Origin of the sequence: Terrabacter tumescens (assembly GCF_014646815.1) — a bacterium.
GTDB classification, from domain to species: Bacteria; Actinomycetota; Actinomycetes; order Actinomycetales; family Dermatophilaceae; genus Terrabacter; species Terrabacter tumescens.
Genome location: NZ_BMNZ01000002.1, coordinates 339,772 through 561,441, shown reverse-complemented (window position 1 = coordinate 561,441; position 221,670 = coordinate 339,772). Strand labels below are relative to the sequence as shown.

Sequence of the window (221,670 nt, the reverse complement as noted above, 5' to 3'; positions counted from 1 at the left end):
GTGCTGCGGGTCGTTGGCCGCGTAGAGCTTGGACGCCCAGAACACGACGTAGGCGCCGATGGAGTCGTCGTAGTACGCCTCGGGCGCCCAGGTGTTGCCGGCCTCCTTCGGCGAGACGACGACGTGGCGCTGCTGGCCCCAGTTGACGAGGTCGGTGGACTCCCAGACCTCGATGGCGCGGCTGCCGGTGCGCTGGCTGCGGTCCCAGTCCCCGTTGCCGTAGATCTTGAGGTCGGTGGCGATGAGGTAGAACTTGTCGCCCTCCGGGCTGCGCATGATGAACGGGTCGCGCACACCCTGCTCGCCCTCGCTCGAGGTGAGGACGGGCCGTCCGCCGTTGAGCTCGTCCCAGTGCAGCGGGTCGTTGCCGCGGCTGCCGGCCATGTAGATCTGCTCGCCGTCGGCGCTGCCCTCGCCGGTGAAGTAGGCGAAGGCGTAGCCCTCGAGCGCCTCCTTCTTCGGCAGTGGGAGGACGGTCAGCGTGACGTTCCGCTTCGCCGTGGCGTCGCCGAGGGTGGCCGTGACGACGAGGCGCGCCCGTGCAGCGGTGCTTCCGTATGCCGGCCGCTTCACCTCACCGGTCGCCGTGACGACCTCGGGGTCCTTGCTCGACCACGCCAGGGTGACCCCTCGCGCGCCGGTGGTCGGCAGCGTGAGGTTGCCCCGGACCGCGTCCGCGTCGGGGATCGACACCGCGGCCAGCGCGGCGTCGACCTTGGCCCGGTCCGTCGTGTCCTGAAGGACCGTCACGGTGAAGGTCTTGGTGGCGGAGGCGGCGGCATACGAGATCGTCGCGGTGAGGGTCACCGTCGCGTTGCCCGCGCCCGGCGCCGGCCGGGTGACGGCGCCGTCGGTGGCGACGACGGACTCGTCGCTCGAGGCCCACGTGATGGTGGAGCCGCCGGCGCCCCTGGGCGAGAGCGCGAGGTCGTCGGTGACGGCGGACGTGTCGCCGAGGTCGAGGGCCGCGGCGTCGGAGGCGACCCGCAGGGCGGCGGTCTGCGCGCCGAGCTGCTTCGCCTCGTCGGGCGCCAGCGCGCGGTCGTAGACGCGGAAGTCGCGGACGTCGCCCTTGAGGTACCTGTCGCCGGTGTAGACGGAGCGGCCGAGGTAGTTGGCCGTCGTCGTGCCGCCGCCGATCGAGCCGGGCGTGATGGTGATGCCGGTCTTGCGGCCCACCTCGACGCCGTCCTCGTAGAGGATGCCGGTGCCGCCCGTGAGGGTGTAGGTCAGGGTGCGCCACTGGCCACGGTCGACGTTGCGGCCGGAGCTCACGGTCTGCTCGGTCGACCAGTTCCCGCTGGCGATCGAGGTGCGGTAGCCGTTCCCGGTCGTGAAGAGGTAGCCGTTGCCGGCGCCGTTCGTCGTGTTGCCGAGGCCCCAGACGAAGTAGGGCGTGGCCTGGGCGGCGTCGATGCGCACCTGCGTCGACACCGTGATGTCGGTCAGGCCCTTCAAGACGTCGTTCGGCAGACGCAGGTGGCCGTTCGTGCCGCCGAGGCGGAGGCCGTCGGCCCCGGTCCAGGTGGTGTCGCCGCTGATCGTGGCGTCACGACCGTGGCCCGACGCATCGGTCACGGTCGTGCCCGCGGTCTGGTCGAGGGCGTAGCGCAGGACGAGCCCGTCGTCGAGCGATGCCGCTGCGGACGGCGTCGCCGTGAGGGCGAGCGAGGTGAGGGCCGTGGTGAGCGCCACGGCGAGGCTGGTGAGGGCCGCGAGCGGACGCCGGGCGCGCAGGCGCGGCGTCGACGATTCGGACATGCCGGTGACTTCCTTGTCGGGCGCACAGCAGGGCAGCCGTGAGCGGGTGCAGAGCGTCCGGGTGTCACCACGAGCCCGTCAACCGTCCCCGGTCAGGCGTCGATGCCCGCGATGTTAGCGTTAACATAGGGAGGGGACGAAACGGTGTCAACCCCTCGTCCGAGCAGCGTCCTCAGCGAGGCGGCGGTGGCTCGGCGTGGACGTGCCGGCTCAGGCGTGAGTGCGACCGCGGCGCGGGCACCCGCGACCACACAGCGGCCTGCAGCGCGAGGGTCAGCCAGCCCGCGAGTGCCATCCCGACGAGGTTGACGACGAGCTGCAGCCCGCTGCCGCGCACCTCGTCCCACGCGCCGAAGGCGAGCCCCAGCGCGACGTTGCCGGCAGCGGGGATCGTCGTGACGGAGATGAAGACGCCGCTCAGGCCGCCGAGCTTGGCCGAGGTCAGGGACAGCACCCCGGCCGCGGCCGCGAGCACCGCGACGATGAAAGACCACTTGTCGGGCGCGTAGATGAAGTCGGTCGCCGGCCGCCGCCCGCTGATGTCGTCGAGCGTCACCCAGCCGAGGCCCCGGCCGACGAGACCCGCCAGGCACGTGACGAGGATGGCGACGACGAACCCGACGACGAGCGCACGGGCCGCGACGGCCAGCAGGAGCGTGCGCCGCCGCACGAGCGCGACGCCGAGCGCCGCGATGGCCCCGAACTCCGGCCCGAGCACCATGGCGCCGATGACGAGGATCTGCGAGTCGAGCACGATGGCGACGCCGGCGATGAGGGTCGCGAGGGACATGAACGACAGGTAGGTCCAGTTGAGCTCGCTGTCGTCGTAGGACCGCTGCGCCACCTGCGCCCAGACGACGGCGTCGGCGCTGCTGCCCGGCGTCTCCTCGTCCGCCTCGAAGCCGGCCCGTGAGATCCACGTCGTGACCGGCTCGATCTGGAGCGTGCCGCCCTCGTGCACGCCGAGCTCGCGGAGCCGGTCGACGAGGACGTTGGCTCCCTCGCGGGCGACGTCGGCGTGGATGACGTCACCGAGGGGTCGCACCGCCGCACCGCGCAGGACGGACAGCGTGCTCACCGCGGTCGAGTCGGCGAGCACCTTCGTGACCTGTTCGGTCAGCTCGCCGGGGATCGTGACCGTCAGTCTCAGCATGGCCGACAGTCTGCCGCCCCGGTCTGGGCCCCGCGCCCCTTCACAGCCCGTGTCCCTTGACGCCGGGATCGGCGACCGACAGTGTGACCCACCGTGACAGTTCGGGCCGAGTCCTCCTCCCTGCTGCGGTCGCGGCTCGCCGCCGGCACCGCTTTCTTCGTCCAGGGCCTGCTCTTCATCTCCCTGACGACGCGCCTGCCGCAGGTGCAGGAGAAGTGGTCGCTCGACGAGCTCGCCGTCAGCGGCCTGCTCCTCATGGTCGTGCTGCTCGCGGGCGTCGGCTCCGTCGTCGCCGAGGTCGTGGCGGCCCGCTCGTCGAGCGCCGTGGTCGTACGCGTCGGGCTCGTCGTCGCGGCCGTGGGCTTCGCGGTGCTGCTCGTCGCGCCCGCCTTCGGCGTCTTCGTCGCCGGTCTGGCGGCGTACGGGCTCGCGCTCGGGCTCGTCGACGCGTCGTCGAACATGCAGGCGGTGACGGTCGAGCACCTCTACCGGCGACCGATCCTGCCGTCCTTCCACGCGTTCTGGACCGCCGGCGGCATCCTCGGCACGCTCGTCACGCTGGCGACGTCGAGCGTCGAGCTCGGGCCTGCCCTGCTGCCGCTCCTCGTCCTGCCCCTCGCCGCGCTGGCCGCGCCCTTCGTCCGCCGCGACCGCCTGGCCGAGTCGGACGCCACGGTCGACGTGCCGTGGCGCAAGATCGCGCTGCTCGGCATCGCGATGGTGCTCTTCTACATGGTCGACACGGCCGCGACGACGTGGGGACCGGTCTACCTCGGCGGCACGCTCGACGCCCCGAGCGGCCTCACCGCGCTCGCCACGCTCCCCTACCTCGTCGCGACGCTGCTGGCCCGTGCCGTCGGCGACCGCCTCGTCGACCGGCACGGCGCCGTGTGGCTGCTCCGGATCAGCGGGGTCGTCGCCGCCCTGTCGCTCGCCGTCATCGTCTTCGCCCCGTCGTGGGTCGTGGCCGTCGTCGGCTTCACCGTCCTCGGTGGCGCGGTCGCGACGATCGCGCCACTCAGCTTCTCGGCCGCGGGCGCCATCGCCGGGGGCGAGGACGCCGACACGGCAGGCGAGCGCATCGACAAGATCGACCAGGTCGTCGCCCGCTTCAACCAGTTCAACTACGTCGGCGCGCTGCTCGGCGCCGTGCTGACCGGTGCGGTCGGCTCGGACAACCTGCGCCTCGGCTTCGCCGTGCCGATGATCCTGATCCTCGGGATCATCCCGCTGGCGGCCCAGTTCGCGATCATCCGCCGCCGAGGCGTCGCGGCGGGCTCGCACTGAGGACTCCCCGCAGCGCGGTGAGCGCTGGGGCGATGCGCTCGAGGGGTATGCCGCCGACGCCGAAGACGAGCCCGTGGCGGGCCGGCTGCTCGAGGTGCCGGACCGACAGCGGCTCGATGAACACCCCTGCGGCGAGAGCCTGCTCGGCGACGGTGACGTCGTCCAGGTCCGGGTCGCGGAGCAGCGCGCACACGTGCAGCCCGGCGGCGGACGGGATGACGTCGAGCCGGTCGCCGAGGCCGCCGTCGCCGGTGAGACCCTGCAGCAGCGCCTCGCGCCGGGCGCGGTAGACCTTCGTCGCGCGCCGGACGTGCGCGGCGTGGTGGCCCTCGGCGAGGAAGGCGGCCAGGGCCCCCTGCGTCACGGCGTCGCCGTCCCACACCGTGACCCGCTTGGCCTCGCGCAGGGCGGCCGTCAGCGTGGCGGGCGCGATGGCGTAACCGACCCGCAGCGCCGGCAGCAGCGACTTCGAGAACGACCCGATGTAGACGACGCGGCCGTCCCGGTCGAGGCTCTGCAACGGCTCGAGCGGTCGGTCGGCGAAGCGGAACTCGCTGTCGTAGTCGTCCTCGACGATGACGGCTCCCCGCCGGACCGCCCACTCCAGCAGGGCGATCCGCCGGGCTCGAGACATCGCCACACCGGTGGGGTGCTGGTGCGACGGCGTGACGTGGACCAGGCGCGCGTCGTCGGGCAGCGCGTCGACGACGATCCCCTCGCCGTCGACGGGCACCCCGCGGACGACGGCGCGGTGGGTGGTCAGGAGCCGGACCGCGGCCGTGTAGCCCGGGTCCTCGACGGCGACGACGTCACCCGGCTCGACGAGCACCCGCGCGACGAGGTCGAGTGCCTGCTGCGCGCCTGCGGCCGCCACCACGTCGGCCCCCGAGGCGACGACGGACCGCGACAGGCCGGCATACCTCGCGATCTCGGCCTCGAGGCGACTCCCGGCCGCACCCGCACCTGGCCCGTCGTAGGTGCCCGCCGACAGGCGGCCCCGGCGCAGGGTGGCGCTGACGAGGCGGCGCCACGTCGCGAGCGGGAAGAGCGAGGCGTCCGGGGCCCCCACCGAGAAGTCGAAGGCGACGCCGGACGGGCCGGGTGCCGGCGCGACCGGGACCGCCCACAGCGACGTGGGCGTGACGGCGCCGGCGCGGGCCCGGCGCGGCGTCTGGGCGGGCGGGACGCAGCCGCCCGCGACGAAGGTGCCGGAGCCGCGACGGCTCTCGAGCAGCTCCTCGGCGAGCAGCCGGTCGTAGGCGGCGGTCACCGTGCCGCGCGAGACGCCGAGGCTCGCCGCGAGGTCCCGCGAGGCGGGCACGCGGTCGCCACCGGCGAGGCGGCCGTCGAGGACGGCGGCCCGCACCTGCGCGTAGATCTGGGCGGTGAGGTCGCCGCTGCCGGAGAGGGTGACGTGGAGGTCCACTCCCACAGTCTGGAGTGGCCCAAATGACCTGACAAGATGTGGCACTTCCGACCGGTCCACTCGGACGGGAGTCTGGGGCCATGGCGACGCCCGCAGCCCTGACGACGACCCCGCCCACCGCGACCCACGGCTCGCTCAGCGTCGCCCAGGGCGCGGCGCTGTCGGTCGGGGCGGTGCTCGGCACCGGGGTCATCACCCTGCCCGCGCTCGCGGCGGCCGTCGCCGGGCCGGCCTCGCTCGTCGCGTGGGCCGCGCTCGTGCTCCTCTCGGTGCCGCTCGCGAGCACGTTCGCCGCGCTCGGGGCGCGCCACCCCGACGGCGGCGGGGTCTCCACCTACGTCCGACGCGCCTTCGGCGACCGGGCCGCGGGGGCGGTCGGCTGGTGCTTCTACTTCGCGATCCCGGTCGGCGCGCCGCCGGCGTCGATGATGGCGGGCGGCTACGTCGCGGACGTCGTCGGCGGGGGGCGCACCACGAGCGTCGTGGTCGCGGCGGCACTCGTGCTCGGGACCGGAGCGATGAACCTCGCCGGACTCCGCTTCTCCGGGCGCGTGCAGCTCGTCCTCGCCAGCGTGCTGGCCGCGCTCATGACCGCCACCATGGCCGTCGCCCTCCCGCACGGCAGCAGCGCCTCGCTGACGCCCTTCGCCCCGCACGGGTGGACCGCCGTCGGCACCGCCGCAGCCGTGCTCGTGTGGGGCTTCGCCGGCTGGGAGGCGGTGGCCTCGCTCGCCGGTGACTACCGGGACCCGCGCCGCGACGTGCCGCGCGCGACCGGCATCGCGGTCGTGGTCGTCGGCGTGCTCTACCTCGGGCTGGCCACGACGAGCGTGCTCGTGCTCGGCCCCGCGGCCGGCAGCAGCCAGGCGCCGCTGTCCGACCTCATGGCCATCGCGCTCGGCCCGCAGGCCCGGGTCGTGACGGCCGTCGTGGCGGTGCTGCTCACCATCGGCGCGATGAACGCCTACTACGCGGGGGCCTCACGGCTCGGTGCGGCCCTGGCGCGCGACGGCGCCCTGCCCGGGTGGCTGGCCCGGGGCGGCGAGGCGGGCCAGGTGCCGCGCCGCAGCATCGTGCTTGTCACCGTCTCCTCGCTGCTCTCGCTCGGGGCCGCGGTCGTGCTCGACCTCGGGCTCACCCCGCTCATGCTGCTCGCGACCGGCTGCTTCACGCTCGTCTACGTGCTCGGCACGGCCTCGGCCCTGCGGCTGCTGCCCCGGGGCACCCTCGGCTGGTGGACGGCGGTGGTGGCCTTCGGGTCGGTCGCCGCGCTCCTCGTCGTCAACGGCGTGCACGCACTGTGGGCGGTCGGCGTGGCGCTGCTCTCCCTCGCCTACCAGTCGCGCGCGCGGAGGTCGGCGCGGAGTTAGGTCGGCGGTCCCAGCGCGCAGCCCTAGACTTCGCCGCCGTGACGACACAGCGCGCGGAGCGCACACCCCTCAAGCGGTGGTTCCTCGACGCCGAGGAGGCCGACCCGGGCGGCTACTACGAGCGCGAGAGCGAGGCCAAGGCGCAGCAGCACGTGCAGCCCTGGTGGCGCGTCATGTGCCTCACGGGCGTCGACTACTTCTCCACGCTCGGCTACCAGCCCGGCATCGCCGCCCTCGCCGCCGGGGCGCTGTCACCGGTGGCCACCCTCGTCCTCGTGCTCATCACCCTCTTCGGCGCGCTGCCGATGTACCGCCGGGTCGCGGCCGAGAGCCCGCACGGCGACGGCAGCCTGTCGATGCTCGAGCGGCTGCTGTCCTACTGGCCGAGCAAGATCCTCGTCCTGTGCCTCATCGGCTTCGTGGCCACCGGCTTCGTCATCACCATCACCCTCTCGGCCGCCGATGCCAGCGCCCACCTCATCGAGAACCCGTACCTCAAGTCGTCCCTGACGGGCCGCCAGGTCGGCGTCACGCTGACCCTGCTCGTGCTGCTCGCAGGCATCTTCCTCAAGGGCTTCAAGGAGGCCATCGGCATCGCCGTCGTCCTCGTCGTCGCCTACCTCGGGCTCAGCTCGGTCGTGCTCGTGCGGGGCATCCTCGAGATCGGCGACCACCCGACGGCGTTCAGCGACTGGATCACGGCCATGACCTCGGCGCACTCGGCGCCGTTCGGGATCATCGGGGCGTCCCTGCTCGTCTTTCCCGCGCTGGCGCTCGGCCTGTCCGGCTTCGAGACCGGCGTCGTCGTGATGCCCCTCGTCAAGGGCGACCCGACCGACACCGACGAGCAGCCCGAGGGCCGCATCCGCAACGCCCGCAAGCTGCTCACGACCGCCGCGCTCATCATGAGCGTGCTGCTCATCGGCTCCTCGCTCGTCACGACCCTGCTCATCCCGGCCGCGGCGTTCCAGCCGGGCGGCGAGGCCAACGGCCGCGCCCTGGCCTACCTCGCGCACGACCTGCTCGGCGAGGGCTTCGGCACGGTCTACGACATCTCGACGATCGGCATCCTCTGGTTCGCCGGCGCCTCGGCCATGGCCGGCCTGCTCAACATCGTGCCGCGCTACCTCCCCCGCTACGGGATGGCGCCGGACTGGGCGCGCTCGACGCGACCGCTCGTGCTCGTGCTGTCGTTCATCGCCGCCGTCGTCACCCTGGCCTTCCGCGCCAACGTCGACGAGCAGGCAGGGGCGTATGCCACGGGCGTGCTCGCGCTCATGACCTCAGCCGCGATCGCCGTCTTCCTCACCGAGCTGCGGCGGGGTCACCGGGCAGCGGCTGCCTTCTTCGCAGTCGTCAGCGCGATCTTCGTCTACACGATCACCATCACCATCGAGCAGCGTCCCGAGGGCCTCGTCATCGCGCTGGTCTTCATCGCCCTGATCGTCGTGATCAGCGTCTGGTCGCGCATCGTCCGCTCGACCGAGCTGCGCGTGCAGCGGGTCGTCTACGACGACAGCGCGCAGGCGATCCTCGACGACGCGGCGCTCGGCCCGCAGCCGCTGCGCTTCATCGCCAACAAGATCAACGCCGGCGACCGCGACGAGTACCGCGCGAAGTCCCTCGACGTCCGCATGCACAACCACCTCAACGCCCGCCAGGGCGCGATCTTCCTCGAGGTCGAGATCAGCGACGCGAGCGACTTCGCGACGACCGTGCACGTCGGCTCGGCCGTCGTCGGCGGCCACTACATCCTGCGCGCGACCGGCCCGTCGGTGCCGAACGTCCTCGCCGCCGTGCTGCTCGACGTGCGCGACCGGGTGAGCAAGCCGCCGCACATCTACTTCGAGTGGAGCGAGAAGGCGCCGGGGCAGAACGTGCTGCGCTTCCTGCTCGCCGGCGAGGGCGACATCCCGCCGCTGACGCACGAGATCATCCGGCGGGCCGAGCCGGACGCCGACCGGCGACCGCAGGTGCACGTCGGCGGCTGAGGGCACCCGCCCGGCCACACGGCATACCTACGCTCGGTCGGCCCAGCGCTCCGGGGTGGTGCGGTAGACGCGGGACTCCTCCTCGTACCACTTCTCCATGACGCCGAGGTCGTCGAAACCGAGGCGACGGCACACGGCCTGGGAGCGCTCGTTGGTCGTGTGGGTGATGGCGTAGACCTCGGGGAGCCCGGCGTCGAAGCCGTGCTGGATGACGGCGGTCGCGGCCTCGGTGGCGTAGCCGTGGCCCCACGAGTCGGGGTGAAGGTGCCAGCCGACCTCGACCTCGCCGTCGTCGGCGTTCGGGAGCGTCAGCAGGATGACCGAGCCGGCGACCACGCCGCTCTCGCGGACCTCCACGGCCCAGAAGCCGAGCGGCGGGGTCGCGCTGCGCTCGGTGTAGCGGTCGATGCGGGCGTGCGCCTCGTCGAGGTCCTTCATGAGGACCGGCTCGCCGTCGCCGAGCCACTTCACGACCTCGAGGCGGCTCTGGATGTCGAGCAGGCGGTCGGCCTCGTCGTGGCTCCAGGGGCGGATGGTGAGGCGAGCGGTCTCGAGGTGCATGGCGCCACGCTCGCACCTCGCCGCGCGTCACGTCCACGCGATTGCGGGTGAACACCGGTCGCCGCGAGTGCTCGCGGCACGGCAGGATGGCCGCATGTCCGACAGGGATCAAGCAGGGGACGACGCGCGGCACGACGCAGGGGCGCGAGCGGGGGCGAGCACCCAGCCCGCCGAGACCAGCGAGGCCGCGGCGGCCTATGCCGCCGTGCGACCGGAGGTCGAGGCCGCGACGGCGCTCTTCGTCGACATGGTGACCGGTCTGCTCGACGACGCCGGCATCAACTACCTCAGCGTCAGCGGGCGCACGAAGTCCGTCGCGTCGTTCGCGTCCAAGGCGGAGCGACGCGACAGCCGCGGGCTGCTCTACCCCGACCCGCTGACCGACATCACCGACCAGATCGGCGTCCGCGTCATCACCTACGTCCACGACGACGTCGCGGCCGTCGCCGAGCTGCTGTCCGAGGAGCTCGCCGTCCTCGACGACCGCGACATGGGCCTCGAGACGGCGCGCGCGGGGCGCTTCGGCTACGCGAGCCGCCACCAGCTCGTCTCGGTCGACGCGAGCCGCACCGTGCCGCCGGCCTACGAGTCGCTGCGCCGGCGCAGCGCCTCCGTGCAGATCCGCACGGTGCTGCAGCACGCATGGGCCGAGTTCGAGCACGACATCCGCTACAAGGGCACCGTCCCCGAGGAGCACGCGCACGAGCTCGACCGCCGCTTCACCCTCGCCGCCGGGCTCATCGAGCTCGCCGACCGGGAGTTCTCGGCGATCCGCGACCGGCTCCAGATGGCCCTGCCTGCTGCGGCCCCCGGCCCGGACGAGCAGGACCAGCGGATCAGCTCACCGGACCTCGCCAAGTTCCTCGCCTCGAAGTACGCCGGCGCCGGCTGGGCCCGCACCGACCACTACACGTGGGTCTCGGGGCTGCTGCTCGAGCTCGGCATCACCTCGGTCGAGGCCCTCGCGGACGTCATCGAGCCGGTCGACAGCGCCGACCTCATCGAGCGGATGGGCTACAAGTACCCACCCGGAGCGGTCCGCCGCCTCGACGACGCCCTGCTCGCGACCTTCGGCACGCGCTACCTCGACCTCGAGGGCAACGCCCACCGGCGTGCCTCGCTCGAGGCCCGCCTCGACCGCCTCGCCTCGAGCTGACCGGAGAAACCTCCGCGATCGTGTCGATCCGGGACGGCCGAGTTCGTCAGGATGATGTGGCGAGGGTCGCCACCTGCGCAGCTCCCACGGCTGCGCGCACCCGAACGAGAAGGAGCCGGCCATGGCCGACACGTACGTCTACCTGATCCACGAGGGCGACTGGGACTCCGACGCCTACCTCGGAGGCCGCACCGACGCGAGCCCGGAGGGGCGCGACCCCGCCGCACCCGGGGCCGCCGCCGACATCAACGCCGACATGGACGCCTTGTTCCCCGAGCACAAGGCCTTCCAGCAGGCCGTCGCGGACCTCGGCGCCCGCGTCGTCGGGGGCGCCGCCCTGCAGAGCTCGCGGCACGGCGGCACGGTGACGCCGGGCGCCAAGGGCCGGCTCGTCGAGGACGCCGTCTACACCGACGGGCCGTTCACCGACACCTCCGAGGTGATCACCGGCTTCTACCTCGTCGAGACCGACGACGAGGACACGGCCCGCCGGGTCGCCGCGCTCGTGCCGACAGGCGGCCACATCGAGTGGCGCAAGGTCTTCCCGACAGGAATGTGAGTGCCGCTCGGGACGGGTGAGTTCGAGGAGGCGTGGCCGCGCATCGTGCGCGCCCTCGCCTCCTTCACCGGGAGCCTCGACGACGCGGAGGAGTATGCCGCCGAGGCCGTCGCGCGGGCCGCCGCCCACGAGCGCTCCGGCGGGCGTCCCATCGAGTCGTATGCCGCGTGGTGCACCTCGGTGGCCAAGCGGGCCTGGCTCGACGACGCCCGCCGGCGCTCGGTGGAGCGCCGGCTCGCCCCGGACATCGTCGGTGCGCTCACCCGCCCCGAGGCGGAGCACGCCGCCATGGACACCGACCTGCCCCCGCACGGGCCCGACGGACTCGACGGGCTCGACGACCGCCTCGCCCTGCTCTTCGTCGCGTGCGACGAGGCCATCTCGCCCGCGTCCCGCATGGTCCTGGCCCTGCGCGTCGTGTGCGGCCTGACGATCCCCGAGATCGCCGGCCACCTCGGCGTCCAGGAGACGGCCGCCGCGGCTCGGCTCACCCGCGCGAAGCGTGCGCTGGCCGAGGCGCGCGGATCCTTCCACGTGCCCGAGCCCGTCGAGCGCGAGCGCCGCCTGCCCGTCGTGATCGCCTGTGTGGCAGGCATGTTCACGGTCGCGCACCGCACCGTGCTCGACCCCGCCGATGCCCTGGCCGACACCGGACGCCAGGCACTCTCCATCGCCGATGCCCTCGTGGCGGTCCACCCCGACGACACCGAGGTGCGGGGCCTGCGCGCCGTCATCCGCCTCGGCCTGGCCCGGCGGCCCGGACGCGTCGACGACACCGGCACCGGCCTCGCCCTCGACGAGGTGGACCGCTCCCGGTGGGACCGCGACCTCATCCGGGCCGGGCTCGACGACGCGACCCTCGCGGCCCGGGGCGACGGCCGCTTCGCCATCGAGGCCGCGATCGCCGGGCTGCACTCCAGCGCAACCTCGTTCGAGCGCACCGACTGGCCCCGCATCGTCGCGCTCTACGGGGCGCTCGAGGACCGCTGGCCGTCGCCGTCGGTCCGGGTCGCGCGGCTCGTCGCCACGGCCCAGTCCCTCCTCGTCGCAGACCCGGTTCGAGGTGATCCCGGCGCCCGGGCCCCTGCCGACATCACCTCGATCGGGGAGGCTCTGGACGTCGTGGAGCGCCAGCTCGCCTTGCTCGAGAGGGACGCTCCGGCATACGCCAGCCGTGACGCGAGCCTCGCGCTCGCCGACCTCGAGTGGCGCACGGGACGGCGGGGGCAGGCGGCCGCGCGCTACCGCGACCTGGCCGAGGTGATGGCCGCCGAACCGCTGCGGCGCTTCTGCCTGCGACGGGCGGGCGTCACTCCCCCGTGACCCCGTCGACGGCCTCACGCAGGAAGTCCGCGTGGCCGTTGTGCCGGGCGTACTCCTCGATCATGTGCAGCAGGATCCAGCGCAGCGAGAACTGCTGGTCCTCCTTGCGGCTCAGCTTCACCGAGCGGAAGTCGAGCCCACCCTCGGCGAGCGCCGCGTCGATGTCGCGCCGGGCCTGCTCGACCGAGGTGTCCATGAGCCGGCGCAGCTCCTCGGGGCTGTCGTCGCGCGCCGAGGTCATCTCCCAGTCGCGGTCCGCGTCCCAGTCGGCGCCGGCCCACGGCTCGGGCATCGGTCGGCCGTGCAGCACCTCGCCGAACCAGCTCGCCTCGTTGAGGGCCACGTGCTTGAGCAGGGCCCCCAGGGTGAGCGTCGAGGGCGGCAGCGGCTGGGCGAGCTGCTCGGCGGTGAGGCCCTCGGTCTTCATCCGCAGGGTGTCGCGGTGGTAGTCGAGGAAGGCGACGAGGGTCGTGGCCTCGTCGGCCGTCAGGGGCGGGTCGGTGCGTCCGGTCTGCGGGGAGGTCGTCATGGCGACCGACGCTAGTGTCCGAGCCTCGAAAACCGCCTGCCGATTTCGGGCCGACGCGAGCACACTGGTCCGGTGCCGTCATCGAGTCAATGGGTCGCGTTCCTCGTCGCGTCGATCCTCTTCATCCAGGTCCCGGGCCCCAGCCTGCTCTTCACCATCGGCCGCGCGCTGACCGTCGGGCGCCGCGAGGCGCTGCTGTCGGTCGTCGGCAACGCCATCGGCGTCACGGCCCAGGCGCTGCTCGTCGCCGTCGGCCTCGGCGCCGTCGTCGCCGCGAGCGTCACCGCCTACACCGTCATCAAGGTCGCGGGAGCCGCCTACGTCATCTGGCTCGGCATCCAGGCGATCCGCCACCGGCGCGAGGGGCGCGAGGCCCTGGAGAAGCAGGAGGCGCAGGTGTCGGCCAAGCGCGGCCATGCGCTGCGCATCGGCACCGTCGTGGGCCTGACCAACCCCAAGACGATCATCTTCTTCGTCGCCTTCCTCCCGCAGTTCACCGACCCCGCCGCCGGGCACGTCGGCGTGCAGATGGCGGTGCTCGGCGCGGTCTTCGGCGCCATGGCGGTCTGCAGCGACAGCATGTGGGCGCTGCTCGCCGCGCGGGCACGGGAGTGGTTCGCGCGCAAGCCCGCCCGTCTCGACAAGCTCGGCGCGACGGGCGGCGTCATGATGGTCGGTCTCGGCGCCGCGATGCTCGCGAGCGAGTAGTCCCCACTTCTCAGGGAGATCTGTTTGACTGCGAAGGTGGCAACCCCTCAGGTCATGTCTCCTGCGGATCGACCCGACGCCCACCAGCGGGTCCGCGACCACGAGCGCGCGCTCGAGCAGGTGAGGACGGCGTATGCCGCCCTGCCGCCCGACCAGCCCGTCCGCCTGGCCAAGCGCACCTCCAACCTGTTCCGCGACCGGACCGCCCACGACTCCCCCGGACTCGACCTCTCGGCGTTCCGCGGCGTCGTCGAGGTGCGACCCGGCGTCGACGGCCGCCCGGCGACGGCGCTCGTCGGAGGGCTGACCACCTACGAGCAGCTCGTCGACGAGCTGCTGCCGCACGGCTACGTCCCGCTCGTCGTGCCGCAGCTGCGGACCATCACGATCGGCGGCGCCGTGACCGGGCTCGGCATCGAGGCGTCGTCGTTCCGCAACGGGCTGCCGCACGAGTCGGTGCTCCGGATGCGCATCCTCACCGGTGACGGGTCCGTCGTGACGGCGACCCCCGACGGTGAGCACGCCGACCTCTTCCGGACCTTCCCCAACTCCTACGGCTCGCTCGGCTACGCGCTCGACCTCGTCATCGAGCTCGAGCCGGCCCGGCCCTACGTCGCGCTGCGCCACGTGCGCTTCGACTCGGTCACGGCGCTCGCCGACGCCGTCGGCGCGATCATGGGCTCCCTCTCCTGGGACGGCGACCGCGTCGACTTCGTCGACGGCGTCGTCTTCGGTCCGACCGAGGCCTACCTCAGCCTCGGCCGCTGGAGCGACCACCTCGAGGGGCAGGCGCGACCGAGTGACTACACCGGCGAGCACGTCTTCTACCGCTCGATCCAGCAGCGCCGCACCGACGTGCTGACGGCCCACGACTACCTCTGGCGCTGGGACACCGACTGGTTCTGGTGCAGCAGGGCGTTCGGCGCGCAGAACCCGACGGTGCGCCGCCTGTGGCCCAGCCACCTGCTCCGCAGCGACGTCTACTGGAAGATCGTGGCCTTCGAGAACCGGCACCGGGTCATGAGCCGGATCGACCGGCTCCGAGGCCTGCCCGAGCGCGAGCGCGTCGTCCAGGACGTCGAGATCCCCCTCGTCCGCACGGCCGAGTTCGTCGACTGGTTCCTGCGCGAGGTCCCCATCGAGCCGGTCTGGCTGTGCCCGATCCAGCTGCGCCCGGCCCCGGGCGCGCCCCCGGACGAGACGCCGTGGCCGCTCTACCCGATGCGGCGCGACGAGCGCTACGTCAACGTCGGCTTCTGGTCGACCGTCGCCATCGAGCCCGGGGCGCGCGACGGCGACGTCAACCGCCGCATCGAGGCCGAGGTGACCCGGCTCGGCGGCCACAAGTCGCTCTACTCCGACGCGTACTACGACGAGGCCACCTTTGCCGCGCTCTACGGCGGCACGGCATACGGCCCCGTCAAACGCAGGTACGACCCGAGGGGACGGTTCCCGACGCTCTACGAGAAGGCGGTGCAGGCTCGATGACATTGACCGTAGGACAGGCATTCGACCGCGTGTTCGGCTCCGACGCCCCCGTGCGGGTCGTCGCGTGGGACGGCTCCGAGGGCGGGAGCCCCGGCGGGCTCGTGCTGCGCCTGACCAACCCCGACGCGCTCAACCACATCCTCACCGCGCCCGGAGACCTCGGGCTCGCCCGCGCCTACCTGCTCGGCGACCTCGTCATCGACGGGATCGACGAGGCCGACCCCTACGAGGTGCTCCGCGTCATCGGGGACGGCCTGACGCCGCACCGGCCGACGGGTCACGACGCGGTGGAGCTGGCCCGCTTCCTGGCCCACCACCCGCCGCACCCGCCGACCCTGCCGCCCGAGGAGACACCGGGGCAGCTGCGGCGGATGGCCCAGGGCCTGCGCCACGGCAAGGCCCGTGACGCCGCCGCGATCAGCCACCACTACGACGTGTCCAACGCCTTCTACGAGCTCGTACTCGGTCCGTCGATGACCTACACGTGCGCCTGCTTCCCGACCGACGAGGCCTCGCTCGAGCAGGCGCAGGCCTACAAGTACGACCTCGTCGCGAAGAAGCTCGGGCTCCGGCCCGGCATGCGCCTGCTCGACGTCGGCTGCGGGTGGGGCGGCATGGTGCGCCACGCCGTCAAGCACTACGGCGTCACGGCCCTCGGCGTCACGCTCTCGCGCGAGCAGGCCTCGTGGGCCCAGGCCGCGATCGAGGCCGACGGGATCGGCGACCGCGCCGAGGTGCGGCACGGCGACTACCGCGACGTCACCGAGCGAGGCTTCGACGCGATCAGCTCGATCGGGCTGACGGAACACATCGGCGTCGGCAACTACCCGGCCTACTTCCGCTTCCTGCGCGAGCGGCTGCGCGACGAGGGCCGCCTGCTCAACCACTGCATCACCCGGCCCGACAACAAGCACGCCGGCCTGCCGCCGCGCGGCTTCATCAACCGCTACGTCTTCCCCGACGGCGAGCTGACCGGCAGCGGCGACATCGTGCGCGTCATGGAGGACGAGGGCTTCGAGGTGCGCCACCACGAGAACCTCCGCGAGCACTACGCCCGCACGTGCGCGGCGTGGAACGCCAACCTCGCGAAGCACTGGGACGACTGCGTCGAGCTCGCCGGCCTCGGCACCGCCCGGGTGTGGGGGCTCTACCTCGCCGGGTCGCGACTGGGCTTCGAGCGGGGCGAGATCCAGCTGCACCAGGTCCTCGCGTCACGGACGAGCACGGAGGGGGTGTCGGGCTTCGCGCTGCGACCGCGGTTCGAGCCCGCCGACGGCTGAGGTGGCCTGCTGGGGTGGTGGGTCAGCCCTGCCCGCCGAGGTCGACGTCGTAGGCCTCGTAGACGAGGTCGCCGCCCTTCTGCCGGTGTCGCACGAGCCGGCCCACGAGCACGGTGAGCTCCTCGCGGAAGACCGGGAGGTCGGCCATCGTGCCGCCGTGCTCGAGGACGGCGAGGTAGCCGTGGATCGCCTCGCGGAGGTCGCGGTGCTCCCCGAGCAGGCGGTCGACGCGGCCCGAGAGTCGGGGCGCCGTGTGCCGGGCGCGGTCGTAGATGCCGCCCGGGCTCTCGGTCAGGGCGACGTGGTCGTCGAAGTCGTGGGCCAGCTCGGCGAGGGCGGCCCGCACCCGCTCGCGCCACATCCCGCCGCGCGCGATGGGCGCCTCGAGCGCGAGGTCCACGGCTGCGACGGACTCGCGCAGCTCCGAGCGGTGCCGACGCACCCGGTCGAGGTGGAGGGCGAGGTCGGCCCCGCTGTCGACCTGGATGACCTCTGGCTCGACGTTCATGGCGGACCTCCGTGCCCTCCATGGTCGCCCCCGTGTGGGCGGTTCGTCCAGACCTCGGGGCACCCGGTCTCGCTCGAAGGACGAGCGCGGGACGCCGGCTCAGGCCAGCGAGAGGAAGAGCTTCTCCATCTGGGCGACGTCCATGGTCTCGCCCTCGGGGTTGGTGATGCACTCGCGCAGGCCCGTGGCGATGACGGCGAAGCCGGCCCGGTCGAGCGCCTTGGAGACGGCGGCGAGCTGCGTGACGATGTCCTTGCAGTCGCGCCCCTCCTCGATCATCTTGACGATGCCGCCGATCTGGCCGCGGGCGCGGTTGAGGCGACGGATGACAGACTGCATCTCGTCGAGGTCGAGCTCCACGGCATCCTCCTGGGGTCGTGACCGGAAGGCTCCATGATACCCCGCGGTGTATGCCGTCACGAGCGTCGGGCGCGCCGGGCTCAGCCCGAGCGGGGTGCGTACATGATGAGCGCGACGCCGACGAGGCACACGGCGGCGCCGGCGACGTCCCAGCGGTCGGGCCGGAAGCCGTCGGCCACCATCCCCCACACGAGCGATCCCGCGACGAAGACGCCGCCGTAGGCCGCGAGGATGCGGCCGAAGTTCGCGTCGGGCTGCAGGGTCGCGACGAAGCCGTAGAGCCCGAGGGCGACGACCCCGGCGCCGGCCCAGAGCCAGCCCCGGTGCTCGCGCACCCCCTGCCAGATGAGCCACGCCCCGCCGATCTCGGCGATTGCGGCGAGCACGAAGAGCAGGATCGAGCGGGTGACGGTCACGGGGTCATCGTCGCACCGCCGCCGGCCCGCACCTCAGAGGTCGCCCGCCGCGCGCCGCTCGTCGTCGCTGCGCAGGATGCAGAACTCGTTGCCCTCGGGGTCGCCCATGACGACCCACCCACGACCGTCCTCGGTGCGGCAGTCCTGCACCACGGTGGCGCCGAGAGCCACGACGCGGGCGACCTCCTCGTCGCGCGGGCGGTCGGTGGGTCTCAGGTCGAGGTGGACCCGGTTGCGCACCTGCTTCGCGTCCTCGACCTCGATGAAGAGCAACCGGTGGGACTCGTCGGGCGAGAAGATCATGCACTCCTCGTGCCCGGGCTCGTTGGGGTCGGCCGGGTCCTCGTGGTAGCCGAGCAGGTCGGCCCACCAGACGGACTGGGCGTGGGCGTCGAGGGCGTTGACGGTCGTGTGCGAGAGCGCGAGTGCCATGCCGACATCTTCCTGACCCGTGACGGCGCGGGCCACTGCTTTGACCCGCTGCGGCCGGCCGGTTCGGCGTGCGATGGTGTCATCGGGACCGACGCCCGCCGTCGGCGTCCGGAGGTGCACGCGAGCGATCGGAGACCACTCATGACCGGAGATCCGTTGACGGACAAGGCGGCTGCGCTCCTCGCACTGCACGCGGGGCCCGGCTTCGTGCTGCCGAACGCCTGGGACGCGGGGTCGGCCCGGATCCTCGAACAGGTCGGCTTCCCGGCGATCGCCACGACGAGCGCCGGCATCGCCTGGTCGTTCGGGATCCCGGACGGCGAGGGCCTCGACCGCGACACCATCCTCGAGCAGGTCGGCCGCATCGTGGCGGCAGTCGGGGTGCCCGTGACCGCCGATCTGGAGGCCGGCTACGGCCACACCGCCGACGAGGTCGGTCGCACCGTGGGGCTGGCGGCGGAGGTCGGTGCGGTCGGGTGCAACCTCGAGGACGTGGGGCCCGAGGGGCTGTTCCCGGTCGACGTCGCCGTCGAGCGCCTGGCCGCCGCCCGCGCCGCGGCGCCGAGGGGCGGCTTCGTGCTCAACGCCCGCACCGACACGTACTTCGCGGCCGCCGGCGGCGGCGACCCGTTCGCCGAGACGGTCGACCGGGCGGTGCGCTACCTCGAGGCGGGCGCCGACTGCGTCTTCGTGCCCGGGGTCGTCGGGGAGGACACCATCCGGCGCCTGGCCGAGGCCGTCCCGGGTCCGCTCAACATCGTGGCGGGGCTGTCCAACCTCGTCGACGCCCGGACGCTCTTCTCGCTCGGTGTCACGCGGGTCAGCCTGGGCGGCAGCATCGCCCGCGCGGCACTGGCCCTCGTCGAGCGTGCCGGCCACGAGCTGCTCGAGTCCGGCACGCTCGGCTTCCTCGACGGCGCACTGCCCTACGCCGAGGTGCAGCGACGCTTCGCCACCGACCCGGGTGTCAACCGCGGTTGACGAACGCCACCACCCGGCATACCGTGTCAACAGGAGTTGACATCATCGAGAGGTGCCGCAGGTGACCAAGGAGGTCGACGACATGCTCACGCTGGCTCGGGCCACGGGTGACGACGACCCGCGCGCCGCCCTCGCCGCGGCGCGCGAGCTGCGGCGCACGGCGGACCGCACCGAGGCCGCCGTCGTGCGGCGGGCCCGCCTCCAGGGACTCGCCTGGGCCGAGATCGCCGAGCAGCTCGGGGTCAGCCGGCAGGCCGTGCACAAGAAGTACGGCCGGCGCTAGCCCTCCCGGCGCAGCACCACGACGGTGTCGAGCGCGACGCGCAGGCCCTCGTCGGTGTCGACAGGACGCTCGCGGATGCCGGACTGCTCGACGGTGACGGGCAGCCCGTCGGCGCGCTCGAGCACCTCCTCGGGGTCATAGAGGACCGATCGATCGCTCGGGCCGCCCCACCCGTCCGCGAGGTTGTGCCCCGCGTGGCCGACGACGACGACGCGGCCGCCGGGCCGCACCGCCTCGACCGCGGACCGGAGCGCCTGCCGCCACTCGTCCGCCGGGAGCTGGAGGTAGCAGAGCAGCGCGAGGTCGTAGGCCGCCTGGCCGCCGGGAGCCTCCTGCGTCGCGTCGGCGACGAGCGCGGTCAGGTGGCCCGAGTCGTCACCGAGCCGGTCGGCCGCCAGCGACTGCATGCGCTCGACCGCCACGGGCGAGTAGTCGGCCGCCACGACCGTCCACCCCTGCTCGACCATCCAGATCGCGTTGCGTCCCTCGCCCGCGGCGAGGTCGATGGCGTGACCCGGCGTCAGCGGTCCGATGGTCTCGGCGACGAAGCGGTTCGGCTCGACCGACCACACGAGGTCGCGCGCGGCATACCTCTCGTCCCAGTCGCTCGCGTCCACGATGGCTCTCCTCGTCCTCGGCTGCTCGTCCGCGGTTTCGCGACGGCTCGGGTCCCATTGTCCTGAATTCGACTGTGCCATGGTCCGTCTCGTGCGTCACGATCCAGCCACCGTTGACCTGGCCGGGCGTAGCGTGGATGGCGGAAAGGTACGCATCATGAACGTCCTCATCGTCCACGAGTCCCTGTTCGGCAACACCCACGAGATCGCCTCGGCCATCGCCGAGGGGCTGCGCGAGGGTAGAGCGCCTGATGCCGGTGATGTCCGCCTCGTCCACGTCGCCGACGCGCCCACGGTCATCGGTGACGACGTCGACCTGCTGCTCGTCGGGGGCCCCACGCACGCCTTCAGCATGACCCGCCCGCAGACGCGTCAGGATGCCGCGACGAAGGGCGCCGCCGCGCCGCGCGACGGCATCCGCGAGTGGATCGACGTCGTGACCCCACGCACCGACCTGCCGGTCGTGACCTTCGACACGAGGATCCACGTCAAGATGCTCCCGGGCTCGGCCGCGAGCGCCGCCGCCAAGGCCCTGCGACACCGCGGCTTCGACCGCGCCGAGCGCGGCGAGACCTTCTGGGTGCAGGGCACGTCCGGCCCGCTCGAGGCCGGCGAGCTCGACCGCGCCAGGGAGTGGGGCACGACGCTCGCCACCCGCGTCTCGCACGGCGTCGGCTGACTCAGTCGGTGGGCTGAGGGGGCCGACCGGGCCGAGAGGCGTCGAGCGAGTCCAGCCAGGGCTCGAGGTGGCCGAGCACGTCCTCGGGCGCCTCGAGCTGCGGCGTGTGACCCATCCCGTCGAGGTAGGCCGTGGCCCACCCGGGGTTGAGCCGCGCGGCCCGTCGGGCGGCCGAGATCGGCACGAGACGGTCCCGGGTGCCGTGGATGAGCAGTACGGGCACCTTGAGCTCACGCATGATCCGGTCGTACTCGCGGCGCCCGCGCAGCACACGCAGCAACGAGCGGGCCGCACCGAGGAACTCGCCCTCGGGGTCGGGCAGCGACCGCCGCCAGGCGGCGAGCTCGACCCCGGCCTCGACGACGGCGTCGTCGGCGCGCGACGGGTCGGCGAAGCACAGCGCGACCGTGCCGAGCACGCGCTGGCGGTCGCTGAAACGGGTGTTGTAGCGGGTCAGCACCATCTCGCCGACGCGCGGGACGGCATACATCGCGAAGGTCGCGGCGACCTGCGGGTCCGGGCGAGCGCCCGGGTTGGGGAGCGCGGGGTCGACGAGCCCCAGCCCGACGACCTGCTCGGGGCGACGGTCGGCGAGCAGCAGGCTCACCATGCCGCCCATCGAGTTGCCGACGAGGACGACCGGCCGACCGAGGACCGCGTGGGCGAAGCGGCTCAGCAGCGCGGCGTTGTGGTTGACGCTCGTGTCGCGCCCGAGCGCCGGCGTGAGCCCGAAGCCGGGCAGGTCGAGCGCGACCACCCGACGCCGCTCGGCGAGCGCCGGCGCGATGCCCACCCAGTTGAGGTGCGACCCGCCGAGGCCGTGGACGAGCACGACGGGCGGCGGCTCGGGGCCGTCGGCGGGAGCCTCGGGGCCACCGAAGTCGACCCAGTGGAGCGGCCCCTCGAGGTCGATGGTGCGGCTGGCACCGCCCCAGGGTGATGCGAGGTCGAGGGGCGCCGTGGACGGCAGCGTCGTCATGAACGCAGGTTACCGCCGGTCACCTGGGAGCTCCTCACGCGACCACCCGAGCCGGAGGCCCTGCACCGGACCGGCGCCTCGGGCTTCCCCGTTTGGCTCTCGGGCGAGCGGGAAAGGTGCTACAAAACGCGCAGACCATCCATATGGGTCATAGCGCTCATTGCCTGACTCTGGCCACCCTGGCCCCAATCCTCGGAGGATCCATGACCCACAGCGATGCCCGCGAGAGGCACGACGGGCACGAGGAGCACGCGCCCAGCCGTCGCACCTTGGTGCGCGGCGCCGCCTGGGCCATGCCCGCCGTGATCGTCGCTGCTCCGGCCCCGGCCGTCGCCGCGTCCACCGAGGCCCTGACGTTCACCGGCTCCGCCTGCAAGCTGCCCGGCGGCTCGTCGGACAACTACAAGGGCTACGTCTTCGAGATGGCGGTGAGCAGCCCCGGGGGTTCGGAGGACACCGTCACGGTGATCACCGGGGTGACGGTGAACGGCACCCCCGAGCCCCACTTCGCCGTGTCGGTCAAGAGCGGCGCGTGCTCGTGCTCGTCGTGCGGCAGCGCCCCCTCGAACCACCAGTGGTGCACGGCCGCCAGCGCGGGCACCCAGCGCGTCCTGCTCTACACCGACGGCGCGGCCAGCGGCACGAGCGCCAACGGCGAGGTCTGCGTGACCTACGTCCGCTACCGCTGCGACTGCTCGCCCGTGGGCGGCGGCGCCCGGCCGGTCACGATCTGCAGCGGCAGCCGCTCGACGCCGCCCATCACGGGTGGCGGCGGCGCGTGCCGCATCTCCGACGTGTTCCCGTTGCCTGCCGCCTAGGTAGCGTGCACCATGCGCGTGCACGAGGTCGACGAGCGGGACAGCTCGTGGGAGGACAACGAGCCCGTCTACCGGGTCTACCTCTTCAGGGGCGGCGAGCTCCCCGAGAGCTCGTGGACGACGTGGACCTACGACGTCCACGACGCGGACCTCCTCGAGGTGGCCCAGTGGGCGCAGCACGAGGTCGGGGACTCGGGTCTCTACGCCGTCGCCCTCGTCCGGGACGAGCACTCCCCCGCCGACGGCCGGTCGCACCGGGGCCTGGTGTGGCTCATCGGCAACGACGCCAACGGCGAGCCGCTCAGCCCGCGCGAGGGCGCCGCCCAGGAGCGCATGCAGTCGTTGCGCGGCAGGGAGATCCGCTTCGGTTGAGGGCCGAAGGTCAGGTCGCTCGGCCCGGGTCCTGCTGTCCCTCATCGGCGGCCGCGGCGCGGGCGCGCAGGTGGCGGGCCTGGGCCGCGTTGTCGCTGAGCTGCGCTGCACGCTCCCACGCGGTCGTCGACTCCGCCCGCCGTCCCAGCCGCTCGAGCAGCTCCGCCCGCACCACGTGGAAGGGGGCGTATGCCGTGAGGTCGAGGCCGTCGAGCAGGCCCAGTGCCACGTCGGGCCCGTCGAGCTCGGCCACGGCGACGGCCCGGTTCAGCCGCACGACGTCGGTCGGCGCGAGGCCCAGCAGCTGGTCGTAGAGCGCGACGACCTGCGACCAGTCCGTGTGAGCCGCGTCGGTGGCGTCGGTGTGCACGGCGTTGATCGCGGCCTGCAGCTGGTAGGGCCCGGGGGCGTTGCGGCGCAAGCACGCCCGCACGAGGGCATGCCCCTCGGCGAGGAGGGTGGGGTCCCAGAGCGACCGGTCCTGGTCGGCCAGGAGGACGAGGTCGCCGACCGCGTCGGTGCGGGCAGGGCGCCGGGCCTGGGTGAGCAGCATGAGGGCGAGCAGCCCCACGGCCTCCGGCTCGTCGGGCATGAGCTCCACGAGCTGACGGGCGAGCCGGATCGCCTCGGCCGCGAGGTCGGGGCGGTCGAGGTCGTCGCCGACGGAGGCCGTGTGGCCCTCGGTGAACACGAGATAGAGCACCGACAGCACCGACGCCAGACGGGCCGGGAGGTCCTCGTCGCGCGGCACCCGGTAGGGGATGCCGGCCGTGCGGATCTTGCTCTTGGCACGCACGATCCGCTGCGCCATCGTGGGCTCCGGCACGAGATAGGCGTGGGCGATCTCCGCGGTGGTGAGGCCGCCGAGCAGCCGCAGCGTCAGCGCCACCTGCGCCTCCCGGGAGAGGGCGGGGTGGCAGCAGGTGAAGACGAGCCGCAGACGTTCGTCCTTCACGGGTCCCTCCTCGTCCCGCCCGTCGGCGGGGTCGACGGGGTCAGCTGCGTGGAGCGCCACCGACTCCGCCTGGCGGGCCTCCCGGGTGGACTCCCGCCGCAGGCGGTCGATGGCCCGGCGACGAGCGGTCGTGATGATCCAGCCGGCGGGGCTGGGCGGCATACCGTCCCGGGGCCAGCGCTCGACGGCCACGGTGAAGGCGTCCTGCACGGCATCCTCGGCGAGGTCGATGTCGCCGAGCGCCCGGATGAGCACGGACACCGCGCGCCCGTGCTCGGCCCGGAAGACGCGCGCGATGTCCGCGCTCGTGACGGTCATCGGTCAGCGGTCGGTCGGGACCTGGCCCGGGTCGTCCTGGTCGACGAAGGGCCGCACCTCGACGGGCAGGCCGGTGGCCCCGGCGATCCGCTCGGCCCAGCCGAGCACGACGTCGTAGTCGTCGGACCGCACGACGGTGAGCCCGCCCAGGTGCTCCTTGGCCTCGATGAACGGCCCGTCGGTGAGCACGGCGTCGGCGACATTGTCGCTCCTGCGGATCGTCGTCGCGCTGGCCTGGTCAGCCAGGCCGCCCGCGAACACCCAGCTGCCGGCCGCGCGGATCTCGGCGTTGACGACCTCAAGGTCGGCCATGATGCGGCCGAGGTCGACCTCTGCGGGTGGCGGGCCGTCGGGCGAGAACAGGCTGATGAGGTAGGTCTTCATGGTGGTCTCCTCCTGCCAGCGGTCACCGGCTGGTCGGGGCACACCCTGCGTGCGCCCTTCACCGTCTACACGAACGCCGACCCGCCGGATCGACAGCCCGGTCGACGCCTCTTCGTCTAGCTGCGGGGACGCTGCTCGACGAGCCCGACGAGGTTGCCCTCGGAGTCGACGGCGAAGGCCATCCACTCGTCGGTGCCGGCCGGCCCCAGGGTGTCGTCGTCGTGCCCGAAGATGACGTGCGGCTCGCTGCGCACCTCGACGCCGGCGGCGCGCAGCCGCTCGACGGTGGCGTCGAGGTCGTCGACCCCGAGGTAGTGCAGGGCACTCGGCGCGCCCTGCTCGAGCAGCAGCCGGACGCCGCCGAGGTCGAAGAAGACGAGGCCCGGCGGGTCGTAGGTCGCGAGTGGCTCGGCGCCGAGCAGGTCACGGTAGAAGGCGGTGGCCCGGCCGAGGTCGTCGGCGTGCTGGGCGATCTGGACGAGTCCCATGCCCCGACGGTAGCGCCGGAACGGCTCGTCGGAGGGGCGCCCGGTCAGTGGCGCCGGAGCGCTCCGGAGCCACCGAGCGGAGCTGGGGTCAGCACGGCCACTGTCCGACCCACCACAATGGGGTCCATGACCGATCACCGGCCCGTCGAGACCTGGCTCACCGACATGGACGGCGTCCTCGTGCACGAGGAGGACGCGATCCCCGGAGCCGCCGAGTTCATCACCGCGCTCGAACAGTCCGGCAGGGCCTTCCTCGTCCTGACGAACAACTCGATCTTCACGCCCCGCGACCTGCGGGCGCGCCTGCTGATGAGTGGGATCGACGTGCCGGAGCGGGCCATCTGGACCTCGGCCCTCGCCACGGCACAGTTCCTCGCCGAGCAGCGCCCCGGCGGCTCGGCCTACGTCGTCGGCGAGGCCGGCCTGACGACGGCGATGCACGACGTCGGCTACGTCATGACCGACCGCGACCCCGACTACGTCGTGCTCGGTGAGACGCGCACCTACTCCTTCGAGGCCATCACCCGGGCGATCCGCTTGATCGAGAAGGGCGCCCGCTTCATCGCGACCAACCCCGACCCGAGCGGGCCGAGCCCTGCCGGCACGCTGCCGGCCACCGGTTCGGTCGCGGCACTCATCTCGACCGCGACCGGGCGCCAGCCGTACTACATCGGCAAGCCCAACCCGCTCATGATGCGCAGCGCGCTCAACCGCCTCGACGCGCACTCCGAGACGACGATCATGGTCGGCGACCGCATGGACACCGACATCATCAGCGGCCTCGAGGCCGGCCTGCGCACCGTCCTCGTCCTCACCGGGTCGACGAGCCGCCAGCAGGTCGAGCACTTCCCCTACCGTCCGAGCCGCATCGTCGACTCCGTCGCCGACCTCGTCCCGCTCGTCGCGCACGACGAAGAGCGCTGAGAGTCACTGCGTCACAAGGCGGTTCGCACACCCAGCATGACGTATGCCGCCACCCCCGTCCGCGACGGGAGTGACGGCATACGACGTGGTGGTGTGCGTCAGGGCAGGTAGTACGTCGGGTTCGGCAGCTTGACCGCACGGTCGGCGTGGCCGCCGATGAGATCGCTGTACTGGTCGCCGAGGTTGGCGACGACGTCGTAGCCGAGGTCCTTCTCGACGTGCGCGCGGGTCGCCGACTTGTACTCGATCGTCGTGCACGTCGGGTAGGCCTTGCACTGGCCCTGCATCCAGACCGGCGGCTGCTCGCTCGAGCGCCACTTCGTGAAGTAGAGGTCGCTCGTGAACTGCGGGTAGCCCTGCTCGTGGAGGTTGGCGAGCGTCGCGTCCTTCTGGCCGTTGTTGCGGCCGGTGAGGCCGATGACGGTGCAGCCCGAGTCCGCGACCGCCTTGACGAGAGATGGCATCCCGGGGGTCGCCGGGAAGAGCTTGTTCTGCACCCAGTAGTCCTGGCGGGTCGGGTTGAAGACGAACTTCATGTCCGCGACCTCCATGTCGTAGGTCCACAGGGTCGTGTCGTCGGCGTCGAAGACCACCGCCGGCTTCGTGCCCCGGGCGACGCCCTGCCGGCACTCGCTCGTGAGGCGCTGGGTGTTGCGCCGCTCGAGCGCGGCGAGCTCGGTGATGTAGGGCGAGCTCGACTTGTCGGCGATGCCGGTGCCGGGGTCGCCGTAGTAGGTGGCGATCGTCTTCTTGACCGAGTCGATGTTGGGGATGCCCTCACCGCTCTGCGTCAGGCCGCTCGAGCCGTCGGGCTTCATCGTGAAGTGGGTCCGCGGCGTCAGCGACGGCTCCTTCATCCCGGGCAGGTCGGGCGAGGGAAGGTAGTAGGTCGGGTTGGGCAGCTTGACGTTGCGGTCGGCGTGGCCGCCCTGGAGGTCGGACCACTGGTCGCCGATGTTGAGGACGATGTCGTAGCCGAGGTCCTGCTCGATGTGCTTGCGCGTGCCGGCCTTGTACTCCACCGTCGTGCACTTCACCGTGGCGCACGTGATGTAGGCGGGAGGCGTCGACCCGGCCCACTTGGTGAAGTAGTGGTCGGGCGTGAAGGCGTTGTAGCCGACGTCCTTGAGGTTGCCGATCGTCGCGTCCTTCTGGGAGGCGCCGCGACCGGTCAGGCCGAAGATCGTGAAGCCCATCGCGTCGGCCTCGTTGACGAGGGCGACCATGCTCGGGGTGGCCGGGAAGAGCTTGTTCTGCACCCAGTAGTCCTGGCGGACCGGGTCGAAGACGAACTTCATGTCCGCGACCTCCATGTCGTAGGTCCAGAGCGTGGTGTCGTCGGCATCGAGCACGATGGCCGGCTTCTTGCCCTGCCGCTCGGCCGCGGCATACGTGCGGGCGAGCGACGTGCGCAGCCCGGTGGTGATCGAGCGCATCTCCGAGATGTAGGGCGAGCTCGTGCGGTCGGCGTGGCCCGTGCCGGGGTCGCCGTAGTAGCTGTAGATCGTCTTCTTGACCGAGTCGATGTTGGGGATGCCGCCGCCGTCGGGGCGTGCGCCGCTCGAGCCGTCGGCCGCCATGACGAACTGCGTGCGCGGGGCCAGGGTCTGGTCGTGCCGGCCACCGGCGTCGCCGTCGGCGAGCGCGGGGGCAGCGCCGGCCACGACCAGCGAGCCGATGATCGAGCCGGCGGCCGTGACGGCGAGTCCGGCGCTTCGGAGGGTGGGACGCCTCATGGGTTTCACCTCGGGGTTGCGTCAGGAGTGCGGGGTGGGCGGCACGACGCTAGTCCCGCCCACCCCCCTACGGGTGCCGCAGCACCCGGCACTTCTGCGTTCCCCGGCAACTGGCATGAACCTCACAGACTTCACTCAGGAAGCCTCCGGGAAGTGAGCACTCGACAAGAGTCCGTCGAGTGCTCACTTCCCGACGCCGCTGCCGCGCGCTTGACCCAATGGTCAGCCCGGGTGGTCAGGCGAGGTGGTGGGTCTCGGCGAGGGCGTAGACCGGGGTGTCGATGCCCTCCAGGCGCGCCTTGAGCTGCAGGGCGAGGTAGCGCGAGTAGTGCCGCGACTGGTGCAGGTTGCCGCCGTGGAACCACAGGTTGTCCTGGCGGGTGGGCTTCCACATGTTGCGCAGTTCGCCCTCCCACGGCCCGGGGTCCTTCGTCGTGTCGGAGCCCAGGCCCCAGCACCTGCCGACCGCGTCGGCGACGTCCTGGCTGATGAGCCGGGCCGCCCAGCCGTTCATCGAGCCGTAGCCGGTGGCGTAGACGACGGCGTCGGCCTCGAGCTCCGTGCCGTCCGCGAGCACGACGGCGTGCTCGGTCAGGTGGTCGACCTGCCCGCGCACGAGCCGGATCGCACCCTTGGCGACGAGCTCGGACGCGCCGATGTCGATGTAGTAGCCCGAGCCGCGCCGGAGGTACTTGAGGAAGAGGCCCGAGTCGTCGTCGCCGAAGTCGAGGTCGAAGCCGGCCGCCTCGAGCGCGGCGTAGAAGTCCTTGTCCTGCTCGCGGATCGCGTCGAAGGCGGGCCGCTGGAAGTCGGCGAGGATCTTGTAGGGGATCGAGGCGAAGACGAGATCCGCTGTGTCGTGGTCGATCCCGTTGGCGACGGCCTCCTCGGAGTAGAGCGGGCCGAGGACCGTGTCCATGAGCGAGTCGGACCGGACGATGTGGGTGCTCGACCGCTGGAGCATGATCGGCTCGGCACCGTTCTGCCACAGGTCGGCACAGATGTCGTGGGCCGAGTTGTTCGACCCGATGACGACGACCTTCTTGCCGGCGTAGCGCGCACCGCCCGGGTGCTTGCTGCTGTGGTGCTGGTCGCCCTGGAAGACGTCCTGCCCGGGCAGCGTCGGCACGTTGGCGATGCCGCTCATGCCGGTGGCGAGGACGAGCTGCGCGGGGTGGAGCACGATCTCACGGCCCTCGCGGGTCACGTGGACCGTCCATGCTCCGGTGGCCTCGTCGAAGTTCGCCGACGTCGCCTCGCTGTTGCTCCAGTAGTCGAGCTCCATGATCGTGGTGTAGCTCTCGAGCCAGTCACCCATCTTGTCCTTGGGCGTGAAGACCGGCCAGTGGTCGGGGAAGGGCAGGTAGGGCATATGGTCGTACCAGACCGGGTCGTGCAGGCAGAGCGAGTGGTAGCGGCTGCGCCACTGGTCGCCGGGTCGCGGGTACTTGTCGATGACGAGCGTCGGCACGCCGAGGCGCTTCAACCGGGCCGCGAGGCCGATGCCGCCCTGGCCGCCGCCGACGACGAGGACGTAGGGCTCGGCGTCGACGCCGTAGGACTCGACCTGCTGCTGCCGCTTGTCGAGCCAGTTCTCGGTCGAGACGTTGACGCCGTGCTCGGCGCCGCGCGGGCGGCGCGCTCCGGAGGGCTCCGGGTGGTCCTTGAGCGCCTGCGCGCTCGTCAGCAGCGTCCACGCCCTGCCGTCGCGGACGCGCACGAGCCCCTTGCCGGTGAACGTGGCGTTGCCGAAGGTGAACCACGCCTCGTGGACGCCGTCGGCCTCGGACTCGCTCGTCGGCTCGATGTCGGTCGGCCAGGCGCCCGGCTCGACGCCGGCCAGCATGTCGCCGATCTGCTCCCGACCCTCGGCCGTGTGCAGGTTCCACGTCATGCTCGTCAGGTCGCGCCAGTAGCACTCGTCACCGAAGAGGCCGGTCACCCGCTCCGCCTCGCCGGAGGCCAGCGCCTCCGAGAACCGTCCGAGCCACTCGCTCGCCGTCAGCTGCTCACCCATCGCCAACTCCTTTGTCCACGTGGTGGGGTCGTGGAGCCGACGGTAGGAGCGCGCGGGGTCGCCGGACAGGGTTGCAGAACGTTGCACGTCGACCGGTGGCGTATGCCGGATGCTCAGCCCGCGTCGGGTCGCACCGTCGCGCGCGCGGTGAGCCGGTAGGGCCGGCTCTCGATGAGGCCACCGAGCCGCTTGCGCAGACGCGACATCTCGGCGCGGATCGTGACCGGGGTGGTGGCGCCGTCGAGCAGGCCCATCAGGGCAGCGGTGTCGAGGCCGCCGGGGTGCTCCGCGAGCAGGGCGACGATCTCGGCGTGCCGCTCGCTGAGGGCGATCTCGACGCTCGAGCCGGCCGTCGTGACGAGCACGCGCGGGCTCGGGCGCCGCACCACCTCGACCGTCGCCGGGGCTCTGACCGCCTCGTGCAGCACCCATCCGCCGGCGATCTCCTCGGCGCGGACCTGACCGATCTCGGGCACCCACACGGTGCCGGCCCGCAGGCTGCCCGGCACCCAGACGCGCTCGCCGACGCCGTAGCCCTCGGCCCGGGCCACCCACCCGTGACGGTCGACGACGACGAAACGCCCCGACCCGGCATACGACTCGCTGGTGCGGGCGACCCGGCGGAGGTCACGCTCGTGCTGTCCGGCGAGGGTGTCGACGGCCTCGCGCACGGCCATGGTCACGAGCATCAGGGTGTGCGGGTGCGCGGTGCGGAAGGCGCCGCTCAGGGTGACCACACCGAGCGGCGTGCGCGCCCGGCGGTCGAGGATCGGCGCGCTCGTGCACACCCACGCGTGCTGGTCCTCGCGCGCGTGCTCCGGACCGAAGATCTGGACCGGGCGGCGCTCCTCCATCGCGGTGCCGAGCGAGTTGGTGCCGACGTCGCCCTCGCGCCAGCGGGCGCCCTCGACGAAGCCGAGGCCGTCGCTGCGCCGCCGGATCGGCGACGGGCCGAACATCCAGAGCGGGTAGCCCTCGTCGTCGCTGATGACGAGCTCGTTGCCGGCCTCGTGCGCGAGCGGCAGGAGGCGCTCCTTGAGGACCGGCACGACCGAGCCGAGCAGCCGCGAGCGCTCCCGGCGGGCCATCAGCGCGTCGTCGGAGATCGGGGTGGAGGTCTTGTCGCCCTCGGGGGTCTGCCGCAGCCACGACCGGGCGACGACGCCGCGGGCGCCGGGCGGCACCTCGTGCGTGTGCGCCCACGTGCGGTGCAGGCGCAGCAGGTCCCGTGCCTTGGCCGCGGGGTCCTCGAAGGCCGTCAGGGCGGCCTCGAGACCGGGGACTGTGGACATGCGCACCTTTGCGACGGGTGGCCCCGGCGCGAGGTACGCGTGGGGTCACGGCTTCCCGTGATGGTGACACGCAGCGGGCGGCTTGGGTAGGGGTGTCGAGCCCCGTCCGGTCCGGTGCCGTCCAGCCCCGTCAGTCCCGGCCGAGCACCCGGCGCCACCACGGGCGCCGGCTCCCGAGCTCGGCCGCCGTGGCGGCGGCGCGCTCCTCGCGGGCGCGTCGCTGCTGCTCCTCCAGCTCGGCCCGCAGCGGTCGCCAGCCCTCGACGATCTCGTCGACGTCGAGGGTCTTGGCGATGAGCGGCGGCAGGTTGCCGACGGCGGGCCGGAGCCGGTCGGCGAGGACGCGCTTGTTGTAGTCCTCGACGATCTCGCGCACCTGGGCCTCGGTGCGGACGTCGGCGAGGGACTCGGGGTAGCCCGCGGCCTCTTTGCGCAGCGCCAGCGCGCCGGGCAGCGCGCCGCCGAGGTCGAGGTTCTCGCGCGCCGCGAAGCGCTTGACCCACCAGTCCGGGTCACCCGAGTCGCTGAGGTCGAGCGGCTTGCCGGCACCCGGCAGGTTGTCGAACTCGCCACGCTCCTGCGCCTCGCGGATCTGCTTCTCCACGGCGCTCTCCCAGTACGGCTGACCCGTCATGTCCTTCACGGTAACCGATGTGGGACAAGACATTCCGGACCATCCCGGGCAACCCCGGCGGCCTCGGTGTCCCTCCTGCCGCGAAAGTGCGGGATGCCCGCACGGGAGGCGGGCGACATGTTCTAGGTTGTCCGCAGCAGCCCCGAGAAGGGCTCGGGGACATCCATGGGGATCGGGGGATCCATGAATGGGTTTCGGGGGCCCACACTGCGCTGTGCCCGGCAACGGGTGCGGCGCCTTCGGGCTGCACGGGATCGCGGCGCCGTCACGGCCCTCGTCGCGATCCTCTTCTCGACGGGCGTCATCATCGCGATGCTGGCGCTCGTCGTCGACGTCGGCTCGATGATGTGGGAGCGGCGTCAGCTGCAGAACGGCGCCGACGCGGCGACGCTCGCGCTGGCCCAGGACTGCGCGAGCAAGCGCGCCACGTGCGACCCGGCCACGCCGGGGCTCAAGCAGCTCGCCGACGCCAACGCCGCGGACGGGTTCGGCGGCATCCAACGCGTCTGCGCGGTCGGCACGTTCGTCGGTGCGGACAAGTTCACCGGCTGCACGGCCACGACCGGGGCACTCACCGACTGCCTGCCCACGCCGGCCGGGGCGACCGGACCGTACGTCGAGGTCCGGACCCGGACGTCGACGAACTCTGCCGACACCGGGACGATCCTCAAGCCCTTCTTCGCCCAGGCCATGGGCTGGGACGGCGCGACGATCGCGGCCTGCTCGCGCGTCGGCTGGTCCGGCGGTCATCCGGCGACCGTCCTGCCGGTCGTCCAGGCGCAGTGTGCCTGGGACGACGCGACGACGAAGGGGACGGACTTCCCGGCTGCACCGCCGTATGCGTTGACCGGGTCGGGCGTGCCGCGCCTCAACCCCGTGCCCCGGGTGCCGGTGGCCTCGAAGTACGTCACGAAGATCCTCTTGCACAAGAGCGGATCCCTCGACGGCACCGCCAAGTGCGGCGCCAAGGGTCCCGGCCTCTTCACGCCCGGCAACTTCGGCTGGCTCGACCCGATCGACAAGAACTCCGGGTGCTCGGCCGACCTCGCCACCGACAAGGGCACCATCACCGCCGACGGCAAGCCCGGCGCGGCCGCGTCGAAGGGCTGCAAGGACCTGCTGCCCAGCCTCATCGGCACCGTCGTCTACATCCCGATCTTCACGAGCGTCGACGGGAAGGGCTCCAACACGACCTACGCGGTCGACGGGGTGTCCGCCTTCTACCTGGCCGGCTACTCGTTCCCGAGCACCGACGAGGACGGCTTCGAGCCGACCGACCCCTCGGGGACCTCGACGCAGAGCTGCGCCAAGAAGGAGGACTGCCTGTGGGGCTGGTTCGTCTCGCCGGTGATCCCGGTCGACGCGATCCCCAACACGGGCACCGACCGCGGGCCGCAGCGCCTGTCGACGATCGGCTGAGGCGGCCGCTCAGTCCGTCGGAGCGTCCGTCGGGGCGTCCGTCGGCGCGTCCGTCGGGGTGGTGGTCTGGGCGTCGGCGCGCACGAGGACCGCGAGGGTCTCGCCGTCGCCGACCTCGAGCCGGTCGTCCGACACGACGAACGCCTGCGGCGTCTCGAGGAGGGCGAGCAGGCGCTGCTCCTGCTCCATCGCGGCGGGTGGGCCGGCCATGCGGGTCGTCGCGGCGTCCGCCACGGTGAGCAGGCCGCCGGTCACCTCGTAGCGGCCCATGAGGCGGTTGACGCCGGTGCTGCCGGAGACCCGACCGTCGTCACCGAAGGACAGCTGCGGCTTCGGCGGGGCGGTGGCCGCGCCACCGAGCTCCTCGACCACCCACGACGTGCCTGCGACCTCGTTGTCAGCCATTCCGACACGGTAGCCGGGGGCGGCCGCCGGCAAGGTCGAGTACGCATACGCACGCGCGGTGCAGCCTGCCGCAGGCATCGTCGGTGCATGGACGCAGCGCAGCCGCCGAGGTCGTGGTGGGCCATCGCCTTCGTCACGGTGACGGTGGTCGGGCTCGTCGCGCTCGCCTGGGCGGTGCTCATGATGCACGCGCTCACCTACGGGATGACCGAGGTGCTCGGGATGGCGCAGGTGGACCCTCCCGACACCGACCGCTACGGCTTTGCGCTGGCGGTCGGTGTGGCGGTCGACGCCGCCGTCACCGCCGCGCTGCTGTGGCAGCTCGGCCGCACGGTCGCGCGGCAGTGGCCGGCGTGGGTGACCGCGCTCCTCGCAGCCGTCGTCGGTGGCGCGACGGGTGCGAGCGCCCTGCTGCTCGTGCTCGGCATCAACCCGCTCGACGTCCTCTAGGGTGACCGGCATGGCCGGGGTCCTGCGCGCCATGACTCCCGCCGACGTGCCGGCGGTGCTCGCCGTCCAGGAGCCGGGTGCGGTGCTCGGGCTGGCCGAGGTCTTCCCGCAGGACGAGCACCCGTTCCCGCGGGAGGCGATCGCCGAGCGTGGGCTGCGCGAGATCGAGCTGGACGGCACCGAGTGCTTCGTGGTGCTGCACCACGAAGCCGTCGCGGGCTTCGCCGCGACCCGCGACGACGAGTTCCTCCACTTCGGGGTCGCCCCCGAGCACTGGGGCGACGGCCTCGCCCGGGCGGCGCACGACGCGGTGCTCGACTCGATGCGGGCGAGCGGGGTCGAGCGCGCCCGGTTGCGCGTCTTCACCGGCAACGTCCGCGGGCGGTGCTTCTACGAGAAGCTGGGCTGGACCCCGACCGGCGAGCGCAGCCGGAGCTCGTTCCCGCCGCGTCCCGAGCTGCTGACCTACGAGCTCTCGCTGTCCTCTGCAGGGGGCTGACCCGGGGCGCCGTCGTCAGGCCGGCCGGGCTGGTCGGGCTGGTCGGGCCGGCCGGGCTGGTCCGGCGGGTCGGACCGGTCGCGACGGTGCTGGACGATCGCGATGACGAGGCATGCGACGAGCCCGAGCACGAGCAGCGGCAGGGCCGCGAAGTACCCGAGGAAGAGCACCGCGTCCGAGGGCGCGGGCGTGCAGCCGAAGCCGAGTCCCGTGCACTGACCGGAGGCGTTGTGGTCCGGGAGCACGACGTGCAGCACGAGCACGAGGACCAGCGGGAGACCCCAGAGCAGCCCGAGGGCGACGAGGTAGGGGCTGACGCGGCGTCGGTGCACCCTGCCAGCCTCGCTCCCCTCCGCCCCCGACGCATCCGCGCGTCTACTCAGGCCGGGCCTGGCGGGGTCAGGCCGGGCCGGGGCGTCACAGCTCCTTGCGCAGGTGCACGTCGTCGGCGTCGGCGGTCGGCACGCCCTGCCAGCGGAAGATCTCGCGGTAGCCCTGCTTCTCGTAGAAGCCGGGCGCCTGGAAGGTGAACGAGGTGACGAAGACGTGCGTGCAGCCCCGTGCGCGCGCCTCGGTCTCGAAGTCCGCGAGCAGCCGCTCGCCGAGCCCGGTCCCCCGGGCGTCCTCCCGGACCCACGTCATGCCGATGCCGGCCGCGACGCCCCACGTCCAGCCGCTGACCCCGGCCACCAGCTCGTCCGCCTCGTCGACGACCCGGACTGTCAGCTCGCGCGCCGCGGGCGTGCCCACGGTCGCGGCGGAGTTGACGGCGTCGAGCTCGTCGGACAGTCGCTGGTCGAGGGCGGTGTCGGCCTCGCCGACCACGGAACGGAATCCAGTCGCATCGGTCACCGGTCGATCCTGTCAGGCGGTGACCGGAGGCCGTCGGGTGCCGCGGTCCGTCGCCACGGGAGCGGGCGTGTGCCGGGGCGCGCGGTCATGGACGACCGCGCGCCCCTCGTGGTGCTGCGTCCCGCTCGCTCAGCCGCGGGTGTTCGAGCTCGCGAGCCACGCGCCGGTGGGTGGCACCCACCCCTCGATGGTCGAGGGCAGCGAGACCCGCGTGTTGCAGTCGATGACCGAGTAGTGCAGGTGCGGGGCGCTGGCGGCACCCGTCATGCCGGTGTAGCCGACGATCCGGCCCTGCGGCACCCAGTCGCCGGGCTCGTAGAAGGACTGGTTGAGGTGGGCGTACTGCGTGCACTGGCCGTTGGGGTGGCGGATGATGACCTCGATGCCGTTCTGCCAGTAGGGCGACCAGTTCGAGATGACGATCGTGCCGCCCTGCGTGGCCGAGACCTCGTAGTTGGCCGGCAGCGCGAGATCCCACGCGTAGCGGTTGTAGGCGTCGGTGTGCGAGTAGCCGCCACCGTTGCCCTGGCTGACCTGGTAGCTCTCCCCGGCGGGGTAGGGCGCCTCGAAGTAGCCGGCCGCCGTGGCGGAGGTGGCTCCGGTGAAGGCTGTCGTTGCCGCGAGCGTCACGGCGCTGACGAGCACGCCGATCCGGCGGGTCAGCCCCTTCCGCCTGCGTCCGGCGCCGGCGACGGTGGTGTTTCCGATCATGTGAGTCGTCCTCTCGATGGGTCTCTCGGTGGGTGGTGTGGCACGTGCGGTGGTGCGTCCGGGGAGTGCGTCCGCGGAGTGCGTCGAGCTGCGTGCCCAGTCCAGCCAGCCGCCCCGGCCGCGGCAATCCTTCAAGCCGGCGGCTTGATCGACCTGCGTGCACCGTGCACCGTGCACCGTGCACCGTGCGCGTGCCGGCGCCCCTGCCCCTCACTCGAGTGGCGACCCCCGTGGGCGCGTGCAACTGTGAGAGCACCCCCTGACCTGACTGTCGCCATCAGCGAGGAGTGGTCGTGCTGCGCTACGAGATGACGCCCACCGACGTGGGCACCTGCCGGTTCGGCATCTCGCCCCTCAACGAGATGTGCCTCTCGCTGCGCAGTCTCCGCGCCCCGGACGCCTACGTCCCGCGGGTCGCGTGGACCTTCCTGGCGATGCCCGAGTCCCGGGACCACCGCGAGACGCTGCTGGCTCTCGTCAACGACGAGTTCTCGACTCCCGACGTCATCAACCCGCGACCGGAGTCGCCGTCACCCAGGCTCTCGGCGGAGATGCAGCGCGTCGCGTCCGTGCCGGCGACGGTGCTGCGCCAGGAGCTCGACGGGCTCTGGGCGGACGGCGCGCCCCAGGCGGTGCAGGGGTCGCCCGCGGTCGTGATGGCTCGTGTCCTCGGCGCCCTCGAGGCCTACTGGACCTGGGCCTTCGCGGCCTTCTGGACCAGGCACCGCAGCATCCTCGAGGCCGATGTCCGTCATCGGGCGTCGCGGTCCGCGGGCTACGGGCTCCTGCACGCGCTCTCCGAGCTGCACCCGAGCATCACCGTCGACGACATCACGCTGAGTGCCCGCAGCCGGGTCGGACCGTCGTACTCGGCCCCGGTGCGCGGCCGCCGGCTCGTCTTCGTGCCGTCGCTGTTCACCCTGGCCGCCTCGCACCCGAGCAGCGACGCCGTGCCGCCCATGGTCATCTACCCGGCGCGGGGCCAGCGCCAGGAGCTGCCGCCGGCCTCGTCGACGACCGCGGTCGCTCTGCTCGGACCGGCCAGGACCGAGGTCATGCGCGCGCTCGCCGAGCCACGCACCACGACCGAGCTGGCGGCGATGCTGGGCAAGACCGCCTCGGCCGTCAACCAGCAGCTGCACGAGCTGCGTCGCGCCGGGCTCGTGCGCAGTGCCCGGTCGGGCAAGTCGGTGCTCTACGCCGTCACCGCCTCCGGCGAGGCCCTCATGGCCTTCGGGCCGGACGAGACGTCGGGAGCCCCGAGCGCCTGACGAGCGTTCCCGGTCGGCCTACAGCCGGCCGATGACGTCGTCGAGCATCGCCTCGGTGAGCTTGCCCGTGAAGGTGTTCTGCTGGCTCACGTGGTAGCTGCCGACGAGGCGCACCGGGTGGCCGGCCGCCGTCCTCAGCACAGCCTCGGCGCCGTGGCCGAACTTCGGCTTGGGCCGGGGCACGAGCCACCCGCGCCGACGCGCCGCCCCGAGCGCCGCGTCCCAGGCGATCGAGCCGAGCGCGAGCATCGAGCGCAGCCGCGGCTCCGACAGCTCGAGGTCGCGGTCGAGCCAGGGCGCGCACGTCGCCTTCTCCTCCGTCGTGGGCTTGTTGGCCGGCGGCGCGCACCGGACGGTCGCGACGATGCGCAGTCCCGTCAGCACGAGGCCGTCGCCCGACGCGACCGACGTCGGCTGGCTCGCGTAGCCCGCGCGGTGGAGCGCTGCATAGAGCCAGTCGCCCGAGCGGTCGCCGGTGAACATGCGCCCGGTCCGGTTGGTGCCGTTGGCCGCCGGCGCCAGCCCGACGATGAGCACCTCCGCGTCCGGGTCGCCGAACGACGGGCCGGGCCGCCCCCAGTAGGGCTGGTCGGCGAACGCCGCGCGGCGTCCCTCCGTCGCCACCGACTCGCGCCAGCCGACGAGCCGTGGGCACGCGCGGCACACGCTGATGCGGGCATCGAGCTCGCGTATGCCGTCCGCCCCCTTCGCGAGCCGGCGCACCTGCGCCGGGGTTGCGGCCACCGGCGTCTCGGCCGTCGCGGGGTCGCCGGGCCAACCGGTGCCGGGAGGTACCGGGGACAGGAAGAGGCCGCCCGTCACGGGGTGCTGGGCCGGGTTGGGCATGGCGGCAGGGCACATGGCCCCACGCTAGGCCGGGACCGCAGCAGACGGCATACGTGCTCGGGGGTGTCGTGAGACCGTGCTGGGAGGGCGACGCTGAACCGGAGGGGCCGCACAGGCGTCTTCGGACTGGGAGCACCAGTGAGGAGGTGGCGGCAGGATGCCGCTCGACGACGATGCGGTCGCGGAGATCTACCGCGAGCACGGGCCGATGCTGCGCCGCGTCGTGTGGCGCGCCACCAGTGACGCCAACCGCGTCGAGGACATCGTCCAGGAGGTCATCCTGCGGGTCTGGAAGCAGGCCCCCGAGGCGGAGAACCTCCGTGCCTACCTCATCACGACCGCGCGCCACCTCATCGTGGACCAGTACCGCGCCGCCGGACGCCGACCCCAGCAGGCGCAGCTCGTCGAGGTCGCCGAGCAGGACTCGGCCCTCGACCGGGCGCTCGACCAGGTGCTCGTCGAGGAGGCCCTCGGCCGGCTGCAGGCCAACCACCGTGAGATCGTGCGCTGCCTCTACTACGAGCGGCTGACCGTCGCCGAGACCTCCGTGCGGGTCGGGGTGCCCGAGGGCACCGTGAAGTCCCGCGCCTACTACGCCGTGCGCAACCTGCGCGTCATCCTCGACGAGATGGGAGTGACCCGATGAACCCCGGATCGGACGACCTGCACGTGCTGCTCGGCGCGTACGTGCTCGGTGGCCTGTCCGACGAGGACCACCGTGCCTACAGCGAGCACCTGCGCACGTGTGCCCAGTGCCAGACCGAGCTCGGCCAGGTCTCGGGGCTCCCCCGGCTGCTCGACCTCGCCGGTCCCGCCGGCGGCCCGCACCTGGCCGACGGTCCCGCTGCCGTGCCGCTGCCGCTCATGACCGAGCCCGACGACGCGCGGGTCACGAGCCTGCTCGGCGAGGTCGCCCGCCGTCGCCGCCGCCGGCGCACCTGGCTCTCGGGCCTCGCGGCCGCGGCGGCCGCCGTCTTCTTCGCCGGCGGCGCATGGCTCGGGCCGAAGCTGACCGAGGGGACCACGCCGACGCCACCGACGACGCACGTCGCGGCGGCCGCGGTGCCGGGCAGCGCGGTCCGCGTCGACATCGCGCTCGTGACGCGCGGCTGGGGCACCCAGCTCGACATCGACTGCGAGGACATGCCCAAGACCGGCGCCCTGGCGCTCTGGGTCATCGACGGCAAGGGCCATGCCACGACGGCCGCGTCGTGGCGCGCGACGGCGACGGGCTACTCCAAGGTGACCGGCGCGACGGCGTTGCGCCCCAACGAGATCCAGTCGCTCGAGGTGCGCACCGAGACCGGGAAGGTGCTCGCCTCCGCCAAGACGTGAGCAGGCCTGACGTCAGCGGCTCTCAGAGCCCGGTTGTCAGCTGGGTCCTCGGCGGCGTGACGCTGACCTTGCGTCCGTCGAAGGTGACCTCGCTGAGCCACATCGTGCGGCCGGGCACCTCCGAGCCGATCGAGTCGGGGGCCCAGGCGTGGTAGACCATGAGCACCCGACCGTCCTTGGTCTCCAGGAGCGCGCAGTGACCCGGCCCGGCGGCGACGTCGGTGCTCGTCAGGATCGGCTCGGGGTCCTTGGTGAACGGCCCGGTCGGCGACGACGCCGTCGCGTGGCCCACGGCGTACTTGTCGCTGCCGTAGTCGTTCGCGGAGTAGAAGAGGTGGAAGACGCCGTCGCGCTCCCAGACGAAGGGCGCCTCGACGAGCTGCCCCTCCCACGGGAGGTCCTGTCGGATCAGGCGTTTCGGCTCTCCTTCGAGGCGGAGCCCGTCGTCGGAGAGCCGCTGGACCGAGATCCAGGTGTCCGCGCCGACGGCGTTGCCGTCGTTCTTCCAGTAGAGGTATGCCGTGCCGTCCTTCGCGACGAAGGGTGACGCGTCGATCGAGCCGCCCTGGTCCTGCTCGCAGACGAGGGGCTTGCTGCTCGTGTCGCGGTAGGGGCCCTTGGGGTCGTCGGCGACGGCGAGCCCGATGCACTGGATGGCCGGATCGGGCGCCATCGTCGTGTAGTACATGACCCACCGGTCGCCGAAGCGGTGCGCCTCGGGGGCCCAGACCTTGCCGGGCGTGCTCCACGAGGCGACCTTCGGCAGGGCGTCGCTGCCCTGGCTCCACGTTGCGAGGTCGTCGCTGACGAGGGTCTGGACGTTCATGCCGTTGCCGTTGGTCGCGATCGCGACCCAGCCGTCCCCGTCGGGCAGGATCTGCGGGTCGGGGAAGTTGCTCGGCCACACCGGGTTGGTCGCGGCCGCGCTGGGCGCGGCGGTGCCGGAGCCGGCCTGCGAGGCGGAGGGGTTCACGGGATCTCCAGGGGTGGTGGCCCCGCTCCCGCAGCCGGCGAGGAGCGCGGCTGCGAGAGCGAGGGTGAGGGCGGGACGGGTGCGGCTCATCCTGCCGCCGGGTCGGCCGGCCAGGTGGACGCGTAGAACCGGAGGTGGTCGATCTCGGCCGTGGCCGCCGGGCTGGCGCCGCCGTGGGCGACGAGCCCGATGCGCGGGTCGGTGCCGGCGCGGAAGGTCCACGTCGCACCCCACGTCCAGTGCACGCCGTCCCGGCTCGTGCCGGCGCGGTAGAGGTGCTCGCCGGCGGCGTTGCGGTGGTGGGCGAGACGCAGCCAGAGCGTCGGTGCGGCCGTGCCGATGATGGCTCCGCCGTAGCTCGTCGGCCCGCTGGGGTCGGCCGGGTCGGCGGCGGTCTCGCGACCGAACTCGGTCTGGCGCGTGTTCCAGATGGCGACCTTGGAGAGGCGGGCGAAGTCGTCGTCGTTCTCGTAGGCGAGGAGGCCCACCTGCTGGTAGTTGCGGACCGTATCGACGCCGAGGTCGAGGGTCGTCCTGGCCTCGGCGATCCAGTCGCCGTCACCCGGGGTGTCGTGGAGCAGGACGCTCGCGGTGTTGCCGCCGCCGACGAGGTCGGTGCCCTCGACGGGCCAGCGCAGGCTACCGCCCGAGACGGTGACGGCCGGGTTGCGTCGCACCCAGGTGAAGCCGGACAGGGTCGGGTCGTCGAACTCCTCGGACTCGAGCAGGGCGCCGGCCTGCGGGACCGGCACGAGCGCAGCCGCGTCGGCCGCCGCCGGGTTGACGACGACGTTGTCGACGACGGCGCGACTGCTGCTGAGCCGCACCGGGGCAGCGGCGGGACGGGCGTCGCCGCTCACCGCCACGCGCGCCACGACGTCGGCCAGGTCGCTCTCGGTCACCTCGGCGGTCAGCCCGTCGGCCGTGGCCTCGACGGTCAGCGTGCGCCACGCCCCGGCCGGCAGCGGCGGGAGCGCCGTCGTGGACGACCGGACCGTGCCGTCACGGTCGACCTGGGCGGTCAGGCGCGAGCCCTTGGGGTCGAGCGTGACCTTGACCGAGGGGTCGCGGCCGAGCAGCACGCGCAGCGGCTCGGTGCCGCGGTGGTCGAGGCGGACGTGGAGCGGGCCGGACGGGGCCGAGGCGGTCGTCGAGGCGGTGCCGTGCACGAGCGCGGTGTCACCGGTGACGGGGTCCGCCGGCCCGGCGGCCAGCCCCTTGAAGCCGCTCGCCGAGGGGTCGGTGGGCGTGATCCCGAGCCCCGACGCGAGGGTCGGCGCCGGCTGCGGGGTGTCGGACGGGCCGGCCCCGGCCCGCGTGCGTGGCCAGCCGTCGATCCAGTCGAGGCGGTCGAGCAGCATGGGCCGCCGGTTGATCCCGAAGGTGGTCGTCAGCCACGGGTTGGTGCGGTCGATGGCGTGGTAGGCGATGAAGTCGCGGCCCTCGGCGTCCGTGACGACGGCGTGGTGGCCCGCGCCGACGAAGCGGTTGCCGTTCTGCGTCAGCACCGTCGTGCCGCCGACCCGGGAGGTCAGCAGCGGCGTGCCCTCGGCGTCGACGAACGGGCCGAGCGGCGACCGTGACCGGCCGGCGAAGACGGAGTAGCCCGTCGTCGGACCGGCACAGCAGTTCGCCGCCGAGCCCATGAGGTAGTAGAAGTCGCCGTGGCGCACGACGTAGGAGCCCTCGTAGCGGTTGTCCACGGCGACCTGGGTCGCCGTGCCGACGGGGCTCAGGCCGTCCGCCGACATCTTCGTCGCCCAGAGGCCGCCGAAGTAGCTGCCGTAGTAGAGGTAGCGCTGCCCGTCGACGTCGGTGAAGCCGGCCGGGTCGAAGGTCCAGAGGAACCCGCCACCCGACGCCGGCCGGGGTGGGACGGCGGGCGCGGGGGCGGGAGTCCAGGGACCCGACGGCGAGGGCGCCGTCGCAGCGCCGATCGCGGAGTCGTCGCCGGGGTTGAGCGTCGTGTCCGTCACGGTGAAGTAGAGGACGTATCGCCCTGCGACGTAACGGATGTCGGGCGCCCACAGCCCCGCGGTCGGCGTGGCCCACGCCGGCCGGTTGCCCGAGTCGAAGACCGTGCCGAGGTACTCCCAGCTCGACCAGTCGCGGGTGCGCGCCATGTGCATCGCGCCGGGCGGGTCACCGGCCTTGAGCGGGTCGGACGTCGCGTAGGCGTACCACCAGCCGTCGCGCCCGCGGATCACCGACGGGTCGGCGAAGGTGTCCGAGAACGAGTCGGAGACGGCGTTGTCGTATGCCGTGTGGCCCGGCCCCGAGACAACGGCACCTGCCGCTGGGACCGGGCCGGACGGCATACGCGATCCGAAGGCGGGGGCTGCTGCCGTCAGGCCGACGGCGGCGAGGACTGATGCGAGACAGGCGGTTCCGCGCGTGAGCGCGCGGGACCTCGGGGAGGCGGATGGACGCATGGCGGACTCCTCAGCCCTTGACGCCGCTGCTGGCGACGCCCTCGATGACGTAGCGCTGCACGAAGACGTAGAGCGCGAGGACGGGGATCGCCGCGAGCATGGCGCCGGCCATGACCACGGGGTAGTCGATCGTGTAGGCGCCCTGGAGCCGGCTGAGGCCGGCGGGCAGCGTGAGTCGCTCCGGGGAGAAGAGGACGTAGATCGGCCAGATGAAGTCGTTCCAGTTGGCGAGGTAGCTGAGCACGCCGAGCGTGACGAGGGCCGGCTTCGCGTTGGGCAGGACGATCGACCGCCACGTGCGGAACGGGCTGGCACCGTCGAGCCTGGCGCTCTCCTCGAGCTCCTTCGGCAGTCCGAGGAAGAACTGCCGCATGAAGAACACCCCGAACGCACCCGCCGCTCCCGGCACCACGAGCGCCCAGATCTGGTCGAGCCAGCCGAGCTTGTCGAGGAGCAGGAAGTTGGGCATGAGGAAGATGAAGCCCGGCACGAAGAGCGTCAGGATGATCGCGGTGAAGATCGCGTTCTTGAAGCGGAACTCCATGCGCGCCAAGGCATAGCCGGCCAAGGAGCACACGACGAGGACGAGCGCCGCGTGCATCGTCGCCGCCAACATGGAGTTGAGGAACCAGCGCAGCACGGGGCTCGCGGCGTCCTGGAAGAAGAGGACGTCGAAGGCGCGCAGGCTGGGCTGGGACGGGAAGTAGGTCGGCGGCACCGTGCGCGACTCGCTCGCCGACTTGAACGCCGTCAGCAGCACGAGCAGCAGCGGCCCGATGAAGATGAGGCTGAGCGCCCCCATGCCGATCCAGAAGAGCGGTCCGTTGCGACGTTTCACGACTTCTTCTCCCTCAGGGCCCAGAAGTTGACGAGCGAGACGAGGGCGAGGAAGACGGCGAGCACGTAGCTCATGGCCGACGCCTGGCCCATGCGGTACTGCGACAGGCCGAGGTCGGTGATCTCCATGATCGCCGTGCGCGTCGAGTCGCCGGGGCCGCCCTTGGTGATGAGGTAGCTCTGGCCGAACATGTTGGCGCTGGCGAGGACGGTCGTGACGACGACGAAGATCAGCACGGGTCGCAGGCCGGGGATCGTGATGTAGCGCAGCTTCTGCCACGAGGTCGCTCCGTCGATCTCGGCGGCCTCGTAGTGCTCGGCCGGGATGTCGGCCAGGCCCGCGAGGTAGATGACGGCGTTGAAGCCGATGGTCCACCACACGGTGACGGCGGCCAGCGAGATCCACGCCCACGGCTGCTCCGTGGTCCACGCGGTGTCCGACGGCAGCCCGAGGGCGCCGAGCAGGCCGTTGACCATGCCGAACGACGGGTCGAGCAGGTAGCGCCACATGAGCCCGACGACCGCGACGCCGAGCACGAACGGCGCGAAGAAGACGGCGCGGAAGAAGGTGCGGCCCGGGAACTTGCGGTTGAGGAGGATCGCGAGCAGCAGGGGCAGCACGACGAGGAACGGCACGCTGATGACGACAAAGATCGCTGTCGCCTTCATGCCGTTCCAGAACGGCTGGAACTGCGGCGAGCCGCTGTCGAGCAGGTCGGCGTAGTTCTGCATGCCGACGAACGGCTTGTTGGGCAGCAGGAAGTCCCAGTCGTGCAGGGAGATCCAGATGCCGAGGACGCCCGGGACGGCGACGAAGGTGATGAAGAGGAGCAGGAACGGCGACAGGAAGAGGTAGGGCGTCCACCTCGAACCGTGGATGCCGGATGTCGCTCCCCGGGAGCGGCGCCCACCCGGCGTGGGCGTCGCTCCCGAGGGCGGTCTCGTGGGCTGTGCCGTGGTCACAGCCATGGGGTCAGCCGCCGTACTTCTTGGCGTTGGCCTCGAGGATCTTCGTCGCGCGACCGGCCGCGTCGGACAGGACCGTCTTGGGGTCCTGACCGCCGAGAACGGCTGCGTTGAGAGCCTTCTCGAACTCGGGCATGGCGTCGCCGATGCCGGCGACGGCGGGCGGGAAGTGCAGGTCGTCGATCTGCGTCGCCAGGGTGGCCTGGTCCGTGAGGGCCTTGAACTCGGCCGAGTCGCGCACCGAGTTGCGGGCCGGCACCTGGCCGCCCTTGGCCCACTCGATGCTCTTCGTGCTGATCCAGTTGAGGAAGACGCGGGCTGCCGTCTGCTTGTTCTGGTCGGGCGTCCGCGAGGTCGGCAGGATGAACTGGTGCGACCCGGCCCAGGCGGCCTTGGTGCCGCCGATGTTGGGGATCGGCGCGACGCCCCACTTGAGGTCGGCCTTCTCCTTGAGGGTGTTGATCGTCCAGATGCCGTTCCAGTTGAAGGCGGTCTTGCCGTTCTGGAGGGCGATGAGGTCGGCGTCCTGGGCGATCTTGGCCGCCGAGTAGCCCTTCGTGACGAGGTCCTGGAACCAGGTGAGCGCCTTGACGCCGGCGTCGTCGGCCCAGAGCACCTGCTTGGCGTCGTCGGAGAAGAGCGAGCCGCCGAACTGCCAGATGAGCGACTGCACCGACATGCTGCCCGTGAACGGGAACGGCGTGGCCCAGTGGCCCTGGATGCCCTTGCTCTTCATCTTCTCGAGCGCCGCCATGTACTCGTCGGCCGTCATCGGCGGCTTCTCGGGGTCGAGGCCGCCCTTCTCCATGACGTCCTTGTTGTAGAAGAAGCCGAGCGGGTGCACGTCGAGCGGGATGGAGTAGCGCTTGCCGTTGTAGATGCCGGCCTTCCACGGCACCGGCGCGAAGTCGGCCTCGCTGAGCTTGAGCGCCGTCGCCACGTCGTCGAGGGGCTGGATGACGTTGCGGGCGGCGTTCGTCGCGACCGAGTCGACGTGCATGATGCCGATGTCGGGCCCCTTGCCGGCCGTGACGGCAGCGGGCAGCTTGGCGTAGTAGTCGGCCCACTGCATCGTGTTCATGCTGACGGCGATGTTCTGGTGCTCAGAGTTGAACTGGTCGACGAGCCGCTTCATGAAGGGACCGTCGCCGCCGGTGAAGCCGTTCCAGAACTGCAGGGCGACCTTGGGACCGGTGTAGCCGGTGGCGCCGCCGCCGGCCGACACCGCGGGGGCCTGGCCGGGGACCGCGCTCGAGCCGGAGCCGCACGCGGCCAGGCCGGCGACCCCGGCGATGCCGAGGGCCCCCGAGAGGATGGTGCGCCGGGTGAGCGGCGAGGCCGGTGAGGTGGAGTTCGTCATTGAACGGTCCCTTCGGTGAGTCGGATGCAGTGCCAGGAGGTGGCCGGCAGGGTTGCCGTGAGGGTCGTGCCGTGGGTGCCGTCGACCGCCGCGTCCCCCGCACGCGGGACGACTCGGTCGGGCTGTGCCTCGGTGTTGGTCGCCGAGGTGTCGTCGTCGTGCACCTGGAGGTGCTCGACGAGGGTGTATGCCGTGGGGTCGCCCCCCACGGCCGCCGCGACGTCGAGCGTCAGCTCGGCCGTCTCTGTGCGGCTCCGGTTGACCACGAAGACGGCGAGGTCGCCGGTCTCGGGGTCGTGCGTCGCGGTGACGACGAGCTGGTCGACGGGCCCGAAGGCCTTGGTCTCCACCGTGTCGCAGGCGACAGCAGGGCGCAGCACGGTGCCCCGGGCGTGCTGCGCGGTGAGGGCGAACGGGTGGAAGATCGTCTGCTTCCACGACGCGCCGCCGGGCTTCGTGGCGATGGGGGCGATGACGTTGACGAGCTGCGCCTGGCACGCCATCGAGACGCGGTCGGTGTGCTGGAGCAGGGTGATGAGCAGGCTGCCGACGACGACGGCGTCGGTCACGTCGTAGACGTCCTCGATGAGCTCGGGGGCCTCGCGGATGGCGAGGGAGCTCTCGCCGTGGAAGCGGCCCTGGAACCACACGTTCCACTCGTCGAAGCTGACCATGATCCGCTTGTCGGAGCCCTTGACGGCGGCGACGTGGTCGGCGGTCGCGACGACGGACTCGATGAAGCGGTGCATGTCCTCGCCGCTCGCGAGGAAGGAGTCGACGTCGCCGTCGACGGGCTCGTAGTAGGCGTGCGCGGAGATGTGGTCGACGAGGTCGAAGCACCGCTCGAGCACGACGCGCTCCCACGTGCCGAAGGTCGGCATGCCGCGGTTGGAGGAGCCGCATGCGACGAGCTCGAGCGTGTCGTCGACGCGGCGCATGGCGCGCGCGGTCTCCTCGGCGACGCGGGCGTACTCCTCGGCGGTCTTGTGGCCCATCTGCCAGGGGCCGTCCATCTCGTTGCCGAGGCACCAGACGCGGACGTCGTGGGGCTCGACATGGCCGTTCTTGGCGCGGCGGTCGGGCCACGAGGTCCCGGTCTCGGCGTTGCAGTAGAGGAGCAGGTCGATGGCCTCCTGGACGCCGCGGGTGCCGAGGTTGACCGCCATCATCGGCTCGACGCCGACGCCGCGGGCCCAGTCCATGAAGTCGTCGGTGCCGACCTGGTTGGTCTCGACGGAGCGCCAGGCGAGGTCGAGCTGGGTGGGCCGGTCGGCCTTGGGCCCGACGCCGTCCTCCCACTTGTAGTTGGAGACGAAGTTGCCGCCGGGGTAGCGCACGACCGTGACGCCGAGCTCGCGGACGAACCGCGCGACGTCCTCGCGGAAGCCGAGCTCGTCCGCCTCGGGGTGACCCGGCTCGTAGATGCCGGTGTAGACGCACCGGCCCATGTGCTCGACGAAGGACCCGAAGATCCTCGGGCGCACCGGACCCACCGCGAAGGCGGGGTCCAGTCGTACCGTCGCTGCTCCCATGCGGTCCTCCTTGACCGTCGGCGTGCGGGCGCACCGTCTTGTTGCAACGGTTACCCAATCTGCGTTGCCCTGAAAATTACAACGGTTACCGAAGACTGTCCAGAGGTCGCCCGAGGTCATCACGTCGGGCGTCGGCGGGCGCTAGCCTGTCCACGAGGGAGGGCACGCAGGAGGCCCGGACGGACGGAGGCACGGTTGGCGGCGCGGCTCAGGGACGTGGCGGAACGTGCGGGAGTGTCGGTCAAGACGGCCTCGAACGTGCTCAACCACCACCCACACGTGAAGGCCAGCACGCGCGAGCGCGTCGAGGCCGCGATGGCCGAGCTGCACTACCGGCCCAACCTCTCGGCGCGCAGCCTCAAGCACGGCCGCGCCGGCTTCCTCGCCCTGGCCGTGCCCGCCATGGACTCCCCCTACTTCGCCGAGCTCGCGGCCCGCATCACCGAGGAGGCCGCGGCGCTCGGCTTCATCGTCCTGCTCGACGTGACCGGCGGCGACGCCGACGCCGAGCGCGTCGTCCTCGAGGGCATGCGCTCGCACGTCATCGACGGCGTCATCTTCTCGCCGCTCGCCCTCTCGGCCGACGAGATCGGGCGCCGCGCCGACAGCCTGCCGATGGTTCTGCTCGGCGAGCGCCCCGTGCCCACGGGCTTCGACCACATCGCCGTCGACTCGGTCGCGGCCGCGCGCGCCGCCACCGAACACCTTGTCGCGCAAGGCCGGCGACGCATCGCGGCCGTCGGTCGTGAGACGACCAAGGGCACCGCGTCGGCCCGTCTGCGCGGCTACCGGCAGGCCCTCAAGGCAGCGGGCCTGCCCTACGACACCGACCTCGTGATCGGGGTCCCGCACTTCGAACGCGCCGACGGCCACGCCGCGATGCAGCAGCTGCTCGCCCTGCCGGAGCCGCCCGACGCCGTCTTCTGCTTCAACGACCTCATGGCGATCGGCGCCCTGCGCGCCTGCGTCGAGGCCGGGGTGCAGGTGCCCGAGGAGGTCGCCATCGTCGGCTTCGACGACATCGCCGAGACGCGCTACTCCAACCCGACGGTCACGACGATCTCCCCCGACCTGACGGGCCTGGCCCGTGCGGCGCTCGAGCTGCTCTCGCGCCGGATCGACGGCGACGACGGGCCGGCCGAGGAGGTCGAGGTGGCCTGGACCCTCGAGGCCCGCGAGACCACCCTCGGCGTGCCGCCGGGCCGCTCGCGACGACGCGCCCCGCGCTCAGGCGCCACCACCACGCCCACCCGCTGAACGCATACGACCTGCCCAAACTCCGGACTCGCGGAGGGCGACGTCACGACGGAGCACGGCGAGGTGCGCGAGCCGGTCACGCGCCTCCGCGGAGTCGTAGGGCGCGACGCCGGCCACGAAGTCGATCGCGTGCTGTCGCATCGTCTCCGTCGCCGTGCGGTAGGCGATCCAGTTCTCGTGCCACTGGAACAGCTGCTGGAGCCCCTCGAGCACGACGATGAGGGCGCCGAGCGAGGCGGTGACCCAGGCGGTCGCGGACAGCCCGGCCGACACGGTCACGGCTGCCGCGGCCGCGAGGCTGACGATCCGGGCCACCTGGTACGACAGGCGATTCGTCGTCGCCCCGCTGCTGTAGGAGGCGAACTGGTCGCGGTACGCCGCCCACACCGCCGAGCCCGACAGCTCGGGGTCGGCGGGGTCCGGCAGCTCGTCGGACATCCAGCCCGGATTGGTGCCCATGCCACAGTGTCGCGCCCTCCCGCCTCCCGGGGAGCGTTTCGGGAGCGGGGTCAGAGCGAGCCGGCGGAGCGGGCGTCCACGTCACCTCGCGCGGCCAGCGTCTCGGCGGCACCCGTCGAACCCGCAGCGGGCGAGGCCGCTGTCGCCGCCGACCCCACGGGCAGCGTGACCCGGTAGGTGCGCGTCACGGGCGTCCCCGTGCACGCCTTCGGCAACGCGGCACCCGAGCCCTTCGCGGTCAAGACGTAGCTGGCAGTCACGTCGGCGGTGACGGACGACGCGGACGACCACGCCGGCACGTAGAAGCGCACCGCCGTGAAGTCACGCCCCGAAGCCGCGAGACGGTCCTGCCGGTAGAACGAGGAGGACCCGCTGATGTTGGGGTAGCCCACCGCCGCGCCGGCCGAGGACACCGTGACGGCCACCGAGCAGACCGGGACGTCGGTCGTCCACGGGATGCGCACCCACGACTGCCTGCCCGCCACGACGCCGGACAGCTCCCGGGTCAGCGGGCGCAGGCCGGTCGAGACGGAGTCGCCGACAAGCACGCCGGACGGCAGCGCCGGGACCGACGATGCCGACGAGGCCGACGAGGGCGGGGCGGCCACGGAAGCGGCCACACGCACCGGCTGCGCGGCGTCGGGTCCGGAGGTGACGACATACGCACCGAGCCCCACGGTGACGGTCCCGGCGAGGACGACGGCAGCGACGCCGAGCTGGACGGTGCCGGACGGGGCGCGGGTGGGCATGGGCGGTCCTCGGGTGCGGCGACTGCGTGACGGCACCGGCAGGGTGCTCCCCCAGTGTGTCCAGCCCGTCGAAAGGTCAGCCGAGGGAAGGGCGCGGGAGGCCCGCAGGAATCGCGCAAGGTCTGCGCAAGCGCCGGTCCTGGAGGTCGGCGCGCTTCGGCGGCCAGACGACGGTGAAGCGCTCGAAGACGATCTCGTCGTCCTCGGACCAGGTCGCGACGCGGTCCGGCTCGGAGCCCAGTGGTCGGGCGTCCGCGGTCACGTGGGCTGCTCGTCTCGCACGGCCGCCGACGGTGGCAACGCCTTGCAGAGGTATGCCGTGAGCTCGGCCGGGTGCGACAGCGCAGCGAGGTGCCCGCCGGGGACGACGTCGAGGCCGAGCCCGAGACGCTCGCGGGCGACGCGGCGCTGCAGCGCCACGGGGAAGAAGCGGTCGTCCGCGCCCGCGACGGCGCGGGTGGGCACCTCGGGCCAGGCACTGATGTCGCAGGGCGTCTCGAAGGCGCGGTCGACCTCGGGGCGCTGGTGCGCCTCCCCTGTCGCGGCGACAGCAGGGTCGACGTCGTGGAGGAAGTACGTGTCGAGGTCGACCTCCTCGGTGTAGCCACCTGCCCGGGCCGCCGCCAGCCGCACCTCCTCCGAGCCCACGGCGCCCCACCAGTGGCCGGCCGTCTCCCCCGGCAGCGGGACCATGGCGTTGAGCAGCACGATCGCGGAGACCGGGCGCCGGGCCGCCACCATGGGCGCCGTGAAGCCGCCCATCGACTGCGCGACGACCACCACGTCGTGACGGCCGGCGACCGCGTCGACGACGAGACCGGCATACTCCGGCAGGCCGGCGTCCGGGTCGTCGCCCGGCAGGTCGACCGCGACGGCCTCGTGGCCTTCCTGCTCCAGGAGGGGGAGGACACGGTGCCAGTACCAGGCAGCGCCACCGGCGCCGGGGACGAGAGCGAATGTGGTCACTGTCCACATCATAGCCCTCGACGCCGCCGCGGTCCCGTGCGAAGGTGACCGCATGGCTGACGACACCACCATCTCGGACCGCATCACCTCGCTCATCGACGAGGAGCACCGGCTGCGCTCCTCGCTCCAGGCCGGCGAGATCAGCGTCGACGAGGAGCACGCGCGACTGCGCACCGTCGAGGTCGAGCTCGACCAGTGCTGGGACCTGCTGCGCCAGCGGCGGGCCAAGCGCGAGTTCGGCCAGAACCCGGACGACGCCGAGGTCCGCTCCGAGCGCACCGTCGAGGGCTACACGGGCTGACGCGACGCCCGCCACTCGAGCAGCGCCAGCGCCGCGGCGACGACACCACTCGTGACGTAGTAGCGCCGTTCGGAGCGTGCGGCCGCCGCCCACGGCACCATGCTCGCCGCGTGCAGGGCGTCGACGCCGCCGCCGAGGCGGTGCGCCTCGGGGCCACCGGTGGCGAGCACCGCGACCGCCTGCGCCAGGTGCCGGGCGCCGAGGATCCGCGCCACCGTGACGGTCCCCCGGCCGGGGACCCGTCCCAGCTCCAGCGCGGCGATCCGCGCCGGCGCCACGAGACCGACGAGGCCGTATGCCGCCCTCCCGACCTCGAGGGCGATGGGCGCCGTCAGCGTCAGGTGCCGCCGAGTCACCGCGAGCGCCGGGCGCCGACGCCGGCGGCGAGGGCGGCGACAGCCAGGCCGCCCACCGCTCCGAGCAGCCCGTGGTGCTGGGAGGCCCAGAGCTGGGGGGCCCGGTCGGTGGACCGCTCGGCGAAGGGGCCGCGCGTGCCGTAGTCGCGGTGCTCGTCGGCGGGGCTGTCGAGGTTGTCGGGACGGTCCGGGTCGCTCGGCTCGTCGGTCTGCTGCGAGGAGAAGCCGGTGCGGGCCAGGTAGCGGTCGAGCAACCCCGGGGCGATGGCATTGGCCGCGAGCGTGCCCACCGTGCTGCCGCCCACCCAGTACTCCCGACGCTTCGGATGGTCGGCCGCATGCACGATCGCGCTCGCGGCCACGTGCGGCTCGTAGATCGGCGGCACGGGCTGCGGTTTCTTCGGCAGGCGTGAACGCACCCACTGGAACTGCGGCGTGTTGACGGCCGGCATCTGCACCATCGTCACGTGCACGGGGCTCTTCTCATGGAGCAGCTCGCACCGCAGCGCCTCGTGGAAGCCCTGGATGGCGTGCTTGGCGCCGCAGTAGGCGGTCTGCAGCGGGATGCCGCGATAGGCGAGCGCCGAGCCGACCTGTACGATCGTGCCGTGGCCGCGCTCCTTCATCCGGGGCAGGATCGCCATCGTCGCGTAGACGTAGCCGAGGTAGGAGACCTCGGTGACACGGCGGTACTCCTCGGGCTCGATCTGCTCGAACGGTGCGAAGACCGAGGTGAAGGCCACGTTGACCCACACGTCGACCGGACCGAGCTCGCGCTCGACGGTGTCGACGGCGGCGGTCACGGCGTCGGCGTCGGCCACGTCCACCTCGACGACCAGCGGCTGGCCCCCGGCCGCGCGCACCTCGTCGGCGGCCGCCTCCAGTCCCGCAGCGCCGCGGGCGAGCAGCGCCACCCTGGCACCGCGCTGCCCGAAGGCGACGGCGGTCGCGCGACCGATGCCGCCGCTGGCGCCCGTGACGGCCACGACCTGGTTCTGGTGCGTCCGTGCGTCGTTCATGGAGTTTCCTCTCCTCGATGGGGATCGGGACGGACTGGTGGCTTCCGTACCCGTCTGGGACGGTCAGGTGTGCAGGTGGGTGCCGGGGCCGTCGGCGAGCCGGGCGCTCGCCTCGAGCAGCCCGGCGTGGACGAAGGCCTGCGGGAGGTTGCCGCGCAGCTGGCGCTGGCGGACGTCGAACTCCTCGGTGAACAGGCCCGGGGTGGTGCAGGCCGCGCGGCCGCGCTCGAACCAGCGCAGCGCCTCGGCCCGGTGGCCCTGCTGGTGCGTGGCGAGCGCCATGTGGAAGCCGCAGAGCAGGAAGACCCCCTCGGCCTCGGCGAGGGGTCGCTCGTCGTGCCGGAACCGGTAGAGGTAGCCCTCGTCGGCCAGCTCGTCGCGGACCGCCGTGAGGGTCGCGATGCTGCGCGGGTCCTCCGGCGGCACCGCACCCCGAACGGCTGCGAGCAGCAGCGAGGCGTCGACCCGCTCGTCCTGCGGGCTCTGCTGCCAGCGACCGCTCGGGTGCAGGCAGTCGGACGTCGCGTCGGCCACGATGGTGTCGGCGAAGCCGGCCCACTCGGCGGCCTGCGCGGTCGGCGCCACCGCAGCGACCGCCCGCAGGCCGGCGGCGCAGATGAGACGCGAGTGCGCCCACCGGCGGTCGTCGAGCTCCCAGATGCCGGCGTCCGGCTTCTTCCATCGCTTCCGCATGACGTCGATGCACGTCTCCACGGCTCGCCACCCGTCGAGGTCGAGCATGTCGTGGCGCTCGGCGGCGGCGAAGAGCAGGAGCGACTCACCGAGCGTGTCGAGCTGGAACTGCTCGTTGACCCAGTTGCCGACGACGTCCTTGCCGCCGGGGTAGCCCGGCAGGTCGAGCTGCCGCTCGTCCGGGACGAGCCCGCCGTCGACGGTGTAGGCCGGGCGCAGGTCGTTCCCGTGCTCGAGCAGGGCGCCCGACACGAAGCTGACCGCGGACCCGAGGAGCGGGTGGGGGCCGCAGGCGGCGACAGCCTGGCCGGCGTAGCACTGGTCGCGGATCCACGCGTAGCGGTAGTCGTAGTTGCGGCTGCGTCCACCGTGCTCGGGCAGCGACATCGTGGCGGCCGCCACCATGCCACCAGCGGCGCTCGTCAGGCCACGGAGCACGGCATACGACTGGCGGGCGTCGGTGGGCGCGATGGTCTGCTCGAAGCTCGGCACCGCGTCGGCCCACGAGCTCAGCGTCGCCGACCACGTCGCGTTGGGGTCCGGTGGCTGCTCGGGCAGGCGGTCGCGGGCGACCTCGAGGACGAGGTCGTGGGTCTCGCCCTCGCGCAGCTCGATGACCAGCTCGAGGCGGTTCTCGGAGGTCACCCAGTGGGCGTCGCCGGCGCCGGTCCACCGGGCGACGTGCTGCCCGGCGCGCGCGGTCCAGACGCCGCCCGAGCGGTGCACGTCGACCATCGGGTCGGCGCCGAAGCCTGCGGCCAGCGAGAGGATCGCGGCGAAGTGCGCGTCGCCCTGGACCGCCTCGATCCGGTGCAGCAGCACGAGGTGGTCCTTGTCGCCGGGGAAGGCGAGCGCCTGGCGGCACTCCATGGCCCGGTCGTCGGCGGTCCACCGACCGCGCCAGACGAGGCTGCCCGGCTCGTAGTAGCCGCCCCAGACGTAGCGCTCGTCGAGCGGGGTGACGGCATACGTCCCGTGGCCGCCGATGAGCGAGCCGAAGACGGGGTCGTCGTGCCACTGCGGCGCGCACAGCCAGGCGATCTCACCGCGCGGCCCGACGAGGGCGGCGCGCTCCCCGTCGGCCAGGACGGCATACTCCCGCAGGACGTGCAGCGGCAGCCCTGCCGGCAGCTTCACGCGACCCGCCACTGGTCCGCACCCCCGCTCACTGTCATGCCGTGCCCCGACGCGTCGTGCCGCGGGTGCAGGGCGCCGTCGCTCACCTCGGGGACGCCGTCGAGCAGCTGGGGCTCGAGCCGGGCGTGGTCGACGAACCACTCGACGTGCCGCAGGTTGGGCACCCCGGCCGCGACGACCGCGTGCAGCGAGGGGGCGCAGTGGGCCGACACCTGCAGGTGGGCCGCCTCGGCCTGGGTCGCGCCGCGCAGCCAGCCGGTGTAGCCGCCGCAGCGGGTGGCGTCGAGCTGGAGGCAGTCGACGACGGGGAGCAGCGCCGTGACGTCGTCGGGGGTCGCGGCGTACTCCCCCGCGGCCACGTCGCACGCGAGCGCCTCGCGGACGGAGGCCAAACCGGCAGTGTCGTCGCTGGAGACCGGCTCCTCGAACCACACGACGCCGACGTCATCGAGCCGGTCTCCGACGCGGATCGCCTCGCCGACGGTGTAGCCGCCGTTGGCATCGACCATGAGCCGAGTGCCCTCTGGGGCCAGGCGGCGCAGCTGCCGCGTGCGCTGCAGGTCGCGGTCGGGGTCGGCGCCCCAGCTCTCGCCGATCTTGATCTTCATCGCCGTGCAGCCGGCCTCGGCCCAGCCCTCGATCTGGGCGGCGAGCTGCGCGTCGTCCAGAGTCGTGAATCCGCCTGAGCCGTAGACGGGTACGTCGTCGCGACAGCTGCCGAGCAGCTCGCTGAGCGACACGTCGAGCAGTCGCGCCTTGAGATCCCACCACGCGACGTCCACGGCGCTGATCGCCTGCATGGCCAGGCCGGTGCCGCTGAGGTTGCGGACGGCCCGGCGCATCGCTGACCACCCGTCCGTGACGTCGAGGGCGCTGCGGCCGAGGACGTGCGGCGCCAGCTCGTCCTCGACGACCGCGGCGGCGGCGCGGCTCGAGTAGCTCCAGCCGACGCCGCTCTGTCCGCCCGCCTCGAGCGTGACGGTGACGGCGGTCGTCGCGTGCCACTCGAACGTGCCGTCGGCCTCCGGCTCGGGGGTCGGGAAGCGATAGACGGCCGTCTCGACCCCCGTGATGGCGCTGTCGTCGCGAGCGTATGCCGTGTCGTTCCGTTGCGCGCTCATGCCCGCACCGCCTGCTGCTCGGTCAACCCGCGGCGCGCTTGCGCCGCAAGGCGGTCGGCGGCCCGGGCGGCGAGTGCCATGATCGTCAGGGCGGGGTTGGCCGACCCCTGCGTGGGCAGCACGCTGCCGTCGACGACGTAGAGGTTGGGGATCCCGAAGACGCGGTGGTCGGCGTCGACGACGCCGTCCTCGGCGCGGGCTGCCATCCGGGCGCCGCCGACGAGGTGGGCGTAGCGGTCGATCGTCATGACCTCGCTGGCGCCGGCCGCCTTGAGGATCGCCTCCATCGACTCGGTCGCAGCCTGGGTGAGCATGCGGTCGTTGTCGCACTGGGAGTAGGAGAAGTGCGCGATCGGCAGCCCGTGCCGGTCCTTCTCGTCCGCGAGGGTGACGCGGTTGGCCGGCTGCGGCAGGAACTCGCAGAGCGCGCCGATGGTCGCCCAGTGCACGAAGTCGCGGAGGTACTCCCGCAGCGGGGCGCCCCAGTGGCCTTGTGCCACAACGTGTTCGGCCCACGTGATGGGTAGCGGGCTGACGTTCTGGATCGACCAGCCGCGACGGTAGGGCTTTGTCGGGTCGGTCTCGTAGAACTGCTCGGAGGAGACCTCCGGCGGCGGGGCCTTGTAGGCGCGGATCTCGTCCTCGAACCGGCCCGAGGTCTGCGGCGCGCCCTGGACCATGAGGTAGCGCCCGAGCTGGTCGGTGTCGTTGCCCAGCCCAGCGGCATACCGCTCGGTGGGCGACAGCAGGAGCAGGCGCGGGGTCTCGATGGAGTAGCCGGCGACCGCGACGGCCCGGGCCCGCTGGAAGTGCTCGCGCCCGCGGCGCAGGTAGGTGACCCCGGTCGCGCGACCGGACTCGTCATCGACGACGACCCGCGTGACCATGCTGTCGGGGCGGATCTCGGCGCCATGGGCGAGGGCGTCCGGCACGTGCGTGATGAGCGGGCTCGCCTTGGCGTTCACCTTGCAGCCCTGCAGGCAGAAGCCGCGGTAGATGCAGTGCGAGCGGTGCCCGAAGCGTCCGTTGGCGATGGCCACCGGGCCGACGCGGGTCTCGATGCCGGCGGCGAGCGCTCCCCGCTGGAAGATCTCACCGTTGCCGCCCACCGGGTGCGGCGAGTGCGGGTAGGAGTGCGGGTCGCCCCAGGGCCAGTCCTGCCCGGCGACCGGAAGCTCCTGCTCGATCGCCTCGTAGAAGGGACGCAGGTCGGTGTACGCGATCGGCCAGTCGGCGCCGACGCCGTCGTCGCTGAGCACCGAGAAGTCGCTCGGGTGGAAGCGCGGGGTGTAGCCGGCGTAGTGGACCATCGACCCGCCGACGCCGCGGCCGGAGTTGTTCGAGCCCATCGGCACCGGGTCGCTGCCGCCGATCTGTCGCGGGTCGGTCCAGTAGAGGGTGTGCGAGCCCCGCTCGTCCGAGACCCAGTCGGCATCGGGGTCCCAGAAGGGGCCGGCGTCGAGGCACACCACGCGCCAGCCGGCCCGGGCGAGGCGCTGGGTCAGGACGCTGCCGCCCGCGCCGGCACCCACGACGACGAGGTCCACCTCGTCGGCGTCGTCGAACCGGCGCATGTCGTCGCGGAGGCGGTGGTTCGTGCGGCTGCCGTCCGTCGGCAGCAGCCAGGCGGAGTCGTTGCGGGCGCGCAGCTCGCGCTCGCTCCGGGGACTCTGGAGCCGGCTCAACGCGTACCTCCTTCTCGGTGGTGGGCCCGGAGGTGGGCTCGGTGGTGGCGCTCGACCAGGGCGGCGTGCTCACGTCGCGCCGACTCGACGCGCTCAGCGAAGGGGGTGGGGCGCCGGTCGACGGAGTCGGCCACCTCCCAGTGGTCCCGGGCGCCCACGCCGACGTTGAGGTAGCCGCGGGGGTAGGCGGGGCCTGGGAAGCCGATCTCGTTCCAGGCCCACGGGTGGGAGTAGAAGGCCGTGCACGCATACCGCGTCCACAGGCTCCACACTCGCTCGGCGGACACGCCGTGCCACTTCTGCCCCTCCGAGGAGCGGGTCTGCACGTCCTGCGCGAGCGCGGCCTGCCGGCCGGCGTCGAGCTCGGCGAAGCGGGCGCCGTCGAAGCGCTCCGCCGCGTCGTCGTCGAGCCATGCGAGGGTGCGCCGCCACGCCTCCCCGTCCTCGGGCAGGTCGTCGTAGTGCCAGCCGTCGGTCTCCCCCACGGCCAGGCGCTCGTCGAGCAGCTCGAGCACCGGAACGCGGGGCTCCTCGTCCTGGTCGAGGAGCAGGTCGAGCAGGGGCGCCGCGACGGAGACCTCGTGCGGCGTGAAGAACGCGAGGTCGGCGGGGTGCGCGAGGCGGCGGAGGACGACCCCGGCCGTCACGTCGTCCCAGGCGTCGACCGAGTCGAGCACGTCGAAGCCGGGGAACCGGCCGCGGCCCTGCGGCGTGACGCCATGGCGGTGCGGGGGCCGGAACGGCATCAGCGGCGCCTCCCCCAGCGGAGGGTGCGGGACGCGCGTGCCGTGGCGCGGCGCGGGGTCTCGTCCTCGCGCCGCAGCACGGCGGCGAGCAGGCCCATGCCACCGACGACGGTGGCGAGCAGCGGGGCGAAGAGCGGTGGGCCGGCCTCGAGGTTGTAGCGCGTGACGCCACCGGGGCGCTGGGCGACGCCGCGCCAGTGCAGCCACGTGCCCTGCAGCCCGTTGGCCACGATGAGCGCGGAGGCGACGGGCAGCACCGTGTGGGCGGCGCGCTTGGAGAAGACGCCGGCCATGCCCGCCGGCACGGCTGCCGGGAGGATCACGACCGGCCACCACATCAGCTTGTTGCCGAAGCTGGCACCGTCGTGGGCCAGGTAGATCTCGGCGGTCGTGATGCCCGCGCCGGCAGCCGTGAGGCCCGCGAGGGTCTGCTCGAATCGCCCGGTCCGCACGTCGGAGACGGCGCGCTCGAGCCAGGTGTCGCTCCGGGACGCGTGCCGTGCCACGTCATTCACCCCCCTTGAGCCCGGGCACGACCTGCTGGGCCTTCATCTTGACGCCCTGCTTGATGAACCCCCAACGGTCCTCGTCGCCATGGAGCACTGCGGCGGCGGTGGCCTTGGCCTGCTCCATCGTGGCGTGCGGCGGGATCGGCGGCACGTCGGGGTCGCAGCGCACGTCGAGCACCGTGGGGCGGTCGGCCGCCAGGGCGGCGTCCCAGGCCGGCCCGAGCTGGTCGGGGTGGTCGATGTTGACCCCGACGAGCCCGAGGCTGCGGGCGAAGCCGGCGTAGTCCACGTCGGGGAGCGTCTGGGACTCGGCGAACTTCGGCGAGCCCTCCATGGCGCGCATCTCCCACGTCACCTGGTTGAGGTCGTTGTTGTGCAGGACCGCGACGACGAGCCGAGGGTCGGCCCACTGCTCCCAGTAGTGGGCGACGGTGATGAGCTCGGCCATGCCGTTCATCTGCATCGCGCCGTCGCCGACGAGGGCGATCGCCGGGCGGTCCGGGTGGGCCCACTTCGCTCCAATGGCGTAGGGGACGCCCGGCCCCATCGTGGCGAGCGTCCCGGAGAGGGAGCCGAGGATGTCGCCGTGGAAGCGCAGGTTGCGGGCGTACCAGTTCGCAGCGCTGCCGGAGTCGGCGGCGACCATGGCGTTCCCGGGCAGGCGGCTCGAGAGCTCGGAGAAGATCCGCATCGGGTTGACCGGGTCGGCGTCGTTCATCGCCCAGGTGTCGACGGTCTGCCACCAGTCGTCGACGTTGCCCTCGATCTCCTCGCGCCAGGAGCGGTCCTCCTTGCGGTGCAGGAGCGGGATGAGGGCCCGGAGCGTGGCCTTGGCGTCGCCGACGAGGTTGAGCTCGTACGGGTAGCGCATGCCGATCCAGGCCTCGGAGCGGTCGATCTGCACAGCCCGGGCCTGGTCGAGCGGCGGCATGAACTGGGTGTAGGGGAAGTTGGACCCGACGGTGAGCAGCGTGTCGCAGCCCATCATGAGGTCGTACGAGGCGGTGGTGCCGAGCAGGCCGATGGAGCCGGTGACCCAGGGCAGGGTGTCGGGCAGCACGTCCTTGCCGAGCAGCGCCTTGGCCGCGCCGGCTCCCAGGAGGTCGGCCACCTCGGTCAGCTCCGCCTCGCAGCCGCGGGCCCCTTGCCCGACGAGCATGGCCACCTTCTGGCCCGCGTTGAGCAGGTCCGCGGTGCGGCGCACGGCCTCGTCGTCGGGGCAGGCGGTGGCCCGAGCGGTGCCGACGCTCGAGGGCACCATCTTGAAGGCGTGGCCGGGCGGGGTGTACTCGAGCTCGAGCACGTCGGACGGGAAGATGATGCAGGTCGGCGCGCTGCGGGCCTGCGCGATCCGGATGGCGCGGTCGATGAGGTTGGGCAGCTGCTCGGGGACGGTGCACATCTGCACGTAGTCGGAGCAGACGTCCTTGAAGAGCGTCATCAGGTCGACCTCCTGCTGGTACGACCCACCCATCGCGCTGCGGGCCGTCTGGCCGACGATGGCCACGACCGGCACGTGGTCGAGCTTGGCGTCGTAGAGCCCGTTGAGCAGGTGGATCGCGCCCGGGCCGCTCGTCGCGGCGCAGACCCCGACCTCACCGGAGAACTTCGCGTAGCCCACGGCCTCGAAGGCGGCCATCTCCTCGTGGCGGGCCTGGACGAACTGCGGGTCGTCGTCGGCCCGCCCCCAGGCGGCGAGCAGTCCGTTGATCCCGTCACCGGGGAAGCCGAACACCTGACGCACACCCCAGTCGCGCAGCCGGGAGAGAACCACGTCGGCAACCTGCTGGGCCATCTCGATCTCCTTCGTCGTCGTCGACGAGCCGTGGACCGGATTCGGGCGACGACCGCGTGGGCCGCCTCGCACTCGGTGGAGCCGATCCGCGGCTCACGTCCTGCGAGTCCCCCGCCAGCGGCGCCCGACGAAGATCTCAATTCCTTCCTACGCGCAACTGTTGCAGATTGCAAGTGTTGCGCGAGAGACTGGTGCGGTGCCATCCCGTCCCCGCATCGAGCCTGCCGACAGTCGCCTACCCGGAGAGGACGAGGTCGACGCAGTTCTCGCTGCCTGTCGTGTCCTCGTGGCGGTGACCGCCCGGTCCATGGCGGCCGCGTCCGAGGTGACCGACCTGCTCCACCTCCGCATCCTGGTGGTCCTCTCGAGCGGCCCGCCCCTCTCCCTGGGCGCCCTCGCCGACGCGGTTGGCATCCACCTCACCCGCGCGAGCCGGGTGTGCGACCGCCTCGTGACCCGCGGCCTCGTCGACCGCGCCGACGACCCCGGCAACCGCCGCCAGCTCGTGCTGCGGCTCACCCCCGCCGGGCACGAGGTCGTCGAGGAGGTCATGCGGGATCGGGCCGAGCAGGTCCGCCCGATCCTGGCCCGGATGACGCCGGAGGACCGTCGCACCCTCGTGAGCGCGTTGGGCCGGTTCGCGCAGGCTGCCGACGGTCTGGACGCCCACGACCTGTGGGCCCTCGGCTGGCGCAGCTAGCAGCGTCAGCTCACTCCGGTTCGAGGTGAGAGCGCCGGCTGCATGCCGCCCGCCATCACCTCGACCCCCCGCTGACTCCCACGCCGGTCGAGGTGAAAACGCCGACGTATGCCGTCCGGCATCACCTCGACCCGCGCGGCCAGGCCGTGGATCAGTCGATGGCGAGGTGCAGGCCGTGGCCGAAGGCGAAGAGCGGGTCGTCGTAGCCCGGCACGTCCTCGCCGTGCCCGCGGACCTGGTCCATCGAGCGCGGCAGGTCGAAGGGCAGCCGGCCGACCGGTGCGTGCACGCCCCGCAGCGCGTCGACGAGGGCGGCGTCGCTCGTGCCGTAGCTCGCCACGACGGTCGTCGCGACGGGCAGCAGCGGGGTGAGCACCGCCGGCCGGTCGAGCACGACGTCGAGGACGAGCGGGCACTGCGCGGCGATCCGGGCGAGGCGGGCCACGAGTCCCGGTGGGAAGTCGAGCGAGCCCTGGTGGAACCACGACTCGAGGAAGAGGTCCGAGCGCGGGTCGAACGGAGCGGTCAGGCGCACGACGGCGACGTCGGCGTCCTCGGGGCGCTCGACGACCGTCCCGAGGCGGGCGGCCGCCTCGGGTGACACGTTCTCGACGTAGACGGACAGCCCGTCGCGGAGCGGGAGGGTCGCCTCGGCGCACGTGACCGTGGCAGCCGGGGAGCGCACGCCGGCCGGGGCGCCGTTCTGCAGCACGGTCACCGAACGGGCCTGCGCGGCATACCCCTCCTCCCGGAAGTCGTCGCGACCGACGATCGCCGCGGCGGCGTCCTCGTCGACGTAGGGGTCCTCGAAGAGGCCGAGGCGGAACTTCACGGCGAGGATGCGCCGGGCGGACGCGACGATGCGCGCCTCGGTGACACGGCCCTGGGCGACGAGGTCGAGGAGGATCTCGACGCACTCCTCGCCGCCGAACTGGTCGGCGCCGGCCTCGAGTATGAGCTCCATCCGGCCGTGCGGGTCGAGGTGCTCGACGCCCCACGCGCGCGCGGGGAGCACCTGGTCGCCGACGTGGTTGTCGTTGACGAGCTCCCAGTCGGTGACGACGACGCCGTCGTAGCCGAGCTTGTCGCGGAGCAGCCCGGTGACGACCTGCTTGTTGTAGCCGAAGCCGATCGGCTCGATCTCGACGCCGTCGACGACGAGGTCGACCGGCATGCCGTAGTAGGGCATGATCCCCGCGGTGCCGGCCTCGATGATCGGCGGGAACGGCTTGAGGTGGTCGGCGAACCGCCCACCGGGATAGACCTGCTCGCGCCCGTAGGGGAAGTGCGCGTCCTCGCCGTCCATCTGCGGGCCACCTCCGGGGAAGTGCTTGCTCGTGCAGGCCACACTGTCCGACCCGAGCGAATCCCCTTGGAAGCCCTTGAGATACGCGACTCCGAGTTCGGTCACGAGGTCGGGGTCCTGGCCGAACGTGCCGGCCTGGCGCGCCCACCGCGGCTCGGTCGCGAGGTCGAGCGTCGGGTGCAGGGCCGCGCGGATGCCGACGGCGACGTACTCCTGGCGGGCGATGTCGGCGAAGCGCCGAACGGCGTCCGCGTCACGCAGCGCCGCGAGCCCGAGCGGCTCGGGCCACTGCGAAAAGGCTCCGGCGGAGAAGGAGACGCCGACGTTCTCGATGAACGCGTGCCGCGGGTCGGTCGAGACGGTCACGGGTATGCCGTGTGGCGTGCGCTCCGCGAGCGCCTGCAGGGCGTTGCTCCACCGGGCCGCCATGCGCGGGTCGTCGAGGGCATGGACGTTGAAATGGTTGAGGTGCTTCTCGAGCACGACCGTGCTCGTCGGGGACTTGCTGATGTTGCCGGGGTGCTCGAGCACCGTGCCGTCCGAGCCCGCCTCGATGACGGTCTGGAACATCAGGCCGACCTTCTCCGCGAGCGAGAGCCGGGCGAGGAGGTCCTCCACCCGCTCCTCCACCGGCAGCCGGGGGTCCTCGTAGGGATCCATGCGGCCGTTGCCGTTGAGGTCGCGGTAGGCGACGCCGTCCTCGGAGGTGGAGAGCTCGGGGCGCACGGTGTGGTGCCTTTCGTCGTGAGGGGGCCGTGGCCGCCCGACCGGTCCGGACGGGCGGCCACGGGGTGTGGGGCTCGAGGGTGTGGGGCTCGAGGGGTGGGGCCTCGGGGTCAGGCGACCGGGTCGGCGCCGAACTCCTCGGCACCGATGACCGGACGCAGGGCGCGCTCGACGGCCTTGGTGCTGAAGGCCCGACGGAGCACGTCGTTGCCGAGCACGTTGCCCGCGGCGCCCATGACCATGGCCTGGTCGAGCGAGAGGTAGCGGCGGGCGACGGTCCCCGACCGCACGGCCACGGCATCGAAGAAGCCGCCACGGTCGTAGGAGTCGAAGTCGGCCTTGAGGTTGGCGAGGTTGGTGAACGCCTCGTCCGGCTCGTGCATCATCGCGAGGAACGCGGCGTGCGGGGTGACGACGCCGTCGCCGTAGGTCGGGTTCGGGTTGGTCGCCGCTCGGCAGTCGCCGAAACCGGGGTCGTAGTTCGTGCTCTCCTGGTCGGACATGTAGCCCGTCGGGTTGAGCCCGAGCGCGTCGACGCCGTACTCGCGGTAGCCGCCGGCCGGGTTGCTCGACGGGCTGAAGCCCCAGTAGCCGTAGCCGGCGTCGAGCAGGCCGTGCTCGCGCTGGGCCCGGACGTGGAGCGGGTGGTTCCGCCCCCACGACCGGGGCGCCCAGGCGGCCTCGTCGACGAAGACGTCGGGCATGAGCTCCTCGAACATCGAGCCGCCCCAGCCGGGCACGATGTGCATGCCGCGGTAGGTGTAGGCGCCCTCGTAGACGTCGAGGCCGTAGTACGTGCGGTTCTCGCCGACCGGCTGCATCTCGTGCCAGGACCAGTCGCACGTCGCCGGGAAGGTGCGCCACATCGCGAAGTACTGCTTGGCCGGGATCTGGCCGGTGATGATGCCGAGGTAGCTCGTGATGCGGGTCTCGGACACGGTCGTGTCGTAGTGGTGCGTCGTGAGCCAGACGGGGTCGCCGCCGATGTGGGTGCCCTGGTAGGTGCCGCCGGGGCGGCCGTCCTCGTAGGGGTAGAAGCCGCCGTGGATGAGGCCGCCGGCGCGGACCTGGTGGGCGGGGTCGCTGTTGTCGTTGTAGAAGGCGTCCCAGCGCATGCGCTCGAAGATCCGCTTCGCCCACGGCGCGGCCGCCCGGTCGGAGCTCTGCACGACGAGCAGCGCCGCACCGAGCCAGCCGTTGTCGACGCTCGAGCAGAACGGGACGACCTTGTCGCCGGAGTCGGGCCACGTGTGCAGCGCCGTGGCCGTGGCCTCGTCGTACCAGTTGTAGTACATGCCGCTCGGCGTGTGGTGCTCCATGCGCTCGACCGTCTTGAGCGTGCGGATGAGGCGGGCCGAGGCCTCACCGCGGGTGATGATGCCGAGCTCGCGGGCGGCGATCGTGGACCAGAGGTAGCCGCCGATGTTCGTCGGCGAGGTGTAGCCGGAGCGGTCGCCGGCGGCGAGCGACTCGGGGATGTTGTCGGCGGGCAGGCCGGTCCTCGGGTCGGTCATCGCGACGAGGCTGCGCCACGTGTCGGCCGCCCAGGTGCGCACCGTGGCGGCCTCGAGGGGGCGGACGGCGGACGCACCCGTGCGCAGGAAGGCGGGCGCCCGGGCCGCGCCGGTGGTCGAGGCGGAGGCCGAGGGCGCGAGGGCGAAGGCGGCGATCGAGGCCGCCCCGCCGACGAGCATCGAGCGGCGGCTGGGGGTGTAGAGCTTCTTCTCGGACATGGTGCAGTGCTCCTGTTTCCGGGTGGGGAGGCCTACTTCAGGCCGGTGGTGGCGATGCCCTCGATGAACCGCTTCTGGAAGATGAGGAAGACGACGAGGATCGGGATGATGACGACGGTCGCGCCGGCGAGCAGCAGCCCGTAGTTCGTGCTGTTCTGGCCGGTCGAGTAGAGGGCGAGAGCCACCGGCAGGGTGTACCTGTCCTCGGACTGCGCGACGACGAGGGGCCAGAGGAAGTTGTTCCAGCTGCCGAGGAACGTGAGGATTCCGAGCGTCGCGAGGGCGGGACCGCACAGCGGCAGGATGATCCGGAAGAAGATGCGCAGCTCGCCCGCACCGTCGACGCGGCCCGCGTCGAGCAGGTCCTTGGGCAGCCCGAGGATGAACTGGCGCATGAGGAAGACGCCGAACGGGCTGACGAGGAACGGCAGGAACAGGCCCGGGATCGTGTCGATGAGGCCGGCGTTGGCGACGAGGACGAAGAGCGGCACGAACGTCACGACGCCGGGGATCATGAGCGTGCCCATGACGGCGGTGAAGATGACCTTCTTGCCGCGGAAGTCGAGCATCGCGAGCGCATAGCCGAGCATCGAGCAGAAGATCAGGTTGCCCGCCGTCACGACGACGGCCACGACGATCGAGTTGGTGAAGTACTGCCCGAAGTTCAGCTTGCTGAACAGCTGCGTGTAGTTGTCGAGCGAGGCGCTCTCGGGCAGCCACGTCGGCGGGACCTGGCGCAGCTCGCCCTCGCCCTTGAAGCTGCCGAGCACCATCCAGACGAACGGGGCGATGACGGCGACGAGCGCGACGGTCAGCACGAGGTAGAGCCACCAGCGGCCGCCCTGGCTCGAGCCGACCATGCCGGACCCGGTGCGTCCGGTCGGGCTCGCCTTCGGCGCCGGCGCAGGGCCGGTGGGCCGCGGTGCGGTGTCGACGGACATGGTCAGGTCCTCTCTCGGAGCAGGCGGAACTGGAGGGCCGTGACGATCGCGATGACGACGAAGATGAGGTAGCTCATCGCCGACGCGAGGCCGTAGTTGCCGAAGCCGAACTGCTGGTAGGTGTACATCGACAGCGAGATCGTGCTGTTGAGGGGACCACCCTTGGTCATGACGAACGGCTCCTCGAAGAACTGCAGGTAGCCGATGGCGGTCGTGACCATGACGAAGAGCAGGGTCGGGCGCAGCAACGGCATCGTGACGAAGCGGAACCGCTTCCACGCGCCGGCGCCGTCGATGGCCGCGGCCTCGTGCAGCTCGGCGGGCACGGCCTGCAGGCCGGCGAGGAAGATGATCATCGCCGTGCCGAAGTTGCGCCAGGACGCCATGAGGATGAGCGACGGCATCGACCAGCTCGGGTCACCGAGCCAGTTGGGGCCGGTGATGCCGACCCAGCCGAGCGCGGTGTTGATGAGGCCACCCGGGTCCTGCAGGAGGAAGCGCCACACGACGGCCACCGCGACGATCGAGGTGATGACCGGCATGTAGAAGCCGAGCCGGAAGATCGCGCGGAAGCGGGTGATCCCCTTGTCGAGCGCGACCGCCGCGGCGAGCGCGACGACGAGCGTCAGCGGCATACCGACGAGCACGAAGTATGCGGTGTTGCCGGCTGCCTTGCGGAAGGTCGGGTCCGACAGCGCCTTGGTGAAGTTGTCCAGCCCGATCACGTTGACGCTGAAGGGGTGTCGTAGGTCGCGCGCCTTGGTGTCGGTGATGCTCATGAAGAGCGACTGGATCACCGGCCACGCCGTGAAGGCGAGGAAGAGCAGGCAGAAGGGGATCGCGAGGATCCAGGCCGCCCGCCCCTCCCGCCGGCGGGCCGTGCCGGCCTGCCCGCGGGACCCTCCGTCGCCCGCCCCCCGGGACGACCCGTCGTCGGGCCGTCCCGGGGCGGTGACCGGAGGTGGCGTCACGGGTCCGGTGGGGGACCCGGTCGTGCCGGTCTGGGCGGTCATCGGACTACAGACCCGTCCCGATGGAGTCGGCCTGCTGCTGGGCCGTCTTGAGCCCGGTGGCCGGGTCCTCACCGGTCTTGGTGATCTTCTCCATCTCGGTGTCGAGACCCTTGACGGCCTGCTCCCACGTCGGGAACGACGGCGGCGCCTTGGCCGTCTCGAGCTGCTTGCCGAAGACGGCGAGCTTCTTGTCCGAGGCGAGGGCCGGGTCCTGCCACGCGCTCTTGACCGAGGGAAGGTCGGTCGAGATGGTGTACCACTTGGCCTGGACCTTGGGGTCGGCGAGCCAGCTGACGAACTTCCACGCGGTGTCGCGGTTCTTCGTGTTCTTGAAGACGACGAAGTTCGATCCACCGACGAACGAGGACGACCCGGCCGTGCCGGCGGGGATCGGCGCGACGTTGTACTTGTCCTTGAAGCCGGCGCCGCCGACCTTCTCGACCGCGGACATCATCCACGGGCCGGAGATGAACATCGGGACCTTGCCGCTCGCGAAGTCGGGCTCGGTCGTCGGGGTCGCCGGAGCGCTCTTGTTGGAGATGCCGTCGGTGAAGAACGACTGGTAGTACTGCGTGGCCTTGAGCAGCTGCGGGCTGTCGAAGTTGTACGCCTTGCCGCCGTCCTTGGTCAGGTCGGCGCCGTCGCTCCACGCGAACGGCATGACCGTCTGCCACGAACCCTCGCCGCCGGCCTGCAGGCCGATGCCGTACTGCGCGCCGGCCTTGGTCTGCATGGCCTTGGCCATGTCGTGCAGGCCCTGCCAGTCGGTGGGCGCGGCGTCGTAGCCGGCCTTCTTGGCCAGGTCGGTGCGGTAGAAGAGGACGCGGGTCTCGACGTACCAGGGGATGCCGTAGGAGGTGCCGTTCACCTCGGTCGTCTTCTGCGCGCCCTCGAAGAAGGCGGACTTGTCGATCTGGGCCGGCGTCGGGTCGAGCGCGTCGCTGCTCGCGAACTCGCCCATCCACGTCGTGCCGACCATCGCGACGTCCGGCGTCTTGCCGGCGGTGATGGCGGTCGTGAACTTGTCGTGCGCGGCGTCCCACGGGATGGCCGTGACCTGGACCTTGACGCCGGGGTTGGCGGTCTCGAAGTCCTTGGTGAGCTTGGAGAGGTTGTCACCCTCGGCACCCATGGCCCAGACGGTGATGGTGCCGGTCGCCTTGCCGGTGCTGACGGCCGCGCCGGTCTGGCCCGCGGTGGAGCCTCCGTTCTCGGCGGTGCGACCGCACGCGGTCACGGTGAGGGCCGCGGCAGTCATGCACGCGACCGTGATGGCTGTGGTGCGTCTCATCGGTGTCTCGCTTTCTCGGGTGTTCTCCGACGGCTGTGTCGGGGGGTGTGGGGGGGTGTGGGGGGGGTGTGGGTGGGATGGTGGGCGCCGGGAGTGGGCGTGGGCTGGGTGGGCGCGGGTCAGCGGTGGCCGCAGCCGCAGGAGCCGCGGATGACGACCTGGGTCGGCAGGATCTGCGGCTCGAGCACGGGCTGGCCGCCCGAGACGCGCTGGTGGAGGCGCTCGGCGGCGATGACGCCGAGCTCGTGGACGGGCTGGCGCACCGTCGTCAGGCCGGGGCGGACGTAGCGGGAGGTCATGACGTCGTCCCAGCCGACGACGGCGATGTCGCCGGGGACGTCACGGCCGGCGTCCTGCAGGTGGGTCATGATCGCGAGGGCGAGCTCGTCGTTGGCGCAGACGAGGGCGTCGGCGTCGATCTCTCCGGCGAGGATGCGCTCGGCGACGGCCTCGCCCTCCCCCTCGCGGAACGGGACGCGGACCGGCGGGGCGGGCTCGAGCCCGCGGGCGCGGTGCGCGGCGACGAAGCCGGCGTGGCGCTCGGTGATGTCGGGGGCGCCCTCGGGGTCACCGACGAAGACCAGTCGGGTGCGGCCGTGCGCGAGCACGTGCTCGGTGAGCTGCTCTGCGCTGTGGGCGTTCTCGGCGCGGACGCTCTCGATGCCCTCCTGCGGCGCGCCGGCGATGATGACGACGGGCTTCTGGCCGTGGAGGGCGCGGGCGACGGCAGGCGGCATGGCGGCCGAGCCGAGCACCGCGATGGCGTCGACGTGCGTGGCGAGCTGGCGGACGGCGCGGGCGAGGTCGGCCTTGCCGTCGGTGAGCATGAGCGTGACGCTCTGGCCGAGCTCGGCGGCGCGCGACTCGAAGCCCATGAGCAGCTCGGAGTAGTAGGGGCCGGTGAGCTCGGGGAGCACGAGCCCGTGGGCCTCGTGGTGGCGCACGGCCAGGCTGCGGGCCGCGCCGAGGGGCACGTAGTTGAGCTCCTCGACGGCGTCGAGCACCTTCTGGGTCGTCTTCGCCGAGACCGTTCCGGCGCCCTGGAGCACCCGCGACACGGTGGCGATCGAGACGCCTGCGCGCTCGGCGACGGAGTAGATCGTGGCGCCGACGGACGCGGCCTGGACGGGGGCGGGTGAGGATCCACCGCCGTGCTTGCGTGCTGTCGCCACGGGTCCCGCCTCTCGCGTCTCGTCGTTGAGTGATGTGTCGCGCCGGCTCCTGGAGTGGGGCTCCGAGAAACGTGTAAGCGCTTACATCTGCCCTCCCATAGTGCACAGGTCGGACGCGACGCGCAAGGCCTGTCTGCCGTCGACAGACAGCGGTGAGGGGCCGGGCGGGGTGTCGTCGACGCCCCGCCCGGCCCCTCCCCATGCGCCCCACTCGATACCCAATGGCGTATGCCGTCAGGCACGTCCCACAGGTCAGCCCCGTTGCACTCGCTGCCGCCTAACCCTTTGCTGCACAGTCGAACTCGCCGATCTGGGCGCGACAACGTCGGTCGCGGCGGAGCAGGGGACGCGGGCACCTCGGCGGGCAGACGGCATACGCCATCGGTGGGCTCGGGACGGCCCCGGAGGTCATCCCTGCATCAGGCCGATCATGTTGCCGTCGGCGTCGGCGAGGACCGCGACGGTGCGGCCACCACCGACGTCGGTGGCCTTCTGCTTGACCGTGGCGCCGACCTCGACGAGGGACGTCACGGTCGCCCCGAGGTCGTCGACCGACCAGTACGGCGTGCCGCCCGTCAGGCCCTTGCGGTGGCCGTTGGGGTCGAGGGCGATCTCCTGGCCGTCGACGTTGTAGCCGACGTAGTAGGGCTGGTCGGTGTGCGGCTGAGCACCGAGCAGGATCCCGAAGACCTTCTTGGCGGCGTCGAGGTCGGCGACGGGGTAGATGAGGGTGTTTGCGGCGGACATCGGTCTCTCCTTGCATCGTGGTGGTGATCGCGGTGTCACATCGGGTGGCACCGGCTCGTCAGTGCTATGACGGACCACGACCCGAGGATGTGACGACGATGGACGACAGCCCCCGCGAGCAGTGGCTGGCCCGCGACTTCGAGCAGCAGCGACCGCGGCTGCGCGCCGTCGCCTACCGGGTGCTGGGCTCGACGGCCGACGCGGACGACGCCGTACAGGAGGCGTGGCTGCGCCTGAGCCGCAGCGACACGAGTGAGGTGGACAACCTCGCCGGGTGGCTCACGACCGTCGTCGGGCGGATCAGCCTCGACATGCTGCGGTCCCGCGGCTCCCGGCGCGAGGACAGCTGGGACGCCGGCCTGGCCGACCTCGTCGGGACGGGCGAGGCCCGCGTCGAGGCCGGCCCCACGGCCCACCACGCGCCCGACCCGGCGAGCGAGGCCGAGCTCGCCGACAGCATCGGACTGGCCCTGCTCGTCGTCCTCGACACCCTGGCCCCCGCCGAGCGGCTCGCCTTCGTGCTCCACGACCTCTTCGGCATGCCGTTCGAGCAGATCGCCGACATCGTCGACCGCTCCCCCGCCGCCACCCGCCAGCTCGCGAGCCGCGCGCGGCGACGCGTCCGGTCCGCCGACGCCGCCGAGACGAGCCCGGCCCGCACGCGTCAGCGCGAGGTGGTCAGCGCCTTCCTCGCCGCGGCGCGCGGTGGGGACTTCGCGGCGCTGCTCGAGATGCTCGACCCCGACGTCGTGCTCACGGCCGACGAGGCCGCCACGGCGATGGGCGCCCCGGCGCAGCTGCGCGGCCCGGACGCCGTGGCCCAGCGCTTCAACGGCGGCGCGAAGTCGGCGCGGCTCGCGGCCTTCGACGGCGGGGTCGGCGCCGTGTGGACGCTGCACGGCGAGCCGCAGGTGGCGTTCTGCTTCACCGTCGAGGGCGACGTCGTCACCGGCATCGAGATGGTCGCCGACCGGGCCAGGCTGCGCACCATGGAGATCTACTACCTGCCGGCCTGACCGACGTGACCGGCTCGACCTCGCCGACCCGTGCGCGGGCCGTTGCGGGGGGTCGTATCGTCGGGGTGTGGCAGAGGGTATGCGTGCGGCGGTCGTGCTCGGATCGGGCGGGGCCCGTGGCTACGCCCACATCGGGGCGCTCGAGGTGCTCGACGAGCGGGGGTTCGAGGTCGTGTCGATCGCCGGCACGTCGATGGGCGCCCTCGTCGGCGGGGTCGCCGCGGCGGGCAAGCTCGAGCCCTACACGGAGTGGGCGCGGAGCCTGACCCAGCGCGAGGTGTGGCGCCTGCTCGACCTCAGCATCACCTCGCCGAACGGCGCGATCCGGGCCGAGCGGATCATCGCCAAGGTCGGCGAGATCCTCGACGGCGCGACGATCGAGGGCCTGCCGATCCCCTACACGGCCGTCGCGACGGACATCAACGCGCGGCGCGAGGTGTGGTTCCAGCGTGGACCGGTCGAGCACGCGATCCGGGCGTCGATCGCGATCCCCGGCGTCATCACTCCGGCGGTCATCAACGGGCGGGTGCTCGTCGACGGCGGCCTCATCAACCCCATCCCCATCGAGCCGACCGCGGCCACCTCGGCGGACCTGACGATCGCCGTCTCCCTGTCGGGCATGCGCGCCCCGGGCGGCCCGACGACGCCGGTCAAGGAGTCGTCCGAGCCGGTCCCGCGCCAGGAGTGGACGACCCGGCTGCGCCGCAGCGCCGCCGACGTGCTCGAGTCCGAACGCTTCCGGTCCATCACGAGCCGGTTCGGCGGGCACTCCCGCGACCTCGAACCCGAGCCTGCGCAGGCCCCGGCCCTGCCACCCGAGGCCCTCGACGAGCTCCCGCAGGCGCCGGCCGACGCGCTCGTCGTCCGGTCCGCCGACGTCGGGCTGCTCGACCTGCTCAACATGTCGTTCGACACGATGTCGGCGCTCATCTCGCGCTACCGGATGGCGAGCAACCCGCCGGACGTCCTCGTCACCGTGCCGTCCAACGCCGTGCGCACGCTCGACTTCCACCGCGCCGCGGAGATGATCGAGCTCGGGCGGCAGCTGACGACCGAGGCCCTCGACCACGCCGGCTACTGACGCTCAGGTGTTCTGCGCATCCGCCGCGGTGCAGACCAGCGCCCGACCGAGGATGACGCTCTGGTCCCGGGTGCCGTGCGTCTTTCGAAGCTCTTCCGCGAGATCCCTCACCTGCTGCTCGTAGACCCAGGCGTTGCGGAACTTGTCCCGGACGTAGCTCACGGCCTTGTCGGGGTCGTTGCCCACCTCTTGGAGCGACCAGAGCTCGCATCCGGCCGACACGACCTCCCACCGGTCCTCGGCCGGCACGTCGCGCACCGCCGCGGCCAGAGCAGCAGCCTTGGCCTCGACCGCTTCTCGGCTGACGGTCACCACCCTCGGCAGGGTCGAGGATGCCGCCCACCTCGTCCGGGCCAGCACCGTCAGGTCCTCGGCGTGCTGTGCCAGGACCCGACCGACGTCGTCGACCGCCCCGCACGCAGTGGGCGTCAGCGCCACCAGGCACACGGTGACCAGAGCCGCCCCTCGCCGTGAGACCTCCACGTCCCCACCTCCGTCCGTTCCCGCACCAGCAGCAGACCCGCACGATCTCGCCCCAGTGTGCTCCGGGCACGCCCCCGAGACCCGCGGAACGGCAGATCCGCGCTGGCCGGCTGTCGGTGCCGGGGCCGAGACTGGACGCGTGGTCCTCCTGCACGCCGACGCCGACGCCTTCCTCGCCTCCGTCGAGCAGCGCGACGACCCGACGTTGCGCGGTCGGCCGATCGTCGTCGCCCACGAGGTCGTCGCCTGCCCGTCCTACGAGGCCCGTGCCCTCGGCATCCACGCCGGTATGCCGGTGCGCCAGGTCCAGCGCCGGTGGCCGCACGTGCTGGTGACCGGCTACCGCACCGAGGCCTACGAGGAGGCCTCGGCACGGCTGTTCGAGATCTTCCGCCGCTTCACCCCGCTCGTCGAGCCCGGCTCGGTCGAGGAGGCCTTCCTCGACGTCACGGGACGCGACCGCGGCGACCCGCGCGGGCTGGCGGTCGCCCTGCGCGCGGCCGCCCGCGCCGAGGTGGGGCTGCCCGTGTCGGTCGGGGTCGGGCGCACCAAGCTCATGGCCAAGCTCGCGAGCCGCCGCGCCAAGCCCGACGGTCTCGTCGTCGTCGACGCCGAGCTCGAGGCGCGCGTGCGACCCCGGCTGCGCCTCGACGAGCTCTGGGGCGTCGGGGCGGCCACCTACGAGAAGCTCCACGCCGCAGGCCTTTTCGTCGTCTCGGACCTCGACGGTCTCGACGAGGACGACCTCAAGCGCATCGTCACCACAGCGATGGCCCGGCGCCTCGTCTCCATCGCGCGCGGCACCGACGACGCCACGATCCGCCTGCCGCAGCCACGACGGTCGGTGAGCACGAGCCGGTCCTTCGCCGCCACCCGGACCCGCTCCAAGGTGGTCGCCGTCCTCGACGAGTGCGTCGACCGTGCCGTCACCCGCGTGCACGGTCTCGACGACCCGCCTCGGCTGCCGAGCCGGCTCGAGGTGCTCGTCCGCTACGACGACGGCGCCCAGGTGCTCGAGCGCGGACCGCTCGAGGACCCGACCCTCGACCCCGCCACCCTGCGGGCCGCGGCCGGGCACCTGCTGGAGCGGACGGCATACGAGAGCGACGGGCGCGGCGTGACCCTGGTCGGGGTGACGCTGTCGCTCCCCGCTCCCGCTTGACCTCAAGGGGGCTCGAGGTCGCAGCATGAGGGCGTGACTCCCACGACGGACGCCCTGACCACCACCGAGGCCGGCGCCTACCTCGCCCGGATCGGCGTGACGGCCCCGGAGGCACCGACCCTCGCGGCGCTGGCGTCGCTGCACCGCGCGCACCTGCTGAGCGTGCCGTTCGAGAACCTCGACGTGACGATCGGTCGACCGATCCGTCTCGACCGGATCTCGTTGCTGGACAAGGTCGTCGGTGCGCGGCGCGGCGGCTACTGCTACGAGCTCAACGGTCTCTTCGCCCTGCTGCTGCGCAGCCTCGGGTATGCCGTCGACCTCGTCTCGGCGCGCGTGGCCACCGTGGACGGCGGGCTCACCGACGAGTTCGACCACGTCGCGCTCGTCGTGTCAGGCGGCAGCCTGGACGAGTCCGTGCTCGCCGACGTCGGCTTCGGCGCCGGGTTCATCGAGCCGCTGCCGCTGCGCGAGGACCTCGGGCGGCGCGAGCGCGACCACGAGGTGGGGCTCGAGCAGCGTGCGGGTGCGTGGGCCTACCGCGAGCGCGAGGCGGGCGAGGGCTGGCGCGACCGGTTCGTCTTCACGGCCACCCCGCACCCGCTCGCGGACTTCGAGGAGCGCAACGTCTGGCAGCAGACGTCGCCGGGGAGCCACTTCACACGCTCGCGACTGGCCTCGATGCTGACGCCGACGGGGCGCATCACCCTGAGCGGCGACCGGCTCATCACGACGACCCACGGCCGCCGCGAGGAGACCGTGCTCGCCGGCGAGGACGCGGTCACGGCCGCGCTGGCCGAGCACTTCGGCCTCGTCCTGCGCTGAGACCTCAGCCCCACGCGTCCTTCGTCGGGCGACACAGGCAGAAGGGGTGACCGGCCGGGTCGGCATAGACGCGGAAACCGCGCTCGGGGCCGGGCTCCGGCGGGTCGACCGGGTCGAGCGCCGTGCCGCCGAGGGCGAGCACCCGCTCGTGCGCCGCCGCGATGTCGGTGACGACGAAGTCGAGGTGCGCCTGCTGCTGGCCCCGGGGCCAGTCGGGCGACGTCTGGTCGGGCGCGACCTGCGTGGCGATGCGCGGGCCGTCCCACAGCACGTTGAACCAGTCGCCGTCGGGGTCTGCGTCGACCGTGCCGCCGAGCAGGTCGGCGTAGAACTGCGCGACGCCGGCCGCGTCGGCGCAGTCGAGCGCGACACAGTCCCAGCCGATCTTCGGTGCAGAGGTCTCAGTAGTCATGCTCCGACCCAACCACCAGCCGCAGACACCACGTCAAGCGGCAGATTGTGCGGGAGATCGCGCCGGAGGTGTCGCTGTGGCGCAGCAGGCGCGCGATCCGGCGCAGGATCACGAGCGGGGCGTCGCGCCGGAGATCGCGCCGGAGATCGCGCGGGAGATCGCGCCAGAGGTGTCGCTGTGGCGCAGCGGACGCGTGATCCGGCGCAGGATCACGAGCGCGATGGCCGGGCGCGGACCGGGTTCAGCGGGGCGGCTCGGGCCACACGAGGGTCGTCGAGGTGACGGGGCGGACCGTCGAGGTGGGTCCCGACCCGGCGAGGGTGACCGAGTGCGTGCCGGCGGGCAGGTCGGCGAAGGTCGCGACGCCGTGCCCGTGGCGCAGCGTCGGCTCCGCCGTGGCCAGCACCTTCCCCTTGGCGTTGCGCACCGTCACGGCCACGGCCTTGTGCGGCGGGTCGGCGCCTGGGTCGTCCGACTCGAGGTCGAAGGCCACCTTGAGCGGCTGCCCGGCCGTGACGAGGTCGGGCACGACGGCGCGCACGCTCGTGTCGGCGATCTCGCGGCGGCGCACCGGCTGGGCCGTGAGGATCTCCTGCACCTGGTCGAGGACGAACTGGTTGCACTGGAGGTTGGTGTGCTGCTCGGGCACGCGCACCGCGAGGTTGGTGTCCAGCGCCTCCCCCAGCCCGACGGCCCCGGTGAGCGAGACCGTGCCGTCGCCGTAGTCGTTGTCGCTCCCGAAGGTCTGCGACGTCACCGCGTGACCGTCCTGGAAGGTGACCGTGGTCTGGCTCGGCTGGCGGATCCCCACGACCATGTGGGTCATCGTGCGGCTCGCCGGTCGCGCCACCTCGGCGGCCTGCAGGTCGGTGTGGAAGGTCATCGCGTCGGTGACCATCGCGGTGCTCACGTTGGGCACCGACACCTCGGTCGTCTTGGACCAGCCCCCGGCCCCGTCGGAGATGCACGCGTACTCCGGGAGGAGCTGGAAGAGCGAGGGCATGCTCCGGGAGAACGCGGTCAGGTCGATCGACAGCGGGCCGATCCCCTTCTTGACGCCGTTGACGAGCTGCTCCAGCGCATCGGTCGCGCCGCGCCAGGGCGTGCCGAGGGTGATCAGCTTGCGCGTCACCTCGGCGCCACCGCACTTCTCGATGTACCAGCGGGCGACGAGGCCACCCATGGAGTGGCAGATGAAGACGACCTTGGCGTCGGCATACGCCCCGCCCTGCGCCCGCAGCCGCTCGAGCGCGGGCTCGACGACGGTCCCCAGCCGCTCGCCGTTGTAGCGGTTGGACAGGCGCCAGTCGTAGGCGAACGGGATGAGCGTGGCCGGCTTGCCGCCGGTCCCGCGCTGGTAGCCCTGTTGCTCCAGCGCGTCGACGAGCACGTCGTAGCCGCGGATCGGCGTCCAGATGCCCGGCAGCACGTGGACGTCCGGCATCAGCCCGACCGGCTCGACGCCGTCGTCGGGGTGCCCGTCACCGATGCCCTCGGGCAACGCCTTCTTGAGGATCGACCGGCCGCCGATCAGCAGCTTCCAGACCGCTCCAGCGCTCGGGGCCCAGATGAGGTTCTCGCTCGCGGGTGATCCGTCGTCGCCGCGGACCCCGAGGGTGCTGCCGGTGATGCCCGGAAGCACCACGACCAGGTCGTTGCTCGTCATCGCGAACCACCCATCCTGCGTTGGTGACGTGTCGGTGAACTCTCCCGACCAACGGTGGCACCACCGGGGCGCGGTGATACGCGAAACGACGAAGCCGGGCGCAACCCGGCCCTACGCGTACATCGGGTATGGATGCGGCACAGTGGATCCGGAAGCCTCCGGACGACAGAAAGGCCCCCTTCGTGGACATCACCGACGTCATCCTCCGCCAGCACGACGAGCAGCGACGGATGTTCGCCATGCTCGAGGAGTGGCCGCGCGACGACCACGAGGGCCTCGCCGCGATCTGGAAGCGCCTCGAGATCCTCCTCGAGACCCACGCCGAGGCCGAGGAGCTCTACTTCTACCCGGAGCTGCTGCGCATCGGCACGGGTGGCGCCGACGCCGAGTCCGTCGACGAGGAGGTCGAGGACGCCGTCAAGGACCACAACGACATCCGCACGTCGGTGCGCAAGGTCGGGCGCTGCCGCACCGGGTCGGACGCGTGGTGGACCGCCGTCGTCGACGCCAACGTGCACAACAGCGACCACATGGGTGAGGAGGAGCGCCAGGACCTCGCCGACTTCCGGCAGCGCGCCAGCCTCGAGCTGCGCCACGAGATCGCGGTCCAGTTCCTGCGCTACGAGGCGGTGCGCTGGGCCGAGGGGATCACGCCGAAGGACAAGGACCCCGAGCGCTACGTGGCGGCGAAGAAGACGAGCAAGCCCTCGGCCACCGCCAAGAAGGCGGCCCGCGACGCGAAGCAGGCCGCGAAGACGGCTCCCGCGCGGGCGGCGAAGTCCAAGAAGGCCTCCGCCGGCGCCTCCGAGGAGTAGCCCGCCGAAGTGCCCACTCGACCGTCGAGCGGGCCCGGGGACACGTCGAGTGCCCAGTTCCCGACGCGAGTTCGTGGGCACTCGACTTCGGGGACACGTCGAGTGCCCAGTTCCCGACGCGAGTTCGTGAGCACTCGACTGGACGGTCACCTCGAGTGCCCAGTTCCCTACGCGAGTCGTGAGCACTCGATGGCGAGGTCAGGCGCGGCGGCGGTGGTCGAGGCGCAGGGCGACGAGGACGAGCACCCCGGTGACGAGGCCCCAGAACGCCGCTCCGATCCCGGCGATCGTGACGCCTGATGCCGCGACGACGAGCGTCACGGCGCCCGCCTCCCGCGACGACGCGTCCCCGAGTGCGGAGGCCGCGGCGCCCGCGAAGGTGCCGAGCAGCGCGAGCCCGGCGATCGTCTCGATCAGCCCCGTCGGCGCGGATCGCGCTGCGGCCGTGACGATTCCCGCGAGCGGTCCGAAGGCGAGGTAGGTGAAGCCGCAGGCGACGCCTGCGACCCACCGGCGGCTGCGGTCCGGGTGCGCCTCGGGTCCGGCCGCGAGGGCCGCCGAGATGGCGGCGAGGTTGATGGCGTGCGCGCCGCCGAGGGCGCCGACCGCGGTCGCGCCACCGGTGTAGAGCAGCGGCCCGCGCATGCCCGGGCGGTAGCCGAACGAGGCGAGCACCGCGGTGCCGGGGATGTTCTGGCTCGTCATCGTGACGATGAAGAGCGGGACCGCCACGGCGAGAAGGGTGGTCGCGTCCCAGGTCGGCGCGACGACGACGAGCGACGGGGCGGCCGTGGCGAGGTCGAGCCGGCCGAAGACGCCCTGAACCGCCATGACGACGAGCGCCGCGACGAGGGCGCCGATGACGGCCCAGCGCCGCGCGACCGCGACGAGGACGAGCCACGTCAGCATGACCGGTGCGATCGCCGCCGGTGAGGCGACGACCGCCCGGAAGGGCGCGACGCACAGCGTCAGCAGCACGCCCGCGAGCATCGCGCTCGCGAGCGGGGTCGGGATGCGCTCAACGAGCCGCTCGAGCGGGCGCACCAGCCCGCACAGCGCGAGCAGCACCCCACACACGACGAAAGCGCCCACGGCAGAGGCGAACCCACCGGCCGGAACCGTCGCCGCAGCGAGCAGCGCGGCGCCCGGCGTCGACCACGCCATCGTGATCGGCATGCGCAGCCGCCACGAGAAGAGCACGCAGCCCAGGCCCATCGTCACGCACAGCACGAGCAGGCCCGACGCAGCCTGCTCCGGACTCGCGCCGACCGCCCGCAGCCCGGTCAGGACGACGGCGAACGAGCTCGTGAAGCCGACGAGCCCGCACACGACGCCCGCCAGCACGGCGTGCCCGGTCGAGCCCCTCGAGCCCGTGGAACCGGAACGTGAGGTCACCGGGACCTCAGGGCAGGTGGGCGCTCGAGGCGAGCGCACGGCATACGTGGTCGTATGCCGTGGGGCTGCCGGCGGCGACCAGGCCCGGGGGCGCGGTGTCGCGCGGTGAGTACGTGACGCCCTCGGTCGTGCCGAGCAGGCCACCGGCCTCGGCGAGCAGGAGCGAGCCGGGCACGTGGTCCCACGGCGCGGCGGACGCGTAGAGGATGTAGTCGGCCTCGCCCTCGACGAGCTTGGGGTAGTCGATTCCGCACGACACCCACGTCAGCGTCATCGGCTGGAGGCCGGCGAGGGCCTGCCCGATCCAGGCCCGACGCGACGTGCGGCCACGCAGCGTCTCGTCCGAACGTTCGGGCACCGTCAGGCGCGCCGACCCGGCGGCGTCGTGACGCCACGTGCCGCTGCCGCGCTCGGCGACGTAGCCGACCTCGTGCTGCGGCTGCCAGATCCAGGCCCGCACGGCCTCGCCGTCCACCGTCTCGCTCACCATGACGGCGTGGTCCTTGGAGCCGTGGACGAAGTTCTTCGTGCCGTCGACGGGGTCGACGGTGAACGCGTGGTCGGCGGCGGCATAGCGCTCCATGAGCGCCGGGTCCCCCGCGAAGGTCTCCTCGCCGAGCACGACGGCGTGGGGGTAGGCGGCGACGAGGGCGGCGGTGATGAGCACCTCGGCCTCGCGGTCGGCGTCGGTGACGAGGTCGCCCGGCCGCTTCTCGTGGATCTCGCCGTCGGCGAGCGCCCGGAAGCGGGGGTTGATGACCTGCTCGGCCACGTCCTTCAGGAGGCTCAGCACCTCGTCCGTCTGCACGGGCTCCAACCTAGCGACTCGGGCTCACCGCTCCGGGTGCAGGTGCTCGGGGACGGCGAGCCACCAGCCGAGGACGCCGCGCGCGATCTCCGGCATGGCCCGCGGGTCCGGCCCGGGCTCCGGCAGCGCATCGGCGAGGGCCGTCAGCAGGTCGCGCCGTCGCCGCATGCCGAGGACGTAGACGAGCCCGCGCAGCAGCTCGGCGTGCGGGTCGCCGGCACCGGTCGCGATGACCTCGGCGACGCGCCGGGCGAAGGACGCCTCGCGCTCGTCACGCCGACGGCCCGGCGGCTCGACGACGTTGCCGACGACGTAGCCGGCCTCCATGGCGACCGTGGGCGGGGTGGCCGGGGACAGCGCGACCCGCTCGAAGAGGTCGAGGTCCTCGAGCTGCCCCATCCAGGTCAGGACGGTCGCGCTCTCGTGGGCGGCGACGTGGTCGCCCCGGGCCATCGCGTCGGCGAAGGCGGAGGCGTGCACGGTGCCGATGATCGAGGCCTGCGGCGACAGCATGAGGATGCAGAGGGCGTTGGAGCGGTCCTCCTCGTTCGTCTCACCGAGCGCCGTCTGGAGGAGGCCACCGAGCACGGGCTCACCAGCGGCGGCCCGTCCCTCGCCCGCCTCGAGCACCGCCCGGATGCGCTGGTGGGCCTCGCGGATCGCCTGCGAGGTGATGGCCCGTCCGTCGCGGATGATCGAGGCCGCGACGCGCCGGTCCTCCGCGGTGAGGACGGCCGCGACCCGGTGGCTGCCGGCCGGGCCGAGGGTGCGCACGAGGTTCGCGGCGCCGCGGTGCACGAGGTAGGGCTGGTCCGGGTCGCGCAGGTGCTGCACGGCGAGACGGATGGCCTCGAGCCTCGTCTCGGGCTCGAGGCGGGCACCGCGCACGAGAGTCGTCAGGACGATGAGGCAGGCCCGGAGCGAGCTCGCGTTGGTCGGGGCGCGCAGCTGGTCGAAGAGGACCGAGAGCGCCTCCGGGTCCCGGGTGAACTGCAGCAGGCTGAGGGTGTCGTTGTAGAACTGCGCGTCCGGACGGGCCACGACCTCGGCAGCCAGGCGGGCGACGACGGCGCCGCTGCGGGGGTGCCCCGCGAGGCGGGCGAGGGCCTCGGCGCGCTGGGCGTAGTCGAGCTGGAGGCCGAGGCCGAGCTCCTGGAGCAGCCGCCGGAAGAGCCGCTCCCAGTCGGACGTGCGGACGAGGACGTGCGGCATCCGGCCGAGGCTGTCGGAGAGGCGGTCCCAGTCGAGGCCGGACATCCGCTCGTCGCCGAGGGCCCGCTCGAGCAGCGCCAGGGTCGCGTCGACGTCCGGGTCGGTCCGCGGCGGCAGCGCGGCCGCGGGCCGGACCGGGTGCCGCGACCGGGCGAAGAAGTCGACGGCCGCGAGCAGCTGGCCCTCGGGCAGCTCGAGCACCGACTCGTAGCGACGCACGAGCGCGCGGGTCACCTCGACGCCGCCGTTCTCCCAGCGGCCGACCTGCGCGCGGTGCACCGGTGCGGCCCGCCCCGCACCCTGCGCGAAGCCCGCCGCGCTGCGCAGGGCCGGGTCGGCGGCGTGCAGCCGGGCGTTGCGCAGCACCCACTGCACCTCGTCGCTCAGCACGACGCGCTCCCCCGGTTGCAGAGAGCGAGCGCGCGGGATGTCCGGCGACGTGTTGCGCGCGGAACGAAGGTGCGCAACCCGGGGCAGACACGGCATACGACCTTCATAGGGTGGCTCCGAGCCCGATGCTCAGGGACGGGAGCCGGCGCCAGGGGGAGGCTCCCGTCCCGCTCTGGCAGCCCTGTGCTCCAGGCCCGCTCGCACGCCTGTGCGACCCCTGTCAGCGACCTCACCGCAGCCCCCTTCACGCGGCCGGCGGCGTCTGCCGCGCGGTCCGCACCCTCCCCCGAGTTGCGTCCGTCGAGCCGGTGCGCAACAGATGTTCGTCGCGTCGACCCATTGGGTACGGTAGGGCTCGGAACGCAGCCTGTGGAGGGGAAGCGGGCCAAAAGGACCGGGAGCCACATGTTGGCTCCCGGTCCTTCTCCTTTGCGCAGGCCCCTTCTGGCCGCGCCGGAGCGGACAAACCGCGGTGACGAGGGCGTATGCCGGCTGGCAGGCTGACGCCGTGACCGCCACCTCCCAGCCGCCCGCCGTGACACCCGATGTCGCACCCGCCGTGAAGCCCGACGTGAAGCCCGACGTGCCCGTGCTTACCGACGGGGTCGTGACCCTCCGGGCGCACTCGGTCGAGGACGCCGACGCGATCGTCGAGCAGAGCACCGACCCGGACAGCCTGCGCTGGACGACGGTCCCGCGGCCCTACGGCCGCGACGACGCGCTGGGCTGGGTCGAGCACAACCTCGCCGCCTGGGGCGAGCCAGGCGCCACGCGCTCGTGGGCCATCGAGTGGACGGACGACACGGGCGCCTCCCGCTACGGCGGCACCATCGACCTGCGCCCCGGCGCAGCGCCGTCGGTCGGCGAGCTCGGCTTCGGGCTGCACCCGGACGCCCGCGGCCGCGGCCTGATGTCGCGCGCCGTCCGGCTCGTCGTCGGTTACGCCTTCGCCAACACCGTCTGGGGCGCGCCCGTCGGCCGCGTCCACTGGCGCGCCGTCGTCGGCAACTGGGGCTCGCGCCGGGCGGTGTGGGCGGCCGGCTTCACCTTCCACGGCACGGTCCCGGGCAGCCACCCCGACCCGGAGGGCGGTCCCCAGGCCCTCGACACGTGGACCGGCAGCATCACGCCGGGCGACCCGCTGACGGCGCGGACGCCGTGGCTCGCGCCGACCGAGATCATCGGCGAGCAGGTGCGCCTGCGGCCGTGGCGACCCGACGACGTCGACGCCATCGAGCCGCGCGACGACCCGGACAACTGGATGCCGGCGCGCTCCATCCTGCGCCGCGAGACCTTCCCGGCCTGGCTGCTGACGCGGCAGGAGCGGATGTCGGAGGGGACGGCCCTCGACTGGTGCGTGGCCGACCTCGGGACCGACCGCGCCCTCGGCAGCGTGACCCTCTTCAGCCGGGGTGGCCCCATCGGCGACGCGGCGGAGCTGGGCTACCAGTTCTTCCCGAGCGCTCGTGGCCGCGGGGCCGCCAAGGAGGCGGCCCGCCTCGCCGTCGCCCACGCGCTGGCGCCGGTGGCCGAGGGCGGCCTCGGGGTGCGGCGCCTCGTCGCGGAGACCGCGGCCGACAACGAGGCGAGCAACGCCGTGCTGCGCTCGGTCGGCTTCACCTCGTTCGGGCGCGAGCACGCCGTCGACCGCCTGCCCGGTGGTGGCTGGGGCGACGGCCTGCATTGGGAGCTCCTGCCGCCGGGCGCGACCGACTGACGCGGCCGACGCGACCGGCCGGGGCGCCCCTGTCGGCACCCGTCCGGGTATGCCACCGTTGAACCAGGCGCCGCCCGTCACCGACCGGGCGGCGCGCCGACGGAAGGACACGCGATGAGACTCGGTCACGAGCAGGAGCTCGACGCACCGCAGGGCGTGGTCTGGGCCAACTTCATGGACCTGCACCGGATCGGCCGCTCCTTCCCCGGGGCCAAGGTGACCGAGGTCCACGGTGACGACTTCGTCGGCGAGATCAAGGCCAAGCTCGGGCCGCTGTCGATGTACTTCGACGGCACCGGCTCGATGGTCGAGCGCGACCAGGACCGGGGCCGGGCGCGCCTCACGGCCACGGGCCAGGAGCGTCACGGCCTCGGCCGGGCCACCATCGACATCACCCTGACGCTGCACCCGGTCGCGAAGGACGAGCGCACCCGCGCCCACCTCGTGACCGACCTCGTCTTCCTCGGCTTCCCGATGGACTTCGGCACGGGCCTCGTCCAGCGCGCCTCCGACCCGCTCATCGAGCGCTTCCTCACGCTGATGGCCGTGCCGGGGCCGGTCCCGGACGCGGCGGCGGACGACGACGGCTCGCTCGACCTCATCCGGTCCGCCACCGACCTGTTCGGCTCCTTCCGGCGCGACCGCCGCGAGCGCAAACGACGATGAGGGTCGCAGTCGTCGGTGCGAGCGGCTACGTCGGGTCGCGGCTCGTGCCGGAGCTGCTCCGACGCGGCCACGAGGTCGTGGCCACCCACCATCGGAGCCCGTCGACGGCATACCCCTGGTCCGGCGACGTCGAGTGGCGACGCGTCGACGTGCAGGACGAGGAGCGCGTCCTCGAGGCGCTGCAGGGCGTCGACGCGATCTGCTACCTCGTGCACGGGCTCGACGACGCGGACTTCATGCGGCTCGACCGCCAGGCGGCCGACAACGTCGCGTATGCCGCGGGCATCGTGGGCGCGTCGCGGCTCGTCTACTTCTCGGGCATCGTGCCCGACCTTCCCGACGACGAGCTGTCGGACCACCTGCTCTCCCGGCTCGAGGTCGAGGAGATCCTCGCGACGGCGGACTGCTCGGTGCTGACGCTGCGCGCGTCGATGGTCGTCGGCGCCGGGTCGACGAGCTTCGAGGTGATGCGCCAGATGTCCACGCGCCTCGGCGTCGTGCAGACGGTCCCGGCGTGGATGGGCAGCTCGGTCATCCAGCCGGTCGCCGTCGCCGACGCCGTGTGGTTCCTCGCCGAGGCGCTCGAGCGGCCCGACGTGACGGGACACCTCGACGTCGTGGGACCGGACCGGCTCAGCTACGTCTCGCTGCTGAGGACGTATGCCGCCCGCGCCCGCCTGCTGCGCGTGCAGCTGCCCGTGTGGCTGGCGCCCGTCGAGACGGTCGCGCGCGTGGCCGGCGCACTCGTCGACGTGCCGAGCGGCACGGTGCAGTCGCTGATCCCGAGCCTGGGCCATGACATGGTCGGCGACCGCGACGCGGCCGACGTGCTCGGGGAGCCCCCGGGCGGGCGGCTCGCGGTGGGCGAGGCCGTGTCGCGCTCGCTCGCCACGACCCGGGCCGGCGACGGGGCCCCGGACGGCGCGGCGCTCGACGGCGACCCGCAGGCGCCGTCGGTCGGCGACCCGACGTGGGCCCGTCACCGGTCGGTCCTCGACTGGGTGTGGTCGACCGCCCGCGGCCGGTAGCCGCAGGCGGTCCTTCCCCGGGCCCGGTCACGTCACACCGCCGCGACCGGGCGGGGGCGCCCAGGGTCAGCGCGCGATGTAGCCACCGTCGATGTAGAGCTCGAGACCGGTGACGAAGGCCGCGTCGTCGCTCACGAGGTAGGCGACGCCCGCCGCGATCTCCTCGGGGCGGCCCAGGCGCCCCATCGGGGTGAGGTCGATCATCGTCTGCTCGAACGGCGTGCCACGGGCCCCGTCGAGGATGGGGGTGTCGATGAACCCGGGGTGGACCGAGTTGACCCGCACGCCGTCGGTCGCCCAGTGCAGGGCGACGTTCTTCGTCAGGGTCCGGACCGCGCCCTTGGCCGCGTGGTAGGCGGGCGAGGTGCCGAAGCCGCCGCTCGTGCCGAAGATCGAGCTGATGTTGACGACCGCGCCGTGGCCCGAGGCCTTGAGGTGCACCGCAGCGGTCTTCATGCCGAGGAAGACACCGGTCTGGTCGATCGCGACGGTGCGCTCCCAGTCGGCGAGGCTCGTGTCCTCGATCGGGGCGAGGTCACCCATGCCGGCGTTGTTGACGAGGATGTCGAGCGAGCCGAACTCCTCGACCGCCTTGGCGACCGCCGCCTCCCAGTCCGCCTCGCTCGTCACGTCGTGCCGGAGGAAGTCGACGCGGGCGTCCGCGGCCCGCAGCTCCTCGGTCGTCGTCGCCCCCAGCGACTCGTTGACGTCGGTCAGCAGTACCGCCGCCCCCTCCTCGGCGAGCCGGCGTGCCGTGGCCTTGCCGATGCCACTCGCCGCGCCCGTCACGAGCGCCACCCGTCCTTCGAGCCGCTTCATGGTGATCACTCCAGTTCAGTTGTGGGCCAGCGCTTTTGCATCCACCTCCAGTCTGGTCCGATCGCACCTCCACCGCAGTCCTTCAGGTCACAGTGAGCCCGACGTGACGCACCAGACACGGCCGCGACACGACCCGCACGCACCCCGGGACATCCTGGACATCTCGGCTCACGGCGGCCGTGCAAGGCCTCTGCTCAGGGTCGTTCGGGGTCGATATCGGGGTCGACCCCGGTTGCGGCAAGAAGGCACCGGGTATGACTGTGGAAGCAGTGAGCCCGACATGGGTCGGGCCAGTGCGAGACGAGGAGACACCGTGTCATTCGGTGAGCAGCTGAAGCACAAGGCGGACGAGGTCCACTTCCAGGAGAAGGCCAAGGACTTCGGTGACGCCGTCGTCGAGATGGCCAAGACCGTCATGTCCGCCGCTGCCGGCTACGCCCAGGAGAACCGGGGCAAGGTCGACGGCGCTCTCGACAAGGCCGAGGCCAAGATCGAGGAGAAGACCGGCGGCAAGCACGCCGACACCGTGACCAAGGTTCGTTCCTCGGTCGACAAGGGCATCGACAAGCTCGTCGAGCAGAACAGCAGCAGCAAGGCGGCTCCTCCCACCTCCGCCGCCTCTGCCGTGCCCGACGACAAGCACAGTGCCTTCGACGAGGAATCCCCCGCCGGCAACCCCACCTGAGCCGGCACCCTCGAGGACCGTATGCCGCCGACCCCCCTCGGCGGCATACGGCTGCCCGGGCCCGGGTCGCCCGCTGCCCCGCACTCGCAATGTCACGACCTGTCCGTCTCGTGAATCAGCTTTCCTGTCAAGCGAATTGATGGACTGAGCAATCATGCCGGATTTGCCCACGTAGGTCGGCGTTTGGTCTAGGTAGGACGACTCAAACTCGGTAGCCAGGGGTATTTCCGGGGGTCATCCTGCTTCTGAGGTCTCGACAGTTCGACCTCAAGGAGCAACCACCATGTCCCAGCTCGTCATCGACCACCCCGGCCAGCAGACCGACCGTCAGTCCTCGACCGGCGGCACCACGGGTCTGCGCCACACCGCGACCCGGTCGCTCACCGGCGCCGTCGACCGCCTCCAGGCGTTCCTCGTCGCCTACAGCCTCCAGGTCCTGCGGGTCTGCCTCGGCCTCGTCTTCCTCGGCTTCGGCGTCATCAAGTTCGTCCCGGGCCTCAGCCCGGCCGAGGCCATCGCCTCCGCGACCATCGACCGGCTCACCTTCGGGCTCGTCTCGGGTCACACGGCGGTGCTGCTCACGGCCGTCACCGAGACCGTCATCGGCCTGACGCTCGTCACCGGCAAGTTCCTGCGCGTCGGCATCGTCGTCCTCGGCGGCGCCCTCATCGGGATCATGTCGCCGCTCGCGCTCTTCACGGCCGAGCTCTTCCCGCACGGCCCGACCCTGATGGGCCAGTACGTCCTCAAGGACATCGTCCTCGCCGCGTCGGCCCTGGTCGTCGCCGCCTACGCCCTCGGCGCCCGGCTGCACACCGGCTCCGACGACTGAGCAAACACCTCCCGGCGAGCGCCGCTGGGTGCACCCTGAGAGTGACGGGGCACCCAGCGGCGCTGTCCGTCCGGTCACCTCACCACCCAGACCGAGCAAGAGAAGGAGTCAGCCGATGACCACGCTGACCGTCCGGCCGATCGCGCCGGGCCCGCACCTCGTCGACGTCCCGACCGACTACCGGCCGCACGTCCGGGGCCGCCGCGGCGAGCCGCACCGCTTCCCAGCCGCAACCTACCTGTGCCGCAGCGTCGCCCGCGAGGAGCGGGCCCTCGCCCAGGACGCGCTCGACGCTGTCGACCGGACCGCCACGCGCCGCATCGGGGGGCTCGGCGCCGTCGTCGCACTGCTCTTCGCCGCCGCCCTCTTCCTCCTCGCCACGGGCCGCGCCGACACCCGGTCGGGGGTCGTCACGCTCGCCACCCTCGGCGCCCTGGCCGTCGTCGCGATCGTCTCCCTCGTCGCGGTGCTGCGCAGCCACGAGCGCGAGCACGACGTCCTCGCCGAGCGGGTGCGGATGTACGACGCGCGCCTGCTCGAGCTGCGTCCGCGACGCTGACCACGCAGGGCCGTTGCACCGGCACCCACCCCGGGCACACGGCATACGCCATCGGTCGACGACGGCCGGGACACGCCGCGCTCACGCGGTCGCGGTCCCGGCCGTCTCGACATACTGGCGACATGACCCAACACGTGACGATCACGACCGACGCCGGCGAGATGCCCGCCCACCTCTGGCTCCCTCCGACCGGTCACGGGCCGGGGATCGTCGTGCTGCAGGAGATCTTCGGGGTCAGCGACTACGTCCAGCGCCGCGCCGCCCAGCTCGCCGAGCAGGGCTACGTCGTCGTCGCGCCCGAGATCTTCTGGCGCCTCGGGGTCACCTCGCCGGTCGAGGGCGACGACGCGCTCCAGCAGGGCATGGGCCTGGTCCAGCGCCTCGACTGGGACGCCGCCGTCGGCGACGCCGCCGCGACCGTGCAGTGGCTCCGCGATCGCGACGAGGTGACGGCGGGCGTCGGCGTCCTGGGCTTCTGCTTCGGCGGTGGCCTCGGCTACGCCGTCGCGGCCCACCTCGAGTCAGGCGACGCTGACGACACCGCGCCACTCGACGCGCTCGTCAGCTACTACGGCTCGGCGCTGCCCGGCCTCCACGAGGACCTCACCGTGACCGCCCCGAGCCTGCACCACTTCGGGCTCGCCGACTCCTTCATCGACACCGAGACGGTGCGCCGGATCGAGGCGTCGCTGACCCGGCAGCCGGCGACCGTCGTGGAGACGTATGCCGGCGCCGACCACGCGTTCGACAACGACGACATGCCGTGGCACGACCCGGCCTCCTCGACCCTCGCCTGGTCGACGACCGCCCAGTTCCTGCGCGAGCGGCTGCCCGTCGCCTGAGCTTTCGAAGGTTCTTCACCCGTCCCTGTCGAGCCGGCCCCGGACCGATCGACGTGGGGGTGGAACGGCACCACGCCGGGCCCGACACCCTCTCGAACCAGGAGCACTCCCATGACGCAGTTCCTTCTCTCCGTCCACCACCGCGAGGGCGACGCGATGCCGTCGGTCGACGAGATGCAGCAGATGTACACCTCCGTCGACGCCTTCAACACCAAGCTCCAGCAGACCGGCGCGTGGGTCCTCGCCGGCGGCCTCACCGACGTCAGCCAGGCCAAGGTCGTGGACGCGTCGGCCGGCGCGGTCACGGACGGGCCGTTCAGCGAGGCCCGCGAGTGGCTCGGCGGCTTCTGGATCATCGAGGCGGCCGACCTCGACGCCGCGCTCGCCCTGGCCCACGAGGGCTCGGCCGCCTGCCACGGGCCGGTCGAGGTGCGAGCGCTGCAGGAGGAGTGAGCCGGAGGCCCGCCGATTTCGGCGGGTTCGTGGCGGTCCGGGTGTGTCCGGGTGTGTCCGGGCCACACGACACGCCCGGTCACCGGGAGGGCGCGAGGCGCAACGGGTATGGCTCCGTGGGCTGTTCTTGCAGTGCCGACCGTTTGATCATGAGGAGAGCCCGTGGAGCTGCACCCGGTCGAGGCGGTGGCGCCCGGGCTCGCCGCGCGGATCGCGGGTGCCGAGCCGGGTCGTGCCCGCACGTTCGCCTTCCGCGCCGCGCGTCTCGCGTGCGCCGTGACGAACGTCCAGGATGCCAACGCCCTCGAGGTGGCCCGCGGTGGCCTGCAGCGCTATCCCGAGATCGACGAGCTCGTGCAGCTGTGGGACCTCGAGCGGGAGCTCGACGCCGCCTGCGAGCGCGAGCTCGAAGCCGCCTCCTCGGACCTGTACGCACCGTCGCTCGAGAACCTGCAGCAGCCCTCGGAGTGCGTCGAGGCCAGGGCCGTCGCCGCTGTCATCGCGGCGCTGTCACCGGACGCGCGCGATGCGGCGCGTGGCGCGACGTACGAGGCCTTGGCGGCCGGCTGCGACGGCAGGACTCTCGAGGAGCTCGCCGACCAGATCTTCTGACCACCGCGGCAGGTCAGCCGGCTGCAGCCCTCTGCGGCTCCGCCGTGGTCGGTTCGCGCTGGTCGGAGTGGCGCGTGAGGCGCGTCAGCCGGCGTGACCAGCGGTAGGCGGGCTCACGCAGCGCCACGACCCAGGCGGGCGCGGTGGTGCCGTCGAGCTCGTCGACGATCGGGTCGAACCGCATCGCGGCGTCGAACCGCTCCTGGCGCAGCTGCAGCAGGCCCACGACGTCCCAGCCGCCGTGGTCCACGGCCACGGCCAGCTCGAACTCCTGCGGCTCGGGTTCGTCGTCGACCGGTCGCACGAGCAGCGCGAGGGTGTGCGCCCCGGCCCTCGTCGGCAGCAAGGTGGTCAGGGACCGTCCTGCAGACCGGCGCACCGGGCGCAGCAGGTGACGGGTGACCCGACCCGTGCCGGTGGTCGCGAAGAGCAGGTCGGCGGGCCGACCCTGGTTGCCGGCGCCGGGCAGGCGGAGGGCCAGTCCACCGATGTCCCACCAGCCGGTCGGCGTGCCCACGGCGCGGGACACGCGGACCGTGCACGCGTGGACGCCCCGGTCATGCAGGAGCGGTACCCCGAGGCCGGGGTGCGGGGCGTCGATGCGCAGGTCTGCGGACCAGGTGCGCCCGACGGCATGGAGCGGTTTGCGTCCGGTCAGCCAGGCGACGAGCCCGAGCCCCGACGCGAGCGCGACGCCGGCAACCCGGGCCGGCGGGAGGGGCAGATGCGGGGCGGCCGGACGGGCAGCGGCCGGACGCGCGGTGGAAGAGCTGGTCACCCCTCCCACCTACCCATCGGACGGCGGAACCAGCACTCGTCGAGGGCGGCCCGCCGGGATGCTTTCCTCGGTCGACCGGCGTGGGGCGGGGCGCTCACTCGACTGGGGCGGGGCGCTCAGTCGACCGGGGCGGGGCGCCCACTCGACTCGGTGGTCATGGCGGCCGGGAGGTCGGCGGGGTCGGCGGCCGGCCAGCGTGCCGGGTCGGCGCCGAGCGCGGTCAGCTCGGCCACCTGCTCGCGGCACCACGTCGACACCTGTCGCCGTCCCGCGAGCACGTCGGCGGCGAACGGCTCCCACGGCAACCACCGGGCGTCCTCGACCTCGGTCGGGTCGGGGCCGGGCGCCGGCGCGGACCCCGTGACCCGGCCCGTGAGCACGGGGCACAGCTCCCACTCGACGACGCCGTCCATCTCGGCCCGGTAGGAGAAGCGGGGCAGGACGAGCCGCAGGTCGTGCACGTCCAGGCCGAGCTCGTCACGGGCCCGACGGCGTACCGCGTCCTCGACCGCCTCGCCGGGCGCCGGGTGCCCGCACGCCGAGTTGGTCCACACTCCCGGGAAGGTGGCCTTGCCGAGGGCACGCTGGGTCACGAGCAGGGATCCCTCGTCGTCGAAGAGGTAGACGGAGAAGGCGAGGTGGAGCGGGGTGTCGGGGCCGTGCACCGTCGCCTTGGGCGCCGTGCCCACGGCCTCTCCGTCTGCCGAGACGAGGACGACGAGCTCCTCGTCCTGCCCGGTGCCAGCGCCGGTGTCGGCGCCCAGAGCCACCTCCGCACCCGCCTCCGCACCGCCGGTCATCGCCCGGGCCTCGCGAGCTCGTTGACGGCGCTGCGGAAGACCGGCGGGAGTGTGGCCGCGGCCGGGACGAGCAGCCGACGGGACCACGCCGGGCGTGTGACCTGGACGAGCCCGTGCGTCAGCAGCGAGTAGCGCCGGGTGGCGGCGCGCCACGACCGCTCGTAGGACTGCGGGTCGTCGGCTGCGACGGCCGTGACCGCCGCCCGGGCGTGGGCGAGCCCGAGGGAGATGCCCTCCCCCGTCAGCGCATCGACGTAGCCGCTCGCGTCGCCGGCGAGCAGGACCCGCCCCGCGACGCGGTGCGTCGTCCGCTGCCGCAGCGGCCCCGCGCCGCGCACCGACGTGACGACGGGTGCCCCGTCGAGCCGCTCCCTCAGCTGCGGGAACTCGGCGAGGCTCTCCGACAACGGGATCCGCTGCTTGCTCAGCACGGCGACGCCGACGAGGTCGTCGGCCACGGGTGTCACGTAGGCCTCCCCGTGGGCGGCCCAGTGCACCTCGACGTGGTCGCTCCACGGGCGTATGCCGTAGTGCTGGCGCAGTCCGTAGCGGCGCAGCGGGCGCGTGGTGGCGGCGTGGTCGCGGTCGAGCCCCAGCGACGTGCGCGTCGGCGAGTGGAGCCCGTCGGCGGCGACCACCCAGGGAGCTGTCAGTGTCGGTCCGGCGCCGGCCGGTCCGCCGGTGCGCACCGTGACGCCGTCGTCGTCCTGCGTGACCTCGGACGCACCGAACGGCACCACCTCGACGCCGGCGTCGCCCACGGCTCGGGCCAGGGCGTCGTGGAGGGTCGTCCGCCGGACACCCCGCCCCGGCCCGCCGGTGAAGTCCGCCTCGGCCTGGCGTCCCCGGGCGAGGTAGCGGATGCCGCGCAGGTCGTGGCCGGGCGGGTCGATTCCGAGGTCGGTGAGCGCCAGGAGGCCACCGGGCATGAGCCCCTCGCCGCACGCCTTGTCGATCGTCCCGGCCCGCGGCTCGAGGACGACGGGAGACAGGCCCGAGCGCACGGCATACAACGCCGTGGCGAGCCCCACGGGACCTCCGCCGATGACGATGACGTCGGTGCTCACGAGGCTGCCTGGATGGGCGTGCCTGCGGGAGAAGCGATCTCGCGAAGAGCGGCGTTCTCGACCCGGATGCGCACGGTGAGCAGCACGGCGTTGGCGACGGTGAAGACGAGCGCCGTCACCCACGCGTCGTGCACGAGCGGCAGGGCGAGGCCCTCGACGACGACGGCGACGTAGTTCGGGTGCGGGATGACGCCGTAGGGGCCGCGGCGCACGAGGGAGATGCCGGGCACGACGATGACGCGGGTGTTCCACTGGTTGCCGAGGGTCGTGATGCACCACCAGCGCAGCGCCTGGCTGGCGACGACGAGCGCGAGCATGAGCCAGCCGACTGCGGGCACGAAGGGTCGGTCGGCCAGCCACACCTCCGCGACGGCGCCGACGAGCAGCCCCGTGTGGAGCACGACCATGACGGGGTAGTGCGACTGCCCTCGCTCCACCCCGCCGCGCGAGAAAGCCCACGCCGCATGACGTTTGGACACGACGAGCTCGGCGACGCGCTCGAGACCGACGAGCAGGACGAGTCCGGTGAAGAGCCACTGGGAGAGCATGGGCGCCTCAGTCGGCCGCGCGGAGCAGGACGAGCTCGAGGCAGAAGCCGGGGCCCATCGCCATGAGCACGCCCCACGAGCCGGGCTCGGGCGTGTGGTCGGCGAGGGTGTCGGCGAGCACGTGGAGCACCGACGCGGAGCTGAGGTTGCCGATGCGGTCGAGCGAGCGCCACGTGACACCGAGCGCCTCGCGGTCGACCTCGAGGGCCTCCTCCATGGCTTCGAGCACCTTGGGACCCCCGGGGTGGGCGACCCACCAGCCGATGTCGGCCCGGGTCAGGCCCTGGTCGGCGAGAAAGCCGTCGACGTCGCCGCGCACGTTGGCGCGCACGAGGTCGGGCACCTCGGCGCCGAGGACGATCCGCAGGCCGGTGGCGCCGACGTCCCAGCCCATGGCGCGCTCGGTCTCCGGGTAGAGGCGGCTGCGGGTGGCGACGACGCGGGGCTGGCCTGGCGCGAGGGCTGCGGCGCGGTCGGCGCCGACCATGACGACGGCCGCGGCGCCGTCGCCGAAGAGCCCGCTGGCCACGAGGTTGGCGACCGACCGGTCGTCGCGCTGGACGGTGAGGCTGCACAGCTCGACCGAGAGCAGCACGGCGACGTCGTCGGGGTGGCCGAGCAGGTAGTCGTGGACCCGCGCGACGCCGGCAGCACCCGCGACGCAGCCCAGCCCGACGAGCGGGATGCGCTTCACGTCGTCGCGCAGCCCGATCTCGGCCGCGACCCGCGCCTCGATCGAGGGGACGGCGAGCCCGGTGATCGTCGTCGACATGATGAGATCGACGTCCCGCGGAGTGAGACCCGCGGCCGCGAGCGCCTTGGTGACGGCGTGCGAGCCGAGCTCGGTGGCGACGCGGATGAACTCGTCGTTGGCAGCGCCGAAGTCCTCGAGCTGCCAGTAGCGCTCGAGCGGGAGGGCGAGGTGTCGCTGGCTGACGCCGGCGTTGGCGTGGAAGCGCTCGAGCAGCGCGCGGTCGGACCCGACCGAGCCGAGCACGTCGGCGAAGGCCGCCGTGACGTCGGCCTGGGCGTAGGTGTGCTCTGGGAGGACTCCCCGGACGGCCGCAAGGTGGCTCACCCTGCCCACCCTAGGCCGATCGTGGCGGGGTGACGTCATGACGCTGGACACCCTTCGCCACCTGTCACGGCCGTCGCTCGGCTCAGCGGCGGACGACGAGGGCCACGACGTTGACGAGCGCGATGCCGACCGCCGCCACGAACGGGAGCCGTCCCCGCTCCAGCACCGCCACGGCGGCCAGCACCGTGCAGGCCCCGAGGAGCAGCACCCCCGCCGCGTCGATGCCGGGCCCGGTCGCGGCCACAACGGTCCCGGCGAGCAGCACGGCGGGCGCGAGCCACCGCACGGTCCGGCCACCCAGCCGCTGCGGCAGGCCGTGGACGCCGGTGGCCTCGTCGTCGGCGAGGTCGGGCAGGGCGTTGAGCAGGTGGGCGCCGACCCCGAGGAGCGCCCCGGTCACCATGACCCAGGGTGCTGGCCACACCGGCTCCGGCAGCGCGAGCGTGACGACCGCGGGCAGCGCGGCGAAGGCGACGGCATACGGCAGCGGGGAGAGCACGGACCGCTTGAACCACACGTTGTAGGCCCAGCCCGACGCGACGCCGAGCAGGAGGTGGACGAGGCCGGAGGCCAGGCCGCACGCCAGCGACAGGACGGTGGTGGCGACGAGGGCAGCCGCCGTGGCGGCCCGCACCGTCCGCTCGGGCACGGCGCCCCGCGCGATCGGCTTGTCGGCGCGCCCGACGGCCCGGTCCCGGGAGGCGTCGAGCAGGTCGTTGCTCCAGCCGATGGACAGCTGGCCCGTGAGCACCGCTGCGGTCACGAGCAGCCCGCGTGCAGCTGTGTGCCCGGTCGACGCCGCGAGCAGCCCCGTGAGGACGGTGACGGCGACGGTGGGGCCGGGATGGCACGCGAGCGCCAGACCCTGCAGCGTCGCTCTCCCTCGCCCGACCGGCACGCGCCGAGCCTACGGCGCGGATCCCCCGTTTCCCGACAGGCCCCTACGGCCCGGCGCTAGCCTGAGGAGTCGGCGTGACGACCGTGCGCCGGATCCGCGGAACCGAAGCAGTCGGGGCTGCCGATGCGTGACTACCCCTACGCGTTCCACGTCGCCCTCGACGGGAACGGGCTGAACGGCCTCGAGGGTAGGGCCGGCGTGTGCCTGTTCCGCTACGACCCCGTGACCGGCGACCACTCCTACAAGGTCAGCTACTTCCACGGTGCGTCCGGCGGCCACGCCCCGAGCGTCGACCCGAGCCGGCGGATCGGCTTCCTGGGCAACACCGGTCAGCATCTGCTCTTCTACGACCTCGCCACCCTCGAGGAGGTCGACCGGGTCTCGACGCTGCGCTTCGAGGTGCCCGACACGACCATCAAGGGCAGCACCCACCTCGTGTGGCTCGACGACACGACGTTCGTCACCGCGATCGGCGAGCACCTGTGGAGCTTCGACGTCAACCGCCTCACCAAGGCCGAGGTCCTGGCCCCGCACGGGCTCAAGGTGCCGCACGCGATGAAGCGCACCGCGTCGGGCCGCTACGTCGTCTACGGGGGCATGGACCACCCATCGCGCAGCGAGGCCCGCGAGGTCGGCATCCTCGACACCGTCTCGGGCGAGGTGCGCACGGTGACGCTGCCGACGACGTGCTGGCACGTCGTGTGCCACCCGGTGCTCGACGTCTTCTATGCCGTGTCCTTCCGGGTGCACCCCGCCGACCGGACGGACTACGCGCACTGGGGCATGGCGTGGCTGAGGCAGTATGCGTTCGAGATCGACGCCGAGCACGGCCAGGTCCTGCGCCACTGGGTCGCCGACCGCGACGTGCCCGCGCACATCAACTCGGACGTGACGATCTCGGACAGCGAGCTCATCTTCTGCACCGGGGGCAGCCACACGGTCGTCCTCGTCGACCTCGAGACGATGACCCACCACCGTCTCGTCGACGAGCACCCGGGAGCCCTCGAGTCGTGGGCCTACCCGCGACAGTCGCTCAACACGCTTGCCGAGTCCTTCATGCGGGCCAACGTCGTCGGCAACGCCAACCTCTTCGCCGAGTCGTTCCGGGTGAGCCGCGGCTCGCTCATCGACGGCATCTACGCGTGCCAGCTCTCGGCCGACCAGACGCTGCTCTTCACGGCCAACCGGGGGCAGAACCACATCAGCGTCTACGACTACCCGTCGCTGGAGCTGCGCGACCGCATCGTCATGCCGGAGCTCGGGGAGATCGACCCCGGCCTGTCGGACTGGGCCGACCCCCGGCTCGGCTTCCACCACTCCTACCTCGTCAGCCCCGAGGCACCTCTCGCAACACCGCCCGGCCCACCGCCCGACCCACCGCGCACCGCCCAGTCAGGAGAGCACTGATGGCCACCTACTCGATCGACACCGCGCTGAGCGGCAGCGTCAACAGCGACGTCACGGCCGACGTCACGAGCCAGCTCGCCGGTCTCGACGACATGAAGCTGACCCTCGCTGGCGACAACACGGTGCACACCGACTCGAAGGTCGCGCTCGCGCCGGTGACGACGACCGTCGACTCGACCTCGAAGCTCGACTCGACCGCCAAGCTGGACTCGACCTCGGCCGTCGACACTACCTCGAAGATCGACTCGGCGTCGGTCGTCGACCTGAGACCCGTCGCCCTCGACTCGTGCGTGCGTCTCGAGCTCGCCCCACCGCCGCCGACGGAGGTGTCGACGCCCTACGAGCAGCAGTGGAGCTGGTCGGTGCTCGGCCTCGAGGTCTTCGCCGTCACGGTACGCGGCCGCACGTCGACTCACGTGCGCCCCGTCCCCAGCGGCCCCGTCGTCATCGACCTGTAGAGGACGCCGCCATGCCGACCCCACGACGCAAGCCGGCCACCACGAAGGCCGCCTCGTCACCCGCCCGCCCGTCCCGCCCCTCCCGCCGGCGACCACCCGCGGCGGAGCCGGACGACGCGATCGTGCTCGCAGGGCCTCCGGGGCGGCTCACGACCACCGTGACCGTCGAGAACGTCTCGGCGGACCGGCTCGTCGTCCGACGCCCGACCCTGCACCTCGGCGGTGAGGTGGTCACGGGCGCGGCGAGCGCCATCATCCCGCGGGGCCACACGGTCGAGGTCCCGGTCGTCGTGCCCCTCCCCGCCCGCACCCCACCGGGTCGGCATGAGGCCGAGATGGAGCTCGGCGGGGTGCGCCGACCCGTCGTCGTCGACGTGGCACCCCACCTCGCGCTCGACCTGAGCCCCCGCCGCGTCCTCGCCGTCGAGGGCAGCCAGGACGTGACCCTCGTCGTCACCAACACGGGCAACGTGCGTATGCCGCTTGCTGCACTCACGAAGGCCCGCACCGACGACGGTGGCCCGGATCCCGGCCCCGACGTCGTCCTCGCGCTCGACGCCCCCGGGGTCGTCGAGCCCGGCCAGACCGTCACCCTCGCCGCCCGGCTCGAGGTCCCGCCCGGCCTCGACCCCGCCCGGCGACACACCGCGTCCGTCCCCGTCGGCGTCGCCGACCTGGACGTCGTCATCCTTCCGCGAGACCGATCGGAGTCGAAGTCATGAGCACCTCCACGCCAGACCTGTTCACCTCGTTGCGGACCGGCTGGGTCGACGCCGTCCAGCAGTGGACCGACGCCTCGCAGTCGCTCTGGGACGAGATGACCGCGCCCTTCATGGGCGGCAGCAGCGCGGGCCCCAGTTCCCCGTGGCCGGCGTGGGGGCAGCAGCGCTCCCGCCCCGCCCACGACCACGGAGCCCATCACCACGACCATCACCACGACCACGAACACCACCACGAACACCATGACCACGGCCGCCACACCGGACCTGACGACTGTGGCTGCGGGGCCGACCGGCACGGCTGTGACGGTGGCTGTGGTGGCGGATGCGGGTGCGGGTGCGGGTGCGGCGACCAGGGACACGACCATCACGACCACCACGACCACGCTCACGAGCATGAAGGTCACGACCATCACGATCACGAGCGCCACGGCCACCACGGCTCGGCGTGCGGCTGCCGGGACGCCTGCGACTGCTGCGTGCCCGACGCGGACGTCGTCGTCCGCACGCGCGTCGGCGAGCGGCGGATCATCCCGCTGGCCCTGCACAACGCCTGGCGCCGCGAGCGCCCGGTCACGCTGGCGGTGGGCCCCTGGCACGTGGGCACCGACACCGACCTCGCCGTCGTCGCGGTGCTCGAGGAGGAGCAAGTCACCCTCGCGCCGTGCGAGGACCGCATCGTGCGGCTCGTCATCGGCGTCACGACCACCGCCGGCCAGGGCGGTGACGGCGGAGACGGGCAAGGTGGCGAAGGTGGCCAAGGTGGCGGCAAGGGATCCGATGCCGCCGGTCCGGACGAGAAGGAGGGCTCCGACGTCGCGCTCGACACCCATGTGGGGATGGGTCAGGGCCGTCTGCCGGGCGACCTCGACGCGTGCGCGTGCGCCTACGCCGACGTGCGCTTCGAGGGGTGCTCGCGGCCGCTGCGCGTGGCTGTCGTCGTGAGTCCGTCGCGGTGCGACCCGGTGCAGGCCGGCTGCGACTGCGGCTGCTGCTGAGGAGGCATGTGATGTCGTCGAACGCGAGGGGCCAGGACGAGATGCTCGCCCGCATCACCGAGCTGGCGCGCGACGCCTGGTCGGCGCAGGCGGACTTCGCGCGGCAGTCGATCGAGCTGGGTCGGGCCACGCTGACCTCCGAGGTGGACCCGACCACGGCGGGGCGGGCCTGGGTCGAGGCGGTCAGCCGCGAGGGCGCCCGCTACTGGAAGGACGTCGGTGAGCTCGGGCTCGACGTGGCCGGCAGCCTCGTCGCCATCGGCAGCCGCAGCATGGCCCGGGTCATCGCAGACACCCGTTCTGCGACGCGGTCCGGGGCCCGGGCAGGGACGCAAGCCGGGACTCGCGCCGAAACTCGGACCGGGACGCGAGCCGGGACGGGGCGCGGGCCTGCACCTGGGCCGCCATCGCACGCTGCACACCGGGACGGTGACCGTCACGGTGCCGGCGATGCCGGCGACCTCGGTGATCCTGGCGATGCCGACGAGCAGTCGGACGTCGTCATCACCAGGCCTGCAGCGGAATCGGGCGCAGCCGAAGCGCACGCGGACACCGGCGCCGTCGCGGGCAGAGCAGCCGTGACCCTGCACGGGCGTCCGGGAGACACGGCGACGGGCCGGGTCACGCTGTCGAACGCCCACCCGCGCGCCCGCAAGGTGCTGCTCTCGGCCGGACGGCTGCAACCCGACTCGGGGCGTCATGTCGAGCTCGAGCTGCGGCTGGACCCCGACGGCGTCACCATCCCGGCCGGCTCCGAGCACGACGTCCTGCTCGAGGTGGACCTCAAGTCCGACGTGGTGCGTCCCGGTGAGCGCTACGAGGGGGTCATCCTCGTGACGGGCGGCGTCGAGGCGGAGCTGGACGTGGCGGTCGTCGTCGAGGAGTGAGCGGCCGGCCGGAGCTCGGGTCACCACCCTCGGCCCCGGTCTCGGAACCCGGTGCCGAACCCGTCCCGCCACCCACGGGACCGGGGAGGGCCCGGGGCTCGAGCGGACGGGCGGCCCGCACCGCCGGGGCGAGGCGCAGCGACTCGCGCACGAACCGCGGCAGGTCCGGCCCGATGGCCAGCCACGCGAGAGAGGCGGCCACGGCCTCGCGGGCCGGGCGGGCGGCATACCCGATCCCGAGGGCACGGTCGGAGGCGTACCAGTAGTAGCGCCCGACGGTCGAGGCCTCCTCGCGGGTCGACAAGGGCGATGACGACGTCAGTCGCGCCCACGCCTCCGCCGCGCCGGCGGCCAGCCACGCTGCCCCTGCCGGGAGCTCGAGCACCGGCTGACCGACGCCGGCCAGGTCGGCGACGAGGCCGTGCAGCGTGCGCCACGAGACGTCCTCGCCGCCGAGGAGGTAGCGCTCCCCCGGCTCGCCGCGCTCGAGGAGGGTGACGTGACCCGCACCCACGTCGCGGGCGTCGACGACGTTGCAGCCTCCGGGGTACGTGCTGCGGGTGGGGTCGAGGAGGTATCGCAGCACGATGGCGTTGCTCGGGCCCAGTCGGTCGTAGGGTCCTCCGAGCACGACGGTCGGCAGCGCGAGCACGACCTCGAGCCCGGTGCTCTCGGCGACGTCGAGGGCCGCCTGCTCCTGGCGCACCTTGCTCGCGTAGTACGCCGGTGCGGGCTCGGTGCCGAGGTGGTGGCGCTCGTCGCGCGGCAGCGGCTGCAGGCTCGAGCCGCGGGTCACCGCCGAGCTCGTGACGACGGCGCGGGTGACGCCGGCTGCGGCAACCGCCTCGAGCACGGCGCGGGTCCCGGCGACGTTGACGTCGGCGAGCTCCGCGGTGGCCGCGGCGTCGTAGGAGTAGACGGCCGCGCAGTGCACCAGTGCGTCGACCCCCTCGAAGGCGCGCGCGAGGGAGACCCGGTCGGTCAGGCTCGCGCGCGCCTGACCGACCTCACCCAGCGCGAGCAGCCGCTGGGGCAGCCGGCGTCCGGGGCGGGTCACGGCGACCACCTCGTGGCCGCCGGTCAGGGCTGCCGCGACGACGTGGTGGCCGACCAGCCCCGTCGATCCGGTGACCGCGACCCTCATGAGGTCGCCCCCTCGTCGATCGAGCCAGCGTCGGCACGCGCAGCTGCCGGGCCGGTGTCACGGCTGCGCGGGCCGGGGACGTGCCGGAACCCGTGCACGTCGAGGGCCGGGTCGGGCGCGCCATCCCGTGCGGCCGGCGTCCCGTGCTCACGTTGCTGGTCCCCCACCCCGAGGCGAGAGGTGAGGGCGTCGACGAGCATCCGCACCGACTCGGTGAGCAGCGGCTCCGACGGGTCCGGCGGAGGACGGCCGATGCGGTGCTCGCGGCCCTCGAAACAGGCCTCGAGGTTGTCGAAGGTGGCGGTGAAGAAGCGCCGGTAGGCCTCCTCCAGGAGGGGGCCGTGCAGCTCCGGCACCGACGGCAGGTCGGCCGCGTCGAGCACCGGGGGCAGCGTGAACAGCTGACGGCCGCGGATCGTCACGAGCGTGGCACCGTCACCGGTCCGCTCGAAGGTGAGGGTGCCGTCGTCGTGGGTGGCGGAGCCGTTGGGGCTCGAGACGGTGCGCCAGAGCAGCCGGTGGCGGTCCGGCCCGCGCTCGACGAGCTCGATCTTGCAGACGTCGATCGGCTCGCCGCCCCACGCGGCCAGGTAGTTCGGCTGGGGCAGGTAGAGGTTGCGCTCGGCCTGCCGCTGCCGTGAGCCGCCCGGGTTCTCACTGGGACTGGGCTCGCCGACGAGCACCCTCCGGCCGCCGATGTAGTCGGCCATGACGCTGATGCCCTCGGCGACGTCGACGCGCTCGACCCACGCGTCGAAGTCGGCCGCGACGACCCGACGGACCTCGAAGACGGTCGCGCCGTCGACGAGACACCACCGCAGGGCGTCCGGGTCGTTGGTCCTCGGCAGCCGGTCGACGACCGCGTCGATGGCGGCGAGCTGGGCGGGGAGCGCGTCGTAGTCGGCGTCCGGGTGGTCGCCGGGGTCGAAGCCCAGGGAGACCACCCGTCGGTCGACCTTGGACTTGTCCATCGTCGCGGCCCAGGCCTCCCCGCCGGCCGAGAGCGTCGACGCCAGCCCGAGCAAGGCCACGAGTCCCGCCTGTCCGACGGGGTCGGCGGCGGCCCGGACGGCCTCGGTCACGAGCGGTCGCAGGGCGGCGAGCACGGGGTCTGCGGTGACCGATCCGGCGTCGGGGCCGCCGGTCGCGGCGCTGAGGACCCGCGCCAGGCGGACGTCGCGGGCACACCGACGGGCGGCTCTCACCGCGAGGGGATGGGCGTGGGCGACTGGGGCGAAGGGCTGCAGATCGCCCTCGACGCGGCCGACAGGCTCCCCGAGGAGCATCACGGCTCGCTCGACCAGCGACGAGCTCGACCGGTCCACGCCGAGCAGACCGGCGAGCGTGACGTCCGCGAGCACGGGGTCTCTCGCGACGACGACGGTGTCCGTCTCGGTGACCTGCGGGAGCCGCCCACCGTCGGCGCCACCGCTCGTGTCGAGGGCGTCGAGCACCACGAGGTGCGGGCCGAGGTGCCGCGCCACCTCGGCGGCGAGGTCCGCGGGCTCACACCCCGCCACCTCCGGGACGGCCCGGAGCAGCGTGTCGAGGCACCCGGCATACGTCTCGACGAGGTCGGTGACGGCACGCCCCACGACGACGCGGGTGTCCGCCGTGAGCCACGCCCGCGGCACCGGCAGCCCGGCGAGGACGCTCGTCGCGGGGCCCGGGGAGGGCACGAGGTCGTCGGCGAGGTCGAGGACGGCATACGGCCTCCCCCGTTCCGTGCGGTCGGTGAGCCCCGCCGCGTGCGCGAGCGCCCCGACGGAGCGGTGCCCGCGGTCGCGGTCCCGACTTGCGAGCTGGCCCGCGACGGACACCTCGCACCCGGCCTCGACGAGCGCGTCGACGACGACGTGCACCACCGATGCGGACGCCGGCGTCGGAGGTGAGAGCCGAGCGAGGACGACCGCCCGCCCTGACAGAGTCGTGGACGGCAGCAGGCGGCGCACCGCGGCGGCCAGGAGCGCGGGGTCGCGTCCCCGGACGACGATCGCGTCCGCGGGGTTGAGCGAGGGGTCAGGCGATTCGGCGACGCCGGAGGGCCGCATTCCCCCATGAAACCAGCGCAACCACCCGCCCGGTCGGGATCGCGCAGAAAGGCCTACGAGCCCTCGTCGGTGCGGTCAGGCGGTCGGGGTGATCCGCACGACGACGCGGTTGCTGTTGCCGCGGCGCACGACCCACTCGATGGCCATGAAGATGCGGAACTCGACGCCGTACTTGCGCGAGAGCCGGCGGTTCACGGCGTCAGACGCGGCGGAGTCGGTGATGATCTCGGCGCGGCCCTCGACGACCGGGGCGCCCTCCTCGACGTTGCCGCGGCGGTCGCACGGCTGGATCGTGACGCGCGGGTCGTTGCGCAGACGCTTGAGCTTGCCGGCGCCCTCGGGCGTGCTCACGATCGCGGCCCCGGCGTCGGGGAGCACCCACACGGGGGTCGGGACCGGCTCGCCGGAGCGGCGGTAGGTCGTCAGCAGCACGAAGCGTTCGCCGCCGAGGTTGTGGAGCGTGGGCGCCTGGGTCACGGCGGAGACATACCCGTTGACCGTTCATCGACCTCGCTTCGGCGCCGCCGTCGGACCCCGTGGCTACGATCGGCGGGTGAGCGCCAAGCCCGCCGTCGTCGCAGCGCCCAGTTCGTCGAGCCCTGACGGGGTGCGGGAGGTGCGCGTCTCGAGCCCCGACCGGGTGCTGTGGCCCGCGGCCGGGATGGCCGACGGCCGGCCGGTCACGAAGCTCGACCTCGCCGAGTACCTCGTCGCCGTCGCCGACCCCATGCTGCGGGCGCTCGGCGACCGACCGGTGACGCTCCAGCGCTTCCCCGAGGGCATCGAGGGCGAGGAGTTCTTCTCCAAGAACCCGCCCAAGGGCGTGCCCGAGCACACGCGCACCGTCATGTGCACCTATCCGTCAGGGCGGCGGCACCCGCAGCTCGTCATCGACGAGATCGCCGATGCCGTGTGGGCGGCGCAGATGAACACCATCACCTTCCACCCGTGGCCGGTGCGCACCGCCGACGTCGACAAGCCCGACGAGCTGCGCATCGACCTCGACCCACAACCCGGCCGCGGCTTCACGGACGCGGTCGAGGCGGCATACGCCCTCCGTGAGGTGATGGCCGAGATCGGGCTCACCGCGTGGGCCAAGACGTCCGGGAACCGCGGCGTCCACGTCTATGCGCGCGTCGCGCCGACGCACGAGTTCCTCGACGTGCGCCACGGCGTCATCGGCATCGCCCGCGAGCTCGAGCGCCGACTCCCCGACCTCGTCACGACCTCGTGGTGGAAGGAGGAGCGCGGCGAGAAGGTCTTCGTCGACTTCAACCAGGCCTGCCGCGACCGCACCATCGCGTCGGCCTACTCTCCCCGCCCGCTCGCGTGGGCGCCGGTCTCGACCCCGGTCACGTGGGACGAGCTCGGCTCGGTCGACCCCACGGAGCTGACCGTACGCACCGTGCCGACTCTCGTCGCCGACCGCGGTGACGCGTGGGCCGGTATCGACGACGAGGTCGGCGACGTCGCAGCCGCAATCGGGTTGTGGGACAAAGACGTCCACGAGCGAGGCCTCGGCGAGCTCAACTTCCCGCCCGACTACCCGAAGATGCCGGGAGAGCCGCCGCGCGTACAGCCGAGCAAGCGGCGCACCGACAAGGCCGACGGCGAGTACATGGCGCCCAAGGCCGAGCGCGACGCCGACCTGCGCACGACGTGGGGCATGCCGGTCGTGCCGCCCGTGTCACCGATGCTCGCCAAGCCGGTCAAGGACTTCTCGGCCGTCAAGGTCGACGTGCTCTACGAGCCGAAGTGGGACGGGTTCCGCTCGATCATCTTCCGGTCCGGCGACCTCGTGGAGATCGGGTCGCGCAACGAGAAGCCGATGACGCGCTACTTCCCCGACGTCGTCCAGGCCGTCCTCGCGAACTTCCCGGAGAAGTGCGTCATCGACGGCGAGATCGTCCTCGTGTCACCGTCGTCCGGCGACCGGCTCGACTTCGACCTGCTCCAGCAGCGCATCCACCCGGCGGCCTCGCGCGTCAAGAAGCTCGCCGCCGAGACGCCCGCCTCGTTCGTCGCCTTCGACCTGCTCGCCCTGGGCGAGGAGTCCTACCTGGACAAGCCGTTCGCCGAGCGACGGGCCGCCCTCGAGAAGGCGCTGGCCGGCGCCGAGGCCCCGATCCACCTGACTGCGGCCACCGCCGACCGCGACGTCGCCAAGGGCTGGTTCACCCAGTTCGAGGGCGCCGGGCTCGACGGCGTCATCGCCAAGCCGGTCGAGCTCGCCTACGAGCCCGACAAGCGTCTGATGTTCAAGATCAAGCACGAGCGCACCGCCGACTGCGTCGTGGCCGGCTACCGCGTGCACAAGAGCGGGCCCGACGCGATCGGCTCGCTCCTGCTCGGGCTCTACGGCGACGACGGGCAGCTCGCCTCGGTCGGCGTCATCGGCGCCTTCCCGATGGCCCGCCGCAAGGAGCTCTTCGAGGAGCTCCAGCCGCTCGTCGCCGAGTGGGACGAGCACCCTTGGAACTGGGGCCAGCCCACCGACGACGGCAGCCTGCGCACGCCGCGCTCGTCGGAGTACTCCCGATGGAACAACGGCAAGGACCTGTCCTTCGTGCCGCTGCGACCCGAGCGGGTCGTCGAGGTGCGTTACGACCACATGGAGGGCGCCCGGTTCCGGCACACGGCCCAGTTCGTCCGGTGGCGCGAGGACCGCACGCCCGAGTCGTGCACCTACGAGCAGCTCGACGAGCCGGTCAGCTACGACCTCGCCGACGTGCTGTCGGCGCAGTCGCGTCAGCCCGGCTGACGCTCAGTGGCGGGCCTGGCGGGGCCGGCGGTCGTGATGGCGGTCGGCGGCCTCGCGCAGCTGCGCGACGACCTTGGCCTCCGCGTCCTTGAGCGCGTCCTTGGTGTCGGTCAGGCTCGACACGCCGATGACGGTCGGCAGACCGCTGATGCAGACCTCGACGGAGGTGTGCATGCCCGGTTGCCCGCGGTCCTTGACCCGCAGCCCGATGTGGACCATCGAGGGGTCGAAGCGCTCGAGCTGGTTGAACAGCTGCGTCAGCGCGTGCTCGATGAAGGGGAGGTCGTCCTCGTGGTACCCGTCCTCGAGTCGGACCCGGTCCATGTAGAGGCTGGCTGTGCTCATGTCGAGCTCCTTTGCCGCGTGGGCGCCGTTCTCTCGACGTCCGTTTCGAGTCTATCGAGCAGCCCTGCCGAGCAACGTCCTTGGCACCTATGAGAGTGCTCACGCCGTGCGCGGCTTCGCCGGACGACGTATGCCGTCCGGCCCGTCAGAGCAGGTCGGTGAGTTCCGAGCGGGCTGCCTCACGGACGGCATGCAGGGCGTCGACGGCGGTGCGCGAGCCTCGGGCGGCCTCGGCGATCGCCTGGCACTCGGCCACGGAGTGCAGCGAGAGGGCGAGCCGCACGACCGGCACCTTGCTCGGCGCCATCGAGAGCGACGAGACGCCGAGCCCGACGAGGACGAGCGCGAGCAGCGGGTCGCCCGCCGACTCGCCGCAGACCCCGATCGGCCGGTCGGCCCGGGCGGCGCCCTCGCAGGCGAGGCCGACGACGTCGAGCACGCCGGGCTGCCACGGGTCGAGCAGGTCGGACAGCGCGCCCTGCATGCGGTCGGCGGCCATCGTGTACTGCGCGAGGTCGTTGGTGCCGAGCGAGCCGAAGTCGACCTCGCCGAGCACGTCGTGCGCCCGGAGGGCCGCACCGGGCACCTCGATCATGACGCCCGCCTTGGGCAGGCCGTTCTCGCGGACGCGCCGCGCGAACCAGGCCGCCTCCTCGGCGGTCGCGACCATCGGCGCCATGACGCGCACGTCGGCGCCGGTCTCGCGGGCCGCGATGGCGAGCGCCTCGAGCTGGGCGTCGAGCAGGTCGGGCCGCTCGGCCGACAGGCGCAGGCCGCGGCGCCCGAGGGCCGGGTTCTCCTCCGGCCCGAGGTCGGCGAACTTCAGCGGCTTGTCGGCGCCGGCGTCGAGGGTGCGCACGACGACGCGGCGGCCCTCGAAGGGCGCGAAGACGCCGCGGTAGATCTCGGTCTGCTCCTCGACCGTCGGCGCCTTCGTCGCCGACAGGTAGACGAACTCGGTGCGGAAGAGCCCGACCCCCTCGAGGTCCTGGGCCCCGGCCGCGACCGCGTCCTCGACGCCGCCGATGTTGGCGAGCAGGGCGATCTCGGCGCCGTCGGACGTGCGCCCGGGGCCTGAGAGGTGGGCGAGCGCGTCGGCCCGACGAGCGGCGCGCTCGCGCTGGGCGGCGACGAGCTCCGGGTCGGGGGCGATCGTCACCTCGCCGGTGTCGCCGTCGAGCGCGACCGGGGTGCCGGCCGGGATCTCGGTCGCGCCGGCGAGCTGCACGACCGCCGGGATGCCCATCTGGGCGGCAAGGATCGCGGTGTGGCTGGTGCGGCCGCCGGCCTCGGTGACGATCCCGACGACGAGGCGCCGGTCGAGCGTGGCCGTCTCGGCGGGCGCGAGGTCCTCGGCGACGATGACGCTCGGCTCGGAGAAGGAGGGCACGCCGGGGGCCGGGACCCCGAGCACCGCTGCGACAGCGCGGGATCCGACGTCACGCAGGTCGGCCACCCGCTCGGCGAAGTAGCCGCCGAGCGCCTCGAACTGCGCGGCATACGTCTCCACCGCGTTGTCGATGGAGTGGGCCCGCCCGTGCCCGGCGGCGAGCTCCTTGGCGGCCGCCTTGACGAGGCCCTTGTCGCGCGCGATGAGGGCCGTCGCCTTGAGGATCTGCTGGGCCGTGTCGTCGACCCGCGTGGCCCGCTCCTCGAGCGAGACGGCGACCGACTCGAAGGCCGCGCGCACGTCGGCGAGCGCCGCCTCCTGGTCTTCGACCGCGCCCTCGCCGGCCGGCGGCCGGACCGGTGGTGCGACCTGCACCACCGGTCCGTATGCCGTGCCCGGGCTCACGCCGATGCCGTGCCGCGTCTCCGCCTGGGTCTCCGGCTGGGTCTCCGGCTGGGTCTGCGGGTGGGTCTGCGGCTGGGTCTGCGGCTGGGTCTCCGAGTCGGCCATGCTCGTTACTCCGCGTCGAGGTCGCGCGAGAGGAGCGCGACGAGCGAGTCGAGCGTCTCGTCGGCGCCGTCGCCGTCCGCGGTCAGGACGACCTCCTCGCCGTGCCTGGCCCCGAGGGCCATGACACCGAGGATGCTCGTCGCGTCGACCGGGTCCTCCCCCGGCTTGGCGATCTCGACGTCGAGGCCCGAGGCGCTGGCCGCCTCGACGAAGAGGGCTGCCGGGCGGGCGTGCAGGCCCACCGAGGAGGCGATGGTGACGGTGCGGGTTGCCATGGACGTGCTCCTTTGTGTGGAAACGGGTGGTCGTTCTGACGGTGAGGATCAGACGGCGATCGCGATCACGCCCTGCTTCAGACCGTAGCGGTCGCGTCGATCTCCGCAAGGTTGCGCTCACGGGACTTCAGGAAGACGACGAGTGTCGTCGTGATGGCGACGCCGATGGCGAGTGCCACGATGAAGAGCAGGAAGTTGCCGATGAGCGGCAGCACCCAGATGCCTCCGTGCGGGGCGCGCAGCGTCGTGCCGAAGGCCATCGCGAAGGCACCGGTGGCGGCCGAGCCGACGACCGAGCTGGCGATGACGCGCACCGGGTCGGCCGCCGCGAACGGGATCGCGCCCTCCGAGATGAACGACAGGCCGAGCAGCCAGGCCGCCTTGCCGTTCTCGCGCTCGGGCTCGGAGAAGAGGTGCGGGCGGACGGTCGTGGCGAGGGCCATGGCGAGCGGGGCGACCATGCCGGCGGCCATGACGGCGGCCATGATCTTCAGCTGCGGCGCGTCGGTGGCTGCACCAGCGGCGGCGAGACCGGTCGTGGCGAACGCGTAGGCGACCTTGTTGATCGGGCCACCGAGGTCGAAGCCCATCATGGCGCCGAGGATGACGCCGAGGATGACGGCGCTCGCACCGTTCATGCCGGTGAGCCAGCTGTTGAGGCCGTCGGTGAGGCCCTTGATCGGGCGGCCCAGGACGGTGATGAACAGGCCGACCGTGATGAGCGAGCTGAGCAGCGGGATGACGACCACGGGCATGACGCCCCGGACACCCTTGGCGACGTTCCAGCCGGAGACCCACCGGGCGACGAAGCCACCGAGCAGACCGGTGACGAGACCGCCGAGGAAGCCGGCACCCATCGTCGCGGCGACCGAGCCGCCGACGATGCCGGGGACGAGGCCTGGGCGGTCGGCGATGGCGAAGGCGATGAAGCCGGAGAGGATCGGCACGAGGAAGCCGAACGACGCGCCGCCGATGACGAACAGCAGGGCGGCCCACGAGGTGAGGCTCCCGGCGCTGAAGTTCTGGGCGATGTTGTACTGGTCGGCCGACGTGAGGTTGTACTTCACGATCTCGATGGCGCCCGTCTTGCCGAGCGCGACCTGGGCCAGCATGAAGGACAGGGCGATGAGGATGCCGCCGGCCGCGACGAACGGGATCATGTAGGACACGCCGGTCATGAGCCACTGGCGGATCTTGGTGCCGGTGCTCGCGCCGTCCTCGACCTTCGAGACGAGGCCACCGGCCGGGCCCGCGGCAGCGGCAGCGGCGGCGGCCGCCTCGCGCTTGCTCGGGTCGGCGTCCCACTCGGCGACGAGCTGCTCCGCCTGGGAGACGAGCGCGGGGCCGTCGGAGATGCCCTTCTTGACGCCGACGTCGACGAGGGGCTTGCCGGCGAAGCGGCGGGCGTCCTTGACGGGCAGGTCGTGGGCGAAGATGACGGCGTCGGCGGCGGCGATCTGGGCCGCGCTGAGCGGCTTGGAGCCGGCCGAGCCCTGAGTCTCGACGAGCATCGTGTGGCCGGCGGCCTTGGCGGCGTTCTCGAGGCCTTCGGCCGCCATGTAGGTGTGGGCGATGCCGGTCGGGCACGAGGTGACGCCGACGAGGTTGAGCACGCGCTTCGCGGCCGGGGCCGCGGCGCCGGTCCTGTCGGCGGCAGCAGCACCGGCACCGGCAGCAGCGCCAGCAGCAGCACCGGCGGGCTGGTCGAGCTCGACCTCGGCGCTGACGATCCGGACGACCTCGGCCTCGGTCGTGGCCGCGGCGAGCGCCGCCTTGAAGTCCTTCTTCATGAGTGCGCGGGCGAGCTTGGGGAGCATCTGCATGTGCGCGTCGCCGCCGCCCTCGGGGGCCGCGATGAGGAAGACGAGGGTGGCCGGGCCGTCCTTGGCGCCCCAGTCGATGCCATCGGTGCGCCCGAAGACGAGCGACGGCTCGGTGATCGCGGTGCTGCGGGCGTGCGGGATGCCGATGCCGCCGGGCAGGCCGGTCGCCATCGTCTCCTCGCGCTTGCGCACGTCGGCGAGGAACTGGTCGAGATCGGTGCAGCGGCCCGTGGCGACGAGTCGCTCGCCGAGCCTCCGGGTCGCCTCGTGGCGATCGGCACCGGTGAGGTCGAGGACGACCTGGTCTTCGGTGATCAGGGACATGACATTTCCTTTCGGAGGATCGAGACGATCGAGGTGTTCGGCGTCTGGGGCCGCGTCACGAGAGGACGCGGTCGAAGTCGGGCTCGCGGGTCAGCACTGCGCGTATGCCGTCGAGGTCGTCGGGTGAGGGCACTCGGCTCCCCGGGAGGGTGACCGCCGCCGCGCCCCACGTCACCCCGGTGAGGAGCGCGTCCGCCGGGTCGAGGCCGGTGGACAGGCCGTGGAGCAGGCCGGCGAGCATGCAGTCGCCGGCGCCCACGGTGGACAGGGGGGCCGTGATCGTGGCGCGGGCGTGCGAGCACCCGTCGCCCGTCACGAGCAGGGCGCCGTCACCGCCGAGGCTGACAGCCACGACGTCGATGCCGGCGGCGACGAGTTCCTCGGCGGCGTCACGCACGTGCCCGAGCGTCGGCAGGTCGTGGCCGACGAGCTCGGCGAGCTCCTCGTGGTTGGGCTTGATGAGGTGCGGGCGGGCGGCGACTGCGGCCGCGAACGGTGCGCCGGAGGAGTCGATGGCGATGCGTCCGCCGCGCTCGCGAACCCTCGTGACGAGGACGGCATACAGGTCGGTCGGCGCGCCGGGCGGGAGGCTGCCGCAGCCGACGACCCACTGGGCGCCCTCGGCACGCTCGAGCGTGGTGGCGACGAGCGCCTCGACCTCGTCCGGCGACAGGTCGGGGCCGGGCTCGTTGAGCTTGGTCGTCGTGCCATCGGGCTCGAGGACGCTGATGTTCATCCGCACGGAGCCGCGGACCGGGACGGAGGCGTAGGAGACACCGGCCGCGTCGAGGAGCTCCTCGAGCAGGTGGCCCTCGGGTCCCCCGCTCGGCAGGACGGCGGTGGTCGCCGCACCTTGGGCCGCGAGGGCCCGGGAGACGTTGACCCCCTTGCCGCCCGGGTCGATCCGGCTGCTGCTGGCCCGGTGAACCTCGCCCCGGCGCAGCGCGTCGATGAGGACGGCTCGGTCGATGCTCGGGTTGGGCGTGAGCGTCACGATCATGCGGTCACCACTTCCGGTCCGGCCGCACGGATCTCGGCGGCGACGTCGTCGTCGAGGTCGGTGTCGGTGATGACGACGTCGACGTCGGCGAGCTGGGCGAATCGGTGGAGGTGGTCGTCACCGGCCTTGCTCGAGTCGGTGAGGACCACGCACTTGCGGGCGGCGCCGACCATGGCGCGCTTGACGAGGGACTCGGACTGGTCGGGCGTCGTCAGGCCGCGGGCGACGGAGAGGCCGTTGGTGCCGATGATCGCCACGTCGACGACGACGTCGGCGAGGGCGCCCGTGGCCCAGTCGCCGACGGCGGCGCCGGTCGTCCCGCGGACGCGTCCGCCGAGGAGGTAGAGCTTGATGCCCGGGTGCGTCGACAGGACGGTCGCGGCCGCGAGGCTGTTGGTCAGGACCGTGAGGTCGAGGTCGGGCGGGAGCATCTCGGCGACGGCCAGGGTGGTCGAGCCGGCGTCGAGGATGATGCTGCCGCCGCTCGGGAGCTCGTCGAGGGCGCGGGCGGCGATGCGGCGCTTGACGTCGGCGAGCCGGCCGGAGCGGGTGGCGAGGGTGGGCTCGACCTCGAGGCGCTCGACGGGGATCGCGCCGCCGTGGACCCGGCGCAGGGAGCCGCGGCGCTCGAGGGCGGTGAGGTCGCGGCGGACGGTCTCGGCGGCGACCCCGAGGGAGTCGGCGAGCGCGGTGACCTCGACGCGGCCGGCACGACGTGCCTCCGCGATGATCCGCTGCTGCCGCTCCGCTGCGTACATCGGACTCCCTCGTCCTCGTGTCTTGACCGTCGTCACCCGGTCCCCCATCGGGCCGGTGGATCTAGGAAACCACTGGATCGGTCCCATGTAAATAGATTCGGTCACCCGTTTTTGTGGGATCGGGCAGCACTGGACTCAAACGGACACCGAGATTGGCGCCCGGACGCCCGCGCGGCGGCGACCCCGCGGCATACAGTTCGGCCATGCAGAGCGCCACCTTCAGCCTCACCACGCCCGACGGCACCGAGGTCTTCGTCAACCGTTGGCTCCCCGACGGGGCGCCCAAGGCCGTCGTGCAGATCGCGCACGGGCTCGCCGAGCACTCCAGCCGCTACGCCCGTTTCGCCCAGCGCCTCACCGACCACGGCTACGCCGTCTACGCCTCCGACCATCGCGGCCACGGCAAGACGTCGAGCGCCCGCGGCTTCTTCGCGGATCGCAACGGCTGGCAGACCGTCATCGACGACCTGCACGCCGTGACCGAACGGGCACGTGAGGAGCAGCCCGGCCTGCCCGTCTTCCTCCTCGGCCACAGCATGGGCTCGTTCATCTCGAGGGGGTATGCCGCGTCGTACGGTTCCGAGCTCGCCGGCCTCGTGCTCTCGGGCACCGCGGGTGGGGCCGGCGCGATCGGCAAGGTGGGCATCTTCCTCGCCTCGACCCAGGCCCGGCTCCGCGGCCACGCCCACACGAGCGGCCTGATGAACACGCTGAGCTTCGGGCAGTACAACAAGGCCTTCAAGCCGACCCGCACCGACTTCGACTGGCTCTCGCGCGACCCGGCCGAGGTCGACAAGTACATCAACGACCCCGACTGCGGGTTCGTCTTCAGCGCAGGCGGGTTCGCCGACCTGCTCCGCGGGCTCGAGACCGTCAACACCGATGCGTCCGCCGCCCGCGTGCCCAAGGACCTGCCGGTCCACCTCGCCTCGGGCGACAAGGACCCGGTCGGGGCCAACGGCAAGGGTGTGCGCCGGGTCGCCGACCAGCTGCGCCGGCTCGGGGTGCGCGACGTGACGATGACGCTGTGGCCCGACGCGCGGCACGAGATCCTCAACGAGACCAACCGCGACGAGGTCGAGGTCGAGATCGTCGACTGGCTCGACGCCCACCTCACCCCCGCGGACGCCGTCGGGAACTGAGCACTCGACGAGTCAGTCCCGTCGAGAACTGAGCACTCGACGGGTCCATTCACGTCGGGAGCTGGGCACTCGACGTTCACCTCGTCGAGTGCCCATCCCGTCGGACCGTCAGCCGCCGCGTGGCTCGTCGGAGCGGGGCCCGACGGGTCCGGTCGCGGGCGAGAGTCGGCGGGTGCCGGCCAGCGTCTGGAGGCTGCGGGTGTAGCCCGGCAGCACCGTCGGGACGACGCGTGGGTCAGGCTGCGCACTCGTCGGCACGGGCGTGTGGTGGTAGTCCGCCTGCACACGCTCGGGCGTCACGTCGATGACGACGAAGCCGTGGCTGACGCCGTCGATGTAGCGCAGCCACGGGTTGAGCTGCTGAGCGGCGCCGATGGCCTGGCGGGTGGCGCCGACGACGACCTCGGGCGGCTGCCCCTTGAGCTGCGCCGTAGTGCCGAGCACCTCGTAGAAGCCGTCGCTCGTCACCGACGGGCAGACGAACTCGACACCGGCCGAGGCGTAGGACGACTGCCCGGGCGACGAGGAGACCGGCAGGTCGCAGGAGAAGGAGGCGTGGATGTCGCCGGTCAGCACCACGGCGTCGCCGGCCGCTGCGGGCTGCGCCGCGAGGTGCGTGAGCAGGCTCGTGCGATCAGCGGTGTAGCCGTCCCACTGGTCGGCGTTGACGAAGGTGTAGCCGGGCGCCCCGAGCGCCGCGCCCGGGTAGAGCACGGGCGCGACCATGACCTGGTTGCCGAGCAGGTGCCACTGCCGCCCCTGCTGGGCGAGGCCGTCCTTGAGCCAGGCCAGCTGCTCGGGCTCGGGCAGGTGGCGGGCCGGCGAGGCGATCGCGCCGTCGATGAGCGGGCTGACCCCGATCGGGACGAAGCCGTCGAAGGGCACGCCGGGCGCCGTGACCTGGGCGCTGCGGTTCTGCCGCGTCTCGAGGATCGACAGGTCGCCGAGGTCACCGAAGGTGAACCGCTTGAAGAAGCGCGTGCCCTGGTGCGGCACCGTCTGGTCGGGCATGCGGAACGGCATCCACTCGAGGTAGGCCTGCATGGCCTGCGCGCGGCGCTCGAGGTAGGGACCCTCGTCGGCCTGGTGGTTCTGCGCGCCTCCGGCCCAGGCGTTGTTGGCGACCTCGTGGTCGTCGAAGATCGTGATCCACGGCAGCGCCTGGTGCGCGGCCCGGCAGTCCGGGTCGGCCTTGTGCAGGGCGTGCCGCAGGCGGTAGCCGAGCAGGTCGATGGTCTCGGTCGGCGGCTGGTTGTCGCGGACACCGGCGAGGGCGGCGGGGCCGTAGCGGTCGGCGCCGTTGCCGTACTCGTAGATGTAGTCGCCGACGTGGAGCACGAAGTCGAGGTCGTCGCAGGCGGCAATGGCGCGATAGGCCGTGAAGTAGCCGCCGGTGTAGTTGCTGCAGCTGACGAGGGCCAGCCGGAGCGCGTGCGTCTCGCCCGCGATGTCGCCGGCAGTCTGCGTGCGCCCGACGTCGCTGAACTCGCCGAGCGACGAGAAGCGGTAGTAGTAGCGCGTGTAGGGGTCGAGCCCGGTGACGTCGACCTTGACCGTGTGGTCGCTGTCGGGCGAGGTCATCACGGTGCCGTGCGCGGCGACGCGCGTGAACCGGCTGTCGCGAGCGACCTGCCACCGCACCGGGATCGGGCGGCCGAGGCCGCTGCCCGGGGTGGCGAGAGGCTCGCCGGGGCGGGCCGGCGGCGTCGCGCGGGTCCAGATGATGACGGAGTCGGCGGTCGGGTCGCCACTGGCGATCCCGTAGCCGAAGATGCCCTTGCCGGCCGGCGCCGCAGCGGCGGCCGGGTCGAAGACGCGAGGGACGGCGAGTGCGGCGGTGGCCGCGGCGACACCTTTGAGGAGGGTGCGCCGGTCGAGGGACGGCGTTGTCATGGTCGCGAGGCTATGCCCGCGCGGTGACGCTCAGGTGGCGTATGCGTGGACGGACGTCCGGCGACTGGGTGACCTCCCGTGGTCGGCGCCGTCTCCCACGACACCTGCCCCGCGACACCTCCCGCGACGAGGGTCCCTGACGTAGCGTCGGGACATGAGCACCCGGCTGCGTGGCCCGTCATGACCCACCCCGTCCGCGTCATCGTCGGCGTCCTGCTCGTCCTCGTCGGGGTGCTGTGGCTGCTGCAGGGTCTCGGCTACGTCGGCGGGAGCGTGATGTCGGGCGTCACCCTGTGGGCGATCATCGGCCCGGTCGTGGCCGTCGCCGGTGTGGCGCTCGCGCTCTCCGGAACCCGACGTCGTCCCTGAGGCCGACGCCGGGTCCGGCGAGCCGAGCGCCCGCGGTCAGCCGTCCACCTGCCGCGGCGGCTCGATCCGGTCGGCCGGCACCACCGGTGCCAGCTGCGACGGCGGGGCGAGCGGGGCGAGCGGGACCTCCGAGCCTCCCTCGTCGAGCTGGAACGGCGGGTAGACGTCGGTCATCAGGGCGGCATACGCGACGACGCGGTAGACCCAGCGGTTGAGGCCGATGACGAGGTCGAACAGCGCCCGCGGGTAGCGCCCGGTGAACAGGAGCGAGAACCCTGCGATCGCCACGAGCAGCCCGAGGACGCCCCAGCCCCAGGTCTCGACCCGGGCGCCGCTGTTGGTCGTGCGGCCCCACACCCATCCGCCGCCGCCGAGGAGCAGGCCGAGGATGATGTAGTGCGGGATGGCCAGCAGCCACCACTTCACGAGCACGAGGCCGCGCGAGAGCCGCTCGGGGTAGGCGATGTCGAGCCGGGCCGGGTAGTCGGGCTCAGGGCCCAGGCTGAACGGCGGGTACCGGTCGGTGCCGAGTCCGCCGTTGCCGCAGTAGTACGACACGCGCCAGGACCACTGCAGGACGCCGACGTTGAAGGCGAACAGGCCCCGCGGGTAGCTGCCCGTGAAGAGGATCGCGAAGAAGGCGACGACGCTGACCACCGAGAAGGCGATCCACAGGAATCCGAGCACGATGAAGTGCGGGATCGCGAGGAACCACTTGACGAGCCACAGCCAGCGCGACAGCGGCTCGTCGAGCCGGGCGTCCAGCGCCACCGGGCTCATCGCGCGCGGGTGCGAGGACCACGCGACCGGCTGACCGGTCGGGGGCGGTGCCTGCATCGGGGCGCCGGTCGGCGTCGCCATCGACATCGTCACCGGCTGGCCCGGACCTCCGGCAGCAGCGGACGCCGGGGTGGGTACCCCCGGCGGCCGGGTGTAGCTGGACGGTCGGCTGCCGGACGCGCCGGCGATGATGAGCGCCACCGCCACGCCGGAGACGACGAGCCCGAGGCCGAGCATGATGAAGGCCATCGGCAGCAGGAAGCCGGCACGCACGCCGATCGACGACGCGACGGCGACGCCGCTGCTGCCGTCGGCGTTCATGATCACCGCGGCCCACTGTCCACCGGTGACCCGCCAGGTCAGCTGCTGCTGCCCGGGGCCGGTCGCCGAGGCGGCCCAGAAGGTCTGGCTCGTCGGTGCCGGAGCGGTGGCGGCGCCCGGGGTGGCCCGCAGCACGGCGCTGCGCTGCCCGCCGGAGCGTGGGTCGGTGATGCCGACGACCTGGTCGTGGGCGACCCCGGTCAGGTAGGTCGACAGGCTGCCCGCGGGCGCGATGCCGAGGAAGACCGTCTTGCCCGGCTCGACCGGCCGGGCGGTCAGGCGCACGTCGAACTCGAGCCGGTCGAGCACCCACGAGGGCACGTCGGAGCTCGTGGCGACGACGGCGTCCGCCGTCGTCAGCGCGGGCGACGAGCTCGACAGGTCGGGCATCGAGAAGGTCAGGTAGCCCGCGCTGTCGCGGGCGACGGCATACGTGATGCCGAGGCCCGCCCCGCCGAGGAGCAGGCCCAACCCCGGGAGGATGAGCAGGCAGCCGATGATGAGCGCGGCGAGATGACCGCCGCCGGGATGCGACGTCCCCGTCCCCGGTGGAGCGGTGGTCGCCGGCACCGGCGAGGGGTTGCTGGTGAAGCTGACGTCGCTGAAGGGGTCGTTCGTGGATGTCATGTGATCACGTCCTGGGGAAGCGGCCGCGGACGAGCCGGCCGAGCGAGTCGAGGATCCCGACGCCGCCGCCGACGAAGCCGAGCACGAGCAGCACGCGTGCGACGACCTCCCATGCGGTGCCGATGACGTCGAGCGGGAAGACCTGCCAGATCTCGATCAGGGCAGCGAGGCCGAAGCCGATGGAGACGAGGTCGCCGAGGGCCCGCGGTCGAGGCAGGTCGAGGACGACGTTGACGGCGTCGGCGACGACTCGAGCGATGATCGAGGCGTTGACGATGCCGATGACGAGAGCGGTGCGGCCCGTCAGGAACGGCACCGCCTCCCACCCCGGCCAGCCGTTGATGAGCCAGAGCAGGACGAGGTTGACGAGGATGGACCCGACGTAGCCGCCGCGCCGGCTCGGGGGCGCGGGTCGGTCGTCGGGCTCGAGGGGTTGCCCGGAACGGTGGTCACGCGAGTCGGAGAGACGGTGCTCGCTCAGCGGCTCGGTCAGGCGCTCGGGGGGCTCCTCGGTCGGGAGGTGGGTCGGGTACTGACCCGGAATGGACATCATGATGCACTTCCAACTGACGTGGCGCCGGAGTGGGCGCCGAGGATCGGGAGGGGCAGCGCGGACCGCACCGCGGCAGCCAGGCCGCCGGGCACGACCTCGCGCAGCTCGTAGCGGGCCCGCACGAGGGGCGCGGGCACGGAGAGGACACGAGTCAGGTCGATGGGGGTGCCGCTGACGACGGCCTCGCACTCCCCCGCCTCGACGGCGGCGCGCATCGTCGCCTCGAGGTCGCGCACCTGCTCGGCGCCGTAGCCCATGGCGGGCAGGACACCTCGCGCGTTCGGGTACTTCGCGTAGGTCGCGGCGATCGACCCCACGGCATACGGGGTCGGGTCGACGATCTGCGCGGCACCGGCCGCGCGGGCGCCGACGACGCCGGCACCGTAGGTCATCGAGCCGTGGGTCAGGGTCGGCCCGTCCTCGACGACGATGACGCGGCGTCCCTCGACGGCGCTCGGATCGTCAACGGTGACAGGGCTGTCCGCGCGGAGCACCGTCGCGCGCGGGTTGAGCACGCGCACCGACGCCTCGACGGCCTCGACGTCGGCCGTGCGCGCCGAGTCGCACTTGGCGATGACGACGACGTCGGCCATCCGGACGTTTGCCTCGCCGGGGTGGTATGCCGTCTCGTCGCCCGGGCGCAGCGGGTCCGCGAGCACGACGTGCAGGTCGGGGACGTAGAAGGGCAGGTCGTTGTTGCCGCCGTCCCAGAGGATGACGTCGGCCTCCTGCTCGGCCTCGCGCAGGATCCGCTCGTAGTCGACGCCGGCGTAGACGACGACGCCCGCGTCGAGGTGCGGCTCGTACTCCTCGCGCTCCTCGATGGTGCAGTCGTGCCGGTCGAGGTCGGCATACGTCGCGAATCGCTGGCACGCCTGCGCGGCGAGGTCGCCGTAGGGCATGGGGTGCCGGATCGCGACGACGCGCAGGCCGAGGTCGAGGAGCATCCGGGCGAGGTAGCGGGTCGTCTGGCTCTTGCCGACGCCCGTGCGCACCGCGGTCACGGCGACGACAGGGCGGCTGCTGCGCACCATCGTGTGTCGCGCAGAGTGCAGCCGGAAGTCGGCGCCGGCGGCGACGCAGCGCTCGGCCAGGTGCATGACGTGCTCGTGCCGCACGTCGGAGTAGGCGAAGACGACGACGTCGACGCCCTCGCGCTCGACGACGTCGGTCAGCTCCGACTCGGCCACGATCGGGATGCCCTGCGGATACAGCGATCCCGCGAGCTCGGGCGGGTAGCGACGGCCCTCGATGTCGGGGATCTGGGTCGCGGTGAAGGCGACGACCTCGTAGGTCGGGTCGTCGCGGAACACGACGTTGAAGTCGTGGAAGTCGCGTCCGGCCGCGCCGAGGATGACGACGCGGGTGCGATGGACGGGGGCGGTGCTCGTGCTCGTCGTGCTGGTCGTGGACGTGCTCATGGCCATCTCCGCGGCTGGGACGCCGACGTGACCGACACACCCTCTTGCGGGTAGTCCTGGCTGCGGGACCCGCCTCTTCAACTGTCCCACCGGGGCGTCCGGGCGGCGCCCGTCCGAGAGCGGGATCACCCCACGTTTCCCGTCACTTTCCAGCGACGACGACGAGGCACGGTGCCACGATCGAGGGGTGAGCGACACGGCCGCACGACCCGGGGCCCGCGAGCACCGCGGCCCGATCCCCGGCACCCCCACGCACGAGCACGTCTCCCTCGCCGAGGACTGGGTGGCGAGCAACTACAGCCCGCTGCCCGTCGTCATCTCGCACGCCGAGGGGGCCTGGGTCACGGACGTCGAGGGGCGGCGCTACCTCGACGCGCTGGCCGGCTACTCCGCCCTCAACTTCGGGCACCTGCACCCAGGTCTCGTCGGGGTGGCGAGGGCGCAGCTCGAGCGGCTGACCCTGACGAGCCGCGCCTTCCACAGCGACCGGCTCGGGCCGTTCTGCCGGGACCTCGCGGCGCTCGCCGGCAAGGAGCTCGTGCTGCCGATGAACACCGGCGCCGAGGCCGTCGAGACGGCGATCAAGACGGTGCGGCGCTGGGGCTACGAGGTCAAGGGCGTGCCGGACGGCCGGGCGCGCATCGTCGTCATGGCCGGCAACTTCCACGGCCGTACGACGACGATCATCAGCTTCTCGGACGACCCCGTCGCGCACGACCACTACGGCCCCTACACGCCCGGTTTCGACACCGTGCCCTTCGGTGACATCGAGGCGCTCGAGGCGGCCATCACCGACGACACCGTCGCCGTGCTGCTCGAGCCGATCCAGGGCGAGGGCGGCGTCATCCTGCCCCCCGACGGCTGGCTGCGCGACGTGCGCGAGCTGACCCGGAGGCGGGGCGTGCTCATGGTCGCCGACGAGATCCAGTCGGGCCTCGGCCGCACCGGCACGACCTTCGCGTGCGACCTCGACGGCGTCGTGCCCGACGTCTACGTGCTCGGCAAGGCGCTCGGAGGCGGCATCGTCCCGGTGTCGGCGATCGTCGCCGACCGCGACGTGCTCGGCGTCATCACGCCGGGCAGCCACGGGTCGACCTTCGGGGGCAACCCGCTCGCCGCCGCCGTCGGCCAGGCGGTCGTCGGGCTGCTCGCCACCGGCGAGTTCCAGCAGCGCGCGCGGCAGCTGGGGGCGCTGCTCGACAGCGGGCTGCGCGAGCTCGTCGGGCACGGTGTCGACGCGGTCCGCTGCCGTGGCCTGTGGGCCGGCGTCGACCTCGACCCGCGGCTCATGACCGGGCGCGAGGCCTCGCACCGGCTGCTCGAGCGCGGCGTCCTCGTCAAGGACACGCACGGCTCGACGGTGCGCCTTGCTCCGCCGCTCGTCGTCGGCGAGGTCGAGATCCAGATCCTGCTCGACGCCTTCGCCGCGATCCTGCACTGATCGTGGATGCAGCGCTCGTGCACGTGCACCGAGATCTCCACACCCCGGAGGAGGGGTCATGGCACAGAAGAAGAAGAAGTGGTCGGACCTGACGAGCGGCCAGCGGACCGCGGTCATCGTGGTCGGCTGCGTGCAACTGTCGCTCGCCGCGGCGGCGTGGACCGACCTGGCCCGTCGTCCGGCTGAGGAGGTGGCCGGGAGCAAAGCCAAGTGGGCGGCGATCATCGCGATCAACTGGGTCGGGCCGATCGCCTACTTCACCCGGGGACGACGGATCGCACCGGAGCAGCCCCTGTCCTGAGAGCGTCCTGACATTGTCCTGACATCGCCCCAGATAGCTTGACAAGCGCCTCTTGTCATCGTGTCAGTCTTGACGGATCCCCCGACGCCACAGAGTGTTTCGCGCCACGATGAGATCCCGTGGCAGCTCCAGCCACCACAGCCCTGAGGGGTCACACATGGTCGACGGAAGCGAAACACCCACCACCACCCGGCGCGGGGCCCTGAAGACCGGGGCGCTCGGCCTCGGCGGGCTCACCGGCGCCATGGCGCTCGGCAGCGGACACGCCTCGGCCGCCGAGCCGCCGTCCATGGCCACGGTTGCGGCCCTGGCCGGGATCACGGCCGGCCGCTACTTCCTCCAGCTCGACTCGATCCCGGGCGACAGCACCGATGCGCGACATGCGGGGTGGATCGAGACGCTGAGCTACTCCTGGGGCGCCTCGAACTCCTCGACGGTGTCCGGCTCCGGATGGTCCTCCAGCAAGCCCAGCCTCAGCAACCTGTCCTTCGTGTCGAGCTTCGGGTCCGCCAGCCCACTGCTGTTCCTCCGTGCCATGAACGGCAAGCACCTGAGCACTGCGTTGCTCGAAGGCATGACGGCCGGGACCGACCCGAGGAAGTTCGTCGAGATCGAGCTGAAGGACGTCGCCGTAGCGTCCTACCAGTCGGCAGCCTCCGATGGCGGTGGGCTGCCCACGGACTCCTTCTCCCTCGCCTTCGCGAGCATCAGGTACACGATCTTCCTGCAGTCCGACACCGGCGGTCCCGGTCAGACCATCAGCGCCACCTGGAACGTACGCACGGCCTCCGGCACCAGCACGGTGACCTGAACCGAGCTGAACCACGTCGCTCGGCCGCCCACCGGGCCGAGCGCGCAGGCCTACGTCCGGTCTGCCCGCTCGGCCCGGTCACGGATGCCGCGCAGCATCTTCTGGCTCATGAGCGAGCTTGCGGCAGAGACTGGTTCGACGAGCAGCGGCGACCAGCGGTGGGTGTAGGAGAAACGCTCGCGCGTGATGAGCCGGGTCGCGCGGTGCGGGTGTCGGCGCAGCACGAACGACCACGTGAAGTCGTAGGGGGCGGCGTCCGGCACGCCGGCGCCTGCTACGGCCATGGCTGGGGCCGCGTGCAGCACAAGGGAGTGGCCGGGATCGACGGCTGCGACCGTGAGCGCGACCCTCGGGTGGAGGCGCACGAGGTCGCCGGGCTCGAGGTGCTGCCAGGCGTCGACGACGGTGTCGGCGCTGTGCAGGTGGCAGCCGGCGCGGTTCTCGAGCCCGTCGTAGCTGTAGAAGCCGCCTCGGTCGGACCCCATCTGCACGACCCAGCGCCAGACCTCCTCCGGCGGCGCCTCGATCGTGATGGCGCGCGTGGCGACGAGGCCGGGATCGCGCAGGATCTCGTCACCGGGGAGCAGCTCGCGGGTCTCCTCGGTGGTGGCGCCCCAGTGCAGCGCGGACCACCGCAGCGTCACGACGGACAGCGCGGCGCCGCCCACGACCAGCGGTGCGAGGACTCGCCTCATGCTCACCACGGTAGTCCGGATCCCGTTGCCGCACGGGGCGATCCGCCAGAGACAAGATCCGCCGGAAGCGGACGGGGCGCCCCTGAAGAAGATGGAGCCCGGCTCGCGCTCGCGAGTCCGGGCCACCAGTGACGGTTCACGTACCACAACGGGCCAACCGCCGAAGTCTTGGTCTTCCTGGGAACGAGTGTCCCGCTCCAGGACGACCACGCCAGAGTGACACGCCGGTCCCGGCGCAGTTCCTGGAAATGACGCAAGATGACACAAACGGACCATCGGTGACTAGTCAGAGTCGGATCACGGCACGACCGGCAGCAGCCACGTGGTCCCGTCGGTCGTGTCGATGAGGGCGGCCCGGTCGCACCGGAGGGTGAGCGGCAGCCGGTCCGAGACGGCCTCGACGACGGCCGGCATCCGCGACCCGGCGACACCGGTCGTGGCCGACACGTGCGGCAGCCAGTGCCCGGGCTCGTAGTGGCGGTGGATCGTGGCACCGGTCGCACGCAACGCCTCGACGGCCGTGGCCTGACGGACGGCGAGCCCGGCCGACGTCGAGCCGGCGAGCGCCGCCCGGCCACGCGGGAAGACCACGGTCCCCTGCACGGCGACCTCGACGGGACCGGCGTCGCGCAACCCGTCCACGGCGGCACGCACCGCGCCGGGGTCGCAGGCCAGCAGGACGGCATACGACAGGTGGGGCACGTGGCGGCCGTGGGTGTGCGTGAGCAGCGTCGGGACGCCCTCGTCCTCGAGCGCCCGCCACAGCGTGCGGACGAGCCGGTCGGACCGGGGGTCGAGCAGCAGACACAGCGCGAGCGCCATGGCCCATTGTGGTCACGCCGGCGACGCCTACGCTTGGCCCGGTGAGCCCCATGCCGAGCGACCTCGACGTCGTCAACGCCAACCGCTACGTGTCGCTGACGACCTTCCGCCGGTCGGGCGAGCCGGTGTCGACGCCGGTGTGGGTCGCGCTCGACGGCGGCGAGCTCGTCGTCGTCACCGTCGACCCGAGCGGCAAGCTCAAGCGGCTCGCGCACACCTCGCGGGTCGAGCTGCGTCCGTGCGACCTCCGCGGCCGGGTGCCCGAGGGGGCGCCGACGTATGCCGGCACGGCCGTCGTCGACCGCACGCCCGAGGGCGTCGCCGCCGTCAAGCGAGCCCTGGGCCGCAAGTACGTCATGGCGCGGCTCGGTGACGCGCTCGCCGTCGTCACCGACCGCATCCGCCCCCGTACGCCGCGGGCGGGCATCAGGATCACCCTCGGCTGAGCGTCGGCCCGGGCGCGACCGAGCACCCGCGCGACGGCGCAGTTCGGACACGTGTTCGTAAGTTCGGACAAAGCTTGGACAGACCGTTTCGCCCATCCCCTGACCTGCGGTTATGTTGGCAGTCATGAGTCCCACCGCAGGCACCCGGCTGGTCCAGCGCCAGCTCGGCAAGATGCTGCGCAGCAAGGTCGCGGGCGACGACGCGCCGGCCCGTGCGCAGCGGATCTGGGGTGCCCAGGGAGAGCGGTGGTTCACGCCGGACGACCCGGTGTGGCGAGTCCATGCCGACGCCTCGATGTTCCCCGCCGGCGTCACCTCGCTCCTGCTCCAGATGCTCCACCCCATGGCAATGGCGGGGGTTGCGGGCCACAGCGGCTACAAGAGCGACCCGTGGGGCCGGCTCCAGCGCACCAGCCACTACCTCGCCACGACGACCTTCGGCACGATCGAGCACGCCGAGGAGGCCATCGCCATGGTCCGCTCGATCCACGAGCGGGTCCGCGGCAAGGACCACCTCGGCCGGCCGTACCGCGCTGGCGACCCGCACCTGCTCAGGTGGGTGCACGTCGCCGAGATCGACTCGTTCCTGCGCGGCTACCAGACCTTCGGCGACACGCCCCTGACCGACGACGAGGCCGACGTCTACGTCGCGCAGGCCGGCATCCCCGCCGCACGGCTCGGGGTCATCGACCCGCCGACGTCGGTGGCCGAGCTGCGAGCGGTCCTGCAGTCCTACCGCCCCGAGCTCGAGACGAGCCCCGCTGCCCGCGAGGCCGCGCGCTTCCTCCTGCTCGACCCGCCGCTGCCCTACTACGCCCGCCCCGGCTACGGCACCCTCGCTTCCGGCGGTGTCTCGCTGCTACCCGGGTGGGCGCGCGAGATGCTCGGCATCCCGCTGCCCGGGGTCGTCTCGAGTCTCGTGGCGCGTCCGCTCGGCCACCTCGGCACGGCCGCGGTGCGCTGGGGCATGGCCGGCCTCGCCGAGCGCCGACCGTCCGACGTCCCGCCGGACGACACCCACAGACCCCCCGACGAGCCGGATGAACTCGTCGGGGTCCAGGCCGCCAGCTGAGCGGCCATCTTTGACCGGGCCGGGAGGCGCTCAAGAAGCGGGTGCCCCCGGCCCGGCGCCTCCGTCCCCTCCCGCGCGATGATCGCGTATGCCGTGTGGCGCGCCCCCTGGGCCGGCGCCGGAGCCGCCCTCGTCAGTCTCGGGCATCGAGCAGGCCGCGGCGGGCCGCCTCGACCCCGGCCTGGAATCGGCTCGTCGCCCCCGTCTGCGCCATGAAGTCGCTCATCAGCCGCCGGACCGTCCGGGTGGACAGGCCGAGGCGCCGCGCCGCGGACTCGTCGGTGGCGCCCGAGGCGAGCATCTGCAGCAGCTGCCGGCTCGTGGCGCTCGTCAGCGGCGCCTCGCGCCGGCGCGCCTCGCCGAAGGGCTCGGCCAGCAGCCACACCATCTCGACGTGGTCCACGAGGGCCGCGACGAGCGCCGGTGACCGCACCTCGATCGCGCCCTGCGACGGGTCGCCGACGACGCGCGGCAGCAGCGCGACCTCGCGGACGACGACGAGGAGCATCGGCACTCGGGCATGGTCCGCGCCTGCCCACCCATGTCGGTGAGCCACCGGGCGTAGTCGAGCGTGGCCGGGTCGTGGCGGAAGCTGTCCTGGTAGACGGCGCGGATCGCGACGCCGCGCTCGAGGGCGAGCTGGTTGAGCGGCTTGCTCGCGGCCATCGCGTCGGGCTTGTGCGCGCGGCCCGGGTTGAGCGAGACGCACTCGGTGCGGGCCTCGAGCGCCAGCTCCTGGAGCCGGTCGCGCACGCCCTCGACGGTGCGGTGGTGCACGAGCGCCTCGCGGTGCAGGTGGGCGTCGTGATCGGCCGCCATCGTCTCCATGAGCGCGCGCACGGCCGCGACGCGTCGGGCCTGGGCAGCCAGCGCCACCTCGGCCTCGGCGACGAGCCTCGCCATGCCGACGCGCGGCGGCGACGGGACGAGGACCAGCGGGTCGGAGCCGGCTGGCTGGAGCAGGGCAGTGTCGGCGAGCGTGTCGAGCGCCTTACGCACCCGAGGACGACTGAGCGACAAGGCAATTGCCAGATCTGCAACGGTCTGCGTGTGGTCGTCGAGCATGGCGCGGTAGACCGCGGCCGCATCGTCGTCGAGGTCCATGCCCCACCCCTGTCTGGGCCGTGACCGCGACGGTTGCGGACCCCCGTTCGGCCGCCCCGCCCGGTCGTGTCCGCAAGCGGACAGGCCCGTTGCGGCCAGAGCATATCCCTTCCCGGCGTTCCCGCTCAGGAGCAACGTTCACCTCAGCAGAAGACCCCCCGAGGATGGGAACGCAGACCATGAAGAAGTCGCCCGCTCCGACCACCACCACCTCCCTCTCCGCCACTGTCTCCACCGCCTTCACCGGCCTGGCCGTCGCCGCCGGCCTCTGCCTCGCCGCGGCCCTCGGCGCCACTGCTCCCATCGCGGGCCCGGCCCACGTCTCGTCCACCCACGCGGCCCTCACCGCCTCCGCCGACCAGGGCTCGGGGGTCGTCGTCGCCGGCGGCTTCGAGTGGGGCTCGAACCGGAGCCGATGAGATGTACCTCCTGCCCCTGACGCTCCGACCGGGGCCGCTCGCCTCGCCGGAGACGTCCGCGGCGGAGGCCGGCGAGCTGCTGACCGCAGCCATCACAAGGATGCCGTTCGTCGAGCACGCGAGGGCCCAGGCCCGCGCCGACCGCATCGACATCGGTGTCTTCGTCACGGCCAAGGACCCGGCCCACGCCCTCGCCCGGCTGGTCGCGCTGCACTCAGCGGTGGACGCCCTGGGTGGCGACCCTCCGTGGTGGGTCCCCGACCCGGCCGGCCGACCCTGAGACGCGCTCGATCCACCTGATCCGCACCACCCGAGTTTCCTGCACCACCTCACTCGGCCATCTCGGCCACCCCCTCACAGAAGGAGATCCACCATGTCGTTCTCGAAGCTGCTCACCAAGGGCGCCGCTGTCGCCGTCACCGTCGCCGCCATCGGCGCCGGAGCCGCAGCCCCCGCGAGCGCCGCCACCGCCAAGTGCGAGTCCAGCGGCACGACGACCTACTGCTACCAGGTCACGAGCACCGCCGGCTCCGGCTTCAAGACCCTGTTCACTGACATGGTCATCAACACGACGAGCAGCACCGCGAGCCTGACCTGCAGGGTCGACAGCTCGAGCACCTACACGTCGAGCGCCACGGCCTCCGTCAGCGCCTCCGTCAAGGCCTTCCTCGTCGCCTCGGTCGACGCCTCGGTCTCGGCGACCGTGACCAACTCCGTGACGACGTCCATCGGCTCGTCGACGACCGTCGCGGTGCCGCCCAACACGACCCGCTACTGCGACCGCGGCAGCTACCTCTACAAGGGCACGGTGCTGCGGACCGGTGCGAGCGGCATGAACCAGCTCCCCAACTACACCTTCTACGTCACCGCCCCGGCGGTCCTCGCCTGGCGTCTGCGCTGAGGTCAGCCCGATGCGCCCCGTGATCTCCTCCGTCCTCGTGGCCACGTGCGCCGCCCTCCTGACCGGCTGCGCCGGGGGCTCGTCACCGACCTCGGCGACCGCGCCCTCCACACCTGCCACCCAGGCGGGCATCCAGGCGGGCATCTCGGCGGGCATCTCGGTCACGCCGCCCGCGGCACCGGCCGGTGAGTCGGTCATCGCCAGCCTCACGGGACAGGGGAGCTCGCGGAGCGCCCGCGACATCACGACCGACGGCAGCTACACCGCCTACCTCGTGTGCCGCGGCGGTGAGGAGGTCGTCGTCGTCTCCACCGCCTCGAAGTCCGACACTCCGGTGCCGTGCACGGGCTACGCCTCCCGGCTGCGCTACCTCACCGACGGGCACGCGGACTCCCTCACCGTCCAGGCCGCCTCGGGACAGGCCTGGGCCCTCACCGTCGTCGACGCGACCCTGGACAGCTAGAGGCTCCGCCACGAGGCGGCACACGGACCTCCCTCCGTGTGCCGCCTCATGGTCGGTCCTTGATACGCGCTGCCGGCGTCCTGTCGGCGGCGCCGGTCGTCACCTCACGGGCGAGCGTGTCGCCGGTGGCGTCGGGCTGCCGCCGCCCGGGGCAGCCTCCTTGACGTCGCCCACCGTGACGGTGAGGAGCGCGTCGAACGACTGGGCCGGTGCGCCGCTGTCGGTGACCCGCACGCACACGCTGTAGGACGACCTCGTCTCGAAGTCCAGCGGCGCCCTTGTGACGAGCGCATCGCCGCTGACCGTGAAGGCGGCGGAGCCGTCGGCGTAGGTGCCGCCGCAGCCGTCCGACACCACAGCGAAGGTATGCGTCTGGCCGGCGTCCGGGTCGAGCGCCCCGAGCGTGCCCACGGTCGTCCCCGACGGCTGGTTCTCGGGGACCGACGACGCGGAGAGGGTGATGCCGGTGGGGGGCTCGTTGACGTCGAGCACCGAGACCGTGAGGGCCTTGTCGAGGACGCTGCCCGCCGAGTCGGTCGAGCGGACGCGGATCGCGTAGGAGGACTTCGTCTCCTGGTCGAAGACGGCGGCGGTGCGCAGCTCGTCGCCGACGAGGGTGAACGACCCGTTGTCGGTGTCGCCGGCGCCGGTCACGAGGGCGTAGGTGAAGGTGTCGCCCGGGTCGGGGTCGGTGCTCGAGAAGGTGCCGACGAGGGAGCCGACGGGCAGGTTCTCGGCGACGCTCGGGGTGCGGAGCGCGAGGTCGGTGGGGGCTCCGTTGGCGGCGGCCGCCGTGGTGAAGCCGACGTTGACGTCGGCCGTCATCGCGTCAGGCGGGTCGCCGAGGTCCTTGTCGTGCACCGCGCTCGCGACGACCCGGAGGCGGCAGGTGGCGGTCCCGGGCACGTCGCCCGTGGGGGTCAGGGTCACGACCGTGTCGCCGCCACCCGGCGTGACGGGGACCGCGGCGCCGTCGCAGGTGAGCGCGAACGAGTCGGGGGTGACGCTGACGGGCTCGGAGAAGGTGACGGTGAGCGGCCGTCCCGGCTGCACGCCGGTCGCCTGGTCGCTCGGGTCTGTGGAGAGGACAGCCGGCGGACCGTCGACGGTGAAGGAGAACGTGTGGTCGAGGTAGGGGTGGTCGGGGGGGTCGACGGCGTCGTCGTCGTCGACCTTCGTCCGGTCGATCGTGCCCGTGCAGGCGTCACCGGCGACCAAGGCCGAGGTCGGCGAGAAGGTGAAGGTGGTGTCGTCTGTCGTCCGTGGTGGCGCCGTCGCCACCGGGGCACCTCCGCACACGAGGCCGAGGGCTCCCGCGTCGAGGGTGACGGGCTCGGAGAAGGTCACGGTGACGTCGGCGGACGTCGCGGCGTCGGTCGCACCGTCGCGCGGCGTCGTCGCGATGACGGAAGGGGCGGCGTCGAAGGTCGTGAAGGTGATGCTGACGGGGGCGGTGATCGCGGCGCGCGTGTCGACATCGGTGATCGCGGTGGCGGGCGCCGACAAGGTGCACGTCGCGGTCTGCGGGAGGTCGACGTCCGGGTCGAGTTGGACCACGGCACTGCGCGAGCCGGTGACGGCATACGGCACCTTCGTGCCACCACAGCTCAGCGTGAAGGCGCCGGCGGCCACGTCGACGGACTCGCTGAAGGCGAGCACGAGGTCGCTTCCCGTGACGAAGCCGGCGCTGTCGGCGTCCGGCATGGACGAGACGAGGGAGGGGGCTGCGTCGGTCCTGAAGGTGAACGTGCGGTCCGCGGCGGGGTTGTCCGGCGGGTCGAGGGTGTCGACGTCACTGATGCCCGCGGCGAAGACGGTCACCGTGCAGGCGGCCCCGCCGGGCAGGACGCCGCTGGGGTCGAGGGTCACGGTGGTCCCGCCAAGTCCTCTGGGCGTGAAGGGGATCGGCGTGTTGTCGCAGGCGAGGTCGAAGGCGGAGCTCGTGGCGGTCACGGGCTCGCTGAAGGTGACGGTGGGGCTCACACCCGTGCCGACCCGGGTGGCGCCGTTGGTCGGGGAGGTCGCGTCGACGACCGGTGCAGCGTCGTCGGGGGTCACCTCGAGCTGGGCCTCGCCGTCGAGGCAGCTGCCGGGGATCGTGGTGGTGCGGAGCGTGCCTGCCGGCAGCGCGGCACAGAAGTAGACGGTGCCGCTCCGCGGCGGCAGGGCCAGCGTGACCGCGGGCGCCGCACAGTCGGCGGGCCTCGCGGCCAGCCGCATCCAACCGGACGGCTGGACGCAGACGGTCGCCCGCGCCGGCTTGACCGTCACCGTGGCCTCGTCGCTCCGGCACTCGCTCGGGGAGGTGACAGCGCGCAGCAGGCCGCTGCTCTTGGCGGCGCACGCCGAGGTCAGCTCCCCGCTCGTCGGGACGGAGGGAGCGGAGGGAGCGGAGGGCGCGGAGGCACTGGATGGGACGGAGGGGCCGGCAGCGGCCGAGCCTGCAGGCCCGAGGACCGCGGCGACGAGGAGCAGCGTGCACGCCGCGGCGACACGGTGGAGCGGGCGCCCGAGGGTCAGCGGGTGCAACGGGCGCAGCCAGGCGACACCACTCGACCTGGCGCTGGCGCGCGACATCGCGACCTCCGATCAGGGCCCGCCGCCACGGCAGTCGACCGTGCGCGCATGGTCCCGGTTGCCACCTTACTTCGACAGCGCCGCGATCCCGCGTGTGACGAAGAACGAGAGGATGCCGGGCGCCGCCCGTCGCTCTCATGTCCCATCGGCCCCGCTCTCGACCCCGGGACGCGTCGGGTCAGTAGGCTGACCACGTGCCCAGACTCGTGCTCACCGTCATCGGCGACGACCGCGCCGGCCTCGTCAGTGCCCTCGCGGACGTCGTCACCGCGCACGACGGCAACTGGGAGGACAGCCAGCTCGCCGAGCTGGCCGGCAAGTTCGCCGGCATCGTCGTCGTCGGCGTGGCGGCCGAGCGCGTCGAGGAGCTGACGGGCGCGCTGCGCGAGCTCGACGGGCTGCTCGAGGTGACCTCGCACCCCGGCGTCGAGGGCGCCGGTGGGGTGGCGGACGACGCCGACGCCCAGCGCCTCCGGGTCGACCTGCTCGGCAACGACTCCCCCGGCATCGTGCGCGAGGTGTCGTCGGTGCTGAGCCGTCACGAGCTGTCGATCGAGACGATGACGACGGAGACGCGCGAGGCCCCGATGGCCGGCGGCCTGCTCTTCGAGGCGCACGTCGTCGTGCGGGTGCCGGGCGGCTCCGACACGGCCGCGCTGCGCGCCGACCTCGAGCGCCTCGCGACCGAGCTGCTCGTCGACATCGCTGTCGCCTGACGGCGGCGCCCCGGCGGCGACGGCGGCCCGAGAACGACAATGGGGCCCGCCTCGCGATGCGAGCTCGGACCCCGAGACGGTTCACGTACCACAACGGGCCAACCGTCAAAGTCTTCGTCGTCGGTGTGACGACTCCTATCAGTGGAGCCCACGCGACGAGGTGATACGTCCCGATTCGGCATTGCTTGCGCAAACCTTGCAGAGTCCTTGCGGTCCCGGACGGTGGAGCGCACCGAGGCGCGAGGCGCGGCGGGAAACGTCAAACAGCGGCGGCGGCCGGCCGCCCGGGGGAGAATGTATGGACAGGGGCGCACACGAACCCACGGGTGTCGTGACCACAGAACCGCCCTCCACTCGGGCACACATCGTCGTCGCGGCGCCGGCCGCACCCTCCCTGGCTGGACGCAGCCGTGCGCCGGGGCCGCGGCGGCTTCGTGTCCGCGGCTCGCACCTCTGCGACGTCCCGGCCGACACTCGCCTTGCGCGAAATCTTGCGGGGGCCGCGAGCCACGCGCACGCTGTGGTCATGCAGGGAACCGGCGACGTCACGACCCCGATGACCCACACCAAGGCCGTCCCGATCGCGGACTACGGCTTCCTCGCCGACGGGGAGGTGACGGCCCTCGTCGCGCCGGGCGGCGATGTCGACTGGATGTGCCTGCCGCGGATGGACTCCCCCAGCGTCTTCGGCGCGCTGCTCGGTCGGCACGCGGGGCGCTTCCGGCTGGGCCCGTCGGACGTCAGCGTGCCGACGGCGCGGCGCTACCTGCCGGGCACCATGGTGCTCGAGACGAGCTGGGGCACGCCGACGGGGTGGATCATCGTGCGTGACGTGCTGCTCATCGGGCCGTGGCACCACGACGACGGGGTGTCCCGCAAGCACCGCCGCACACCGGCGGACTACGACGCGGAGCACACGCTGCTGCGGACGATCCGGTGCGTGTCGGGCGAGGTGCAGACGGTCATGGAGTGCGAGCCGGTGCTCGACTACGGCCGCCGGGCGGCGACCTGGACGTATGCCGACCACGGCTACCACCAGGGGACGGCGACCGCCGAGGGTTTCGACGTGTCGCTGACGCTGACGACGGACCTGAGGCTCGGCTTCGAGGGCGGTCAGGCCTCTGCCAGAACGCTGCTCAAGGAGGGCGATGAGCGGTTCATCGCGTTGTCGTGGGGTGCGGTGCCGCCGCCGACGACGAGCGCCGAGGCGCACGACCGGCTCGAGTGGACGGCCCACCACTGGCAGCACTGGCTCGCGCGCGGACGCTTCCCGGACCACCCGTGGCGCAGCTACCTCCAGCGAAGTGCCTTGACGCTCAAGGGTTTGACGTATGCGCCGACCGGTGCGATCGCGGCGGCGGCGACGACGTCGCTGCCGGAGAGCATCGGCGGCCAGCGCAACTACGACTACCGCTACACGTGGATCCGCGACGCGACGTTCGCGCTGTGGGGCATGTACTCCCTCGGGTTCGACTGGGAGGCAGTCGACTTCTTCTCGTTCATCGCCGACGTGGCCGAGCGGGACGACGACCTGCAGATCATGTACGGCATCGGCGGGGAGCGGGACCTCCCGGAGTCGACGCTCGACCACCTGCAGGGGTATGCCGCGTCGCGCCCCGTGCGCATCGGCAACGCCGCGCACAGCCAGGTCCAGCACGATGTGTGGGGCGCGCTGCTCGACTCCGTCTACCTCCACTCGAAGGTGGCCGACCACCTCGACGGACGGATCTGGCCGATCCTCGGCAAGCAGGTCGAGGCGGCCCTCAAGCACTGGCGGGAGCCCGACGCCGGCATCTGGGAGGTCCGCGGCGAGCTGCAGCACTTCACCTCCTCGAAGATCATGTGCTGGGTCGCCGTCGACCGCGGCGCCCGACTGGCCTCGATGATCGGGCAGGACTCGCAGGCCGCGGAGTGGCAGCTGGCCGCCGAGGACATCAAGGCCGACATCCTCGAGCACGGCGTCGACGAGCGTGGCGTGCTGACGCAGTACTACGGCACGGACGCGCTGGACGCCTCGCTGCTGCTGGCTCCCCTCCTGCGCTTCCTGCCGCCGGACCACCCGGTCATCCGGGCGACGGTGCTCGCGATCGCCGACGAGCTGACCGTCGACGGGCTCGTGCTGCGCTACCGCGTCGAGGAGACCGACGACGGCTTCACCGGCGAGGAGGGCACCTTCACGATCTGCTCGTTCTGGCTCGTGTCGGCCCTGTCGGAGATCGGCGAGACGAAGCGAGCGCACGAGCTGTGCGCCAAGCTGCTGTCGTTCGCGGGGCCGCTCGAGCTCTACGCCGAGGAGATCGACACCCACAACGGCCGACACCTCGGCAACTTCCCGCAGGCCTTCACCCACCTGGCCCTCATCAACGCCGTCCTGCACGTCATCGCGACCGAGGAGCCCCCCGACCAGGACATGTGACCGTCCGGGACGCGCCTCCGGGGAGACCGACCGCCACCGGCTCGGGGCGCTGGCGGCTACGTGACGGTGTTGACGTCGCGAGGCCGGAGGACTGCCGTACGGCAGTTGACCCGCCTTGACCGCTTCTTTACTGAATCTGACAAATGCCTCACGCGGTGCGTTATGCGTCGATAACCTCTGCAACAGTCGCGATTCTCGCGTGGTCTCGGTCGGGAAGGTCGCACGTCACCACGCCGCGTCGGCTTGGTGGCTTTTGCAGGTGTCATCGGCCGACGATCGCGCCCGCCACACAACCATCACCGAGCCGGGGCTCGGTGCAAGCGATTGGGAATGCATGCACAAGTTCTTGGCGCGAGGTCTCGTCGCGCTCGCTGTCGGCTCTCTGGGGCTGGTGTCCACTGCCTCGAGCGAGGCCCAGGCCGTGACGTGGACGCGGACCACTGCGACGAGTCAGAACGCGTACTCGTGGAACGGCTACAAGGCCAAGGTGGGACCGTCGGCAGCGCCAGCGGTGAGTGGCTACGCGGTGTACGACAAGCGCATCAGTGTGAAGAACTCGTCCGGGACGACGCTCGCGAGCAACGTCACCTCGCGGTGGACGTCACCGGGCACGTACACCGTGTACTCGACCTTCAAGTACCGCAAGGCATGGCCGTACACCGCCACGAAGACAGTGACCTACGGCGTCAACTACAGCAACCTCAACTCCTGCACACTCACGGACGTTTCGGGTGTCACGTATGGCAGTGGGCCCGTCACGGCGAGCTGCAGCGTCACGTTGTCGGACTACAACGGCAACAGCGCCACCAAGACGCTGCCGGTGACTGGCGACTACTACGGCCTCGACGACCCGTACGTCGGTCAGCAGACCACCGACATCTACAACTATGAAGTCAGCCTCCCGAGCACGTTCTCGAAGACGGTGTCATACACGGCGTACAAGTACACCTACGCGACCCGCTACCGGCTGAGGACGGCCAAGGTCGTCAAGGTGATCAACTACGCGTCGGTGACGTGGAACGAGTACAAGACGATCAGCGCCCCCTGGGCCGGTGGAGACTCGCTCACGCGAGTCCGCTCCATCTTCGGGTCCAACGGAACTCGCACCTACTTCTCTGACTCCAATGGGACCGTCTACACGTCGTACCGCTGGGCGAACACGAGCGGCGGCTATGTCTATGTGATCTTCCAGAACTACCGGGCGTACTCGAAGGACTGGTACTCCTGATCTGACCGCCTCGGGCCCCGCCTCCACCTGGAGACGGGGCCCGATGTGCTGTGACGCACCTTTTCGAGCTCCGCGACCGCCGAGGAGATCGACACCCACCCCGTGAAGTACGTGGTCGGCTGCTCGTCAGCTGTACGCCAAGACAGGGACGAAGGGCTGGCGCGGGGAGCGGTCCGCGACCACCTCGTCGCCGCGCCGCACCAGCCGGGCGAGCGGCAGCGCATGCTCCGGCACCCCGGCCGCCGCGTCGCTCGCGAGCGCCACGACGGGACGCTCGACGAAGCGGGCAGGCACCGGGCCGTCAGGCCCCGGCACCTCGCCGTCGGGCTGCTCTCCCCACGCCACGACCACATCGACCGCCGCCCCGTCGTTCCCGAGGACCTCGGAATCGGCACGGAGACAGCGCGGCTCGAGGAGGAGGACCTCCCGACCAAGCGCGTCGATGGCGACACCCGCCGACACCTCGACGCGGTCGCCGTCGACGGTGACGTCGAGACCCGTGACGACGCCGAAGCCGTGCAGCAGGCGGTTGTGCAGCCAGTGCCGCTCGCGGATGGCCTGCTGCTCCTGCTCGAAGTCCTCGGCCGTGAGCAGACGGCCGTAGAAGTAGTTGACCCTGCTCGGTTCAGTGATGGGCTCCATCAGCGCTCCTCGACGGTCGGCGTCCCGAGACCCCATCGTCACGCGCCAACTCCTTGGCGTCAGCGGATCGGCATCGATCCGGGAACCGTTTGGCCCCGGCAGGTCGACAGTGGAGGTATGGCACCACCCGTCGTCCCCGACGACCGGAACCTCCTCGAGGCTCTGGCCGACGGCGACCTCGGAGCCCTGAGGCCGCTCTACGACCGGCACGCCCCTTGGCTGTCCGTGCGGCTGATGCGCCGGTGCAACGACCGGGAGGTCGTCGCGGACGTCCTGCAGGACACCTTCGTCGCCGTGTGGCAGAGCGCCCGGCGCTACCAGGGCACGGGCGAGGTCGGCGCCTGGATGTGGGGCATCGCGGTCCGGCGGCTCGTCAGTCGCCTCCGCACCCGCCGCAGTGTCGTGCTCATGTCCGACCCGACGGCTCGGGGCGGAACCTCCGTGGCCGTCGAGGACGAGCTCCTCCAGGGAGTGGAGTACGGCGACCTGGGGCGGGCCATGGCGGCCCTGTCGCCGGAGATGCGCGCGGTCATCCAGGCCACTGTGCTCGACGGTCTCACCACCCGGGAGACCGCCCAGCTGCTCGACATCCCGCAGGGCACCGTCAAGACGCGGGCCCACCGCGCCAGGGCGCACCTGAGAGCCAGCCTCATGGAAGGACACCGATCATGAGCCCTCGTCACGTGCGACCCGTGGACCTCGAGGCGTGGGTGCTGGGGGAGGCCGACGGGTTGGTGTCGCTGTCCGTCGAGCAGCACGTCGTCGCCTGCCCGCGCTGCCAGGCCGCTGTGGCCGACCTGGTCGGTCGCGTGCCCGCACCGACTGCGTATGCCGTCTCGCCGGGCGACGGCGCCGCTGACGTTTCGCAGGGCGCCGCGTTGCCGGACCTCGACACGATCTGGGACTCGGTGCGCGACGAGATCGAGCTGCCTCGTGCCTCGCTCCTCGAGCGGGTCCTCGTCAGGCTCGGGCTGCCACCGGGAGAGGCGATGGTCGTGGCTGCGGCGCCGGCCCTGCGTGGGTCGTGGCTGTGCGCGGTCGCGCTCGCCGTCGCGTTCGCCGTCGGGGGCGCGATGGCGGCTCGAACGGGCAACGCCACGGTGTTCCTCACCGTCGCGCCGATCGTGCCGGTGCTCGGTGTGGCGACGGCCTTCGGTCCCGAGGTGGGCGCGGCCCTGGAGCAGGAGAGCGCCGCGCCCTACCCGCTCGTGCGTCTCGTCCTGCTCCGGACGGGCGCCGTGCTGCTCACCGCCCTGCCAGTCGTGCTCGTCGGGCAGCTGCTCTTCCCGGAGGCGGCCGCCTGGGTGTGGCTGCTCCCAGCCCTCGGCTTCACCGCCGCGGTGCTCGCGCTGTCGACGTGGTTCGGCCCGTGGTGGCCGACCACGACCATCACCGCCCTGTGGGTCGTCGGTACCGCCGCGGCCAATCGGCTCGACACCATCTGGGCCGTCTTCGACCCGCGCTGTGTCGTGCTCTACCTCGTCATGCTCCTCGTCGGGCCGCCCGTCCTCGTGCTGCGGGCGCGGCGGCTCGGCACCATCGGAAGGATCGCGTCATGACCGCACCCAGCTCCACCACGGTCTCCCTGCGCGGCGTGACGAAGCGCTACCGCTCCGTCTCCGCCCTCGACGGGATCGACCTCGATCTCGCCCCCGGCATCACCGGCCTGCTCGGGCCCAACGGCGCCGGGAAGACGACGATGCTGCGCGTCATCGCGACGGTGCTGCGGCCGGAGGAGGGGCAGGTCCGCCTCCTGGGGCGCGACCCGGGCGAGCCGAACGCACGCACCGAGATCAGGCGACGACTGGGCTACCAACCCCAGGAGCTCGGCTTCCCCCGTGGCTTCTCCTCGATGGCGTTCGTCAACTACATGGCCGTGCTCAAGGAGTGGGCCGATCGCCGGGTCCGCACGGTAGAGGTGAGGCGGGTGCTCGACCTCGTCGGGCTCGGCGACGTCGCGACCCAGCGCATCAGCCGTCTCTCCGGCGGTCAGCGCCGACGGGTCGCCCTGGCCCAGGCCCTGCTCGGGAAGCCGGAGCTGCTCGTGCTCGACGAACCGACGACCGGCCTCGATCCCGAGCAGCGGGCCTCGCTGCGCGGCGTCCTCGCCGACATCGCGGCGACCTCGACCATGGTGATCTCGACGCACCAGACCGAGGACGTCGCGGCACTGTGCAACCGCGTCATCGTGCTCGATGCGGGGCACGTCCACTTCGACGGGACCGTGCCGGAGCTCGTCTCGTTCGCGACGGGCAGGGTGTGGATGGCGGCGGGGCCCGACGCGGGCGCGCAGGCGTCGTGGCGCACGGCCTCCGGCGGCTACCGTAACGTCGGTGAGCGCGTCCCCCCGGGCGCGGCTCTCGTCGAGCCCAGCCTCGAGGACGCCTACCTGCTGCTTCGCGGCGCCGCGGGCCTGGCGCCTGCCGGGTCCACCGTCAGTGCGCGCTCGGCGGAGGTGGCGTGATGACCAGCACCCCGCAGGACGCCTTGGTCCTGACGACTACGTTCGCGCCGCGTGGCGGCTACCGCAGCTCTTTCGCTGCACTCGCCCGGCTGGAGTCCAAGCGCCTGGTCCGGCACCCGGCCCTCCTGGTCGGCACCGCTGTCGGGATCGCCTCGACCGCCTCCGCCCTCACCGAGGCCCCGGACGAGGTGGCCGCTAATGCCCTGGGCATGCCCGTCGTGGCGCTCACGGTCGGGCTGACTGCGATGTTGTCCGCCTTCCACCTGACGCGGTCGTTCCACCGGGCGGACGAGCTGCTCGAGGCCTCACCGACCCCGAGGTCGGCGCGGACGGCAGCGCTCTGTCTGACCGCGGCCATGCCCGCGCTGATCGCGGCACTGTGGCTGGTGTTCTACTACGGTTTCGCGCCGGCGACGCTGCACGTGCCCGAGTGGATGTACGGCACGATGTCGCACGCGGATCTTGCCGCGGTGCTCGTCGGCAACTCGGTCGTCGCCGCCGTCGGAGGCGCCCTGCTGGGCGTGTGCGCGGGCCGGTGGTGGCGCTTCCGCGGCGCCTCCGCCGTGCTGGTCCTGGGCGTGGGGCTGTGGACCATGGTCATGTTGGGAACCTTCAGCAGCGGTGACGAGGCGCCGGCCGAATGGACGCGGTGGGTGCGCCTGTTCGCGCCGGTGGGCTACTTCAGCTCACCCTCGGCGCACAGCACCTTCGTCATGACCCTGACGGGGTCGCCCTGGTGGTATCTCGCCTGGCTGATGACGCTGTGCGCCCTCGCCGTCGTCGGCGCACTCGTCTGGCGCGCCGAGGGAGACACCCGTCGCCGGGTCGTGCGCGCCGGCGTGCTCGCCCTCGTCCTCTCGGCGGTGACCTACGCCCTGGCGGCGAGTGGCGGTCTGAACCACCAGATCCGCACCTTCCCGGACGGTCACAGCATCGTGATGATGGTCAAGTGAACCCGACCCGGGTCCTCGGGCCCGCCACGGGAGTCCCGTGGCGGCCCGTCGCCCTGCTGACGACCGGCGGTGTCACCCTGCTCGTCGCTGCTGCGGTCTGGTCCGGGACCTCCGTGTCGGGCGCGTCTGTGACAGTGGGCGTCCCGCTGCTGGCCGGCGCCACGGCATACGTGCTCGACGAGGCGGCGAGCGAGGCGGTGGGAGCCGTTCCGACGTCCCTGCGGGCGCGCACCCAGGCGCGCCTGGTCGTCGCGGCCGCGGTCCTGGTGGTCGGCTCGCTGGCACTGGCCGTGGTGGCGCTGCGCAGTGGGAGTGGGGCGAGGGCCGGCGCCGTCGTGCAGCTGGCAGGTCTCTGCTCGGTTGCGGTCGCGGTAGCTGCCGCGATGCGTCGTCGTGTGGCCGAGCCCGGTGAGGTGGTCGCCGGAGGTGTCCTCGCCGCTGTGCTCGTCATCGCGCTGGCACACCCGCTGGACCGGTGGGTCGACGTCTTCCCGTCCGAGGCCGGTCAACGCTGGGCGGGCTCGCTGGCGCTCTGGGCGCTCGTGGCCACCGCCAGCATCGCCGGCCTGTGGGCGGCGACCCGCGACCCACTGGACTGACCTCTCCCCGGAGCCGTGGCCGCTCGCTCGGAAGCCGCTCCCGAAGACGGAGCAGCTTCGCCTCCCCTGCCGTGGGCCGAGGTGTGCGCCACGATGGTGGCGTGCCTGACGACTTCCTCATCGCCCGCAACCCGGACGAGGCGAGCACCCTGCCCTACCTCGTGCGAATCCCGCTGGGCGAGCATGGGATCGTGCTCAAGAGCAAGGACACCTGGCCGCGCACGAGCAAGGTCTACTGCCATCGGGCTGATGGCTGGCCCGATGACGCGGACGTCGTCGTGCGGGTCCCCACGCGGGTGTGCGTGCGCCGTGGCGCGGCCATCGAGCTCGTCCTCGACCGCGGCAGGGAGAGCCGGTCGCAGTTCGTGCTGACGCACGTCAAGGGGCGCGAGGCGATCTTCTGGCAGAGCGCCCGAACGGCGAAGCAGGCCAGGCCCGCGGTGCGGATCCCGACGGCTCGAGCGGCAGGCGCGGCCGGCGCGGCCGGCGCACCCGGCGAGGCCGACGCAGCAGGCCCCCTCGAGATCGTCGTCGACGCACATGAGCGCTACGCCTGGCGCTTCAGCCAGCAACAGGTGAGCACGCGCAAGCAGCGCCTCGACGCGGGCGACTACGCCGTCGAGGCCGACGGGCAGGTCGTCGCCGCGGTCGAGCGCAAGAGCCTCGAGGACCTCACCTCCTCCCTGCTCAACGGGAAGCTGAGGTATGCGCTCGCCGAGCTCAGCGGCCTACCCCGGGCGGCCGTCGTGGTGGAGGAGCGCTACTCGCGCGTCTTCGCCCTGACGCACGTGCGGCCGGCGGTCGTCGCCGACGCGATCGCGGAGTGCCAGGCGCGCTACCCCGCGGTGCCGATCGTCTTCGCCGAGACGCGGGCGCTGGCGCAGGAGTGGACCTACCGCTTCCTCGCGGCGGCGTTGCGGGAGACGGCCGCCGAGGCCCACGCCGAGTCGCGGATGGCCGGCCTCGCGCCGGCGGGTCCGGTGTCCGAGCCCGCGCCGAGCACGGCGGTCGTGCGCGCCTGGGCGCTGGCCGAGGGGCTGGCGGTCAGTGACCGCGGACGGCTGCGCCCGGAGATCTGGGACGCGTACCGCGCCGCGCACTGACCGCAGTCCGGCCGGCTTCGCGGCTCGGGTCCTCCCGCCGCCGGGTGAGTCGCCGCTTGGTGTGGGAGCCTGCCTCATGCGGTCCTACTGCGCGCTCTACGTCGACGTCGGCTACCTGCTCGCGGCTGCGGCGACGCGGGTGACGGGCACGTCGCTGCGCAAGGGGATCGTCGTCAGCTATCCCGACCTCGTCGCGCGGCTCATCAAGGACGCCGAGGCCGCGAGCGGGCTGCCGCTGCTGCGGCTGCACTGGTACGACTCGGGCAACCGTCCCGGCGGCAACCCCGACTCGACGCAGGAGGCCATCGGCATGCTGCCGCGGGTCAAGCTGCGGCTCGGGCGCACGTCGCCGCAGGGTGAGCAGAAGGGCGTCGACCTGCGCATCGGCCTCGACCTCGCGGCGCACGGGCGCAACCGGTCGGTCGACGTCATCTACCTCCTGTCCGGCGACGACGACCTGAGCGAGGCGGTCGAGGAGGCGCAGAGCCACGGCATGCAGGTGGTGCTCATGGCGGTGCCGGACCGGTCGGGCAAGCCGCATGCCGTGTCGCGCCACCTGATCCGTGAGGCCGACGACCTCATCGTGCTCGACGGCGCCGTCGTCGACGACACGGTGCACGTGCGCCAGCTCCAGCCCGAGACCGAGGCGCCTTTGTCGGCCGCGGCGGCTGCCGCGGCGGTGGACGTGCCGCTGCCGGGTCCGCGCGTCGCGGGTCGCGCGGCTCCGTCGGAGGTCGTGGGCGCAGAGGCCGCGGCGGCTGTGTCGAAGCCGGCGGCCGCGGCGCCCCGCCCCACGCCGGCGGTGCTTGCGGGCAACAAGGTGCCACCCGTTGCCGCGTCGGCCAGTGCTGCGCCCGGCCGGGTCGTGTGGTCGAGCGCGAGCGACGGGATCAGCGGGGGCGAGCGCGCGGCCACCCCCGTGGTCGGGCAGCGCGAGCTCGACCTCATCGATGACGTATGCCGTGGCGTGCTCGCGACGTGGTCCATCACCGCGAGCGCCACCGACCGCACCCGCCTGGTCAGCCAGAAGCCTTTCATCCCGGGCGACCTCGACCGCGCCCTGCTGCTCGACCTCTCGGCGCGACTCGACCGCTACGACGTGGAGGACCACCTGCGCTTCCTGCTGCGCGACCACTTCTGGGAGCAGGTCAGGCACCTCGACCGCTGACCGGCTGGAGACCGCGACGGGGGCGGGTGGAGACTGGTGGGTGTCCGCGTGAACCCGAGGAATGGATCGATCTGCCGTGAGTGACCACGAGACCTACGTGACGCCGAAGGTGGCGCAGCCCTACTGGGCCAAGCACGCCTACGAGGTGCTGGTCGAGACGGCGGGTCGCTACAACGCGGTCATCACCTACTCCGAGCTGGCGGAGGAGGTGCAGCGCCGCTCGTCGCTCCACACGAAGTCCGCGATGCGCAACTGGATCGGCGGCCTGCTCGCGGACCTCGTCAAGGTCAACCACGTGCGCAGCGAGCCGCCGCTGACCTCGCTCGTCGTGCACAAGGACGACGGCCAGGTCGGCACCGGCTACGACGAGGTGCTGCGCGTCTACGGGGAGTCCCCCATCCAGGACCCGATCGAGCGCGAGACCCACGCCGCAGTCTCGCGACTCGAGTGCTACCGGCACTGGGGCGCCGACGTGCCCGCCGACGCGAAGCCGACGCTGAGCACGCGGGCGCGCGAGGTGCGCGAGCGCCGCCCCCGCGTCGCTGCCGTCGAGCCCCGACGAGGCGCCGTCTGCCCGACCTGCTTCATGGAGATGCCGGTCTCAGGCGTCTGCGCCAACTGCGACTGACGAGCTTCCGACGCGAGCCGAGCACGCCGCAGGGTCCGCCGCGATAGCCAGCGAAGTTACTCGGGGTCTCCCTCGATGAACGTCAGGGTCATTCCCATGGCTTGGAACATCCTGGCGAGAATCGCTCGGGTGTTCTTGTCGGCCTGCTCGGTCAGTCCCGATTCCTTGGCTGCCGCGGACAGCTTGTCCTCGGCCTTGACGTAGAGGGCCTGCTGACTGTCGGTGGACATCGCGTCGCCCAAACGGTTGATGACGCCACGCTCTTTGGAGAAGAGATAGGTGCGCTTCTGGTCCAGGTTCGGCTTCGCGAGCTTCGCCTTGGGCAGTCGGATCGTCGCCGACTTGCCGTCCTCTGAGACGGTCAGGTCGCCGTGGGCGAGGCCCGAGAAGTCCACGTAAGCATCGACTGTGCCCGCCGCGACGAAGAGCGACCGCTCGCCGGCGACGAAGTCAGGCAGGAAGTCCACGTCTTTCGCATCGTCGATCACGACTTCGAAGTTGCCAACAGCCGCGTGGTACTCGCTGAGTTCCTCGATGGACTTGAGCAGGACGGGCTGGCTTCGATCGACCGTCCGCGTCTGGAACGGAAGCTTGATGTCGAGCAGTCCGGCCACGCCGACAGCGGCGAGCCCTGTGAGCAAGAGGCCGACCAGCGAAGGCACGATGATCCGCGTGAACGTTCTGGGCATGCGCCGGTTCCCCTGTCGATGGCAGCCGTCACGGCCGGTGGTTCAGCGATGACAAGCAAGAGTTGATGCCGCTTGAGCCCCGAATTGATATCAGGCTTCAAGGCAGTCGGGTCGCAGGCGCGCGAAGCTGCGCGCTCAGGTCCCGGCGGACTACTCATGACATGTGCACACTGGTCCATAGAGCGGCGTCGAGTACGCGCAACGGCTGGGTGTCGAGGACGACGGAGTCATCAGCTTGTGCCTCGACCGCCGACCGGACCGACGAGAGCGCCTTGCTGACCTCAGCGTCGTTCATCAGAGCCTGAAAGACGAGCCAGTCGATGCGGAAGTTGCGCGCCCGCTGGACGTCGAGCAAACGGCACACGACGTTGTCGCGCACCGGGAAGAGATCGGGTCGCTTGCGAGCGCAGAGCTTGCTGGCGACCACCCAAGGGTTCGAACTCTTCGCGCTGGCCTTCGCCAGGCTCCGCTTCACGTGAAGGTAGAGGACCTCCATGGCGGCGAAGCCATCCGCGTCGACCGCCTCGAGCGGTCCCAGGGGCAGTGCACGCAACGCCGATGAGACCGCAGCCTTCGTGTCGCCGTTTCCAGTCAGGAGCCGTGCGGCCTTTGCGGGTACATCGACGCTCAGTAGCGTCGTGGCGAAAAGGTCGTCAGCACCGATCGAGTCCGGCGCGTTGTGGCCGATGGTCGCGATGGTCGCCCCGGCATAGTCCGTCTTCGTGTCGTAGAAGCGAGCCAGCTTCCGCGCCGCATCTTGCGACTGAAGCGCGCCGAGGGCGCGCTTCCTCGCGGTCGCCAGCATCTCGGGCGCAGGCTGCGCCCAGTCGTTCTCAGCCATCACCGGCCTCCCCTGTTGTCGGATCTGGACATTGGGCCCCGGCACCGACTGCGCCGAACCACTGCGTCATGAGAAGTCTTGGTGCTCCACCGTCCAGCGCGTGAGTCGTGGCACGACCCAGAAGCTGTAGATCCCCACCGTGACGATCGTCAGCGCCCACCACTTGATCCAGTTGCCGAAGAGGCCGCCGCCCGAGCCCGTGAAGCGCAGGCGTCGCCCGTTGATGATGGTGTGCTGGGTGCGCCAGCGGTACTGCATGCAGATGGCCCACGGCAGCGCCAGGCCAAGGGTGACCATCGTGAGCAGGGTCGCGCCAATTCCGACAAGGAGGTACGAACCGGCCCCTCCATCGAACTGGAAACCGCCTTCCGGTCGACTCGAAACGTTCACCACCACCGGCTGACCGACTGCCCGGGACACCGAGGCGTCGGCGCGGGCCAAGCCGGTGGGTAGGGGGACTGGAGCTCGTCTGACATGACTCGTCTCTTCTATTAAGGCGCGGACAGCGCAAGTACTGCCCGTGAGAGTGCGGGTGGAAGAAGCCGAGAGCGGTCGACGTCGCGGCGCCCTCATGATGGCAAATGCATTGATATCGGTCAGTCGAATCACCGATTTGGTCGCTGGGGATGATCGACACGGGCCAGAACGCGAGCTGTGTCAGCAGGCGGTCGGTGGACCGCTCGGGCTCTTGGCGCTGTTGATCAGCCAGGCGCCTGCCACGCGGATCATGCCGTAGTCGATGACCCAGACGCTGCACGTCTGGCCGTCGTGCCCGTTCTCGGCAGACTGCTCGGTCCGCAGGATCGTCCTGACGACCTTGGCAGCGGCGGATCCCGTGACTCGCTGGATCGAGATTCCCTTCCAGTACGACGTGCCGAGCCCTGCGGACCACGAGTCCACGCTCTGGAGCTTGCGCTGCATACGGCGCGTGAACACCTGCCAGGCCGCGTCGTAGTTGCCGGTGTTGATCGCCTCTCCGTGCACCAGCAGGGAACGAGCGATGTCCGATGCCACCGCGTCGTCGGAAGCGACGTTGACCTCGATGGTGCGCTCCGCCCCGGCTGCGTCGTAGGGGTCGCCGCAGTCCGCCAGCGGCTGTTCCGGCAACGAACGCCACCGGTCGAGGTTGGTCGCGAGATCGGTGCCCGGGATGAGATACCCCTGACCCTGCGCAGGCTCGGGAGAGCGGTCTCCGGTCACCCAGAGCCGGTGACCCGAGACGAGACCGATGACCTTTCCGCTCGAGTCCAGCACGGGTCCGCCGGAGTTGCCGCCGTTGATGGCCGAGTCGGTGACCATGGCGTCGATCTCCGGGCCGCCGTCGTAGCTGACCGGCTCGTGGAGTCCGCTGACCGAGCCCTCGGTGAAACGAAGCTCGTAGGTCTGCAGAGGGAACCCCAGCACGCCGACGGACTCGCCGAGGTCGGGAAGTGCGCGGGCGAGCGGCAGTGCCTTGTCGGTGATCGCGTCGTCCGTCCGCAGCAGGGCCGAGTCGGTCGTCGGGTCGAGACCCACGATGCGCGCTCGCGTGACTCCGTCGGCGAACTGCAGGGTGATGGCCGATGCGCCCGCGGCAACGTGATTGGCCGTCATGACGAGGTGGTCGCCGACGACGAAGCCGGAGCCCATCCATCTCGCGTCGCACGTGACGACGTCGATGCGGACGACGGCCGGCTTGGCCTGCTTGGCCACCTCTGCCCAGCTGGCTGGGCTCGCCGTCGAGGTCGGCGTCGGGCTGGGCGACTCGGCCGTCGACGTGGGCGGGGCGGATGCCGTCACGGTGACGGTCGCGGGCTGGGCCTGGCTCGAGGCACCCCCATCTCGCGGCGTCCCCGCCGGGGCCTCAGGCAGTTTCGCTGAGCAGGCCGCCGTTGAGCCACAGAGGGCAACGACTCCTGCCACCACCAGATGGCGTGCTCGCATGGTGCCTCCGTCCCAAGACCACGTCAGGTCATGATGCAGCCGACGACACCTGGAGGATGCGGGTGTTGCGCACCGGGCCGGACCATGCAACACCGCGACTCGATCGCGCGGGTCGCGGTCTCAGACGAAAGACCCCGGGCCCGACGTCAGCCGTCCGTGTACTTCTTGACGGTGGCGGTGATCATGGAATCCGCCGGCACCTTGCTTCCGGCCTTCAGATCCTGGGCCAGCACGACCCAGTTCGAGTCGAGGACAGGCAGCCGGTTGGCGCCCGTTGCGTCCTCGGCCGGCGCGACGACCAGTCCCGCCGCCCTCCAGAGGTCCTGCGCGTCCTGGTAGTTCAGGCCGACCCCGTCCGGCACGGTGATCTTGCTTGCCGGCTTCGCGACAGCCTTGGCGCCAGCGTCTGCTGCGGCCACGGGAGCAGCCACGGTCACCGTGGCCCGAACTGTCTGCGTCACGGTCGCCGGTGCCGGCGCGGGAGCCGTCTGCGTGACCACCACGGTCGGCGACGCCGCAGCCGGGGCGGTGGCGTCTGCGTTGCCGCCTCCTGCTGCTCCGATGCCCAGAGCCAGGAGGGCCGTCACGGGGTAGCCGATCAGGTGCTTCCTGCTGCGCTTCTGCGGCTGGGGCTGCTGTGCCCGAGCGGCCCACGCGTGGGGCTGACCGAGTGCCGGCGGCGGCAGCTGGATGGTCGGCTCGGTCGGGGCGGGTGTGGGTTGGCCTTGGTCGTTCACGTGGAATCGCTTTCTCATTGTCGCAAAAGGCTCATCTTGGACGTCAAGGGGGACCGCTGGACCTGTTTTGGCGAAACTGCCGTGCCATGGCGGGCGCCGCGCCCCCTCACCACGCGGCGCCCACCACACGGCATACGCCAGCTCAGCGCAGCTGGACGGTGACGCCGTCGGAGAAGGGCGAGTCGTGCAGCTCGATGCTGGCCGGCTCGGTGCCCTTGGGCATGTCGAAGACGAGGGTGCCCTTGACCGTGTTGCCGGGGTTGATCCCCTCGAGGAAGACCTTGTTGTCCTTGACGTAGATCGCGGCCGCCGTGTCGCTGGAGAACTCGCGCCCCTTCGCGTCGCGCACCTTCTGCGAGGAGTCCGAGAGCGTCTGCGCGGAGTCGCCGATGTTGCTGACCGTGACGCTGACAAGGACGAACTGGCCCTGCGCCTTCTCGTTGAGGTACTGGTCACCGACCGACTTCACGCCCTTCTGCACCTTGGTGACGGTGAACTCGAACTGGCCGTCGCGGACCTTCTGGCCGACCTTCGCACTGGCGGGTGCGTCCTCGGCGGGCGCGTCGCCGCCCTGTCCCCCGGCGGCTCCGGACGAGGTGGTCGTGGGCGAGCCCGCGCCTCCCCCGTTGACGACACTGACGACGATGCCGAGGAGGACGAGGGCGAGCAGCCCCGTGATGATCTTGTGCCGGGCGAACCAGCTCTTGCGCGGCGGTGCCGGGACGGGCGGCGCGGGCACCATCGGCGGCTGCCAGGTGGTCGGGTCGTGCGGCTGGTTGGTGCTCATGGCGGGTCTCCCTGGATCGGTGTGCTGTATGCCGGGGAGACCGTCTCGCGTGCACGCCGGCTGCCGCCTCGGCCGAGTGGACCGAGCGGGCTGCCCGAAAGGATGAGATCGTGACGGGCGAACTGCCCGGTCGGTGGAGGCCGTGGTCGGCGCCGTGCCCTACCTTTCGGGGGATGCCGTCCAGCCTGCCCCCGTGGGTGCGTGACCTCTCGCGCCGCGACCTCTGGCTGCGCCGGCTGCGCACGGTCGGACTCGGCTCACTTCTTCTCGTGGACGCGGTCTATGCGTCGGGCGGCTTCGACGGTCGTCGCCGGGCTGCCTGGGGGCTGCCGGTGGCGATGTCCGACACTGCGAGCGGTGTCGGCACGTTCATCGCGCTGCTGGGGATGGCGCTCATGGTCGCCGTGGCCTGGCGGCAGCGGTGGCCGGTGGTGCTGACGCTCATCGGGTGTGCCGCCGCCCTCGTCCAGATCGGCCCGACGGCGGCCCTCATCGGTCTCATATCGGTCGTGATCTGCCGCCCCCTCGTGGACGCCTACAAGCTGGCCAAATCGACGGTTGATGCAATTCGCGGAATGAGACCTGTGCCAGTGCTCGCTCATCCCGACGACTGGGCCCTGAGAAAGCCCAGTGCGACGTCCACACAATCCGCGGCCTCCTCGGCAGAAACGTGCTCCCAGACGCGCACCACCGTCCAACCGAGCTGCTCGAGACGACTGGTCGTCTGCACGTCGCGTTCTTGGTTCATCCGCAGTTTGGAGGCCCACCACTCGCTGTTGCTCGCGGGCAGGGACGAGTGCTCCGGGCACATGTGCCAGAAGCAGCCGTCCACGAACACCGCCACCTTTGCTCGGGTGAAAAGCACGTCCACTCGACGTCTCGGCAGTCCCGGTACGAGGCAGTCGACCCTGAAACGCCGGCCACGGGCATGGAGCACCTTGCGCAGGGCGAGCTCCGGCGCCGTGTCGCGTCGACGCTGACGACTCATGCGGGCACTGACCTGCGGCGTTGTCGACAGTCCGATGAGACCCACGACCCAATAGTGGCACCCGTCCGCAGGTGACTGCGCGCGACCGCGCACCGGGCATCCGATCTGCACCCCGATCATGAACTCGGAGTCGGCCGTGCCCGAACCACGGACCCCATGCCGGCGCTCGGTGTCACGTCCCACGGCCTGTCCGGGGATGCCGCTACAGTCCCTTTCATGCTCCCGACGACCTCGCCCCGCCACGGCTCGTCGCCATCGTCGGAAGCCTCCGACGCCCGGCCGTACCGAGAATTGACCGTGCTGGACCTGTTCGCAGGAGCCGGCGGCCTGACGGCGGGACTCCACGAAGGCAGCAGCCGCTTCCGCACCGTACGCGCCGTGGAAATGGATGTGGAGGCCGCCGCCAGCTACGCCGAGAATTTCACCGACGTGGTGTACGCCGGAGGCATCGAGCAGTGGCTGCACGAGGAGGACGTTCCGGACGTCGACATCGTGGTCGGCGGCCCGCCGTGCCAAGGTTTTTCTCCCCTTGGCAAACAGGACGCGAACGACGAGCGCAACACTCTCTGGCGCCACTACGTGGAGACGATCAGGCGGGCGAAGCCGCAGATGTTCCTCATGGAAAACGTCCCGGCCTTCCTCAAGTCGCCACAGTTCGACATCTTCGCGGCGTCCTTCGATGAGTCGGGCCCGCTCAGCGACTACCGCTTCCTCCCGCAGGTGCTGAACTCGGCCGAATTCGGCGCGGCCCAAGTGCGCAAGCGCGTCGTGGTCATGGGTGCGCACAAGGATCTCGACGCTCCCGATTTCCCTCAGTCCAGCGTTGCAGAAGGCTATCGGACCGTTCGCGATGCGTTCGAGGGAATCACGCCGTTCACCGGTCAGCGAGAGCTGCCTCCACGGCAGCTGGAATTCCGAAGCCGCTTACTGAAGGGGTCTTTCAAGAGTTCCGAGCTGCACATCGGCCGACACTACGCCGACACCTCACTTGAGCGATTCCGATCCATTCCGTACGGCGGTGGCCGCTTCGACCTCCCAGAAGGCCTCAAGACGCCGTGCTGGAAGAAACACACCACCGGCTCCGGTGACGTCATGGGGCGCCTGGTGTGGGAGAAGCCGTCGGTGACGATTCGCACCGAGTTCTTCAAGCCTGAGAAGGGCCGCTACCTGCACCCGACACAGCACCGAGCTATCACCCATTTCGAAGCGGCACGACTGCAAGGTTTCCCCGATGATTTCCGATTCGTGGGGTCCAAGACCTCCATCGCCCGACAGATCGGTAACGCCGTGCCGATTCCCCTCGGGGCCGCACTAGGCGCCCATCTCGCCCAAAAGCTGAACTAATCGCAGCTCTCCCGGCAAGGCACGCCGCAGCCGCGGCTACAGTCGCTTTCGGACGACTCCTGAGCCAGGGCCAGCAATCTGGGTGAGGAGGCTTTGAAAACGGTCGACAGGAGCGCACGTGGACGAGCCCAAGGCGGACTTTGTCCACCCTCGCGTCGAGATCGTCGTCGAGACGCCGCGGCATCTTGTCATGCGAGACACCCTGCGCTACTCCAAACGCGCTAATCAGAGCGACCCGAGGGTAGACGGCTTCGTCAACTGCCACTGGATGCTCAGCCCGGCCCCGCTCGGCCTCCCACGTGTCATGTTGGAGGCCGGCATCAACGCCACTGCGGAAGTGGAGGGCCCGGATGCGGTCCGCCGCCCTGTCATCGCGATCAGGTCCAGCCCCTGGAAAGCGGGCCAGGAGGGCACTCCGTGGCATGACGAGTTCGATCTGGTGCACGGCCACATCAGGTATTTCGGGGACCACAAGCCCGGGGCACCGGGGCTCCCGGGTGCGACCAAAGGTAACCGCATCCTGTTGGAAGCCGCCCGTTTGCACTCAGGGACCACGGTCGACGAGCGACTGCTGGCGCCGCCGCTGCTCGTCTTCAGGGGGATCACCGTCCATCGCGACGGCCAGGCCGTCCACAAGGGTCACGTCGAGTTCTGTGGCGCCGCCATCATCGAGAAGACCGAGTACGTCGTACAGCGCGACCCCCTGACGGGGCTGAGCTTTCCCAATGTGCGCTTCGATCTCGCCGTTGTCACGGACGCTGAAACCGACGGCATCGACCTGCGCTGGATCGACGACCGGAGGAATCCTCGGTTGTCCGCTCTCGAGTCTCTCCGGTTCGCACCTCCGTCCTGGGCCCGATGGACGCGCGAGGGTCATCGCGCCGTTCCGGCCGTACGCCGTGAGGCACTGGCGACCACGGTCCGAGAGACACAGGATCAGCAGCCACACCCGTGCTCACCCGAGGCCGACATTCTTGGCCGCATATCGTCGTTCTACGACTCCCGCGAGGAAGCGTTCGCGTCCCTGGCCTCCCAGGTTGCTTCTGAAGCGCTTCGCCAGTCGGGAGCGCGGTACACGGAAGGCTGGCTCTGTCAATTCCCGGGAGACAGTGGCGTCAGCTTCACCGGTCGCCTGGACATCGGCCCCGAGGGCGCCAGCACGCCTCTTATTGTCTTGGGACGCGCCGGAGGCGTTCACCCGGGCTCGTCCATTTCACCCGATCAACTCGCGCGCGTGGCGGCGCGACTGCGACCGGGCTGGATCGGCGTCTTTGTGACGGCCGGGACCTTCTCCCGGCAAGCGCACGCAGAGATGATCGACGGCCAGTACCCGATGGTGCTCATCTCAGGGAGAACGCTCGCCTCGACGGTGCGCCGGATCGCGGAAGCCGATCACGGCGGCGTCCTCGATGAACTGCTGCAGTCAACCGCACGGGAGGACCGCACCTCGTGACGGAACGGCGGCCCGAGAACGTGGCCTTCGCCTGACGCCGCCGCTCGCCTGGCCCATCTCTCGTAAGTGGCGTGGCGGGCGAACGGTTCAGCAAGACGTGCCGCCTCTGATCTCGGTGAGGACCCCTTCGAGCAGCCCCGGCACGTCTCGCCCGCCGAGAACCAGCTGACGGTCCAGTAGCCGGTTGGCCGTCTCGCACGACGTCTCACTCACGAGAGAACAGCCGTGGCACGCCGACAGGTTCAGGCTCGAGGCGCCTTGCCGGTCACTCTCGATGCAGACCGGATCGTTGGAGCAGACGTCGGCGTCGTCGAGCGCGGCCAGCACTAGCGGGACGAGCCGCTCCGGATCTCCCAGCCGGACCAGCCCTCCCAAGGTGCCTTGCGCGTCTCCTGCGGCGGTGTACACCAGGATCCCCGCTGTGGGATCGGAACGGTCGGTGCGCGCATAGATTCGCTCCTGAAGCGATGCCGACGAGTAGCCCGAGGCGTACGCCAGACGCCGAATCAGCAGGTGAGCAATGGTGTGCAACGCCACGTAGCGCGCCTCCGGTACATCGAGTCGATCTCCCCACGGCGTCTCCGTCCGACGTTGTACCAGGATCCCGGCACGCCTGCGGACTTCGACGTGTTGCTCCCAACTCTCGAGGAACTGTTCGTCGAACTGGAGGAAGATCCCCTCCCCGAACATTTCGATCGCCGGAAACGTCGGCTTGCGTCTGCCTTCGATCGAGAGGTCGGCGGGGATCAGGTCCGCGTCGGCGGAGTACCGGCGAAAACCCTTCAGCGCTCGCACTTCCCGAACCCTTCTCACCTGTCCCACCGCGGTCAGCCGTGCCGCCAAGGTCGCCGGCACATGAGGCTGCTCGGCCGTCGACCACGCATCCACGACGAAGTCGCCCTCGCTCAGGTCTCGACCGGGCTCCTTGAGCTTGCTCTGGAAAGCCGCCCACTCACCGTCCTTGAGATCGGCCAGCACGTCGTCGTGCGACTGCTCGTCCACGGAAGCCGCCAGACTCAGGACGTAGTCGACGGACGCTCCGAGCTCGTCCGCAATCCACCCGGCGATCATCTCGGCCTTCGGACCCCCGTTGTCGGCGACCACTCGACTGAAGTCGCTGTGTGCCCGCACCGCGTCAGCGAGCGCCACAGCCATCGGCTTTTCCTCAGGTATGTCGAGCGCAGAGATCCTCTCCGCGATGTAGTTCCCGGTTGCGCCGCGCTGCACGCCGACGAGGTGGTGCTCGCAGATGTTGCCCGGGAGCGGCTCTTGCCAGGGTTGAACTCCCCGACACTTGATGCCGTCGCGGGTCAGCGCTTCCTTCATGACCAGTTCGGACAACGGACGGGATCGCCTGCACCCACCGCACTCCACACGAAGCGACCGCAGGCCTTCCCCGGCTTTCGATGCGCGGACGAAGCGAAGTTCCTTGTACGCCCGGCAGAAACGCACTGCTTCGGTGACGCCGGCGTCGTGTCCACGGTGTGCCCACATGAACCACGGGACGTCCTGGAGGTGGCTACCTTTCTCGCAGACTGCCACGTACCGCATGGGGATGAGCATTCCCCCGCACTCACACTTGTTGGTCCACTTCCCCCTGTCCTTGCCGGAGCGCTGGGACAGCGCGGAACAACGCTCGCAGAACCGCCAGGTGGGAAAGCGCCAATAGAGGAGGCCCGCGGTGTCCTTGCCGGCGCGACCTGAGTGAGTCGGCGCTTCGCGTAACACGCACGGACCGAGCCGCTCGACCAGCCTCTCGCAGTGAACCTCCGGCGCAAACCTTTTGTCCCACCAGGAGGTGTCGGGGGCGATCAGCGACTCGCCACGGATGTCCACCACGGCACCCACGCCGAAGGGTGTGACGGTCTCCGAGAGTCGCAAGTCATGTCTGATCCGCTGCACGGGACCCCTCCTCGAATGGTTCGCGGACATCCACGGCCACGTTCGGCTCGACCGAACGCATGGAGTCGGCAACGAGCCAACCAACGCCCGGTTGCCCGAACCTCTTCAACAACGCGTCGTCCTCAGTTCGTGTTCTGTCGTAAAGCAGGCCCTGCCCTGAGGTTCGGGCGTCCTGGGCCCGGCGGTCCCACTGGCTCAGCAGGGCGTTGACCCGTTCCCGAGTGTCCGACGCCTCGGCCGGGTCGGCCTTTGCCACCAGGTCGAGGAACCCCTCCACCAGGCCCTGGATGGATGCGAACTGCGCCGGCGAGTCGAGATCCAGATCCTTGGCACGGTCGTTCGCGGCCAAACCGGGCCCCAGATGACGCACCAGCGCGACCAGAGCGCCCGCGAGAGACCGGTCTCGTGACGCGAGCGACCATGGAGTCACGCTGGTCGGCTCCACACTTCGGTACAGCGCCTCATGGTAGGAGCGGAACGTCTCGAAGTGGGAGCGATCGCGCGCTCGATTGGAGCGGAACAGGGTGACAACGACACCTCGAACTGCGCCTCGTCCGACCCGGCTCGTCGCCTGGATGTATTCCGATGTCGTCTTGGGCTGTCCCACCATCAGCATCAGCGCCAGCCGCGGGATGTCGATCCCGACCGAGAGCATGTTCGACGAAAGGACGACGTCGACGGCTTGATCCGACTCGTCCGCGCTTCGGCGAAGTTCGCGCAGGTCGTTCGGTAATTCCTCCGGCCCGCGCCTGCTCGTGAGCTCGAGCACACGTCCCGCGCGTACGGTACGGAGCTCCAAACCCGAACGTTCGGCTCGAGGCTCGAGGCGCCCGTTGACGTCGTCGACGACGAGCGTGCCCGTCCTCCCGAGTTCGCGCAGGCTGTTGTGGTACATGACTGCTGTCCAGTACGCATCGAGACCTGCGCTTGGGCCCAGACGGCCCGCGAGGACCTGCGGTATCTCGATCAGGGGCGCTGACGCGGACACCGTTGCTGACATCTGGGACAGGGCTTGAGGCATCAGCCCCAGATAGAGGCGTCCTTCACCACTGGGGACAGGACGGGAGAAGAACGTCTCGTCGTCGTCCAGACCCGAGGGCGGATAGAGGGCGACCGGCCTGCCGTACAGCCCCTTGACCTGCTCGTCCGACGCCCGGATGGTCGCGGTGGAGGCGACGATCTTGGGTGCCGAGCCTCCCGCGGACAGCAGCATCTGTACGACGGCGTCGAAAGCCGCGACCGTCGTCCCGAGAGGCCCCGAGAGCAGATGGAGCTCGTCCTGAATGATCATCGACGGCTGCCTGAACGGCGTGTTGAGACCGAGCAGGCGACCCGCATCCGGCCGGAATTGCAGACGCGCGAACTTGTCGACGGTCGCGAGGAGGATTGTGGGCGGGCTTTCGTACAACATCTCGTCCACGACGCGGACAGGAATCTCATCGAAGAACTCGCACGACGGATTCACGCAGTGAATGACGATGTCGTGTCCGACCATACGGATGCCGTACTCGTCCGTGCTCGACGAGCGGATGCCTGGCAGGAGCGACGTAGCGCACCACGGGCAGCTCTCGACTTGGAACTGGTTCGCCTCGTCAGGACGAGCCGCCCTGTGCAGTCGTTCCAGGGCCACCTTGGCATCGCGTCGTGTGCCCGGGGTCACCTCGTTGCCGACCCACAGGCCGATCGAGAAAGGTGCCATGCCTTCGGCCCGTGAGTCCGCGATCCGGTCTGCACGCCGTAGCAACTCCATTGCGCAGACGAGGGAGGCGGCACGCTGGAACTGCTGGGACGTGAGAAGGCGGAGCGTGTACCGCGTGAGCACCGCGGTTCCCCCACCGGCCGGCCCGTCGTGCAGTCGTCTCCGGAAGATCTCGATCGCTGCGAGGCCCAGATACGCCTCGGTCTTGCCGCCTCCCGTCGGGAACCAGATGAGGTCGACAAGCCCTCGATCATCATGCGTTTCGTCAACGGTCGATGAGAGCGCGACCAGAAGGAAACCGAGCTGGAAGGGACGCCAGCGCGGCTCGGGGTCCGAGCCGTCACGGTTGATCGATGCCTGGCGCATCTGCAAGCGCATCGCGGACATCGCGAGCGAGAACGCGAGCCGGAGCTCGCTGTTCCGCTCGTCGGCGAGTAGTTCCACCGAGCGCGTCATACGTGACAGGGCGACGTCGGAGCGCTCGACAATCCGCGCCGCCACGGCAGCGTCCGACCCGAATTCGGCGATCCGCTCCTTCTGCTCACCGACCCACGTGCCGAACGCCTTAACGAACGCGTTGAGCGATGTGAGCACCGGGTGGGTATTCGAGTCGAGTGAAGCAAGATGTTCCAGGCGCAGCGCATCAGCTTCCATCGTCGAGTGGGGGAACCCTTTGGTCTCCACGTCCGGAACGACGAAGTAGGGGACCGACTCAAGGCGCACCTGTGTGCAGGCACCACCGACAACCGTCCAGTCGGCAGCCATCCCGTGGCCGACGGCATACACCTTCTTGTTCCTGAACCGCAGGCGTAGTTCTGCGGATTCGTCGTCGACAGCGAACTGACGACGGGTGTCGTACTCACGGATGGTCCCAGCCGAGTCAGGAGACACTGCGAGGGACACCTGATAGAGCATGTTCGTCGCGTCAAGGCGGTCGTCGCCGCTGGAAGCACGCAGCACGCGCAGGTGAACGGTCACAAGATAGGCGTCACCCAGGGTGCGCCAGCGGGAACCGATCTCGATCGGCACCTCGCCCACGGTGTGTTCCTGGATCCGCTGATCCTGACTCAGTCGAAGCGCACTGATGGCGAACGGTACGCGACGCCAGCTCGGCGGGCCGTCACCCTCGACAGCGGTGTACGTCGCGCCGGCGACGTCAGAGAAGACTGCCTCGGCGTCGGTGATGAAGGAGATCGCAACGGACGACGGTCGCCAGTCCTCGGCGATGGGAACGACTGCTCCGTTCTCCTCGACGTCACCGTCGAACCCCGTCATCCCGTCGACGTCCGCCTCACCACCCTCGGGATCGGCTCGGCCGTCGTCGAGACCGGGCGCAGCGTCCCGCGGGAACAGCATCCCCACTGCGTACTGCCTGTTCGGCGGGTTGTGAATCACCTCCGTCTCGCCGCTCTCCGGTCCGATGTAGGCGGATTGCAGGTGCTGGAGAACCAGCTTCTGGGCGGGTGTGAGCGTCATCCTTCAGCCGTTCGTCGTCGGACGACGCGCTGCAGCCGGCGCCTGTCGTCCCGGGAGAGCACGATGTGCAGGGACACGCGTGCGCGCGTCACCGCTACGTAGAAGGCCGCCAGCCCTGAAGAGTCGAGCTCGTCGGGTAGGCCACAGACGACGACGTGCTCGGCTTCAAGCCCCTTCGCGAAGCGAGGGCTGATGACGACGACGTCGTTGACCGTGGTTCTCGGGGCAACGGATCGAGGATCGATCACCCAGACGTCAGCTCCCCGCGCCCCCTCCGCGACAAGATCCGCCGCGACCTTCAGACCGTCATTCAGGTCGACGGCGCTCTCGGTCGTGTGCCATTGCACGCGCTCGCCACTGACGACCCCGGGATCACCGACGTCGGCGCCCAGATACTCCTGGACGACGTGCACGATCGCCCGCGTGTTCCTCACGTTCAGGGACAGGTCGACGGTGATCGCCTCCTGCGCGACGAGTTCCGCCACGTCACTGTCGAACCGGCCGTCGACGTGCGCCTGGTTGTTCGGGTCCAGGAACATCCGCCAGCGGCCGGCCGCTCTGCCCCGCGCGATGACGGTGTCGAGTCTGTCCATGGCGTCGGCCGACATCATGTCCTGAGCCTCGTCGACGAGGACGACGTCATACGCCTGTGACGCGTCCAAGTCGTCGAAAGGGACCACGTCCACGGCGTGGTTGTCGAGGTGTGGAGTGAAGTACTGTGACAGAGAGGGTGAGCGGAAGGTGACCAGGACCGACCGTCCGCGCTCCGCCTCCTGCTTGGCCGCCTCGACGAGTACCAACGACTTTCCGGTCCCGGCCCCACCGACGACGAGCACCCGCTCGTTGCGAGCGAGCGCGGCCAGCACACGTGCCTGACCGGCCGTTGCCCGGTTCTGTTCCTCAATCACCGCGCCCCGTTGTGCGTCGATGACCGGCATCCGGGTGAACTCCCCGAAGAGGCGGGTACGCAGGTCGCGGAGGCCCGCGATCTTCTCCGAAGCCGGTGCTGGGCGCGCATCGGAGACCACTGCGTCCAGGCACGCTGGGAGTGCGCCAGCCGTCATCGCATCACGCGCCAGCCAATGTGACGGCTTCCAGTCGACGGCGCCGGGTGGCGCGTCGATGTCAGGGGTAACGACCACCGCCTCGTGCCAGTACCAGCCGACCCCCTGCTGTCTGAGAATGTCTCTCAGCGCGAACGCTGCAGATCGTGCCTGCTCCATCGGCGAGGACTGCAGCTTGTGCCAGTCCGACCGGCGGTCGATGGTGTACCAAATTCCGTCGTGCTTGCGCACGCCGCCACCCTTGACCTCGACGACGATCACCTTGCCGCGCCAGAGAATGACGAAATCGGCCTCGGCCTGTTGCTTGTACCCGTGCGAGCGGAGTCCGACCGAGTAGAAGGCGACGGCATCGGGATCGCCTTCCACGTCTCGGAGCAGCCTCGCTACCCGTCGCTCGGCCCCGCTGCGCGCTGTCGCCTCGATGTCCGCCAGGGACGGGACAAGCATCATTCGCCCTGCTCCGTCCATAGCTCCTCGTACTCACGGTAGCCCAGCGAGCCGTTCAGAGCGCCCCAGTTGTCGGCCATGTCAACGATGAGGCACTCATCCTTTCCTCCGTTCTCGCTGCCACGTAGTCCGCGGCCTGCCATCTGAATGTAGGCGCCGGGGCTGAATGTCGGACGAGCGATGTAAAGAGCCCTGACACCCGGGGCATCGAATCCTTGAACGAGGAGGTCGCAATTGGCGAGAACCTGAACCTTGCCTTCCTGGAATTCGTGTATCACCTTGCGACGCTGCTGCCGGCCCGTTTGTCCGCTCACCGATTCCGCTGCGACCTTCCGGTACCGCAGTGACGCGGCGAGCACCTGCGCTGAAAGCACACTCGGTGTGAAGACCAGGATGGGCCAGTCGGGGTGCTTCTCGAGGGTCTGCAGAATGTGGCCGATGAGGACACGCATGCGCTGCTCGTTCCGTCCGATGCGCTCGTACACGTTGCGGTCGATCAGCTTGTTCGACTGCAGCGCTGTGCGCTCCCGCCCCGTGAGGTCGATCTCGACTCCCGAGGGCAGCACCTCGTGCTTCACCCTCGCGAGCACCCCGAGCTCGACCAGTTGCTTGTAGGGATCTTCGCCCGGCAGTGCCAGCCGGTTCTTGCCGAATCGCCTCGCCAACTCCTCCGTTCCGCTGTGCTCCCCCGCCCGACCCTTGAAGGGAGTCGCCGACAGGCCCACGAGCGGGCGTTCCCAACTACGGCCGTCGACACCCAGCCAGCGCAAGATGGACGTGTATTGGGCTGAGCCGCCCGCTCGGTGCGCCTCATCGATGAACACGGCTTGAGGAGTGCTGAGCCAGCCGTACTCGGGTCGATCCTTTATCGAACGGATCTTCGCGTCGGTCGCGACGACGACTGCAAGTTCGGTGTCGGGCTCGTGCACGGTGTTGGTGTCCCACAGACGACCGATGGTCAGCGGACGTTCGTCGCCGAGATACCGCCAAACTGTCTGGAAGGTCTGCACGGCCTGCTCGCACAGCTCAGCCGACTGCGCGATCCAGAGGACAACGCCGGAGAGGACCTCGTCCATGAACAGCCTCAGAACGGTCTCGGTCGCGACTCGCGTCTTGCCCGCGCCCGTCGGGAGCTCAACCATGCCCTTCTGCGCAGGACCGTTGGCCGACGGCTGCGTGAGAACCGTCCGCAGGTCTTCGCTGATTCTCTTCTGGTAGCTGTGCAGCTTGTTGAGCCGAACCGCCCCCGCGACGACGAATTCCTCCGGGCGAGGCTGATTGCGCTGGCCGGCATACTCGGTGCCGAAGCCCATTTTTCGAACCCAGGAGATGGCCGCGGGAAGGCCCGCCCACCGCTCCGGCACGTCTGTGAACCCGGCCTCACGAAAGAGGCTCTCGAGCATGCGCAATGAGTCGGAGCCGTAGACAACCAAGAACAACTCAGCCACCGAGGTGTGGTGGTCAACCAACCCCTGGCCTTCGAGCGCGCTCCAAAGGCCGGTAGGCAGCGCCTCCTTGAGATCGTCCGGACCGATGTAGAGGTCCAAACGGTCCGCATCGCTTTCGATGGACTGTGCTTGCTGACGAAGCAACTCGAGCTTGTGATCAAGGCCCGCCCTGAGCACCGACGACAGACGTGCGTTGTCCAACCCGAGGCCGAACGCTTCGTTGACGAACTCCAATGCACGGCGCTCATCGGCGTCACTTCCGACGATTAGGTCCTGGCCGTCTAGATGCCAATCGAGCGGCTGGTCCTCGACACCATCCTCCGTCACAACGCGCTTCGCTATGAGCAGCGCCCGCGTGATCTTCGCCGAACCGAGCGCAGCACCGTAGAACGTCCGAAGGCCCGTGTAGACATCGAGAATCCGCTGGGACTCTTGTTGCCCCTCAACAACCATGGCGAACGAGAAGCTGTCGGCGAAGCGACGGCAGCCGACGATCTCGACCAGTTCCTCCACCTGGGACGGTTCCACTCTGAGATACGGGCGCTGACGATTGCGGAGTAACTCCTCCTCGTCCTCCGTCGACGCCAGGAACACGGCCGACGGAGGATGCGCCTCAACCGCTCGTTTGACTCTTGCAGGAATAGTCGCCGGCTTTTCGCCGTCGAACCCGACTCTGGTCGCCGTGAGAACGAACTCCGCCAACACGGCGTTTTCCACCGACGGGAAAATGTCCGCCTCGAGCATCTCGCGAAGCACGCATCGTGGCACGGCGTCGAGCTCGTCCGGCAGGTCAAGTGCGTGTTGGACCTGAAGCGGCCCCTTGTACAAGGGAAGCAGCGACCCGAACTTGAGCAGCGACGACGCAACTACCGCGTCAGGCGCTCGATACCCGCGCGAGGTCGGCAGCAGTCCTGCGTTCGCCACGGCCCACCGGGTGGGCGACTGAACGTCGAATTGCCGTCCGGTGTCGAGATCGTCTACGGCCCAGTCGCTGTCGGGCAGAGACAGCAGCGCCGTCGTCCATGACGCACGCAACTCCTTCGATGCATCTGCGTCGCGCAACATCATCAGGGCAGAGAACGGCCCAGGACCTGCTCCTGGGTTGAACTCGAAACGTTCCGTCGGACGTTCCCCGGACCCCCGTCGGCCATTCAGGTCTCCTAAGACGGCGTGCACGTAGTCTGTGTAGTGCCACTCGTCCTCGACCGAGAAGTCCTTCACCGGACTTCGGACGACCCCCAGCCGGTGTGCGACATCCGGCAGGCAACGGCTGCGGTCGAGAAGCCGCCCAAAGAATTCGGGTAGCGATACATCCAGATCGACGACTTGCTGGGGCCACGCCCAGGCACCGTCACGCGTGGGTACTTTGATCGACGCCGTCGACTTCGTCATGGTCTTGACTGCAACGGGAATGCTGACAGAGAGCACTGCGTCCCAAAGCGTCTCGAGGTCCTCATCGGTCGGATCCACCGGCAACATGGCCAAGCGTGCGTTGAGGATTGCCTCAGGATCAAGGTCCCGGAAGCCACGGTCGCGAAGTAAGGCTTCGACCCGGTCCTCTGCCAGAAAGTCGGGGTTCACGAAGACGGCGCCGTCGACGACCAGGCCCTCTTCCTGGTGGAGAAAGACCACACTGCGATCGTCGAGTGACCTCATGCCGTCCGAAGTCGGGATCACCTTGGCCGAGGAGATGTCCTCAAGAGAGGCATTGTTCACCACGGTCCTGAAGGCATTGGCAGCCGACTGCGGATCGTCTCCGTCCGCCCACTCGCGCAGCCAGGTCAACAAGCCGCGTTTGGGCATCCGCTCGAGCGCTGCCCGGACGTCGCGAGCGCTGGGGTCGAGCTCGATCTCCTGCGCTGCGACGAAGAGGTCTCTAAGACGCGTGGCCCGCTGCGGGGTCTTGTAGCAGTGCCAATGTGGCACGTCATTAGTCGTATTCGGCGATCTGATCCATGCTTGGTGCACCGTAGCGTCCAAGCGGATCGACGTATCGAGTGGACGCAGCTCAGAGCCGTTCCGCAGATCGCCCGCTGCGTCAGGGATGTACTGGCCTGTGCCAGCAGATCGCAGGATGTGGGCGCGCAGGATATCGCTCGCGAAGCCACGACTTTCCTGGTCCCTCTCTCGGGCCGGCAGGTAATCCAGATGGGCCGCCGGCTCGTCGTCCGAACGCACTCGCGTGAGCAGCGAAACAAAGAGGTCCGCAAGCGTACGGATGATTTCCTGGTTATAGCGATTGTCCAGCAGGTTGGTCCGGTCGTCGTTCACGCTCCAGGGTGCGTTGAGCAGTGCTCCCACCGAGCTCTTGTCCTGAAGCGGGAAGTACGACCAGAACTCTCCAGAGGTTATTCGGCTCCGTTGCACAGGAACCGCCACCGTGACCTTGATCTTGTCGCGCGAGACTGCTTCCCCGACCTCGTGGCGCGCTTCCGGCGACGGTGCGTGCATCCGGCTGGCCACGAGCCACTCGTCGTCCTGACCATCTGGTCGCGCAATCGCGAAGCGGCCGTCGCCCAGGTCTCGCGAGACGTGGCTCGTCTCGTAAGGTTCTGACCCCAGAATCCGCATCCTCACCTCGCGAACAGCACCCACGAACAAGAGGAACTCAGACTTGAACGACGTGATCTCGTGTCTCAGTCGCTCCAGGTTGGTCGCATCGGGAAGTTTGACGATCGTCGTCGCCCAATGAGCAAGGCCAGCGAGAACCCGATCCTTCTCGAACTCTTCCGCCGCCCCCAGGGCTGTCGCGGTTCGAAGGATGGGGTACCTGGGAACGCTTTTCACGCTCCTAAGCTCTTCATTCGCCTGGTCCGCGTTGAATCGGAAGGACACTGAGCGACTGAAAACGTGGGGGGACTCGGACACCGCCAGGACCGACTTGAAGCCTAGACCGAATCGGCCGATCTCGTCGCCCCGCTTGCCGCTGAGGTACGCCATGGTCACCGCTTGCAGGCCGCTGGCAGAGAAGGGCCTGCCAGCGTTCGCACAGTAGAGAACGCGTCGATCAGGGTCGAGCACTATCTCGACCCTGCCTGGGCGCTCACCCCCGTCGTCAGCCACACCGGCCAGGGCATCGGCAGCGTTCTGGATGAGCTCCAATAGCGTCCGATTGGCGTAGCCGCCCGTGCGAATCGACTCCTCGTGGTTCGCATGTTCGGTGATCAATGCGGGCTGGGCCCGATAGGACTCAATTGTTCGCCTGAACTGGTCTTCCAACTCCCGGGTGAGCGAGGAGTCGGGCTCCCAGTGGCCAGGGTTGGATGTCACTTCGCATTCTCCTTAAGTTCAGGACCAGCCCAAGACTGCACCATGGTGTGGCACGAATCTCAACAGCGTTGAAGCTCCGGAGAAACCTGCGTCGCTAGGCGGCTCTAGCCGGGCACCTGGATGCTATAGGTGACAACCCCGTCATGGGTCTCAACACGGCGCATTCTTCGCCGCGATACGAGTGTCACTTACGTATGAATCCCCTTGGGGCCGCAGCGGCCAACACCAGGTGCACTCTTCGGCGGCTGCCGCGGTAGACAATTCTTCCGCGTCAGAAGGTCGAACTGATCAGAGGGTGATGACCTCGGCTCCGCCTCAGTTCGGTCGCCCGTCGCCAAAGCTCAGGCGCGGCACGGAGACCGACGAACTCAAAGCGGTGCCGCCCGAGTCGCAACAGACAACTGCTCGGCTCCTATGGCCGTTGCACGAAACATCTGCTGTCGGGCCAGAGTCGTGGCACCGTCAGTGAAGAACGTGCCAGGTCACCAAAGTCGTGTTCCCACCATGCTGTCCCGTGACACCAGGTCCTTCGACGCCGCGTGACCGACCGCCCCGCGGTAGTGAGGAGCCTGCGTGTCCTCGAGAACGCGCGATGCGTAGAGGAAGAGCAGGTGGTACTGGCGCCGTCGTCGGCGGTCCAGGAGCCCCAGACCCACGGCCCAGGCACACGGCGCCTCAGCCCGGACACACAGGCCGGTCCGCCCCGCACCTCTGAAGTTCCGTCGGCCAGCGCCTTTGCCAGTGCGATATCGCGACCTTGACCTATCCGGCCACGACGCACGCATACAGCGACGGGCACTCGAGCTCGCGCAGTTCGTCGGACGGGCCACCCGACACCTGGTAGAGGCCCGTCTCGTGGGCGAGGTGACCCCGGTTACCGACACGGCCTCGACCGCAGTGGTGTCGCTTGCGAAGACTAGCCGTGAGTCTAGCGACGTGGTTGGCGCGTACTGTGTCCGTCAAGGAGCAGGCGCGAGGACTAGGCGGTCGCCGTCCCAGGTGACGGCGTACGGGTCGGTGATCTCGCCGATGAAGGCGCCGTCACGGTCGTGCACGAACGCGAGCAGCTTCGTGTCGCCCGTGTCGCGCTCGGTGACGAACTTGCCCACGTAGAGCGACGGGTCGTCGATCACCTGGGCGCCGGCGATGTCGTAGGGCCCGAGCGGCGACTTCGCGTCCGCGATCCACACCCCACCTGTCACCCCCTTGGCCCGAGCAGCCTCCGGCATGTCCCCGACGAGGCAGTTGAAGAGCAGCACCTGACGCCCCTCGACGACGAACGGCTGGAGCACCTCGAGCTGCCCGAAGCCCTGGCCCGGTGACGACAGCGGCTCGCGCAGCTCCCACGTCTCCAGGTCGGCAGACCACGCGTGCCCGACGACGCCACGGTCGACGACGTCGCCGTGGTTGGCGCGCGCCGTGATGAGCATGTGCCAGCCGTCCCCGTCCGGGTCCTCCAGCACCCACGGGTCGCGGAACGCCTCGTCGTGCCAGTTCCCGTCGGCGAACGTCTCGTACCACCGCGGGTCGGCTGACAGCACCGGCCCCGGCGCCTTGTCCCACACGTAGAGGTCAGAGGACACGGCATACCCGATGGACTGCACGTTCGCGCCCGCGTCGTTGAGCGAGGCCCCCGTGTAGAACATGAACCACCGCCCGTCCGGGTGCCGCACGACCGACCCGGTCCACGTCGCGCAGTCGTCGAAGGCCGGCGCGTCCGAGCGCACGAGCGCGTCGACGACCCGTTCCCACTTGACCAGGTCACGCGAGACCGCGTGCCCGACCGAGGCCCGGTAGTGACGGGCATGGGGGTCGCGCAGCGCGCGCGACGCGTAGAGGAAGAACAGGTGGTACTGCTCGCCGTCGTCGACGGTCCAGAAGTCCCACACCCACGCCTCGGGGAGCTTGAACACGGGTCAGCCTTTCACGCCGGAGGAGGCGATGGAGTTGATGAACGATCGCTGGAAGGCGACGAACAGGATGAGCACGGGCGCGGTGATCATCGACGCGTACGCCATGATCTGCCCCCACGAGGTGTTGAGCTGCTTGAAGTAGTCGATGCCGACCATGACCGGCCGCAGCTCCTCGGTCTGCACCGCCATGAGCGGCCAGAGGTACTGGTTCCACATCGGCAGGAAGGTCAGGATCGCGACCGTCGCGACCGCCGGCCCCGAGAGCGGCATGACGATGTTGCGGTAGATCCGCCACCAGCCCGCGCCGTCGACCTTCGCCGCCTCGTCGAGCTCCTTCGGGATGGAGTCGAAGTACTGGTAGAAGAGGAAGATCGAGAAGGCGTTCGCGATGAACGGCACGATCTGCACCTGGTAGGTGTCGAGCCAGCCCTCGGTGAAGCCGTCCGGCCCGAGGAACGGCAGCTTGTTGGACCACCACAGCAGCGGCAGTGCGAGCGTCTCGAACGGCACGATGAGCGTCGCGAGGATGATGCCGAGCACCGCCCCTGCACCCCGGAACCCGATGCGCGACAGGGCAAACGCCGCCATCGAGTTGACGACGATCCCCAGCACCACGGTGACCACGGTGATGATGACCGAGTTGGTCATGAACTGCGCGAAGGGAACTCGCCCGAAGACGCCCGTGTAGTTGTCGGTCGAGATGTCACCGACGGGCAGGAACGCCTTCCAGCTGCCGAGGTCGCCGAAGATCTGCAGGTCGGGCTTGAAGCTGCTGACGAACATGAACAGCAGCGGCAGCCCGAAGACGAGGCACAGCACGATGCGGGCGAGCACGCCGAGAGGCTTGCGTATGCCGTGTCGCCCGGACTCGCCGCGGCGCGGTGCCGCCGTGGTCGGGTCGGCGACGTGGGCGAGGTGGTCGGAGCCGACGCCGGGTCCGACGGGTGCGGTCGCGGTGCTCATCGGGCGTCCTTGTCTCGGGTGACGTAGCGGTTGACGAGGGTGACGGCGAGCACGAGCACGAAGAAGACGAGGCTGATCGCCGAGGCGTAGCCGGTCTGCTGCTGCTGGAAGCCCGTGCGCACCGCCATGAGCACGACCGTCGACGTCGAGTCGAGCGGACCGCCCTGGGTCATGATGTTGACCTGGGTGAAGAGGGCGAACGCCGAGATCGTGATGGTGATGAGGATGAACGTCCGCGTCGCCCGCAGCCCCGGCCACGTGACGTAGCGGAACTTCTCCCAGTTGCCGGCGCCGTCGAGCTCGGCCGCCTCGTAGAGCTCGCCCGGGATCGTCTGCAGCCCCGAGAGCCAGATGACCATGTGGAAGCCCATCGCCTGCCACGCCGACATGAGGATAATCGCGAGCAGCGCCGTGTGCGGGTCGCCGAGCCAGTCCGGCCCGTCGATGCCGAACTTCAGCAGCACCTGGTTGATGAGCCCGTTCTTCTGGTACATGAACAGCCACAGCATCGACACGACGACCATCGAGGTGACGACCGGCAGGAAGTAGACGGTGCGGAAGAAGTTCGTCCCGCGCATCTTGACGTTGACGAGCAGGGCCAGGCCGAGCGCGCACGCCGACTGCACCGGCACGATGACCGCCGCGAAGATGATCGTGTTGCGCAGCGACGCCCAGAACGTGTCGTCCGCGAAGAGGCGCACGAAGTTGTCGACGCCGATGAACTCCGCCGGCCGCGGGCTGATGAGGCGCGCGTTGGTGAACGCGAGCCCGAACGTCAGCCCGATCGGGATGAGCAGGAACGTGATGAGCAGGATCCCCGCCGGCAGGAGCATGAGCAGCGCCGTCGTGGTCGACGAGCGGGAGCCCTTGACGGGCTCCCGCTTGCGCCCGGTGACCGCCGAGGCGTTCTCGGCCGCAGTGATGGTCGTCATGTCAGTCACTCACTGGAAGTAGCCGTTGGACTTCTGGTTGGCGTCGATGTCCTTGACGGCCTGGTCGAGCGCCGTCTTGGGGTCCGCGCCGTTGAGGATGTCCTGCGCCGTCTTCGTGAACTCCGTCGCGATGAAGGGGTAGCCGGGCGTCACGGGGCGCAGCACCGCGAACTTCTTCGCGTAGTCGAGGAAGACCTGGTTCTCCCCGCCCTTCTCGTAGCCCTTGACCTGGGCCGCGGCGGCGTCGGTGGCCGGGATGTTGTTCGTGTCGCGGGCGACGCTCGCGACGTACTTGTCCTGCGCGGCGAACTTCATGTAGTCGAGGGCACCGGCCTGGTCGGAGCAGTTCTGCGAGATGCCCCACTGCCACGAGCCGCCACCGATCTTCGGGCCGTTGCCCAGGTCCGGCGGCGGGAGGAAGAGCGTGTCCTTGCCGAAGGCCTTGCGGGTGTCGACGGCCGTCCACGTGCCGTTGTAGAGGATCGCGGACTTGCCGTTGATGAAGTCCTTGGCCGGGTCGGCGCCGGACTTGAGCGGGACGAGCCCGTCGGTGACGAGGCTGCGGAACCATGTCGCCCACTCGACGGCCTTGGGCCCGTTGAGCGAGCCCTCCGCGGTCTTGTAGCCGTCGCGGTTGATGAGGTCGCCGCCGAAGCTCTGGAGCATCGGGGAGTACGCGTAGGGCCACCACTCGCCGGTGAAGCTCGTCGCGATGTCGAGCGGGTTCGCGAAGTCGCCGGAGGCCTTGATCTTCTTCAGGGCCGCGGTGAACTCGTCCTTGGTCCACGGCTGGTCGACGGTCGGGACGCGGATGCCGTACTTGTCGAGGATCGTCTTGCGCGTGACCATGACGAGCGCGACGTCGTAGTAGCCGTAGGAGTACGTCTTGTTGTCCCACTTGCCGAGGACCGTCGGCAGGTACTTCGAGAGGGCGGCGTCGAGCCCGTCGAGCGGCGCGAGGTAGCCGGCCCAGGCCCAGTTCGGCACGTTGGGGCCGTCGATGTCGAGGATGCAGGGGAGCTTCTTGGACGCCGCTGCCGCGACGACGGACTGGTTGTAGGAGTCCTGCGGGAAGGCCTGGATCTTGACCTTGTACTTGGTCTGGCTCTTGTTGTAGTCGTTCACGATGTTCGTGATCGCCGCGAGCTCGGCCTTGTTGCCGGCGTTGTGCGTCCACATCGTCAGCTCGCCACCGGCGCCGCCGGAGCTGGAGCTGCCGCCCTTGGTGCAGGCGGCCATCGAGAGGGGCAGCGCCGCGGCGAGCAGGCCGACGGCGACGCGCTTGGTGGTGGTGAGCTTCATCGGGTCCTCCGTGGTGGGAAGGTCAGCGCCAGTGCTAAAACCTTTCAGCACGAGACGGTAGGGCCTCGGCAGCCGGTCGCGCAAGGGGTTGCTAAATCCTTTTCACCAGCGGTGATGCGGAATCAGCCTGGCTACCGTGGGGTAGGCTGACGCCGGGTGCCGCGGGCAGGGGCCACACGGCATACGCACTGTCGCGACGACGCGACGCGAAGGGACCGATCACAGTGAACAAGCGACCGACGCTCGCCGACGTCGCCGCGCGAGCGGGCATGTCCAAGACCGCGGTGAGCCTCGTGCTCAACAACCGCCCCGGCTCCCGGCTGTCCGACGACGCCGTCGCCCGCATCCACGAGGCCGCGCGCGAGCTGGACTACCGGCCCAACGCGCAGGCCCGGTCGCTTCGACTCGGCACCACCGGGACCGTCGGCTTCATCTCCGACGACGTCACAGTCACCCGCTTCGCCTCACCCATGATCCGCGGGCTGCTCGACGCCGCCGACGAGCAGGACCGGGGCGTCCTCATCGCCGAGACCTTCAAGCACCCCAAGCAGCTGCGCAAGGCGATGGAGGCCATGGTCGACCGCCAGGTCGACGGCCTCATCTTCGGCGCCCTCTCGGCTCGGCTCGTCGACCTCCCGCCACTGCCCGCCGGCATGCGCGCGGTCACCGTCAACTGCGTCAACCCCGAAGTGCCCGTCGCGGTCCTCCCCGACGAGGAGCAGGCCGGGTATGCCGTCACCCGCCAGCTCCTCGACGCGGGCCATGCCGCGGGGCTAGCCGTCATCGGCAATGCCCCTGTCGCCCGGTCGGATCCGCGGGTCTCGGTCACGATCAACCGCCGGTTCAAGGGGATCCAACGTGCCCTCGACGAATCCGGCGTGACCCCAGTCGCTGTCGAGGACATCGAGTTCTGGGAGCCGTGGAACGGCTACGACGCCACGAAACGGGTCCTCGAGTCCGACGCTCCCGTCACGGCGCTCCTCTGCCTCAACGACCGTGTCTCGTTCGGCGCCCAGCAGGCGATGACGGAGCGGGGCCTGCGGGTGCCCGACGACGTGTCCATCGCCTCGTTCGACGACGACGAGATCGCCTCCTACATGCGGCCCGCGCTGACGACCGCGCGGCTGCCCTACGAGCAGATGGGGCGGCAGGCCCTCGAGCTGCTGCTGCGGCCCGAGGAGTCCCCGGGCGAGCACCTGGTGGAGATGCCGCTCCAGGTGCGCGGCTCCATCCGCCCGCTCGCCTGATCACACCTGCCCCGTCGGGCACCTGCGGTTCGTCCTTCGTGGCTGCCCTCACCCACGTCCGACGGGTGAGGGCCGGGCGTCAGTCGCCTGCCCGGGCGGCGGGCGCCCAGCGACGCATGAGGTCGGCCGCCACCTCGTCGGGGTGAGGCAGTTGGTCCAGTTGCGACCGAAGTCGTTGTGCCGCAGCCCGTTCCGGCGCGGCAGGATCGAGGAGAGCGGTGACCGCGTCACGGACGCTGCCGGCAGCTGCGCCGGGCAGGACGACGCGCGCCGCGCCCTGCTCGACGAGGCGGTTGCCGTTCCAGAACTGGTCGGCGCCCTGCGGCACGACAACCTGAGGCAGACCGTGCTGGACGGCGCCGAGCACCGTGCCGGAACCACCGTGGTGGACGACGAGGTCGACGTGAGCCAGCACTGACACCTGGTCGATGAACGACTCGACGTGCACCGAGGGGTGCTCGTGACCGACCTCGTCAGCCGACACCGGCCGGCCGGTGACGACGAGCACCTCGCAGCCGGCGGCCACCACCTCGTCCGCGATCGCGAGCAGCTTCTCGCTGTTGCCGAAGATCGTCCCGAGCGTCAGCAGGACGCGCGGCGCATCATCCGGGCGCCGCTCTCTCGTCAGCCAGTCCGGCACCGGCGGACCGGGCTCCGACCACGCGTGCGGCGCGAGCTCGAGCGTCGGGAAGGGCGGGTGCGAGCCGAACGCCGCGTCGTCCGAGCCCTCCCCAGCCACGCGCAGGAACTCCGGGTGCGCTTCGAGATAGACGTCCGCCGCCTCGCCGACCGAGCTGACCGGTGAGCCGTCCGTGCCGCGCAGCTCGGCGCCCCACCGCTCCAGCGCCGCGGCATACACGCCGTCCCAGCGCGGCCCCCACCCGACGACGCTGAAGACCGCCGTCGGCGCCCCGATCCGCCGCGCGGCGACGACGCCGGCCACGTCGGTCTGCTCGACGACGACGAGGTCCGGGCGCCACCGCTCGGCCACCGCGCACGTCGGCTCGACGAGGTGCGGCGCCGCGACGTCGACGAAGAGCACCCGGGCGAAGTCGTCGGTCGGCGGCCGACCCGGAGGCACCTTCGCGAAGGCCTCGGCATGCGCGTCCGCGAACCGCCAGCCGGGATCAGCACCGAGCACGGTCGACACCGGCAGCCGCCCCTCGAACTGCGAACCCGTCGCGAAGAGCACGTCCGCGCCCTGACCCTGGAACGCCATCGCGAGCGGCACGAGCGGATAGGTGTGTCCATGAGCGGGCAGCGCCGCGAAGAGCACCCTCATCCATCCACGATCCCACCGTCCCTGCGGCCCCGAGGCGAAACGCCAGCACCCCTCAAGGGACGGGAGTTCAGTGCGACGCGACGACCTTGACCGAACGGCTGGTGGCCATCGACCACCGGCCACCGCGGAACAAGCAACGGCGTCACCGGCAGCGCCTATGCTCGCCCGCATCAGAAAGGGGCCGCCATGGTGTCGCACGACGAGCTCAGCCTGCTGCGTGAGCGGCACCCGGCCTGGCGCCTGCTGCGCGCCGACAACGCCGCGCTCGTCATCGGCTTCCTCGGTCGTGTCTTCGTCGACGACAACGTCCGCGTCATCTCCCGGGCCGATCTGGTCAGCCAGCTCGACGACGAGCTCTACGCCCTGCGCGAGCAGCTCGGCGAGGGCGCCTACCCCAAGAGCGCCGCGGCCTACGTCACTGACTGGGCCGGCGCCGACGCCGGCTGGCTGCGGCTGCACTACGTCGAGGGCAGCGACGAGCCGCACGTCGATGCGACCCCCGCGCTCGAGAAGGCCGTCGCTTGGGTCGCGAGCCTGCAGGACCGTGCGTTCGTCGGCACCGAGTCGCGCCTGCACACCCTCGTCGGGCTGCTCCGGCAGATCGCCCGCGGCAGCGACACCGACCCCGAGCACCGGCTCGAGCACCTGCGCGCCGAGCGCGACCGGCTCGACGCCGAGATCGCGCGAGCCGAGTCCGGCCAGATCGACGTGCTCGACCCGACGGCGCAGCGCGACCGCTACCAGCAGTTCGCCGCCACCGCGCGCGAGCTGCTCTCGGATTTCCGCGAGGTCGAGGTCAAGTTCCGCGCCCTCGACCGCCAGATGCGCGAGACCATCGCCGGCTGGGACGGGTCCAAGGGAGCCCTGCTCGACCAGCTGCTCGGTGACCGCAACGCCATCGCCGACTCCGACCAGGGGCGCAGCTTCCAGGCCTTCTACGACTTCCTCCTGTCCGCCGAGCGGCAGGAGGAGCTCGGACAGCTGCTCGACGAGGTCCACCACCTCGAGTCGATCGTCGCCGACGACCGCGTCCGCCGCATCGACCGCGACTGGCTGCTCGCGGCCGACCGCACCCAGTCCACGGTGCGCACGCTGTCCGACCAGCTGCGCCGCTTCCTCGACGACTCCGTCTGGCTCGAGAACCGCCGCGTCGTCGAGCTGCTCCGCGGTATCGAGGGCACGTCGGTGGCGCTGCGCGACGCCCGCCCCGAGCTGACGATGCAGCTCGACGCGATCCGTCCCGAGATCGCCCTCCCCTTCGAGCGGCCGCTCTATGCGCCCCCGGCCGAGGCCCGGATCGACAGCACTGTCGAGGCCGCCGAGGAGCGGGCCGAGACGACAGCCCTCTTCACGGTTGACCACGTGGACCAGCAGCGCCTGATCAGCCAGGTCCGGGCCATGCTGCGCGACCGGTCGCAGGTCAGCCTCGGCGAGCTCGTCGAGGAGCATCCTCCCGAGCACGGACTGGCCGAGCTGATGGCGTGGCTCGCGATCGGTGCCGACGGCATCGACATCGTGTTCGACGACGACTCCCGTCAGCAGGTGTCGTGGACCGCCGACGACGGCACCACGCGGCTGGCCGACCTGCCCACCGTCCTCTACGTCCGCCACGGTGGCGACGGCGTGCGCGGCGCGGCTGGCGTGACCGGCGCGGCCGGTGCGCACGACCCCGCCTCCGACGATGCCCACCCCGGAAGGTCGTCATGACCCCGATCTCCGACGCCGCGTCCGCCCCCTCGCTCACCGACGACGTGCTCGACCTCTCCCGCGTGGTCGTGCCGCTCCTGCGCGGCGTCGTCTACCAGGCCGACAACGCCGCCCTCTGGGCCCTGCTCCGGCGCCAGCAGGCCCGGGTGCGCGACCACATGGCGGTGATGGGCCTCGACCTCATCGTCGACGAGGCCGAGGGCTACGCACACCTGCGGCAGATGGACTACGACGAGCTCGACATCCCGCGCCTCGTGCCACGCCACCGCCTGTCCTTCCCCGTCAGCCTGCTGCTCGCCCTGCTGCGCAAGCGGCTCGCCGAGTTCGACGCCAGCAGCAGCGACCCGCGGCTCATCCTCACCCGCGACCAGGTCGCCGAGCTGCTCCGGGTCCACCTGCCCCAGAGCACCAACGAGGTGCGGCTCACCAGCGACGTCGACGCCCTGCTCACCAAGGTCGTGGCCCTCGGCTTCCTGCGCCAGGTCAGCGGGCAGGAGCGCACCTACGAGGTGCGCCGCATCCTCAAGGCCTACGTCGACGCGCAGTGGCTCGCCGAGTTCGACGCTCGCCTCCGCGAGTACCTCGCCTCCGTGGCACCTGCCGACCAGCCCGTCGACGCTCGCCCCGACGCACCCACTGACGACGAGGAGCCCACCGATGGATGAGCTGCCCCTCGACGGCCTGCTCGGCGCCGCCGGCTACCGCCTCGCCCACGTCGAGGTCCTCGGCTGGGGCACCTTCGACCGCTCGGTCTGGCGCTTCGACCTCGACGGCCACACCTCCCTGCTGACCGGCGACATCGGTTCGGGCAAGTCCACTCTCGTCGACGCCATCACGACCCTCCTGCTCCCCGCCAACCGCATCTCCTACAACAAGGCCGCCGGCGCCGACACCCGCGAGCGCAGCCTCCGCTCCTACGTCCTCGGCTACTGGAAGTCCGAGCGCAACGAGACCACGGGGGCCTCGCGTCCCGTCGGGCTCCGCGACCACACGAGCCACTCGGCCATCCTCGCCGTCTTCCGCAACGAGCGGCTCGGGTCCTCCGTCACCTTGGCCCAGGTCTTCTGGAGCCCCGACGACCACGCGGGCCAGCCCCACCGCTTCTACGTCGTGGCCGACCGCGAGCTCGGGGTCGCCGCCGACCTCAGCGACTTCGGCTCCGACATCACGGCCCTGAAGAAGCGCCTCCGCTCGTCGGGCATCACGCCGCACACGACGTTCACCGACTACGAGCGTGCTTACCGCCGAGCCCTCGGCATCCCGTCCAGCCAGGCGATGGAGCTCTTCCACCAGACCGTGTCGATGAAGTCCGTCGGCAACCTCACCGACTTCGTGCGCGCCCACATGCTCGAGCCGTTCGATGCCGCCGCCGACGTGCGCAAGCTCATCGACCACTTCGAGGACCTCACGGCCGCCCACGACGCCGTGACCAAGGCGCGCACCCAGCTCGAGACCCTCACCCCGATCGTCGCCGGCCTCGACGAGGTCGACCGCCTGCGCGCCGAGCTCGACGAGGCCACGAGCGCCCAACAGGCGCTGAGGTATGCCGCGGCGACCGTCACGCTCGAGCTGCTCGCGACCGAGCTGGCCGGCAACGACGCCGACCTCACGACCGAGCGGCAGGCCCACGAGCGGGCCCTGACGGCCATCGAGTCGCTACGGCAGGAGCAGCAGGGCCTGCGCGACGCCCGAGCCGGTCACGCCGGCGGCAGGGTCGGGGCCCTCGAGGAGGCCCGGACACGGCATACCTCCGACCGGGACGCTCGTCGCCGACGTCACCGCGAGTGGGACGACGACCTCCGCGCAGCCGGGCTCGAGCCCCTGGCCGCGCCCGAGGAGTTCGCCCGCGTGCGTGGCGAGGCATTGGCCGCCCACGCGACCGTCGACGACGAGAGGGCGAGGCTCGACGCCGAACGCACCGCGCACGCCGTGCAGCAGCACCGGTTGCGCGCCGAGTCCGACGAGATCCGCGACGAGCTGGTCAGCCTCCGCGAGCGCCGGTCGAGCATCCCGCGGGACCTGCTGGCGCTGCGCGACCGCCTCTGCCGCGAGGCCGGTGTCGACGAGGGCCGCGTCCCGTTCGTCGGCGAGCTCGTCGACATCCGGCCCGAGGAGGAGCGCTGGCGAGGCGCGGCCGAGCGCGTGCTGCGCGGCTTCGCCCTGTCCCTCATCGTCGCCGACGACGACTACGCCCGGGTCGCCGGCTGGGTCGACAGCCACCACCTCGGCACCCGCCTCGTCTACCACCGCGTCCGCCTCGGCGACCGCCACCAGCCCAGCGACCCGGTCCGCGGCACGCTCGCCGCGAAGCTCGACCTCAAGCAGGGCCCGTATGCGGCGTGGCTCGCTGCCGAGCTCGGCGCACGCGCCGCGCACGAGTGCGTCGAGAGCACCGAGGACCTGCGACGCGCGAGCCGCGCGGTGACGGTGCGCGGCCAGGTCAAGGCGGGCGACCGCCACGAGAAGGACGACCGTCGAGCCGTCGACGACCGGTCCGGCTACGTCCTCGGCTGGGACAACAAGGCCAAGCAGGACGCCCTCCTCGCGCGCGGCACCCGGGTGCAGGACCAGCTGCGCGCCGTCGACGACGCGATCCGCCACACCGACGCCGCCCTGCGAGACCTGACCTACCGCCGGGACGCCCTGACCCGGGCGCTCGTCGTCGACGACGTCCGCGACGTCGACTGGTGGGCCTCGGCCCTCGCCCTCGAGCAGGTCGAGCGCGAGCTGGCGCAGCTCATCGAGGCCTCGCGCGAGCTGGCAGAGATCGACGGCAGGCTGCAGCTCATCGACTCCGAGCTGGCCGCGGCCGAGCACCGGCGCAGCGAGCACGACCGCGCCATCGGGGCCCTCGAGGGGCGCCGGCGCGAGCTCGAGGCCCAGCGCGGGCGCAGCACGCAGGTCCTCGAGCAGGTCAGCGCCGAGGAGCTGCCGGCGGTCGAGGGCGCGGCCTCTGCCCTGCGGGCCCGGAGGGTCGAGCGACTCGACGCCGTGCACGAGGTTGTCGAGTCCCTGCGCGGCGAGCTGATCACCCGCAGCGAAGCGGTCTCCAACCGGCTACGCCTGACCACCTCACGCACCGAGCGCGCCATGGACGCCTTCCGTCGCGACCACCCGGCCGAGACCACCGACCTCGATGCGAGCATCGAGGCGGCAGCCGAGTACCGCGAGTTCCGCGACCGCGTCGCCCGTGACGACCTGCCTCGCTTCGAAGCCGACTTCAAGCGCTTCCTCAACCAGAACACCATCCGCGAGATCGCCGGCTTCCAGACCCGCCTGACGCAGCAGGCCGGGCAGATCACCGAGCGCATCACGACGATCAACACCTCGCTCCGCGACATCGACTACAACCCGGGCCGTTTCATCCGCCTCGACGCGGTGCCGACCCCGATGACCGAGATCCGCGAGTTCCGCACCCAGCTGCGCACCTGCACCGAGGGTGCGCTGCTCGGCGGCGACGACGACCTCTACTCCGAGGACAAGTTCGAGCAGGTCCGAGCCCTCATCGCCCGGTTCAAGGGCCGCGAGGGGATGACCGAGCACGACCGGCAGTGGACCCTGCGCGTCACCGACGTGCGCAACTGGTTCGTCTTCAACGCCTCCGAGCGGTGGCGCGAGACCGACCAGGAGCACGAGACCTACGCCGACTCCGACGGCAAGTCGGGCGGGCAGAAGGAGAAGCTCGCCTACACCATCCTCGCTGCCTCGCTCGCCTACCAGTTCCGGCTCGACTCGCCCGGCGGGTCGGCGCGCACCTTCCGGTTCGCCGTCATCGACGAGGCCTTCGGGCGGGGGTCCGACGAGTCGACCCGCTTCGCGCTGAGGCTCTTCGCCCGGCTCGGGCTCCAGCTGCTCGTCGTGACGCCGCTGCAGAAGGTCCACACGATCGAGCCTTTCGTGCAACGCGTCGGCTTCGTCGACAACCCGAGCGGACGCTCGTCGCGGCTGCACAACCTGACGATCGAGGAGTACCAGCAGCAGCGAGCGGGCGCGGCGCTGCTCCGCCGGGGGGTCGATGCGCCATGACGGCAGCCTCCGCACGCAGTGGGCCAGCGGCACGACGCTGGTCGACCGTCGCCGACGTCCGCGTGGCGCTGCGCCGACGATGGGACCGCGGAGAGCTGCTCTCGGTCCTCGTCGGTGGTGAGGGCTGGGAGCCGATCCGGGTCCCGCTCAGGGCACCGACCTCGCGCGAGATGGCGACCGACTTCGGAGCCGTGCAGGACTGGGCCACGCAGCTCCACCGCGATGCCGGCCCGGAGCGACGGGCGGCCTTCCGCCTCGAGACGCGCACCGTCGGCGGGCGCCTCGTTGGCGCCAACGCCGTGCCCGTCGCCGTCTGGGTCGACGAGCCGGAGCAGGCGTGGCGCCTGCTCCACGTGACCTCGGACGTCGCTGCCTTCACGAGCGCGTATGCCGTGTCGCGCGTTGCCGACCCGTCCATCGCCACCTGGGTGGCTGAGCATCCCCTGCGCGTCCTGGCGCACGCAGACCGCTGGCGCGAGGTGACAGCGACGGCGCTGTGGCTGCGCGACAAGGTGGGGACCGCGGCATACCTCCGCGAGATCGACGTGCCCCGCGTCGACACGAAGTTCATCGAGAGCCATCGGGCACTGCTGGCAGAGCTGCTCGACGCGCTGGCGCCCGGCGTCGCCGACGAGACCCGTTCTGCGGGAAAGGACTTCGCACGACGATACGGCTTCAGCGACAAACCGCCCATGACGCGCGTGCGGTCGCTCGACGGCGCTCCGATCGTGGGCGGATTCACCGACGCCGTCGTGCGGGTCGACGAGCTGGCACGGCTCGAGCCGGCGGCGCGACGGGTCCTCGTCGTTGAGAACGAGATCACCTACTTGGCGCTGCCGCCGGCGACTGACGCCGTCGCCTTCTTCGGGGCGGGCTTCGACGTGCTGCGGCTCGGGCGCCTCCCCTGGCTGCGGGACTGCGACATCGTCTACTGGGGTGACCTCGACACGCACGGGTTTGTCATCCTCGATCGGCTTCGCAGCCTGCTGCCGCACGTGCGGAGCGTCCTGATGGATCTCGAGACCCTCACCGCGCACGAGAGCCAGTGGACGACGGACACGAGCCCGTCACGCGCCGAGCTCGAGCGGCTCACGCCGGGCGAGGCGGAGACCTACCGCACGCTGCGCGACCACGAGCTCGGCACCTCGGTCCGGCTCGAGCAGGAGCGCGTCGCCTTCGACCGGGTCGTCGCCGCCGTCGACGGGCTGTGGGCCTGACAGCGTTGCCGCGTGTCGACCAAGCGCCCGACTCGAGGCGACGGCTCGGCTCACGTCTCACGGCTCACGGCTCACGGCTCACGGCTCACGGCTCACGGCTGAAGGTCCCACGGCACGACGTCCCACGGCATGACGTCCGGCGGGACGAGCTGCTGCGTCGAGATCTCGTTGTCTCGGCAGCGGATGAGCCACAGCTCTCGCGTGTCGTCGCGCTCCGCAGCGATGACGCCGTTGAGGACGTGGTCGAAGGTGAACTCAGCGAAGTCCGGCTTCGCGCTGTGCCTGGCCATGGCGCCGGGACGCAGGAAGTGGTCGATGAGGAACGTCAACCAGGCCTCGGCCATGCGGGACTTCTCCGTCGCGCTGTCCCAGATCAGGCAGCACCCGGACCGGCAGGGGATCCAGTCGAGGTGTGGATAGGGCGTGCCGTCGCCCGGGGTGAGGGTCGTGAAGGCATCTCTCGTCACTGCCCGGCGACCCGACGTGCCGGAGCGGGCCGGTGGTTGCCGGAACTCTTCGGCACGCTGCCGCTCCTGCTCGAGGCGAAAGGCACGCGGGTTCACCGGCACCTCGTACGGGTCCGTGAAATGTCGCCGGTCGAGCTCGGCGTAGGCCGTGAGCCACGCGACCTCGGACGGGTTGAGGGGTGGCTCGATGTCGAGTCGTCCCAAGAACCTCGTGCTGAATCCCATGCCGTCATCTCCCGTCGTCGGTCGGTGGTGCCAGACAAGCGGACCTCGGGTTGGCGCCGTGACCGTTCTCCACAGGGCACCTCCTCTGCACCGGAGTGCCCTACGAACGCTGCATCAAGGGACTGTCGGTGGTCGCCCGTAGTGTCGTTGCATGGCAGAGGACGCAGACGTGCTCGAGCTCCTGAGGAGCCGGCTCGCCGACCTGGAGGCGCGACAGCGCACCACCGGCGGCACGTCTGCGCGCGACTTCTGGGAGCGCTTCACCGGGTCCTCGGCGTCGTCAGCGGACGAGTCCTGCGCCACGGCCGGGGCAGGCGCGGGGAAGGGTCGCGGGCGTGCCCGTCGCGTCGCGCCCGAGTCGCGTCCGGTCACTGCGGCGCACGGTCCGTGGGCGGGGTGGTCGGTCGAGAGCCTCGAGAGGCTCGAGGCGCTCGACCCCGACACCATGCGGCCGCTCACCGAGGCGGAGTGGCGCGAGATGATCGACGACCCCGCCTGGATCGAGGCCGTCGAGGAGCAGGCGGAGGCCCACGCCGCACACGACGCCGCACACGGTTCAGACGACGTGGACGGCTCACGCGTCGGCGCCTGCGGTGACGTCCACGGCGGTGCGTGCGGACAGAGTGACCGGGTCGACGCGGTCGCCCTGGACGCGCTGGTCGGCTATGCCCTCGACCGGCACGCGAGCGCCGACCTCACCGCGGCCGCCGAGCTCATCGCGCGCCAGCGCCGCAACCACGAGGTCATGCTCGTCACCGTCGTCTCCGAACTCGTCGCCCGGGGCGTCGAGGCACCTGACGGGCTCTCACGCGCCGACTGGCTGCGCAGCCACGACGCCTCGCTGACAGCCGGTCAGGCCAAGTCCCTCGTGGCCGTCGGCACCGCGCTCGCCGACCCGCGCTGGTCCCGGCTGCGGCTGCTCGTCACGACCCAGCAGGTCGCCGTCGCGAACGCCGCGCAGATCGTCGACTTCGACACGCGCACCTCGCCGGTCGCCGACGTGGACGACCTGCGCACCGCCATCGACGACCTCACCGACCAGGCCCGGCAGCTGCGGCCCGAGGAGCTGAGCCGGCTCGTGCGCCACCACACCGAGCAGGTGCGACCGCCCCGCGACGAGGACGCCCTCGACCGAGGCCGGCGCGACGCACGCGGGCTGTGGTTCACCCAGCCCAACGCCACCGGGATGGTCGGGCTTCGAGGGGTGCTCGACCCCGAGGGCGCCGCCATCCTCAAGTCAGCCATCGACCCACTGTCGATCCCGCGTCCCGAGAAGGACGACAGGGGCCGCACCATCGCTCCGGACGAGCGCACGCCGGCCCGGCGCCGCATGGACGCACTGCTCGAGATGGTCCAGCGCGGAGTCGCCTCTGCCGCCGGCGTGGCCACGACCGACAAGGCCAAGATCGTCGTCCTCATCGAACTCGATGACCTCCTCGCGGACGTGAACGGCGACATCCCCGAAGCGTTCCGGCGCAAGCGTTCCGCCGGGAAGGGCTCTGGCAACGGGAGCTGCACCACGCTGACGGGCGACGTGCTGTCGCCGGCGGTCGTGCGCCGGATGGCCTGCGACGCCGAGATCATCCCGATGGTGCTGGGGAGCGACGGTGAGCCGCTCGACGTCGGCCGCCGTCGGCGCCTCTTCACCCGGGGCCAGCGGCTCGCCCTCGGCGCGCGCGACAAGGGCTGCAGCTGGACCGGCTGCACGGTGCCCGCCGGCTGGTGCGACGCCCACCACGTGGTCCACTGGCGACACGGCGGTCGCACCTCCCTGCTCAACGCGGCGCTGTTGTGCCCCAAGCACCACACCGAGGTCCACGACCGCGAGCTCACGGCCACGGTCACGCCTCTCGGCGTCACCTGGCACACCTGACCGGCGAGCCCCGCACCCGCCCACTCGGGCGGGGGCTTCGCGCTGCCCCTCGGGCGCCGGGGTCAGGCTCTGGGACGGGACGCCAGGACTGGCCACTCCCTTCGGCGCTGGGACTGGACGCCGGGAGCCGCTCGCAGGACCGTCGGGTACGAAGGTGTTCCGACCTCCACGTGCCCACCACGCGCGCCACCAACCCAGGAGCTGCCATGCCTCTCGTTCGCATCGACGTCATCGAAGGACGGTCCGACGACGACCTCCGCCGCCTCGCCGACACCGTCCAGGACGTCCTCGTCGAGCACTTCGCGGCGCCGGAGCGCGACCGCTACCAGGTCATCCACGAGCACCGTCCCGGCCGCATCATCGCCCTCGACACCGGGCTCGGCTTCGAGCGCACCGACGACGTCGTCGTCATCCAGATCACCCAGCAGGGACGCGACGAGCAGCAGAAGAAGGCCGTCTACGCCGCGCTGGCCGAGCAGCTCGCGGCACGCTGTGGCCTCGCGCCGACCGACCTCGTCATCTCCGTCGTCGAGAACACCCCCGCCGACTGGTCGTTCGGGCTCGGTCGCGCCCAGTTCCTCGAGGGCGACCTCTGACCGGAGCTCAGCACGGGCGCTGACCCGAGCCCGACCTGAGCTCCGGAACCCGCTCCGGATCGGGCCCTCGCTCGCCACGACGACGGGCACTGCGGCTGACATGATCGTGAGCCATGACCGCAACGGTGTGGCTCGTCCCTCACACGCACTGGGACCGTGAGTGGTACGAGCCGTTCCAACGCTTCCGTCTGCGGCTCGTCGACCTCATGGACGATGTCGTGGCCCGGGCCGAGCGCGAGCCGGACTTCCGTTTCACTATGGACGGCCAGATGGCGGCGGTCGACGACTACCTCGAGGTGCGGCCCGAGCAGACCGAGGCCGTGCGCGCCCTCGTCGCCCGCGGCCAGCTCGCGATCGGGCCGTGGCGCGTCCTCATGGACGAGTTCCTGTGCTCGGGCGAGACGATGATCCGCAACCTCGAGATCGGCTGGGCCGACGCCTCGCGTCTCGGGCCGGTCATGCCGATCGGCTACCTCCCCGACATGTTCGGCCACTGCGCGCAGATGCCGCAGCTGCTCCGGCACGTCGGCATCGAGCAGGCCGTCGTCTACCGCGGCGTCCCGGCCGAGGTCGACAGCCACGAGTTCTGGTGGCGCTCCCCCGACGGCACCGGCATCCGCACCGAGTTCCTCGCCAACAGCTACGGCAACGCCGCCGACGTCTTCGGCAGCGGAGCAGCCTCCGAACGGCTCGCTGCCCGCCTCGCCACCCAGTCGCACTGGTATGCCGGGGACTTCCTCGCGATGTACGGCACCGACCACGCCGCCCCGCTCCCGTCCCTGATGACCGAGGTCGCGGAGGTCGACAGCGACCCGGACGGCCCACGCGTCCGGGTCGCGACGCTGACCGACTACCTCGCCGAGCCGCGACACCCGAGCGAGGCCTTGCGCGTCGTCGACGGCGAGCTGCGCAGCCACGCCCGCGCCAACATCCTCCCCGGCGTCCTCTCGGTGAGGTGGCAGCTCAAGGAGGCCATGGCGCGCACCGAGCGGCTGCTGACCCGCTACGCCGAGCCCTTCGCGGCGCTGCACCTGCCGTCGCTGCCGGCGCACTATTTGGCGATGGCGTGGCGGCGAGTCGTGGACTCCTCGTGCCACGACTCCGTGACCGGCTGCGGCGTCGACGAGACCGCCGTCCAGGTGCTGGCCCGGCTCCAGGAGGGCGAGCACGCGGCGCAGGCCGTGCGCGACAGCGCCCTGGCCTCGGCCCAGGCGTTGAGCCCGGCTGGATCCGTCGTCGTCGCGAATCCGCTTGCCGCGCAACGGGACGACGTCATCGAGCTGACCCTCCCGGTGCCGGAGCAGTGGGATGCGGTCGGCTTCGAGCTGCCCGGGGGCCGCCTGGTACCGGCGCAGGAGGTGTCGCGTCCACCGGTCGAGCTGGCGCGAGAGACGGTCGCCTCAGCGGACCTGCCGCGGCTCATGCACCGCGTGCACGACCGCGAGCTGTTCGGCCTGCAGATCAGCCGCATCGAGCTCGACCCCAGCGAGCACCGCCTGACGTTCCACCTGGCCGACCACGGCGATCCCGACTTCGACGCGATTGCCGCCGAGGCCCAGCTGCGCACTGCTGCAGCCGAGTCCGGGCCCGACGCAGTCTGGGACGTCGTCACCGCCGACGAGCCGCGACGCCGCCTGGCCGCGGTCATCCCGACCCCAGCCCTCGGCCGGACGGCCATCCGCGTGGCCGAGCTGACGCCGACTGGGCCGGAGGGCGCGATCGGGCAACACCACATACGACAGGGTGAGCGCATGCTCGACAACGGCCTCGTCCAGGTCCGTGTCGACGCCGACGGCACCCTGACGGTCACCGCGGACGGCGTCACCCTGTGCGGAGTCGGCCGGCTCGTCGACGGAGGCGACCCCGGCGACTCCTACAACTCCGCACCACCGGCGCACGACGTGCTCGTCAGCGAGCCGACCCAGGTGGCGGTGACGCCCCTGGGCAGCGAGGGGCCAGTGGTCGGGAGCCTCCGCGTCGACCGCCGCTACGACCTGCCCGTCACGAGCGACCTTGCCGGGCGGTCTGACTCGACCGAACCCACCACGGTGGCGATGCACGTCGAGCTGCGCGCCGGCGAGCCCTTCGTCCGACTCCGCCTCGACTGGCAGAACGTCACCCGCGACCACCGGCTGCGCCTACACGTCCCGACCGCCGAGCCGGCGACGGTGTCGCACGCCCAGGGCCAGCTCGCCGTCGTCGAGCGCGGCCGCACCGCCGAGGCAGGTCCGGTGGGCGAGCACCCGCTGCCGACCTTCCCGGCCGAGCGCTTCGTCGACGCGGGAGGCGTGGCGGTCCTCCTCGGCCGCACGGTGGAGTACGAGGTCGTGGACACTGACCCTGGCGAGGGCGGCACCGAGATCGCCGTGACCGTGCTGCGGTCCATCGGCTATCTCAGCCGCAACGTGCACCCCTACCGCAGCGAGCCCGCCGGCCCCCAGCTGCCGACCCCCGAGGCGCAGGCGCTCGGACCCTGCCACCTGTCGCTCGCGGTCATGCCGCACCGGGGCTCGTGGGCAGCGGCGGAGGTGGCGGAGGCAACCGAGGCCTACCTCCACCCCGTCGTCGTGGCAGGCGGCGCCGGTCCCGCGGGCGGGCCGCTGCCGTCGGTCGAGGGCCTGACCCTGCTGGGCGCCGGCGTCCAGCTCGTGTCGCTCCGGCGCCGCGCAGACACCGAAACCGCTGTCGAGGTGCGGGTCGTCAACACCTCGGACCAGCCGACCGTCGCCGTGTTCGGGTCGGACGCCGTGCCGGTGACCGCAGGCCACGCCGTCGACGGCTTCGGCCGGCCCATCGAGCCCGACGACGCGGGCGACCAGCTCGAGGTCGCGGACGGTCGCGCGCGGCTGCCGCTGCGCCCGTGGCAGATCGCCACCGTGAAGGTCGAGATCGGCGCACCCGTCTCGACCTGAGACTTCTCGCACCCCACCTCGTCGAGTGCCCACTTCCCGACGCCATGATCCGTTCGAAGACGCGTCGGGAACTGTGCACTCGACGGTGAGGGGTGCGGTGCTGGGCGTCGATCAACCGCGGACCGATCAGCCGTCGGCCGGTCAGCCGCAGAGGGCGTGGACCACCCGGTCCTCGTCCTCGAGCCAGCACGGACCATCCCAGCCCGGCAGCCTGAAGCGGTCGCCGAGCACCCGACGGCGCGCCCGTCCGGAGCCGGTCAGCAGCAGCCCCTCCGCGTCGACGGCGACGAGCTCGTCGCCGTCGCGGACCACGAGCGGCCCGTCGACCGACGCACTGACCGCCGTCCGTCCGGCTCGCACCGCACCGAGGATGTCATCGTCCTCGGCGAGCACCCACGTCGTCGGCGACCCCGGCAGTCCGTCGTGGCCGTGCTGGTGGAAGTCGCTGCCAGCGATGGGCACCGTGCCGGGAGTCATGAGCCACCACGCGAGCGGCGCGCCCCACGTCGGCACCTGCGCCCACGACGAGTGCCACACCTCCGCGACGGCCGGACGGGCAGGCGAGCCGCCGACCGGCAGCAGCCACGCACAGTCGGCCGCGAGCGGGTGATTGACCGACAGCACGCCGCCACGGCTCTCGGCCTGCGACGCCCACGTCTCCGGCGGGCTACGGAAGTCGACGAGTCCGATGTCGCCGAGCACGTTGGCGTGCCCGACGTCCCGGGTCACCTCCTGCCCGGGCACGAGCACGATGCCGTACGCGTGTGCTGCGTGCTGCAGATGGGCGTGATGACTCGTCGTGTTGTGGTCGGTGACCGCGAGGAAGTCCAGGCCCCGCGATGCCGCCAGAGCCGCCAGCCCACCGACCGACAAGGCGCCGTCGGAGTGCACGGTGTGCGAGTGGAAGTCGCCGGCGATCCAGCGCATCCCGTCGACGTCCGGCAGCCGGCCCTGACGGCTCGGGCGTCCCGAACGGTTCGGAGCCTCGACCGCGGGAGGATCGCCCGGCTCGGCCGCGCGGTGCGCGTTCACCACCACGCCGTCGACCACCCGCACCGTGAGCTCCATCTCCACGCCGTCCGCAGGCACGCGGTGCAGCCCGACGAGAACTGCCCACGTCCCCGCCTCCACCGGCTGGGGCACGTAGCCCGGCGTCGCCCACCCCTGTGAGACGACGACACGGCTACGTGCCCCACCCGACCACCCGACGTAGCCCCGAGGACCCACGAGACCGAGGTCGAGCACGGCGCCCGGCCTCGCGGCATACGTCATCTCGATCTCCACCGCGCCGACCTCGCTCGGCACGTCGAAGGCGACCTCGCGGATCTGCTGCTCGGCGCGGTCGTCGGGCCGCCAGACGTGGCGCAGGTGCAGGAGCGTCGGCGAGGTCATGACGCGAGCAGCTCGCCGTCCTCGTCGTAGACGAGCACCCGGCCGGGCACGGGGGTGATGCGGACCGCGGTGCCCGGCTCGGGCTCGGAGCCCTCTGGCACGACAGCCTGCACGCGGTGGTCGTCGTGAGTGCGCGCGGTGACGAGCACGCTCGCGCCGAGGTTCTCGCTCGTCTCGACCTCGCCCTCGAAGGCGAGCGACCCGGCCTCGTCGACCCGCGCATACTCCGGCCGGAAGGCCACGGTCACGGCGCCGTCACGAGCGTCGCGGGCCGCCCAGCCCGCGTCGACGGCGTCGACCGGCTCCCGGTCGCCGACCCTCAGCTTCCCGCCGCGCAGCTCGCCCGGCAGCATGTTCATCGGCGTGGAGCCGATGAAGTTCGCGACGAACGTGTTGGCGGGGCGGCGGAAGATCTCCGACGGCGTGCCGAGCTGGCGGATGCGCCCGGCCTCCATGACGGCGATGTGGTCGGCCATGGCGAGCGCCTCGCTCTGGTCGTGCGTGACGAAGACCGTCGTCACGTCGAGGTCGCGCTGCAGCCGCTTGAGGAAGGTGCGCGCCTCGAGCCGCAGCCGGGCGTCGAGGTTGGAGAGCGGCTCGTCGAGGAGGAAGACGTCGGGCTGGCACGCCATGGCTCGCGCGAGCGCCACGCGCTGCTGCTGCCCGCCGGAGAGCTCGCCGGGCCGGCGGTCCATGAGCGCCGACAGCCCGAGCCCCTCACCCGTCTCGGCGGCCTTGGCGGCGCGCTCGGCGCGGCCGACCTTCTTGATGCGCAACGGGTAGGCGATGTTGTCGGTGACGCTCATGTGCGGGAAGAGCGCGTAGTCCTGGAAGACCATGGCGACGTTGCGCTCCCCCGGCGACAGCGTCGTGACGTCCCGGTCGCCGATGCGGATCGAGCCGCCCGTCGCCTCCTCGAGACCCGCGATGGTGCGCAGCAGCGTCGTCTTGCCGCAGCCCGACGGCCCGAGCAGGGCGAAGAACGAGCCGTCCTCGATGGTGAGGTCGAGGCCGTCGATGGCGGTGACGTCACCCGGGTAGACCTTGGTCAGTCCGTCGATGTGGATGCTGGCCATCAGCTCTTGATGCCTCCATGGAAACGGAACCCGTACCGCCGGTTGACGAACAGGTAGAGCGCCACGACCGGCAGCGCATAGACGAGCGAGAACGCCGAGATGAGAGGCAGATTCGCCTGCCCACCCTCGGAGTAGAAGGTGTACATGACGACGCCGGCCGGCAGCTTGGTCGGGTCGCGCAGCAGGATGTAGGAGGTGAGAAAGTCGCTCCACACGTTGACGAGCGCCCACACGGCGATCGTCGCCAGCCCCGGCCGGACGATGGGCAGCACGACGTGGCGCAGCACCTGCAGCGGCGTCGCGCCGAAGACGCGGGCGCTCTCCTCGTAGGACTTGGGCGTGGCGTCCATGAAGTCCTTGAGAATGAAGATCGCTGCTGGCAGAAGGCCGCCCGTCAGCACGAGGATGACGCCGGAGCGGTCGTCGATGAGGTTGAGCGCGAACATCAGCTGAAAGATCGGCACCATCGCAGCCGTGCCCGTGACGATCGAGCTGAGCAGCAGCAGCCCGTAGAGGATCGTGTTGCGTCCCGGGATGCGCACGCGGGAGAGGGAGTATGCCGCGAGCGCCGCCATCGCGGTCACGCCGACCATCGTGCCGACTGCGAGGTAGACGGAGTTCTTGAGGGAGGAGAACGCATACGGGTTCTCCGAGAGCTTGCGGAAGTTGTCGAGCGTCCAGTCCGGCCAGCTGACGTCGAGGCCCGGGTGGGCGTCGAAGGGCGCCGTCACGAGCCAGAGCATCGGCAGCGCCCAGAACGCGACGGCCGCCGCGACGAACGCGACGATCGCGAGGCGGCCGACGACCGATCGCGCCCGGATCGGCGTCTTCACGCTCGCCCTCATCCGCGCGCTCATCGGCGCTCCCGGAGCAGGCGGACGTAGAAGAGCGCGATGATCAGGTTGATGAGCAGCATGATGAACGAGATGGCCGAGCCGTAGCCGAGCTGGCCGCCGTAGAGCGCCTTGTTGTAGATGAAGACCGGCAGCGTCTCGCTCGCGTGGTTCGGGCCGCCCGCGGTCAGCAGGTAGGGCGAGAAGTCGTTGAAGGTCCAGAGGCTGATGAGCAGCGTGTTGGTCAGCACGTGTCCCCGGATGTGCGGCAGCACGACGTCCCGCAGCTGGGCGAACGTGCCGGCCCCGGCGAGGCGAGCCGACTCGAGCTGCGACGGTGGCACGGCGCCCAGCGCTGCGGAGAAGAGCAGCATCGAGAACGCCGTGCCGCGCCAGGTGTTGAAGACGATGATCGAGGCCATCGGGTGCTCGAGCAGCCACTCGGTGCCGGTGGTCTGGAGCACCGCGTTGAGCGTGCCGCCGTCACCGGAGAGGTAGGCCACCCAGAGGAAGGCGACGATCGAGCTCGGCAGGATCCACGCCAGCAGCACGAGGGCCTCGACCCCGCCGCGCACGAGCCGGGGCACGCTGCGCAGGGTCCAGGCCAGTGCGAAGCCGGCGACCGTCTGGCCGATGATCGCCGAGCCGAGCACGAAGAGCAGCGTCAGCCACAGCGAGTTGCGGAAGTCCGGGTCGACGATGGCCGCCCGGAAGTTCTCGAGCCCGACGAACTGCGGGTTGGCCGCCTGGATGCCGGTCAGCCGGTAGTCGGTCATGCCGAGGTAGACCGTCCACACCGCCGGCACGACGAGGAAGGCCGTGACGAGGATGAGCGCCGGCGCGACGAGCCCCACGGCGCGCCGGCGACCCAGTCCCGCCGCGTCCACGGACGTGACGGTCACCGGGCACCTGCCTCCCCCTGCAGGGGCAGGTGCCCGGACGTCTTCACGATGACGACACCTTGTCGGCGCCGCCGACGGCCTTCTCGACCGCGGCCCCGTAGGCCTTTGCTGCCTCCTCGACGCTCTTGCCCGACACGATGTCGGCGGTGGCCTGCTGCAGGGCCTGCGAGACCTGCGGGTAGACGGCGAGGCCCGGGCGGTAGTGCGTCACCGGCAGCACCTTCTGCGACACGAACGACAGGAACGGGTCCTTGGAGAGGACCTGCGCGTTGACGTCCTGGCGCGCGGTGATCTTCGCCGAGCCGTGGAGCAGGGCGTTGATGGCGTCCGGGGAGCCGATGAACTGGAGCAGCTCCCACGCCTGCTGCGGGTACTTCGTGTTCGGGTTGAGGAAGTAGCCGCCACCGCCCGACATCGAGACCTCGTTGCTGCCGCCGACGCCGCTGCCCGGCTCGCGGGCGGGGATGAACGCCCAGCCGACGTCGGTGTTGCGCGAGGCCATCGGGGCGTCGCCGTTGTCGGGGTTGATGACCGAGCGCCAGAAGTAGTCACCCTCGAGCAGGATGCCCACCTTGCCTTCAGCGAACGCGGCGAAGGACTGGTCGCGGCCCTTGGCCGCCTGCTGGAAGTTCTTGTTCTCCAGCCCCTGGTCGAGCAGCTGCTTGTAGAAGGTCAGCACGTCGCGCACGGCCTTGGTGTCGCCCTGCCACTTGCCGTCCGCGTAGATCTCCGAGCCGGCGCCGACGAGCAGCGGCAGCACGCCCTGCATGGTCGTCGCCTCGCCCATGGCCGTGCCGGCGTTGATCTGGATGGGGTCCACGCCCGAGATCGAATTGAGCTTCGTGCCGGCGTCGATGATGTCCTGCCACGACTTCGGCTGCCAGTCGGCCGGCAGGCCCGCCTGGGCGAAGAGCTTCTTGTTGAAGTAGAGGACGCGGCCGTCGGTGCCGGCCGGGATGCCGTACGTCTTGTCCTCGAAGGAGACGTTGGCCTGCACGGCCTTGGGGATCTGCGACCAGCCCTCCCACGAGGTCACGCCCGCGCCGGCGACGTCGCTGAGCGGCTTGAGGTAGCCGGCCTGCGCGAACTCGCCGACCCAGATCCCGTCGAGCGCCATGACGTCGGCGCCGGCCTTGCTCTTGAGGTCGAGCGCGACCTTGGTCTTGTACTGCTCGTCGTCGACACCGGAGGGCTGAAAGGTCAGCGTGACGTTGACGCCCTTGGCCTTCTGCTGCTTGGTGAAGGTCTGGATGACGTACTTGGCGTACCAGTCGGCCTCGTCGGCGTTCTTGCCGCCGGCGATGGAGTTGGAGGTGATCGTCAGAGTCACGTCCTTGGCGCCGGCATTCTGGGAGGGACTGGTCCCGGTGGAGGAGCTGCGGTCGCAGGCCGCGGCCCCGACGAGGGCGAGCGACGTCGCGACGACGGCCAGCACGCGTTTGCGGACACCGGTTCGAACACCGTGGGTCGTGGTGGGTTTCATCGGGTGAGCTCCTTCTCTGGGGTGGTGGAAGGTGGTCGAAGCTGTGGGTCGGGTCAGGCGAGGAGGACGTCCGTACCGTGGGCTCTGGCGAGCACGAGGGTCGGGTGCTGGGCGTCGGCGTTGGTGATGAGGGTCGACACCGCGCCGAAGTCGCAGACGCGGATGGAGCCCTGGCCGGGAAACTTCGTGCGGTCGGCGAGCATGACCACCTGTCCGCCGGCCTCGAGCAGGAGGCGCTTGGTGGGCACCTCGACGGAGGTCGTGTCGAGCACCCAGCCCTGCGCGTCGACCCCGCTCGTGCCGAGGAAGACGGTCGACGCGCGCACCCGGCGCAGCGCCTCCTCGGTGAGTGGCCCGACGAGCGAGTGGTACGAGCGGCGCAGCGCACCACCGAGCAGCACGATGTCGACGGCCGGGTCGCCTCTCAACGCGTCGAGCACGGCGAGGCTGGGCGTGATGACGGTGATGGAGCGGCCCTTGAGCTCGTGGGCCAGCGCTCCCGTGGTCGTGCCGATGTCGAGCAGGATCGTGTCGCCGTCGCGCACGAGCTCGGCTGCCCGCCGCGCGATGGCCTGCTTGTCCGCCGCGGCGTCGTCGGCGACCTCCTCGTAGGGGCGGTCGACCTCGGCGGGCACGTCGGCGACGGTCAGCGGCGCAGCGCCCCCGTGCACGCGACGTACGAGGCCGGCGTCGGAGAGCTCGGCAAGGTCGCGACGGATGGTCGCGGCCGAGACGCCCAGGCGCGCGACGAGGTCCTGCACGGAGACGGCCCCGTCTCGTAGCTCGTCGGTGATGGCCCGATGCCGCGCGTAGCGCACTCAAGCACAGTGACACATCAGTGATCGAAAATGCGCGTTGTTGCGCACCCAATGCGCATTTCCGGGTCAGCGGTGTCGTGCGTCCCTGCGAGTGACCCCGGCCGAGCGCTGCTCAGGTGCGAGCCAGCGGGTCAGCTCAGGACATGCGCCCGCCGGCCGGGCGGGTCGCCGGCGTCGCGGACTCGTCGGGGTCGAGCGTCGGGGCGTCGCTGCGCGACAGCGTGATCATGGCGCGCTCGACGAGCTCGCGTTCCTCGATCAGGCGGCCCAGCTCGGCCAGCCGGCCGGCCACGCGCGACTCGGTGTCGTCGCCGGTCAGGTCGACGGCGGCGACGAGGAAGACGCGCCCCGGCCCGACGAACTCGAGGTGCAGGAACGTCACCCGCTCCACCTCGTCGCTGCCGTTGAGCTCGTCGTAGGCCTGGCGCCACAGCTCGGGCCGCACGGCCTGGCCGACGAGGTAGTCGCGGTTGCGCCCGATGAGGAAGATCGCGACGACGCCGAGCAGCAGGCCGACGAGGATCGAGCCGACCGCGTCCCACACGGCGTTGCCGGTGACCTGGTGCAGGAAGATCCCGATGCCGGCGATGAGCAGGCCGATGAGCGCCGCCGCGTCCTCGGCGAAGACCGCGCGCAGCGTCGGGTTCGAGGTGTTGGCGATGAACTTCAGCGGCCGCAGCCCGCGCGCTTTGGCCTCGGACCGGGTCTGTCGCGTGGCCTGCACGAACGAGACGCTCTCGAGCACGAAGGCGATGGCGAGCACGGCATACGCCCACGTGTACGACGTCTCCGGCTCCTCGTGCCCGAGCACCGAGATGCCGTGCCACACCGACACGACCGCGCCGGCGCCGAAGAGGCCGAAGGCCGCGAACATCGACCAGACGTACGCCTCGCGCCCGTAGCCGAACGGGTGCGTGGCGTCGCGCGGCTTGGCCGCGCGACGCTCGGCAGTGAGCAGGAAGATCTCGTTGCCGGCGTCGGCCCACGAGTGCGCCGCCTCGGCGACCATCGAGGCCGAGCCGGTGATGACGGCGACGATCGACTTCGCGATCGCGATGAGCGTGTTGGCCGCCAGCGCGATGAGGACGGTGGTGAGGCTCTCGCTCTTCTGGCCCTGCTCCTGCTGCGCCGTTTCAGCCATGCTCGTCAGTCTTCCGTCCGGGGGTCACCCGCTCAAGGGTCGCCGGGTGGGCGCTCGAGCGGGACATCCCGAACGGCATACCCGATGGGGGCGTATGCCGTTCGGCCCGTCCCAGCGGCCGCTGCCGTCACGCCGGGGCGTGGCGCACGACGTCGAAGCGGGTCCGCGCGTGGCCGGCATACCCCCGCCCGGTGGTCTCGTGCTCGACGGTGACCTCGCCGCCGGCGCGGGTGACGACGACGGTGGTGGTCAGGCGCTCGGGCTCGGCGGCGCCGATACCCGAACCCCAGCCCTCGGCCGCCACCGTGAGTCCGTCGTCCTCGACGAGGAGCGACTCCCAGCGGCCGTCGACGACGGGGTCGAAGACGTGCAGCTCGACGGTCTCGGGGTGGTGGCCGTCGGTCGAGGCGGGCGCCTCGGCCCACATCGGGATCGCGGCGCCGGCGCGGGCGTAGAGCGGGATCCGCTCGAGCGGCGTCTCGACGGTGATCCGCTGGCCGCCGGGGTGCAGCTCGCCGGTGTGCCAGTCGTACCAGTCGCCCTCGGGGAGGTAGACGCTGCGCGAGGTCTGGCCCTGCTCGGTGACCGGCGCGACGAGCAGGTCGCGGCCGAAGAGGTACTGGTCGTCGATGTCCACGACCTGCGGGTCGCTCTGGTGGTCGAGGACGAGCGGGCGCTGCACGGGCTCGCCCGTCTCGCTCGCCCGGACGAAGGCGGAGTAGATGTAGGGCAGCAGCCGGTAGCGCAGGCGCACCGCCTCACGGGCCAGGTCGTGGATCTCGGGACCGAACGACCACGGGTACTGGTCGATGTTGTTGGTCTCGGAGTGGTTGCGGCAGAAGGGAGTCAGCGCCCCCATCTGCATCCAGCGCAGGAACAGCTCGGGGTTCGTGTCGCCCTGGAAGCCGCCGATGTCGGCGCCGACGAAGGGCTGGCCCGACAGGCCGAAGCCGCACGCCATCGGCATGCTGACCCACAGGTGGTCCCAGCGGGCCTGGTTGTCACCCATCCAGTTCGCGGCGTAGCGCTGGATGCCGGCGAAGCCGGCGCGGGACAGGATGAAGGTGCGGTCCTGCGGGCGGGCGGCCTTGAGCCCCTCGATGGTGCCCATCGCCATGAGCAGCGCGTACTGGTTGTGGAAGCGGTCGTGCGACGCGCGACCCTTGTCGAACAGCATGGTGTGAGAGGGGATCTCGCCGGTCGCGGGCTCGTTCATGTCGTTCCAGATGCCGGCCAGGCCCGACTCGACGTGCTTGGCGTTGAGCGCACCCCACCACGAGCGCGCCTCAGGCGTCGCGAAGTCGGGGAAGACGGTGTTGCCCGGCCAGACCTGCCCGACGTAGGTGTCGCCACCCTCGGTGCGGCAGAAGACGTCCTGCTCGAGACCGTCGTCGTAGACGGCGTAGCCGGGGTCGTGCTTGACGCCGGGGTCGACGATCGAGATCGCGCGGTAGCCCTGGTTGGCCAGGCCCTTGAGCATGCCGGCCGGGTCCGGGTAGCGTTCGGAGTCCCACGTGAAGACGCGATAGCCGTCCATGTAGTCGATGTCGAGCCAGATGGCGTCACAGGGGAACTCGTCGTCGCGGTAGCGCCTCGCGATGACCTCGATGTCCTGCTGCTTGTAGGCGTGCCACCGGCAGTGGTGGTAGCCCAGCGCCCAGATCGGCGGCAGCGACGCCCTGCCCGTCAGCCACGTGTAGCGCTCCAGGATGCTCGCCATCGACGGACCGCCGAAGACGTACTCGGTCCACTGCCCACCGTGGAAGGTGACGCGGTACTCGTCGTCGCGGCTGAACTCGTACTCCCCCCGGTAGCCGTTGTCGACGAACGAGCCCACGGCAGAACCGGTCTCGGCGTCGCGCTGGTAGAAGAAGGGGATCGTCACGTAGTACGGGTCGAACTCGGTGCTCGACATGTCGGCGCGCGGGTCGTCTGCCGCCAGGCCGGCCCGGAACTCGGCCGTCGCGTGCTCGTTGAGCACGTCGGTGTTCCACATCGTGAAGTCGCGGCCGCGGCGGTTGTGGTGACCGCCCTTCTCGCCGAGGCCGTAGATCGCGTCGTCACGCCCGATCCGGCGCCGCGTCGTCCACGCGTCGTTGAGCGTCGCGTAGGTCCAGTAGCGGCCCTCGGCGTCCGGGACCGACTCGAGCACGACTGAGCCGTCGGCGCGGTGCACGTCGATCCGGAACGGGTCGAGCCACAGCGTCACGACGAGCTCGTCCGTCACGAGCCGCCACACGTCCTCACCGTCCACGTCCTCACGCTCGGCCCGCCAGGTCACCGGCTCGTCGGGGTGGGTCGCGAGCGGGTCGACGCACACGGCATACGTCGGCTTGGGGTCGAACGACCCGCCCCGGCTCAGCTGGAGGCGCACGACGTCGGGGCGCACCGCGTCGATGCGCAGCAGCTCACCGTGCAACCGCGCCAGCAGCCCGTGCTCGGCCTCCTCGACGGAGTCGACGCGCTCGAATCGGATGAAGTGGTCGGTCCTCATGCGACCACCCTGTCAAAGACCGGGCCCGCTGACGACAGGCGGCCGCCGATGTCGGGCCGGCGTGAGGCTGCGTGTCAGGCTGCGGGTCAGGCGCCGACGCGGGGGTGGCGCACCTCGGCGCCGGTCGCGACCGGAGAGCGCCGGGACGCCAGGAGCACCCGCGCGACGACGTCGGGCCGCACAAGGATCGGCGGCGGGTCGGCCAGCTGGAGCACGCGGTTGAAGGTGCGCGCGACCGGCAGGGACGTGTGCGCCGCGTGGATGACCCGCTCCGTGTAGCCGTTGAGCCACCCGGTGCCGAAGGGCCGCTCGCCCACCGTCGCAGGGTGCCCGAAGTCGCCACCCACGGCGATGCGCCACGGCGCGTCGATGATGCGAGCAGCCCTGCGGTGGAAGCGTTTCGGCAGATCGTCAGAGAGCACGCCCTCCCTACCCGCGACGTCCCCCAGCGCGGCGGCCTGCAACGCCGCGGACGTCATCCCCTGCCCGTAGATCGGGTCGAAGCTGCTGGCGGCGTCGCCGAGCGTGACGAGACCGGCCGGCAGGGCGGCCACCTTCTCGTGGTGGCGACGCTGGCTCGACGGGAAGCGGTAGACCTCGATGTCGGAGACCCGCTCGCAGTGCGCGATGAGCTGGGCGATCGCCGGCGAGGACAGGGTCGCGGCGTAGTCCCGGATCTCGGGGTCGGTCGCGGGCGGCACGTCACCGTGGACGCCCGAGAGCGTCACCTGCCAGCGATCGCCCTCGACCGGCACGACGGCTCCGCCGCGGAAGGAGCCCGGGTTCTCGATGCTGAGCAGGAGCAGCCCCTCGAAGTCGCCGGGCGAGCGGCGCAGGAAGAAGGAGGTGTAGCCGATGTCGATGCCGACACGCGTCGTCGGCGGGTCGAGGACTCCGGATGCCGCGAGCTCGTGGGCGATGCGCGAGCTGCGTCCCGAGCAGTCGACGACGAGGTCCGCGGGGCGTGTCTGCCCGGCGACCACCACGCCCGTGACGCGGCGCCCGTTCAGGGACACGCGCTCCACGGTGACGCCGTCCTCGAGCGTGACCTCGGGCAGCGCAGCCACCCGGCTCCGGACGACGTGCTCGAGCAGGGGCCGAGTCATCCCGAGACCCGGGCGCCCCCAGTAGCCGCGCGCCCGGTAGGCGCCACCCTGGTGGACCCACGAGGACTCGCCGTCGATCCGGACCGCGCCATGGCCCTCGAGCTCCTCCTCGATGCCGGGGAACCAGTCGCGCAACAGGTCCAGTCCGGCCGACAGCAGCGCGTGCAGGTGCCGGCCCTGCGGCACGCGCGCCCTCGGCGCTACGTCGTCAGGCAGGTGATCGCGCTCGAGCACGACGACCGACTCGGCGTGGTCGGCCAGCGCGCGGGCCGCGAGCAGTCCGGCCATGCTGCCGCCCACGACGACGACCCGACCCTTGCGTCCACCCGTCATAGGCCACCTCATCTCGCCGACGGACACGACAAGGCTAGGACTCCGGCGGGTCGATGTGGGGCTGATGGGGGTTTGATGGGGGCATGACCGAGCACCTCGACGCGCAATCCGACGCGCAACCCGACGCGCACGCCGACGAGCTGGGCATCGCGGCCCAGCCGTGCACCCACGTCGCCGGCGACGCACTCAGCCCCGCCGACCCGACGCCGGGGATGAGCCGTCAGGTGGCGCTGCACACCGAGTCGATGTGGTCGGGCACGGTCGACACCGAGGCCGGCGCCGTCTCCGGGTGGCACCACCACGGCGACCACGACACGACCCTCTACGTCGTCTCCGGGCGCATGCGCCTCGAGTCGGGCCCGGGCGGCGAGGTCGTCGTCGAGGCCGGCCCGGGCGACTTCCTGCGCGTGCCCGCGGGCGCGGTGCACCGTGAGTCGAACCCCGGCGACGACGCGTCACGCGCCGTCATCGTGCGCTGCGGGTCGGGCACCCCGACGGTCAACGTCGACGGCCCGGCACCAGCCAGCACCTCGGGCAGCACCTCGGGCAGCACGTCGGGCAACACGTCGGGCAACACGTCCCACGGCCACTGAGCCCTCGGCGACAAGGAGTCCCGCGATGCGCACGACGATCACCGAGACCGGCGGCGCCGACCCGGCGGTGGCGTGGAGCCGCTACGAGAACCTCGCCCTGTGGCCGACGTGGTCGCCGCAGATCCAGGAGGTCATCGCCGCCACCCCGCGCATCGCGCCCGGACTCAACGGGCTCGTGGTCGGGCCACTCGGGATCCGCGTGCCGTTCGAGGTGCTGTCGGTCGACGCCGAGGCGATGCAGTGGAGCTGGCACGTGCGCCTCGGCCCGGTCGACGCGACGCTCGACCACGCCGTGCGTCCCGCGCCGGGCGGCTGCAGCACCGAGCTCGTCATCGACGCGCCGGCCTTCGCCGTCATCGGCTACCGCCCGCTCGCCGCCCTCGCGCTCAGGCGCCTGGTCCGGTCCGACCTCTAGCGTCGGCCGCCCGGCACGCGTCGACGATCTCGCGCAGCGCGCCGTCGACGTCGGCCACGTGCTCGAGCGCGGTGACCTCACGGTCGGGCCCGTGGACGCGTATGCCGTGTGGCACCGCCGAGCTCGTCACGAGCGGCCCCGGGTCGGCGTCGGGATGCCGCAACGTCACGTCCTCACGGTCGAGCCGGCCGACGTAGACCGGCACGACCCCTCGACCGTTGCGGGTCGGACGGACGACGACGACGTTGACGTCGTCGGTGGCGGGGGCGATGGTGACGACGTGCTTGGCCGCGGCGAGGACCGTGGAGGCCAGGCCCGCGGCATACACGGTGTTGCGCTCCCCCGCCGTCCGCGGGCGCCACGCGGCGCGACCGGAGGGACCGGCCGCACGCTGCTCCTCGGCGACGATCCCGATGGTCGGGAAGCGGACGAGCACGGTGACGTAGCCGCGGTGGGTGACCGGGTCGGTGCCGGCGTCGAGGCACGTGACGTCGCTGCCCGACCGGCGCAACGCCTCGTCGACGACCGCGACGACAGCCGCCGGGTCGTGCGCCTCGAGCAGCTGCCAGGCGCCGGTGGCGAGGGCTGCCCGGCGGTCGGCGAAGACGTGGCGCGCGACGTTGCTCGCGCGGACGACGGCCGCGGCACGCTCGGCGGCGAGCGCCTTGAGCTCAGCGCTGTCGGCGCGTGAAAGGCCCTTCGCCGTGGCGCCCGTCGCCGAGAGCAGCTTGCCGCGGATAGCCGACTCCTCCGCCGGCGTGACCGGCACGAACGGCTCCACCGCGGGCGGATGGATCGCGGTGAAGGTATGGCGGTGCAGGCTGCAGAGGTCACGGTCGACGGCGAGCGCCTCGTCCCGGTCGCCGTCCCGGCGCGCGGCGAGCGCCCGGCGCGCGAGCTCGTGGATCGAGAGCGCACCGGCTGCGGCTCGCAGGCCGGCGGGACCCGCGACCGCGTCTCCGACACCAGCGCCGAGTTCAGCGGGGCTCCCGCTCGCGCCCCGGCGCGCCCCGAACAGCCGCCGAAGCCCGCCCCCGCGCCGGCCCCGTCCGTGGCCGCCTGCTCGCTCGGCCGACGCGCGTTCGTCACCGCTGCGATCGGCGAGGCCGGGGGTCGCTGCCTCGATGGCCGGCGTCATGACGTCGGCGAGGGCGGCCGCGACCGGGCCGCCGACGCGGAACTGGGCCCGGAGGCCGGACGGGTGGGCCACGAGTCGCAGGATCGGTGAGAGCCGGATGCCCGGCGTCTTCGCCGTCTCCTCGGCATCGGTCGCTGAGGTTCCGGTCCCTGGGCGCCCGGTCCCAGTGGTCTGGGTCCCAGTGCTCTCGGTCCTGATGCCCCAGGCCCCAAGGCCGTCGGCGACGTCGACGACGTCGGCGAGCACGCTTCCGGCGCCGTCGAGCACCGACCCGCCGGGGCCGAAGCCGTTGGGCCCACCCCCCTGGCCCGGCGAGCCCCCGGCGAGGACGTGGGTGGCTGAGCCCGAGCGCGCGCTTGCCGGCTGGTAGTACTCCCGCCCCGCCTTGGTCGGGCCGGTCGGGCCGGTCGCCCCGCCGGCTCCGGCGACCGCGCCGGCGTAGGTGCCGTAGCCGTTCGTCGTGCCGCCCGAGCGGCCGCGCTCGGGGAAGAGCGCAGCGAGCGACACCGTCGACTGCGCGGCCACCGTCGCGATCGGGAACGACACGCGGCCGAGCCGGTTGCCACCGCGGCCACCGCGCCCGCCGTCGCGTCCCCCGTCATCACCGCCATGATCCGCACCAGCGATTGGCCGGGGCGCGGTCGCGGACCAGAACGTCCAGTCAGCAGGGGGCTCGGGCCAGTCGGGGTCGGGCAGCCACTCGTCGTGCGGCACCCACGTCGCAGGTGGCATCGGCCACCCCGGCGGCGGGTTGAAGCGAATGGTCACAGCACGGCCCCCCTCGGCCACCCCTCATGGCCCTCCCCGCCGGGCAACGTCGCGCTCGCGGGCACGCGGCGGAGGGATGGTCCGGAAGTCCGCGAGCCCGTCGTCGCAGCGTAGCGCCGGATTCGCGCCCGTGGTCGGCTCGCGTCGAAGGCACGTGACGAGCTGTTTCAGGAGGGCGTATGCCGTGTGCACCCTCGCCGTCGCCGGCAACCCAGGGCGAGCGCGGGCAGTCAGGCCTGTCGCGTGCCGGCGCGCTGCACCCGGACGGTGGTGACGGCGACGAGCAGCACGCAGACCGGCACGACGACGAAGAGCACCACGGCCCCGGCCCGCACCTGGTCGGCAGCGAGATCCCGCAGCCACGGCAGGTCGAGGCCGCTGAGTGCATCGGCGACGAGGACGGTCGAGGTCCGCGCGAGCCACACCGCAGCGGCGAACGCGCACAGCACGACGGCCCCGAGACACGCCAGGACGGTGCGCGAACCCTGCCCCGTGCCGGTCCGTGAGCCGGGCGTGGCTGCCGTAGCTGCTGGGCTTGCGGCTGGGATTGTTGCTGAACTGGTGCCATCGCCGGTCCCGAGCATCGCCGCCGCCCACAGGCCACCGACCCCGAGAGCCCGAGGACCGTGACGCCGAGGGCCGCGAGCACGGCCAGCCACACGGCTGCGACGCGGCTGCGGGCCAGGGCCGCGCCCGTCGCGACGACGAGCGCGCCCCCGGAGGTGAGCAGGCCGATCCGGGTCGCGTCGATCTGCCACACGAGCGCCTGCAGCTGCGGCCCCAGCGCCGGGCTCGACAGCGACAGCCCCGCCGCGTCGGCGAAGGTGAGCACGACCCCGACGAGCGCGAGAGCGGCCCAGACGAAGGCGGCGCCCGCCGCGAGGTGCATCGGCACCGACGGCGCGAGAGCGCGGATCCTCGGGCCCGACCGGGCGGGGGCGGGCACGAGGGACGCGGCGAAGACCAGGGAGGCGAGCGTGACGGCCGCAGCGACGTCGTGCCCGACGCGGACGAGCGGCACCGACCACCGCACGAGCGGCCCGGCGTCCTCGACGAAGACGAGCGGGTCCATCGCGCCGGTCGAGCTGGCCGCGACGACGCACGCGACGAGACCAGCGAGGACGGCGAGCACCGGAGTGAACGCCGGCCCGAGAGTGGTGCCGATCGCCCGGGAGGTGGCTGGGGGCTGGCTCATGTCGCCGACCCGGCGCTGATGGCTACGGATCTTTCACCCACTTTGGGGTGAAATGCACTGTGCAGGACGCTTTTTCGCATTCGATGGCACAGATCACCGACATCAGGACTCACGTCAGGCCTGGACCCAGCCACGCCACCACCCCCGTCCCACACCCCCGAGTGGCTTCAAATGCACTATGACACAACAGGATTCGTTCGGACGGCAGCGTCAGGTGGTTCGGCGCCTCACCCTCGACCGCCGCCCGGACAACCTCGTCCACAAGAGCGCACCTCCGACGGTATGCCGTATTCGACCAGATCCCAATGGGTTTCGGGGCCAGTACGCATGGGTAGCAGTTATGGTGCAAACGAGGTCGCAGGTGTCTCGGGGGGATCGGGCAGCTGCGCGGGTGGTCGAGGGGGATGCGATGGATGAGCAGCCACAGACGAGACGGGCGATCCGGGATCGCGAGCGACGACGGGGAGTCGTGCCCGTCGTGATCGGGGTGCTGGCCGTGGTCGTCCTCGGCGCAGCCGTGTGGGTCGGGAAGGGCCTGTTCGCCTCGTCGTCCCCGGACGGCTCACCGTCGGCGATCCCCGGTCTCGCCGCGCCACTGACGGGGACGCCCGACCCGACGACGACGTCGGCAACGACGTCGGAGGCGACGGCAACGCCGACGACAGCCACACCGTCGGAGACCACGACGGAGAAACAGACGACGGAGACACAGACGCCGACGCCCACCCCCACCGCCGACCCGGTCGCCCGGGCCGTCGCCTCGTGCCGGGCCAAGTGGGGGCTGCAGTCGGCGGCCCGCGCCGACGCCAACCGCTCCGTCCCAGTGGGACCGCCACCTCGACATCATGAACAACCTGCAGGCCGGCAAGCTCACGCTCGCCCAGGCCAAGGCCGCGTGGCCGGCGACGACGGAGAAGGCTCCCGAGAACGTCGCCGCGTTCCGCGCCGCCGACAGGGCTCTGGCGGCCTCCAAGGACAGCTGCGCGGTGGACGCCTCGGCCACCGGCAGCGCGGCTGACGCGGTCCGCGGCTGCGCGGCGTCCATGAAGACGGTCGATGGCATGCTCACCCAGGCCCGCGTGGCGATCGCGCCGTGGGAGACGCACCTCAAGGACCAGTCGCACTTCAAGGCGGGCGGCATGACCCCAGCCGCAGCCGAGGCGGCGTGGCGGGTGCTGTGGAAGAAGGGGCTGGCCACGCTGCCCGGCTACCAGGCCGTGGCGGCCAAGGGTCAGTCGGCGTCGTGCAGGCTCCCCGCCTGAACCACCTCGCCGTCCGCGGCGACGTTCGCGTCACCGATGTCCTTACCGATGCCCTCGACACCGACCGCCTCACCGATGGCCTCGACACAGAGCCGGACGATGTCCATGACGTCGCCGTCCGGCGCGACGGCCACCAGGTCGTGTGCCGGCCCCTCGAACTGCAGTGGCCGCACGGCGGAGCCGAGCAGCAGCGGCACGGGGTCGGCGAGCGACGGCCGCAGGGTCACGGCCTCACGGCTGAGGGTGCCGACGTAGATCGGCTCGAGGCCCTCGCCGGCCTCGGTCGGGCGGACGATCACGAGGTGCACGTCGTCGGCGGCGACGGCGACGATGATGGCCCGGCGCGCCGCAGCGAGGGCGAACGACGCGAGACCGCTGAGGTAGAGGGCGTTGCGCTCGGCGCGGGTGCGGCGGCGCAGCATCCGGCGGCCGCTCGACGAGACGCCGGGCCCGCGCTCGGCGACGATGTCGAAGCCGGGATAGCGCGAGACGATGGTGACGTAGCCGCGCGAGGTGTCGGGCTCCCACCCGGCGTCGACGCACGTGCAGCCGCACGCCGCCGACTCGAACTCGGCCTCGAGCTCGGCGATGACGGCGCAGCGGTCGTGGTCGGCGAGGTCGCTCCACTGGTCGTCAAGGGCCGCGGCGCGGTGCTGGGCGATGACGGTGTGCGCGAGGTCGAGGGTGTGGCTGAAGCTGTCGGCCTCGGTCTCGGCGATGGCCCGGGCCTTGGTGCGCGCCACGCGCCGGAACACCGACACCTGCGGGAGGGCGGCGCGGAACGCCTTGCGCTGGAGCAGGCTCCGCTCCTTGGCGGAGATCGTCGCGGGCTCCGGCGGCTCGGGGCGGCGACGCGGCGGGTGATGCTCGAGGTGGAGCGAGCCGAAGGCCTCCTCGATCGAGCCGAGCGCGTGCAGGTCGCCGGACTCCTGGGCCTGCCGGGCCTGCGTCTCGAGCTCGGTCAGGCTGTGGTGCACCGCGTTGCCGTCGGCCGTGCCGGGCGACAGGGTCCGGGACCCGACGCCGGTGCCGACCCGGACGGTGGCGCCTTCGAGCGAGGCACGCAGTCCGGACGTCGAGGAGCTGAGTCGCACCTCGGGTGCGACCCTGAGCAGCAGATCCACCTCAGAGGTCCAGCCGGCCCGCAGACGCGAGCAGGCCGTCCAGCTCCCAGGCGCTGTCGGCGACCTTCCGCTGGCGCACCGGCTCGGCGGCCGGCCCCGACGAGGTTGCTGTCACGAGGGACTTGGACGCAGCCCGGGCCCGGAGGTTCGCGAGCCAGCTGCCGCGGTCGGTGCCGTAGGCGCCGGACCTGACGGCAGTGGGCGCAGCGGTGGCGGCCGTCGAGCGGGGCGGCGTGCCGAAGCGGGACAGCCCGGCATCACCGGGGGCGGACGCGGCCGGACGGTCGACGATCCAGAAGGTCCATCCGCGCGGCGGCGTGGGCCAGCTGGGATCGGGCATCCAGTCGTCACCCGGAGCCCACGACGACGACGGAACCGGCCATCCCGGAGGAGCGTTGAAGCGCACCGACATGTCTACCCCTTTGACCAGAGCCTGAGGGCCGACCCTGACCTCGACCCCTCAGCCGCACGCTACGACCAAAGGCGGTCAAAGTCTCCGAAATGCACAAAAACACCCGGCTGCACCTCCCTCCTCTCAGGGGACGCTGGGGGACGGCTCGGGGTCGACCCCGATGGGCACCACCGCCGCCGACGGCCACGCTGGACGCATGACGACGAGCACGCTGGCCCCCGCACGGGTGCCGATGCAGACGGCCACGGTGACGACGCGACCGGCGAACACGCATACGACCACCTCCCGGCCGACGACGTCCCACCCGAGCGCGACTGCGGCGACGGCGGGCCAGGTGTCGTCCGACCGGGTGCCGCTGCTCGCGCTGCTGGCGCCCCTGCTGCTCTTCGCCCACGGGATCGTCGAGTGGGTCGACGGCCTCGACACGCTCGACGACGCAGGCGGCCTCGGCAACCTCGGTGGGCTCGGAGGCCTGGCCGCCGCGCACGCCGACGGCGCGCTGTCCGTCGCCGCGGGGGTGCTGCTCGTGCTGTCCGTCGCCGGGTTCGCGTGGCTCACGACGAGCCTCGGCGTCCGGCTGCGCCACCTGCCGCTCGCCGTGCCGACGGCGCTGCTCGCGGCCTTCGGCGCCGGCGCCACGGGCGCGGTCTGGCTGGGCCGGCTCACCGGGCTGCTCGACGACACGATCCCGTCGGTCCTCGCGTCGGGCGGTGCCGTGCTCACCGGTCTGGCACTCGCGGCCGTTCTCGTCGCGCTGGCGCTCGAGGGTCGTATGCCGGTGGGCGCACTCGCACTCGCAGCCATCGGCGCGCTGTTGCTCGTGCTCCCTTGGGGGCTGGGGCCGCTCGGCTCCCTCGTGCTGCTCATCGCGCTCGCGCCGCTCACTCGGCCCGAGTCCGCCGAGACGGTCTGAAGCCGCCCGATCAGGCTTTCCAGAGTCGCCCGAAATTGCCCCGGCCTCTCGGCCCCGAACCGGCGAGTAGCCCCCGAGGATGTGACGGTGCGCCCGATCCGGGCGCCAGCACAGTCCCACTCACACCCTGGGAGCTCACCACATGCGACACCTCAGCCTGACCAGACGCGGCGCCGTCGCCGTCGCGTCACTCGCCCTCGCCTCCACCGCAGCCGTCGGTGGGGTCGCCGTCGCCTCGACCGACGCCGAACCGGTCTCGACGCCCGTCACCATCAGCGCGCCGGACGGGCAGCTCATGAGCTACATCGTCAACGCGCGCATCGCCAACCCCGGCCAGACCCGTCTCGTCGAGTCGGCCGTCCGTGCCGCCGGCGGCGTCGTCGTCCAGTCGTGGCCGCAGATCGGTGTCGTCGTCGCGCACTCGAAGGTCTCGACCTTCCGCGCCGACGTCGTCGCCAAGGGCGGCAACGCCGTCGACTCGGTCGGGGCCAGCCGCACGGTCGCCGTCACCGAGGGCACCCCCGAGGCCGTCGGGGCGTCCTGGGGGCGCGGCGCCTCCGGCTACATGAAGGGCGCCAAGAAGGCATTCAATGGCGACGTCGAGTCCGACGCCTCGCCGGCCGCCACGACCGACCCGCGCGAGACCGAGCAGTGGGACATGACGATGATCAAGGCCGACCAGGCCCACAAGATCACCGACGGCTCGCGCAACGTCCTCGTCGGCGTGCTCGACAGCGGCATCGACCCCGACCACCCCGACCTCGTCAAGAACATCGACGTCGCCGACTCGGTCAACTGCTCCGACGCCGGCCGCCCCGACCTCTCCGCCACCGGCTGGTACCCGACGACGAGCGACCACGGCACCCCACGTGGCCGGCACGATCGCCGCGGCCCGCAACGGTGTCGGCATCGTCGGCGTCGCCCCGAACGTGCGGATGGCCGCCGTCAAGGTCGTCAACGACGACGGCTTCATCTACCCGGAGTACGCCGTGTGCGGGTTCATCTGGGCCGGCATGAAGCACATGGACGTGACGAACAACAGCTACTACGTCGACCCGTTCGAGTTCTACTGCGAGGACCAGCCCGACCAGTACGCCGCCAAGGAGGCCGTGCGCCGCGCCGTCGCCTGGTCGACGAAGCAGGGTGTCGTCCACGCCGCCGCGGCCGGCAACTCCGCCCACGACCTGAGCGACAAGTCGTCGTTCAAGGACACCGGCAGCCCGGACGACCAGCCGGCCTCGGGCCAGGTCTCGCGCACGCTCAACAGCGGCTGCGAGGACATCCCGACCGAGCTCCCCGGCGTCGTGACGGTCTCGGCTGTCACCCGCACCGGCGCGCTCGCGTACTTCTCGAACCGTGGCCTCGGCAAGATCGATGTGGCCGCTCCGGGTCGCACGATCCTCTCGACCGTCGTCGCCAACAACGGCTACGGGAACAAGAGCGGCACGTCCATGGCGTCGCCGCACGTCGCCGGCGTGCTCGCCCTCATGAAGTCGGTGCACCCGACGTGGACGCCCGCGCAGATGGTCGACAAGCTCCGCGCGCAGGCCGACGACCACGCGTGTGCACCCGCCGAGCTCAACTACGGCCCGGCCTGCACGGGACCGGCTGCTGACAACAGCTACTACGGCGAGGGCATCATCGACGCCCTCGACGCCGTGAGCTGACGTTCAACACCTCGAGTGAGCGCCCCGTCCCACGCTTCTATGGGGCGGGGCGCTCACTCGTGTGGGGCGGGGCGCTCACTCGACGGTCGGGGCGCCAACTCGAGTGGCCTCGTCGTCACACGGTCCGGTGGTGGAGGGAGCGGACGGTGCGCGCGAGGAGGACGAGCGCGACGAGCTGGGTCGCCGCGACGACGATCACGAGCGCGGGCAGCGACCGGTCGTAGAGCCACCCGGCCACGAGCCCGCCGATGATCGCGAACGCTCCCTGCACCCCTGCGAAGACGCCGTATGCCGTCGCGCGCCTCGGTGCCTCGACGACCTCCGCGACGAGCGCCTTCACCGTCGAGTCCTGGACGCCGTAGGCCAAGCCCCAGACCGCGACCCCGACGAGCGAGAGCCACACGGACCCGGCCAGTGCGAGCGGGGGCACGAGCGCGACGAGGATCGGCACGGCATACAGCACGGCGCCGCCGCGGCGGTCGTAGACGAGACCCACTCCGAGGGCCGCGAGCGCCTCGACGGCCATGGCACCGGCGTACACGACCGGGACGGTGGCGACGGGGACGAGCCCGCCGACCGTCAGGTGGTAGCCGATGATGCCGAAGGTGACGAGCCCGCCGGTCATGAGCCCGGCGGCGAAGGCGTAGCCGAAGAACTCGCGCGGCAGACCTGACCCGACGGCATCGGCGAACCAGCCACGCAGCCCGCCGCGGGGTGGCGACGCGTCCGCAACCGGCTGTGCCGCAGGGTCGTTCGCGGCGACGGGCTCCACGTCGTAGACGGACGGGTCGGGCACGCGCGAGCGGATGACGGCGAGGAGCAGCATGGCTGCCACCCCGGGGATCGCGAGCACGGCCATGCCCGGCCAGATGGCGCCGGCCGCGGCGATGACGGCGGCCACGAGGAGCGGCCCGGCGAAGGCTCCGACCTGGTCGAGCGCCTTGTGCACGCCGAAGCCCCGGCCGCGGCCGACGGCCGAGGCGACGTGCGCGAGCAGGGCCGACTTCGAGGGGCTGCGCACGGCCTTGCCGGAGCGCTCGAGCAGGATGAGGACGGCGGCCACGACGAGGCCCGCGCCGCCGATGAAGGGCGTCACGGCGAGCAGCGGCACGCAGACGGCGGTGAGGCCGTAGCCGGCGATCGTCAGGCCCCAGTAGCGACCCGTCCGGTCGGCGAGCGGCCCGAAGACGAGGCGCAGCACGAGCGCCATCGCCTCGCCGGCGCCGGTCACGAGGCCGACGACGAGCGCGGTCGCCCCGAGCGAGGCGAGCAGCGGGCCGTACATCGAGCGCGCACCCTCGTAGACCATGTCCGCGGCGAGGCTGACGAAGCCGAACCACCACACGACGCGCCAAGCCGACCAGCGGCCCGGGCTTCCGGCGTCGGCAGGAGCGGCGGTCGCGTCGGTCATGCGCGGCAACCTAGCAACCGGACCTGCCAGCGGGCCTAGCCTGATCAGGTGAGCAACCCCGACCGCCACCCCACCGAGATCGTCTGCGGAGAGGACGCGCCCCCGTCGTCGCAGCCAGAGTCGGAGCAGCAGCCCGAGGCCGTCGTGCTCCCCTACCGCGAGGTGCCGCTCGGCGGTCCGCGCGCGATGCCGGTGCGCCGGAGCCTGCCGCAGCGCGAGCGCTCGCTCATCGGGGCCTGGTGCTTCGTCGACCACTACGGCCCCGACGACGTGTCGCAGACCGGCGGCATGGTCGTCCCCGGCCACCCGCACACCGGGCTGCAGACGGTGTCATGGCTCTTCACCGGCGAGGTCGAGCACCGCGACACGACCGGCGTCCACGCGTTCGTCCGGCCCGGCGAGCTCAACATCATGACCGCGGGCCGCGGCATCGCCCACTCGGAGTACTCCACCCCGGCCACGACGGTGCTCCACGGGGCGCAGCTGTGGGTCGCCCTCCCCGACGCCGACCGCTCCACGGAGCCGGGCTTCGAGCACTACGCGCCGCCGGTCACCGAGGTCGACGGCGCGCGGGTCCACGTCTTCCTCGGCACGCTCTTCGGGCAGACCTCACCGGTGACGATGTTCTCCGACCTGGTGGGCGCCGAGGTGACGCTCGAGCCCGGCGCCTCGCTGACGTTCGACGTGGACCCCGGGCACGAGCACGGGCTCCTCTGTGACACCGGCCTGCTCACGGTCGGGCAGGCCACGGCCAAGCCGGGCGAGATCGCCTTCCACGCCGTCGGCACCGAGCGGATCACCGTCGAGGCCGGCCCCGACGAGCCGGCGCGCTTCCTCGTGCTCGGCGGAGCGCCGTTCGGCGAGCAGATCGTCATGTGGTGGAACTTCATCGGCCGCAGCCACGACGAGGTCGTCGGCTTCCGCGAGGCGTGGCAGCAGGCCCGCGAGACGGGCGGCTCCGAGGCCTACGGCACCTTCCCCGACGTCTGGGACCACACCCTCCCCGCCCCGGGACTGCCCAACCTGCGCCTCCGCTCCCGCGGCTGACCCGTCGGCAACCGCGCACTCGACGCCAGACACCCGTCGAGTGCCCACTTCCCGACGCGGGGAACTGGGCACTCGACGAGAGTTTCTGGTCGAGTGCCCAGTTCCCGACGCCGGGAACTGGGCACTCGACCGAGTGGGGCAGTCGGGTGAGTGGGGGAGGATGGCCGCATGCGCGCGACGACGATCCATGCCCCCGGCGACATCCGCCTGACCGACGTTCCCGACCCGAAGATCGAGGAGCCCACCGACGCCATTGTGCGCGTCGTGGCGGGCTGCATCTGCGGCTCGGACCTCTGGCCCTACCGCGGCGCCAACCCGATCACGGCCGGCTCGACCATCGGCCACGAGGCCGTCGGCGTCGTCGAGGAGATCGGCTCCGACGTCAGCCACGTCGCCAAGGGTGACTTCGTCGTCATCCCGTTCGTCCACTGCGACAACACGTGCCCGCACTGCCTCGCCGGCATGACCTCGGTCTGCGACCACCAGGGCTGGACCGAGAGCGGCCAGGCCGAGCTCGTCCGCGTCAACCAGGCCGACGGCAGCCTCGTCAAGACCGACGGCATGCCCGACGACGCGCTCATCCCGTCGCTGCTGACCCTCGCCGATGTCATGGCGACCGGCTGGCACGCCGCCGTCAGCTCGCGCGTCAAGCCCGGTGGCACCGCCGTCGTCATCGGTGACGGCGCCGTCGGCCTGTGCGGGGTCATCGCCGCCAAGGAGCTCGGCGCCGAGCGCATCGTCGCCATGTCGCGCCACGAGCCGCGCCAGGCCCTCGCCCGCGAGTTCGGCGCCACCCACGTCATCGCCGAGCGCGACGACGCCGGCGTCGAGGCCGTCATGGAGCTGACCGGCGGCATCGGCGCCGACTCGGTGCTCGAGTGCGTCGGCACCGACCAGTCGATGAAGACCGCCTTCCGCATCGGCCGCCCGGGCTCGACGGTCGGCTTCGTCGGCGCCCCGCACGGGGTCGAGCTCCCGGTGCGCCAGATGTTCGTGCGCAACGTCGGGCTCGCCGGCGGCATGGCACCCGTGCGCACCTACCTGCCCGACCTGCTCGAGCGCGTCCTCGACGGCCGCATCGACCCGGGCAAGGTCTTCGACCTGTCCCTCCCGCTCGCCGACGTCGCCGAGGGCTACAAGGCCATGGATGAGCGCCGCGCCATCAAGGTCCTCCTGCGTCCCTGAGCAGCGCCGCCAACCTTCGACAGCCGCCGCCCGGCGACACCGATCGGGTATGCCGTGTGCGCACCAAGCCGTGGACGCTCGCGCTCCGAAGTCCGGACGTGACCCGCGAACCCGAGCACACGGCATACCCCATCGATGGCCCCACGGCGGCCCTGGCCCGGAAGGCGGAGGACCACATGACGCACGCGCGGCTCATCGACACGGCGGCGCCGAGCGCGCCCCGCGGCGTCGCGCTCGTGCTCCACGGTGGCGCCGCGCGGCGGCGTCCGATGCGGGTCAGCCCGACCCAGCTGTCGGTGCTGCGGATGGTGCCGATCGCCGGTCGGATCGCGCGCGCCGCCAAGGGTGAGCTCGCCGTGCTGCGGCTGCTCAACTCGACCCGCGGCTGGGACGCGCACCACACCCCCGTCGACGACGTGCGGTGGGCGCTCGGGCAGGTCGCCGAGCGTTTCGGCCCCGACCTGCCCGTGGGGCTCGTGGGCCACTCGCTCGGCGGGCGCGCTGCGCTGCTCGCCGCCGGCGAGGATCGCGTCGTCAGCGCCGTGGCCCTCAACCCGTGGGTCTACCCCACGGAGGGACGACTCGACCTCGCCGGTCGCCGGGTGCTCGTCGTCCACGGCGACGACGACCGCATCGCCCGACCGACGAACTCCGCTGCGGTCGCCCGGGACCTCGGCCGTACCGCCGACCTGGTCGGCTACGTCACCGTCGAGGGCGGCAAGCACGCGATGCTGCGCCGAGGCCAGGTCTTCGACCAGCTCGCTGCCGACTTCGCCGCCGCGACCCTGCTCGGACGCCACCCCGGCGGCGTCGTCGGCCGCATCCTCGCCGGCGAGGAGTGGGTCGACGTCTGAGGCCGAGAGGCTCACCCCGGCCGGATGCCCCTTTTGGGAATGAGTGACCATTAGGTCCTGCAATGCGAACTTCCTTTGCAGACGCCCCATTGGGCCAATACAGTCGGGGGCATCCCCTCCAACGACCGGTCCGGAACTAGGTGAGGACCTGGCTTGGCCCCGAGATTTGCGTCCGTCGACGACTACATCGCCTCCTACCCCGAGGAGACGCGGACCCAGCTTGCGGAGGTTCGGCGCACGATCCACGACGCGGCGCCCCACGCCGGGGAGAAGATCAGCTACGGCATGGCGACCTTCACGGTCGACGGCAAGCCCCTCATCTACTACGCCGGCTGGAAGAACCACGTCGGGCTCTACCCCGTGCCCACGGGCGACGCGGTGTTCGAGCGGGCCATCGCCCCCTACCGGCGCGCCAAGGACACGGTGCGCTTCCCGATGAACGCTCCGGTGCCGCTCGAGCTGATCTCCCAGATCACGGCGCTGTGCCTCGAGCGGCGGGCGGCCGCGGAGAGCTCCGAGACCTGACGAGGGTCCCGGTGTGGCGCGGCCAGGTCAGCGCTCGACGACCGACAGGACGTTGCCGGCGGGGTCGGTGAACCAGGCGATGAGCGGGCCGCCCTGGCGGAAGACGCCCTTGGCGTCGGTCTCCATCGGCGTGCCCGCGTAGGTCTCGAAGGTGACACCCCTCGCGGTCAGGTCGTCGACGGCGGCCTCGACGTCGTCGACCGGGAAGTTGAGGATCGTGAACGACGCCGGTTCGTGGTTCGGCTTGGGGTAGACGAGTGTCGGGCGGTCGCCGCCGTCGCCGGCGAGGTGGAGCGTCAGCATGCCGTTCTCCTCGGTGACGCGCCGGCCGAGGGTGTCGGCATAGAACGCCTTGGCCGCGGAGATGTCGTCGACGGAGAAGCCGCTGAACGCGTGGGAGTCCTGGAGCACGGTCGGTCCTCTCTCCGGGGCACGGGGTGCGCCCGCTCCACCCAGTCAAGACCTCGGCCGCCGGTCGTGGCGGGGTTCCCATCGAGAAATTTCGCTGGAACCCCAATCCAGTCGCGCCCTGCGCGGCGAACCCCCGCGCGGAGACGGTCGACGACGACCCCCCGTCTGAAGCAGAGCAGGATGGACGGTTTGTCTCCTCGTCAAGGAGGAACACAGATGCGCACCACCACCACTCGGATCGCCGGCGCCAGCCTCGCCGCGGCAGCAGCCATGGCCCTCAGCGTCGGACCGGCCTTCGCCGCGGACACCTGGGTCAGCGCCAACCTCAAGCCCGTCGCCGGCAACGGCGTCGACGGCAGCGGCACCGCCATGGTCGACGTCCAGGGCAACAAGATCACCGTCACCATGGCCGCCAACGGCCTGCTCCCCGACAACCCGCACGCCGCGCACATCCACTTCGGCGCCGAGGCCCGCCACGAGTGCCCGGTCCTGTCCGACGACAAGAACGGCGACGGCCACCTCAACACGACCGAGGGCGGACCGGCCTACGGCGACATCGTCGTCTCGCTGACCAAGACCGGTGACACGAGCCCGAAGTCCGGCCTCGCCATCGACCGCTTCAGCACCGCCCCCGGCGGCAAGATCGCCTACCAGCGCGGCAGCATCAAGGTCTCGAGCGCCGTCGCCAAGGCGATCTCGGCCGGCGAGTCCGTCGTCGTCATCCACGGTGTCGACTACAACAAGGACGGCAAGTACTCCGGCGACACCAAGAGCGACCTCATGCCGTCGCTGCCCACCGAGGCGACCGACCCGGCCCTCTGTGGCGCTCTTCGCGTCGCGCCCGCCGGTGGCATGCACACCGGTGGCGGCCTCGCCGCCGACAACCTCAAGACCGGCGGCCAGAACGAGGCCCTGATGCTCGTCGGTGGCGGCGCCCTGCTCGCCGCGGCCGGGTCCGGCGCCTTCGCCGCCCGTCGCGCGCGCTCGCGCGCCTGAGCGACGGGACTCCTCCCGTGAGCGAGCGCACCCAGTCCCCCGACGGTGACCGCCCCACCCGCCCCGCTCGCCGCAGTGGCGTGAGTGGCGCGGGTGTCAGGGCAGCCGTCGCGGTCACGGCCGCCCTGGTCGTCGTCGGGGTCATCGCGCTCGTCCTCGGCCTCCGAGGGACGTCAGGGACCCCCGGCCCGCCGCAACCCGCGGCGGCCGGGGTGCCCTCGGCCAGCACGTCCCCGGCGGGCCCGACGGCCTCCCCCGGTCAGGGCGGGACACCGACAACCGGCCCATCTCCGAGCACCTCGGCAGGCACCAGGCCGAGCGCCGAGCCGGGCACGAGCGACGACAACGGCTTCGGGGACTTCCTCGAGGCGTCCGAGCCGACGTCGATCGAGATCCCGTCGATCGGGGTGCGCTCGTCCCACTTCGTGCCGCTCAGCATCCAGCGTGACGGCACGATCTCGGTGCCGGGCACGGCCCAGGAGGTCGGCCTCTACGACGCCGGCCCCACCCCGGGACAGCTCGGCCCCGCGGTCCTCGCCGCGCACGTCGACACCCCCTCCGGGGTGCCGGGCATCTTCTACGAGCTCGGCAGGGTCCGCGCCGGCGACGTCGTCAAGGTGTCGCGCCGGGACGGCTCGCACCTGCGCTTCACCGTCGACACGGTCGCGGCCTACAAGAAGACGCAGTTCCCGACCGAGGCCGTCTACCGGGGCGACTTCACCAAGGCGGAGATTCGCCTCGTGACGTGCGGCGGCCCGACCGACAGCCGCAACGAGTACCGCGACAACGTCGTGGTCTTCGGTCACCTCACCGGCACGAGCTGAGGCCACGCGCCCGCTCACTGCGAGGTATGCCGTCGGGCCCCTCCCAGCGCCGGCTGACGGGACCGGCGGCCTACCCGGGAGAGGATCTCGGGATACGACGACCCACTGTGATCCACGTCTCAGCCAACGCAAGGTAAAGCGCGGGTATAGGCACGCACTCCGGACATTCAGGGGCGTTCCCCGCGCGTCGTCGTTACCGTGGCGTGACATTTGCCAGTTGACTCGTTTACTCTTCCCAAGTCCGGCCACCAGGTCGGGCTCTCGTGAGGTGGACCGCCTAGTCCTGTCACCGCCTGACGAGAGAGATCAAACCTTGTGACAGGAGCGGAGGAACCACACGTTTCTCCGGGCGTCCGGCGCAACGACTCCGGACGTCCTTGGGGTTAAGCCTTGGCCCCCGCGCGACGAAGTCACGTCTCTCGGGTCCGAGGCCGGGCACCTTTCCGCCCGAACCCGACAGCTAACTTCGTAGGCGCGGAGAGGCATCAAGCGTGAACTCAGAGAACATCCGCGGTCGCCACCGTGCACCTGGCCGCCACAACCCCCTCAACGAACTCAAGCTCCTCGCCCGTGAGTCGGCTCAGCCGGCCATGAAGGCCGGGGCCGTTGTCGCCGCAACGGGTGGCCTCGTCGCCACCTTCGCCAACCCGGCGAGCGCCGACACCCTGTCGCCCAACTCGGGCAACGTCGCTGCGGCAGGCTCCGAGGCCGCGGCCCCGGCTGCTGTCGGCCCCGCGACCGCCGCGGCTCCCGCCGTGTCGACCGCCCTGTCGAAGATCGGCTACGCCCCCGCGGTGCAGCAGGCCGTCGCCGGACGCGTCGCCAAGCCGAAGCCGCAGGTCATCGAGGACGTCCAGGTCAAGACCGAGCGTGCCGCCGCGAAGAAGGCTGCTGCCGAGCGCAAGCTCGCCGCCCAGCGCGCCTCGCGTGACCTGACCCGCAAGACCCTGACGAAGACCACCTCGTCGGCCAAGGTCAGCGTCAACACCTCCGTGCCGAGCGCCTCGTCCGGCATGCGTTCCTCGCACAACTGGGCCACCGCCGGCCAGTGCACCTGGGGCGCTCTCGCCCAGTGGTACAAGTCGGAGGGCTACTACCCCGGCGGCTGGACCGGCAACGCGATGGTCTGGGACACCGGCGCAGCCTCCGCGGGCTACACCGTGAGCGGCACGCCCCGCACGCGCTCGATCCTCGTCATGGAGCCCGGCGTCCACGGCTCCTCGAGCGTCGGCCACGTCGCCTGGGTGACCGCGGTCAACGGCAACCAGGTCACCATCATCGAGATGAACGCCCTCGCCGGCGCGTACAACTACAACACGCGCACGCTGACCGACGGTCCGGGCATGAAGTACATCTACGCGCCGTGACGGTCCGTCGATGACCGCGGAGTTCCACGCGAACTGAGCGCACGCGAAGGGGAGGATGCTGCGGCATCCTCCCCTTCGTCATGCCCCCACGAACGCCGCAGTCGGGTGGGATCGCCCACACGGCCAACCCTGGACACGCGGGAATGATCGCCGACCCGCACGCCTTGTCGCCTAGGTAGTTGAAGGCTCCATCGACCACGGTGGCGCCGCCAACCGTCACCGACAGCCCCCTACACGTGAGGAGCAGGCCTGTGTCCACGGCCTTCGAGAGCATCCGCATCGGCCGCTGGGACCTCCCCCAGCGCTTCGTCATGGCACCGCTGACGCGCAACCGCGCGGGCGAGGGCCAGGCGCCGACCGAGCTCAACGCCGAGTACTACGGCCAGCGCGCCAGCGCCGGCCTCATCATCACCGAGGGCACCCAGCCGAGCGCCGTCGGCCAGGGCTACCTCGACACCCCCGGCATGCACTCCGACGAGCAGGTCGCCGGCTGGCGCCTCGTCGCCGACGCCGTGCACCAGGGCGGCGGCCACGTCGTCGTCCAGCTCATGCACGCCGGCCGTGTGGCCCACCCCGACAACAAGGGTGGCCTCGAGAGCGTCGCCCCGAGCGCCATCGCCGCGCCGGGCGAGATCGTGACCCCGAAGGGTCAGCAGGCGTATGCCGTCCCGCGCGCCCTCGAGACCGACGAGATCCCCGCGCTCGTGGCCGAGTTCGTCCACGCTGCGCGTCAGGCCGTCGCGGCCGGGCTCGACGGCGTCGAGGTCCACGCCGCCAACGGCTACCTGCCGCACCAGTTCCTCGCCCCGAGCAGCAACCAGCGCACCGACGCCTACGGCGGCTCGCCCGAGAACCGCGCGCGCCTCACCGTCGAGATCACCAAGGCCGTGGCCGAGGCGATCGGCGCCGACCGCGTCGGCATCCGCATCTCCCCCGCGCACAACATCCAGGGCGTGCTCGAGGAGGACGAGGCCGACACCGCAGCGACCTACGAGTCGCTCGTCGAGGGCATCGCGCCGCTCGGCCTGGCCTACCTCAGCATCCTCGGCGACCCGGAGTCCGACATCGTGCGCGACCTGCGCAAGCGCTTCGGGGGTCCGGTCATCCTCAACACCGGCTTCGGCAAGGTGACCGAGCTCGCCGACGTCGAGGACATCCTCGAGCGCGACCTCGGTGACGCCGTCGCCGTCGGCCGCGAGTTCCTCGCCAACCCGGACCTCGTCCGTCGCTGGCGCGAGGGTGCCACGCTCAACGAGCCGAACCCGCAGACCTTCTACGGTGGCGGCGCCGAGGGCTACACGGACTACCCCGCCCTCCCCTGATGCCGGCCTGACACGGCCTGACACGGCCTGACACGGCCCGGCCACGCGGCATACGGCCTGGTGACGAAGTGCCCACTCGACGTCTCACGTCGAGTGGGCACTTTCGCGCGCGGGTCAGGTGGGCTCGGGCGGTGTCTCGCCCGGGGCGAGGGGGTCGCCGAGCGCGCGCTGCACCCAGAGGACGTCGCGCGGGGCGCCGAGCTTCCAGCCGATGGCGCGGTAGGTGCCCACGGGCTCGAACCCCATCGCCGCGTGCAGGCGGCCGCTCGCCTCGTTGGGCTGGGTCATCCCGGCGGCGGCCATCCGGTAGCCGCGTGCGGCCAGCCGCTCGAGCAGCGCTTCGTAGAGCCGGCGGCCACCACCCCGTCCCTGCCGGTCGGTCGCGAGGTAGACCGACACCTCGCACGACCAGCGGTAGGCGGCGCGCTCCTTGAACGGCCCGGCATACGCGTAGCCGACGACGGCGCCGTCCTGCTCGAGCACGAGGAAGGCGTGCCTCGCCTGCGCCTTGGCGATCCGCCGGGCCATCTCCGGCGCGTCGGGCGGCTCGGTCTCGAAGGTGATCGTCGTCCCCATGACGTAGGGCGCGTAGATCGCCGCACACGCCTCGGCGTCGTCGGCGGTGGCGTCACGCACGAGCAGCTCGGACATGTCGCCGATGCTAGGGCCCGGGCCGGGGCACGCGCGGAGCACCCACGCAGCACCCACGCAGCACCCACGCAGCACCCAAGGACGCGGCACGAACGACGGACGGCGCGACCGCTGCTCGGACAGACTGAGCCATGCTCACCGCGATCCGGGCCCGCGTGCTGCCCGAGAACCAGCGCCGGACCTTCGAGGAGCTCACCTCGGACCTCGACCTCAACGAGGGCGACCTGCGGGCGAAGCGGTCGGCGTACTGGACGATGCTCTTCCTCGCCGCCTGCATCGCGAGCGCGGGAGTCATCGCGGACTCGACCGCGACCGTCATCGGGGCCATGATCATCGCGCCGCTCTCGACGCCGATCATGGGGACCGCCCTCGCGCTCGTGAAGCGGGAGCGCACCGGGGGCGTCAAGTTCGTCGTGCTCGGCGGCCTCATGGTCATGGCGGTCGGGGCGCTCTTCTCGCTCATGCTGCCGAGCCCCTACGACCTGCTCGGCAACGCTCAGGTCGCGGCGCGCACGAGCCCCCGCCTCGTCGACCTCGTCGGCGCCCTCGCCACCGGGTTCGCGGGCGCCATCGCCCTGGCCCGGCGGGACGTCGCCGCGATCCTGCCGGGCGTCGCCATCTCGATCTCGCTCGTGCCGCCGCTCTGCGTCGTCGGCATCTGCCTCGCCGAGGGCAGCCCGAGCCTCGCGTTCGGGGCGCTCGTGCTCTTCCTCTCGAACTTCCTCGCGCTCGTCTTCGCCGGCAGCCTCGTCTTCACGACGCTGGGCTACACGAGCGCGATCCGCGAGCAGGGAGGCCCCTCCCGGAGGAGGGTGCGCGTGACGTTCGGGCTGCTCGTGCTGCTCGTCCTCGTACCCGTCGCCCTCAACTCGGTCATCAGCCTGGCCGTCGCGAAGCTGACCGAGATCGGGCGCGAGACGACGCGCACCTGGCTCGCGTCGACGCCCGGTGCGGAGGTCGTCGACATCACGAACCAGGGCTTCACCCTCGTCGTCCACGTCCGAGCACCCGACGACCTGCCCCCGACCACGACGCTCATGAGCGAGCTCAGCGCAAAGCTGCCGACCGGCATACCCGTCGTGCTCGAGAGGTCGGTCGGCGAGAGCATCGACCTCGGCTCGACGACCTGAGCTCAGCTCGCGGCGTCGCCCGTGGCGCTCTCCGATGGAACCTCGGTCGCGGCGCCGCGTCCCGGTCCGGCCGCGAAGCGCGACACGATCAGGGCGACGAAGGTGACGAGGAAGACCTGCCCGATGACGGCCTCGCTCGTCGCCGCGAGCCGGGCCAGGTCGGTCGTCGCCGTGAAGTCCCCGTAGCCGACCGTCGAGATCGTCGTGAGGCTGAAGTAGGTGTAGACGGTCGTCGAGACCTGCGTGCCGAAGAAGTGCGCGGCGGTGAGGCCGTCGATGTTCTGGAAGAGCGTGGCGTAGGCGACGGCGATCTGCAGGTAGGCGGCGACGGCGCCGAGCACGGTCTGCACGCGGACCACCTGGTGCTGGAGCAGCCGGCGGCCGATGATGACGGGCAGGACGAGCGCCGGCAGCAGCCACACGCCCTCGGGCTGCAGGGAGTCGGGCGGGATCGGCGCGCCGCCGGACGGCAGGAGCAGCGCGACGTTGCTGACGAGTGTCAGGACGACGAGCACGTCGAGGATCCGCCGGACCCGCCGCCGGGCCCCCGACGCCCGGGTCGCGACGACGAGCGCGAGCCCGGTGACCGAGTGCGTGACGAGCGAGCCCCACACCGAGCCGCGCGTGTCGACGAGCGTCTGGCTGACGATGACGGCGAGGACGAGCAGCAGCACGAGGTCGAAGCGGTCGAGCAGCCGGTTGCCGGCGATGAGGTCGCCCCGGGAGGGCGGCGGCGTGCTGGCTGTGGCCATCCGCGCCTCCTCTCGCTCGTGAGGCGACGCCCCGAGACCGAGGATAGGGCGGCGGGCCCGTCCGCGCGGGCAGGTCGTCACGCGCGGCCCGGCAGCGGACGGAGCCCGCCACACGGCATACGAGAGCAGGCCGTACGAGAGCATGGGTCGTATGCCGTCCCGCCGCGTCCTCGTGCTCACCGGCCGCCCGCGGTCGGCAAGTCCACGACGGCCCGCGCGCCCAGCAACCGCGACGGGCCCGTCTCGTCCCGGACCGGCGTGAGGTCGATGACGACGGTGACGAACTTGTCGCCGCGGCGGGTGTGCCGCCACACGTGCTCATCGACGCCGATCACCCGGACCCCGTCGAAGCGAGTCGGGTCCTCGAGCAGGACGCGCTGCCCCTCGGCGAGCACGGCGGTGTTGGCGGTGCTCCACGACACCCCGAGGGCCTCGGCGAGACGCGCGACGGTGAGGTGCCGACAGACCAGCCCGACCGCCCACCGCAGCGCGGTGCGGGTCAGCTTCGCCCGCGGCTCCGCGGCGCGGCTGGTGTCCTCGCGCCACACATGCCCGCAGCCAGCGCACCGGTAGCGGCGGATCGACAGCAGCAGCGTCGTCGGCCGCCAGCCCACCGGCTCGTGCGCCAGGCGACGGGTGACGGTGTCCCGCGGGCGACCCTCGCAGCCGCAGCGCCGGCACCAGCGGTCCGCCTCCTCGACCGCGTCGTCGGCGACCCGGCAGGCCAGCACCGCTCGATCCGGTTGGTGGTGGTGGCCGACCACCACCAGACCCAGCTCGTCGAGGCGGCAAAACGTCGTCACATCAGGGGTCGCGAAGGTAGCGTCAGGCACGTCGAGGTCTTCCTAGCTAGCCTTGAGCCTCTCAGGGATTTGTCATACGAAACCTCGCAAGCCCTCGACCTCGGGCGGCTCGGGAGGAGAACGAAACATGACCGCAGCCGGTAACAAGGTCCAAGACCACTACGCCATCGAGGGCATCGCAGCCCGCATCCTCGCTGCGCTTAGGGCGGCAGGAGGCAGCGAGGCGGGCCCGATTACGCCCGACGCGCTCGCCCCACTCGACCACTTCCACGGCCGGGGGCTGAAGGCGACAAAGGAGACGGTAGCGCTCCTCGAACCCCTCTCCGGCGAGCGCATCCTCGACATCGGCGGCGGGATCGGCGGACCGGCGCGGTGGACCGCGACGCACTTCGGTTGCCACGTGACCTCGCTCGACCTGACGCCGGAGTTCTGCCGCGCGGCGGAGGAGCTGAATGCCGCGACCGGCCTCTCGGATCGCGTGCGCGTGGTGGAGGGCAGCGCGACCGATCTGCCCTTCGAGGACGATGGGTTCGACCGAGCCTATTCCGAGAACGTGGCGATGAACATCGACGACAAGCGGCGCTTCTTTGCCGAGGCGCTTCGTGTGCTTCGCCCCGGCGCGGTGTTCGCATTCTCCCACTACGGAGCCGGGCCGAAAGGCGAGCCCGACTACCCGCTGACCTGGGCGGCAGGGCCGGGCACGAGCTTTTTGTGTTCGCCCGAGGAGACACGGGAGCAAGTTCTCACCGCGGGGTTCGAGATCGTGATCTTCCGGGACAAGACGGAGGAGGTCCTGCCGGACTTGCGGGAGAACCGCCGGCGGTTGGAGGAACACGGGCTGCCGCCGCTGGGGCTGCAGACGCTCATGGGCGAGCGGATCGGGGAATATCAGATCAACGCGGCCCGGAGTGCGGACGAGGGCCGTTTGAGCGTACTTGAGGCCCTCGTCCGCAAGCCGGCCTAGCTAGGTGGGCAGTGTCTGAGCTCCCATCCTCGGGAGGCCTCGACCCCTACCCGGGCACCGACGCGCCGACCCCTCCGCGCTCCAGCCGACCGCCTTCTACACCCTCAACTGGGAAGAGCCCCCAAACCTCGCCGGTCGGGTCGTCGACTACGGGACCGGCAGCCTCGCTGCACCACGCCCTGGGCGGTGAGGTTGGCCAGGAGACGGACGCGCCACACCGGCCAACGGACGCTGCCGCTCAGACCTTTCCCGGCTTTGGGGTGCTTACTCCAACGGGTCGCTCGACGACGGATCCAATGCGGTCCTCGTACACAATGCAGACCACCATTCGGTCACCCTCATCCCAGCTCTTCTCCGAGGGTCCGTACATCGCCACTCTCACTTTGCCTTGAAGCGGCTTCGCGACCACTGCTTTGGCTGCGGAACTGCAGACTGGAAAGAGCAGCTCGACCGCCCGGTCTTGCCCCTCCCATGGGTCATCGGCCCGCGACGGCACCACTGCTACGCCGATGACCTCGACCAAATGTCGCGCGTTGCATGACACGACTCGAAACCCCAATTCCGGCGATCGTGACCCGTTGGGGACCGGAGGGTCGATGTCTTCGACGTTCACGCAATCGCCGACCGCGAGGTCTTCGACTTTTTGCAACTGCAGTCGCCTGACCAGCGAGCCAACGGCCTCGGGAATATCCGGGTTGAAGGCGAGGGCGACGTTCCACGCGAACGCCAACACGCCAAGCAGGGACGCGACCGCCGTCCAAACCGTGGCCCAAGATCTTTCCTTCTTGCCGCTCGACGGTGCAGGTGCTTGCGCTTGGGCGCTCCCGGAGCCTGCTGCGGATGCGACCATGGGTCGACCGTAGTTTCCGCGCTGAGCAAATTGTCGATTCCGCGTGATCTGACCGGACCGTCTCAATATTCGGGTGAACCGCGGGGCGGCTCGGCGAGGACGGGTCGTCGACTAGGGGACCGGCGCTGCCCAGACGGATGGGCAAGGCCGGCGCCCGGACGCACACCGGCCACCACACACGGGCGAGCCTCAGATGCCACCCTTCAACTCATCGCTCAGGGACGCGATGTTGCCGAGCACTTCGCGTCGTTCACGCGCGAACTTGGCCACATGGGCCGGCAGCGCCTGGTTGAACTTGTCGATCTCCATCTGTCCTCGGCCGAGGATCGTCTGGAGGTCATCCACCAGCTCTTTGGCCCACTCTCGAATCTGTCCGGGAGTGACCCCAGATGGAAAGTGTTCAGCGAACGTTACGGATGCCTCGTCGCTGCCCCCGGTCCAGTTTCTGCCATCTCGGATTTCTCCGTATCACGACCGATCTAGAGGTCCGGGCGCGAAGGAGAAGGCTCGGCTGTTTCCTTCGAGTGGGATCTTCAGGCGCACTCGGACTTTGCCCCCAGACTCTTCCGGAACTAGCTCGGCGCGCTCCCGCAACAGGATGACTGGCTTGTACTCGAAGCGCTCTACCAGAGCAGCCTCACCGCTCGGCGCAACGGCGGACGCCTCCAGTCGATGAATCTCCCGCTGCACCATCGCGAGGTGATCCTTGAGGTCGTCCTTCAGGGGGCCGTACTTGAAGAGATTCGTGGCGGCGGTGCTCATCGGTTACATGCTCCTGAATCGTAGGGTTGGATGACCACTTTCCCGGAGAACACCGACATCGGTTGGCTGGAGCACGCCGCCCGCGCCTTCGAGCCGGCGCCACAACCAGTGGGCCACCCCCGGCGCCCTCGCGCAGCGTGCGCCCTGGCCGGCAACTTCTCGGCAGCAGGCGTCGACGTCGTCGTCGCCGACGCGCTGACCCCCGAGACGGTCGCGCTCTACCGAGACCTGCTGCCGGACTGCCTCGTCGTGCACCTACGGGTACCGATCGAGCAGGCGCGTCGGCGAGCGGCGACGCGCCCGGTGTGGCTGAACGACGAGGAGTTCGACGCCCTCCATGCGACCGACGCGTCCGTCGACCTCGCCGTCGACCTCGCCGCCGACCACGTGCTCGACACGGCTGACCTCGACCCCGACGGGCTCTCTGCGCCGGTCGAGGCGGTATGGCACGTTCACTGACGTACGCTCGAGGTGAGTCCGTGACGAGTGGGAGGAGACGACGCATGAGCGACGTGCGCGAGCGCGCCTCCTCCGCCGCAGCCGCGATGCCCGCTCTCGTGGCGAGCCTGGCCGCGACGGTCGTCGTCCTCTTCGGGTCGCTCACCAGTTCGGTCACCGGCTCGGTCACCGACGCGAGCGCCGGCCAGGTGCTCCTCACCGCCGCAGCCGTCGGCCTGCTCACCGCCGTCATGGCGTCGGCCGGCCGGCAGGCCGCGCCGCCGGTCCCCGTGCGTGTGCAGTCCTCGGGGGTCCCGGGCGCCGTGCCCGCGTCGACGGCCTACTGGTGCGCCCTCGACGCGCCGAGCTGTCCGCAGCGACCTCGGGCTCCGGGTCGGCCCTGACCCCGCCCGCCGCACCCGCGGCGGTCGGGCCACTGCCCTGACCCAGTTCGAGAACTGGCCCGCACCGTCACGAGCGGGCCGAGCCGAGGAGCTCACCCATGCCTGCCCAGATGTCCGACATTCTTCCTGCCCTGCTGTCCCCCGTCACCCATGCTGTCGCCGCTGTCCTCGCGGCCACCCACGACGTCGCCGGCGCGATCGGCCTGAGTCCCGGCTCCGCCGGGGCATGGCTGCTCGCGATCCTGCTGCTCGTCGTCGCCGTGCGCACCGTCCTGCTGCCCGTCACCGTCCACGGCGTCCGCTCGTCGCACGCCCGCGCCCACGCCGCGCCCCAGCTGCGCCAGCTGCGGCAGAGGTATGCCGGCAACCGGGACCTCGACCAGCTGACCGCGATGCGCGCCGAGCAGAAGGCGATCCACGCCGAGCACGGCGTCTCGGGGTGGAGCCTCGCACCGGCCCTGCTCCAGCTGCCGCTCTTCTACGCGCTCTACCGCGTCGTCTCCGACCTCACGGCCGGCCAGTCGGTCGGTCATGCGGTCGGCGCGCTCGATGCCGGGCTCGTCGCCTCCGCGTCGGCGGCCTCGGTCGCGGGCCTGCACCTGACGAGCCACCTCGGCGCGACGGCCGCGTCGAACCCCGTGGCCGGGCTCGCGCTCGTCGCCGTCGCTCTCGGGGCGGCCGCGCTCAGCCTGCTGACGCAGCGCTGGTTCGTGCTGCCGATGGTCGACGTGGCCGACCTGCCCGAGGGCATGGCGACGGTCCAGCGGCTCATGCCGTGGCTCGGCGCCGTCGGCGTGCTCGCGGCGGCCGTCTTCGTGCCGGCCGGCCTGGTCGTCTACTGGTTCTTCAACAACGCGTGGACGTTCGCCCAGCAGGGCCTGATCTGGCGGTTCGCGCCGACGCCGGGCTCGCCGGCTGCGGCGCGTCGGGAGGCCACGGCGCTGGAAGGTGCGGGCTCCTGAGGGGCCGGCCACACGGCATACGCCATGCCCTCGCGGACGTCAGAGGTGGCGTCTAGCGTGGACGAGGTGACCTCAGAGACGAGCACGACCCTGGCCCAGCCGTCCCTGACCGAGGAGCTGCTGCGCTACCTCCAACAGGGGCGCGACGCGCTGCTCCGGTCGCTCGACGGGCTCGGTGACTACGACGTGCGGCGGCCGCTCACGCCCAGCGGCACCAACCTGCTCGGGCTCGTCAAGCACGTGGCCGGGGTCGAGCTCGCCTACCTCGCCGACTCGGTGGGGCGGCCGTCGGGCGAGCGGCTGTCGTGGGTCGAGGACGGCTCGATCTGGGACTCCGCCGACATGTGGGCGACCGCCGAGGAGTCCGGCGACGACCTCGTCAGGCTCTACCAGCAGGCGTGGGCGCACTGCGACGCCGCCGTGCGCGAGCTCGGGCTCGACGCCCCGGCGAGCGTCGAGTGGTGGCCGGAGGAGCGTCGCCGCACGACGCTCGGCTCGCTGCTCGTGCGGTGCGTCGCGGAGGTGTCTCAGCACGCCGGGCACGCCGACG

Annotated in this window: 214 protein-coding genes, 1 pseudogene and 1 riboswitch (1 of these 216 only partly in view); of the genes and pseudogenes, 97 read left to right on the top strand and 118 right to left on the bottom strand. The window is 71.6% G+C overall.

Features of this window, described 5'->3' with window-relative positions; genetic code table 11:
• Together IEY30_RS06645 and IEY30_RS06640 are read right to left on the bottom strand one after the other, a co-directional pair.
• Positions 1-1,761 (bottom strand): immunoglobulin-like domain-containing protein (locus IEY30_RS06645; RefSeq protein ID WP_188960106.1); only part of this gene is annotated, 1,761 nt, incomplete at its 3' end.
• Between the two features lie 172 nt (positions 1,762-1,933).
• The gene (locus IEY30_RS06640) at positions 1,934-2,914 is read right to left on the bottom strand and encodes a DUF389 domain-containing protein (RefSeq protein ID WP_030201254.1); all 981 of its coding nucleotides are present in this window, start codon (positions 2,912-2,914) and stop codon (positions 1,934-1,936) included.
• Positions 2,915-3,007: 93 nt separating this feature from the next.
• On the opposite strand from IEY30_RS06640, the gene IEY30_RS06635 reads away from it, so the two are divergent.
• Positions 3,008-4,201, top strand: coding sequence for an MFS transporter (locus tag IEY30_RS06635; RefSeq protein ID WP_030201251.1), 1,194 nt, complete (start codon positions 3,008-3,010; stop codon positions 4,199-4,201).
• On the opposite strand, the gene pdxR is transcribed toward IEY30_RS06635, so the two are convergent.
• The gene (gene pdxR, locus IEY30_RS06630) at positions 4,164-5,627 is read right to left on the bottom strand and encodes a MocR-like pyridoxine biosynthesis transcription factor PdxR (protein WP_030201248.1); all 1,464 of its coding nucleotides are present in this window, start codon (positions 5,625-5,627) and stop codon (positions 4,164-4,166) included. The two genes, IEY30_RS06635 and pdxR, sit on opposite strands and share 38 nt — an antisense overlap.
• 80 nt (positions 5,628-5,707) lie before the next feature.
• Here pdxR and IEY30_RS06625 point away from each other — a divergent pair, with 80 nt between their 5' ends.
• Positions 5,708-6,997 carry an APC family permease gene (locus IEY30_RS06625; protein WP_030201246.1) on the top strand — a complete coding sequence of 430 codons (1,290 nt, stop codon included), beginning with the start codon at positions 5,708-5,710 and terminating at the stop codon, positions 6,995-6,997.
• Positions 6,998-7,035: 38 nt separating this feature from the next.
• The gene (locus IEY30_RS06620; protein WP_030201244.1) at positions 7,036-8,988 is read left to right on the top strand and encodes an APC family permease; all 1,953 of its coding nucleotides are present in this window, start codon (positions 7,036-7,038) and stop codon (positions 8,986-8,988) included.
• 27 nt (positions 8,989-9,015) lie between these two features.
• Here IEY30_RS06620 and IEY30_RS06615 read toward each other — a convergent pair whose 3' ends face one another.
• Complete coding sequence (locus tag IEY30_RS06615) at positions 9,016-9,549, bottom strand: GNAT family N-acetyltransferase (protein WP_030201241.1); 534 nt, start codon at positions 9,547-9,549, stop codon at positions 9,016-9,018.
• A 94-nt stretch (positions 9,550-9,643) separates the two neighbouring features.
• Between IEY30_RS06615 and IEY30_RS06610 the strand changes: the two genes are divergently transcribed.
• From IEY30_RS06610 to IEY30_RS06600, 3 genes are all read left to right on the top strand, one after another.
• The gene (locus IEY30_RS06610; protein ID WP_043417153.1) at positions 9,644-10,705 is read left to right on the top strand and encodes a GTP pyrophosphokinase; all 1,062 of its coding nucleotides are present in this window, start codon (positions 9,644-9,646) and stop codon (positions 10,703-10,705) included.
• Positions 10,706-10,826: 121 nt separating this feature from the next.
• Entirely contained in the window at positions 10,827-11,264 is a 438-nt protein-coding gene (locus IEY30_RS06605) for a YciI family protein (RefSeq protein ID WP_030201236.1), read from the top strand.
• The gene (locus IEY30_RS06600; RefSeq protein ID WP_030201234.1) at positions 11,265-12,587 is read left to right on the top strand and encodes a DUF6596 domain-containing protein; all 1,323 of its coding nucleotides are present in this window, start codon (positions 11,265-11,267) and stop codon (positions 12,585-12,587) included.
• Here IEY30_RS06600 and IEY30_RS06595 read toward each other — a convergent pair.
• Entirely contained in the window at positions 12,574-13,116 is a 543-nt protein-coding gene (locus IEY30_RS06595) for a DinB family protein (RefSeq protein ID WP_030201232.1), read from the bottom strand. The genes IEY30_RS06600 and IEY30_RS06595 overlap by 14 nt on opposite strands.
• A gap of 72 nt (positions 13,117-13,188) precedes the next feature.
• Here IEY30_RS06595 and IEY30_RS06590 point away from each other — a divergent pair, with 72 nt between their 5' ends.
• Genes IEY30_RS06590 through IEY30_RS06580 form a run of 3 tightly spaced genes read left to right on the top strand, consistent with a single transcriptional unit; the run spans position 13,189 to position 16,592 of the window.
• The gene (locus IEY30_RS06590) at positions 13,189-13,824 is read left to right on the top strand and encodes a LysE family translocator (protein WP_030201230.1); all 636 of its coding nucleotides are present in this window, start codon (positions 13,189-13,191) and stop codon (positions 13,822-13,824) included.
• A gap of 36 nt (positions 13,825-13,860) precedes the next feature.
• Positions 13,861-15,312 (top strand): FAD-binding oxidoreductase, encoded by a 1,452-nt coding sequence (locus IEY30_RS06585; protein ID WP_229674871.1) that lies wholly within the window; start codon positions 13,861-13,863, stop codon positions 15,310-15,312.
• A 29-nt stretch (positions 15,313-15,341) separates the two neighbouring features.
• On the top strand, positions 15,342-16,592 hold the full coding sequence (locus IEY30_RS06580; RefSeq protein WP_229674870.1) for an SAM-dependent methyltransferase: 1,251 nt from the start codon (positions 15,342-15,344) through the stop codon (positions 16,590-16,592).
• Positions 16,593-16,614: 22 nt separating this feature from the next.
• Here the strand turns inward: IEY30_RS06580 and IEY30_RS06575 are convergent, their stop codons facing one another.
• The 4 genes from IEY30_RS06575 to IEY30_RS06560 all read right to left on the bottom strand — a co-directional run bounded on the left by IEY30_RS06575 (position 16,615) and on the right by IEY30_RS06560 (position 18,308).
• Positions 16,615-17,100 (bottom strand): hemerythrin domain-containing protein, encoded by a 486-nt coding sequence (locus IEY30_RS06575; protein ID WP_052358826.1) that lies wholly within the window; start codon positions 17,098-17,100, stop codon positions 16,615-16,617.
• Positions 17,101-17,199: 99 nt separating this feature from the next.
• Positions 17,200-17,460, bottom strand: a complete 261-nt coding sequence (locus IEY30_RS06570) for a metal-sensitive transcriptional regulator (RefSeq protein WP_030201220.1) — start codon at positions 17,458-17,460, stop codon at positions 17,200-17,202.
• A gap of 80 nt (positions 17,461-17,540) precedes the next feature.
• Positions 17,541-17,876 carry a YnfA family protein gene (locus IEY30_RS06565; RefSeq protein WP_030201217.1) on the bottom strand — a complete coding sequence of 112 codons (336 nt, stop codon included), beginning with the start codon at positions 17,874-17,876 and terminating at the stop codon, positions 17,541-17,543.
• 33 nt (positions 17,877-17,909) lie between these two features.
• Positions 17,910-18,308: a VOC family protein gene (locus IEY30_RS06560; RefSeq protein WP_030201214.1), complete on the bottom strand. Its 399-nt coding sequence runs from the start codon at positions 18,306-18,308 to the stop codon at positions 17,910-17,912.
• Positions 18,309-18,449: 141 nt separating this feature from the next.
• Between IEY30_RS06560 and IEY30_RS06555 the strand changes: the two genes are divergently transcribed.
• Both IEY30_RS06555 and IEY30_RS06550 read left to right on the top strand, forming a co-directional pair.
• Positions 18,450-19,289 (top strand): isocitrate lyase/PEP mutase family protein, encoded by an 840-nt coding sequence (locus tag IEY30_RS06555; protein WP_052358825.1) that lies wholly within the window; start codon positions 18,450-18,452, stop codon positions 19,287-19,289.
• Between the two features lie 52 nt (positions 19,290-19,341).
• On the top strand, positions 19,342-19,572 hold the full coding sequence (locus IEY30_RS06550; RefSeq protein ID WP_444545793.1) for a sigma factor-like helix-turn-helix DNA-binding protein: 231 nt from the start codon (positions 19,342-19,344) through the stop codon (positions 19,570-19,572).
• On the opposite strand, the gene IEY30_RS06545 is transcribed toward IEY30_RS06550, so the two are convergent.
• Positions 19,569-20,189 carry a class I SAM-dependent methyltransferase gene (locus IEY30_RS06545; protein ID WP_030201207.1) on the bottom strand — a complete coding sequence of 207 codons (621 nt, stop codon included), beginning with the start codon at positions 20,187-20,189 and terminating at the stop codon, positions 19,569-19,571. The genes IEY30_RS06550 and IEY30_RS06545 overlap by 4 nt on opposite strands.
• A gap of 157 nt (positions 20,190-20,346) precedes the next feature.
• Between IEY30_RS06545 and IEY30_RS06540 the strand changes: the two genes are divergently transcribed.
• Positions 20,347-20,868: a flavodoxin family protein gene (locus IEY30_RS06540; protein ID WP_030201206.1), complete on the top strand. Its 522-nt coding sequence runs from the start codon at positions 20,347-20,349 to the stop codon at positions 20,866-20,868.
• 1 nt (position 20,869) lies between these two features.
• On the opposite strand, the gene IEY30_RS06535 is transcribed toward IEY30_RS06540, so the two are convergent.
• Complete coding sequence (locus IEY30_RS06535; RefSeq protein WP_052358824.1) at positions 20,870-21,847, bottom strand: alpha/beta fold hydrolase; 978 nt, start codon at positions 21,845-21,847, stop codon at positions 20,870-20,872.
• Between the two features lie 203 nt (positions 21,848-22,050).
• Between IEY30_RS06535 and IEY30_RS06530 the strand changes: the two genes are divergently transcribed.
• On the top strand, positions 22,051-22,665 hold the full coding sequence (locus tag IEY30_RS06530; protein WP_030201200.1) for a hypothetical protein: 615 nt from the start codon (positions 22,051-22,053) through the stop codon (positions 22,663-22,665).
• A 12-nt stretch (positions 22,666-22,677) separates the two neighbouring features.
• On the top strand, positions 22,678-23,037 hold the full coding sequence (locus tag IEY30_RS06525) for a hypothetical protein (RefSeq protein WP_030201197.1): 360 nt from the start codon (positions 22,678-22,680) through the stop codon (positions 23,035-23,037).
• A gap of 10 nt (positions 23,038-23,047) precedes the next feature.
• On the opposite strand, the gene IEY30_RS06520 is transcribed toward IEY30_RS06525, so the two are convergent.
• The 3 genes from IEY30_RS06520 to IEY30_RS06510 all read right to left on the bottom strand — a co-directional run bounded on the left by IEY30_RS06520 (position 23,048) and on the right by IEY30_RS06510 (position 25,182).
• Positions 23,048-24,310, bottom strand: a complete 1,263-nt coding sequence (locus IEY30_RS06520) for an RNA polymerase sigma factor (RefSeq protein ID WP_030201195.1) — start codon at positions 24,308-24,310, stop codon at positions 23,048-23,050.
• A gap of 3 nt (positions 24,311-24,313) precedes the next feature.
• Entirely contained in the window at positions 24,314-24,694 is a 381-nt protein-coding gene (locus IEY30_RS06515; protein ID WP_043417152.1) for a YciI family protein, read from the bottom strand.
• 116 nt (positions 24,695-24,810) lie between these two features.
• On the bottom strand, positions 24,811-25,182 hold the full coding sequence (locus IEY30_RS06510) for a VOC family protein (RefSeq protein WP_030201188.1): 372 nt from the start codon (positions 25,180-25,182) through the stop codon (positions 24,811-24,813).
• Between the two features lie 117 nt (positions 25,183-25,299).
• Here IEY30_RS06510 and IEY30_RS06505 point away from each other — a divergent pair, with 117 nt between their 5' ends.
• Positions 25,300-26,106 carry an HAD-IIA family hydrolase gene (locus IEY30_RS06505; protein WP_030201185.1) on the top strand — a complete coding sequence of 269 codons (807 nt, stop codon included), beginning with the start codon at positions 25,300-25,302 and terminating at the stop codon, positions 26,104-26,106.
• Between the two features lie 98 nt (positions 26,107-26,204).
• Here the strand turns inward: IEY30_RS06505 and IEY30_RS06500 are convergent, their stop codons facing one another.
• The 4 genes from IEY30_RS06500 to IEY30_RS06485 all read right to left on the bottom strand — a co-directional run bounded on the left by IEY30_RS06500 (position 26,205) and on the right by IEY30_RS06485 (position 31,785).
• On the bottom strand, positions 26,205-27,842 hold the full coding sequence (locus IEY30_RS06500; RefSeq protein ID WP_030201182.1) for an HAD family acid phosphatase: 1,638 nt from the start codon (positions 27,840-27,842) through the stop codon (positions 26,205-26,207).
• A gap of 235 nt (positions 27,843-28,077) precedes the next feature.
• A complete protein-coding gene (locus IEY30_RS06495; RefSeq protein WP_030201180.1) occupies positions 28,078-29,859 on the bottom strand; it encodes an NAD(P)/FAD-dependent oxidoreductase in 1,782 nt (593 codons plus the stop codon).
• Between the two features lie 113 nt (positions 29,860-29,972).
• A complete protein-coding gene (locus tag IEY30_RS06490) occupies positions 29,973-31,151 on the bottom strand; it encodes a helix-turn-helix domain-containing protein (RefSeq protein ID WP_030201179.1) in 1,179 nt (392 codons plus the stop codon).
• A gap of 130 nt (positions 31,152-31,281) precedes the next feature.
• The gene (locus IEY30_RS06485; RefSeq protein ID WP_030201175.1) at positions 31,282-31,785 is read right to left on the bottom strand and encodes a DnaJ family domain-containing protein; all 504 of its coding nucleotides are present in this window, start codon (positions 31,783-31,785) and stop codon (positions 31,282-31,284) included.
• Positions 31,786-32,013: 228 nt separating this feature from the next.
• Here IEY30_RS06485 and IEY30_RS06480 point away from each other — a divergent pair, with 228 nt between their 5' ends.
• On the top strand, positions 32,014-33,204 hold the full coding sequence (locus IEY30_RS06480; protein WP_030201171.1) for a TadE/TadG family type IV pilus assembly protein: 1,191 nt from the start codon (positions 32,014-32,016) through the stop codon (positions 33,202-33,204).
• Positions 33,205-33,213: 9 nt separating this feature from the next.
• Here IEY30_RS06480 and IEY30_RS06475 read toward each other — a convergent pair whose 3' ends face one another.
• A complete protein-coding gene (locus IEY30_RS06475; protein WP_052358821.1) occupies positions 33,214-33,609 on the bottom strand; it encodes an META domain-containing protein in 396 nt (131 codons plus the stop codon).
• 87 nt (positions 33,610-33,696) lie between these two features.
• Between IEY30_RS06475 and IEY30_RS06470 the strand changes: the two genes are divergently transcribed.
• Both IEY30_RS06470 and IEY30_RS06465 read left to right on the top strand, forming a co-directional pair.
• Positions 33,697-34,059: a hypothetical protein gene (locus IEY30_RS06470; protein ID WP_030201164.1), complete on the top strand. Its 363-nt coding sequence runs from the start codon at positions 33,697-33,699 to the stop codon at positions 34,057-34,059.
• A gap of 10 nt (positions 34,060-34,069) precedes the next feature.
• On the top strand, positions 34,070-34,558 hold the full coding sequence (locus IEY30_RS06465) for a GNAT family N-acetyltransferase (RefSeq protein ID WP_229674869.1): 489 nt from the start codon (positions 34,070-34,072) through the stop codon (positions 34,556-34,558).
• On the opposite strand, the gene IEY30_RS06460 is transcribed toward IEY30_RS06465, so the two are convergent.
• The 3 genes from IEY30_RS06460 to IEY30_RS06450 form a co-directional block, all read right to left on the bottom strand.
• Positions 34,525-34,890, bottom strand: a complete 366-nt coding sequence (locus IEY30_RS06460) for a hypothetical protein (protein WP_030201158.1) — start codon at positions 34,888-34,890, stop codon at positions 34,525-34,527. The genes IEY30_RS06465 and IEY30_RS06460 overlap by 34 nt on opposite strands.
• 85 nt (positions 34,891-34,975) lie before the next feature.
• Entirely contained in the window at positions 34,976-35,410 is a 435-nt protein-coding gene (locus IEY30_RS06455) for a GNAT family N-acetyltransferase (RefSeq protein WP_030201156.1), read from the bottom strand.
• A 129-nt stretch (positions 35,411-35,539) separates the two neighbouring features.
• A complete protein-coding gene (locus tag IEY30_RS06450) occupies positions 35,540-36,121 on the bottom strand; it encodes a M23 family metallopeptidase (protein WP_030201152.1) in 582 nt (193 codons plus the stop codon).
• A 293-nt stretch (positions 36,122-36,414) separates the two neighbouring features.
• On the opposite strand from IEY30_RS06450, the gene IEY30_RS06445 reads away from it, so the two are divergent.
• Positions 36,415-37,392 (top strand): ArsR/SmtB family transcription factor, encoded by a 978-nt coding sequence (locus tag IEY30_RS06445; RefSeq protein ID WP_156035443.1) that lies wholly within the window; start codon positions 36,415-36,417, stop codon positions 37,390-37,392.
• Positions 37,393-37,410: 18 nt separating this feature from the next.
• Here IEY30_RS06445 and IEY30_RS06440 read toward each other — a convergent pair whose 3' ends face one another.
• Entirely contained in the window at positions 37,411-38,253 is an 843-nt protein-coding gene (locus tag IEY30_RS06440) for a uracil-DNA glycosylase (RefSeq protein ID WP_030201147.1), read from the bottom strand.
• A gap of 142 nt (positions 38,254-38,395) precedes the next feature.
• On the opposite strand from IEY30_RS06440, the gene IEY30_RS06435 reads away from it, so the two are divergent.
• Positions 38,396-38,884: a sigma-70 family RNA polymerase sigma factor gene (locus IEY30_RS06435; RefSeq protein ID WP_030201143.1), complete on the top strand. Its 489-nt coding sequence runs from the start codon at positions 38,396-38,398 to the stop codon at positions 38,882-38,884.
• Positions 38,881-39,573 carry an anti-sigma factor family protein gene (locus IEY30_RS06430; RefSeq protein WP_030201141.1) on the top strand — a complete coding sequence of 231 codons (693 nt, stop codon included), beginning with the start codon at positions 38,881-38,883 and terminating at the stop codon, positions 39,571-39,573. The genes IEY30_RS06435 and IEY30_RS06430 overlap by 4 nt, the downstream gene beginning before the upstream one ends.
• A 22-nt stretch (positions 39,574-39,595) precedes the next feature.
• Here IEY30_RS06430 and IEY30_RS06425 read toward each other — a convergent pair whose 3' ends face one another.
• The 6 genes from IEY30_RS06425 to arfA form a co-directional block, all read right to left on the bottom strand.
• On the bottom strand, positions 39,596-40,546 hold the full coding sequence (locus tag IEY30_RS06425; RefSeq protein ID WP_229674868.1) for a glycoside hydrolase family 43 protein: 951 nt from the start codon (positions 40,544-40,546) through the stop codon (positions 39,596-39,598).
• 86 nt (positions 40,547-40,632) lie between these two features.
• Positions 40,633-42,978: a family 43 glycosylhydrolase gene (locus tag IEY30_RS06420; RefSeq protein WP_030201137.1), complete on the bottom strand. Its 2,346-nt coding sequence runs from the start codon at positions 42,976-42,978 to the stop codon at positions 40,633-40,635.
• A gap of 10 nt (positions 42,979-42,988) precedes the next feature.
• Positions 42,989-43,816, bottom strand: a complete 828-nt coding sequence (locus IEY30_RS06415; protein ID WP_030201135.1) for a carbohydrate ABC transporter permease — start codon at positions 43,814-43,816, stop codon at positions 42,989-42,991.
• Entirely contained in the window at positions 43,813-44,784 is a 972-nt protein-coding gene (locus tag IEY30_RS06410; protein ID WP_030201133.1) for a carbohydrate ABC transporter permease, read from the bottom strand. Before IEY30_RS06410 ends, IEY30_RS06415 begins: the two co-directional genes overlap by 4 nt.
• Before the next feature lie 4 nt (positions 44,785-44,788).
• A complete protein-coding gene (locus IEY30_RS06405; RefSeq protein WP_030201131.1) occupies positions 44,789-46,141 on the bottom strand; it encodes an ABC transporter substrate-binding protein in 1,353 nt (450 codons plus the stop codon).
• Positions 46,138-47,673 carry an arabinosylfuranosidase ArfA gene (gene arfA / locus IEY30_RS06400; protein ID WP_030201129.1) on the bottom strand — a complete coding sequence of 512 codons (1,536 nt, stop codon included), beginning with the start codon at positions 47,671-47,673 and terminating at the stop codon, positions 46,138-46,140. Before arfA ends, IEY30_RS06405 begins: the two co-directional genes overlap by 4 nt.
• A 216-nt stretch (positions 47,674-47,889) precedes the next feature.
• Here arfA and IEY30_RS06395 point away from each other — a divergent pair, with 216 nt between their 5' ends.
• Entirely contained in the window at positions 47,890-48,930 is a 1,041-nt protein-coding gene (locus IEY30_RS06395) for a LacI family DNA-binding transcriptional regulator (RefSeq protein ID WP_229674867.1), read from the top strand.
• Here the strand turns inward: IEY30_RS06395 and IEY30_RS06390 are convergent.
• The 4 genes from IEY30_RS06390 to IEY30_RS06375 form a co-directional block, all read right to left on the bottom strand.
• Positions 48,901-49,389, bottom strand: a complete 489-nt coding sequence (locus IEY30_RS06390) for a DUF4231 domain-containing protein (RefSeq protein ID WP_030201123.1) — start codon at positions 49,387-49,389, stop codon at positions 48,901-48,903. The two genes, IEY30_RS06395 and IEY30_RS06390, sit on opposite strands and share 30 nt — an antisense overlap.
• A 50-nt stretch (positions 49,390-49,439) precedes the next feature.
• Positions 49,440-50,138, bottom strand: a complete 699-nt coding sequence (locus IEY30_RS06385) for a hypothetical protein (RefSeq protein WP_030201121.1) — start codon at positions 50,136-50,138, stop codon at positions 49,440-49,442.
• Between the two features lie 76 nt (positions 50,139-50,214).
• Complete coding sequence (locus IEY30_RS06380; RefSeq protein WP_030201119.1) at positions 50,215-50,400, bottom strand: hypothetical protein; 186 nt, start codon at positions 50,398-50,400, stop codon at positions 50,215-50,217.
• Entirely contained in the window at positions 50,397-51,104 is a 708-nt protein-coding gene (locus tag IEY30_RS06375; RefSeq protein WP_030201115.1) for an alpha/beta fold hydrolase, read from the bottom strand. Before IEY30_RS06375 ends, IEY30_RS06380 begins: the two co-directional genes overlap by 4 nt.
• A gap of 52 nt (positions 51,105-51,156) precedes the next feature.
• Here IEY30_RS06375 and IEY30_RS06370 point away from each other — a divergent pair, with 52 nt between their 5' ends.
• Positions 51,157-51,405, top strand: coding sequence for a DUF2630 family protein (locus IEY30_RS06370; protein ID WP_030201113.1), 249 nt, complete (start codon positions 51,157-51,159; stop codon positions 51,403-51,405).
• On the opposite strand, the gene IEY30_RS06365 is transcribed toward IEY30_RS06370, so the two are convergent.
• The 8 genes from IEY30_RS06365 to IEY30_RS06330 form a co-directional block, all read right to left on the bottom strand.
• Positions 51,393-51,761, bottom strand: a complete 369-nt coding sequence (locus IEY30_RS06365; RefSeq protein WP_052358814.1) for a hypothetical protein — start codon at positions 51,759-51,761, stop codon at positions 51,393-51,395. The two genes, IEY30_RS06370 and IEY30_RS06365, sit on opposite strands and share 13 nt — an antisense overlap.
• Positions 51,758-52,780 (bottom strand): SDR family oxidoreductase, encoded by a 1,023-nt coding sequence (locus IEY30_RS06360; protein WP_030201106.1) that lies wholly within the window; start codon positions 52,778-52,780, stop codon positions 51,758-51,760. Before IEY30_RS06360 ends, IEY30_RS06365 begins: the two co-directional genes overlap by 4 nt.
• Positions 52,781-52,843: 63 nt before the next feature.
• Positions 52,844-54,610 carry a glycoside hydrolase family 15 protein gene (locus IEY30_RS06355; RefSeq protein ID WP_030201103.1) on the bottom strand — a complete coding sequence of 589 codons (1,767 nt, stop codon included), beginning with the start codon at positions 54,608-54,610 and terminating at the stop codon, positions 52,844-52,846.
• On the bottom strand, positions 54,607-55,731 hold the full coding sequence (locus IEY30_RS06350; RefSeq protein WP_030201100.1) for an enolase C-terminal domain-like protein: 1,125 nt from the start codon (positions 55,729-55,731) through the stop codon (positions 54,607-54,609). Before IEY30_RS06350 ends, IEY30_RS06355 begins: the two co-directional genes overlap by 4 nt.
• On the bottom strand, positions 55,728-57,416 hold the full coding sequence (locus IEY30_RS06345; protein ID WP_052358811.1) for a GMC family oxidoreductase: 1,689 nt from the start codon (positions 57,414-57,416) through the stop codon (positions 55,728-55,730). Before IEY30_RS06345 ends, IEY30_RS06350 begins: the two co-directional genes overlap by 4 nt.
• Positions 57,413-58,162 (bottom strand): gluconate 2-dehydrogenase subunit 3 family protein, encoded by a 750-nt coding sequence (locus tag IEY30_RS06340; RefSeq protein ID WP_052358809.1) that lies wholly within the window; start codon positions 58,160-58,162, stop codon positions 57,413-57,415. Before IEY30_RS06340 ends, IEY30_RS06345 begins: the two co-directional genes overlap by 4 nt.
• On the bottom strand, positions 58,162-58,668 hold the full coding sequence (locus IEY30_RS06335) for a hypothetical protein (RefSeq protein ID WP_052358807.1): 507 nt from the start codon (positions 58,666-58,668) through the stop codon (positions 58,162-58,164). Before IEY30_RS06335 ends, IEY30_RS06340 begins: the two co-directional genes overlap by 1 nt.
• 1 nt (position 58,669) lies before the next feature.
• On the bottom strand, positions 58,670-60,466 hold the full coding sequence (locus IEY30_RS06330; RefSeq protein ID WP_030201086.1) for a thiamine pyrophosphate-requiring protein: 1,797 nt from the start codon (positions 60,464-60,466) through the stop codon (positions 58,670-58,672).
• A 292-nt stretch (positions 60,467-60,758) separates the two neighbouring features.
• On the opposite strand from IEY30_RS06330, the gene IEY30_RS06325 reads away from it, so the two are divergent.
• Positions 60,759-61,166, top strand: coding sequence for a MarR family winged helix-turn-helix transcriptional regulator (locus IEY30_RS06325; RefSeq protein ID WP_156035442.1), 408 nt, complete (start codon positions 60,759-60,761; stop codon positions 61,164-61,166).
• Positions 61,167-61,317: 151 nt separating this feature from the next.
• Here IEY30_RS06325 and IEY30_RS06320 read toward each other — a convergent pair whose 3' ends face one another.
• The 7 genes from IEY30_RS06320 to IEY30_RS06290 all read right to left on the bottom strand — a co-directional run bounded on the left by IEY30_RS06320 (position 61,318) and on the right by IEY30_RS06290 (position 70,095).
• Entirely contained in the window at positions 61,318-63,198 is a 1,881-nt protein-coding gene (locus tag IEY30_RS06320; protein WP_030201081.1) for a glycoside hydrolase family 3 protein, read from the bottom strand.
• A 110-nt stretch (positions 63,199-63,308) separates the two neighbouring features.
• Complete coding sequence (locus IEY30_RS06315; RefSeq protein ID WP_030201073.1) at positions 63,309-64,931, bottom strand: glucoamylase family protein; 1,623 nt, start codon at positions 64,929-64,931, stop codon at positions 63,309-63,311.
• 32 nt (positions 64,932-64,963) lie between these two features.
• Complete coding sequence (locus tag IEY30_RS06310; RefSeq protein ID WP_081920594.1) at positions 64,964-65,872, bottom strand: carbohydrate ABC transporter permease; 909 nt, start codon at positions 65,870-65,872, stop codon at positions 64,964-64,966.
• 2 nt (positions 65,873-65,874) lie between these two features.
• Positions 65,875-66,885, bottom strand: a complete 1,011-nt coding sequence (locus IEY30_RS06305; RefSeq protein WP_030201066.1) for a carbohydrate ABC transporter permease — start codon at positions 66,883-66,885, stop codon at positions 65,875-65,877.
• A gap of 4 nt (positions 66,886-66,889) precedes the next feature.
• Entirely contained in the window at positions 66,890-68,143 is a 1,254-nt protein-coding gene (locus tag IEY30_RS06300; protein WP_229674866.1) for a sugar ABC transporter substrate-binding protein, read from the bottom strand.
• Positions 68,144-68,295: 152 nt separating this feature from the next.
• Positions 68,296-69,348, bottom strand: a complete 1,053-nt coding sequence (locus tag IEY30_RS06295) for a LacI family DNA-binding transcriptional regulator (RefSeq protein ID WP_030198491.1) — start codon at positions 69,346-69,348, stop codon at positions 68,296-68,298.
• 408 nt (positions 69,349-69,756) lie between these two features.
• Positions 69,757-70,095 carry a VOC family protein gene (locus tag IEY30_RS06290; protein WP_030198488.1) on the bottom strand — a complete coding sequence of 113 codons (339 nt, stop codon included), beginning with the start codon at positions 70,093-70,095 and terminating at the stop codon, positions 69,757-69,759.
• Positions 70,096-70,193: 98 nt separating this feature from the next.
• Between IEY30_RS06290 and IEY30_RS06285 the strand changes: the two genes are divergently transcribed.
• Together IEY30_RS06285 and IEY30_RS06280 are read left to right on the top strand one after the other, a co-directional pair.
• Positions 70,194-71,111 carry a sigma-70 family RNA polymerase sigma factor gene (locus IEY30_RS06285; RefSeq protein ID WP_030198484.1) on the top strand — a complete coding sequence of 306 codons (918 nt, stop codon included), beginning with the start codon at positions 70,194-70,196 and terminating at the stop codon, positions 71,109-71,111.
• A 67-nt stretch (positions 71,112-71,178) separates the two neighbouring features.
• The gene (locus IEY30_RS06280) at positions 71,179-72,192 is read left to right on the top strand and encodes a patatin-like phospholipase family protein (protein WP_229674865.1); all 1,014 of its coding nucleotides are present in this window, start codon (positions 71,179-71,181) and stop codon (positions 72,190-72,192) included.
• 3 nt (positions 72,193-72,195) lie between these two features.
• Here IEY30_RS06280 and IEY30_RS06275 read toward each other — a convergent pair whose 3' ends face one another.
• Positions 72,196-72,630 (bottom strand): hypothetical protein, encoded by a 435-nt coding sequence (locus tag IEY30_RS06275; protein WP_156035278.1) that lies wholly within the window; start codon positions 72,628-72,630, stop codon positions 72,196-72,198.
• 184 nt (positions 72,631-72,814) lie between these two features.
• Here IEY30_RS06275 and IEY30_RS06270 point away from each other — a divergent pair, with 184 nt between their 5' ends.
• Positions 72,815-73,837: a Y-family DNA polymerase gene (locus IEY30_RS06270; RefSeq protein ID WP_030198475.1), complete on the top strand. Its 1,023-nt coding sequence runs from the start codon at positions 72,815-72,817 to the stop codon at positions 73,835-73,837.
• A gap of 33 nt (positions 73,838-73,870) precedes the next feature.
• On the top strand, positions 73,871-74,662 hold the full coding sequence (locus tag IEY30_RS06265) for an arylamine N-acetyltransferase family protein (RefSeq protein WP_229674864.1): 792 nt from the start codon (positions 73,871-73,873) through the stop codon (positions 74,660-74,662).
• A gap of 4 nt (positions 74,663-74,666) precedes the next feature.
• Here the strand turns inward: IEY30_RS06265 and IEY30_RS06260 are convergent, their stop codons facing one another.
• Together IEY30_RS06260 and IEY30_RS06255 are read right to left on the bottom strand one after the other, a co-directional pair.
• A complete protein-coding gene (locus tag IEY30_RS06260; RefSeq protein WP_052358541.1) occupies positions 74,667-75,074 on the bottom strand; it encodes a VOC family protein in 408 nt (135 codons plus the stop codon).
• A gap of 241 nt (positions 75,075-75,315) precedes the next feature.
• On the bottom strand, positions 75,316-76,740 hold the full coding sequence (locus tag IEY30_RS06255; protein ID WP_188960105.1) for an esterase/lipase family protein: 1,425 nt from the start codon (positions 76,738-76,740) through the stop codon (positions 75,316-75,318).
• Between the two features lie 182 nt (positions 76,741-76,922).
• On the opposite strand from IEY30_RS06255, the gene IEY30_RS06250 reads away from it, so the two are divergent.
• Positions 76,923-77,555: a hemerythrin domain-containing protein gene (locus IEY30_RS06250; RefSeq protein WP_030198458.1), complete on the top strand. Its 633-nt coding sequence runs from the start codon at positions 76,923-76,925 to the stop codon at positions 77,553-77,555.
• 198 nt (positions 77,556-77,753) lie between these two features.
• Here IEY30_RS06250 and IEY30_RS06245 read toward each other — a convergent pair whose 3' ends face one another.
• The 3 genes from IEY30_RS06245 to IEY30_RS06235 are packed head-to-tail and all read right to left on the bottom strand — an operon-like array spanning position 77,754 to position 81,360.
• The gene (locus IEY30_RS06245) at positions 77,754-78,950 is read right to left on the bottom strand and encodes a benzoate/H(+) symporter BenE family transporter (RefSeq protein WP_030198456.1); all 1,197 of its coding nucleotides are present in this window, start codon (positions 78,948-78,950) and stop codon (positions 77,754-77,756) included.
• Positions 78,951-78,957: 7 nt separating this feature from the next.
• Positions 78,958-79,758: an inositol monophosphatase family protein gene (locus IEY30_RS06240; RefSeq protein WP_030198453.1), complete on the bottom strand. Its 801-nt coding sequence runs from the start codon at positions 79,756-79,758 to the stop codon at positions 78,958-78,960.
• A 24-nt stretch (positions 79,759-79,782) separates the two neighbouring features.
• Positions 79,783-81,360 carry a hypothetical protein gene (locus tag IEY30_RS06235; RefSeq protein ID WP_030198451.1) on the bottom strand — a complete coding sequence of 526 codons (1,578 nt, stop codon included), beginning with the start codon at positions 81,358-81,360 and terminating at the stop codon, positions 79,783-79,785.
• Between the two features lie 508 nt (positions 81,361-81,868).
• On the opposite strand from IEY30_RS06235, the gene IEY30_RS06230 reads away from it, so the two are divergent.
• The 3 genes from IEY30_RS06230 (at position 81,869) to IEY30_RS06220 (ending at position 84,771) form a co-directional block, all read left to right on the top strand.
• Complete coding sequence (locus tag IEY30_RS06230) at positions 81,869-83,077, top strand: GNAT family N-acetyltransferase (RefSeq protein ID WP_081920497.1); 1,209 nt, start codon at positions 81,869-81,871, stop codon at positions 83,075-83,077.
• 114 nt (positions 83,078-83,191) lie between these two features.
• Positions 83,192-83,743, top strand: a complete 552-nt coding sequence (locus IEY30_RS06225) for an SRPBCC domain-containing protein (protein ID WP_052358540.1) — start codon at positions 83,192-83,194, stop codon at positions 83,741-83,743.
• Positions 83,740-84,771 carry an NAD-dependent epimerase/dehydratase family protein gene (locus IEY30_RS06220; RefSeq protein ID WP_052358539.1) on the top strand — a complete coding sequence of 344 codons (1,032 nt, stop codon included), beginning with the start codon at positions 83,740-83,742 and terminating at the stop codon, positions 84,769-84,771. The genes IEY30_RS06225 and IEY30_RS06220 overlap by 4 nt, the downstream gene beginning before the upstream one ends.
• A 66-nt stretch (positions 84,772-84,837) precedes the next feature.
• On the opposite strand, the gene IEY30_RS06215 is transcribed toward IEY30_RS06220, so the two are convergent.
• Complete coding sequence (locus tag IEY30_RS06215; RefSeq protein WP_030198443.1) at positions 84,838-85,590, bottom strand: SDR family NAD(P)-dependent oxidoreductase; 753 nt, start codon at positions 85,588-85,590, stop codon at positions 84,838-84,840.
• Positions 85,591-85,903: 313 nt separating this feature from the next.
• Here IEY30_RS06215 and IEY30_RS06210 point away from each other — a divergent pair, with 313 nt between their 5' ends.
• From IEY30_RS06210 to IEY30_RS06185, 6 genes are all read left to right on the top strand, one after another.
• On the top strand, positions 85,904-86,275 hold the full coding sequence (locus IEY30_RS06210; protein WP_030198440.1) for an antitoxin: 372 nt from the start codon (positions 85,904-85,906) through the stop codon (positions 86,273-86,275).
• A gap of 283 nt (positions 86,276-86,558) precedes the next feature.
• Positions 86,559-87,107, top strand: a complete 549-nt coding sequence (locus IEY30_RS06205; RefSeq protein ID WP_030198437.1) for a DoxX family membrane protein — start codon at positions 86,559-86,561, stop codon at positions 87,105-87,107.
• 115 nt (positions 87,108-87,222) lie between these two features.
• On the top strand, positions 87,223-87,666 hold the full coding sequence (locus tag IEY30_RS06200; RefSeq protein WP_052358538.1) for a hypothetical protein: 444 nt from the start codon (positions 87,223-87,225) through the stop codon (positions 87,664-87,666).
• 122 nt (positions 87,667-87,788) lie between these two features.
• The gene (locus IEY30_RS06195) at positions 87,789-88,508 is read left to right on the top strand and encodes a dienelactone hydrolase family protein (protein ID WP_030198503.1); all 720 of its coding nucleotides are present in this window, start codon (positions 87,789-87,791) and stop codon (positions 88,506-88,508) included.
• 111 nt (positions 88,509-88,619) lie between these two features.
• A complete protein-coding gene (locus tag IEY30_RS06190) occupies positions 88,620-88,961 on the top strand; it encodes a YciI family protein (protein WP_030198433.1) in 342 nt (113 codons plus the stop codon).
• 162 nt (positions 88,962-89,123) lie between these two features.
• Positions 89,124-89,573 (top strand): hypothetical protein, encoded by a 450-nt coding sequence (locus IEY30_RS06185; RefSeq protein WP_030198430.1) that lies wholly within the window; start codon positions 89,124-89,126, stop codon positions 89,571-89,573.
• 13 nt (positions 89,574-89,586) lie between these two features.
• On the opposite strand, the gene IEY30_RS06180 is transcribed toward IEY30_RS06185, so the two are convergent.
• From IEY30_RS06180 to IEY30_RS06155, 6 genes are all read right to left on the bottom strand, one after another.
• Complete coding sequence (locus tag IEY30_RS06180; protein ID WP_229674863.1) at positions 89,587-90,351, bottom strand: phosphodiesterase; 765 nt, start codon at positions 90,349-90,351, stop codon at positions 89,587-89,589.
• A 116-nt stretch (positions 90,352-90,467) separates the two neighbouring features.
• The gene (idi, locus tag IEY30_RS06175) at positions 90,468-91,151 is read right to left on the bottom strand and encodes an isopentenyl-diphosphate Delta-isomerase (RefSeq protein ID WP_081920489.1); all 684 of its coding nucleotides are present in this window, start codon (positions 91,149-91,151) and stop codon (positions 90,468-90,470) included.
• Complete coding sequence (locus tag IEY30_RS06170; RefSeq protein ID WP_030198420.1) at positions 91,148-92,218, bottom strand: NAD(P)/FAD-dependent oxidoreductase; 1,071 nt, start codon at positions 92,216-92,218, stop codon at positions 91,148-91,150. The genes idi and IEY30_RS06170 overlap by 4 nt, the downstream gene beginning before the upstream one ends.
• The gene (locus tag IEY30_RS06165) at positions 92,215-92,766 is read right to left on the bottom strand and encodes an isoprenylcysteine carboxyl methyltransferase family protein (RefSeq protein ID WP_030198417.1); all 552 of its coding nucleotides are present in this window, start codon (positions 92,764-92,766) and stop codon (positions 92,215-92,217) included. The genes IEY30_RS06170 and IEY30_RS06165 overlap by 4 nt, the downstream gene beginning before the upstream one ends.
• A 7-nt stretch (positions 92,767-92,773) precedes the next feature.
• On the bottom strand, positions 92,774-93,844 hold the full coding sequence (locus IEY30_RS06160; RefSeq protein WP_043416719.1) for a type III polyketide synthase: 1,071 nt from the start codon (positions 93,842-93,844) through the stop codon (positions 92,774-92,776).
• Between the two features lie 82 nt (positions 93,845-93,926).
• A complete protein-coding gene (locus IEY30_RS06155; RefSeq protein WP_030198412.1) occupies positions 93,927-94,742 on the bottom strand; it encodes a UbiA family prenyltransferase in 816 nt (271 codons plus the stop codon).
• A gap of 123 nt (positions 94,743-94,865) precedes the next feature.
• Here IEY30_RS06155 and IEY30_RS06150 point away from each other — a divergent pair, with 123 nt between their 5' ends.
• From IEY30_RS06150 to IEY30_RS06130, 5 genes are all read left to right on the top strand, one after another.
• Positions 94,866-96,149 carry an NHL repeat-containing protein gene (locus IEY30_RS06150; RefSeq protein ID WP_081920488.1) on the top strand — a complete coding sequence of 428 codons (1,284 nt, stop codon included), beginning with the start codon at positions 94,866-94,868 and terminating at the stop codon, positions 96,147-96,149.
• Positions 96,149-96,607: a hypothetical protein gene (locus IEY30_RS06145; RefSeq protein ID WP_030198407.1), complete on the top strand. Its 459-nt coding sequence runs from the start codon at positions 96,149-96,151 to the stop codon at positions 96,605-96,607. The genes IEY30_RS06150 and IEY30_RS06145 overlap by 1 nt, the downstream gene beginning before the upstream one ends.
• An 11-nt stretch (positions 96,608-96,618) precedes the next feature.
• Positions 96,619-97,329, top strand: coding sequence for a hypothetical protein (locus IEY30_RS06140; protein ID WP_030198404.1), 711 nt, complete (start codon positions 96,619-96,621; stop codon positions 97,327-97,329).
• A 476-nt stretch (positions 97,330-97,805) separates the two neighbouring features.
• Positions 97,806-98,324: a hypothetical protein gene (locus IEY30_RS06135; protein ID WP_030198401.1), complete on the top strand. Its 519-nt coding sequence runs from the start codon at positions 97,806-97,808 to the stop codon at positions 98,322-98,324.
• An 11-nt stretch (positions 98,325-98,335) separates the two neighbouring features.
• Positions 98,336-99,211, top strand: coding sequence for a hypothetical protein (locus IEY30_RS06130; RefSeq protein WP_030198399.1), 876 nt, complete (start codon positions 98,336-98,338; stop codon positions 99,209-99,211).
• Here IEY30_RS06130 and IEY30_RS06125 read toward each other — a convergent pair.
• The 3 genes from IEY30_RS06125 to IEY30_RS06115 all read right to left on the bottom strand — a co-directional run bounded on the left by IEY30_RS06125 (position 99,150) and on the right by IEY30_RS06115 (position 102,883).
• A complete protein-coding gene (locus tag IEY30_RS06125; RefSeq protein WP_052358535.1) occupies positions 99,150-100,355 on the bottom strand; it encodes an NAD-dependent epimerase/dehydratase family protein in 1,206 nt (401 codons plus the stop codon). The genes IEY30_RS06130 and IEY30_RS06125 overlap by 62 nt on opposite strands.
• Positions 100,352-102,406 (bottom strand): hypothetical protein, encoded by a 2,055-nt coding sequence (locus IEY30_RS06120; protein WP_030198393.1) that lies wholly within the window; start codon positions 102,404-102,406, stop codon positions 100,352-100,354. Before IEY30_RS06120 ends, IEY30_RS06125 begins: the two co-directional genes overlap by 4 nt.
• A gap of 75 nt (positions 102,407-102,481) precedes the next feature.
• Positions 102,482-102,883: a PPOX class F420-dependent oxidoreductase gene (locus IEY30_RS06115; protein ID WP_030198390.1), complete on the bottom strand. Its 402-nt coding sequence runs from the start codon at positions 102,881-102,883 to the stop codon at positions 102,482-102,484.
• A gap of 76 nt (positions 102,884-102,959) precedes the next feature.
• Here IEY30_RS06115 and IEY30_RS22165 point away from each other — a divergent pair, with 76 nt between their 5' ends.
• Entirely contained in the window at positions 102,960-105,167 is a 2,208-nt protein-coding gene (locus IEY30_RS22165) for an ATP-dependent DNA ligase (protein ID WP_081920487.1), read from the top strand.
• Between the two features lie 3 nt (positions 105,168-105,170).
• Here IEY30_RS22165 and IEY30_RS06105 read toward each other — a convergent pair whose 3' ends face one another.
• The 6 genes from IEY30_RS06105 to IEY30_RS06080 all read right to left on the bottom strand — a co-directional run bounded on the left by IEY30_RS06105 (position 105,171) and on the right by IEY30_RS06080 (position 111,592).
• Entirely contained in the window at positions 105,171-105,512 is a 342-nt protein-coding gene (locus IEY30_RS06105) for a hypothetical protein (RefSeq protein WP_052358534.1), read from the bottom strand.
• A gap of 145 nt (positions 105,513-105,657) precedes the next feature.
• The gene (gene ptsP, locus IEY30_RS06100) at positions 105,658-107,412 is read right to left on the bottom strand and encodes a phosphoenolpyruvate--protein phosphotransferase (protein ID WP_229674862.1); all 1,755 of its coding nucleotides are present in this window, start codon (positions 107,410-107,412) and stop codon (positions 105,658-105,660) included.
• A gap of 5 nt (positions 107,413-107,417) precedes the next feature.
• Positions 107,418-107,687, bottom strand: a complete 270-nt coding sequence (locus IEY30_RS06095; protein WP_030198379.1) for an HPr family phosphocarrier protein — start codon at positions 107,685-107,687, stop codon at positions 107,418-107,420.
• 77 nt (positions 107,688-107,764) lie between these two features.
• A complete protein-coding gene (locus tag IEY30_RS06090; protein WP_030198376.1) occupies positions 107,765-109,834 on the bottom strand; it encodes a PTS fructose transporter subunit IIABC in 2,070 nt (689 codons plus the stop codon).
• A 55-nt stretch (positions 109,835-109,889) separates the two neighbouring features.
• On the bottom strand, positions 109,890-110,834 hold the full coding sequence (pfkB, locus tag IEY30_RS06085) for a 1-phosphofructokinase (protein WP_030198372.1): 945 nt from the start codon (positions 110,832-110,834) through the stop codon (positions 109,890-109,892).
• Positions 110,831-111,592: a DeoR/GlpR family DNA-binding transcription regulator gene (locus tag IEY30_RS06080; RefSeq protein WP_030198368.1), complete on the bottom strand. Its 762-nt coding sequence runs from the start codon at positions 111,590-111,592 to the stop codon at positions 110,831-110,833. Before IEY30_RS06080 ends, pfkB begins: the two co-directional genes overlap by 4 nt.
• 203 nt (positions 111,593-111,795) lie before the next feature.
• Here IEY30_RS06080 and IEY30_RS06075 point away from each other — a divergent pair, with 203 nt between their 5' ends.
• The gene (locus IEY30_RS06075) at positions 111,796-112,734 is read left to right on the top strand and encodes an alpha/beta hydrolase (protein WP_030198358.1); all 939 of its coding nucleotides are present in this window, start codon (positions 111,796-111,798) and stop codon (positions 112,732-112,734) included.
• A 108-nt stretch (positions 112,735-112,842) separates the two neighbouring features.
• Here the strand turns inward: IEY30_RS06075 and IEY30_RS06070 are convergent, their stop codons facing one another.
• Positions 112,843-114,627: an alkaline phosphatase D family protein gene (locus tag IEY30_RS06070; RefSeq protein ID WP_188960104.1), complete on the bottom strand. Its 1,785-nt coding sequence runs from the start codon at positions 114,625-114,627 to the stop codon at positions 112,843-112,845.
• Positions 114,628-114,807: 180 nt separating this feature from the next.
• On the opposite strand from IEY30_RS06070, the gene IEY30_RS06065 reads away from it, so the two are divergent.
• On the top strand, positions 114,808-114,996 hold the full coding sequence (locus IEY30_RS06065) for a hypothetical protein (protein WP_030198353.1): 189 nt from the start codon (positions 114,808-114,810) through the stop codon (positions 114,994-114,996).
• 36 nt (positions 114,997-115,032) lie between these two features.
• Here IEY30_RS06065 and IEY30_RS06060 read toward each other — a convergent pair whose 3' ends face one another.
• From IEY30_RS06060 to IEY30_RS06050, 3 genes are read right to left on the bottom strand one after another with little or no spacing between them, the layout of a single operon-like run.
• Positions 115,033-116,724 (bottom strand): DUF4389 domain-containing protein, encoded by a 1,692-nt coding sequence (locus IEY30_RS06060; RefSeq protein WP_052358533.1) that lies wholly within the window; start codon positions 116,722-116,724, stop codon positions 115,033-115,035.
• Between the two features lie 4 nt (positions 116,725-116,728).
• Positions 116,729-117,277, bottom strand: a complete 549-nt coding sequence (locus tag IEY30_RS06055) for a hypothetical protein (RefSeq protein ID WP_229674861.1) — start codon at positions 117,275-117,277, stop codon at positions 116,729-116,731.
• On the bottom strand, positions 117,274-118,698 hold the full coding sequence (locus IEY30_RS06050; RefSeq protein WP_052358557.1) for a cyclic 2,3-diphosphoglycerate synthase: 1,425 nt from the start codon (positions 118,696-118,698) through the stop codon (positions 117,274-117,276). The genes IEY30_RS06055 and IEY30_RS06050 overlap by 4 nt, the downstream gene beginning before the upstream one ends.
• Before the next feature lie 187 nt (positions 118,699-118,885).
• Here IEY30_RS06050 and rocD point away from each other — a divergent pair, with 187 nt between their 5' ends.
• The 3 genes from rocD (at position 118,886) to IEY30_RS06035 (ending at position 121,251) form a co-directional block, all read left to right on the top strand.
• The gene (gene rocD / locus IEY30_RS06045; RefSeq protein ID WP_081920486.1) at positions 118,886-120,139 is read left to right on the top strand and encodes an ornithine--oxo-acid transaminase; all 1,254 of its coding nucleotides are present in this window, start codon (positions 118,886-118,888) and stop codon (positions 120,137-120,139) included.
• Between the two features lie 58 nt (positions 120,140-120,197).
• The gene (locus IEY30_RS06040; protein WP_030198336.1) at positions 120,198-120,440 is read left to right on the top strand and encodes a PLDc N-terminal domain-containing protein; all 243 of its coding nucleotides are present in this window, start codon (positions 120,198-120,200) and stop codon (positions 120,438-120,440) included.
• Positions 120,441-120,597: 157 nt separating this feature from the next.
• Positions 120,598-121,251 (top strand): Hcp family type VI secretion system effector, encoded by a 654-nt coding sequence (locus IEY30_RS06035; protein ID WP_052358532.1) that lies wholly within the window; start codon positions 120,598-120,600, stop codon positions 121,249-121,251.
• Between the two features lie 50 nt (positions 121,252-121,301).
• Here IEY30_RS06035 and IEY30_RS06030 read toward each other — a convergent pair whose 3' ends face one another.
• Positions 121,302-121,946 (bottom strand): hypothetical protein, encoded by a 645-nt coding sequence (locus IEY30_RS06030; protein WP_030198324.1) that lies wholly within the window; start codon positions 121,944-121,946, stop codon positions 121,302-121,304.
• Positions 121,947-122,243: 297 nt separating this feature from the next.
• Complete coding sequence (locus IEY30_RS06025) at positions 122,244-122,768, bottom strand: 2'-5' RNA ligase family protein (RefSeq protein ID WP_030198321.1); 525 nt, start codon at positions 122,766-122,768, stop codon at positions 122,244-122,246.
• 50 nt (positions 122,769-122,818) lie between these two features.
• Here IEY30_RS06025 and IEY30_RS06020 point away from each other — a divergent pair, with 50 nt between their 5' ends.
• Both IEY30_RS06020 and IEY30_RS06015 read left to right on the top strand, forming a co-directional pair.
• Complete coding sequence (locus IEY30_RS06020; protein WP_030198317.1) at positions 122,819-123,214, top strand: PPOX class F420-dependent oxidoreductase; 396 nt, start codon at positions 122,819-122,821, stop codon at positions 123,212-123,214.
• 124 nt (positions 123,215-123,338) lie between these two features.
• The gene (locus IEY30_RS06015) at positions 123,339-124,286 is read left to right on the top strand and encodes an oxygenase MpaB family protein (protein WP_030198314.1); all 948 of its coding nucleotides are present in this window, start codon (positions 123,339-123,341) and stop codon (positions 124,284-124,286) included.
• A gap of 133 nt (positions 124,287-124,419) precedes the next feature.
• Here IEY30_RS06015 and IEY30_RS06010 read toward each other — a convergent pair whose 3' ends face one another.
• On the bottom strand, positions 124,420-124,794 hold the full coding sequence (locus IEY30_RS06010; RefSeq protein ID WP_229674891.1) for a helix-turn-helix transcriptional regulator: 375 nt from the start codon (positions 124,792-124,794) through the stop codon (positions 124,420-124,422).
• A gap of 74 nt (positions 124,795-124,868) precedes the next feature.
• On the opposite strand from IEY30_RS06010, the gene IEY30_RS06005 reads away from it, so the two are divergent.
• The 5 genes from IEY30_RS06005 to IEY30_RS05985 all read left to right on the top strand — a co-directional run bounded on the left by IEY30_RS06005 (position 124,869) and on the right by IEY30_RS05985 (position 127,173).
• Positions 124,869-125,414, top strand: coding sequence for a hypothetical protein (locus IEY30_RS06005; protein ID WP_156035274.1), 546 nt, complete (start codon positions 124,869-124,871; stop codon positions 125,412-125,414).
• 140 nt (positions 125,415-125,554) lie between these two features.
• On the top strand, positions 125,555-125,809 hold the full coding sequence (locus tag IEY30_RS06000; RefSeq protein WP_156035272.1) for a hypothetical protein: 255 nt from the start codon (positions 125,555-125,557) through the stop codon (positions 125,807-125,809).
• A gap of 1 nt (position 125,810) precedes the next feature.
• The gene (locus IEY30_RS05995; RefSeq protein ID WP_030198310.1) at positions 125,811-126,089 is read left to right on the top strand and encodes a hypothetical protein; all 279 of its coding nucleotides are present in this window, start codon (positions 125,811-125,813) and stop codon (positions 126,087-126,089) included.
• Between the two features lie 93 nt (positions 126,090-126,182).
• A complete protein-coding gene (locus tag IEY30_RS05990; RefSeq protein ID WP_043416717.1) occupies positions 126,183-126,710 on the top strand; it encodes a hypothetical protein in 528 nt (175 codons plus the stop codon).
• 10 nt (positions 126,711-126,720) lie between these two features.
• A complete protein-coding gene (locus IEY30_RS05985; protein WP_030198308.1) occupies positions 126,721-127,173 on the top strand; it encodes a hypothetical protein in 453 nt (150 codons plus the stop codon).
• 99 nt (positions 127,174-127,272) lie between these two features.
• On the opposite strand, the gene IEY30_RS22115 is transcribed toward IEY30_RS05985, so the two are convergent.
• Positions 127,273-129,750: an Ig-like domain-containing protein gene (locus IEY30_RS22115; RefSeq protein ID WP_030198305.1), complete on the bottom strand. Its 2,478-nt coding sequence runs from the start codon at positions 129,748-129,750 to the stop codon at positions 127,273-127,275.
• 194 nt (positions 129,751-129,944) lie between these two features.
• Between IEY30_RS22115 and IEY30_RS05975 the strand changes: the two genes are divergently transcribed.
• The 3 genes from IEY30_RS05975 to IEY30_RS05965 all read left to right on the top strand — a co-directional run bounded on the left by IEY30_RS05975 (position 129,945) and on the right by IEY30_RS05965 (position 134,110).
• Positions 129,945-130,466 (top strand): glycine cleavage system transcriptional repressor, encoded by a 522-nt coding sequence (locus IEY30_RS05975; RefSeq protein WP_030198302.1) that lies wholly within the window; start codon positions 129,945-129,947, stop codon positions 130,464-130,466.
• A 526-nt stretch (positions 130,467-130,992) separates the two neighbouring features.
• Positions 130,993-132,882 (top strand): glycoside hydrolase family 15 protein, encoded by a 1,890-nt coding sequence (locus tag IEY30_RS05970; RefSeq protein ID WP_052358556.1) that lies wholly within the window; start codon positions 130,993-130,995, stop codon positions 132,880-132,882.
• A gap of 334 nt (positions 132,883-133,216) precedes the next feature.
• Positions 133,217-134,110 (top strand): hypothetical protein, encoded by an 894-nt coding sequence (locus IEY30_RS05965; protein WP_030198295.1) that lies wholly within the window; start codon positions 133,217-133,219, stop codon positions 134,108-134,110.
• Positions 134,111-134,236: 126 nt separating this feature from the next.
• Here the strand turns inward: IEY30_RS05965 and IEY30_RS05960 are convergent, their stop codons facing one another.
• Positions 134,237-134,752 carry a hypothetical protein gene (locus tag IEY30_RS05960; RefSeq protein ID WP_030198292.1) on the bottom strand — a complete coding sequence of 172 codons (516 nt, stop codon included), beginning with the start codon at positions 134,750-134,752 and terminating at the stop codon, positions 134,237-134,239.
• Positions 134,753-134,869: 117 nt separating this feature from the next.
• Between IEY30_RS05960 and IEY30_RS05955 the strand changes: the two genes are divergently transcribed.
• The 8 genes from IEY30_RS05955 (at position 134,870) to IEY30_RS05920 (ending at position 141,667) form a co-directional block, all read left to right on the top strand.
• Positions 134,870-135,424: an RNA polymerase sigma factor gene (locus IEY30_RS05955; RefSeq protein ID WP_030198288.1), complete on the top strand. Its 555-nt coding sequence runs from the start codon at positions 134,870-134,872 to the stop codon at positions 135,422-135,424.
• Positions 135,421-136,311 carry a hypothetical protein gene (locus IEY30_RS05950; protein WP_156035270.1) on the top strand — a complete coding sequence of 297 codons (891 nt, stop codon included), beginning with the start codon at positions 135,421-135,423 and terminating at the stop codon, positions 136,309-136,311. Before IEY30_RS05955 ends, IEY30_RS05950 begins: the two co-directional genes overlap by 4 nt.
• Complete coding sequence (locus IEY30_RS05945; RefSeq protein WP_030198281.1) at positions 136,308-137,216, top strand: ATP-binding cassette domain-containing protein; 909 nt, start codon at positions 136,308-136,310, stop codon at positions 137,214-137,216. The genes IEY30_RS05950 and IEY30_RS05945 overlap by 4 nt, the downstream gene beginning before the upstream one ends.
• On the top strand, positions 137,216-138,169 hold the full coding sequence (locus IEY30_RS05940) for a hypothetical protein (RefSeq protein ID WP_030198278.1): 954 nt from the start codon (positions 137,216-137,218) through the stop codon (positions 138,167-138,169). Before IEY30_RS05945 ends, IEY30_RS05940 begins: the two co-directional genes overlap by 1 nt.
• Positions 138,166-138,768: a hypothetical protein gene (locus IEY30_RS05935; protein WP_030198274.1), complete on the top strand. Its 603-nt coding sequence runs from the start codon at positions 138,166-138,168 to the stop codon at positions 138,766-138,768. Before IEY30_RS05940 ends, IEY30_RS05935 begins: the two co-directional genes overlap by 4 nt.
• Positions 138,769-138,869: 101 nt before the next feature.
• Positions 138,870-139,871: an ERCC4 domain-containing protein gene (locus IEY30_RS05930; RefSeq protein ID WP_030198271.1), complete on the top strand. Its 1,002-nt coding sequence runs from the start codon at positions 138,870-138,872 to the stop codon at positions 139,869-139,871.
• Positions 139,872-139,947: 76 nt separating this feature from the next.
• On the top strand, positions 139,948-141,039 hold the full coding sequence (locus tag IEY30_RS05925; protein WP_030198269.1) for an NYN domain-containing protein: 1,092 nt from the start codon (positions 139,948-139,950) through the stop codon (positions 141,037-141,039).
• Positions 141,040-141,115: 76 nt separating this feature from the next.
• On the top strand, positions 141,116-141,667 hold the full coding sequence (locus tag IEY30_RS05920; protein WP_052358527.1) for a hypothetical protein: 552 nt from the start codon (positions 141,116-141,118) through the stop codon (positions 141,665-141,667).
• 56 nt (positions 141,668-141,723) lie between these two features.
• Here IEY30_RS05920 and IEY30_RS05915 read toward each other — a convergent pair whose 3' ends face one another.
• The 7 genes from IEY30_RS05915 to IEY30_RS05885 form a co-directional block, all read right to left on the bottom strand.
• Positions 141,724-142,356, bottom strand: coding sequence for a DUF4230 domain-containing protein (locus tag IEY30_RS05915; RefSeq protein WP_043416715.1), 633 nt, complete (start codon positions 142,354-142,356; stop codon positions 141,724-141,726).
• 154 nt (positions 142,357-142,510) lie between these two features.
• Complete coding sequence (locus IEY30_RS05910; RefSeq protein WP_156035268.1) at positions 142,511-143,197, bottom strand: DUF6308 family protein; 687 nt, start codon at positions 143,195-143,197, stop codon at positions 142,511-142,513.
• 66 nt (positions 143,198-143,263) lie between these two features.
• On the bottom strand, positions 143,264-143,770 hold the full coding sequence (locus IEY30_RS22245) for a DUF898 family protein (RefSeq protein WP_373286680.1): 507 nt from the start codon (positions 143,768-143,770) through the stop codon (positions 143,264-143,266).
• Between the two features lie 84 nt (positions 143,771-143,854).
• Positions 143,855-144,976, bottom strand: a complete 1,122-nt coding sequence (locus IEY30_RS05900) for a S1C family serine protease (RefSeq protein ID WP_156035266.1) — start codon at positions 144,974-144,976, stop codon at positions 143,855-143,857.
• A gap of 290 nt (positions 144,977-145,266) precedes the next feature.
• Positions 145,267-145,857 (bottom strand): PASTA domain-containing protein, encoded by a 591-nt coding sequence (locus IEY30_RS05895; protein ID WP_052358526.1) that lies wholly within the window; start codon positions 145,855-145,857, stop codon positions 145,267-145,269.
• A 142-nt stretch (positions 145,858-145,999) separates the two neighbouring features.
• Positions 146,000-146,644, bottom strand: a complete 645-nt coding sequence (locus IEY30_RS05890) for a DUF4352 domain-containing protein (RefSeq protein WP_030198252.1) — start codon at positions 146,642-146,644, stop codon at positions 146,000-146,002.
• Positions 146,645-147,242: 598 nt separating this feature from the next.
• The gene (locus tag IEY30_RS05885) at positions 147,243-147,632 is read right to left on the bottom strand and encodes a very short patch repair endonuclease (protein ID WP_052358525.1); all 390 of its coding nucleotides are present in this window, start codon (positions 147,630-147,632) and stop codon (positions 147,243-147,245) included.
• A 216-nt stretch (positions 147,633-147,848) separates the two neighbouring features.
• On the opposite strand from IEY30_RS05885, the gene IEY30_RS05880 reads away from it, so the two are divergent.
• Positions 147,849-148,976 (top strand): DNA cytosine methyltransferase, encoded by a 1,128-nt coding sequence (locus IEY30_RS05880; protein WP_081920496.1) that lies wholly within the window; start codon positions 147,849-147,851, stop codon positions 148,974-148,976.
• A gap of 118 nt (positions 148,977-149,094) precedes the next feature.
• A complete protein-coding gene (locus IEY30_RS05875; RefSeq protein ID WP_229674860.1) occupies positions 149,095-150,429 on the top strand; it encodes a hypothetical protein in 1,335 nt (444 codons plus the stop codon).
• An 87-nt stretch (positions 150,430-150,516) separates the two neighbouring features.
• Here the strand turns inward: IEY30_RS05875 and drmB are convergent, their stop codons facing one another.
• The 8 genes from drmB to IEY30_RS05835 all read right to left on the bottom strand — a co-directional run bounded on the left by drmB (position 150,517) and on the right by IEY30_RS05835 (position 166,845).
• Positions 150,517-152,331: an MrfA Zn-binding domain-containing protein gene (gene drmB / locus IEY30_RS05870; protein ID WP_030198238.1), complete on the bottom strand. Its 1,815-nt coding sequence runs from the start codon at positions 152,329-152,331 to the stop codon at positions 150,517-150,519.
• Positions 152,312-155,506: a helicase-related protein gene (locus IEY30_RS05865; protein WP_030198234.1), complete on the bottom strand. Its 3,195-nt coding sequence runs from the start codon at positions 155,504-155,506 to the stop codon at positions 152,312-152,314. Before IEY30_RS05865 ends, drmB begins: the two co-directional genes overlap by 20 nt.
• On the bottom strand, positions 155,503-157,017 hold the full coding sequence (locus IEY30_RS05860; RefSeq protein WP_268240966.1) for a nuclease-related domain-containing DEAD/DEAH box helicase: 1,515 nt from the start codon (positions 157,015-157,017) through the stop codon (positions 155,503-155,505). The genes IEY30_RS05865 and IEY30_RS05860 overlap by 4 nt, the downstream gene beginning before the upstream one ends.
• Positions 157,017-161,735 (bottom strand): DEAD/DEAH box helicase, encoded by a 4,719-nt coding sequence (locus tag IEY30_RS05855; protein ID WP_030198227.1) that lies wholly within the window; start codon positions 161,733-161,735, stop codon positions 157,017-157,019. The genes IEY30_RS05860 and IEY30_RS05855 overlap by 1 nt, the downstream gene beginning before the upstream one ends.
• A gap of 959 nt (positions 161,736-162,694) precedes the next feature.
• On the bottom strand, positions 162,695-163,648 hold the full coding sequence (locus IEY30_RS05850) for a glycoside hydrolase family 68 protein (protein WP_030198224.1): 954 nt from the start codon (positions 163,646-163,648) through the stop codon (positions 162,695-162,697).
• Between the two features lie 3 nt (positions 163,649-163,651).
• Positions 163,652-164,611 (bottom strand): carbohydrate ABC transporter permease, encoded by a 960-nt coding sequence (locus tag IEY30_RS05845; RefSeq protein WP_043416714.1) that lies wholly within the window; start codon positions 164,609-164,611, stop codon positions 163,652-163,654.
• Positions 164,608-165,543 (bottom strand): carbohydrate ABC transporter permease, encoded by a 936-nt coding sequence (locus IEY30_RS05840; protein WP_030198218.1) that lies wholly within the window; start codon positions 165,541-165,543, stop codon positions 164,608-164,610. The genes IEY30_RS05845 and IEY30_RS05840 overlap by 4 nt, the downstream gene beginning before the upstream one ends.
• Before the next feature lie 9 nt (positions 165,544-165,552).
• Positions 165,553-166,845: an ABC transporter substrate-binding protein gene (locus IEY30_RS05835; protein ID WP_030198216.1), complete on the bottom strand. Its 1,293-nt coding sequence runs from the start codon at positions 166,843-166,845 to the stop codon at positions 165,553-165,555.
• Between the two features lie 224 nt (positions 166,846-167,069).
• Between IEY30_RS05835 and IEY30_RS05830 the strand changes: the two genes are divergently transcribed.
• Positions 167,070-168,092 carry a LacI family DNA-binding transcriptional regulator gene (locus IEY30_RS05830; RefSeq protein WP_030198211.1) on the top strand — a complete coding sequence of 341 codons (1,023 nt, stop codon included), beginning with the start codon at positions 167,070-167,072 and terminating at the stop codon, positions 168,090-168,092.
• A 79-nt stretch (positions 168,093-168,171) separates the two neighbouring features.
• Here IEY30_RS05830 and IEY30_RS05825 read toward each other — a convergent pair whose 3' ends face one another.
• Positions 168,172-169,374, bottom strand: coding sequence for a glycosyltransferase (locus tag IEY30_RS05825; protein WP_156035262.1), 1,203 nt, complete (start codon positions 169,372-169,374; stop codon positions 168,172-168,174).
• 186 nt (positions 169,375-169,560) lie between these two features.
• On the opposite strand from IEY30_RS05825, the gene IEY30_RS05820 reads away from it, so the two are divergent.
• Genes IEY30_RS05820 through IEY30_RS05805 form a run of 4 tightly spaced genes read left to right on the top strand, consistent with a single transcriptional unit; the run spans position 169,561 to position 176,324 of the window.
• Complete coding sequence (locus tag IEY30_RS05820) at positions 169,561-171,081, top strand: DUF3375 domain-containing protein (RefSeq protein WP_030198200.1); 1,521 nt, start codon at positions 169,561-169,563, stop codon at positions 171,079-171,081.
• On the top strand, positions 171,078-171,746 hold the full coding sequence (locus tag IEY30_RS05815) for a DUF4194 domain-containing protein (RefSeq protein ID WP_052358523.1): 669 nt from the start codon (positions 171,078-171,080) through the stop codon (positions 171,744-171,746). The genes IEY30_RS05820 and IEY30_RS05815 overlap by 4 nt, the downstream gene beginning before the upstream one ends.
• Complete coding sequence (locus tag IEY30_RS05810; protein ID WP_030198197.1) at positions 171,739-175,107, top strand: ATP-binding protein; 3,369 nt, start codon at positions 171,739-171,741, stop codon at positions 175,105-175,107. Before IEY30_RS05815 ends, IEY30_RS05810 begins: the two co-directional genes overlap by 8 nt.
• Entirely contained in the window at positions 175,104-176,324 is a 1,221-nt protein-coding gene (locus IEY30_RS05805; RefSeq protein WP_052358522.1) for a Wadjet anti-phage system protein JetD domain-containing protein, read from the top strand. Before IEY30_RS05810 ends, IEY30_RS05805 begins: the two co-directional genes overlap by 4 nt.
• 92 nt (positions 176,325-176,416) lie before the next feature.
• Here IEY30_RS05805 and IEY30_RS05800 read toward each other — a convergent pair whose 3' ends face one another.
• Positions 176,417-177,016, bottom strand: a complete 600-nt coding sequence (locus IEY30_RS05800) for a hypothetical protein (protein ID WP_030198193.1) — start codon at positions 177,014-177,016, stop codon at positions 176,417-176,419.
• 151 nt (positions 177,017-177,167) lie between these two features.
• Between IEY30_RS05800 and IEY30_RS05795 the strand changes: the two genes are divergently transcribed.
• The 3 genes from IEY30_RS05795 to IEY30_RS05785 all read left to right on the top strand — a co-directional run bounded on the left by IEY30_RS05795 (position 177,168) and on the right by IEY30_RS05785 (position 182,397).
• Complete coding sequence (locus IEY30_RS05795; protein WP_030198191.1) at positions 177,168-178,889, top strand: HNH endonuclease signature motif containing protein; 1,722 nt, start codon at positions 177,168-177,170, stop codon at positions 178,887-178,889.
• Between the two features lie 206 nt (positions 178,890-179,095).
• Positions 179,096-179,485 (top strand): tautomerase family protein, encoded by a 390-nt coding sequence (locus tag IEY30_RS05790; RefSeq protein WP_030198189.1) that lies wholly within the window; start codon positions 179,096-179,098, stop codon positions 179,483-179,485.
• Positions 179,486-179,598: 113 nt separating this feature from the next.
• On the top strand, positions 179,599-182,397 hold the full coding sequence (locus IEY30_RS05785) for a glycoside hydrolase family 38 N-terminal domain-containing protein (RefSeq protein ID WP_030198187.1): 2,799 nt from the start codon (positions 179,599-179,601) through the stop codon (positions 182,395-182,397).
• A 141-nt stretch (positions 182,398-182,538) separates the two neighbouring features.
• Here the strand turns inward: IEY30_RS05785 and IEY30_RS05780 are convergent, their stop codons facing one another.
• From IEY30_RS05780 to IEY30_RS05740, 9 genes are all read right to left on the bottom strand, one after another.
• On the bottom strand, positions 182,539-183,789 hold the full coding sequence (locus tag IEY30_RS05780) for a CehA/McbA family metallohydrolase (protein WP_043416712.1): 1,251 nt from the start codon (positions 183,787-183,789) through the stop codon (positions 182,539-182,541).
• Complete coding sequence (locus tag IEY30_RS05775; RefSeq protein ID WP_030198183.1) at positions 183,786-184,865, bottom strand: ABC transporter ATP-binding protein; 1,080 nt, start codon at positions 184,863-184,865, stop codon at positions 183,786-183,788. The genes IEY30_RS05780 and IEY30_RS05775 overlap by 4 nt, the downstream gene beginning before the upstream one ends.
• A complete protein-coding gene (locus tag IEY30_RS05770; RefSeq protein WP_030198181.1) occupies positions 184,865-185,710 on the bottom strand; it encodes a carbohydrate ABC transporter permease in 846 nt (281 codons plus the stop codon). The genes IEY30_RS05775 and IEY30_RS05770 overlap by 1 nt, the downstream gene beginning before the upstream one ends.
• An 8-nt stretch (positions 185,711-185,718) precedes the next feature.
• The gene (locus IEY30_RS05765) at positions 185,719-186,600 is read right to left on the bottom strand and encodes a carbohydrate ABC transporter permease (protein WP_030198177.1); all 882 of its coding nucleotides are present in this window, start codon (positions 186,598-186,600) and stop codon (positions 185,719-185,721) included.
• 43 nt (positions 186,601-186,643) lie between these two features.
• Positions 186,644-188,083 carry a sugar ABC transporter substrate-binding protein gene (locus IEY30_RS05760; protein ID WP_030198173.1) on the bottom strand — a complete coding sequence of 480 codons (1,440 nt, stop codon included), beginning with the start codon at positions 188,081-188,083 and terminating at the stop codon, positions 186,644-186,646.
• A gap of 53 nt (positions 188,084-188,136) precedes the next feature.
• Positions 188,137-188,901, bottom strand: coding sequence for a DeoR/GlpR family DNA-binding transcription regulator (locus IEY30_RS05755; RefSeq protein WP_030198171.1), 765 nt, complete (start codon positions 188,899-188,901; stop codon positions 188,137-188,139).
• A gap of 136 nt (positions 188,902-189,037) precedes the next feature.
• Positions 189,038-190,042, bottom strand: a complete 1,005-nt coding sequence (locus IEY30_RS05750) for a cation diffusion facilitator family transporter (protein WP_052358520.1) — start codon at positions 190,040-190,042, stop codon at positions 189,038-189,040.
• A 127-nt stretch (positions 190,043-190,169) separates the two neighbouring features.
• A complete protein-coding gene (locus IEY30_RS05745) occupies positions 190,170-192,536 on the bottom strand; it encodes a glycoside hydrolase family 31 protein (RefSeq protein ID WP_030198164.1) in 2,367 nt (788 codons plus the stop codon).
• An 86-nt stretch (positions 192,537-192,622) separates the two neighbouring features.
• On the bottom strand, positions 192,623-193,975 hold the full coding sequence (locus IEY30_RS05740) for an NAD(P)/FAD-dependent oxidoreductase (protein ID WP_052358519.1): 1,353 nt from the start codon (positions 193,973-193,975) through the stop codon (positions 192,623-192,625).
• Between the two features lie 83 nt (positions 193,976-194,058).
• On the opposite strand from IEY30_RS05740, the gene IEY30_RS05735 reads away from it, so the two are divergent.
• Both IEY30_RS05735 and IEY30_RS05730 read left to right on the top strand, forming a co-directional pair.
• Positions 194,059-194,568, top strand: coding sequence for a cupin domain-containing protein (locus tag IEY30_RS05735; protein ID WP_229674858.1), 510 nt, complete (start codon positions 194,059-194,061; stop codon positions 194,566-194,568).
• 25 nt (positions 194,569-194,593) lie between these two features.
• Complete coding sequence (locus tag IEY30_RS05730) at positions 194,594-194,983, top strand: SRPBCC family protein (RefSeq protein WP_030198159.1); 390 nt, start codon at positions 194,594-194,596, stop codon at positions 194,981-194,983.
• Here the strand turns inward: IEY30_RS05730 and IEY30_RS05725 are convergent.
• Together IEY30_RS05725 and IEY30_RS05720 are read right to left on the bottom strand one after the other, a co-directional pair.
• A complete protein-coding gene (locus IEY30_RS05725) occupies positions 194,955-196,667 on the bottom strand; it encodes a hypothetical protein (protein WP_156035259.1) in 1,713 nt (570 codons plus the stop codon). The genes IEY30_RS05730 and IEY30_RS05725 overlap by 29 nt on opposite strands.
• 452 nt (positions 196,668-197,119) lie before the next feature.
• The gene (locus IEY30_RS05720; RefSeq protein WP_030198152.1) at positions 197,120-197,338 is read right to left on the bottom strand and encodes a hypothetical protein; all 219 of its coding nucleotides are present in this window, start codon (positions 197,336-197,338) and stop codon (positions 197,120-197,122) included.
• A gap of 177 nt (positions 197,339-197,515) precedes the next feature.
• Between IEY30_RS05720 and IEY30_RS05715 the strand changes: the two genes are divergently transcribed.
• Positions 197,516-198,103, top strand: a complete 588-nt coding sequence (locus IEY30_RS05715; RefSeq protein WP_030198149.1) for a hypothetical protein — start codon at positions 197,516-197,518, stop codon at positions 198,101-198,103.
• 826 nt (positions 198,104-198,929) lie between these two features.
• Complete coding sequence (locus tag IEY30_RS05710) at positions 198,930-199,346, top strand: hypothetical protein (protein WP_030198145.1); 417 nt, start codon at positions 198,930-198,932, stop codon at positions 199,344-199,346.
• Here the strand turns inward: IEY30_RS05710 and IEY30_RS05705 are convergent.
• On the bottom strand, positions 199,316-200,470 hold the full coding sequence (locus IEY30_RS05705; protein WP_030198141.1) for a hypothetical protein: 1,155 nt from the start codon (positions 200,468-200,470) through the stop codon (positions 199,316-199,318). The genes IEY30_RS05710 and IEY30_RS05705 overlap by 31 nt on opposite strands.
• Before the next feature lies 1 nt (position 200,471).
• Positions 200,472-200,810 (bottom strand): hypothetical protein, encoded by a 339-nt coding sequence (locus IEY30_RS05700; RefSeq protein ID WP_030198139.1) that lies wholly within the window; start codon positions 200,808-200,810, stop codon positions 200,472-200,474.
• 268 nt (positions 200,811-201,078) lie between these two features.
• Between IEY30_RS05700 and IEY30_RS05695 the strand changes: the two genes are divergently transcribed.
• Complete coding sequence (locus tag IEY30_RS05695; RefSeq protein WP_156035257.1) at positions 201,079-201,795, top strand: hypothetical protein; 717 nt, start codon at positions 201,079-201,081, stop codon at positions 201,793-201,795.
• Between the two features lie 187 nt (positions 201,796-201,982).
• Here IEY30_RS05695 and IEY30_RS21815 read toward each other — a convergent pair whose 3' ends face one another.
• Positions 201,983-202,654 carry a hypothetical protein gene (locus tag IEY30_RS21815; RefSeq protein ID WP_229674857.1) on the bottom strand — a complete coding sequence of 224 codons (672 nt, stop codon included), beginning with the start codon at positions 202,652-202,654 and terminating at the stop codon, positions 201,983-201,985.
• Between the two features lie 10 nt (positions 202,655-202,664).
• Here IEY30_RS21815 and IEY30_RS21810 point away from each other — a divergent pair, with 10 nt between their 5' ends.
• The gene (locus tag IEY30_RS21810; protein ID WP_229674856.1) at positions 202,665-203,462 is read left to right on the top strand and encodes a S8 family peptidase; all 798 of its coding nucleotides are present in this window, start codon (positions 202,665-202,667) and stop codon (positions 203,460-203,462) included.
• Positions 203,463-203,577: 115 nt separating this feature from the next.
• Here the strand turns inward: IEY30_RS21810 and IEY30_RS05685 are convergent, their stop codons facing one another.
• The gene (locus IEY30_RS05685) at positions 203,578-204,873 is read right to left on the bottom strand and encodes an MFS transporter (protein ID WP_052358518.1); all 1,296 of its coding nucleotides are present in this window, start codon (positions 204,871-204,873) and stop codon (positions 203,578-203,580) included.
• Positions 204,874-204,921: 48 nt separating this feature from the next.
• On the opposite strand from IEY30_RS05685, the gene IEY30_RS05680 reads away from it, so the two are divergent.
• The 4 genes from IEY30_RS05680 to IEY30_RS05665 all read left to right on the top strand — a co-directional run bounded on the left by IEY30_RS05680 (position 204,922) and on the right by IEY30_RS05665 (position 208,484).
• Positions 204,922-205,920, top strand: a complete 999-nt coding sequence (locus IEY30_RS05680) for a pirin family protein (RefSeq protein WP_030198128.1) — start codon at positions 204,922-204,924, stop codon at positions 205,918-205,920.
• A 168-nt stretch (positions 205,921-206,088) separates the two neighbouring features.
• A complete protein-coding gene (locus IEY30_RS05675) occupies positions 206,089-207,105 on the top strand; it encodes a zinc-dependent alcohol dehydrogenase family protein (RefSeq protein ID WP_030198125.1) in 1,017 nt (338 codons plus the stop codon).
• 98 nt (positions 207,106-207,203) lie between these two features.
• Positions 207,204-207,959, top strand: a complete 756-nt coding sequence (locus tag IEY30_RS05670; protein WP_229674855.1) for an alpha/beta hydrolase — start codon at positions 207,204-207,206, stop codon at positions 207,957-207,959.
• Between the two features lie 153 nt (positions 207,960-208,112).
• Positions 208,113-208,484 (top strand): iron chaperone, encoded by a 372-nt coding sequence (locus tag IEY30_RS05665; RefSeq protein WP_030198121.1) that lies wholly within the window; start codon positions 208,113-208,115, stop codon positions 208,482-208,484.
• A 27-nt stretch (positions 208,485-208,511) separates the two neighbouring features.
• On the opposite strand, the gene IEY30_RS05660 is transcribed toward IEY30_RS05665, so the two are convergent.
• The gene (locus IEY30_RS05660; protein WP_030198118.1) at positions 208,512-208,895 is read right to left on the bottom strand and encodes a VOC family protein; all 384 of its coding nucleotides are present in this window, start codon (positions 208,893-208,895) and stop codon (positions 208,512-208,514) included.
• Between the two features lie 216 nt (positions 208,896-209,111).
• Here IEY30_RS05660 and IEY30_RS05655 point away from each other — a divergent pair, with 216 nt between their 5' ends.
• From IEY30_RS05655 to IEY30_RS05640, 4 genes are all read left to right on the top strand, one after another.
• Complete coding sequence (locus IEY30_RS05655; RefSeq protein ID WP_030198113.1) at positions 209,112-209,891, top strand: CHRD domain-containing protein; 780 nt, start codon at positions 209,112-209,114, stop codon at positions 209,889-209,891.
• A 17-nt stretch (positions 209,892-209,908) separates the two neighbouring features.
• Positions 209,909-210,715 carry a sortase domain-containing protein gene (locus IEY30_RS05650; protein ID WP_052358517.1) on the top strand — a complete coding sequence of 269 codons (807 nt, stop codon included), beginning with the start codon at positions 209,909-209,911 and terminating at the stop codon, positions 210,713-210,715.
• 294 nt (positions 210,716-211,009) lie between these two features.
• Positions 211,010-211,202, top strand: a riboswitch (cyclic di-AMP (ydaO/yuaA leader).
• A gap of 4 nt (positions 211,203-211,206) precedes the next feature.
• A complete protein-coding gene (locus tag IEY30_RS05645; RefSeq protein ID WP_030198107.1) occupies positions 211,207-212,082 on the top strand; it encodes a CHAP domain-containing protein in 876 nt (291 codons plus the stop codon).
• A 251-nt stretch (positions 212,083-212,333) separates the two neighbouring features.
• Positions 212,334-213,404 carry an alkene reductase gene (locus IEY30_RS05640; protein ID WP_030198102.1) on the top strand — a complete coding sequence of 357 codons (1,071 nt, stop codon included), beginning with the start codon at positions 212,334-212,336 and terminating at the stop codon, positions 213,402-213,404.
• 114 nt (positions 213,405-213,518) lie between these two features.
• On the opposite strand, the gene IEY30_RS05635 is transcribed toward IEY30_RS05640, so the two are convergent.
• Positions 213,519-214,055, bottom strand: coding sequence for a GNAT family N-acetyltransferase (locus tag IEY30_RS05635; RefSeq protein WP_030198099.1), 537 nt, complete (start codon positions 214,053-214,055; stop codon positions 213,519-213,521).
• Between the two features lie 131 nt (positions 214,056-214,186).
• Here IEY30_RS05635 and IEY30_RS05630 point away from each other — a divergent pair, with 131 nt between their 5' ends.
• Entirely contained in the window at positions 214,187-215,185 is a 999-nt protein-coding gene (locus tag IEY30_RS05630; RefSeq protein ID WP_030198096.1) for a DUF389 domain-containing protein, read from the top strand.
• A 2-nt stretch (positions 215,186-215,187) separates the two neighbouring features.
• Here IEY30_RS05630 and IEY30_RS05625 read toward each other — a convergent pair whose 3' ends face one another.
• Both IEY30_RS05625 and IEY30_RS05620 read right to left on the bottom strand, forming a co-directional pair.
• Positions 215,188-215,937 carry a potassium channel family protein gene (locus IEY30_RS05625; protein WP_030198093.1) on the bottom strand — a complete coding sequence of 250 codons (750 nt, stop codon included), beginning with the start codon at positions 215,935-215,937 and terminating at the stop codon, positions 215,188-215,190.
• A gap of 221 nt (positions 215,938-216,158) precedes the next feature.
• Positions 216,159-216,770 (bottom strand): annotated as a pseudogene (locus IEY30_RS05620) (ISL3 family transposase); the annotation flags it as partial.
• Positions 216,771-216,867: 97 nt separating this feature from the next.
• Between IEY30_RS05620 and IEY30_RS05615 the strand changes: the two are divergent.
• Entirely contained in the window at positions 216,868-217,704 is an 837-nt protein-coding gene (locus tag IEY30_RS05615) for a class I SAM-dependent methyltransferase (RefSeq protein WP_043416707.1), read from the top strand.
• A 238-nt stretch (positions 217,705-217,942) separates the two neighbouring features.
• Here the strand turns inward: IEY30_RS05615 and IEY30_RS05610 are convergent, their stop codons facing one another.
• The 3 genes from IEY30_RS05610 to IEY30_RS05600 all read right to left on the bottom strand — a co-directional run bounded on the left by IEY30_RS05610 (position 217,943) and on the right by IEY30_RS05600 (position 219,316).
• Positions 217,943-218,554 (bottom strand): septum formation family protein, encoded by a 612-nt coding sequence (locus IEY30_RS05610; protein WP_081920478.1) that lies wholly within the window; start codon positions 218,552-218,554, stop codon positions 217,943-217,945.
• 189 nt (positions 218,555-218,743) lie between these two features.
• Positions 218,744-218,899, bottom strand: coding sequence for a hypothetical protein (locus IEY30_RS05605; RefSeq protein ID WP_156035253.1), 156 nt, complete (start codon positions 218,897-218,899; stop codon positions 218,744-218,746).
• A 123-nt stretch (positions 218,900-219,022) separates the two neighbouring features.
• The gene (locus IEY30_RS05600) at positions 219,023-219,316 is read right to left on the bottom strand and encodes a hypothetical protein (RefSeq protein ID WP_030198081.1); all 294 of its coding nucleotides are present in this window, start codon (positions 219,314-219,316) and stop codon (positions 219,023-219,025) included.
• A gap of 30 nt (positions 219,317-219,346) precedes the next feature.
• Between IEY30_RS05600 and IEY30_RS05595 the strand changes: the two genes are divergently transcribed.
• From IEY30_RS05595 to IEY30_RS05580, 4 genes are all read left to right on the top strand, one after another.
• Positions 219,347-219,775 (top strand): hypothetical protein, encoded by a 429-nt coding sequence (locus IEY30_RS05595; RefSeq protein WP_156035251.1) that lies wholly within the window; start codon positions 219,347-219,349, stop codon positions 219,773-219,775.
• Between the two features lie 44 nt (positions 219,776-219,819).
• Positions 219,820-220,158 (top strand): hypothetical protein, encoded by a 339-nt coding sequence (locus IEY30_RS05590; RefSeq protein ID WP_030198073.1) that lies wholly within the window; start codon positions 219,820-219,822, stop codon positions 220,156-220,158.
• A 98-nt stretch (positions 220,159-220,256) separates the two neighbouring features.
• Positions 220,257-221,120, top strand: a complete 864-nt coding sequence (gene yidC / locus IEY30_RS05585; protein WP_081920477.1) for a membrane protein insertase YidC — start codon at positions 220,257-220,259, stop codon at positions 221,118-221,120.
• A 66-nt stretch (positions 221,121-221,186) separates the two neighbouring features.
• Positions 221,187-221,670: the 5' portion of a DinB family protein gene (locus IEY30_RS05580; protein WP_229674854.1), read on the top strand. Its footprint extends 146 nt past the window's final position; only the first 484 of its 630 coding nucleotides appear in the window; its start codon is at positions 221,187-221,189; its stop codon lies beyond the right edge, outside the window.

What these genes read in the sequence shown, in the direction of transcription:
- IEY30_RS06405 (WP_030201131.1), bottom strand. Translation starts at nt 46,141, where the DNA reads ATGACGAACTCCACCTCACCGGCCTCGCCGCTCACCCGGCGCACCATC.
- IEY30_RS06640 (WP_030201254.1), bottom strand. Translation starts at nt 2,914, where the DNA reads ATGCTGAGACTGACGGTCACGATCCCCGGCGAGCTGACCGAACAGGTC.
- IEY30_RS06020 (WP_030198317.1), top strand. Translation starts at nt 122,819, where the DNA reads ATGCCGAGCGACCTCGACGTCGTCAACGCCAACCGCTACGTGTCGCTG.
- IEY30_RS06370 (WP_030201113.1), top strand. Translation starts at nt 51,157, where the DNA reads ATGGCTGACGACACCACCATCTCGGACCGCATCACCTCGCTCATCGAC.
- IEY30_RS06490 (WP_030201179.1), bottom strand. Translation starts at nt 31,151, where the DNA reads ATGTCCACAGTCCCCGGTCTCGAGGCCGCCCTGACGGCCTTCGAGGAC.
- IEY30_RS06520 (WP_030201195.1), bottom strand. Translation starts at nt 24,310, where the DNA reads ATGACCGTCACGAGCGCGGACATCGCGCGCGTCTTCCGGGCCGAGCAC.
- IEY30_RS05845 (WP_043416714.1), bottom strand. Translation starts at nt 164,611, where the DNA reads ATGAGCACCGCGACCGCACCCGTCGGACCCGGCGTCGGCTCCGACCAC.
- IEY30_RS05740 (WP_052358519.1), bottom strand. Translation starts at nt 193,975, where the DNA reads ATGACGGGTGGACGCAAGGGTCGGGTCGTCGTCGTGGGCGGCAGCATG.
- IEY30_RS06360 (WP_030201106.1), bottom strand. Translation starts at nt 52,780, where the DNA reads ATGAACGACGCACGGACGCACCAGAACCAGGTCGTGGCCGTCACGGGC.
- IEY30_RS06450 (WP_030201152.1), bottom strand. Translation starts at nt 36,121, where the DNA reads ATGATCGGAAACACCACCGTCGCCGGCGCCGGACGCAGGCGGAAGGGG.
- IEY30_RS06040 (WP_030198336.1), top strand. Translation starts at nt 120,198, where the DNA reads ATGGCACAGAAGAAGAAGAAGTGGTCGGACCTGACGAGCGGCCAGCGG.
- IEY30_RS06470 (WP_030201164.1), top strand. Translation starts at nt 33,697, where the DNA reads ATGGACGCAGCGCAGCCGCCGAGGTCGTGGTGGGCCATCGCCTTCGTC.
- IEY30_RS05825 (WP_156035262.1), bottom strand. Translation starts at nt 169,374, where the DNA reads ATGAGGGTGCTCTTCGCGGCGCTGCCCGCTCATGGACACACCTATCCG.
- IEY30_RS05815 (WP_052358523.1), top strand. Translation starts at nt 171,078, where the DNA reads ATGACCCCGATCTCCGACGCCGCGTCCGCCCCCTCGCTCACCGACGAC.
- IEY30_RS06215 (WP_030198443.1), bottom strand. Translation starts at nt 85,590, where the DNA reads ATGAAGCGGCTCGAAGGACGGGTGGCGCTCGTGACGGGCGCGGCGAGT.
- IEY30_RS06330 (WP_030201086.1), bottom strand. Translation starts at nt 60,466, where the DNA reads ATGGCCCAGCAGGTTGCCGACGTGGTTCTCTCCCGGCTGCGCGACTGG.
- IEY30_RS22115 (WP_030198305.1), bottom strand. Translation starts at nt 129,750, where the DNA reads ATGTCGCGCGCCAGCGCCAGGTCGAGTGGTGTCGCCTGGCTGCGCCCG.
- IEY30_RS06525 (WP_030201197.1), top strand. Translation starts at nt 22,678, where the DNA reads ATGCGCGTGCACGAGGTCGACGAGCGGGACAGCTCGTGGGAGGACAAC.
- IEY30_RS05685 (WP_052358518.1), bottom strand. Translation starts at nt 204,873, where the DNA reads ATGACCGACGCGACCGCCGCTCCTGCCGACGCCGGAAGCCCGGGCCGC.
- arfA (WP_030201129.1), bottom strand. Translation starts at nt 47,673, where the DNA reads ATGGGAGCAGCGACGGTACGACTGGACCCCGCCTTCGCGGTGGGTCCG.
- IEY30_RS06495 (WP_030201180.1), bottom strand. Translation starts at nt 29,859, where the DNA reads ATGGGTGAGCAGCTGACGGCGAGCGAGTGGCTCGGACGGTTCTCGGAG.
- IEY30_RS05595 (WP_156035251.1), top strand. Translation starts at nt 219,347, where the DNA reads ATGACCACTTTCCCGGAGAACACCGACATCGGTTGGCTGGAGCACGCC.
- IEY30_RS06120 (WP_030198393.1), bottom strand. Translation starts at nt 102,406, where the DNA reads ATGCGGCCCTCCGGCGTCGCCGAATCGCCTGACCCCTCGCTCAACCCC.
- IEY30_RS06605 (WP_030201236.1), top strand. Translation starts at nt 10,827, where the DNA reads ATGGCCGACACGTACGTCTACCTGATCCACGAGGGCGACTGGGACTCC.
- IEY30_RS05785 (WP_030198187.1), top strand. Translation starts at nt 179,599, where the DNA reads ATGACCGCAACGGTGTGGCTCGTCCCTCACACGCACTGGGACCGTGAG.
- IEY30_RS06505 (WP_030201185.1), top strand. Translation starts at nt 25,300, where the DNA reads ATGGGGTCCATGACCGATCACCGGCCCGTCGAGACCTGGCTCACCGAC.
- IEY30_RS05960 (WP_030198292.1), bottom strand. Translation starts at nt 134,752, where the DNA reads ATGGAGCCCATCACTGAACCGAGCAGGGTCAACTACTTCTACGGCCGT.
- IEY30_RS05840 (WP_030198218.1), bottom strand. Translation starts at nt 165,543, where the DNA reads ATGACGACCATCACTGCGGCCGAGAACGCCTCGGCGGTCACCGGGCGC.
- IEY30_RS05775 (WP_030198183.1), bottom strand. Translation starts at nt 184,865, where the DNA reads ATGGCCAGCATCCACATCGACGGACTGACCAAGGTCTACCCGGGTGAC.
- IEY30_RS06540 (WP_030201206.1), top strand. Translation starts at nt 20,347, where the DNA reads ATGAACGTCCTCATCGTCCACGAGTCCCTGTTCGGCAACACCCACGAG.
- IEY30_RS05820 (WP_030198200.1), top strand. Translation starts at nt 169,561, where the DNA reads ATGGTGTCGCACGACGAGCTCAGCCTGCTGCGTGAGCGGCACCCGGCC.
- IEY30_RS06575 (WP_052358826.1), bottom strand. Translation starts at nt 17,100, where the DNA reads ATGAACGTCGAGCCAGAGGTCATCCAGGTCGACAGCGGGGCCGACCTC.
- IEY30_RS05985 (WP_030198308.1), top strand. Translation starts at nt 126,721, where the DNA reads ATGCGCCCCGTGATCTCCTCCGTCCTCGTGGCCACGTGCGCCGCCCTC.
- IEY30_RS06140 (WP_030198404.1), top strand. Translation starts at nt 96,619, where the DNA reads ATGCCGACCCCACGACGCAAGCCGGCCACCACGAAGGCCGCCTCGTCA.
- yidC (WP_081920477.1), top strand. Translation starts at nt 220,257, where the DNA reads ATGCCTGCCCAGATGTCCGACATTCTTCCTGCCCTGCTGTCCCCCGTC.
- IEY30_RS06125 (WP_052358535.1), bottom strand. Translation starts at nt 100,355, where the DNA reads ATGAGGGTCGCGGTCACCGGATCGACGGGGCTGGTCGGCCACCACGTC.
- IEY30_RS05770 (WP_030198181.1), bottom strand. Translation starts at nt 185,710, where the DNA reads ATGAGGGCGAGCGTGAAGACGCCGATCCGGGCGCGATCGGTCGTCGGC.
- IEY30_RS05630 (WP_030198096.1), top strand. Translation starts at nt 214,187, where the DNA reads ATGCTCACCGCGATCCGGGCCCGCGTGCTGCCCGAGAACCAGCGCCGG.
- IEY30_RS05735 (WP_229674858.1), top strand. Translation starts at nt 194,059, where the DNA reads ATGACCGAGCACCTCGACGCGCAATCCGACGCGCAACCCGACGCGCAC.
- IEY30_RS05760 (WP_030198173.1), bottom strand. Translation starts at nt 188,083, where the DNA reads ATGAAACCCACCACGACCCACGGTGTTCGAACCGGTGTCCGCAAACGC.
- IEY30_RS06300 (WP_229674866.1), bottom strand. Translation starts at nt 68,143, where the DNA reads ATGACTGCCGCGGCCCTCACCGTGACCGCGTGCGGTCGCACCGCCGAG.
- IEY30_RS06075 (WP_030198358.1), top strand. Translation starts at nt 111,796, where the DNA reads ATGCAGAGCGCCACCTTCAGCCTCACCACGCCCGACGGCACCGAGGTC.
- IEY30_RS05610 (WP_081920478.1), bottom strand. Translation starts at nt 218,554, where the DNA reads ATGGTCGCATCCGCAGCAGGCTCCGGGAGCGCCCAAGCGCAAGCACCT.
- IEY30_RS06255 (WP_188960105.1), bottom strand. Translation starts at nt 76,740, where the DNA reads ATGACGAGCAACGACCTGGTCGTGGTGCTTCCGGGCATCACCGGCAGC.
- IEY30_RS06385 (WP_030201121.1), bottom strand. Translation starts at nt 50,138, where the DNA reads ATGCCCACCCGCGCCCCGTCCGGCACCGTCCAGCTCGGCGTCGCTGCC.
- IEY30_RS06485 (WP_030201175.1), bottom strand. Translation starts at nt 31,785, where the DNA reads ATGACGGGTCAGCCGTACTGGGAGAGCGCCGTGGAGAAGCAGATCCGC.
- IEY30_RS06515 (WP_043417152.1), bottom strand. Translation starts at nt 24,694, where the DNA reads ATGAAGACCTACCTCATCAGCCTGTTCTCGCCCGACGGCCCGCCACCC.
- IEY30_RS06340 (WP_052358809.1), bottom strand. Translation starts at nt 58,162, where the DNA reads ATGCCGTTCCGGCCCCCGCACCGCCATGGCGTCACGCCGCAGGGCCGC.
- IEY30_RS06000 (WP_156035272.1), top strand. Translation starts at nt 125,555, where the DNA reads ATGGGAACGCAGACCATGAAGAAGTCGCCCGCTCCGACCACCACCACC.
- IEY30_RS06015 (WP_030198314.1), top strand. Translation starts at nt 123,339, where the DNA reads ATGAGTCCCACCGCAGGCACCCGGCTGGTCCAGCGCCAGCTCGGCAAG.
- IEY30_RS06205 (WP_030198437.1), top strand. Translation starts at nt 86,559, where the DNA reads ATGTCCCAGCTCGTCATCGACCACCCCGGCCAGCAGACCGACCGTCAG.
- IEY30_RS06285 (WP_030198484.1), top strand. Translation starts at nt 70,194, where the DNA reads ATGGACGACAGCCCCCGCGAGCAGTGGCTGGCCCGCGACTTCGAGCAG.
- IEY30_RS06195 (WP_030198503.1), top strand. Translation starts at nt 87,789, where the DNA reads ATGACCCAACACGTGACGATCACGACCGACGCCGGCGAGATGCCCGCC.
- IEY30_RS06070 (WP_188960104.1), bottom strand. Translation starts at nt 114,627, where the DNA reads ATGACAACGCCGTCCCTCGACCGGCGCACCCTCCTCAAAGGTGTCGCC.
- IEY30_RS06035 (WP_052358532.1), top strand. Translation starts at nt 120,598, where the DNA reads ATGGTCGACGGAAGCGAAACACCCACCACCACCCGGCGCGGGGCCCTG.
- IEY30_RS05990 (WP_043416717.1), top strand. Translation starts at nt 126,183, where the DNA reads ATGTCGTTCTCGAAGCTGCTCACCAAGGGCGCCGCTGTCGCCGTCACC.
- IEY30_RS05925 (WP_030198269.1), top strand. Translation starts at nt 139,948, where the DNA reads ATGCGGTCCTACTGCGCGCTCTACGTCGACGTCGGCTACCTGCTCGCG.
- IEY30_RS06260 (WP_052358541.1), bottom strand. Translation starts at nt 75,074, where the DNA reads ATGACTACTGAGACCTCTGCACCGAAGATCGGCTGGGACTGTGTCGCG.
- IEY30_RS05795 (WP_030198191.1), top strand. Translation starts at nt 177,168, where the DNA reads ATGGCAGAGGACGCAGACGTGCTCGAGCTCCTGAGGAGCCGGCTCGCC.
- IEY30_RS05835 (WP_030198216.1), bottom strand. Translation starts at nt 166,845, where the DNA reads ATGAAGCTCACCACCACCAAGCGCGTCGCCGTCGGCCTGCTCGCCGCG.
- IEY30_RS05710 (WP_030198145.1), top strand. Translation starts at nt 198,930, where the DNA reads ATGAACAACCTGCAGGCCGGCAAGCTCACGCTCGCCCAGGCCAAGGCC.
- IEY30_RS05730 (WP_030198159.1), top strand. Translation starts at nt 194,594, where the DNA reads ATGCGCACGACGATCACCGAGACCGGCGGCGCCGACCCGGCGGTGGCG.
- IEY30_RS05655 (WP_030198113.1), top strand. Translation starts at nt 209,112, where the DNA reads ATGCGCACCACCACCACTCGGATCGCCGGCGCCAGCCTCGCCGCGGCA.
- IEY30_RS06440 (WP_030201147.1), bottom strand. Translation starts at nt 38,253, where the DNA reads ATGTGCCCTGCCGCCATGCCCAACCCGGCCCAGCACCCCGTGACGGGC.
- IEY30_RS06390 (WP_030201123.1), bottom strand. Translation starts at nt 49,389, where the DNA reads ATGGGCACCAATCCGGGCTGGATGTCCGACGAGCTGCCGGACCCCGCC.
- IEY30_RS05675 (WP_030198125.1), top strand. Translation starts at nt 206,089, where the DNA reads ATGCGCGCGACGACGATCCATGCCCCCGGCGACATCCGCCTGACCGAC.
- IEY30_RS05950 (WP_156035270.1), top strand. Translation starts at nt 135,421, where the DNA reads ATGAGCCCTCGTCACGTGCGACCCGTGGACCTCGAGGCGTGGGTGCTG.
- IEY30_RS05945 (WP_030198281.1), top strand. Translation starts at nt 136,308, where the DNA reads ATGACCGCACCCAGCTCCACCACGGTCTCCCTGCGCGGCGTGACGAAG.
- IEY30_RS05940 (WP_030198278.1), top strand. Translation starts at nt 137,216, where the DNA reads ATGACCAGCACCCCGCAGGACGCCTTGGTCCTGACGACTACGTTCGCG.
- IEY30_RS06435 (WP_030201143.1), top strand. Translation starts at nt 38,396, where the DNA reads ATGCCGCTCGACGACGATGCGGTCGCGGAGATCTACCGCGAGCACGGG.
- IEY30_RS06310 (WP_081920594.1), bottom strand. Translation starts at nt 65,872, where the DNA reads ATGTCCGTCGACACCGCACCGCGGCCCACCGGCCCTGCGCCGGCGCCG.
- IEY30_RS06065 (WP_030198353.1), top strand. Translation starts at nt 114,808, where the DNA reads ATGACCCACCCCGTCCGCGTCATCGTCGGCGTCCTGCTCGTCCTCGTC.
- IEY30_RS06315 (WP_030201073.1), bottom strand. Translation starts at nt 64,931, where the DNA reads ATGTCCGAGAAGAAGCTCTACACCCCCAGCCGCCGCTCGATGCTCGTC.
- IEY30_RS06080 (WP_030198368.1), bottom strand. Translation starts at nt 111,592, where the DNA reads ATGTACGCAGCGGAGCGGCAGCAGCGGATCATCGCGGAGGCACGTCGT.
- IEY30_RS05615 (WP_043416707.1), top strand. Translation starts at nt 216,868, where the DNA reads ATGACCGCAGCCGGTAACAAGGTCCAAGACCACTACGCCATCGAGGGC.
- IEY30_RS05910 (WP_156035268.1), bottom strand. Translation starts at nt 143,197, where the DNA reads ATGGCTGAGAACGACTGGGCGCAGCCTGCGCCCGAGATGCTGGCGACC.
- IEY30_RS05885 (WP_052358525.1), bottom strand. Translation starts at nt 147,632, where the DNA reads ATGAGTCGTCAGCGTCGACGCGACACGGCGCCGGAGCTCGCCCTGCGC.
- IEY30_RS05810 (WP_030198197.1), top strand. Translation starts at nt 171,739, where the DNA reads ATGGATGAGCTGCCCCTCGACGGCCTGCTCGGCGCCGCCGGCTACCGC.
- IEY30_RS06225 (WP_052358540.1), top strand. Translation starts at nt 83,192, where the DNA reads ATGAGACTCGGTCACGAGCAGGAGCTCGACGCACCGCAGGGCGTGGTC.
- IEY30_RS05860 (WP_268240966.1), bottom strand. Translation starts at nt 157,017, where the DNA reads ATGCTTGTCCCGTCCCTGGCGGACATCGAGGCGACAGCGCGCAGCGGG.
- IEY30_RS06500 (WP_030201182.1), bottom strand. Translation starts at nt 27,842, where the DNA reads ATGAGGCGTCCCACCCTCCGAAGCGCCGGACTCGCCGTCACGGCCGCC.
- IEY30_RS06475 (WP_052358821.1), bottom strand. Translation starts at nt 33,609, where the DNA reads ATGGCTGACAACGAGGTCGCAGGCACGTCGTGGGTGGTCGAGGAGCTC.
- IEY30_RS06465 (WP_229674869.1), top strand. Translation starts at nt 34,070, where the DNA reads ATGGCCGGGGTCCTGCGCGCCATGACTCCCGCCGACGTGCCGGCGGTG.
- IEY30_RS06010 (WP_229674891.1), bottom strand. Translation starts at nt 124,794, where the DNA reads ATGCTCCTCGTCGTCGTCCGCGAGGTCGCGCTGCTGCCGCGCGTCGTC.
- IEY30_RS05780 (WP_043416712.1), bottom strand. Translation starts at nt 183,789, where the DNA reads ATGACCTCGCCGACGCTCCTGCACCTGCGCCACGTCTGGCGGCCCGAC.
- IEY30_RS05745 (WP_030198164.1), bottom strand. Translation starts at nt 192,536, where the DNA reads ATGAGGACCGACCACTTCATCCGATTCGAGCGCGTCGACTCCGTCGAG.
- IEY30_RS06190 (WP_030198433.1), top strand. Translation starts at nt 88,620, where the DNA reads ATGACGCAGTTCCTTCTCTCCGTCCACCACCGCGAGGGCGACGCGATG.
- IEY30_RS05915 (WP_043416715.1), bottom strand. Translation starts at nt 142,356, where the DNA reads ATGCCCAGAACGTTCACGCGGATCATCGTGCCTTCGCTGGTCGGCCTC.
- IEY30_RS05790 (WP_030198189.1), top strand. Translation starts at nt 179,096, where the DNA reads ATGCCTCTCGTTCGCATCGACGTCATCGAAGGACGGTCCGACGACGAC.
- IEY30_RS06105 (WP_052358534.1), bottom strand. Translation starts at nt 105,512, where the DNA reads ATGAGCACAGCCAGCCTCTACATGGACCGGGTCCGACTCGAGGACGGG.
- IEY30_RS06555 (WP_052358825.1), top strand. Translation starts at nt 18,450, where the DNA reads ATGACCGGAGATCCGTTGACGGACAAGGCGGCTGCGCTCCTCGCACTG.
- IEY30_RS06150 (WP_081920488.1), top strand. Translation starts at nt 94,866, where the DNA reads ATGCGTGACTACCCCTACGCGTTCCACGTCGCCCTCGACGGGAACGGG.
- IEY30_RS05865 (WP_030198234.1), bottom strand. Translation starts at nt 155,506, where the DNA reads ATGACGCTCACACCCGCCCAGAAGCTGGTTCTCCAGCACCTGCAATCC.
- IEY30_RS06420 (WP_030201137.1), bottom strand. Translation starts at nt 42,978, where the DNA reads ATGCGTCCATCCGCCTCCCCGAGGTCCCGCGCGCTCACGCGCGGAACC.
- IEY30_RS06610 (WP_043417153.1), top strand. Translation starts at nt 9,644, where the DNA reads ATGTCCGACAGGGATCAAGCAGGGGACGACGCGCGGCACGACGCAGGG.
- IEY30_RS05880 (WP_081920496.1), top strand. Translation starts at nt 147,849, where the DNA reads ATGCTCCCGACGACCTCGCCCCGCCACGGCTCGTCGCCATCGTCGGAA.
- ptsP (WP_229674862.1), bottom strand. Translation starts at nt 107,412, where the DNA reads ATGGCCGACTCGGAGACCCAGCCGCAGACCCAGCCGCAGACCCACCCG.
- IEY30_RS06055 (WP_229674861.1), bottom strand. Translation starts at nt 117,277, where the DNA reads ATGATGTCCATTCCGGGTCAGTACCCGACCCACCTCCCGACCGAGGAG.
- IEY30_RS22245 (WP_373286680.1), bottom strand. Translation starts at nt 143,770, where the DNA reads ATGAGGGCGCCGCGACGTCGACCGCTCTCGGCTTCTTCCACCCGCACT.
- idi (WP_081920489.1), bottom strand. Translation starts at nt 91,151, where the DNA reads ATGACCGGCGGTGCGGAGGCGGGTGCGGAGGTGGCTCTGGGCGCCGAC.
- IEY30_RS06220 (WP_052358539.1), top strand. Translation starts at nt 83,740, where the DNA reads ATGAGGGTCGCAGTCGTCGGTGCGAGCGGCTACGTCGGGTCGCGGCTC.
- IEY30_RS06350 (WP_030201100.1), bottom strand. Translation starts at nt 55,731, where the DNA reads ATGAGCGCGCAACGGAACGACACGGCATACGCTCGCGACGACAGCGCC.
- IEY30_RS06305 (WP_030201066.1), bottom strand. Translation starts at nt 66,885, where the DNA reads ATGACCGCCCAGACCGGCACGACCGGGTCCCCCACCGGACCCGTGACG.
- IEY30_RS05890 (WP_030198252.1), bottom strand. Translation starts at nt 146,644, where the DNA reads ATGAGCACCAACCAGCCGCACGACCCGACCACCTGGCAGCCGCCGATG.
- IEY30_RS05635 (WP_030198099.1), bottom strand. Translation starts at nt 214,055, where the DNA reads ATGTCCGAGCTGCTCGTGCGTGACGCCACCGCCGACGACGCCGAGGCG.
- IEY30_RS06095 (WP_030198379.1), bottom strand. Translation starts at nt 107,687, where the DNA reads ATGGCAACCCGCACCGTCACCATCGCCTCCTCGGTGGGCCTGCACGCC.
- IEY30_RS06050 (WP_052358557.1), bottom strand. Translation starts at nt 118,698, where the DNA reads ATGAGCACGTCCACGACCAGCACGACGAGCACGAGCACCGCCCCCGTC.
- IEY30_RS05600 (WP_030198081.1), bottom strand. Translation starts at nt 219,316, where the DNA reads ATGAGCACCGCCGCCACGAATCTCTTCAAGTACGGCCCCCTGAAGGAC.
- IEY30_RS05750 (WP_052358520.1), bottom strand. Translation starts at nt 190,042, where the DNA reads ATGGCTGAAACGGCGCAGCAGGAGCAGGGCCAGAAGAGCGAGAGCCTC.
- IEY30_RS06410 (WP_030201133.1), bottom strand. Translation starts at nt 44,784, where the DNA reads ATGGCTGTGACCACGGCACAGCCCACGAGACCGCCCTCGGGAGCGACG.
- IEY30_RS06510 (WP_030201188.1), bottom strand. Translation starts at nt 25,182, where the DNA reads ATGGGACTCGTCCAGATCGCCCAGCACGCCGACGACCTCGGCCGGGCC.
- IEY30_RS05590 (WP_030198073.1), top strand. Translation starts at nt 219,820, where the DNA reads ATGAGCGACGTGCGCGAGCGCGCCTCCTCCGCCGCAGCCGCGATGCCC.
- IEY30_RS05805 (WP_052358522.1), top strand. Translation starts at nt 175,104, where the DNA reads ATGACGGCAGCCTCCGCACGCAGTGGGCCAGCGGCACGACGCTGGTCG.
- IEY30_RS05965 (WP_030198295.1), top strand. Translation starts at nt 133,217, where the DNA reads ATGCACAAGTTCTTGGCGCGAGGTCTCGTCGCGCTCGCTGTCGGCTCT.
- IEY30_RS05970 (WP_052358556.1), top strand. Translation starts at nt 130,993, where the DNA reads ATGCAGGGAACCGGCGACGTCACGACCCCGATGACCCACACCAAGGCC.
- IEY30_RS05955 (WP_030198288.1), top strand. Translation starts at nt 134,870, where the DNA reads ATGGCACCACCCGTCGTCCCCGACGACCGGAACCTCCTCGAGGCTCTG.
- IEY30_RS05695 (WP_156035257.1), top strand. Translation starts at nt 201,079, where the DNA reads ATGACGACGAGCACGCTGGCCCCCGCACGGGTGCCGATGCAGACGGCC.
- IEY30_RS05700 (WP_030198139.1), bottom strand. Translation starts at nt 200,810, where the DNA reads ATGCCCGATCCCAGCTGGCCCACGCCGCCGCGCGGATGGACCTTCTGG.
- IEY30_RS06165 (WP_030198417.1), bottom strand. Translation starts at nt 92,766, where the DNA reads ATGCTCTCCCAGTGGCTCTTCACCGGACTCGTCCTGCTCGTCGGTCTC.
- IEY30_RS06290 (WP_030198488.1), bottom strand. Translation starts at nt 70,095, where the DNA reads ATGTCCGCCGCAAACACCCTCATCTACCCCGTCGCCGACCTCGACGCC.
- IEY30_RS06200 (WP_052358538.1), top strand. Translation starts at nt 87,223, where the DNA reads ATGACCACGCTGACCGTCCGGCCGATCGCGCCGGGCCCGCACCTCGTC.
- IEY30_RS06625 (WP_030201246.1), top strand. Translation starts at nt 5,708, where the DNA reads ATGGCGACGCCCGCAGCCCTGACGACGACCCCGCCCACCGCGACCCAC.
- IEY30_RS06025 (WP_030198321.1), bottom strand. Translation starts at nt 122,768, where the DNA reads ATGGCGCTCGCGCTGTGTCTGCTGCTCGACCCCCGGTCCGACCGGCTC.
- IEY30_RS06430 (WP_030201141.1), top strand. Translation starts at nt 38,881, where the DNA reads ATGAACCCCGGATCGGACGACCTGCACGTGCTGCTCGGCGCGTACGTG.
- IEY30_RS06145 (WP_030198407.1), top strand. Translation starts at nt 96,149, where the DNA reads ATGGCCACCTACTCGATCGACACCGCGCTGAGCGGCAGCGTCAACAGC.
- IEY30_RS06130 (WP_030198399.1), top strand. Translation starts at nt 98,336, where the DNA reads ATGTCGTCGAACGCGAGGGGCCAGGACGAGATGCTCGCCCGCATCACC.
- IEY30_RS06030 (WP_030198324.1), bottom strand. Translation starts at nt 121,946, where the DNA reads ATGAGGCGAGTCCTCGCACCGCTGGTCGTGGGCGGCGCCGCGCTGTCC.
- IEY30_RS06090 (WP_030198376.1), bottom strand. Translation starts at nt 109,834, where the DNA reads ATGTCCCTGATCACCGAAGACCAGGTCGTCCTCGACCTCACCGGTGCC.
- IEY30_RS06530 (WP_030201200.1), top strand. Translation starts at nt 22,051, where the DNA reads ATGACCCACAGCGATGCCCGCGAGAGGCACGACGGGCACGAGGAGCAC.
- pfkB (WP_030198372.1), bottom strand. Translation starts at nt 110,834, where the DNA reads ATGATCGTGACGCTCACGCCCAACCCGAGCATCGACCGAGCCGTCCTC.
- IEY30_RS05625 (WP_030198093.1), bottom strand. Translation starts at nt 215,937, where the DNA reads ATGGCCACAGCCAGCACGCCGCCGCCCTCCCGGGGCGACCTCATCGCC.
- IEY30_RS05800 (WP_030198193.1), bottom strand. Translation starts at nt 177,016, where the DNA reads ATGGGATTCAGCACGAGGTTCTTGGGACGACTCGACATCGAGCCACCC.
- IEY30_RS06560 (WP_030201214.1), bottom strand. Translation starts at nt 18,308, where the DNA reads ATGGCACTCGCGCTCTCGCACACGACCGTCAACGCCCTCGACGCCCAC.
- IEY30_RS06615 (WP_030201241.1), bottom strand. Translation starts at nt 9,549, where the DNA reads ATGCACCTCGAGACCGCTCGCCTCACCATCCGCCCCTGGAGCCACGAC.
- IEY30_RS06060 (WP_052358533.1), bottom strand. Translation starts at nt 116,724, where the DNA reads ATGACATCCACGAACGACCCCTTCAGCGACGTCAGCTTCACCAGCAAC.
- IEY30_RS05995 (WP_030198310.1), top strand. Translation starts at nt 125,811, where the DNA reads ATGTACCTCCTGCCCCTGACGCTCCGACCGGGGCCGCTCGCCTCGCCG.
- IEY30_RS06595 (WP_030201232.1), bottom strand. Translation starts at nt 13,116, where the DNA reads ATGACGACCTCCCCGCAGACCGGACGCACCGACCCGCCCCTGACGGCC.
- IEY30_RS06535 (WP_052358824.1), bottom strand. Translation starts at nt 21,847, where the DNA reads ATGACGACGCTGCCGTCCACGGCGCCCCTCGACCTCGCATCACCCTGG.